The sequence below is a fragment of the Streptosporangium sp. 'caverna' genome (genome assembly GCF_003203775.1).
Taxonomy (GTDB): Bacteria; Actinomycetota; Actinomycetes; order Streptosporangiales; family Streptosporangiaceae; genus Streptosporangium; species Streptosporangium subroseum.
Window position 1 is genome coordinate 1,776,187 of record NZ_CP029711.1, and the last position, 230,686, is coordinate 2,006,872.

Genomic DNA, 230,686 nt, shown 5'->3' on the forward strand with positions numbered 1-230,686 from the left:
CTCCGCCACGGGTCCACCGCGCTCCGGTGGAGGCGCGGGCGAACGCGGATCCCCGGGCGACCGCGACGGTGTCGCCGTCCGGTGAGGTCGCGGGAACGGAGACGGGGTCGGCCGCGGTCTGAGCCGCGATCGCCGCCGCGGCGAGCCGGATGCCCTCCTTTTTGGGGGCGAGGGTGTCAAGCGGCTGGGCCGCCTCCATCTTCGCCTCGGTCCAGTAGTGCTGGACCGTTTTCTGTTCGGTCTTCGTGTCGGCGGCCTCCTCCTCGACCGGCTTGGGGGCCGCGGCCGCCGTGGCGGCGCCCGCGGTCGTGCCCGCAGCGGCGCCGATGGTGCCCGCGCTGGCGCCATGTGCGACCGCCGTGGAGAGCAGAGTGCTGCCCGCGACGAGGGTGAAAATAGGGACCAAGTGTGCCGTGCGACGCATTTGTACCTCCCGAGACCTGATGCTGTTTCGGGAAGCTAGTGCGCTACGTATCCGCATTTCTCCGGCTTTACAACAATTGATATAGGTAGATTCGGACTTAAATAGCGCCTTTCATCGCGCGTTCCACGCCTTACAGATTTCGGTCCGATTGGACAGCTGGACGTCAGCCGAGAGAATGGTGCGGTGCAGCCAGACACCGTTCGTTCCGTCGTCCTGCTGGGCTCGACCGGCTCCGTCGGGACCCAGTCCCTTGATGTCATCGCCCGTAACCCCGGCGGGTTCCGGGTGGCGGCGCTCGCCGCGGGAGGTGGCCGGATCGATCTGCTGGCTCGCCAGGCGGCCGAGTTCCGGCCCGACGCGGTCGCCGTCGCCGACGTCGACGCCGTACCCGCGCTGCGGGCGGCGCTGGCCGCGCACGGCGTGACCGCCAAGGTGCTCGCCGGGCCCGAAGGGGTCGCCGAGGCCGCGGCCTGGCCGTCCGACATCGTGCTCAACGGCATCACCGGCGCCCTGGGGCTGACGTCGACGCTGGCCGCGCTGGAAGCGGGCAGGGTGCTCGCCCTCGCCAACAAGGAGTCCCTGATCATCGGGGGGCCGCTGGTGAAGCGCCTGGCCAAGCCGGGGCAGCTGATCCCGGTCGACTCCGAGCACGCCGCGCTCGCCCAGTGCCTGTGGGCCGCCGGTCCCACCGGTCCCGCCGCGTCGGCCGTGCGCCGCCTGCTCGTCACCGCGAGTGGCGGCCCCTTCCGCGGCAGGTCGCGTTCGGAGCTCGGCGACGTGACCCCGGAGCAGGCCCTGGCCCATCCCACCTGGTCGATGGGCCCGGTCATCACGGTGAATTCCGCCACGCTCGTGAACAAGGGCCTGGAGGTCATCGAGGCGCATCTGCTCTTCGACATCGGCTTCGACCGGATCGACGTCGTGGTCCATCCGCAGTCGGTCATCCACTCGATGGTGGAGTTCGTGGACGGCTCGGTCATCGCCCAGGCCAGCCCGCCCGACATGCGGCTGCCCATCGCGCTCGCACTCGGCTGGCCGGAGCGGATCGCCGACGCCGCCCCCTCGGTCGACTGGACCAGAGCCCACACCTGGACCTTCGAACCGCTCGACGACGAGGCCTTCCCCTCCGTCGCGCTGGCCCGTCACGTCGGTTCCGCGGGCGGAACGGCCCCGGCCGTCTACAACGCCGCCAACGAGGTCTGTGTGGAGGCCTTCCTGGCCGGCCGGCTGCCGTTCCTCGCGATCGTGGACACCGTGGCCGCGGTGGTCTCCGAACACACCGTCACCGCGGCCGATTCGGTCGCCGAGGTGCTCGATGCGGACACTTGGGCACGGGTAAGGGCACGGGAGCTCACCATGACTGCCTAGACTGAGGAGCGTCGCCGACTCTCAAGGGTTGAAAATGACTTCTGTTGCTCTCGGGATCCCGTCCGTCAGGACCAGGCCGATCGCCGAGCGACGTAAATCTCGTCAGATCATGGTCGGTTCCGTTCCGGTGGGTGGGGACGCGCCGGTCTCCGTGCAGTCGATGACCACCACGGTCACCGCCGATATCAATGCAACGCTCCAACAGATCGCCGAACTGACCGCCTCGGGCTGTCAGATCGTGCGGGTGGCCGTGCCCACCCAGGACGACGCCGACGCGCTGGCCACCATCGCGCGCAAGTCGCAGATCCCGGTGATCGCCGATATCCACTTCCAGCCCAAATACGTCTTCGCCGCGATCGCGGCGGGCTGCGCGGCGGTCCGGGTCAATCCGGGCAACATCAAAAAGTTCGACGACAAGGTCGGGGAGATCGCCCGGGCCGCGTCCGAGCACGGGGTGCCGATCCGGATCGGCGTCAACGCCGGCTCGCTGGATCCCCGGCTGCTGGCCAAGTACGGCAAGGCCACCCCCGAGGCGCTGGTGGAGTCCGCGCTGTGGGAGTGCTCGCTGTTCGAAGAGCACGACTTCCGTGACATCAAGATCTCGGTCAAGCACAACGACCCGGTGGTGATGGTCCAGGCCTACCGGCTGCTCGCGGCGCAGTGTGAATATCCGCTGCATCTCGGTGTCACCGAGGCGGGCCCGGCCTTCCAGGGCACGATCAAGTCCGCGGTGGCGTTCGGGGCGTTGCTGGCCGAGGGGATCGGCGACACCATCCGGGTGTCGCTGTCGGCGCCGCCGGTGGAGGAGGTCAAGGTCGGCAACCAGATCCTGGAGTCGCTGAACCTGCGCGAGCGCGGCCTGGAGATCGTCTCCTGCCCGTCGTGTGGGCGGGCTCAGGTGGATGTCTACACGCTGGCCGAGCAGGTCCAGGCCGGGCTTGAGGGGCTGAAGGTGCCGCTGCGGGTGGCGGTGATGGGGTGTGTGGTCAACGGTCCCGGTGAGGCGCGGGAGGCCGATCTCGGGGTCGCCTCGGGTAACGGCAAGGGCCAGATCTTCGTCAAGGGTGAGGTCATCAAGACCGTTCCCGAGTCCCAGATCGTCGAGACCTTGATCGAGGAGGCCCTGCGCCTGGCCGAGCAGATGGGCGTCGACGTCGATCTGGACGACGACGACGCTCCCGGCCCCCAGGTCGTCGTCCGCTAGCGGCTCCGCCCCGAGGCCGACCGGGCTTTCCGCGATCAGGAGCAGCACCTGCCCCTGATCCGACCCGGTCACGGCTCGGGGGCCCTCGCCGGGGACCGCTGGTCGCCGGCGCCTCCGGTGACGCTCCGGGGTGAAGTGCTCCCCGCGGACGAATCCAAAGAATTCCACACAGTGCGGGTCCGTGCCTCTGCGCGGGCCCGCACTGTCGTTACCTGCGGCCGGTAGGTCTTTCGATGAAACCGTTTGCCGTGACCATCGCCGTATGCTTACACATGGCAATCACTTGACTACACATTGGTAAGCATCTGGTTGTGTCGCGGGTGGGTCGTGCATCGCACGGGAGACCATCGCCTCTGCCGTATAAGTAGGGGGGATTCCACCGTGAAGAGGCTTGTCGGGATTGTCGCCGGCATTGGGATGCTGGCCGTCGCCGGAGCTCCACAGGGGGCCACGGCCCAGGAGCGGGCCGCGTTGGTCTGGGGGCCCTGCGAGAAGGAGAGCAAGCCCGTGTCGCCCGGGAATTCGCCCGCCCCCGCCGAGCCGGCGGGCAGCAGGGAGGAGTGCGCCACCCTGAGGGTGCCGCTCGACTACAGCAACCCGGATCAGACCATCGGCATCGCCCTGAACCGGATCAAGGGGAAGACCTCGCGAGACCATCTGGGCGCGCTGCTGGTCAATCCCGGAGGCCCCGGGGCATCCGGCCGGAGTCTGGCCAAGACCGTGGCCGCGGGCCTTCCCGCCAACCTGGCCGACAGGTTCGACGTGATCGGCTTTGATCCTCGCGGGGTGGGGCACAGCGAGCCCGCGATGAAGTGCATGGACTTCGAGACGTATTACAAGGCGCCCGGCCTCGACCATGTGCCGGCGAACAAACAGGAGGAGTCCGCCCTGATCGACCGGGCCCGCCAGTACGCCACGGCGTGCGGTGACCGGTGGGGCTGGCTGCTACCCCACATAAGCACCGAGAACTCCGCCAGAGACCTCGACGAGATCAGGGCGGCACTGGGCGAGTCCAAGATCAGCTACCTGGGTTACTCCTACGGCACCTACCTCGGCGCGGTCTACGCCACGCTCTTCCCCGACCGGGTCAAGCGGCTCATCCTGGACAGCGTGGTGGACCCCCGGCAGGTCTGGTACGGCTCCAATCTCATTCAGGACGCCACCTTCGACCGACGGCACCGAGACTTCCTGAGGTGGACGGCCCGTCACAACCGGGTCTACAGACTCGGCTCAACGGAGAAGGCGGTCTCCTTCGCCTGGTACGCCATGCGTGAGCGGCTGCGCACCCGCCCGGCCGCGGGGGTGGTCGGCCCGAGCGAGTTGGACGACGTCTACACCGTCGGCGGCTACTCCGACGTCATCTGGCCGCAACTCGCCAAGGCGTTCTCCGCCTACGTGAAGAAGGACGAGACGGCTCTCCTGCTCAGCGCCTACCGCCAGCACGCTCTGAACGACGCCAACGACGAGAACAACTACGCGGTCTATCTCGGAGTGCAGTGTCACGACGCCGCCTGGCCGCGTGACTGGGCCCGGTGGCGGACCGACACGACCAAGCTGCACACCAAGGCGCCCTTCCTGACCTGGACCAACGCCTGGTACAACGCGCCGTGCGCGTTCTGGCCCGAGAAGGCCGGCACACCGGTGAAGATCCAGGGCAGCAAGAAGTTGCCGCCGATCATGCTTGTCCAGGCCGAGCGTGACGCCGCCACGCCGTACGCCGGGGCCGTGCGGATGCGCAAGCTGTTCGGCAGCGCCCGGTTGCTGGTCGTGCCCACCGGTAACCACGGGGTCTCTCTCGCGGGAAACCGCTGCGTGGACCGGCGTCTGGCCGCCTATCTCAAGGACGGCACCCTGCCCGGTGCGGCCGGACATGCGGCCAAAGGCCCGGACGCCCGCTGTGCGGGCACTCCCGCGCCGGTGCCCGTTCCCGTGCTCTCCAAGTCGTGACGGCGGAGTCCGGGTTTAACGGGTAGATGAGAGGCTCTGTGTTGGTTCCTGCCAAAATCGAGGGGGTCGCGTAGGCTAAACGGGTGATGCTGCGCACAACGGCGTCGCGCGTGCTCGACGACAACGATCGTGACGAGGTTTTGGCGCTTCTTGACGCCGATCCCGTCGGTAACGTCTTCGTCGCTTCCAGGGTCCGTTCCGTCGGACTCAATCCGGCCAGGCTTGGTGGCCAGATGTGGGGATTCGGGCCGCGCGGTGGCCTGACCTCCCTCTGCTACGCCGGGGCCAACCTGGTCCCGGTGAACGCCGGCCCAGACGCCGTCCATGCCTTCGCCGACCGCGCCCGCAAGCAGGGCCGCCGCTGCTCCTCGATCGTCGGCCCGTCCGACGTGGTGGAGCTGCTCTGGGAGCGGCTCGCACCCTACTGGGGCACCGCCCGTGCGATCCGGTGGGCGCAACCGGTGATGGTGGCCACCGGGCCTTCCCCGGTCCCGATCGACCCGTTGGTCCGCAGAGTCCGGCCCGAGGAGTTCGAGACCCTGCTCCCCGCCTGCGTGGCGATGTTCACCGAGGAGGTGGGCGTCTCCCCGGACGCGGGGGACGGCGGCGCCCTCTATCGCTCCCGGGTCGCCGAGCTGATCAGGATCGGCAGATCCTACGCGCGGATCGAGGACGGCCGTGTCGTCTTCAAGGCCGAGATCGGCGCGGTGACTCCGCTCGCCTGCCAGATCCAGGGCGTGTGGGTCCACCCCGACCTGCGAGGCCGTGGACACGCGGTGGCCGGGATGGCCGCGGTGGTCAAGCACGCGCTCGACTGCTTCGCGCCGGTGGTCTCGCTGTACGTCAACGACTACAACCTCCCGGCCAGGGCGGCCTATCGCAAAGCCGGATTCAAAGAGGTCGGCACCTTCATGTCGGTGCTCTTCTGAAGCCCTCGGCGCCGACCGACCCTGCCCGCGAACGGACATGGCCTGCAAAACCGTCGGCCCGGCCTGTGCAGGTTCAGGTCCCGCACCTGACACACCAGTAGAAACAGCCCTCTCACCAGCGGAAACGCGGCGCGGGGGCTGTTCTCGGATGTTCGGCTGTTCATGGTTGTCAACGGCGTTCCACGGCTGATCGTTTTTGACGATCCGGCGATGGAGACGCGGCTGGCACCATTGAGCGGTGTCGAACATCTTCACGGACTTCATCCGGGTCTACGCGCAACCCAATCGGCGAATAGACGAGGTCGAGGCACAGTGGATCACCTGGCAGCTGCTCGGGCCGCATGGTTCGTACCACGTTCCCGTTGTGATCCGGTGCGCGCCGGCGGGGCAGTACGTCGACATCCAGTACGGCTCGGGTAAGAGCCCCGAGATCGTGGACTTCTGCGAGAACCACGTGGGGTACTGGCGATACCAGACGATCTGGGGCCGGCACTTCGACGAGGGCGGCACCCAGGACGAGATCTGGCGCGACGACGCCAACGAAGGCCCCCGGCGCCACTGCCGATACGGCTTTGACGAGGTGCGCGTGATCACCACGGGTGAGCGGCCTGCCGTGGGGGAGCAGGAGCGGTGGCAACGTGGTTGCGACGGCTCCTGGCGGCTGCCGATCGCCGGCAGCTACCGCACGGGCAACGACCGCTACGCGTACGTCGGCTCGGACGCCACTCCCACGACGAAACCGCCCGTGCCCACCCCGACGGCGTTGCCCACTCCGACGACACCGAACGCACGAGGAGAGGCGCTGGCGGGTATCGACCCACCCTGGCTGGCTCCGCTCGCCGACGAGCACCCGGGCGTGACCCTGATCGAGTATCGCTGGCGGGGACGGGTGGTGCACCGCGCCCGCGAGGAGGACGAGGAGTGGGGTCGTTCCTGGGAGCACCGCTGCGCCGACGACTGGGACAACTGCCTCGACCCGGACTTCCTCCGCTTCGTCGGCGCAACCGACCTGCTCGTCTCCGAGGAGGTGTATCGCCGTGACGACCTGGCACCGGGTCGGTGACGAGGGCGACCGCAACATTCGGTGAATCCGGAAACGGCGCCCGACCAGGTGTTTCCCGGGGTTTCGAGGCCGAACTACGCGAGGGCGACGACGAGGACAACCACGGACCGGATGGTGGTCACGATTGCTCGCGCGGCAGCTCGACAGCGATGGTGAGGCCGCCCTCCTCGCGAGGGCTGGCGGTCACGGTGCCGCTGTGGGCCTCGGCGACGACCCTGACGATCGACAGCCCGAGGCCGCTGCCGCGGTCGGAGCGCAGCCGGTCGCCGTGCAGCCGCCGGAACGGCTCGAAGATCGTCTCGATCTCGTAGGAAGGCACGGGGAGCCCGGTGTTCGCCACCATCAGTTCCACCCGGTCGGCCCGCTGCCGGGTGGACACCCACACCTCGCCGCCGGGGTGGTTGTGCCGTATGGCGTTCTCCACGAGGTTCTGCGCGAGCCGCTCGACCAGCACCGCCTCACCGGCGGTCGGCGCGGGATCCAGCAGCCGGTGGACGGTGACCTCGCTGTCCCCGGCCTCTTTGGCCGCCAGGTCCAGCACGTGCTCGACGACGTCGGCCAGGTCGAAGGGACGCCGGTCGAGAACCGTGCGCTCGCCTTCCGACAGGGCGAGCAGCGCGTCGATTAGCCGCTCGTGCCTGGTGTTGACCATCAGAAGGGATTCCCCGAGGCGCCTGACGTCCTCGGTCGCGTCGGGCCGGCGGACCGCCACGTCCACGAGGGTGCGGTTGATGGTGAGCGGGGTGCGCAGCTCGTGTGAGGCGTTGGCGATGAAGCGCCGCTGGCCGTCGTATGAGCGGGCCAGACGGCCGAGAATGCCGTCGACGCTGTCGGCGAGCTCTTTGATCTCGTCCTCCGGTCCGTCGTGGGCGATGCGTTCGGCGAGATCATGGCTCTGCGCGACCTGTCGCACGCTCTCGGTCACCGATCTGACGGGGCGGATCACCCATCCGGCGGCCCGCCAGCCGGCCGCGGTGGCGAGGCCGCCGGCCGCGAGGAGCCCGAGGCCGCCCACGGTGAGCACGTTCTTGACGGTGTCGCGCTGGTAGACCCGCCTGACCTGCGCGACCCGCTGCTGGGCCACGTAGTACGCATCGCTTTGCCCCGACGAGTAGAAGATCTTCAAGACGGCCGGATCGGTGGGCGGGGGCAGGTACCTCTTGCCCGCGACCGTGATGGACGTGGGCTGGCGTAGCCCGTCACGGGGTTCCAGGCTCTGCCGGACGACAAAGGAGACCGCGACCAGCAGCACGGCGCCGGCGAGGACGAATACCGCGCCGCAGGCGAGGGCGAAGCGCAGCCGTACGCTCGTCTTCACGGGATGCGGTATCCGGCCCCGGTGACGGTCTCGATGACCGCCGGCTCGCCGATCTTGCGCCGTAGTTTCATCATCGTCGTCCTCACGGTGTTGGTGAACGGGTCGATGTGCTCGTCCCACACCTTCTCCAGCAGCGTCTCGGCGGAGACCACCGCCCCGCCGGCGCGCAGCAACTCGGCCAGCACGCCGAACTCCTTGCGGGCGAGCGGCACGTAGCGGCCGTCCCGGAACACCTGCCGGTGCGCCCAGTCCAGACGGATGCCGGCCCGTTCCAGCAGCGGGGGGTCGGCCGGGCGTACCCGGCGGCCCAGCGCGTGGACGCGGGCGACGAGTTCCTCGAAGGCGAACGGCTTGGGCAGGTAGTCGTCGGCGCCGAGGGACAGGCCCTCCACCCGGGAGCGCAGGTCGCCGGACGCGGTGAGCATGATGACGCGTACCAGCGCGCCGTCGGTCACCAGGGCCCTGCACACGTCGTCACCGTGCATGCCCGGCAGATCGCGGTCCAGGATGAGCACGTCGTAGTCGTGGACGCGGAGCCGCTCCAGGGCCGACTCGCCGTCGTAGGCGATGTCGACGGCGAGTGCCTCGCCACGCAACCCCTCACCGATGGAGTCGGCGAGCATGCGCTCGTCCTCGGCGACCAGCACTCGCACGGCAGCTCCTTGATCTTGAGATCGCACCAGCCTGCCAGAGGCGGCATAACGCGGACATAACCGGATTCGGTGACGCCAAGGTTATCGAGCGATCGCTGGACTGCCCTCGCCGCGCCGGGAACCGCCCGGCGCTTGATCGGGGGCTCGACCATGCTCGTCTCTACCGTCGGCGTCCAGGTCGTCCACACCGTGGACCAGGGCAGGCCGTCCTTCCTCCGCCGGTTCTTCGCGACCGGCCACGGGGTCTTCGCCATCGCGATCGTGCTCGCGGCAGCGCTTCGCTGCCTTGTCATGCTGGGCTACGACACCGCGCAGCTCTACTGGTACGACTCCTTCACCTACCTGGACACCGCCGTCCACCTCCAGCCCTCCGGGGCGTTCCACCCCGCTGGGTACTCCTTCTTCCTGCGGCTGCTCCTGCCGTTCCACAGCGTCGAACTGGTGGCGGGCGTGCAGCACGTCATGGGGCTCGGCATGGCTTTGATGATCTATCTGGTGCTCCGCCGCCGGTCGCTTCCCGGGTGGGGGGCGACGCCGGCCACCCTGCCCGTGCTGTTCGACCCGGCGTTCCTCAGGCTGGAACACGCCGTGCTGTCCGACACACAGGTCACCTTCCTCATCGTGTCCGCGCTGACCGTCCTGCTGTGGCGGACCAGGCCGTCGGTGCGCGCCTGCACCGCGGTGGGCCTGCTGCTGGCGCTGGCCGGGCTCACCCGAACGGTCGCGGTGCCGCTGCTCGGCCTCGTCCTGATCCATTTGATCATCCAGCGGGTCGGCCGCCGGCAGATGATCGCACTCGCCGTCGCCGGGCTGCTGCCTCTCGCCGGCTACGCGGGCTGGTACCAGGCGCATCACGGCCGGTTCGCGCTCAGCGGCTCGGACGGTGTGGCGCTCTGGGCTCGCACGATGACGTTCGCCGACTGTTCGGTGATCAAGCCGCCGGTCGAGGAGGCGAAGCTCTGCCCGAACGGCACCGTGGTCGACGCCGCCTCGGAGTACGTGTGGGCCGCGGACGCCTCGCTGAACAGGCTGCCGGGCGACCGCTTCTCCCACAACGACCTGGCCCGTTCCTTCGCCCTGCGCGCGATCGCCGCGCAGCCGCTGGACTACCTTGGCGCAGTCGTCCACGACACCTCGCTCGCCTTCGCGTGGACCCCGGTACGCCACCCCCTGCGCGTCTCGCCCGCGCTGACGTTCCCTCACGGTTCGTGGCCGCTGCCCGGCTTCCCGCTGATCGACAAGGTACGCGGGGAGTACGACGGCGACATCCGCGGAATGTCCTCCGTCGAGCCGTATGGGAGCGTCCTTGCCGCCTATGCCCTTCCCGCCGTGCTGCACGGCCCGTTGCTCGGCGCCATGCTGCTGCTGGGCGGCCTCGGCTCGATCGGCCGGCGGCGGGCGGCGTTGCTGCCGTGGGCGACGGCCGCATTCCTGCTTGTCGCGCCCATCGCCGCACTGGACTTCGACCACCGCTACGTGCTGCCCGCGATCCCCATGGCCTGCCTCGCCGCCGCACTGGGCGCCACGAGCCTGGCCGCGCGGCTGCGCCGGATTCAGTCGTCGGTCATCGCCCGTCGACACCGGCCCGGCGGTCAGACGAGACGTGCCGGCCAACCCGGGCGAGACGCTTGAGGCCCGCGCGGATGGGCGCGGGTTCGCGGGGTGGGCTGAGCCTTGGCTCACTGCCCGGGACGTTGCATCGCCGATCGCGCGAGGCGGAGAAGGCCGGCGCGTATCCGTTTTTCGCCCAGCTCCGGCAGGAGCGCGGATACGTGCTCGGCCGACAAGGCGGCCAGCACGGCATGGGCGGCGTGTTCGGGGTCGGGCGTGGCGCTGAGCAGGATCGCCAGGTGGCGGTGCCAGAACCGGTAGGCCCCGATCCGGTATCGGGCACCGGGTGACGCGGTCTCCGACATCCGGATCAGATCCAGGTATTCCAGCAGATAGTCGAAATAGGCGTCGATGAACGCGGCGAGCCGCTCGTCGGCTGCCGCTCCGAGGCCGAGTGGTGGCGGTCCATGCAGGATCGCCTCCTGCAGCACGCGCTCCCGGGCGTCCAGCAGGGCGACGGCCAATCCGGACTTGTCGCCGAACCGGCGGAACAAGGTGCCCTTGCCGACACCGGCGGCCGCGGCCACCTGGTCCATGGACACCGCCTCCACGCCCTGTTCGGCGAACAGCCGGGCCGCGGCCTTCAGTACGGCAGCCCGGTTGCGTGCCGCGTCCACCCGCTCCTTGGGGGGTGGCGTGCGCAGCAGTTCCAGCGGCATTGCAGAATCGGACTGCGGTCCGTTATTGTCATGAGCCACAACCGGACTATAGTCCAATTGTCTTGGAGGCAGTGGCATGACCGCTCTCATCACCCGAAACGAGCTGCAGACAGCGATCGACGCGGGCACCGTGACCGTTGTCGACGCACTCGGCGGAGACTACTACGCACAGCAGCATCTGCCCGGCGCCCTCGCGCTGGTCAGGGACGAGGTCGACAACCTGGCGCCCTCCCTGCTCCCCGACCTCGACGCCGCGATCGTCACCTACTGCTCCAACCCGGCATGCCCCAACAGCGGCCAGGTCGCCGACCGGCTCACCGCCCTCGGCTACACCAACGTCCGCAAGTACCGCGAGGGCATAGAGGACTGGGCCGGCGCCGGTCTGCCCATCGAATCCGCCTGATCCCTACCCGGTGGAGGGGCAACGCGAGAAGCGGTGCCCCTCCACCGGTGGTCGCACATCTCCGCGTCACGCCCGAGCCGGGGTGACCCGCTCGGTGGCCAGGCCACGAATCCGCGCAGCTCAGATGTCAGGCGGCCGGGGGCGGCTTCGAAAGCATTGCCCTCAACCCACCTCGTGACAGACCCTAGAGGCTGCGCACCAGCCGGGTGACCAGGTGTTCCAGCTCGGCCTCGGGGTCGGCGGTGAGACCGGCGTGAACCGGGCCGGTCTGCACGATCGTGCTGCGCGGGGCGGTCAGCCAGCGGAACCTGCTGCCCAGCGGCTCCCCGGTCAGCGGCCCCGCGTCGTCGGTACAGGAGCGCTGGTAGGCGCCGAGCGCGTGCCGTACCCCGTCGACGTCCACCCCGGCGTCGAGCGCGTGCAGCCGTATCTCGTCCAGCTCCACGCGCGCGCACAGGTAGCTCCGTGGCTGGCAGTAGAGCAGCACCCCGGCGTTGATCAGCTCGCCCCGCTCCACGCGGGGGATGACCCGGATCACCGCGTACTCGTAGACGTCTCTCACCGGTTGCCCTTCCAGAACGCGCCCACGGAGCCGGTCTTCCTCTCTTGCCTGGCCGTGACCGAGGGCTCGGGCAGCCAGGTGCGCGGCCCCTGCGCGCGGGCGAGCAGGTGCTCGACATACGCCTGCCGTACGGCCTGCGCCCCGTCGAACCCCGGCTCGTCCTCCAGCCACTCGTCGGGAACCTCGTCGACCACCCCGTCCAGAAGATCCCTGGTGATCAACTCACTGAACTCGGCGTCGACCTCCGCCACCCGGGTGGCGAAGGGGGCCAGCACGTGATCGCTCGCATCGTAGCCGCGCAGCGGGTCGGCGGTGGGCCAGTTGTGGTGGAACCAGAGCGCGGCGCCATGGTCGATCAGCCAGACGTCGCCGTGCCAGAGAAGCAGGTTCGGGTTGCGCCAGCTCCGGTCCACGTTGTGGATCAGCGCGTCGAACCAGAGCAGCCGGGAGGCGAAGTCCGGGTCGGGGGGCCAGGTGAGCGGGTCGAAGCCGAGCGCGGCGGGCAGGAAGTCGATCGCCAGATTATGGCCGGTGCTGGCCTGGAGCAGATCCTGGATCTCCTCGTCGGGCTCGCGGGCGCCGAGCTGCGGATCGACGTCGACCACCTTCAGCTCGGGGGTGCGAAAGCCGAGCCGCCTGGCCAGCTCGGCGCAGATGATCTCGGCGACGAGCACCCGGCGACCCTGCCCGGCACCCCGAAATTTCACGACGTAGGTGCCGAGGTCATCCGCCTCCATCACCCCGGGAAGCGACCCGCCCTCGCGGAGCGGCGTTACGTAACGGGTGGCCCTGATCTCTTCCAGCACTTCGCCAGGCTACCGCGTCGTTCTGGTGCCGCCTTGGCGTCGGGAGGATGCCGGACGGTGGAGCGTGCCGGCAGGGCTCGCGGTCACCGCACAATGAAGATCCGTGCGATGAGGCGTCGGGGAGGACGTCAAATCTTGGCGATGACCTCCTCGGCGAAGCGTTCGATGGTGGCGACCTTGAGCTCGATGCCGTCGCCGTGCTCGGCCTTCTCCTGCGGCGTCGCCAGCCACCAGGGCGCGACCAGCGTCCCGGTGACGCCCTTGTCGGCGAAGCGGCGGTAGGTGGCCGCGTCGGGCATGACCGCGAGGGGCGCGATGATGTCCAGGTCGTCCTGTGCCCTGCCGTACTCCCTCAGGTAGCGCCGCAGGTCGGCGATGACCGCGTCGAGCTGCTCCTCGCGGTAGACGCGGTTGCCCATCCAGCCGTCGCCGATCCTGGCCGCGCGGCGGAGCGCCGCCTCGCTGTCGCCGCCGACGAAAAACGGCACGGGCTCCGCGGGGACGGGGGAGATCGACAGCGGGCCGTACTCGAAGTGGGTGCCGTGGTGTTCGACCGATCCGCCCGCCCAGAGCTCGCGCAGGGCCGGGATCATCTCGTCCAGCCTGCGGCCCCGGGTGTGGAAGTCCTGGCCGGTCTGGACGAACTCCTCCTTGCACCAGCCGACCCCGACGCCGAACGTCACCCGGTCCCCGGACAGTACGGCGGCCGTGGAGACCTGCTTTGCGACGCTGAACAGGTCGCGAGCCGGGGCGACGTAGACGTTCGGGGCGAAGCGCAACGTCGAGGTGACCGCGGACATCGCGCCGATCGTCACCCACACGTCCGGCCAGTGCGTGTCGGCGTTCCAGCGGGGCACGCCGGTTTTCGAATAGGGATAGGGGGAGTCGAAGTCGGCGTAGAAGATGTGGTCCGACAACGTGAGCGTGTGGATGCCGCAGCGTTCCGACGCCCTGGCCAGTTCGACGAACTGGCCGGTCTCGACGAACGACGCTCCAAGCCAGAACTGCATGGATCCTCCGCGAGCCTGGAAATGATGAAATTTCGAGAGATGTCCCTCGGCGCAGCCGGGGGACATCTCCGGACACCGGACCGGAGATGCCGATCCCGGACGCCTGCGCGGGACGGCCGACCCGGGATGGGGATCAGCCGGAGAACTCGGGGATGACCTTGGTGGCGAACAGTTCCAGGTTCCGCTTGACGGTGTCGAGCGGCAGGACGCCCTGCTGTCCCTGCATGAACAGGCCGAACCACTCCAGGTCGGGCATCCGGTCGAGCATGCGCTGGATGCCGCGCTTGACGTCGTCGGGACTGCCGAGCAGAGCCATCTCGACCTCGTTCATGCGCTTGTAGTCGCCCTTCTCCGGACTGATCGGCTTGTGGCTGTCGTCCTCCTCCCGGCGGAGGACCTCCAGATAGCCGAACGGGCCGAAGAAGGCGGCGAAGTCCTTCTGCATGCCCTTGCCGTAGGTGGCGATGGCCTCCTCGCGGGTGTCGGCCATACCGATGATCTTGAGGATGCCCGTGTGCTCGCCCAGCTTGTAGTCACGACCGCACTTGGCCGACTCCTCCTGGTAGAGCCTGGCCTTGGCGGCGTGCTCGTCGGGGTTCGGGGTGAACATCCACGGCAGGATGTCCTCCTGCGCCGCCCGGATCACCGAGCGGTCGGAGATGGTGAACGGCTGCCACAGTTCGGGATACGGATTCTGGTACGGCTTGGGCCCGACCGAGACCGCGTGAATCCTGCCCTGGTCGTCCACCTCGCCCGGCGCGCCGAACTTCCGGGTCCACTCCAGCGCTGGCCAGCCCTCGATGCCGTCGAACGGTGCGGGCACCTCGTAGTCGAGCACGTCGGACCTGTAGCGGAGGGTGTCCTGGGTCCACGCCATCTTCATGATCTTCAGGACCTCGCCGAAGACGTCGAAGTTGCGGGTGTCGGTCCGGGAGCCGTCGGAGCGGGCGGCGGTGGCCTGCCAGCGCTGGCCGAGCACGTTCATCCACCGGTTCTGGTAACCGCGGGCCACGCCCAGGCGGAGCCGTCCCTTGCTGAAGTGGTCGAGCAGCGCCACGTCCTCGGCCGCGCGGATCGGGTCCCAGGCGGGCAGCACGATGCCCAGGGGGGCCAGCAGGATGCGCTCGGTCCTGGCCGCCAGGTCGGTGAGGAACATCAGCGGGTTGACCGAGAACTCGAAGCCCTCGGAGTGGAAGTGGTGCTCGGTCATCATGAGCGCGTCGAAGCCGATCCGGTCGGCGTGGATCGCGATCTCACGGACCTCGTGAAGCAGCGCCTGATAGGACTCGACGTCCCGCCCGATCGGCCGCTTGGCGACCGCGTTCTCCTCGCTGGAGTATCCGGAACCGGGAATCTGCGGGTTCATGAATATCGCGAACTTCACGGCAGCCTCCTTAGCCAGTTCGTGACGACGGCGAGGAACTCCCCCGGACGTTCCTCGTGCAGCCGGTGGCCGCTGCCCTCCCAGGCCACGGCCTTGGAATGCGGATCCTTGAACAGGCTCGCCTCCCACGCCGCCTGAACGGGGTCGAACCAGAACGTCAGCACCGGGCAGGTCCGGCGTGACAGGTATTCCTCGGTGTTGGGACGCAGGCCGAGGGCGTCCGGGCCGTCGAACATCGCCTCGAACGCCTGGAGCAGCACGTGCGGGGGCGTGGCGACGATCCGGCGCCGATGCCACTCGCGCAGCCATTCCGGGGTCGCCGCGGAGTGGGTCCATTCGTCGTTGCGCAGGCAGACCGCCAGGGTGTCCTCGCGCATCCGCTCAATGATCGCGGGGAGGTTGCGGGCCCTCGCGCCCGCGAAGCCGTACCCGGGGTCGACCGTGACCAGCGCCTTGATCAGCGAGGGATATTCCACGGCCAGATGGGAGACGATCTGCCCGCCCATCGAGTGACCGATCGCGACGCACGACTCCACGCCGAGGGCGGCGCAGAGCAGGGCGAGGTCGTCGGCCATCTGCGGCGGGGTGTTGCCGGACTCCGGCGCGGAGGAGTAGCCGTGTCCGCGCACGTCCACCGCGATCACCCGGTACTGCCTGGCGAGAGAGGGGATGTGGTGGACCCACTCGTGGGAGTCCGATCCCAGGCCGTGGACGAGCAGCAGTGTCGTGTCTCCCGAACCGTCGTCGGTGTGGAACAGCCGCACGTCGCCCAAGTCCGTGAACGCCATAAGCACCCTTCCGTGAGGATTGCCGTACTGATCGGGGCTCGTCGGGTGGCTCTGCCCCCGGTACGCGTCGCGAACGCCCTGTCCTTCGTCATCGTCACCCGTGAGGCGAGCAGGCCACCCCAGGAATGATAACCGAGCAATCGCTTGGTCTAGCAGTGGATTCGCCCGGTGAAAAGAACGCCGTGCTCACTGTCGCAGACGGCGAGGACGAGGAGGTCGTGATCCGTCACGCTTCGGGAGGGGGATGCAGGGAGGAGCGTGTCGCGGCCGGGCTCCATGATCAATTTGGAGGAGAAGGAGTTTGCCATTCGGGTGATGTACCGCTCTTTTTCCTGACCTGAGCATCACATCAGTGTCACGGTGAGGGACACAAGGGCTTCATTTCCGTTGACTGTTGGGGATAGGTCTTCTTGAGTAAGAGGGATGGCGGTGAGGGGAGGCTCGCGTGCCATATGCGCAGCCGCTCAAAACGGGGGATCCCGCAAGACTTGGTGAATACGAGATCGTCGGCCGCTTGGGTGAGGGCGGCCAGGGGGTGGTCTATGTAGGGGTGCGTCCCGAGACGGGTCCGGAGCCGTACGCGGTCAAGCTGCTGCACGGCCCGGTCGGGGACGAACAGGAGGTCTTCCTGCGCGAGGTCGAGCTGGCCAAGCAGGTGGCCCGGTTCTGCACCGCCCAGGTGATCGACGCCGGGCTGGACGGTGATCGGCCCTACATCGTCAGCGAATACGTCGACGGGCCCTCGCTCCACCGCGAGGTGGCGGTCAGCGGGCCCCGCGAGGGAGGCGCGCTGGAGCGCCTGGCCATCGGCACGGCGACCGCCCTGTCGGCCATCCACCGTGCGGGGATCGTGCACCGTGACTTCAAGCCGCAGAACGTGCTGCTCGGCCCGGACGGGCCGAGGGTCATCGACTTCGGGCTGGCCAGGGCACTGGACGCGGTGGCCACACAGAGCGGGCGCGGCGCGGGCACCCCCGCCTACATGGCGCCCGAGCAGGTGAAGGGGGCCGAGATCAACCCGGCGGCCGACGTCTTCTCCTGGGGCGCCACGATGTGCTTCGCCGCCAACGCGCACGCGCCCTTCGGGCAGGATTCGATCGCGGCCGTCCTGCACCGCATCCTCACCGCGTCCCCGGAGCTGGGCCGCCTCGACGGACTGCTCGGCATGCTGGTCGCCGACTGCCTGGCCAAGGATCCCCGCAATCGCCCCACCAGCAGGGAACTGCTGCTCGCGCTGCTCGATGACGACGACGGGCGGTGGGCGGGGCTCCGTTCCCCGTCGAGCGCGGATCTGACCGTGCAACCCGCCCGGAGCACCCCCGACGCCCCCTCTCAGCCCTCCCAGCCCGTACGGCTCGCGAAGTCGGCCTGGTCTGCCAAGTCCGTCCGGTTCGCCGCGTCCGCCGCGTCCGCCACGTCCGCCCGGTCGGCCTGGTCCGTCAGGTCCGCCGAGTTCGCCCGATCCGGCGAGTCGAACGAGCCGCGGACCTATCCGGGGCGGGCGGCCACCAGGGCCTCGGTCGCGGTGTCGGGGGCACTGCTGGTGAGCGCGGCCGTGCTGGTGGGGGTGCTGGTCCCGGCGCTGAGCGGCGACGGCGGCGTGGTCGGGGACGGACAGACGCTGCCGGTCGTCGAGACCAGCGCCGAGGCCGAGACCACCCCGCCGACGGACAGGGCGACCCGCCCGGCCAGGCCCTCGCAGAGGGCCGAGGGCCCGTCCGCGCTCCTTCCGCCCCCTGCCGTCCCCGCGACCTCGGCGCCGGCACCGGTCTCGGGTTCGGTGTCCGTGCCCGTGCTCGTCGGTTTGGATCGTTCTGAAGCGTTGCGTCTGATCAAGCGGGCCGGCCTGGTCGCCGGGACGGCGACGTCGGTCGACTCTGACCAGCGGGTCGGTCAGGTGCTCAGCAGCCGGCCGGAGGCGGGAGCCACGGTGAAGCGGGGGACCAGGGTCAATTTTGAGTTCTCAGCGGGGGTGCGGGTGCCCGAGCTGGCCGGTCTCAGAAGGCGGTCCGCCGAAGCGGCGCTGACCGCGGCGGGACTGACCACGGGTGGGGTGACCGCGCGCTGCTCGACCCAGCCGGGCGGACAGGTGCTCGCCAGCACCCCGGGCGCGGGCAGCCATGTCTCCTCCGGCAGCGCGGTCGCGCTTGTCGTGTCCAAGCGCGGAGCCGAGGTGCCCTCGGTCATCGGTCAGAGTTCCGCGGCGGCGTCGAGCGCGCTGAGCGGGGCCGGATTCGCCGTGCGGACGCGACCGCGGCTGGTCGACGACCCGTCGAAGGCCGGCGTGGTGCTGTCGCAGAACGTGGCGCCCGGCACCTGCGCGCAGCCGGGTGCCACGGTCGCCATCGTGGTCGGCGTCGAGGGCCAGAGCGGGCCGGGGCCGGGGCCGGGGCCGGATCCGGGTCAGTCCTCCGCGACGCCGGGCTCAACGGGCCCGCAGAGCCCGACGGGCTCCGCGCCGGTGATCCCGGGGCAGAATCCTTCCGGCGATTGACGGTCGGCTCGTTCGAATCGCCGACGCATCATGGGTGGGAATGCGGCTTTATGGATATCGCGGATGCGGCGTCCATGGATACGGTCGGCGGATTGATAGCGTTCCACGGCGAGTCGCTGAGAGACATCGCGTCGTGAGCCTCTATAGCATTTCCAAAGTTCAGGGTGTAGGCCATCCCCTCGAAAAGGTCGGAAGCCTCTTTTCGGGCATTCAAGCAATGCGTATTAATTGGGGATTTCATGCGACGTCTCTTATGCTTAACCACCGCCGGGCTTTTCCTCGCCGGCGGTACGGCTACCGCAGCCACCCAGCCATCGGCTTACGAATCCAATTGGTCGATGGGCAAAGCGGTTACACCGCAGTCTCTGTCCAGCCCGCAGTGGGCCGGGCCCGCCTCACTCATTCAGCCTCCGCCTCAGCCGGGTCCGCCATGGTCCCACCCGGATCCGCCACGGCCGGGCCCTACCTGGCGCCCGGACCCGCCGCGCCCACCGCACCCGGGCCCGACCTGGCGTCCGGACCCGCCACGACCGGGCCCGACCTGGCGTCCGGACCCGCCGCGACCGCCGTGGCCGGACCCGCCGCGACCGCCATGGCCGGACCCGCGGCCGCCGCGACCGCCGTGGCCGCCGCACCCGGGTCCGACGCAGGGCTGGCCGAAGGAGCTCACCCTGACCGTCGCGAAGACATCGGTCCCGCCGTTCAGGCCGCGGGTCGTCCGGCTCAGGTGCGACCCGCCGTACGGATCGCACCCTCGTGCGGCCGAGGCGTGCGCCCTGCTGAACAGGGCGCAGGGTGATCCCGACAGGATCAGGGCGCGGCAAGAGTTCTGCCGCAGGGATTACGACCCCGTCAAAGCGACCGCGACCGGCGTCTGGAACAGACGGCCCATCCGGTATGAGCGGACCTTCAGCAACCCGTGCGTGATGCGCAACGCGACCGGCGCGGTCTTTTCCTTCTAGCGCCTTTTCCGTGAATCGTCGGGCGGTTCACTCCGTTTGATCGCGCGTGCTCGACGTCTGGGTCAGCGGGAAGCCGCTGACCCAGACGAGAGAAGATCAGATGGCCTTGCCGGGTAACGGTGAGCAAGGCGACCAATGATCTGATGCGATGGCAGCGCGCGGTAACCCCGGATTGGGGCGTCATGGCTGTTTATGCGGTATATCTCGCTATGACGCTCCGGTCCGGGCAGACCGGTACATGACGTAGAGGTAAGGCCGGGCGCTTCCCGCGCCCGAAGAGCGATCGGTCCGCGATGAGGGCGCAGGTGCGTTCTTGTCCTGTCGATTCTGAATCCTGATGATGCCTGGCGACGTGACGCCAGATCTCCGACGAGTACCCGGCCGGGGCGTGAAAGCACCGCACCGCCTGTGACGGGGAGAACCCGGGCTCGAATCGAACGCCGGCCAGAGCGGATGCCGCCGGCCGTTGGTCCGCGGCAACGCCGCCACAAGCCGCTTGAGCTCCCTCGTCGCCGTTGCCGCGGTTCGGAGCCCGGTTGATGACGGGCAGACCTCCGGCAGTCCTCTGACGGTGCCCGAGGGCAGGGCCCGCTCGCTGCGATCGTCTCCGGACCGGTCCGGTCGATTGCCGGGTCCGGCGCTGGTCGCGGTGACGGCGCCGGCATCAAACCCAGGCCTGGCATGCCCGCCCCCGGCATGGATCTCAACCGCGATCTCAACATGTCGCCGGAGTGCCGATGATCCCCGGTGAGCCGCGAAGTGCTCCGCCTCTGCTGAGGGGCCGCTGAGCCCGCGATCGTTCACGGATTCCGAGAGGGCATCCGGCGGAGGTATTTCATCAAGACTTGCTTTCTTATCGAACCTGTATAAAACCTGATTTCATATTGAATCCCGACAAGAGGGGTGAATCATATGAAGAGGTGTGAAGATTTCGTTTTCATGGTATTTATTTGCTTTTTCTCAACTGTACTAACGGGTGATGTCCCATGTTTTGAGGGTACTTTCTGGCTGATCGCCACTGTAGTGGTGCGACCGATCGGGATTTCCCGTCATTAGGACCATCGGGGGAATTAAGTGCTTTATCGGAGAAGTAGATGGACATCAAGTCCCATCTCCGGAAAATACGTCGAAGCCCTGGCTGTAGCGGCCATGGCCAGCGCCTTCGTAATCTCATCGACTGAGGTTCCGGCAGAGGCTGCCGGGCAGACGGGAGCGACCGACTCCCGTGTCGGGACCGGCAGCAGCAGTCAGCTTCCCGCTTCCTTCACGTATCTCGCCGGGGGGAACGCCCTCCGAGCGGGCGGCCACTGCGGATGCCGGGGGAGGCACTGCAGGTGCTGGAGAAGGCATCACTGCACGTGCTCAAGGCACCACTGCGTATGCAGGAGAAAACACCACACCTTCGACGTCAACCTCAACAACAACGATACGAACGGCAAGAGCCGTCGCCGTCGAGCGGCTCCGATGGCCTCTGTAGAGCCTCCGGTCGCTCCTGGCGCCGGTCCTTTCGCCGGTCCTCTCGCCGCTCCTGCGGGTCCTCCCGGCCCTCCGGGGCCTGCGGGGCCTCCAGGCCCTCCCGGTCCCGCGGGTCCGGCCGGTCCTGTCGGCCCGAGGGGTCCGGTTGGTCTGGCGGGTCCCGTCGGTCCGAAGGGTCCGGCCGGTGCCATTGGTCTGGCGGGTCCTGCCGGTCCGGTCGGTCTGGCAGGACCGGTGGGCCCCGCTGGTCCGAAGGGCCCGGCCGGTGCCGTGGGTCCGGTAGGTGCCAAGGGTCCGATCGGTTCCAAGGGCCCGATCGGCGCCGTGGGCCCGATGGGTTCCAAGGGCCCGATCGGCGCCGTGGGTCTGGCAGGTCCTGCCGGTTCCAAGGGTCCGGTGGGTGCCACCGGTCCCAGAGGTTCGGCGGGTGGCATCGGTGTCAGCGTTTTCGCGGCCCCTCAGCCTCTCTGCGCGATGTCTTTCACGAGCGCGGTCCCTCTGGTCTCCGCGGTCCCTGTGTTTCCCATGGGTGCCGGCTGTCTTGAAGCCAGCTGTGTGCCCTGCAGGTAGGACCCTTTCGGTCCGATGAGGCGTCATGTGAATCGGTGCGATATTTGGCTCGGCGATACATTGGCCGCATATCGCAATAGGGGCAAAGCTATCTATTTGAGGCTTTCGTGCGCCCCACCCTGAAATCAATATCTCGCAAGATCGCTCGAACGGGCGATCGGAGTCTCCCTCTCGGAGCCGTTCCGCCGAGGTGGGGGATTGTGGAAGGTGGCAAATGTCGCACCCAGTGCTAACCGGGTGCGACATTTGGCATTATGGCCATAAATAAACATATGTTCTGAGCGCATACCGGCGTCTGACGGTGGCAGGGTCCTGGCGCGGCTGGGATCCCGCGAAGCCGGCTGAGGGCGGCCTGCGTCCTCGGTTGCCCGAATGGGATTCTATAGAACGTGTTCTAAAGTGGGCCCATGACGATCGAACTCGCCTCCGCCGAGAACGCCGAGAATCCCGGGTCCGCCGAGGGCACAACGGGCGCGTCGGCCGCCGGGGAAGGGTTCGCCGCGCTGGCCCTGCTCGCCCAGCAGGCCCGTGACCTCGTCGACGCCGTCGTGCTGACGGGGGCTCCGCAGGACGAGATCGTCGAGATCACCGCCGAGCTGGCCGTCCTCACCGACCGGCTGCGCGCCCTGCGGCGAACCTCGCGGCATCCCCTGACGTTCGATCCCGAGGGCGTGCCCCGGCACGCGGGAAACGCGGTCACCGGCTCGGCCAACCCGTACGCCCTCCCGCTGGTCTCCCAGGTCACCCCGGACGGGACGATCCGCGCGGAGCTGAGCTTCCGCCAGGTCCACGAGGGCCCGCCCACCTCGGTCCACGGCGGCGTCAGCGCCATGATCCTCGACCACGTCCTGGGGCAGGCCGTCGCGGTGGCGGGCGGTGCGGGGATGACCGGCACCCTCACCCTACGCTACGTGCGCAGGGTCCCGTACGGCGAGCCGCTGGTGGCGACCGCCGAGTACGTCCGATCCGAAGGCCGCAAGTCCTGGGCCGAGGGCCGGATCGCCCTCCCCGACGGCACGCCCCTGGTCGAGGCCACCGGCCTGTTCGTCACGCCCCGGGCATGGAGGGAAGAAGAGGTGACCGGGGCTCAGTAACCCGCGCCGGTGAGCATGCCGCCGTCCACCGTGAACTCGCTGCCCGTGCAGTAGCTCGCCCGGTCGGAGGCGAGGAAGGCCACCACGTGGGAGACCTCGACCGGCTTGGCGAAGCGTTTGATGACCATGGATTTCATGAACGCCTCGCCGTCCACCTCGGCCATGAGGTCCGGATCCAGTGCCATGGAGGTGGCGATGGCACCGGGGTGTACGGAGTTCACCCGGATCTTGAACTGTGCGAGCTCGCGGGCCGCGGCCTTGGTCACGCCGCGCACACCGAACTTGGAGGCGGAGTAGGCGGACAGGCCCGCCGCGCCGATGAAGCCCTCGATCGAGGAGATGTTGACGATCGAGCCCCGGCCGGCGGCCCTCATGGGCGCGATCACGGACTTGACTCCGAGCCAGGTGCCCTTGAGGTTCACGTTGAGGACGTGGTCGAACTCGTCCGGCGTCATATCGGTGATCCGGCGAAATTTCATGATCCCGGCATTGTTGACCAGGACGTCGAGCTTGCCGTACGTCTCGACGGTGATGCCGACCGCGCGTTCCCAATCCTCGGCCTTCGTCACGTCCTGATGAACGAACAGCGCCCCGGTGGCCTCCGCCAGGGCCTTGCCCTCCTCGTCGAGCACGTCGCCGAAGACGACCCGGGCCCCCTCCTGGAGCAGCAGTCGCACGTGGGATTCGCCCATGCCCCTGGCCCCGCCGGTGATCAGCGCGACTTTTCCGTCCAGAAGGCCCATCTCAAGCTCCTCGGATGACTCACTGCGAAGGCGGGTCGCCCCGTTGGGTGAGCGTGCCACCGGCCGCTGATCGTCAAGCTAGCGAACGCTTGGTCGGCTCACAAGATGCCGTCCGGCGCGGGCTCGTCCATCGCGGGCTCGTCCATCGCGGGTTCGTCCATCGCGGGTTCGTCCGGAACCCGCGCTCCGTCGCCGGTCACCTCCGACGGGGAGACGCTGGGATCCGGCTCGCAGGGGGGCAGGTCGAGCTTCACGTCCCGGGACTGCGTTTCGCCCGCGGGGACGGTGGCGATCGTCACCAGTCGCTGTACGGGCTCCCCGCACTCGGGCAGCGCGGCGAACTCCCCGGTGACCCTCCGCGTGTATCCGGTGTCACCGGACAGCCGCAGAACCCGCGTGCTGTCGGTTAGCCTGCCGCCGGCCTTCTGGGCGAACCCGAGCCGTACGGTCACCGCCGAGGTGTCGGGCGTCCGTACCTGGAAGGAGACCGCGGTGCCGTTGAAAGAGGTGATCGAGACCGTCGGAGGCGCGCACTTCGGCCCCTCCACCGAGACCTCCTTGACCTGCGTGCCGTTGGCCGCCGGCCGGTCGGTGACGACGGCGATCCCGAACAGCGCCCGCTCGCCACAGGCGACCTTGGCGGCGGGGATGGAGAGGTTCACGCTGTAGCCGGTCTTTCCGGACAGCGTTCTGGCCCGGGTGCCCAGGACCACGGCTGTGCCCTCGTCGTCCTCGTCGCCCCTGCTCTCCCTGCGGGTGAACGTGGCGGTGAGCCGTACCTCACCCGGGCCGTCCGCACGGACCCGGACGGTCGCCGCGGCGCCGTTCCAGGTGACGATGTCCACGTTTTCGACCGAGGGAGCGGGGCACGGCTCGCCGCTGACCTTCATCGTGCGGCTCCGTACGCCCTCGGCGGCCTGGGGCGAGGTGGAGACCGTGACCCGGCGATAGAGGGTCTGCCCGCAGGCCGGAGCGGTGAAGGTGTGCGGGACGGTGTGGGAGTAGGTCTTCAGCCCGGCGAGGGTGAAGGTGCGCGGCGGTGTCTCCTTGAGCCGGTCGGGGTTCGGTCCCTCGGCGAACCCGATGGTCAGCACGACGTTCGCCGAGGTGGAGGCCCGGAGGTCGACCGTGGTCCCGTTTGCGTCGATCCCCATGATCGACAGACCGCTGACCGTGTGTACGGTCGGCGATCCCGAGCCGGTCGGAGTCGGGGCCGAGGTCGGGGTCGGTGCGTCCGTGGCGCTCTTCGACGGGCCCGGGCTCTGGGTCTGGCTCTTCGACGGAACCGGAATCGGGACCGGGGCCCGCACCTGACTCTTCGACGGAGTCGGCGCGGGATGGTCTGCGTCTGTGGAATTCGCGGGCAGCCGGGCACGGCTGGTGGAGCCCGGCCGGGGGCTGATGATCGGCTCCGGCGGCGACTCCACGTCCTGGCTCTGCCCGGCAGGGACGTCCCCGTTCACGGAGGGGCTCGACGGAGTGAAGATCGTGTCCGCGGAGAGCCTGTCGGGGGCCTGGTTGGCGGCCACCAGCCCGACCGTCACCGCGACGGTGATCACGCCCGCTCCGGCCAGCATCCGGGGACCCAGCCGGGGGCGGCGCATCCTCCCCACCCGGCCGATCACGCTCTGGGCGACCGAGGTGCTCGCCTCCGGCCTGGGCTTGGCCAGGGGGAACGCCAGCGCCAGCAGCGTCGCCAGCTCGGCCAGATGCCGCCGCCCGCGCTGCTCCCACTCCGGTCCGTAGGCGGACAGCGCCGCCAGCTCCAGCTCGGAGAGGAACGCCCGCGCCGACGACGGCCGGTCCATCGGGGCCTTGGCCATGCCCCACGCGACCAGTCCCCTGACCGAGCTCGGCACGTGCTCCACCGGCACCGGTGTGTTCTGGTGCTGGTACATCAGCGCGGCGTGATGGTCGGCCGTGTACGGCCTGCGCCCGGTGAGGCATTCGAAGAACACGCACGTCGCCGCGTAGACATCGGTCGCCGTGCTCGCCGGGGCGCCCGTCCACTGCTCGGGAGCCATGTAGGGCGGGGTGCCGGCGGGAGCGTCGGACTCTCCGACGTGGGTGGCGATGCCGAAGTCCGTCAGCTTGCTGGTGCCGTCCGCCTGGATCAGCACGTTCTCCGGTTTGTAGTCGCGGTGCACGACCCCGGCCGAGTGCGCGAAGGCCAGGCCGAGCAGCGAGCCCTTGAGCACCGTCAGCGCCGCCTCGGGGCTCGTGCTGCCGTGTTCGGCCAGGATCTTCCTGAGCGCGACCCCGTCCACGAGCTCCATCACGATCGCGGCTTCGAGCACGTCCTCGTAGTACTCGTAGAACTGGACCACGTTCGGGTCGCGCAGTTCCACCATGACGTGCGCCTCGTCGCGGAAGCGCGCCAGGAAACCGCGGTCGTCCTTCAAGGCCGCGTTCAGGTATTTGATGGCCACGTAGGCGCCGGTGGCGGCATACGTGGCCAGAACCACTCGTCCGCCGCCGCCGGCGCCGAGCTCCCGAATCTCGCGATATCCCGGAACCATTCGGTCCCCTTCCGAGTGCCGTCGCCTTGTTTGACGGTCTCACCCATACGCTTGGTTGTCACGATCCGAGAAATTTGGCGGAGAGTGATATGAAAAACATGCCGAGTAGCCGTTCTGGCCACATAGTGAGCTTTGATCGGCGGTCAGGCAAGCGCTGGGATTCAGGAAGGCCGGAGCGGTATCGCGACGCGTTGGAGTCGTTGACCTATCGAGCCGGCAGGGAGCCGTAGACGGCCTCGGCGAGGCGGTAGGCACGGAGGCTGCCCGAGACCGCGCCCGCCATCTTGTTCATCGCGTAGGCCATGCCCAGGCGGTGTTCGACATCGCCGAGGCCCAGGGATCCACCCATACCGGTATGTCCGAAAGCGGACTCCACGCCCCCCGCCGGGGTGAGGAAGGTCAGGGACGGGCGCATGTAGCCGAGGCCGAAGGAACTGTCGATGAACAGCACCCTGTCCGGGCCGTCGACCCTCCTGCGGGTCGCGTCCCTCAGGGTCTCCGCGCGCAGGATCCGCCCGGCCGCCAGGTCGCGATAGAAGCCCGCGAGGCCTCGGGCGGTGGCGACGGCGCCCATCGCCGGCCAGCCCGCACGGAGGATGACCGGGTTGTTGCCGCCTCCCTGAAGCCGGTGGATCGGCGGATTGCCCAGCGCCCGGTTCATCAGGCTGTCCTTGTCCTGGGAGGCCCGGGACATCTCGTAGATCGGATCTCCGGGGCCCTGTCCCGGCAGCTCGGCCGCGGCGCTGTCCGGGCCGCTGTCCGTCGCGGGCCTCCTCCGCTCTCCGGCGGACAGCCGCGCCGCTCGCGCCGCCACGTCGTCCGGTGCGCCGACCCAGAGTTCCAGCCCCAGAGGCCCGGCGATCTCGGTGGCCACGATCTCGCCCACGGTCTTGCCCGACACCCGGCGAATCACCTCGCCGACCAGGAACCCGTACGTCAGCGCGTGGTAGCCGTGCGCGGTTCCCGGCTCCCAGATCGGCGCCTGCCCGGCGAGGCGGTCGGCGATGGCGGGCTGGTCCTCGAACTCCTCCAGCGGGACCTGCTCCTCGATCATGGGCAGCCCGGCCTGGTGGGTGAGCAGGTGTTCGACGGTGACGCGCTCCTTGCCGCCCCGCGCGAACTCCGGCCAGACCTCCGCGACCGGAGCGGTGACGTCGAGCAGCCCGCGCTCGGCCAGCAGCAGCGCCGCCGTCGCGGTCACCGCCTTCGTGCACGAGTACGTCAGCACGGGGGTGTCGCTCTCCCAGGCCCGCCCGCTGTGCCGGTCGGCGACCCCACCCCACAGGTCCACGACGGGCTCACCGTCCAGGAAGACGGCGAACGCCGCGCCCAGCTCCTCTCCGTCGGCGAAATGCCTGTCGAACACCTCACGCACCCGGGAGAACCGGGGGTCGCACGTCCCGTGAACCGTCGTCATGACCCGTCCTTACAAAAGTGAGCACTTGCTTGGCGGTCGAGCCTAACAACCGGGACCGTTCCGGCCCGGGAAAGGGTTCGGGATCCGTTCGGCGTCGGCGCCCAGGGCGTCCTGATCCGAGTGGCGAGGGTGCCGGGGTCCTCACCCCGTTCGTCCGTCGTCGTCGACGGTGGTTCATCACGACCGTCTGGGCCCGGAGGCAGGTGAAAAGGTCACCGGGAAGGACATTTGTCCTGGGGTATTCGGGATCGATGGATCTGCTGGAGAGATCCGTCCCCTGGCAGCGTGGCGGACATGAGAGAAAAGGTGGTGGGTGCCGCGGTGGCGGCGACGATCCTGCTGTCGGCATGCGCGGACGTGCCGGCGGGACGGGCGCCGGAGCGGGCCCACGAGGACGTGGTCCGGACGGACGCGGGGGCCGTACGGGGAACGGTGACCGGCGAGCACCGGATCTTCCAGGGGATTCCCTATGCGGCTCCGCCGGTGGGGGAGTTGCGGTGGAACTCGCCGGCGCCGGTGAGAGCCTGGAGCGGAATCAGGGAGGCCACCCGGCCGGGCAGCATGTGCCCGCAGGTGGGAAGCGACTACGCGAAGGTGGCCAGCTCCGATGAGGACTGCCTGTTCCTCAACGTGACGGCACCGCGCACACCCCGGCGGAACAGGCCGGTGATGGTGTGGATCCACGGCGACGGAGCCCTGGGCTCCGGCGACCTCAGCGATGTGCGCCGGATCGCCACCCGGGGGGACGTGGTGGTCGTCACGATCAACTACCGGCTCGGGGTGTTCGGCGGTTTCGGGTATCCGGGGCTCAAGGGGTCGGGCACGTACGGCCTGCAGGACCAGCAGGCGGCCCTGCGCTGGGTTCGCCGCAACGCCGCCGCGTTCGGAGGGGATCCGGCGAACGTGACGGTGTTCGGCGTCTCGTGGGGCGCGCTGAGCATCGGTGGGCACCTGACCTCGCCGGGTGCCGAGGGCCTGTTCGACCGGGCCGTCATGCAGAGCGGCGAGAGCATGATGGACATGCTCGCCGGCAGCATGGGCGAGGGTGTCCCCGCTCACCCGTCCTACGTCTGGCGCACGGTGGCGGAGGTGGAGGGGATGGGGACGTACGTGGCCCCGCGGCTCGGGTGTGAGGACCTCCGCTGCCTGCGGGCCCTTCCGGTGGAGAAGATCCTCGAAGTGCCGCAGATCATGAACATGTTCCAGACCTACGCCTATGGAAGCGAGACGCTGCCCAGGCTGCCGTCCGCGGAGTTCCGGGCGGGCCGCGTCCACCGGGTCCCGGTGATCTCGGGGGCGACCCGGGACGAGCACCGGCTCTTTGTCGGGTTGTTCCACGACGTGGCGGGCAAGCCGGTTACCGCCGGGCAGTACGGCAGGCTGCTGAAGACCGCGTTCGGCGAGGACGCGGCGAGGGTGCGCGCGGAGTATCCGGTCGCCGCGTACGGCTCACCGGGGCTGGCGTGGGCCGCCGTGACCACCGACCGCATGTGGGCCAGGGCCACCTTCGAGCAGAACAGGCTGCTCAGCGGGAGCGCGCCGACATACGCCTACCAGTTCGCCGACCGCCGGGCCCCGATGTTCCTGCCGCTGGGGACGGACTTCCCCTGGGGGGCCTACCACGCGGGCGACATGCCGTACCTCTTCACCGAGAGGAAGGCCGCCTTCACCCCGGCCCAGCGGAGGCTGTCCGACCAGATGATCGCCTACTGGACGAACTTCGCCCGCACCGGCGACCCCAACGGGGAAGGACTGCCCCGCTGGGAGCGCTTCGACCGCGCCGCCCCCGTCCCGCACACCCAGTCACTGGAGCCGGACGCGATCAAGCCTGTCGACTACGCCGCCGACCACAACCTCGACTTCTGGCCGGCACCGGGCAGCTGACGTATCTGAACGTATCTGACACTGCCATGGTCGAGACGCTGACCAGGGGAAACCCTCACCGGCGTTTCACCTCGACCATGGCGGTGTCTTTTCGTCTACGGCTTTCTTTCGGTCCGTAGTCGTCCGGCACCGCATCTTCCGTTGTCTCCAGTCCTCGACATATCGACGTCTTCCTTACTAATTGACGTGATATAAGTTCTACAAATCATTCGTCGACAGAAATTTTGGTATGCAAACTATTCATAGTCGTGCAAGATTTTTCATGGTGGCCATGGCGGCTGTCGTCACCCTGGTTTTTGTCATCTGCGGGCTGAACGCCCTCACTCCCCGAGTCGCTCTCTCCGCTTCCGTGGATACCGCCGTGAGCAAGAGCAAGCAGTCGGTGACGACCTCGGTGTCGAAGGTCAGCGGAAAGTCCTACCTCAGGGTGCAGTTGACCAGCAGGTATGGCACCACCAAGCGGTTCACCGTGAAACAGCGCGTCTGCGTGAAGAGCGCGTGCCGAACGGTCACGACCGCCCTTTCCGTAAGCGCGGGCAAGACGGCGTGGCAGGGAAAATACCTCGGTACCAGCACGTACAAGAAGAGTGGCGCCCCCTCCGTGTCGGCGGCGACGCCCCCGACGCCGTCTCCCGCGCCCAGGGTCACCAAGACGGCCACCGTCACCACGGCTCCAACTGTGACCGCTACGGTCAGGGAGACGGTCACCGTGACCAACACCGTCACCGCTACGGCCACCGCCACCGCCACGGTCACCGCCACGCCCACGGCCACCGCCACCGTCACCGCTACGCCCACGGCCACGGCCACGGTGACGGTCACTGCCACGCCCACCGTTACCGTGACCGTCACCGAAGAGCCCGGTACGGACCCTGAAGAGCCAGGGCCCGATCCCGAAGAGCCCGGGACGGACCCTGAAGACCCAGGGACGGACCCCGAGGAGCCTGAGACGGACATCCTCTGCGGGGCGTCCGCCAACCTCTATGGGTTCACATACTGCAGCACGGGAAACAGGGTGCTTCCTCCCGCGGCGAACGCCTGCGCTGCATTCGCCTGCATCGACTATTTCCCAAATGGGAAGGGCTACCTGGTCATGTGTAAGGACGAGATGGTGAGCCTGTCAGGTGGAATCAAGGGGGCCTGCTCTTCTCACGGAGGAGTGCTCCGGACGATCTATCGGACCGCCGCGTAGGCCGTATTGCGGAATGTTCATAAAGGACGGGCGTGGTGTCTCTGCCGACCTCGTTGGCCCGACCCGTCGTGCGGGATTCGTGAGCGGCTCGACCGGGGCCTGAGAATGCCCGTCCTTGCTGTTTCCGGGCCGCGATGCTCCGCCGCTTCCAGGTTGTGAGGCTTCGCCGCGTTTCGTTTCCCGGGTGGTCTGGCTGTCGTCCCAGGTGAATGGGATTCCACGGGTCGCGGGTGTCCTTTTCCGGTCGGCGAAGTCGGTCGGAAAAGAAGCCGTGGGCCTCCCTGTGTCAGCGGAGGCCCACGGCCGGGGGTGCACCTGATCGGCGAGAGGATCGGCGCCTATCGCCGATCAGGCGGGTTCAGAACCTCAGGGGTAGGAGACGAGCTTGGACGGGATCGTCGCCGTGCCCTGGGCGGGACCGCCGACGCCGTTGATCACGTGGTTGATCTTCCCTGCGCCTCCGAGGGACACGGTGAGCAGGCTGTGGAACTTGACGCCCGGCTTCACCGGCGTCTCGAACGCGCTCTCCACCTCGATCGTCGGGTCGACGTTGAAGTAGACGTAGCTGCCGAGACCCCAGCCCTCGTGGGTGTTGACCGCCGGGCCGACCTTGTAGGCCGCCCATCCCTTGCTGGTGCCGTTCATGTAGGCCGCCTGGTTCGGCGGGTCGTACGCCTTCTCGTTCTGGAAGAAGATCGTCCGACCGCGCTCGCCGTACCACTCCACGTCGTACTTGCGGAAGTGCTCGACGAACAGGCCCGTGGCCAGCACGTCGTCACCGTTGACGATCAGGCCGGTCTCGGCGGTGTTGACGTTCCAGCCGATGCCCGCGCCGTGGTCGCCGCGCCACAGCCAGGTGTGGTCGATGATCACGTCGTCGCTGTTGACGACCACGCTGGTGGTGGCGTTGCCGGCGAAGGCGCCGCCGATCCGGACGAACACGTCCTGCATCGTGGTCGGGTTGGCGGCGTGGTCGGCGCTCGACCCCTGCGGGCCGATCTCCAGGAGCACGTCGGACTTCTGGGTGCCCGCGTCGATCAGGAAGCCGGCGAGCTTGACGCCGTCCACGTCGGCCACCTTGACCGCGCTGACGCCGCCGCCCGGGATCAGCGTGGCCAGGCCGAGGCCCAGGACCACGGTGTTCGCGCGGGTCACGTTGATCGGCTGGCTGAGGTTGTAGATGCCGGGGGTGAGCAGCAGGTTGAGGCCCGAGCTGAGCGCGGCGTTGATGGTCGCGGCCGAGTCGCTCGGCTTGGCGACGAAGAACTGGCTGAGCGGGAGCGAGGTGCCGGGAGTGGAGCCGTTCGCCCAGCTCACGCCCCGCGCGTTGGTCCGCATGGACGGGACGAACACCCGGTAGCCGCTGGAGTCCGCGTAGAGGTACGGCTTCTCACGGCTGATCGGCGTGGTGTCCAGCGTCGTGTAGGACTGGTCGAGGAAGTTGGTGGCGGGAGCGCCCGTCACTCCGGAGAAGACCATGTTCCACACGCCGTTGACCCAGCCGCCGACGGAGCTGTCACGGGTGTACCACTGCTGCTGTGAGTACGGGCCGACCGCACCGTCGATCTTGCTGTCGGCGATGTAGCCGCCGCTGGCCCAGCCGTAGCCGCTGGGCGCCAGGTTCAGCGCGCCCTTGATGTGCATGCGGCGGAACGGCGCGGCCTGGGAGACCGCCCACTGGTTGGTGCCGCCGGGAGGCTGGACCGACAGGTTCTCCGTCGAGCGCCAGAAGTTCTGGGTCGCGTTGCCGCCGAACCAGCCCGCGTCGACGGTCACGCCGCTGAGGGTGACGTCGTCGGGGTTCTGGCCCAGGCCCATGATCGAGGTGTAGAAGCCGACCTTGGCGTTCACGTTGTAGGTGCCGGGCTTGAACAGGAAGGCGTGGCGCCCGGTGCCGAACTGGGCCGACTCCTGCTGCTGGAAGACCGTGTCCAGCTGGCTCTGGATGCTGGCGGTGGACATGGACGGGTCGAAGACGTGGACGTTCGGGCCCAGGTCCCCTCCGCCACCGGTCGGCGGCGGATCCGTCGGACCGCCCGTCGTGGTGGTGTACACGGCGAACTCCCACAGCGAGTATCCGTAGGCGGTGCCCCGAGCGGTGCCGTTCATCCGGACGTACCGGCCGGAGCCGCTCACGTCGTAGGACTGGTTGCCGCCGGTGGCGCCGGTGACGGTCTTGAGGTCCGTCCAGGTGGTGCCGTTGGCCGATGCCTGGAGCTTGAAGGCGGTCGCGTACGCGGCCTCCCACCTCAGGTCGATCTTGCAGATGTTCAGTGACGAGCCGAGGTCCACCTGGACCCACTGCGGGTCACCGGCGGCGCTGGACCAGCGGGTGCCGTTGTTGCCGTCGAAGGCGGCGGAGGCTGGGGTGCCGGCGCCCTGGATCGACGATGCGCCGGCGGTCTTGTTCAGTGCGGCGTTGGTGGTCGTACACGCTCCGGTGCCCGGGTCGGTGCCGCCGGAGGTGCCGAGGACCTGGAACTCCCACAGGGAGTATCCGTAGCCGGTGGCCCGCGTGACGCCGAGCATCCGGACGTACCGGCCACTGCCGGTGACGTCCCAGGTGTCGGTGCCGCCGTCGCCGCCGGTGACGGTCTTGAGGTCGGTCCAGGTGGTTCCGTTCGCGGATGCCTGGATCTTGTATCCGCTGCCGTAGGCCGCCTCCCAGTTCAGGACGACCTGGCTGATGCCGGCCGAGGCCCCCAGGTCCACCTGGAGCCATTGGGAGTCGGTGTTCGCGCTGGACCAGCGGGTGCCGAGGTTGCCGTCGAAGGCGGCGGAGGCAGGGGTGCCGGCGTTCTCGGTCGATGAGGAGGTCGCGGTCTTTCCTTGCGACAGAAGCGTTGCCGCGAAGGCGGAAGTGGACGGTACTGCGATCAGAGCTGCCAGGAGCGCTAACGCGGTCCATAAAACGGCAGGACGGAATAGACCTCTCATGCTTGTCTCCACAGAGGATCCGGGGGGTGAAAGGGGTCTAACGGCAGGCAGAAACTCGACTTACGACACGCTGTAATACATACCTTATTTTGCTATTTAATTTAACTCATAGGAAACAACAGGGTCAATAGGAAGGTGGTCGCGGCTGCTCGGGCAGGGAGGGGGTTCCGTGTCGATCTCGGACACTCCGCGCGAGGGATACGCCCTGGGTGTGGGGTCGCGCCTTCAGGCGCGCGGAGGGCCGCTGAACCGGGCGTCCGATGCCGTCTCGCCGCTTCCGCCGTGGCGCCGGCGTCGAACCGGGCGACCCGGCGCGCCCCCGGCGGCGAGCAGCGGCTTCAGCAGCCGCGCGTGGTTCTGTTCCTCGGCGACGAACAGGCGCACCGCCTTCGCATAGGCCTCGTCGCCCACCCCGGCCGCCTTGGCCATCAGGTTCGAGCCGTCGCCGTCCTCGCCGACCTGGAAGCGCTGCAGGCTACGCAGCACCGAGCGGTCCAGGCGCGCGCCCCGCCCCCAGTCGGGATCATCGCCGAGCCTGCGGTGCTCGGCCTCTGCCTCGAAGTCCCGTACCCACTCGTCGGCGTCGCGCATACCTGTCGTCATGCCCCGCAACCTAAGGCGGACATGTGCAGAAACGACTGTCCTTCTGTAGAGGATTCGGCGGGCTTTAGCCGGTATGGGTCTATTTGAGCGGGTCGTGCCCCCAGTTCATCAGGGAGTGACGCCATGGAGTCGCCTGGACGTCGCCAGACGGTCGCTGCGCCAGGTGCCGACGGATGTAGCCGGTGACCGTTCGCATGTGGGCGTAGTCATCCTCACTGAGGTCGCTGTTCCCCTTCTTGAGGATCTTTGCGATCCGGCGGCCGGACTCGTGCCCGATCGACTCGGCGCCGCCGGATTTGGCTCCGACGGCCTTTGACTCCCGCGTGCCGAGCCAGCGGTCGAGTTCCGTGGCCGTCATGTTGACCGCCTGGTGGAAATCTTTGGCCGTCTGTTCTCTGTCGTCAGTCATGGTGACCCTTTTTGCGTAGCGCCGACGGCTTGTGTACGGCGCTTTTGCCGCTCCTGTCGCTGCGGACGCGGTACTGGGGATCCTCGGGCGAGGCATCTACGGTGCGCCCGGATTCCTCGGTCCTCTCGGTGATCTTCTTTTCCACCTTGCCCGAGACGGAAGAACCGTGGCTTCTCCAGGTGACCTCGTCGCCCACGGCTGGTTCGTCCTGCTTTTTCTTATTGCCCATAGAGGTTTGAATACCCGTCCCTCGAAAGGAACAAGCATTTATGTGTAGACCATAAACGTCTTATTGGACGGTCGGTTACGCGCTGAGGCCCTCGTCGAACTCGGGGGAGCCGGTCTCCACGGTGAGCACGATCTTGCCGGTGGCGCGCCCCGCTCGGGTGCCTGGGCCGCCTTCTCCAGCGGCAGCACCGTGTCGATCTCGGCGCGCAGCCTGCCCCTGTCGGCCGGCGCGGCGATCGCCTTCGTGCCGGCGTGGTCCAGGCGGTCGTCCAGCGGGGCGCCGTCACTCGGCGTGGCGCCGGTGTGTGCTGGATCACACCACGTGCGGCGAACCTTTCCGGACGCGAGTGGATCTCAGGGATGTGAAAAACTTCAAGCGTTTCCTGCTCGCCGGTGGCGTGGCCACGACCGTCGTCCTGTCGTCCGGAGTTGCCGCCAACGCCGCGGGTTATCCGAACTACCCGGCCCCGAAGACCTTCGGCACGACCTTGCAGGCCGATCCCGGGCACGACTTCACCAAGCACATCAGCCCCCGCCGCAACGGCATCCTGCGCGGCTGGGTCACCCACGTCAGCGGCACCACGGTCGAGTACGAGCCCATCAAATGGAAGAAGGGCACCCAGACCGAGGGCTGGTTCGTCGGCCCGCCGGAGAACGACGCGATGGCCTACTCGTCGCGCGTCGCCAAGGGCGTCATCTTCCTGTCGGCGTCCGGGTGCAAGGTGTCCGGCGGCGAACCCACACTGGCCCGGAGCACCGGGCTCGGCGCCAAGCGCTGCTCGCGGACCGTCCTGCTCAAGCGGTACGCCCGCAGCGGTCAGCCCTCACTGATCACCGTCTACCGCGGCGAGATCGTCAAGGTTCAGGAGATCTTCACCCCCTGACCCTCGCGGGCGTGACCTGACCCGCGTCGTCGAGAGAGCCCGCGCGCCTGGCGGACGCGGGGCGAGGCAGGCCCGCGCGGGTCTCGGGGGGCCGTGTGCGAGGTGATCCGGCCGGAAGGCAGAGTTGACCTGTGGCCGCCGCGACCTCGCGGTGGGCGGAAGGAGAGACGACCATGCGCGCACGACGGCTCGAAGAGTTGCTGGGCATCGAGCATCCGATCGTCCTGGGCCCCTTCGGCGGGGGACTGTCCACGGTGTCGTTGGTCTCCACCGTGTCCGAGAGCGGCGGGCTGGGCTCGTACGGCGCGAACAACCTCGCACCGGAGCAGATCACCGGAGTGGTCGGGGAGCTGCGAGCCGCCACCGCCCGGCCGTTCGCGGTCAACCTGTGGGTGCCCCAGCCCGGAGAGCGAGACCGGCCCGACGACCTCGCCAGGCATGTTGAGCGGCTCCGGCCGTACTACGAGGAGCTGGGCGTGGACCCGCCGGACCTCGACGGACCCTTCGGCCAGGACTTCGACGCCCAGATCGAGGCGCTGCTGGCGGCGGAGCCTCCGGTGATCAGCTTCATCATGGGTGTGCCGCCGGAGCGGGTGATCGCGGAGGCACGGCGACGCGGGATCGTGACGATCGGCACGGCCGCGACGGTCGACGAGGCCGTCGCGATCGAGGAGGCGGGGCTGGACGCCGTCATCGCCTCCGGCAACGACGCCGGTGGACATCGGGGTTCGTTCCTGCGCCCGGCGGAGGAGTCGTTCGTCGGGACGTTCTCCCTCGTGCCCCAGGTGGCCGACGCCGTCTCCGTTCCGGTCATCGCGGCGGGAGGGATCGCCGACGGCCGGGGTGTCGCCGCCGCGCTCACCCTCGGCGCGGACGGCGTGCAGATCGGAACCGGCTTCCTGGTGACCGCCGAGTCCAGCGCGAGCCCGGTGCACAGGGCCGTCCTGAACAGTCCCGAGGCGAGGGTCACCGTGCTCACCCGGCTGTTCTCCGGGCGTCACCTCCGCGTGATCCCCAACCGGTTCGTCCGGGAGATGGCGGCGTTCGAGGCCGAGGTCCCGCGGTATCCCTTCCACAACGCGCTCATGCAGCCCATCCGCCGGGCCGGAACCGCGGACCACTCCAGCCTGCTGTCGGGCCAGGCGGCCGCGCTCGCCCGCCCGCGTCCCGCCAAGGACTACTTCGACGAGCTCGTCTCCGACGCCGAGCGGATCCTGCGGGATCGCGTCTGACCTGTCTGCCGCGTACCCGGGTGCCGTTCGGAGAGACCGAGCCGTGTCGGGATACGTTGAGATATGGACTCTGGTTTCAGCTATTTCGCAACAGACGATGCAGTTGATCCCGCCGGGGTCGCCCAGGTGGTCGAGCAGCGGGGTCATTCGATGCTCCTGTTCGCTGAACACACGCACATCCAGGCGGGCGCGCCCCTCATCCGAGAGGGGCTCCCGCAGCCCCGCAAGTACTGGCACACCTACGACTCCCTGGTCTCGTGCACCGCCGCGGGTCTCGCCACGACGCGACTGCGGGTGGGGACCGGCATCTGCCTGATTCCCCAGCACCACCCGATCAGCCTCGCCAAGTCGGTGGCGAGCGTCGACGCCCTCACGGGCGGACGATTCGAGTTCGGAGTGGGGGCGGGCTGGAACGAACCCGAGATGCGCAACCACGGGGTCGATCCGGCGCGCCGTTTCGCGCTGACGAAGGAGTACGTCGAGGCGATGCAGCAGATCTGGACCCACGATGAAGCCGAGTACCACGGCGAGTTCGTGTCGTTCGATCCACTCTGGTCATGGCCGAAGCCGGCGCAGCGACCGTACCCGCCGGTGCTGGTCGGCGGCACGGGACCCAAGGTGTTCGACCGGGTGCTGGCCTATGGCGACGGTTGGTTGCCGACGTACGGACCGGGCATCCTGGAGCGGGTGCCGGAGCTGTTCCGGCGCGCAGAGGAGGCGGGGAAGCGGGTGCGGGTGGTGATGATGGCCATCCCTTCGGATCCCAAGGTGATCGAGGCCTGCGAGCGGGCGGGGGTCAGCACCGTGCTGTCGACGCTGCCGTCGGCCGGTCTGAGCCGCGTCGAGCTCCAGATGGACGCCTTCGAGGCGGCCCTCGCGGAGATGCTGGGGGAATGATCCCGGGGCTTTCCGGCCGGGACCACCTCGTCAGGTGCCGGAAATCCGCCTCCTCCATGACTCCGCCGGCCGATTCCCATCGGGCCGTGTCCGGTATCGTCGCCCGCCGTCGAACGCGCAGGTCACGAAGATCCACAACGGGTCGGCCAACGGAGTCTTCCATGGGCGGAATGGTCCGGCGGGCGGCATGGTGGGAGAGGGCGCGATCCCGATACCGTGGGCGATGTCGCGAGATATGGAGGAGCCCATGGCAGGCGGACCCCTGCAGCCCGGAGATCCACGCACGCTGGGAGACTTCCAGGTCGTCGCGCGGTTGGGCGAGGGCGGTCAGGGGATCGTCTACGAGGGCCGGGCAGTCGGCGGTGACCGCGTCGCGATCAAGGTCCTCAAGAACGGCGCGGACCCGCAGACCCACGCGAGACTGGCCCGCGAGATCGAGTCCGCCCAGCGGGTGGCCCCATTCTGCACGGCCAGGGTGCTCGCGGCCGACCTCGACCGCCCCGACCCGTTTGTGGTCAGCGAGTTCATCGAGGGCCCGTCCCTCGCCGAACGGGTCCGCGGGAGCGGCCCGTTGCGCGACGGCGACCTGGACCGGCTCGCGATCGGCACCGCCTCCGCCCTGGCGGCCATCCACGGCGCCGGGGTCGTGCATCGTGACTTCAAGCCCGCGAACGTGCTGCTCGGCCCGGACGGGCCGCGCGTGGTCGACTTCGGCATCGCCCGGCCGCTGGACGCCGGCACGGTCGCCTCGGGGATGTCCGGTACGCCGCCGTTCATGGCGCCCGAGCAGCTCAACGGCGTCTACGCCTCGACCGCTGCCGACGTGTTCTCCTGGGCCGCGACCATGGTCTATGCCGCGACCGGCCGCGCCCCGTTCGGGCACGAGGTGATCGCCGCCGTCTTCAACCGCATCCTCAACCATGAGCCCGACCTGGTGGGCGTCCCCGCCGGGCTCCTGGAACCCGTGATCGCGTGCCTGTCCAAGGACCCCGCCGGCCGGCCGTCCGCCCGCGACCTGATGATCCGTCTTGTCGACCCGAGCGTCTCCACGGTCGCGGTGCCCGGCGTCGGCCCCGTGCCTCGCGCCTACGTCCCCACCGACTGGCAGGTTCCTACCGGTTCGCCCCCGCCCTTCGCCTCCACCCCTGCCTCACCCTTCGGCCCGACCTCGTCCCCGGACCCGACCGCGCCCCTCGGCCCGGGCTCGACCTCCATTCCGACCTCGCCCTTCGCCCCCGGCTCGACCTCGCTCCTCGACCCGCCCCGCTCGGTCCCCGATCATGGCTCTGCCGGCGGGCGCCGCCGGGTGCGGAGCGGCGTACTGGCCGGGCTGGCCGCCGTGATCGTCGTCCTGGGAGTGGCCGGCGCGCTGCTCGTGAGAGGCGCGCTCGGAGGCAGCGGCGGCGAAGGCGCCGTGAACGCCGACGCGATCGCGACGGAATCGCAGGGGCAGGGCGTCTCCGCAGATCCGGGCGGTGTCACGGGTACGGGAGGCACGAGCACGGACCCCGAGCCGGGCACCGGAGGCGTCCCCGGCCCCAGCGCCTCGGCCTCCTCGGGCGGGGAGCCCCGGGCGGGTGGCACGGTCCAGGTGCCCGAGGCCTTCGCGGGCACCTGGTCGGGTGACGTGACCGCTGAGGACGGCCGCGCCTATAACGCCACCATCGTTCTGACGCCGGGCGAGAGCGAGGCCGCCTGGCAGGGAGCCGACGGCTGCAAGCAGCGGGCCACGCTGACCAGGGTCAGAGACGGGAAAGTGCTCGACCTCACCGTGGAGCAGAAGTACCCGTGCCCGGGCAGCGACATGACCTTGACACTGACGGATGCGGGCACGCTCGGGTTCATCGGCCAGGACGGCGGCAGCAACGCCGACTACCGCGGGGAACTGCGCCGGCCCTGACCGGCCGGTCCGCGCCGGTGGATCAGTCGGAGCGGACGAGCTGGAAGGAGTAGGGGCCGGTCTTGGCGGCCGCCGAGCGGATCACGAGCGCGTAGCGGCCGTCGCCGTTGGACAGCGCTATCGGGAGCTCGTACCCGCACAGCGGGATCGGTTGCCGGGCAGTCGCGACGCTCGTCTCCGCCGCGTCGACCAACTCCATTTCGATGGCGAGGCAGGAGCCCGCTCCACCGAGCACCTTGATCGCCGAGGCGCCGTCGGCGTCGAACTCGAACCGGTGGACCTCTCCACCGGCCGCGAGCCTCCCCGCCCCCGCGGGGCTGCCCTCGCCGATCTTCAGGCCGAGCTTCACGGGGAAGGAGCGGACCTTCACGGTCGCGAGGCGGAAGGAGTACGGGCCGATCACGTTGGTGTCGCCGGTGATCTCAAGCCGGTGTGCGCCGGCCTTGCTCAGTTTGAAGACCCAGTTGCCGCCGCACAGGGAGAGGTTGTCCAGGCCTTCCGGCTTGCCGTCGATCTCCGCGATCACCTGGACCTTGATGCCGCCGTCGCACCGCATGTCCGCCACGTAGAACTCCCGGGCGCCGCCCAGGTCCAGCGTGAACGTGTCCTTCTGGCCGGCCCGGGTCAGCTCGGCGGAGACCGTGTCGCCGTCGGCGAGGGTGCCGCCGGGGGCGACCGTCCTGGCCTGGCCGGAGCCGCCGGAACTCTGGCCGGAGCCGTCCGGCGCGGCCGAGGGGTCCTGTGTCGGCGGTTCCTGTGACGGCTGGGAGTCAGCGGTGGGCGGGGCGGTCGCCTCCGAGGTCGCGCGGACGGGGGCGGCGGAGGTGGCGGTCGCGTCACCTCCGCCGCCCGGCGCGCCGCATCCGGCGAGCAGGACGGCGATGAGCGATATGCCCAGCAGACGGGCGGCGCGGGCGACGGTCACGGAGGTGACCGGGTGGTTCGTCATGTCCACATCGTGCCGAAGCTTGCTTACAAACCGATTGCCGGTCACTTACGGGACGGGTCCGCGAGGTCGGGTAGGTTCTCGTGAGTGATTGTCCTTCTGCCCGGTGTGGCGCTCACCGACCACGTGTTCACCGTCCCCCTTGACCACGCCGATCCGGACGGTGCGACGATCGAGGTCTTCGCCAGGGAGGCGGTGGACCCGGCCAGACAGGGCGAGGACGTGCCGTGGCTGGTCTTCCTGCAGGGCGGCCCGGGGGGAAAGTCGCCGAGGCCGACCGAGGCCGACGGCTGGCTGGGACACGCGCTGAAGACCCACCGGGTGCTCCTGCTCGATCAGCGGGGGACCGGTCGCAGCACCCCCCTCACCGCCAAGACGGTGACCGGCACGGACGCCGAGCGCGCCGCCCACCTCAAGCACTTCCGCGCCGACTCGATCGTGGCCGACGCCGAGCTGATCCGGCGTGAGCTCTGCGGCGACCGCCCGTGGGAGACCCTCGGGCAGAGCTACGGCGGGTTCATCACGCTGACCTACCTCTCCCGGGCTCCCGAGGGGCTCAAGGCCTGCTACGTGACCGGAGGCCTGGCGGGGCTCGAGGCCACCGCCGCCGACGTCTACTCCCGCACCTATCCCCGGGTCCGGGCCAAGGTGGACCGCTACTTCGCCCGCCACCCCGCGGACGCGGGACGCCTGAAGGAGATCGCCGACCACCTGCGCCGCGAGAAGGTCCTGCTTCCGGACGGCGACCTGCTGACCGTGCGCCGCCTGCAGAGCATGGGCATGTGCCTGGGGATGAGCGACGGCGCCGGATACCTGCACTGGGTGCTCGACGAGGCGTGGACCGGTGGGAAGCTCTCCGACCTGTTCCTGTACGAGGTCATGATGGCCACCGGCTTCGTCGGCAACCCCCTTTATGCGGTCCTGCACGAGTCGATCTACGCCCAGGGCGCCGCCACCGAGTGGGCCGCGCACCGGTTGCTGCCGGAGGAGTTCCGCGAGGACGTCGAGCCGCTGCTGCCCACCGGAGAGATGATCTACCCCTGGATGTTCGACGAGATCGCGGCTCTACGCCCCTTCAGGGGCGCCGCCGAGATCATCGCCGCCGACTCCGACTGGCCCGACCTCTACGATCCGGTACGGCTGGCCGCCAACCGGGTCCCGGTGGCCGCCGCCGTCTACTACGACGACATGTACGTCGACGAGGGCCTGTCCATGGAGACCGCCCGCAGGGTCGGCAACGTGCGCGCCTGGGTGACCAACGAGTGGGAACACGACGGCGTCCGCGTCTCCGACGGCAAGGTCCTCGCCCGCCTGATGGACATGATCAACGGCGTCCACGGCTGAACGCCCGCGCCCCTTCGGGGGCTGGGAAGGCGAGACGCGGAGCCGCTCTTGCGCGTGACGTGATGGACGCCCTCCGCATCCCCTCGGGGATCGGGAGGACGCCGACCTCCCCTCGGGGACTCTGGGGGAGGCGCGGATGTGCCTCACGGGTGGCGTGGTACGGCATGCCGCACCGCGCCACCCGCGGGTTCCGGTGGGGAAAATCGTCCCGTCGACCGGCCGGCGGGGTCTTTCTCAGGTGGGCGGTGCCTCGATCAGCGGCAGCCGTACCTGGAAGCGGGTGTTCCCCGGTTCGGACTCCACCCGCAGGTCGCCGCCGTGACGGCCGGCGATGATGCGGAAGGAGATGTCCAGGCCCAGACCCGTGCCCTCGCCGACCGACTTGGTGGTGAAGAACGGCTCGAAGATCCGCTCGCGCAGGTTCTCGGGCACGCCGGGGCCGGTGTCGCCGATCTCGATCAGCGCGACCGTGTCGTGTTCGACGGCCGTGCGCACGGTGAGCCTGCCGGTGCCGGCCATCGCGTCCAGGGCGTTGTGGATCAGGTTCGTCCACACCTGGTTGAGCTCTCCGGCGTAGGCGGGGAGCGGCGGCAGATCGGGGTCGTAGTCCGTGGCCACGCTGATCCCCGGCGGGATCTTGCCCCGGAACATGGTGAGCGTGCTGTCCAGGAGCTCTCGCACGTCCACCGTCTGGTACGGCGTGCGGTCCATCTGGGAGTACTGCTTGGCGGAGGCGATCAGCGAGGAGATCCGCTCGGTCGCGTCGGTCACCTCGTTCAGCATCTGGGAGATCTCGGTGGCCTGGGAGATCCAGTGCACCGCGCCGTCAAGGAACTCATCCCCGACCAGGGCGCGGATCTGCTCCAGGGTGTCGACGCCGAACCTCGCGCTCACCAGCGGCGACGCGATCTCCCAGGCGTCCTCCACCCCGGCCTCCTCCAGCGCGTCGGACAGCTCGTCCTCGGCGTCGGAGATCTCCAGCGGGGACCGGCTGGAGGTGTCGGAGGCGCTCTCCGCGCACTTCTCCTGGATGTCGATCAGCGTGCGCAGCCGTTCGGGGTCGATGCCCGCCCCGATCAGCCCGGCCAGCCGCCTTCGCGACGTCTTCACCTTGTCGCGCAGCTCGCCCACCGCTCGCACGGCCGCCGCCGCCGGGTTGTTGAGCTCGTGGGTGAGCCCGGCGGTGATCGTGCCGAGCGCGGTCAGCCGCTGCCGCCGGTCGACGAGCTCGCGCTGTGCCATCCCGCCGATGCGCGCCCCGTCGAGCAGGTGCACCGCCATCGGGAACCACTCGTTGAGGATCTGGCCGTACCTCTCGGCCGGAAGCACGAAGAACCGGGAGGGCTTGGTCGCGTTCAGCGAGTGAGGGTAGGTCTGCGGGGCGCGGTCGCCCATGTAGGCGGAGATGGCGCCGCCGTAGACCCCGGGCTGGGAGGTGGGACTCATCGGGACCGGCCCGGCGGGGGTCTCGACGAGTATCATCACCTCGCCCTCGATGAGGACGACGAAGAACTCGGCGGGGTCGCCCTGCTTCACGATCTGCTCGCCCGCGTCGAAGTCCTGCTCGGCGCCGTAGCCGGCGAGCGCCTCCAGCTTCTCGTCCTCGAGCTTCTCGAAGAGGAACAGCCCCCGGAGCAGCTCCTTGTCGACCGGGCGGCCGCCCTGGCCGATCCGGCGGCCGAAGACGCCGTCTTGTTCCGTCATGTCTTCTCCAGGTAACGGTGAACGAGTGCCACGGCCATCGCACCCTCGCCGACCGCCGAGGCGACCCGCTTGATCGAGTCGGCCCGGACGTCCCCGGCGGCGAACACGCCCGGCACGTTGGTCTCCAGATGGTACGGCTCGCGCCGGAGCGGCCAGTTGCGGGGGCGGCTCTCCGTGGCGGTCAGGTCGGGCCCGGTGAGGACGAACCCCTTGGCGTCGCGCTCGACCGTGTCACCGAGCCAGTCGGTGAAGGGCTGGGCGCCGATGAAGACGAACAGCCACTCGGCGTCCGTCGTCCGCTCGCCGTCCGGGCCCTTCAGGGTGAGCCGTTGCAGGTGCCCGTCGCCCTCCGCGCCGACCACCTGGGTCTCGGTGTGTATCTCGATGTTCGGAATCTGCGCGATCTGCTCGATCAGGTAGTGCGACATGGTCTTCTCCAGGCCGTCGCTCCTGACGATCAGGTGCACCTTGCTGGCGAACCCCGACAGGTAGACCGCGCCCTGTCCGGCCGAGTTGGCCGCGCCGACGATGTAGACCTCGCGGTCGCGGCATTCGGCCGCCTCGATCATGGCGGCTCCGTAGTAGCAGCCGCTGCCCATGAAGTCGTCGAGGCCCGGGGCGTTCAGCCGCCGGTAGGAGACGCCGGTGGCCAGGATGACGGTGTGCGCGGCGATGCTGCCGCCGTCGGCGAAGCCGACCACCTTCGTCTGACCCTTGACCTCCAGGCTGGTGACCTTGCGGGCGGTGAGCAGCTCCGCGCCGAACTTCAGAGCCTGACGACGGGCGCGGTCGGCGAGCTGGGAGCCGGAGACGCCGTCGGGGAAGCCCAGGTAGTTCTCGATGCGGGAGCTCTGACCGGCCTGCCCGCCCGAGGCGTGCTGCTCGACCATCACCGTGCTCAGGCCCTCGGAGGCGCCGTAGACCGCCGCGCCCAGTCCGCCGGGGCCGCCACCGATGACGATCAGGTCGTAGAAGTCGGTGGCCGGAGCGGTGGACAGGCCGACGGCCTCGGCCAGCTCGGAGGTGCTCGGCGCGATGAGCTTCCTGCCCTCCGCGGTGATGACCAGCGGCAGCTTGGACGGGCTGATGTTGCTCGCCTCACCGGCCGCGGCGAGCAGCTCGCCGCCCTCGGGAGTGTCGGCCAGCAGCCACCGGTAGGGCACCTGGTTACGGGCCAGGAAGTCGCGGACCTTGTAGGACCGCGACGACCAGCGCGCTCCCACCACCCGCAGCTCGTCGGTCTCACGCCGGTCCGTGCGCTGCCAGGCGTCGAGCTGGGCGTCCAGCACGGGGTAGAACTTCTCCTCCGGCGGGTCCCACGGCTTCAGCAGGTAGTGGTCGAGGTCCACCACGTTGATCGCCTGGATCGCGGCCTCGGTGTCGGCGTAGGCGGTGAGCAACACGCGGCGGGCGTATGGATACAGGTCCATGGCCTGCTCCAGGAACTCCACGCCGTTCATCTGCGGCATGCGGTAATCGGCGAGGAACGCCGCGACGTCGTCGCCTCTCAGCCGCAGGTCACGGACGCTCTGGATTCCCTCGGCCGCGGTGTCGGCCCGGACGATGCGATAGGACTGGCCGTAGCGGCGCCGTAGGTCACGTGCCACGGAACGCGAGACGCCCGGATCGTCGTCGATCGTCATGATGACCGGCTTATCCATATGCTGTCTCCCCCAAAATGCGACAGTCTCCTTGAAAGAATGTCATATCTATTTTCCAGCAATCCTGCCATCAGTAGGTGAGCGGCTGGTTAAGATCTGGCCCCCCGACGGCGCGGAGCAGGGCGGCCGGGCGGCCGTGACCGGCGCGCAGGCGCTTGAGCTCGGGGTCGCCGGCCCAGATCTCGCGCAGGGAGTCGTGCCCGATCCGGTCGGCGATGATCTCCATGGCGATGTCGTTCCTGATGTATTCCGCCGCCATCAGGACCACGGCCGGGTCCTCGGTGTAGACGCCCCAGGCGGAGTCGTCCACGAACCCGCCGATCAGGGTCTCCCGCCGGTCGCCGACGATGACCAGGAGACGGTAGCCCAGGTGTTCCAGGGCCACGGCGGGAGGAGGGAACCGGTGCTCGTAAAGGTGCCCGACCGGGTCCGGGGCGGGTCCGAAGTGCATCACCGAGGTGTCGACCCCGCGCTCGACCGCCAGTTTGGTCAGGGGGGACAGCCGCTCCATCTCCTGGGGCCAGATCGACAGGAACAGGTCGGTGTGCGATCCGGCCACCACATCCTCGGCCCGGGTGAGCAGGGCCCTGGCGTCCTTGAGGTTGTGGGTCAGGTGAGCTTCGGGGGGTGCCATGATCCTCGGCAGCGAGGACTCCAGGGACTCGATCGAGTCGTCGAACTCCCGGCGCATGCGCTCCAGCAGAGACCGGGGCGGCAGCGGCAGGTAGTCGGTGGCGTCGTCGGAACCCCGTAGTTCGTAGGCCGCGCCCTTGGCCACCAGCTTGCCCAGCGTCTCGTAGACCGTGCTGCGTGGCACGCCGGAACGCTTGGCGACCTCGTAGCCGTTGAGCGGCTTTCCGGCGCCGACCAGGGTGGCATAGGCCTTGGCCTCGTAACCCGACATGCCCAGGCGCTGCAACTGCTCCACCACGTCCCGCATCGCAGTTATGGTACGGCTCTCGGTGGCTTTTTAGTGCCGTCCTAAAGCACCTGATTTAACTTCATTTGCGCCATCTCACGCCATGGGCCGTGAACATGCCATCGGAGCTGGTGAGGAGCTTCCGGTCGCCCGGCCGGAAATCGTTTCCCGTTATGGACGTTTCCGTCGAGCCGGTCGAGCCGGCCGTCGCTCACCTTGCCGGAGGGAAACGGGAAACCGCTTTCTCAGGGACGTGAAGGGTTACCGCGGCCGGGTGAACCGATCATGGGAAACGTTTTCCGATTTTCACAGAAACCGAATCGGATTCGCTAATCAAGATCTTGGGTGGCCGGAACGCGGAAGGCCGCGAACACCCCCGGCAGGGTGTTCGCGGCCTCGTGCAGAGCCTCGCCGTAAGTGTCGGGATCAGACCTGGCCGGCCGCCGCCAGGGCGGTGCAGCAGGTGTTCACGATGAGACGGGTCACCTGGTAGGGGTCCACGTTGGCGTTCGGGCGACGGTCCTCGATGTAGCCCTTCTTCTCGACCCCGACCTGCCACGGGATGCGGACCGAGGCGCCGCGGTCGGAGATGCCGTAGCTGAACTCGCTCCAGGGGGCGGTCTCGTGCTGGCCGGTGAGGCGGTCCTCGATGCCGGCGCCGTAGTATTTGACGTGCTCGGCGGCGTTGGCGGCCAGGGCCTCGCAGGCGGTGATGATCGGGTCGTAGCCCTCGCGCATCGCCTTGGTGGAGAAGTTGGTGTGCGCACCGGCGCCGTTCCAGTCGCCCTTCACCGGCTTGGCGTCAAGCGTGGCGGCGACGTTGTAGTCCTCGGCGATGCGGTAGAGCAGCCAGCGAGCGATCCACATGTGGTCGGAGGCCTCCAGGGGGCCCGCCGGGCCGATCTGGAACTCCCACTGGCCGGGCATGACCTCGGCGTTGATGCCGGAGATCGCCAGGCCCGCGGCCATGCAGTAGTCGAGGTGCTTCTCGACGATCTCGCGGCCGAAGACCTCGTCGGCGCCGACGCCGCAGTAGTAACCACCCTGCGGGGCGGGGAAGCCGCCGAGCGGGAAGCCGAGCGGGCGGCCCTCCTTGAAGAAGGTGTATTCCTGCTCGATGCCGAACCACGACTCCTGGTCGGCGAACTTCTCGGCGACCTCGACGAGGGCGGCGCGGGTGTTGCTGGCGTGCGGCGTCATGTCGATGTCGAGAACCTCGCACAGCACCAGCACGTTGCTACCGCCGCGGATCGGGTCCGGGCAGGTGAAAACGGGCTTGAGCACGCGGTCTGACGAGGAGCCGTCGGCCTGGTTGGTGCTGGACCCGTCGAAGCCCCAGATCGGGAGCTCGGCACCATCGGCCAGAACCCTGGTCTTCGAACGAAGCTTGGCGGTCGGCTTGGTGCCGTCGATCCAGATGTATTCGGCCTTGAAGCTCATCGGCGGATTCCTTGAGAGGGAGGGGCTGCTGCCCATCAAGAATCGCAAGTCGCGATTTCGCGACTGTTGCCCGTATGTGAACAGGATGTTACCCCGGGTCGTTTGGGCAGGCAGATGCCTTGTGAAAATAATGCACACTGCTGTTTCTGGGCTGTGAACTGGTTGTTTGCGGAGCAGAAGCAGTGAATCGGTCGTTTGCGGAGCGGAAGGGGACGGTCATCCCGGCTGGGACGTCCGTTCCCTCCGCGGCGTCAGTCGTACGAGATGCCGAAGACGCGGGCGGAGGCCGATTCCTGGGCGAGACGGCGCATCACGTCGAGGACCCTGCCGTACACCACGGTGCCGATCACCAGGGCTTCGACCGCCGCCTCGCGCGGGCCGTCGATCGGGATGCTGTTGATCTCATGTTCGGTGACGAGGCCGATGGCGACCTCGGCGTAGGGGCGCAGGGCCTCGCCCGTGGCGGGCATGCCGAGCCGGCGGAGAGTGAGGATGGCCTGGGCGAGCTCGTCCCGGGTGGGGGCGTCGGGATCGACCTGCCAGCCGAGATCGCCGATCAGGCCGTCGGCCTCGGCGCGGGCGCGGGTCCATTCCTCGTCGGCCGTGTGGAGTTCGACCACGGGGGCGAGGGCGTAGTGGGCGGTGCCCAGCACGTGGTGCATGCTCAGGTTCTCGTCGTCCACGGCGGCGAGCACCTTGCGGATGGACGCGATGGGCAGCCGGCCGACCTCCAGCAGGGCGCGGATCAGCCGCAGCCGCCGCACGTGGCGCTCGCCGTACTCCGCCCTGGTGGCCGAGGTCTGCTCCCCGCCGGGGAGCAGACCTTCGCGCAGGTAGTACTTGATCGTGGGGATGGGCACGCGTGATGCGGTGCTGAGCTGGGATATCCGCATCATTGGATAGTACAGCTAGCCAAATGCTAGGGGAGTCGTGCCACGGCTCCGAGGATGCCCGGCCGGGTGAAGTCGATCGGGACGTCCTCGTCGAACTCCGGGCGCCAGGCCTCGACCGGGACGATCCCCGGGGGCAGCACGTCGAGCCCCTCCAGGTAGGCGGCGATCTGGTCGGGACTGCGCGAGGTGATCGATCCGGTGGCGGTGGAGACGTAGACCTCCTGCGCCTTCTCCTGCGTCTCCTGGCCGGAGTAGCCGGCGAAGCCGTGGGACAGGACCAGGTAGCTGCCGGGCGAGAGCGCCTCGCGCACCGAGGTGACGATGGCGTCGGCGTCGGCGTCCTCGGGGACGAAGTGCAGCATCGCCAGCAGGATCAGGGCCACCGGCCGGTCGAAGTCGATGGTCGCCCGCACCTCGGGGTGGTCGAGCAGGGCCTTCGGCTCGCGCATGTCCGCCTGGATCACGGTGGTGCGGGGATTGTCGGCCAGCAGGGCCCGGCCGTGGGCCAGGACGATGGGGTCGTTGTCCACGTAGGTGACCTGGGCGTCGGGGATGATCCGATGCACGACCTGGTGGACGTTCTCCTGGGTGGGCAGGCCCGAGCCGATGTCGAGGAACTGGCGTATCCCCTGGCCGGCGAGCTCGGTCACCGCCCTGCGGAGGAAGGCGCGGTTGGCCTGGGCGATCATCCGCATACCCGGAACGACCTCGATGAACTTCTCGGCCGCCTCGCGGTCGGAGGCGAAGTTGTCCTTGCCTCCGAGGTAGTAGTCGTACATGCGGGCCACGCTCGGCACCGTGGGATCGACTCCCTGGGGCAGCTGCTCCTCGGGCACGGTGCTCTCCTTATGTCCGCTTGATCAGACTTAGTGGAGATGCTAGGGGATCATCGGCCCATGATGATCCCGACTCAGGTCTCACTTCGGAGTGAGGGGCGGACGTCGATGACCGTCATGCCGGCGGCCAGCGCGGAGTTCACTCCCTCGTCGGTGTCCTCGTAGGCGACGCAGGAGTGCGGGTCGACGTCCAGGAGCCGGGCGGCGAGCAGGTAGACGTCCGGGGCGGGCTTGCCGTGCCGCACGTCGTCCCTCGTCACCACGGCGTCGAAGAGCGGGAGAAGGCCGGTGACGCGTAGGGTCTCCTCCACCGCCTGGCGGGCCCCTCCCGAGGCCACCGCCATCGGCACCCGGCCCCGGTGGGCCTCGGCGATCGCGCTGACCTGACGGTGCGGGGTGACGGTGTGGATCAGCCACTGGTAGGCGTCCAGCGCCGCCGCCCGGACCGCCGGGTAGTCCAGCTCCGCGCCGGTCTCGGTCTCCAGCTCGGCCAGCAGGCGGTCGCCGGACAGGCCGGTGCGGGCGCGGTACCAGGCCGGATCGAGCTCGATCTCCCAGCCGGCCAGCGCCGTCCGCCAGGCGTTCTCGTTGGCGGAGAGGGTGTCGGCGAGGGTGCCGTCGCAATCGAAGACGAGCGCGGTGTACGGCATGACGGGCTGAAGTCGCTGATCGAGCATGGTCGCCTAACGCGTGACGATGAATCGGGCCAACCCTACCGCGCACCTTAACGAGCAAGCGCTTGACCAAATAAAAGGATGATCCCCGGTGCCTTGACGCCGGGCGGAGTTAATAATAATTTTCACCCAATCGCTTAACGGTGAAAGGAATGCCTGTGGCAGCAGGAGCCCTCGGGCGGATCCAGACCGAGACGCCCTCCCTGCCGGAGGCACTGCGCCGGGTCGGCGAGGCCATCCTGGCCGACCCGGCGGAGGCGGCCCGATCCACGATCATCACGCTCGCCGAGCGGAGCGGCAGCTCGCCCGCCACGGTCACCCGTTTCTGCCGGGTGTTCGGCTTCGCCGGGTACGCCGGGCTGCGGGTCGCGCTGGCGACCGAGAACGGGCGCGCCGCGCAGGCCAACTGGGACGCGGGGGTGGGCCACGAGATCGGCCCGACCGATCCGCTCGACGTGGCGATCGGCGTGATGGCCGCCGCCGACTCCCGGCTCATCCAGGAGACCGCGGCCCAGCTCGACGCGGAAACCGTCGCCAAGGTCGCCGACGCGATGGTCGCGGCGCGGCGGGTCCTGATCTTCGGGGTCTCCACCAGCGGGGCGGTGGCCTCCATGATGGGCGGACGGCTCCGCCGGATCCGGGTTCCCTGCTGGAGCCACGCCGACGCGCACGAGGCGCTCGCCGACGCCGCGCTGCTCGCCGAGGGCGACGTCGCGATCGGGATCTCCCACCAGGGGCGCACCCGGGAGGTCCTGGAGTCGCTCGCCGAGGCCGGAGACCGGGGCGCGCTGACCGTCGCGGTGACCTCCTTCGCCCGGTCCTCGCTGGCCGAGCTGGCCGACCTGGTGCTGACCACCGCCAGTCGCGAGACCACCTTCCGACTGGGCGGCCTGGCGGCCGTCCACTCCCAGCTCTTCGTCCTCGACACCGTCTACGTCGCGGTCGCGCAACGCACCTACGAGCAGACCAACGAGGCGTTCGAGTTGACGATCCGGGCACTGGAGAGCCACCGCGTGGAGAGGAGCTGATCGTGGACATCGGAGCCGGCGACTACGTTCATGAAGTGAAGGCCCTGATGGACGAGGTCGTCCAGACGCAGGGGACCGCGGTCAAGAAGGCGGCCGCGTTGATGATCGGATCGCTGCGGGACGGCGGGGTGATCCAGGCCTTCGGCTCGGGGCACTCCGAGGCGATCGCGATGGAGATCGCCGGGCGCGCGGGCGGACTGGTCCCCAGCAACCGGCTCGCGCTGCGCGACGTCGTCCTGTACGGCGGGGCGCCGGTGAGCGTCCTCGGAAACGGGGCCGAGCTGGAGCGCGACCCCACGATCGCCCAGAAGATCTACGACCTGGCCCCCGTCCAGCCACGGGACGTGTTCGTGCTGATCTCCAGCTCGGGGGTGAACGGCTCGGTGGTGGAGCTGGCCTCCATCGTCAAGGAGAAGGGGCACGACCTGATCGCCCTGACCTCCGTCCAGCACAGCACCGCGATGACCTCCCGCCACCCCTCGGGCCGCAAGCTGTTCGACCTCGCCGACGTCGTGCTCGACAACGGCGCCCCGTACGGCGACGCGGTCCTCCCGCTCCCGGACGGCGGCGTGTTCGGCGCGGTCTCCACGATCACCTCGGCGCTGCTGGCGCAGATGGTCGTGGCCGAGGTGGTGCGCGGCCTGATCGAGGAGGGTCAGGAACCGCCGATCTACCGGTCCGCCAACGTGATCGGCGGCGACGAGCACAACCGGGCTTTCGAGAGCCGCTATGCCGGAAGGATCCGGCGAGGTGCCTAACCACCCCTCCAGGAGGAAGCATGACCCAGTTATCCAGGCGTGAGCTCCTGCGCAGCGCGGTCCTGGCCGGGATCGCCCTGCCTGTCCTGTCCTCGTGCGCCAGTCCAGTAAGCAACAGCGGCGGTGCCTCCTCGGCTCCCGCCGCCGGTGCCACCAGCGCGGCCAACCCGCTCGGGTTCGCCACGGACAAACCCCTGGAGATCTGGGTCTTCGACGGTGGCTTCGGCGACGGTTACGCCAAGGACATCCACGAGCCGCTGATCAAGGCGAAGCACCCCACGCTGGAGATCAAGCACAACGCGACGAAGGAGGTCGCCAAGACCCTCCAGCCGCGCTTCGCCGGCGGCAACCCGCCGGAGTTCATCAACAACTCGGGCGCCAACGCGATGGACTTCGGGGCACTGGTCCAGGACGGTCAGCTCGCCGACCTCACGCCCCTGTACGACGCGCCGAGCTGGGACGACCCCGCCGTCAAGGTGCGCGACACGATCGACCCCGCAGCCATCGCGTTCGGCACCTACGACGGCAAGCCGTACGTCCTCAACTACGCCAACACCGTCTGGGGCATCTGGTACTCGCAGAAGCTCTTCGACGACGAGGGCTGGCAGGTCCCCAAGACCTGGGCCGAGTTCACGGCCCTGTGCGAGACCATCAAGAAGGCGGGCAAGACGGCGCCGTTCACCTACGCGGGCAAGCACCCGTTCTACATCTACGAGGCCATCCTGACGCTCGCCGCGAAGATCGGCGGCAAGGACGTGCTGAAGAACATCGACAACCTGGAAGACGGCGCCTGGAAGGCCGAGCCGGTCAAGCAGGCCGCGACGGCCTTCGCCGAGCTCGGCGCCAAATACCTGCTCCAGGGCACCGCGGGCCTCGACCACATCCAGACGCAGACCGCGCAGAACAAGGGCGAGGTCGCCATGCTGCCCTGCGGCTCCTGGCTGGAGAACGAGCAGAAGGACTCCACCCCGGCCGACTTCGGCTACGCGGTGTTCCCCCTGCCGGACTTCGGCCCCTCCGACGCACTGCCGTACGGCACCATGCACATCCAGCCGGGCGAGGAGTACGTCGTGCCGGCCAAGTCGGCCAACCCCCGGGCGGGGCTGGAGTACATGCGGGCGATGCTCTCCAAGGAGGGCGCCGGCAAGTTCATGGAGCTGGTCTCCACGCTCACCGTCGTCAAGGGCGCCGGGGAGGGCCAGACGCTCAAGCCGGGCCTGAAGAGCGCCTCGACCGCCCTGACCGCGGCGGGCGACAACGCCGTCTGGTTCCTGTTCCGCAAGTGGTACGTCGACATGCACGACGAGGTGGCCGCCGCGTCCGGGCAGCTGATGAGCGGCAAGCTGACCGTCGACGAGTGGACGGACCGCGCGCAGAAGAAGGCCGACTCGATCAAGAGCGACTCCTCGGTGAAGAAGTTCACGAGGTGACGGCGGCGCGTCGTGCGTACGGGAGGTTCATGAGGCGACGACGATGCACCACGCGTACCGAGGTTCATGTGGTGACGGCGACGCATGACGCGTACCGGGGAGGTCCAGGCGGTGACGGCGAGCGGGAGGTTCACGAGGTGACGGCGACGTGCCGCGCGGGCGGATCGGACGAGGAACGGTAACCCACCGATGAACTACGGCAGGATGCGGTTCGTCACCGGGTTCCTCGCGATCCCGGTGGCGCTCTACGTGATCTACGTGATCGCCCCCTACGCGCAGGCCTTCTACATCGCGTTCACCGACTGGCGCGGGGTGAGCGCCAGTCCGCGGTTCGTGGGTACGGAGAACTTCCGGAGGCTCGCCGGCGACGGGATCTTCTGGCAGGCCGTCGGTCACAACCTGCTCCTGCTGATCCTGATGCCGCTGCTCACCCTCGTGATCGCACTCTTCTTCGCCTTCCTGCTCAACGCGGGCGGGCGGGGCGGCACCGGGGGCATCTGGGGGTCGAAGTTCTACCGGGTGGTGTTCTTCTTCCCCCAGGTGCTGGCCATCGCGGTGGTCGCCGTCCTGTTCCAGCAGGTGTTCAGGCCCGACAAGAGCGGCATGCTCAACGCGCCGCTGATCGCCCTCGGGCTTGAGCCGGTCGGCTTCCTGTCCGACACCGACGTCGCGTTCTGGTCGATTCTCGGCGTGCTGGTCTGGCAGGCGGTCGGGTTCTACGTGGTGCTCTTCTCGGCGGGCATCGCCTCCATCCCGCGTGACATGTTCGAGGCGGCGGCGATCGACGGGGCCGGGGGAGCGCAGCTGTTCTTCCGGATCACGCTGCCCCTGCTCTGGGACACCATCCAGGTCGGCTGGGTCTATCTCGGCATCGCCGCGCTGGACGTCTTCGCCGTCGTGTGGGTGATGACGGCGGAGCAGGGCGGTCCCGACCACTCCACGACGGTGATGGCGGCGGAGATCTACCGCAACGCCTTCCAGTACTTCAAGTTCGGCTACGCCTCCGCGATGGGCGTGGTGCTGTTCTTCTTCACCATCGGGTTCGCGGCGCTGGCCCTGCGCCTGTCGCGGCGTGAACGAATCGAGTTCTAGTGGCAGAGGCGGCGATTTCCCGGAGCCGGGCACATGTCCGTGAGGAGCGCAGAAAGCGGCTGGGACCGCTGTCGGTCCTGACCCACCTCGCGCTGCTGATCTGGACGGTCCTGGTGGCGGTGCCGATCGTGTGGACCTTCCTCGCGTCGGTGAAGAGCGAGGACGAGATCTTCGGCAACGCCTGGTCGCTGCCGGCCTCCCTCCGCTTCGACAACTGGGCCCGCGCCTGGGAGCAGGCGCACATCGGCCAGTACATGGTGAACAGCGTCATCGTCGTGGCCTTCAGCACGTTCGGCACGATGCTGTTCGGCTCCATGGCCGCATACGTGCTGGCCCGCTACAGGTTCCGCGGTAATCGCGCGATCTATCTGCTGTTCGTCTCCGGCCTGGCCTTTCCCGTCTACCTGGCGCTGACCCCGCTGTTCTTCGTCGTGCAGAACATGGGGACGATCCCGCTGATCGGCCAGTTCATCGGCCTGAACACGCGCGGTGGGCTGATCCTGGTCTACATCGCCTACTCGCTGCCCTTCACCGTCTTCTTCCTGGCGGCGTTCTTCAGGACGCTGCCGGGGGCGGTGGCCGAGGCGGCCTTCGTGGACGGGGCCTCGCACGCGCGGGTGTTCTTCCAGATCATGCTGCCGATGGCCAAGCCGGGCATCGTCAGCGTGACCATCTTCAACGTGCTCGGCCAGTGGAACCAGTACCAGCTCCCGCTCGTCCTGCTGACCTCCGACAGGGAGAAATGGGTGCTCACCCAGGGCATCGCCGACATCTCCACCGCCGCGGGCTACGACGCCGACTGGTCGGCCCTGTTCGCCGCGCTCAGCATGGCCATCCTTCCGATGCTGATCGTTTACACGCTCTTCCAGAGTCAGATCCAGAAGGGCCTGACCGCGGGGGCGCTCAAGTAGTCCCGATCTTCTTAAGAGTCGTTTAAGGAGATCATCGTTGGTGGTTAAGGGGGAATGGGTTGACCGATGAGGCGTATTGGCGGTTAGGTTAGTTAGGAAAGCTTCCTAACGAGCGGGCGGATTCCTCGCCTCCGGTCGTTCCTCCACACCCCTTAATGGAGAGACACGTGCCCATCTCGTCAGATCCCCGCACCAGCCGCCGCGCCCTGCGTCTCCTCGCCTCCGCCGCGGCCGTCGTCCCGGTCCTGACCTCCCTCGCCGGTGCCGGACACGCGGCCACGCAGCCGCTCTCGCCGGCCGCGAGGGTGTCGTCGGTGTCCGCGGCCGCCGCGGTCGATCTCACCGACCCGCGCAAGAAGGACATCGCGATGCAGCTGGTGTCCAGCGCGGAGAACTCCACCCTCGACTGGAAGGCGCAGTACAAGTACATCGAGGACATCGGCGACGGCCGCGGCTACACCGCCGGGATCATCGGCTTCTGCTCCGGTACGGGCGACATGCTCGACCTCGTCGAGCTCTACGCCGCGCGCAAGCCCGGAAACGTGCTCGCCAAGTATCTGCCCGCCCTGCGCAAGGTCGACGGCACCGACTCGCACACCGGCCTGGGCTCGAACTACACCAAGGACTGGGCCACCGCCGCCAAGGACACGGTCTTCCAGCAGGCGCAGAACGACGAGCGCGACCGGGTCTACTTCAACCCGGCGGTCACGCAGGCCAAGCAGGACGGCCTGCGCGCCCTCGGGCAGTTCGCCTACTACGACGCCATCGTCATGCACGGCGGCGGGAACGACCCGCAGAGCTTCGGCGCGATCCGCAAGAACGCCCTGAAGAAGGCCAAGCCGCCGGCGCAGGGCGGCGACGAGGTGAAGTACCTGAACGCGTTCCTCGACGCGCGCAAGGTCGCGATGAGGGCCGAGGAGGCCCACGAGGACACCAGCCGGGTCGACACCGCGCAGCGGGTCTTCCTCAACAACGGCAACCTCGACCTGAACACCCCGCTGTCCTGGAAGGTCTACGGAGACCCCTTCAAGATCAGCTAGTTGAGCTCCCCCGGCGAGCGGGCCGAGCCTCGCTCGCCGGGATGTTTCTGAGGGCCTCGCGGCGGCTCAGGCCGGTGATGCCCATGTGGTCGACGTAGTGGACGACCTCGCCGGGGTTCGTCTTGGCGTATTCGCGCAGGGCCCAGCCGATCGCCTTGCGGGCGAAGAAGTCGTTGTCTGACAGGCTCGGCTCGATGCAGGCGTAGAGCAGACCGGTGTCGGTGGCGGCCTTGAACCTGTTCTGGGACAGGATGGCCGTGCGGCGCTTCCAGAGGTCGTCGCCGTGGGCCCAGTCCAGCATGAGCGAGCGCATGGTGTCGGGGAAGGCGGCCAGAAGGCCGCCGACGCGGTGAACGGCGAGATCGTCGACGTAATCCCACCAGGCTCCGCTGACGATCATCTCTTCGTACATCGGAAGCGCGTAGAGCGTCTGGAAACCCCGGTACGGCCGGAAGCCGGTCAGCTCGATCGCCGCATAGCGCTCCTCGCGGTATTCGGCCTCCCGCCACAGGGTCAGGGTCGCCTTGCGCCATTCGGGCGCCGTCTCGATGGGGTGCTCGAGGAAGGCCCTCTTCAGTGCGGCGCGGCGCGGCATGGCCTGTGCCCCGAGGAACGGCATCTCGGACTTCATGTAGGCCTGCATGGCCTGTGCCTTGGCGGGATCGGCGGCGTCGGCGAGTGCCATTCGCACAGCCTTCTGGAGAGGCGTCATCCGCGGTGGCTGCTCCGCTCGCCGGTCGCCACGCCGTCGAACAGGACCGTGATGTAGTGCTCGGCGAGGCCGGCGGTGTTGAGGCGGCCACCCGGGCGGAACCAGCGCACCGCCACCCAGATGGTGTCGCGGATCATGCGGTAGGTGAGCTTGGGGTCGACGTCGGCGCGGAGCTGGCCGGCGGTCTGGCCGAGCTTGATCTGCTCGACCCACATGCGCTCGACCTCGTCCTCGGCCCGGACCAGATAGTCGAAGCGGTCGCCGGGCAGGGAGCGCAGGTAACTCCAGTCGTTCTGCATGACCGTGATCGCCGCGCGGTGTGGTTCGAGCGTGCTGAACCCGATGCGCACCATTTCTGAAAGAATCGTGCGGGGGTCGCCGTCCTGCTCCAGAGCGACGCGGTAGCGGCCGACAAGGTCGTCGAGGAAGGTGGTCAGCACCTCGTCGACGATCGTCTCCTTGGAGTCGAAGTGGTGGTACAGGCTTCCGGACAGGATGCCGGCCTCCTCCGCGATCTCGCGGACGGTGGTCGCCTGGAAGCCTTTCCGGGCGAAGAGCTCGGCGGCGAGCTTGACGAGGTGGTCGCGGCGCTCTGAGGCCGGGCCGGATGAGGCCGCGCGTTTCGTCGTGCCCTGGCGCTTGACCGGGGTCGCGGTCGCGCCGGAGTTCTTTCGCGTGTTCACGTCCTCCATTATGAGCCCTTGCGCAATCGCTTGTTCACATAAACGCGCCAGCTCATCCCTGCCTTTGCCTGTAACCAAGCGCTTGCTAAGCGTGCCGCGAGGCCGGCGGCGGGGGCGGCGCGGAGCTCCTCAGCGGGAGGGCCGTCTGCCGCGGGCGGTGCGGAGGCGGTGGAGGTCGATGATCGGCTGCAGGAGCCAGAGCCAGATGGCGACCAGGGCCACCGCGCCGCTGAAGATCACAGCGGCGGTGTCGTCGATGACGACATCGACGACCAGTGCGATCGCACTGGCCATGGACACCATCAGGAAGACCAGGCCGACGAGGCCGATCCGGTTGGCCCGGCGGAGCATCGTCTCCTTCAGCGAGGTCCGGAACAGCAGGCGGTGCTGGGCCGCGGGAGCGATGAAACACACCGAGGCCAGGGCGCCGCTGAGCAGCGCGACGAAGAACAACCGGTAGCCCAGCGGGCCCACCTCGGAGAATCTCTGCTGGAACGGCAGAATGAGCAGGAAGGCGAACAGCACCTGGATTCCGGTGGTGGAGACGCGTAGTTCCTGCAGGAGTTCGATCAGCTCCCGGTCGACGCGTTCCTTCCCGCTCTCGCCGGGTTCGGATCTCTCGGGTTCGGGGTTGCGACTGTCCAATTGACTCACCCGGACCCATTTTATAGCTGTGCGCAGTTGTCAACCTCCCGCTGGATTGAGCTTTACGCGACGATCGCATGACCTGGATGGTCTTGCTTTCGCCGTGAGGGCTTGACCGGGGAGGCCGGGATCCGGGCGGGCCCGGCCCCGAGGCCTCGGCGAACGATCCGGTTCGCAACCGCGCCGCGGAAGCATCGGAAGGCCGCGGTCCCGTGTCCCCGCCCCTCGCGAGGGGCACCTGTGATCTGCAGGCGCACGGTCGAAGGCCCATGGTCAGCCCACTAGCAATTAGGAAAGTTTCCTATTAGATTTGCGCCCAAGCCTTTGGGAGCGCTTCCTCCGGAGGTGCCGAACAACATGTTGTCCGCGCGTCTTCGGCATGAGATGCCGACCGGCCGTGAGGCGGAGGAGGGTGCATGAAGCGCGGCCAAGAGCTGCTTCGTCTGGCGGAGACGGTTGTTCTCCCGGGGTTCGTGGGAAAGACACCGCCCGACTGGATCCGCCGGCGTCTGGCCGACGGAATGAGCGGTGTGGTGCTCTTCTCCAGGAACATCGCGACCCCTTCCCAGGTCGCCGACCTCACGGCGGCGCTCCGCGCGGAGAACCCGCAGGTCCTCGTCGGCATCGACGAGGAGTCCGGTGAGGTCACGCGGCTGGAGGCCGCCGCGGGAAGCACCCGGCCGGGCAGCTTCGCCCTCGGCGTGGTGGACGATCTCGAACTCACCGAGGAACTCGCCCGGGACCTCGGCCACGACCTCGCGCTGGCGGGGATCAACCTCAACTTCGCACCCTCGGCCGACGTCAACTCCAATCCGGATAACCCGGTCATCGGCCTGCGCGCCTTCGGGGCCGATGCCGACCTGGTCTCCCGGCACACCGCCGCCTGGATCAGGGGCCTGCAGTCCGCCGGCGTCGCCGCCTGCGCCAAGCACTTCCCCGGGCACGGCGACACCTCCGTCGACTCCCACCACGGCGTCCCGCTGGTCGCCGCCACCATCGAGGAACTCCACGAGGTGGCGCTGCGGCCCTTCCGCGCGGCCATCGCCGAAGGCGTGCGCATGGTCATGACCGGGCACCTTCTGGTCTCCGCCCTCGACGCCGAGATGCCCGCCACGCTCAGCCGCCCGGTGCTGCACGACCTGCTCAGGGTCGAGCTGGGTTTCGAGGGCGTCATCGTCACCGACGGCATCGAGATGGCGGCCGTGTCCGGTCCCTACGGCATCGGCGGGGCCTCGGCGCGGGCCATCGCGGCGGGCGCCGACGCGATCTGCGTGGGTGGCGAGCACGCCGAGGAGCACACCGCGATCGAGGTCCGCGACGCCCTCGTGGACGCCGTGATCGAGGGATGGCTTCCGGAGGAGCGGCTGGCCGACGCCGCCCAGAGGGTCTGCGAGCTCGCCCTCTGGAGTGCGTCCGCCGTGCACCGGCCCCCCGTGCCCGCCCGCCCCGGCGACGTCGCGATCGGTCTGACCGCGGCCCGCCGCGCCCTGCGGATCACCCGCCGCTCGGCGGACGTGGTCCTTCCCCTGCTCGCCCCTCCCCACGTGGTCGAACTGGCCCCCGAGATGAACCTCGCCATCGAGAAGAGCACCCCCTGGGGTGTCGGCGAGCCGCTCGGCAAGCTCCTGCCCGGTACCACGGTGACCCGGCTGGGCGCCTCGGCCGCCACCGGGAGCGCGATCGAGGCGGCGCTCGCGGCCGCGGCCGACCGTCCCCTGGTGATCGTCGTTCGCGACGCCCACCGGCACCCGTGGCAGACGAGCGCGCTGAGCCACCTGCTGGCCGCCCGCCCGGACGCCATCGTGGTCGAGATGGGGCTGCCGGGCCGTTCGGACCTCGGTGCGGTTCACATCGCCACCCACGGGGCCTCCCGCGTCTGCGGTCAGGCCGCCGCCGAGATCCTCGCCGGCGACACCCAGCCCTGACCTCGTCACGGTCCCCGTCCCCGTTCTTGTCTCTGTCCTCTCGTCCCTGTCTACGTTCCCCTCCCCTCCCGTTCCCCTCCCCTCCCGTTCCCCTCCCGTTCCCCTTCCGTCCCCGCCTTCGTCCCCGTCCGACCTCGACCTCACGCCCCGCCCGCCCTGCCCCGGGCTCTGCCCCGTCTCGCCCCGACCGTGCCCTGCCTCCGCCCCCGCTTCGCCTCGTCATCGAGGAGGTCGTCGCACGTCCGGGGCAGTGACGGGCGCCGTACGTCCGATTCGTCGTGACGGGATTCCGCCCAGCGGCGGATCGCATCTGGACATGACAGGTGAACAGCCGGGAAACTCTGCATGATCACGGCGAAAGGGACCTTGTCATGAGCGGGATCTGCGATGGGCGTGTAGTGATCGTTACCGGGGCCGGACGGGGCATCGGGCGGGAACACGCGCTGGAGTTCGCCCGGCAGGGAGCGAAGGTCGTGGTCAACGACCTCGGCACCGGGCGGGAGGGCTCCGGGCGGTCCGGCGGCCCCGCGCTGGAGGTGGTCGAGGAGATCCGCGACCTGGGCGGCCAGGCGGTGGCCAACAGCGACGACGTCGCCGACTGGGGTGGTGCCGCGCGACTGGTCAAAATGGTGCTGAGCGCCTACGGGCGGCTCGACGTGCTGGTGAACAATGCCGGGTTCGTCCGCGACCGGATGCTGGTCGAGATGACCGAGCAGGAGTGGGACGACGTGATCCGGGTGCACCTCAAGGGCCACTTCCTGCCGCTGCGCCACGCCGGGGCGCACTGGCGGGAGCGATCGAAGGCGGGCCAGGCCGTGGACGCGCGAGTGATCAACACCTCCTCCGGGGCCGGACTGTTCGGCGGCGTCGGCCAGGGCAACCACTCCGCGGCCATGGCGGGTATCACGGCACTCACCCAGGTGGCCGCCGCCGAGCTCGGCCACTACGGCGTCACGGTGAACGCGATCGCCCCGGCCGCGCGCACCCGGATGACCGAGGAGGCCTGCGCCGCCGTGATTCCCGGGAGCGGGTTCGACGCCATGGACCCGGCCAACGTGGCGCCGCTGGTCGCCTGGCTGGGTTCGGCCGAATCCGCCCACGTCACGGGACGGGTGTTCGAGGTCGAGGGCGGGGTCATCTCCCTCGCGGACGGCTGGCGGCACGGGCCCCGAGTCGACGGCGGAGCGCGCTGGGAGCCGGCCGAGGTCGGTGACGCGGTCGCGAAACTCCTCGTCGACGCCGCCGAGCCGGAGCCCGTCCGCGGGGCGTAGCCGCCGGAGTGCCTGCCGTGGACGGCATGGACGGCGGCGTACGGCACCGGCACGGTGAGCGTGCAGAATACTGTGGGACCATTCCATGCCATGCGCGTATACCTGGGATTAATCGCAAAACGGGCCGGTTCCGGTGTTCCGGAAGCGCTGGTGACAAAGGCCAGGAATTCCATCGGAGAAGTGTTTCCGGTGCCGGCGGATACCGTGACCTCCGCCATCTGGCGGGGGCCGGACGCGGTTCTGCTGGCCTGGTCCAACGAGGGTGACGCGCATCGGAACCCCGGATTGCTTCTTGAGGCGAACGGACACGCCGTCGGCGTGAACGGCTATCTGGCGGGCCCCGCGGACGGGGCGAGACTGCTCGCCGGAGACCGCGCGGACACGCTCGGAGGTTGCTTCGCCGCGTTCCGTGCCGGGGCCGGAGAGTTGTCCGCGATGACAACCGTCACCCGGGCCTGTCCCGTCTTCTACGCGGAGAGCGACGAGGTCCACGCCGTCGGTAGCCGGGCGCTCCAGGTCCATCTGGTCACGCGTGAGGGCGTCCGATGGAACGCGCTCGGGCTCCAGTCCATGATCCGTCAGGGCTATTTTCTGTCCGACGAGACGCCGTTCGAAGGTGTCACGGTGCTGCCACCCTCATCTGAGCTGCGGGTACGGAACGGAATCCGGGTGATCAAGACGGAGGCGCTGCCGCGGGCGGAGGCAGTACCGGGTGACGCTCGCCTGAAGCGTGCCGGAGTCGAGGCGCTCGCGGGCGCGCTGCTCGCAGCCGTCGAACCGGTGCGGAACGCGGCGGAACCGGTCAACCTGGCGCTCACCGGGGGACGGGACAGCAGGTTGATGGCGGCGCTGCTGCACGCCGCGCGGATCCCGTTCAGGGCGACCACCAACGGCCTGGACGATCACCCCGATGTGATCATCGCGCGGCAGATCGCCCGATCCCTGCGGATCGAACATACGGTGATCGCGCCGAAGCAGACCGAGAAGAAAGACGCGATCCTGGTCGATCATCCGCTGACGCGGACCCTGGAGACCTTGCGCACATGCGAAGGAATGACTTCGGCATACGAGTCGATTGTTGGTTATCTGCCGTATAGCCCGAAGCCGACGATGAATGGGCAGAGCGGGGAGATTCTGCGGGGAGGATTTCTCTACAGTCAGGGAAATCTGGCACCGAAAGCACTGACCCGGCGAGTGGACGCGTTTTTTCTCAAGGACGACGCGCTGTTCACCGACGAGGCCAACGCGCACGCGCGGGAACTGGCCGCTCCGTGGCAGGCGATGGACCAGTGCGGGGCACTCGACCACCTGTACGTCACGCACCGGGTGGGGCGCTGGCACGCGAGCGCCCGGGCGGGCTCCCTGCGCCGAGGCGATCCCGTGCAGCCGTTCCTCGACAACCGGGTGGTCCGGGTGGCGCTGGGGCTCGACCCGCTGTGGCGGCACTCGGAGGAGGTCGTTCACGACCTCATCGGCACCCTCGCCCCCAAGCTTCGCGGGCTTCCGCTCGAAGGCAGTCCCTGGCGGTTTCGCAAGGATCTCCCGCCCACCTTCGCGCAGCGTCTCCGGTCACGGATCAGGCCGGTTCCCGAGGCGGCCGCCAAGAAGGTCGGCGGCTGGAACTGGCGCACGTCACCGGGGCCGGTGCTGTCCGCCGTACTGAGAGACGGCATCGATCTGGACGTGCTGTCCGCCATCGTGCGCCCCGACGCCGTGAAGACGATGCTGGACGCTCCCGAGTTGAAACAGCCCGCCCTCGTCTGGAACCTGTACACCGTGAGCGCCATGCTCAACGGCCTCAACCTGGACGGCGAGCCGGTGGCACTCGAACCGATCCGGGTGACCGTCCCGAACGGCACGGGGTGATCGCACCTCTCGACTCCGGTGGTCACGGGCGCGGCGTTTATTGACTCGACCGTCGCGGGCGCACGCCTCTACCATCGCGAGGGCTTATTTGAGAGGAATTTTCAGATCATGAACCCGATCGGTGAGAACGAGATCCGCGAATCCTTCGTCAACTGTTCCAAGGGCGAGGCTCGCAGGCTCAACCTGCCCAGGGACCTGTCCGAGCTCCACTGGGAGGACCTCGACTTCCTGGGCTGGTGCGATCCGGGCGCACCGGACCGCGGCTACGTGGTCGTCGAGCGGAACGGTGAACTCGTCGGTGTCACGTTGCGCCTCGCGCAGGGGACGCGCAGGAGCTTCACCAAGAGCGCCATCTGCTCCGTCTGCGTGACACCCCACGCCGGAAACGGGGTCACCCTGTTCACCGCGTCCAGAGTCGGCGCGGCGGGCCGCCAGGGCAACACGGTCGGCACCTACATGTGCGCCGACCTGGCCTGCTCGCTCTATGTCCGGGGCAAGAAGCAGACCGGGTACGGCATGCGGTTCGAGGAGACGCTCACGCTGGAGGAGCGGATCGCCCGCACCGCCGTCAACCTGGAGAGCTTCCTGGACAAGATCCTGGAGGACAACGTCGGTTCCGCGGCGGTCTGAGCCGCCGTGGCGGCGATGTCATGTGAGGCGCCTCAGGGTCGGAAACACGCTGTGGGTAAGGTCGCTGGTGTCTTGTTGGTACTGACATCGGGGGATATCTCGTGGGCGTCTCTGCGGCGTATGTGACTTTCGCGGACGAGAAAGGAACCGACGACGAGAAGGAGATCGTCCTCGCGGCCTGGGCCGATGCCGGGATCACCGGGCGCATCGTGCGCTGGGACGACCCGGAGGTGGACTGGGCCGCGTTCGACGTCGTCGTGGTCCGCACCCCCTGGGACTACGTGCTCCGGCGGGCGGAGTTCGTCTCCTGGGCCTACCGCGTCGAATCCGTCACCCGGCTGCTCAACCCGGCCGCCGTGCTGGAGCGCAACACCGACAAGACCTACCTGCGTGACCTGAAAACGCCGACCATTCCCACCTACTGGGTCGCGCCGGGCGAGGCCGTGGACCTCCCGGTCCTCGACGAGTATGTGGTCAAGCCCGCGATCTCGGCGGGGGCCCGCGGCGCGATCAGGACCGGCGACCGGAGGAAGGCCGAGGCCCACGCGGCCCAGCTGGTCGCCGGAGGCCAGACCGCGATGATCCAGCCCTACCTCGACATGGTCGAGGCCGAGGGGGAGACCTCGCTGCTCTACTTCGGCGGCCGGTTCAGCCATGCCGTACGGCGTGGTCCGATGCTGGCCGCGAACGTCACCGGGCTGGACGGGGAGAACGTCCACGCCGAGCTCCGCGACCCCGACCCCGACCAGCTCGCCCTCGCCGAGCGGGTGCTCGGCGAGTTTCCCGACGTGCTCTACGCCCGCGTGGACCTGGTCCGCCTCGCGGACGGCACCCCCGTGCTCATCGAGCTGGAGCTCACCGAGCCCTACCTGTTCCTGCGGTACGCGCCCGAGGGGGCGGCCAACCTCGCCCGCGCGCTGGCCGAGGTCACGGCGGGCAACCGCGTCTGACCGCGTCTGATCGACAAAGGGGCCACCGGTGCCCCTGGGCCTGTGTCCCGCATGCGGCCCCGGTCGACCTGGGGCGATCGCCGACGGCGTTGGATCGGATATGGCCGCCGACCTGTAGCGGCACGTGCGAAAACGGGCCCGACTGGGGCCACCGGTGCCCAGGGACGGGCGGCGCCGGCCTAGCTGTGAGCGGAGATGCCGCCGTCCACCGGGATGATCGCCCCGGTCAGGTAGGCGCCGGCCCGTGAGGCCAGGAAGATCGCAGTGCCGGCCATGTCCTCGGGGCTGCCGATCCGGCCGAGCGGCACGTGCGACTCGATCGCCGAGCGAGTCGCGGGATCGTCGAGCGCGAAGGCCATCATCTTGGACTCGAACGGCCCCGGCGCGATGGCGTTGACCGTGATCGACTCCCTGGCGAGCCGCTGGGACAGGTGCCGGGTGAGCATGTGCACGGCCGCCTTGGCCGCCGAGTAGGCGTAGTTCTCCAGGGAGGGGACCCGGATCCCGTCGATCGACCCGATGTTGATCACCCTGGCCGGGTCACCGGGGCTCGCCGCGGCGCGGAGCAGCGGCAGGAACCGCTGGGTCAGGTAGAAAACGCCCTTGACGTTGATTCCCCAGAGCTTGTCGAAGGCCTGCTCCGGATACTCCTCCAGCGGCGCGCCCCAGGTCGCCCCGGCATTGTTGACCAGCACGTCCAGCCGGGACTCCCGGGCCGAGACGGCCTCGAAGAGCGTGGAGACGCCGTCCTCGGTGGACAGGTCGGCGGGTACGGCGACGCACCCCAGCTCGGCGGCGGTCTTCTCGACCTCGGCCGCCTTTCGCGAGGAGATGTACACCGTGGCCCCCGCGTCGACGAACCCGGCCGCGATCATCCGACCGATCCCGCGCGAGCCGCCGGTGACGACGACGGTTTTGCCTTCCACCGAAAACAGAGTCATGTTCTGTAGCATGCCGTACCCCTGGTTGCCCCGTCCATACCGACCGGTTGGTTCCGTGACCTCGGAAGATGAGCGTTATTTGTGCCGCGGTGAGTTGAAAAAATATATCGCGAGATGAAACAAGAGTGAAACAATCTTCCATCTGTCGTTGACAGTCCGTTCTCTATGGTGTGCCTTCGTCTACAACGATTCACGGATGCGAAGGTGGGCGGACGATGACGAGAGTGGGCGCGCGCCTGGCGGCGCTGGGCCTGACGCTGCTGCTGGTGGCGTTGCCCGCCGCTCAGGCGCAGGCCGCACAGCGAGCACGGACCGAGCGGCAGGTGCCGCGGGCCGAGCAGTCGCAGGCCGTACGGCAGGCACAGGCCGAGCAGGCAGAGACTGGGCAGGCACAGACCGAGCGGGTGCGGACCGGGCGGGAACGAGCCGTAGGGCAGGCGCGGGCCGCGCGGGATCCTCAGCAGGGTAAGAAGATCGTCCGGCTGGGTGTGACGCAGTCCGTGGACTCGATGAACCCGTTCCTGGCCGTCCGCCTGGTCTCGTCCTCGATCCACCGGTGGATGTACGGGTATCTCACGGTCCCCGACTCCAAGACCCTGAAGCCGAGCCCCGACCTGGCCGAGTCGTGGGAGACCTCGGACGACAAGCTGACCTGGACCTTCAAGATCCGCGACGCCAAGTGGTCGGACGGCAAGCCCGTCACCGCGCAGGACGCCGTGTGGACCTTCAACACGATCATGACCGTCGACGCGGCCAAGCAGGCCAACGGCCCGGCGGTGGAGAACTTCGAGAGCGTCACGGCGCCCGATGACCGGACCCTGGTCATCAAGACCAAGAAGCCGCAGGCCTCGATGCTGGAGAACCCGATCCCGATCATGCCCAAGCATGTCTGGGAGGGCGTCGGCGACATCGGCGCGTTCGAGAACGACAGGTATCCGGTGGTCGGCAGCGGCCCGTACATCGTGGTCGAACATCGCAAAGACGCCTACGTCAAGCTGAAGGCCAACCCCGGCTACTGGCGCGGCGCCCCCAAGATCGATGAGCTGCACGTCATCTTCTACCAGAACCCCGAGGCCGCGAACGCGGGCCTGAAGAAGGGCGACATCGACCTGATCGGCCGGCTGAACGCCCCGCAGTTCGAGGCGCTGGCGGGCGACCCCAACATCGTGCAGTGGAACACCCCCGGCCGCAGGGCCGCCTACCTGCAGCTGAACCACGGCGCGCAGACGATCGACAACAAGCCGGTCGGCGACGGTCACCCCGCCCTGAAGGACCCGAGGGTACGGCAGGCCATCCACTACGCGATCGACAAGCAGGCCCTGGTCGACCAGGTGCAGAACGGTCTCGCCACACCGGCCGACGGCTCCATCGTGCCGCCGATGTATCAGGAGTTCTTCTGGAAGGCGGAGGGCGCCGACCTCGTCACCTACGACGCCGCGAAGGCCAACCAGATTCTCGACGACGCCGGCTACGCGAAGGGCTCCGACGGGATCCGGATGATGCCCGACGGCAAGCGCAAGCTGGAGATGCGCTTCAGCATCCACACGGACACGCCCGTCGAGGACAAGCTCGCGCAGTTCCTGACCGGCTGGTTCAAGGACATCGGCATCGCGCTCTCGACGAAGAAGCTCGACTCCAACAAGTTCACCGAGGAGACCGGGTTCACCGGCCTCTTCGACATCGCGATCAGCGGCTGGTCGGTCAACCCCGACCCCGAAGAGGTCCTGGCCACCCACCTGTGCAGCCGCAGGCCCACGGCGAGCGGCGAGGGCGGCGGCACCGAGTCGTTCTACTGCGACCCCGAATACGAGAAGCTCTACCAGCAGCAGCTGAGCGAGCTCGACCGGCCCAAGCGCGTCGACCTCATCAAGCAGATGCAGAAGCGCCTCTACACCGACGCCCCGGTCATCGCCCTCTACTACCCGAACAACCTTGAGGGCTACCGCAAGGACCGGATCGCCGCCATCACCCCGATCCCCGAGGACAAGGGCATCCTGTACGGCGGAAGCGGCTACTGGCCCGTCTACTCCCTGCAGGCGGCGGCCCTCCCGGCCGGTCCGGCCGACGACGGCTCCAGCACCGGCCTCATCGTGGGCGCCGTCGCGATCGTCGCGGTCCTGGCCGCGGGAGGCTTCCTCCTCGCCAGGCGGCGTCGTTCCGTGGCGGACGAGCGCGAGTAGCACCTCGATGACACTGCCTTCCGAGGTCGATCCCGGTACCCCGTTCGACGTCGAGCCCGCCGCCGGTCCGGCGGCGGGTCCCGGCGGGGAGCGCGGCGCCCGCCGGACGGTGCTGCGCTACGCGCTGGCGAAGGCCGGTGGGGCCGTGCTCAGCATCGGGATGGTCATCGTCGCGACGTTCTTCCTGTTCCGGCTCATCCCCGGCGATCCCGCGATCGCCTACACGCGCGACGTGCCGCTCAGCCCCGAACAGCTCGACCTGCTGCGCCACCGGATGGGACTCGACAAGCCCCTGATGCAGCAGTTCCTCGACTTCGTGGGGCGGACCCTCACGCTGGACCTCGGCACGTCCTACGAGTACAAGCGCCCGGTCACCGAGCTCATCGCGGACCGGGTGGGCCCCACCTTGGTGCTCGTGGGCACCGGACTGGTCATCGCGGTCAGCCTGGGCCTGTGGCAGGGCACCAGGGCGGCGTGGAAGCACGGCAGCCGGTTCGACCGCTTCTCCACCGGTCTCTCGCTCGTCCTGTGGTCGGTGCCGACCTTCTGGCTGGGACTGCTGCTCCTCATGGTCTTCGCGGCCGGGGTGGGACCGATACCGGGGATCTTCCCCACCCGGGGCATGGAGGACGTCGACGCGCCCGACGGTCCGCTGTACCTCCTCCACGTCGCACATCACCTGGTGCTGCCGTGCCTCACCCTGGTCGCCGTGGTCTACGCGCAGTACCTGCTCGTCATGCGCTCCTCGCTGCTCGACGAGATCGGCCAGGACTACGTGACCACCGCCAGGGCCAAGGGACTGCGCGACGACCAGGTACGGCGGCGCCATGCCGTGCCCAACGCGCTCCTGCCGACCGTGACGCTGGTGTTCATCCACATCGGGTTCGTGGTCGGGGGAGCGGTGTCGGTGGAGACCGTCTACTCCTGGCCGGGTCTCGGCCTGCTGTTCTACGAGGCGATCCAGGGTCCGGACTTCGCGGTCATGCAGGGGACGTTCATGGTGGTCTGCACCGCGGTGATCGTCATGAACACGTTGGCCGACGTGGCCTACCACGTCCTGGATCCGAGGGTGAGGTCTGCGTGAACATCACCTGGACCCGGCGCAGGACGGCGCTGTCGCGCTTCTGGCGGGACTACCGCCGGCAGCGGGCCGGACTGTACGGCGCGGCGATCCTGATCGCCGCCGTGGCACTGGCCCTGCTCACCCCGCTGGTCACCGACCCGACCGGCATGGACGTCACCAGGGCGACGGGCGCCAAGATGGCCGCCCCGAGCCTGGACTTCCCGCTGGGCACCGACGAGTCGGGCCGGTCCGTCCTGCTGATGACACTGTGGGGCTCGCGCGTCTCGTTGCTCATCGGTTTCATGTCGGCGCTGCTCAGCATGACCATCGGCACGGTGACGGGCATCGCGGCGGGTCACTTCCGCGGCTGGACGTCGGCCGTGCTGCTGCGGATCACCGACTGGTTCCTGGTCCTGCCGTCGCTCGTGCTGGCCCTGGTGCTCGCGGCCATCCTCGGCGGCGGCACGTCCACGATCATCCTGGCGATCGGCGTGACCTCCTGGGCCTCCACGGCGAGACTGATCAGGGCGCAGACCCTGTCCGTCGAGGCCAGGCCGTACATCGAGCGCTCCAGAGCCCTCGGCGCGGGACACTGGCACATCATGACCAGGCACGTGCTCCCGAACGTCGCCCCGCTGGTGCTGGCCAACACGACCCTGCAGGTGGCCAGCGCCATCGTCGCGGAGTCGACCCTGGCCTTCCTCGGCGCCGACTCGGGCAAGGTGTCGTGGGGCGGCATGCTGCGCGGCTCCTATGACTGGGGCGCCGCCACCTCCGGCGCGTGGTGGTACGTTCTCGCGCCCGGTCTCTGCATCGTCGCGGTCGTGATGGCGTTCACGCTGTGCGGCCGGGCGCTGGAGGCCGTACTCAACCCACGCCTGCGGGGGGTCTCCCGATGAGCCTGCTCCAACTGCGCGACGTCGCGGTCACCTACAGGGTGGCCTCGGGCGAGGTGCCCGCCGTGCGCGGGGTGTCGCTGGACCTGGCGGCGGGACAGGCGCTCGGCGTGGCGGGGGAGTCGGGGTCGGGGAAGTCGACCCTGGCCATGGCCCTGCTGCGGCTGCTTCCCCGGGACGCGCGGGTGACCGGGGAGATCCTCCTGGACGGGGAGGACGTCCTCACGATGAACTGGGGGCGGCTGCGCGCGGTGCGCTGGGCGTCGGCCTCGGTGGTCTTCCAGGGGGCACAGCACGCCCTGAACCCGGTGCGGCGGATCGAGCAGCAGATCGCCGAGCCGCTGCTGGTCCACGGGATGGCGACCCCGGCCGAGGCGCGGCGGAAGGTGGGAGAGCTGCTGGAGCAGGTCGGCCTGCCCGCCTGGAGGGCCCGCAGCTATCCGCACGAGCTGTCCGGCGGGCAGCGCCAGCGCGTGATGATCGCCATGGCGCTGGCCTGCTCGCCGCGCCTGATCATCGCCGACGAGCCGACGACCGCCCTGGACGTGATGATCCAGGCACAGGTGCTCGCGCTGATCCGCTCGCTCATCGCCGAGCACGACATCAGCCTGATCATGATTTCTCATGACCTCTCGGTCCTGGCCTCCATGTGCGACCGGCTGGCGGTCATGTACGCGGGCCGGGTGGTGGAGTCGGGCCCCTCGCACGAGGTCTTCCGGGACGCGCGGCATCCCTACAGCCTGGCGCTGTCGGCGGCCTTCCCCACGGTCGGAGACCCCGCCTCCCGGCGGGCGCCCAAGGGCCTGGGCGGCGATCCGCCCGACCCCATGCACCTGCCCACCGGGTGTTCCTTCCATCCCCGATGCCCGGTCGCCCTGCCCGAGTGCGCGTTCCAGGAGGTCGAGCTCTGGGCCGCCGGCGAGAGCCGCAGCGCCGCATGCGTGCACGTCCGGCCCGAGGTCGTCCAGCCGGCCGGACCGGCCGAGGACCTGGAGAAGCAGAGCGTCCCGGTCACGCGACCGGTGGAGGAGAGCCGGTGACCGATCGGCGTGAGAACCATGAGAACACTGTGAAGCGCGGAGCCTCGGCCGTGCGGCCGGCGGAGGAGAGCCAGTGACCGATCGGCGTGAGAAGACCGTGAAGCGCGGGGCCCCGGCCGGGCGGCCGGGCGGCGCGGGAACACCGGAGAGCGTGACGTCCCCACCGGTGACCGACGAGGGAGTGCCGGTGACCGAACGGCGTGAGAACACGGTGAAGCGCGGCTCCCTGCTCGAAGCCCGGGACCTGCACGTGGAGTTCGCCTCGCGCGGGCGGCGCGCCCGCGCGGTGGACGGGGTGAACCTCGCGGTGGGCGAGGGGGAGATCGTGGCGCTGGTCGGCGAGTCCGGCTGCGGCAAGACGACGCTGGCCCGCACCCTGCTCGGCCTGGAGCGGCCCACCTCGGGATCGGTCCTGTACGGCGGAGCGCCGCTGTCCTACTCGTCGCGCGCGCTGAAGGCCTACCGCCGCGAGGTGCAGCTGGTGCTGCAGGACCCGACCGGGTCGCTCAATCCCCGGCACACCGTCTACGAGGCGGTGGCCGAGGGGCCGCGCATCCACGGCATGTCCGACGAGCGGGAGCGGGTCGTGTCGGCGCTGGCGAGGACGGGGCTCCGCCCCCCGGAGCGGTTCCTCCACTCCTACCCGCACGAGCTGTCCGGTGGCCAGCGGCAGCGCGTCGTCATCGCGGGGGCCCTCGCGCTGGACCCCCGGGTCCTGGTCGCGGACGAGCCGGTGGCCTCGCTGGACGCCTCGGTCCGCGGCGAGATCCTCGCCCTGCTGCTGAGGCTCAGGGACGAGCTGGGCCTGTCCGCCCTGGTGGTCACCCACGACCTCGGGCTGGCCTGGAACATCGCCGACCGCGTCGCCGTGATGTATCTCGGCAGGATCGTCGAGTCGGGGCCCGTCGAGCAGGTCCTGAGGTCGCCGACCCATCCCTACACGCAGGCGCTGCTGTCGGTGCTGCCCGAGTCGCCGGCGCCCGTGGTGCTGAGCGGCGAGCCGCCGGACCCGACCAGGATCCCCGGGGGCTGCCGTTTCCACCCGCGCTGCCAGGTGCTCGCCGCGGGCGCGGCGGCCAGGGCCGGGGTGGACGGGCGGTGCAGGTCACAGCCCCTGGCGATCCTTCCCGTCTCGCCGCTCTCGGCGGATTCCCACGCCGCCTGCCACTACGCCGGGGCACGCCTGGAATAGTCCACCCAAGATCCCGCTCCCGGTGTACACCGGCCCACTCCGGGCAGACCTTCCCGCATCGGGAAGGAGAAACACCCATGTCAGAGCCTGATGAGGATAGACCGCTCGCCGATCGCCGGGAGAATCCGGAGGTTCACGACGAGCCGGACTTCGCCGGGGAGTTCGCTCCGTCCGAGACGGATCCGGCCAACCAGCCCGAGGACGATCCGGACGACCGGGTGTACGGGGAGGACGAAGGGTACGAGAAGCCGACCGAGTGACGCGGGCCGCCCGGTCGCTCGGCGGCCGGGCGGTTCGTCTCCGGTCAGAGGCCGGGAAGGCGGCCGTTGCGGAACAGGTCGACGAAGAGCTGGTGGTCGATCCTGGCCTGCGCGCCGTAGGAGTGGGCGAAGCCGACGAGCATGCCGGTGAAGCCGTCGAGGTCACCGCCGATCACGGCCATGATCGCGTCCTCGGTGGAGAAGTCGACCAGGTCGTGACTGGACTCGTCGTCGGCCACCGAGTGCATGCGGGCCACGGCCCGGCCGAGGTCGCGGATCACCGAGGCGAGCTCGTCCGGCTCGTTGACGTCGCCCCAGTCGAGGTCGGCGGAGTAGGGGGAGACCTCGGCGACAAGCTGGCCGACGCCGTTCAGCGTGGTGTAGCCGAGCCAGGGGTCGGCGTAGGCCTGCAGGGCCCGCTGCGACTCGGCGGTGCGGTGACCCTGGTGCTTGAAGTAGCCGTGCACCTTCTCGTCGACGATGTGCCTGGCCACGGCCGGGACCTGGGCCTGCTTCATGTAGAGGATGACGTCGTTCTCCAGGGCCTGGGTATGGCCCTCCAGCAGCATGTTGTAGGAGGGCAGCCCGGCCGAGCCGATGCCGACGCCCGTGCGGAGCGCGAAGTCCTTGATCGTGTGCTCGACCTTGGAGACGGAGGGGGGAAGGGTCGTCAGGTAGTCCTGGAACGCCGCCTCCACCAGCTCCCTGGTCTCCTGGTCGACCGGGTAGCGGCCGTCCATGACGGCGAATCTGCGGTCGAAGTTCTCGACCGTGGTCTCCAGGTCCAGCAGCGCCACGCGGGTGTTCAGGCGGGCGAACTGCAGCACCCGGTGGAGGGTGCCGGTGGTGGTCTCCAGGGTCAGCGAGCCGATCGCGTCGTCCCCGCCGTCCGAGATGCCGGTCAGCTCGCCGACGTAGGAGCGGGCGAACTCGGTCACCAGACCGGTGATCACCTCGTCGGAGAGGGCCTTGGCGTACCCGATGAGCGCGATGCTGGCCACGAACCGCTTGAGGTCCCAGACGTAGGGCCCGACGTAGGCCTCGTCGAAGTCGTTGACGTTGAAGACCAGGACGCCCGAGGCGTTCATGTAGGTGCCGAAGTTCTCGGCGTGCAGGTCACCGTGGATCCACACCCGCCGGGTCTGACTGTCCAGGAAGGCGTCGTCGGCGAACGTGCCGGTCATGTCCGCGTAGAACAGGGCGGCGCTGCCACGGTAGAAGGCGAAGGGAGTGGCCGCCATCTTCCTGAACTTGCGCCGGAAGGCCGCGGGGTCACGCTTGATGGAGTCGCCGAACTCGGTGATCAGGACGTCGAGGATGTGCGCCGAGCGCCCACTGGTGTTCATGATGCGCAGGGTAGGCGCAGAGTCCGGGGCTCCGCCATATCCGAGGTATTACAAACCTGGAACGCGCCAATCGCCGATCCCGCTCCCATCTGCGGCTGATCGCCCCTGCCGTCGGGCCTCCCGACCGGCGCCCACGCGTGGTGGCCGGACGCGCGTGAGACGCATATCACCGCGAGACGGAACCGGCCGCCGCCCCGATTCGGGCCCGCCGCCGTCTTGCCAGGGACCGTACGGCGTGCAAACCTGAAAGAGTTCTTTTGAAAGAGTCCTTTCAAGTTGGAGTGATGATGAGTCATCCCCAGCCTCGGCGTGTCAGTGACGTCGACGCTCTCAAGGCGCTCGCACACCCGCTGCGCGTCTCGCTGCTCCATCACCTGCTCGCGGTGGGTCCGCGCACGGCCAGCGAGTGCGCCGAGGAGGTCGGGTCGACCGGCTCGAACTGCAGCTGGCACCTCCGTCAGCTCGCGAAGTTCGGGTTCGTCGAACGTGTCGAGACGGGCAACGGCAGGGAACGCCCGTGGCGATCCACCGAGGTCGGCATCGACATCGGAGCGTTCGACGAGGACCCGGCCGTGCGCACCCAGCAGGACGCGCTGCTCGCGTTGCAGCTCAACGAGGACAACCGGCTCATGCAGCGGTTCCTCGACCGGCAGCACGAGCTCCCGAGGGAATGGCTGCTCGCCTCGGCGATGCACGGCTACACGCTGAACGTGCGACCCGAGGAGCTGACCGGGCTGCTCGGCACGATCGACGATCTGCTGCGGCCCTATCTTGTCGCGGTGCGTGAGGACGCGCCGGAGGGCTCGGCCCCGGCGCACGTCGGCATCCGGGCGTTCCTCCGATGAGCGGGCCGCTGCGCGAAAGAGCGTTCCTCCGTCTGTGGATCGCGGGATTCATCTCCGAGATCGGCGACTGGATGCTGCTGGTCGCCCTGCCCGTCTTCGTCTACCAGCTCACCGGCTCCGCCGCGGCGACCGCGACCACGTTCGTCGTGGCGCTGCTGCCGAGCCTGCTGCTCTCGCCCGTGGCGGGAGTATTGGCCGACCGGTGGGACCGGCGTCGCCTGATGCTCGGCGTGAGCCTCGTGCAGGCGGCGGCCCTGCTGCCCCTGCTGGCCGTACACGACGCCGGGGACCTGCTGCTGATCAACGTTGTCATGGTCGCGCACGCCGGCCTGGCCATCCTGTTCGAACCCGCCAAGAACGCCCTGCTGCCCACGCTCGTCAAACCCGACCAGGTGGCCGCGGCGAACGGCCTGATCGGCCTGAACAGCAATCTGGCGCGGCTGATCGGCGCGTCACTCGGCGGGGTCATGCTCGGTTTCTTCGGGCTGGCCGGTGTGTTGCTGGCGGACGTCGTCTCGTTCCTGCTCGCCGCGTTGCTGCTGCTGCGTCCGTTCCGGGCCGACGCCGCGAAACGCGAGCATCCGCCGGTGTTCCGGGCCTGGCTGGAAGGGCTGAGGGAGATCCGGGACCGCGGGCCGCTGCGGGTCATGCTGGGGGTCGTCGGCCTGATGGCGGTGAGCCAGGGCATCTTCGTCGTGCTGTTCGTGGTGTTCGTGACCGACCGGCTCGGCGGCGGCGAGGCGGAGATCGGAGTGCTGCGCGGCGTCCAAGCCGTCGGCGGCGTGCTCGGCGGCCTGCTGGTGGGCGTGCTGGCCCGGCGGCTGCGGGCGGGCCGGCTGCTCGGTCTGGGTCTGCTGGTGTTCGGCCTGATCTCCGCGATCGGCTGGAACGGCCCGTACGTGACGACGGCACCGGCGTTCTACCTCGTCCTGTTCGCCGTCATCGGCGCACCGGGCGTCATCGCGGGTGCCGGAATGATGTCCGTTCTGCAACTGCACACCGCCGACGAGACACGGGGGCGCGTGCTGGGCAGTTTCTTCAGCCTGAACGACGGCTTCCAGGCGCTCGGAATGATGCTCGCCGGCGTGCTCGTGGTGCCCCTCGGCCTCACCGTGATGCTCAACGTCCAGGCGGGGCTCTACGCGCTCGCCGGACTTGTCGCGCTGTGCCGGTGGTGGCAGGAGAAGCCCGGGGACGACGGGCACGAGGAAACGGAGATACGGACCCAGGTGGTTCCGGAACCACGGCCGGTTCCGGAAGCCCAGCGGGGCCGGGAATCCCAGGCGTTTCGGGGATCCGAACGTGAGGGATGACACCCGACCCGCCTCCCGGTCTCCGGCCGGTCCTGACTACCGTGGCAGCTCTTGACGCCGATCAATCTGTAAATAAAGCTTACTAATCATTGGCCCGAGCCCACGGAGGACGTCATGAGCCTGGTCGCCCCGCCCTTCCCGGCTCGTCGACGTCCTTCCCGGCTCGCCTGTCTCGCCGGGGCCGTGCTCCTCGTGGCCGCCGCCGGTCTCGCGGTGATCGCGGTGACGCAGCCGGCCCGCGCCCAGCCGGCCCGCCTCGCGGTCTCGATGAGCGAGGTCGTGCCGGCGCCCGTCTCGGTGCAGCCGTCCGGCGGCACGCCGTACACGCTCTCGCCGGACGCGGGCATCTTCCCCCAGGCAGGCTCGACTCCGGCCGCCGACGTCGGCGCCTACCTGGCCGGTGTTCTCCGCCGCTCCACCGGATACGCGCTGCCGATCGCGCCGGCCGGATCCGGTGCCCCCGCCAGAGGCGTCTCGCTGCTTCTCGCCGGCGCCGACCCCGCCGTCGGGGCGCAGGGGTACCAGCTCGACGTGACCGCCGACGCGGTGGTGATCCGGGCGCAGACGGCAGACGGACTCTTCAACGGCGTGCAGACGCTGCGCCAGCTCCTGCCGCCGGAGATCGAGAGCGCCGTCGTCCGCCCCGGCCCGTGGGCCGTGCCCGGCGGGAGGATCGTGGACTACCCGCGGTTCGCGTATCGCGGGACGATGCTCGACGTGGCCCGGCACTTCCACCCGGTGGCGACGGTGAAGCAGCACATCGACCGGATCGCCCTGTACAAGATCAATTATCTGCACCTGCATCTCTCCGACGACCAGGGCTGGAGGATCGTCGTCGACAAATGGCCGAGGCTGGCCACCTACGGCGGAAGCACCCAGGTCGGCGGCGGGCCGGGCGGTTACTACACCAAGGCCCAGTTCCAGGAGATCGTCGCCTACGCGGCGCAGCGGCACATCACGATCATCCCGGAGATCGACCTGCCCGGGCACACCAACGCCGCGCTCGCCTCGTACGCCGAGCTGAACTGCAACGGGGTCGCCCCGCAGCTCTACACCGGCACCGCGGTCGGGTTCAGCTCGCTCTGCTCCTCCAAGGAGAACACCTACACGTTCGTCAACGACGTTCTCACCGAGCTCGCGGCGTTGACCCCCGGCCCCTACCTGCACATCGGCGGGGACGAGGCGGACGCCACCTCTCCCGAGCAGTACGGGACGTTCATGAACCGGATCCAGCCCATGGTGACCGCCAAGGGCAAATCGGTCATGGGGTGGCACCAGATCGGGGCGTCGGCGGTCCAGCACTCGCCCGGCCGCATCGTGCAGTACTGGGGCCTGAACACCTCCGACGCGCTGGTGAGCAGCGCCGTGTCGAAGGGGGCCAAGGTGGTCATGTCACCGGCGAACAAGGCCTACCTCGACATGAAGTACACCGCGCAGAGCCCGGTCGGCCAGGACTGGGCCGGCCGGATCGAGGTGCGGACGGCGTACGACTGGAATCCGGGCACCTACCTGAGCGGAGTGCCGGCCTCGGCCGTGCTCGGTGTCGAGGCGCCCATGTGGACGGAGACGATCGTCACCGAGGACCACATCGAGTACATGACGTTCCCCCGGCTGCCGGCCATCGCCGAGCTCGGCTGGTCACCGTGGTCGACGCACGACTGGGACGCGTTCCGGCTCCGCCTGGGCGCCCAGGGCCCGCGCTGGACGATCATGGGAATCGACTTCTACCGCTCCCCGCAGGTGCCGTGGGGCAGTGGCCCTCCGACCACCCCGGCCGGCAGGTACGAGGCCGAGGGCGCGACGATCTCCCGTGGCGTGGCGGAGTCCAACCACGCGGGATTCTCCGGCACCGGGTTCGTCAACTACGACAACGCGGCCGGCGCGTACGTCCAGTGGACGGTCAACGCCGCCCAGGCCGGTCCGGTGACCCTGCGGTTGCGATACTCGAACGGCACGGCCGTCAACCGGCCGATGGACATCACGGTCAACGGCACGCCGGCCGCCACCGGGCTCGCCTTCGCCGGTACCGGCGCCTGGGCCACCTGGCAGACCAAGACGCTGACCGTCAACCTCAGGGCCGGAGCCAACACCATCCGGGCGACCGCGACGACCGCCGACGGCGGACCCAACGTCGACTACCTCGAGGTTCAGTGACGGGCCGGGGCACGCCGAGCCGGGCGCGGCGGAGATCACCGAAGCCCCTCTCGGGTGAACGTGCGGTTCACGCTGCGAAAATGGGTCGTTATGAAGACGTTCTATCCACCGATCGAGCCGTACGACTCCGGTCTGCTCGACGTCGGCGACGGTAACGAGATCTACTGGGAGGTCTCCGGCAGCCCCGAGGGCAGGCCCGTGGTCATGGTGCACGGGGGACCCGGTGGCGGCTGCACTCCCAACCACCGCCGGCAGTTCGACCCGCAGGCGTACCGCATCGTGCTGTTCGACCAGCGCAACTGCGGGCGAAGCCTGCCCCATGCCGGCGACCCGGCCGTGTCGCTGGAGCACAACACGACGTGGCACCTCGTCGCCGACATGGAACGGCTCCGCGAGCACCTGGGCATCGACCGCTGGATGGTGTTCGGCGGGTCGTGGGGGAGCACGCTGTCGCTCGCGTACGCGCAGACCCACCCCGACAGGGTCGCCGAACTCGTGCTGCGCGGCATCTTCATGCTGCGGCCCTTCGAGCTCCAGTGGTTCTACCAGGAGGGGGCGTCGCTGGTCTTCCCGGATATCTGGGAGAGCTATGTCGCACCGATCCCGGAGGAGGAGCGCGGAGATCTGATCGCCGCGTTCCACGCTCGGCTCAACGATCCGGATCCGGAGGTACGGCTGCCCGCGGCACACGCATGGAGCGTCTGGGAGGGCTCGACCATCACCCTGCGACCGGCCCCCGAGATCATCGCCGCGCATTCCGGCGATGACTACGCGGTCGCCTTCTCCAGGATCGAGAACCACTACTTCATCAACGGCGGGTTCTTCGAGGAGGATCAGCTCATCCGGGATATCGACAAGATCCGGCACATTCCCTGCGTCATCGTGCAGGGCCGGTACGACATGTGCACTCCGGCCAAAACTGCCTGGGACCTTCATCGCGCCTGGCCGGAAGCCGAATTCCACATCGTCGACGATGCGGGGCACGCCTACTCGGAGCCCGGCATCCTTGATCGCCTCATCGAGACAACCGACCGCTTCGCCCTCCACCGGAACTGACACGATCCGCCATGTGCGGCTTCGGCTTCACCGTGACACTCATATCCGTGGCCTTCGGCGGCATCGTTTCGGTGACGGCTCCGCCGGAGCAAGATACGACCGGGAAACGCGCCGATCTTCCAGGTGCAGGCCGTCTCGCTGCACGATTCGCATCGCGGCTCGGCCGTATGTGGTGAGGTGGCGTCTGGTTACACTCGACACATGAGCGTGATGCGTGAGGAGCTTCACCACCTGGTGGACCGCCTGCCCGAGGAGAAGGTGGCTCCACTACTTCGTCTTGTCCGAGACCAGCTCGACGAACAGCCCGTTGTCCGCGATCTGCCGTTCATCGGAACACTTGAGGCCGAGCCGGATTTCGCGGAACGCTCTGAAGAGATCTTGCGCTCGGAGGACAATCACTCTTCGTGATTGTCATTGATTCAGGACCTTTGGTCGCAGCGGTCAATATCCGGGACAACCATCACGAAATCTGCGCCAGGCTTCTGAGGACTCATCCGGGTCCGCTTCTCGTTCCCGTCACGGTTGTCACGGAAGTCTGCCAGCTCATCGAGAAGCGTCAGGGAGGCAAGGCGGAAGCGGCTTTCCTGAGGTCTTTCCAATCTGGCCTGGTTCTGATCGACCTCATCAACGAAGACCTGGATCGAATGATTGATTTGGTCGAGATATACGCCAATCTCCCGTTGGGCGCTGCTGATGCCTCCGTGATCGCGGTGGCTGAGAGGCTGGGGTTGGCTGAGGTGGCGACACTCGATCGTCGTCATTTCACGGTCGTGCGTCCCCGGCATTTAGCCGCGTTCACCCTCTTGCCCGAGCGGCTCTGAGTACGAGACCTCTCCGACCACGCGTCAGAACGAATCCACCGTACTTGTCGAAATGGTTTTCACTGCTCTGGAAAAACCGGTGATTGAGAGGTGAATGAATCGCCTCTATCCGCAGAATTATGGGCATCGCGGAGCGGGTAAAAAACGTTGTGGTATCCGTATGTGCTCTTTATGGGCCTCTACGTTCAAAGCGACATTCGTGGTCATTTCCCAGCGCTGCCGGCGGTGCGGAGGGGTCCTCACCGGGCGAGCCGTCTCGACCCTCGTATTGACCTCGGCTTCATCTTGAAGAGAAGATGGCGCCACACAGTGGAGGGGAGTACTCCTTCGCGGCCGCGTCGTCAGCACGGACCAGCTGGTCCCGGCGCGGTCGGCTCGCATAAGGAACGAGCGGAGAAGACCTCCGACAGACGTACCAACGCCAAGTCGGAGGAACAAGCATGCCACCACCTATGTCCGTGCCCGCATGGGTCTGGGCCGCAGCCCTCGCGGGGCTGCTCGCGCTCATCCTTATCGATCTTTTTCTGGTCGATCGGAAACCCCACAAGGTCACCGTGAGTGAAGCGGCGAAGTGGGTCACGTTCTACGTCGGCTGCGCCGTGGCCTTCGGGATCGGCGTCTGGATCTTCGGGGGCAGCGAGCACGCGGCCGCCTTCGCCACCGGATACATCACCGAGTATTCGCTGAGCGTCGACAACCTCTTCATCTTCATGATCATCATGGCGAACTTCGCAGTACCGGCGATACACCAACACCGGGTTCTGCTCATCGGAATCATGATGGCGCTGGTCATGCGCGGCATCTTCATCGGTCTGGGCGCACAGGCCGTGCAGCACTTCAGCTGGATCTTCTGGCTGTTCGGCGGAATCCTCATCTACACCGCCTGGAAACTCGTCTCCAGCAAACAGGAGAATGAGGAGTACGACCCCAACGGGGGCCTCGTTCGGCTGGTCCGGAAAATGTTTCCTGTGACGAGCGAATATCACGGGTCACGACTGACGATCAAGCAGGACGGACGTCGCTGGGTGACCCCGATGTTCATCGTCATCGTCGCCATCGGCGGGGCGGACCTCGTCTTCGCCGTCGACTCCATCCCCGCCATCTTCGGCATCACCCAGGACGCGTTCCTGGTCTTCGCGGCCAACGCGTTCGCCTTGATGGGGCTCCGGCAGCTCTACTTCCTCCTCGGCGGACTGGTGGAGAAGCTCGTCTACCTCTCCCGCGGGCTGGCGGTGATCCTCGGTTTCATCGGACTGAAGCTGGTGATGCACGCCCTGCACGAGAACGAGCTGCCGTTCATCAACGGCGGCGAGCACGTCACCTGGGTGCCGGAAATCAACAACTGGGTCTCGCTCGGCGTCATCGTGTCGGTGCTCGGCATCACCACGCTGGCCAGCATCCTCAAGACCCGACGAGACGAACGAGCGGGCGGTGGCGACGAGGCCACCGCTGATGAGAGCGGAGTCACCCGTACCGGAGAAGCCGATAAAGCACCGCGCTGACGGGGTCGCATCCCGCCGGGCGAGATTCCGGAGGCAGGTGACCTGGCGCGGGAGTCTCGGAGACGGGGTGCCGTCGATGGGCTGAAAGTCGATGTGCTGAAAGGAGGGAGCGCGGGCTTCGGCTCGCGCTCCCTCGGTTCGGCGAGGTGGTGAGACCTCAGCGGCGGCCGAAGTCGACCCCGGCGGCGTCCTTCAGGTTCTGAGCCGCGTCGAGTGGCAGGAGGTAGCCCTTCCGGAGGTTGTTCGCGTCGGCCCGGACGACGGCGGCGACGTACAGGCCCCGAAGGTGGTAGAGCTGCTTGAGCCGGGCCTGGTCGAAGGGCACGTGCGTGCCGAACAGCCGGCAGAACGACTCTCCCGAGTTGTCTCCGTTGTTGAGGGCGGTGGGCGCCGCGACCTGGGAGAGCCGGATGCCTCCCTGGGCCAGGCCCAGCTCGTCGCGGACCTTCGTGCCGTCGGGGTTGAACCGCAGCGGGGGAGCGGCCGGGGGAGCGATCCCGCGCTCGACCCAGCGGGTCAGGTGATCGTAGGCGGCGGCGATCACGTGGTTCAACGGCACGCGGCTGAACGGCGGCTGGTCGCAGGTGTAGGTGGGGGCGCTGCCAAGGTCGCGGGTCAGCAGCGGGCGCCGGTACTCCTGGCCGGTCCAGCCGGAGTGGGCCGCGCCGGCGACCTCCCAGTGGCGGAACCGGTCACCGTCCGCACGATGGACCGGTGATCGCACATCGGTCTCCGACAGCACCTGGAACACCGGTTCGGCGCCGACGCGGGTGGGCGCGCTTCCGACGATGTTGGCGAACCCGTCGAAGACGCTCTCGATCTGGGGTAGTACGGCGTCGTAGTACACGGTCATCCGGCTCGCGGACTGCGAGGCGCCGACGGCCAGCACCGTGTCCACCTTCAACCGGCCCAGGGGAGCAGTCCCGCCCCGCGCCCGGATGGCCTTGGCCGCCTGGGAGAAGATGTCGTAGGAGAGCTCGTCGGCGGTGAAACGGCCGCCGCCTGTGACGTCCAGGTCGCCGTAGCGGGCCGGGCTCCATCCGCGGAGCTGGTCGACCCCGACCCGCTGCGCGGAGACGCCGACCCACGCGTACCCGGAACGGGTGATCTGGTCGGGGCTCCACAGCGCGTCGAGATCGTACCCGGCGGTCACGTTCTGCCACTCGGCGAGTACGGTGCCGTTGAAGGTGGTCTGGTGGGCGGGGCGGCGCACGATGACCCGGGTCCGGTAGGGGACGTCCGAGGCGAGCAACTGGCCGGTCGTGTTGTAGGCGTCCGCCGCACCGGAGAGGTAGAACTCCTGCTCCACGTAGCCGCGGGCGGCCAGGTTCACGTCGGTGGACATCCAGGGGTAGGTGTTTCTCACGTCAGGCGAGGCCGGGTCACCGGGGACGGAGCCGGGAACGGGCCCGTCGACGATCGGCACCGAGACGGGTGCAGGAGCTGATCGCGGTGTTTGTCGGGCGTGGGCCGGTCCGGTCGCGAACCCGGCGACCACGATGCCTGCCACCATGACTCTGACCATTTTCACCAGCGAGACCATGCTTCACATCTCCTTCCGGCACGGCCGGGCGGGCGGCCGCACCCAGGGATGATCTCCGGCGGAAGGTCGTTCGGCATCGGTGAAATCACCGGTCTCTCGCCGTTTCATCCGTGTCCCACGCCGGGCACCCTTGGCGATCAGCCCTTTCCCGGCATGGACGGCATCGGCTCACCGAGGTCTCACGGCGGGGTCGAGGAGACCTCAGAGGTCCAGGTCGGAGCGGCCGAAGCGGTCGCGCAGGAAACGGCCCTGGTCGCGCAGGGACTGCTCGTCGCCCCGGTGTACGGCCTGGGCCACCTCGTGCAGCTTGGCGTCCAGCAGGTCGAGCTGGACCAGAAGCTCCTCGTGGGCGCTGTGCTCGCGGTCGGCGCTCCGGGTGAGGGCGTAGGTGCGGGGCAGGTTGGCGTAGGACTCCAGGCTGGTGGGAAGGTAGGCGCGGATCGTCTGCGAGACGATGTGCAGGTGGTCGGGGGAGGTGGTCAGCACCTCGGCCCGGCTCAGCACGCCGCCGAGCACGTCGGCCAGGTCGCGGAGCCTGGCCCGCACGTCCTCGGGGAACCGCTGGGAGCCGTCGACCTTGCGCAGCAGCGCGTCGAGGTCCGCGCGGAGCGCGCTGGTCTCGACCTCGGCGTGGGAGACGGCCAGCCTGATCCTGTCCGGCGGGGCCAGCAGCGCGCCGACGCCGTACAGCCCGACGACCACCACCGGCCAGAACGCGCCGGCCAGGCCGAGGAAGTGCGCGCCGAACCCCACCAGCGCCAGTACGCAGCCGGCGATGTTCTTGGTGGAGCCGAGATATCTCAGCACCCGGTCAGCGATCACGGTGACTCCCGCCGCCTGGGGGAGGCCGGCGACCCGGTCCCTCCGGAGGTTCGTGTGGCGATTACTGGTAACCACGGATCTCCTTGAACGCCGCGGCCAGTGACCCGGTGCGGGCGTCGAAGACGGCGCCGCGGGTCAGCGTGGCGATCTTTTTCATCTCGTCCACGTCGCTCTCGCCGAACAGCACGACGAACGTCCGGACCTTCTGCTGCGCCTCGGGCAACGTCCGACGGAACGCCTCGAAGTCCTCGTAGGAGGAGCCGTCGGTGTTCTCGCCGTCGGTCATCAGCACGACGGAGGTGTAGTGGCCGTCGCCGCCCGTGGCGGCTTCCCGGTAGGCGGCCCGGAGCCCGTCGTAGATCGCGGTCCCGCCGCTCGCCTGGAGCTGCTCGGCGTAGGCCTTGATCTGCGCCAGGACCGGCTCCGGGTCCCGCTCGGGAAGCACGAAGGGTTCCGGCTGCCCGGCGGAGTCGTTGAACGGGATCAGCACGACGTTCTCGCGGTTGCGGAAACGGGAGAACGTGCCGGATGCCGAGGTGTCGGCGCCGGTGAGCGTGACCAGTGCCCGCCGCAGCGCGTCGATCCGCTCGCCCTGCATCGACCCCGAGGTGTCGAGCACGAACAGCGCCCGGGCCGGGACGCGCACCTCGTCCAGGTAGGCGGTGATCAGCCCGTCGGCGGCGGCCCTGCGGTTGGGGAACGGCAGCTCCAGCAGCGGGGCCGAGCCGAACTCGGGGCCCGGACGGACCTCGGGCACGATCGGCCGCCGGTGGGTGGTGGTCATGATCTCCTTCTGCGCGGCGGGCGTGCGCAGCCAGGAGGTCAGCTTGCCGTACAGGTCCTTCTTGTCGGGCTTGGCCGAGGCGAGCAGGGTCAGCGGATAGTCCGCGGTGACCACGCCGTCGCTCGGGTAGATCACCGTCAGGCCCTTCAGCCCGAGCAGCACCGACTCGTAGTTCACGATGCCGTCGACGCCGCCCTCGCGGGTGTAGGCGTCGGCGAGCCAGCCGGACGACCCCGCGGTGAGCCTCTGCGCGGAGAAGAACTCCTTCAGCTTCGGCGTGACCGCGGAGACCTGCTGGGTGCTCAGCGCCTCTCCGGCGTCCGACAGCGCGGCGGCCACGCCGACCAGCGCGGAGAAGCCCGAGTTGGAGGAGGCGGGATTGGTCATGCCGAAGGTGAAACGGCCCTCGCGCGCCGCGGTCGCGATCTGCTCCCAACTCACGGCTCCGCTCTCCCAGCCGAGCTCCCGGGCCTTGGCGGTCTTCAGGCCGAGCAGCACGGGGGAGGCCATGATCTTGGTCTCGGTGGACAGCCGGGCGGACGCGCCGTCGATCAGCGACAGGTAGCGGTTGGAGGAGAACCAGATCGCGTCGTAGGAGCCGTCCGCGCCGCCGCTCGCCACCTGCTCGGCGCCGTCCAGCGTGCCGGTGTAGGAGATCTTGACCTTCACCCCGGAGCGCTGCAACATCGGTTCGAGGTCCTTGACCTCGCTGCCGGCCAGGACCCGGAGCACGTCGGGGCCGTCCTCCGTGCCCGACGCCTCCGAGGAGCACGCCGCCAGGGTGGCCGCGCTCAGCAGCGTCAGGGCGGCCACGGCCAGCCGTACAGCCAGCCGTACGGCCGGCCGGATGCCCCGGCGGACGCCCGCGGGATGGACGGCGCTCACGATGTGGCCTCGCGGTTGGCGCGCTCCAGGTAGGTCTTCGCGTTGTCCAGCTCGACGCTCAGGCTGCTCACGGTGACGGCCATGTTCTCCACGGCCTGCGACCGGAACGAGTCGATCATGTCCATGGTGGCGTAGACGTTGTCGAAGGCCCTGCGCAGAGAGTCCATGTTCACAGTGGTCGAGGCCGCCTGCGTCTGGATGGCGCCCGCCTGGGTGCGGAGCATCTCGCTGGTGGCCAGGATCAGGTCGCCGGTCGTGGCGTTCAGCGCGGTGATCTGATCAAGCACCAGTTTCTGGTTGGCCAGGGCCTGGGCCACGGTCACCGCGGTGCGCAGAGCCGAGATCGTCGTGGTGGTGGCCCGGTCCACGCCCTTGCTGAGCTCCAGGTTGTTCTTGCGGACCAGGTCGAGGGCCAGGTAGCCCTGAACGGAGACCGCCAGCTGGGTCAGGATGTCCTGGTGCTTCTGCCGTACGGAGAACAGGGCGTCGGAGCGGAGCGCGGTCGCCTTCTCCGGGTCGGTCGCGTCCAGGACCAGGAGATGGTCCTCTAGGGCGGCGTCGAGCGCGGCGGCCATCACCGCGTACTCCTGCAGGCGGGTCATCGCCTCCCAGAGGTTCGCCTTCTCGCCCTCGATCGCGGCGTTGTCCTTCAGCAGCTCGTCCTGGCCGGACTTCAGCGCCCGGATGATGTCGTCCAGGTGCTTCTGGGCGGACTGGTACTTCGCGAAGTAGTCGCGCAGCCGATCCCCGAACGGGATCAGCCCGAGCAGCTTGCGCGGGCCGCTCGCCGCCTGCTTCGGGTCGAGGTCCACCACGGTACGGCGCAGTGCCACCAACTGGCCCGCCACCCGGACCTGAGCGTCGGCGCCCTCTCCCTTGGCCGAGGCCAGGGCCGCCACCGGACGCTTCAGCATCCGGTTGGCCACCTGCGAGGCGGAGCGGATCTCACTGTCGCCCATCGAGGAGATGTCGTGCACCTTGCGGGTGAAGTCCGGAACCCGGGGGTCCATCGTGGCCAGCTCCGCGGCGAACTCCTTGGCCTTGGCGGTGAGCTCGGCCTCGCGGCCGTCGGCCAGGGGGAGCATGGTCGCCGCCTTCGAGGTGGACACGGCGGCGACGGGGGCGGGCGGGGTGAGCGTCAGATCGCTCTCGGCCATTGTCAGGACCCTCCTTCGGTCTGAGGGACGGAGCCGCTCTCGTAGAGGCGCTCGATGCTTGTGATGAGCCCCTCCAGGTTTTCGTAGGTGGGCGGCTCGACGACGTCCACCAGGTCACGGGCCACCGGGGCCCGGTGCTTGGCGACCAGGTCGGCGAAGGCCTTGGGGTCGGCGGTGCGGAAGCCGTGCTGCGCGGCGAGGCTCCGCAACTCGGGATCCTCGGTCAGCAGCCGCCCGACCTCGCTCGCCTGGGGGGTGAAGGGGACCAGCGTGTGCTTGCTCAGTACGGTCGGCGCGGGATAGAGCAGCCGCATCGTAGGGAGGATCGAGCCGTCGCCCGCGAACACGTGGGAGAGGTACTGGGCCTCGTAGATCATGACCATCGGCGTCTTGCCCGATCCCATGACCAGGTAGTCGGTGAAGGGAGCCTCGGAGGAGGACTGCGAGTAGCCCTGGTCGAGGAAGATCGGCGCCACCGCCCCGGCCACCTTGGGAATCTGGGCCGTGGTGGTGACCACGTCGTCGCCGTTGGCGACGTAGCCGGCCATCGCCAGATACATCGCCGCGGAGTTGGAGGTCCTGACGTCGGTGGTGGTCATCAGCACCCGCTTGCGCGCCGGGTAGGTGGTGTTGCCGGGCAACCTGTCCCAGCGGGTGCCCTTGGCCACCATGTCCAGGTATTTCTCCATGTCGAATACCTGATAGCCCTGGCCGGAGTCGCGCACCAGCCCGGCTTTAGTCAATATGTCGACAATGGGCTTAAATGTCGCAATCGCCATGGGCGAGTAGAAGGGCGAGAAGGTCTGGGCGACCTTCCGATCCCGCTTGATCTTTTCGGCGGGGAGGCTGGAGGGAAACGCGAACGCGTAGTCGTCGAGCTTGACCTCGGTCGCGATCTGCCGGGATCCGGCGGTGTCCACCTCGACCCGTAGCCCGTGTTTTTCGAACGCCGCGCGCACCCGGGGATCGTCGAAGAACGGCTTCTTCTCCGAACCGATCACGCCTCGCACCGTGACCGGGCCGTCGTCGCCCCCGTTGCCCAGGACGACCGCCACCACGACCACGGCGCCGAGGAGGAGTGCCAGGACGATACCGATGGACCGTTTCACCGCACCCCACTCCCGTAAAAATCTTTCTGCTTGGAATTATGCGAGGGGAGGAAATGGGGTGCGCACCGAAGCCCGGGGTACGCGCCAAAGTTAAACGCCTGTTCATTAATTCGTCATTCGAAATAGGGCGGCCGATGCGATTGAGCTCACGGCCGGGCGAGTGGGGCGCCACGAGTCGTCCGGGAGGCCTCGGGGTCGCCGCACCGGCTCGTCGGCCCGGCGAACTCCCCCTGGCCTCCGAGCCCGTCATTCCTCCGGTGAGACGGGCACCACCATCAGAACGCCGGGCAGTGACTTCACCGCCGAGGTAAGCGCACGGGCGAGGGCCGGATCGGAGAACTTGACGTAGAGGGCATCCGAGAAGGTCCCGTCTGACGCATGCTCCGGGTTGGAGAGTTTCGCGAGTTTCAGGACGTGGCCGGAGTCCTCGAAGTAGATCTTCTCCACTCCTGGCAGGTCCCACAGCCGGGCGACCACGGCCGCCTTCTCCTCCTCGGTGATCGCCCCCGTCGCTCCCGCACGCCTGTTCCGCCGGCACTCGGGCATGGCCGAGAACGTGGGTCCTTCCCCGCACAGAAGGATCCCGGCCTCGGCCCTGCCACCCCAGAAGGTCACCGGACGGCGCCACACACCGGAGACCCCCGGGACCGGTCCCATCTTCTCGGCCACGGCGGGGAAGTCCTCGGCGCGACGGAGCGTGCCACGCAGGGTGTCGCCGAGGAAGGCCTGATCTCGCCCCCAGCTGTCGTCTCCGATCCCCTCGTAGCTCCTGCGCCACCGGTCATACAGTTCCTCACCGCTCCGCACCTCGACCGACATCACCTCTGGCAACGCCCGGAGCATGGTCTCGGCCTCCCGCAGTCGCCCAGCGGCCGTCGCCGCAAGGCCGGGACATTCGGCGGGCGTGCACAGGGACACCTCGAATCCGAGTGACGGGGAGAGCGCGACGTCCGGTGGAGGCTGGGGCTGCCAGGAGCGCTCGTACAGATACCAGCCCCCGCCCGCGGCGAGGCCGAGCACCACCAGCACCGCGGCACAGGCGGCCAGCAACCTGGTGTGCGCCGCCATCCAGGGACCGAGCCTCGGCTCGCGATCGGGACCGTCACCCCCGAAGGACAGCTCCTCTTGCTCCATTCGCCTCACTATGTCGATTTTTAAGTTCCGGTCAAGCTATCGGCCTGCTCGTAATGGTGGGCGCCGTTGCCGATCGTCGTCGATCCCCGCGATATTCGTAACCAGAATGGCGGCGGATCGAAACCCCCGGTAAACGCCTGGCGGGGCGACGGTCGACAACCGGTATCCGATCGAGAATTTCAACCAGGGCTTCAACGACGGCGATTCGTGTGCCGTACCGGCGACATCGGACTCCGGCTCGTCTCTCCTTTCTGAAGCTCCTGAAGCGGTGCCGTCCTATGCCGGGTCCGGCGCGGAGGCCCGTGAGAGGAGATAGTCCGGCCAGCTGCCGTGCCGGCTGATGTCGGTCGCCTCGCCGGTGGCATAGGCCTCGCAGAGGAACCCGTGCGCCGTGCGCCCGCCGTCCAGCCGGACCGTGCCGAGGCTGAGGGGCGGAGCGATCCGGGTCAGCAGGGCGCCGAGTGCGGAGGGGCTCAGACCGTACAGCTCGACCTCGACGGGCACCCCGCCGGTGGTGACGCGGACCAGGCCGGGACGCGCCACCTCACCGCCGTTCAGGGCGTAGAGGCGGTAGAGCGGAGCGGTCAGCGCGGTTCCCAGGGCGGTGGCTCCCAACGCGGTGAGCTCGCCGTGCAGCGGCTGGCCGGAACGGTGCGCGCCGACCACCGCGAGCACCGGCTGCGTGCCCGGGGTGCGGCCGCCAGGTGCGACGGGCTCATCGTTCCACGCGGACGGAGGGCTGGAAGATGCGGCGGACCCGTCGTTCCACGCGGGCGGAGGGCTGGAAGGCGCGGCGGGTCCATCGCTCCGTGCGGACGAGGGGCCGGAATGTGTGGCGAGCTCATCGGTTCGCGCGGACGAGCGGCCGGGAGGCGCGATGGGTCCTCCGGTCAGCGCGTGGAAGGCGGCGGCGGGTCCGGCCAGCAGTTCGTCGGAGCCCGCGGGACCCAGCAGGGTGATGCCGTGCGGCCGGCCGGTCGCCGTCCTCCCCGCGGGTACGGAGATCGCGGCAAGATCGAGCAGGTTGGTGAACGTGGTGTAGTGCCCCAGGACAGCGTTGCGCTCGATCGGGTCCCGGAGCATCTCCGCGACGGTGTAGGTCGTGGGCACGGTCGGAACCGCCAGCACGTCCATCGAGGCCCAGGCCTGCCTGGTCCGCGCGCGCAGCGCCCGCAGCCGGTACAGCCCCTCGAAGGCGTCCACCGCACTGAGGTCGCCACCGTTGCTCAGCACCTTCAGGGTGACCGGATGCACCCGGTCCGGGTTCCGGAAGACGAAGTCGCCGACCGCGGCGACCCTTTCGGCGAGCCACGGCCCGTCGTACAGCAGTCGCCCCGCCGCGAGGAACGGATCGAGATCCACCGGGACCAGCCGATGCCCGAGGCCGGCGAGCCGTCGCACCGCCTCCTCGAAGGCCACCGCCGCAGCGGTGTCGCCGAAGAACTCCGGGCTGTACGGCACCCCGATCCGCAGGGGCCGCGCCGCGGGCGGCACGGGCGAGGGCAGGGGAAGCACGCGAGACCAGGGGTCCGCGGGCTCCTGCCCGGCGATGACGGACAGTACGGCCAGCCCGTCGGCGACCGACCGGGCGAACACGCTGGGGCAGTCCAGCGACGCGCAGGCGGGCACCACGCCGAGCGTGCTGACCAGCCCCCGGCTCGGCTTGACCCCGACGGTGCCGGTGAGCGCGGCGGGCACCCGGCCGGACCCCGCCGTGTCCGTGCCGATGGCGAACGTGACCAGCCCGGCGCCCACCGCCACCGCCGAACCCGAACTGGACCCGCCCGAGATCAGTCCCGGCACCAGCGGCGACTCGCACGCGCCGTACGGGCTGCGGGTGCCGGACAGGCCGGTGGCGAACTGGTCCAGGTTGGTCTTGCCGACGAGCAGGGCACCCGCCTCCAGCAGCCGGTCCACCAGCGGGGCGCTCCGGTCCGGGACGTAGGCGTAGTCCGGGCAGGCGGCGGTGGTGGGCAGCCCGGCCACGTCCACGTTGTCCTTGACCGCGAACGGGACGCCGTAGAGCGATGGACGGGAATTCGGGTCCGGCCACCGCAGGGCCAGGGCGGCCGCGTCGCCGAGGAGGTCCGCGGCCGGTCGCAGGGTGATCCATACGTGGTCGTCGCCCCGGGCCGCGATCCGCCCGAGCACCTCCTCGGCGACGTCCGCGGGGCACGCCGATCCGGTGCGGTATCGATGGGCCAGGCTGTCCAGGTCAAGTGGGGTCATGTGCCTTTCCTGTGTTCGGCGTGCCCGGCGGTTCCCGCTGTGGCACGTGGGCCGCGGCCCCACGGATCCGCCGGCCCGCGACTCGTGTCCACGAGTTCGCGGGACGCGTTTCGCGAGGGCGTGAGGCCGCGGCCCGTGTTCACGACGCGGCGGGGGCTTCTACCGGGGCGGGTTCCGCGACGGTCTGCTCGTCCTTCGCCGGCTCGGCCTTCCTGGGGCCGAGGAAGGCGAAGGCGAGGAGGACCAGCCCGGCGAAGAGGTAACCCAGCGAGACCTGGTCGTTGGCGTTCCACTCGACCCTCTCGCCGTGGATCAGGCCGACGAAGGCCAGCGCCGCACCGGTGAAGGCGTAGCCGGCGGCCCACACGAACGACCGGTCGATGATGAAGGCGGTGATCGAGCCGAGCACCAGCCCGGCCAGTACGGCGCCGCCGCCGAGCAGGGCCGTCCCCTCGTAGACCGTCCCGCTCTGCGCGATGGTGGCGTACCCGACCTCTCTCGCGGTGGTGCCCGCCGCGGCCAGGGCGTTGTCCATGTAGCCCTGTGCCCAGGAGGCGATGTTGGGGATGATGGCCATCACCACGGCCACCGCGTGCGCCTTGGGCACCGACTGGAAGGCCTGGGCGCCGATGAGCAGCCCGATGTAGAGCAGGATCGGCACGATCGCCGGTGCCGGCAGCACCGCGCCGAGCAGCGCGAACATGCCGAGGAAGCAGAACAGCGCGATGACGACGCCGCTGGCCATCGAGTAGCTGGTACGGCCGCCCGCCGACTTCCAGCCCGGGTGGCCGATGTAGACGGCGGGCGGGAACGGCGAGCCGAGCATCGAGCCGACGACCGCGCCCGCACCGTCCGCCAGCAGTACCGACCGCAGGTTGAACGAGTCGCCCGCCGCGGCGGCGCTCTCCACGTTGCTCATGCCCTCGGTGAAGTTGTAGATGCCCAGGGGGATCGCGGTGGCCAGCAGCGGCGAGACCTGACTCAGCCCGTCGAGCAGCCGGTCGATGTTCAGCGACGGCAGGCTCACCGCGATGTTCTCGGCGGCGGCACCGACGTCGGCGGGGTTCATGTAACCGCCCGCCCAGGCGATCGCGGTGCCGACCAGGAGCGCGGCCAGTCCGACGGGGATGTTGCCGGGCAGCTTTAGGTCGGTGAAGAAACCGACCAGGATGATCATGAGCACCGGCAGCGCGATCCAGGCCGCCTCCCACATCTGGGCCGCGGGCCGCATCGAGATGAAGGCGATCGAGATGCCCGCCAGGGTGCCGAGCATGGCGGCCCGCGGGGTGAAGCGGCGGATGTACGGCCCCACGAAGGCGCCGATCAGCACGATGACGCCGATGATGAAGCTCCAGGCCAGCCCCGCCGCCCAGGCCTGCAGGGGGTTCTTGGTGGCCAGGTAGGTGGGCAGCATGATCACGAAGACGACGATGAACATGTGCGGGACGCTGGGGCCGTACGGCATCGCGCACACGTCGTCGCGGCCCTCGCGGCGGGCCAGCCGCCGGGCCAGATAGGTGTAGTACAGGTTGCCGATCAGGAGCTGTATGCCCATGGCCGGGAGGATGACGCCGAAGACGTCCGAGCCGGGCAGGTGCACGACGCCGAGGCAGAGGCCGCTCAGCACCAGCACGTTGACCATCACGTTGAAGGCGAGTCCGAAGAAGGCGTTGGTGTCCCCGCCGACCCACCAGGGCAGTTTGAGTCGAGCGGGACCGGTTGTCGTGGTCATTGGTCAGCTCCGCGCTTCGAGTGCCTTGAGATAGTTTCCGGAGGGGGCGACCCAGCCGAAGATGCCGCCCTGAGCGGCGATCATTTCGAGCCCGTATCGCTGGAACTCGGCGAAGTACGAGCCCACGCAGTCGGACAGCACCAGGCACTCGTAACCCCGGTCGTTCGCCTCGCGAACGGTGGTGTGCACGCACACCTCGGTCGTGACGCCGGTGACGATCAGGCTGCGGATCTCTCCCGCCTGCAGCACCCGCTCCAGGTCGGTGGCGTAGAAGGCGCCCTTGCCCGGCTTGTCGAGGACGAGTTCGCCGTCGGCGGGGGCCAGTTCGTCGATGATGTCGTGGCCGTACTCGCCCCGGATCAGGATCCGTCCCTTGGGACCGGGATCTCCGATGCGCAGTGACGGCGCGCCGCGACCGAGCTTGGCGGGCGGGCAGTCGGACAGGTCGGGCAGATGCCCCTCACGGGTGTGGATGACGGTCATCCCGGCCTGCCGGGTGGCGGCCAGCACCTCCTGGAGCGGCGGGATCACCCGCCGGAGCATGGCCACGTCGTTGCCCAGGGTCTCCCCGAAACCCCCGGGCTCGACGAAGTCCCGTTGCATGTCGATGAGTAGTAGCGCGGTGTGTCGCGGGTCGAATCCGTAGATGTACGGCTCGGCTTCGACGGCAAGCGGATCGGACACGGGTGACTCCGTTCCTCAGGTCCTCCTTTTGTCGATTGTCGACAGAATTATGTCGATCGCCCTTTCCTCTCGTTACACCTGTGTTAGCCGCCGTCACTCCCCGCTTGGTCGCGGTCTGTGCCGGGCCGGTCGGCGCCGGGGCGGGCCGGCCGATGGAGGCGGGTCAGCCGATATAGGTGCGTGCGCCGTGCCGGGAGAGAGCGTCGAGAACGATGGCCGGGTCGCCGGAGGCGATGGCGTCGAAGAGCCGCCGATGCCGCTCCACCCCTTCGGACGGGGCACGCTGCTCGGCCTCCCTGCGCAGGTTCGCGGCCATGTAGAGCTGCAGTTTCAGGATGACCGGCTCGTACGCCATCAGCAGCTGGCGATGGCCCGCCAGCGTGACCAGCGCGAGGTGGAAACGCCGGTGCGCCTCGTTCTCGCTGAGCGGGTCGTCCGCCCGCACCGCGGACGCCATGCCCTCCAGGGCCTGGGCCAGCCCGGTCAGGCTATGTGCGCCGGGAAGGGGCAGTGCGATCTCGACCGCATAGCGCTCCAGCACGTCGCGCAGCCCGAAAAGCTCGTCCACGTCCTCCCGGGACAGCTCGGTGACCCGGACCCCGCGCCGGGGCAGGTGCTCCACCAGGCCCTGCTGCCCGAGCGAACGCAGTGCCTCGCGCAACGGAGCCCGGCTGATGCCGAACCGCTGGGTGAGCTGTTCCTCGATCAGCCGCTCGCCCGGGGCGAGGGCGCCGGAGAGGATCTCGTGACGGAGCCGTCGCACAGAGAGCTCAACGAGGCTGGGGTGTTCCAGCACGTCGTCCGGTTCCACCCGTCCAGCTCCTCTCGCCGTTGGGACAACTCTCTCAGAGATCGTGAGAGTTCCCGTTCCCGGGATGGCGACCCTTGTATGGCGGGTTCCGGCGCGTCGTACGGGCTACGCGGAGGGGCTCACGTGTGGAACCGGCCGTAGCCGCCCCTGAAGAACACCAGCGGCCCGCCGTCGCCGTGGACGCCGAGATCGTGGACCCTGGCGACGACGATGACGTGGTCACCCGCCGGATGCTCCGCCTCGATCGAGCAGTCGATCCAGGCCAGGGCATCACTGATCATCGGGTTGCCGCCGGGGGACTTGGTCCACTCCAGGCCGGCGAACTTGTCGCCGCCCTTGCTCGCGAGCGCCGCGCAGACCGATTGCTGGTGCTCGGCGAGCACGTTGACCGTCTGAGTCCTGGCGGCGCGCAGGCGTGGCCAGCTCGTGCTGGTGTGCGCCACGCAGAAGGCGACCAGCGGCGGGTCCAGCGAGACCGAGGTGAAGGAGTTGGCCGCCAGGCCGCACGGCTCGCCGCTGTCGGGGTCGATGGCGGTGATGGCCACGATGCCGGTGGCGAAGTGGCCGAGAACGGTGCGGAATCGCCGACCGTCCACGGACCGGGCGGAAGACTCGGCATGGAGGTCGGTACGGCTGTCGTCCACGGGCTGGGTGGAGGAGTCGGCACGGGGGCCGGTACGGCTGTCGTCCACGGGCTGGGTGGAGAAGTCGGCATGGGGGCCGGTACGGCTTCCGGCTCCGTCGGGCTGGCCTGGGGGAAGGCCGCTGTGCATGGCGACTCCGTTGACGGTGATGCCGTGCCCGTTCGAGGTGACGTGTGGGTGACCACAGATCTCCGGCGACCGGGCCGCGTGGGTGCCCATGATCGCACCTGCCTCCTCGGTCGTCTCCGGTCGGCCCCCAGGGAGTCCGGTGGACGGTGGGCTCCATCGCCCGGAGTCATGATACCAAGCGCTTGCTACGAACCCGGGGGGCGAAAAGCCGGGAGCGCCGGGAAAGGCGTCGGGCGGTCCGCTCGCCAACCGGTGGCCGCCGGCGTGACGCGAGGTGGTCCCGCCAGGGCGACGTGAGTCTGGAGACGGCGCGGACACGTCTCGTGAGGGTCGGGCCCCATGGCGCGACGCCGTCTTGTGGGGCCGGTCCTATGGCGCGAGTAGGTCTCGTGGGGAGGACGGCCCCATGACGCGGACGCCGTCTTGTGAGGCGGGTTTCCCACGGCGCAGGCGCGTCTCGTGGCGCGGACGCCGTCTTGTGGGGCCGGTCCCATGGCGTGGGCGCGTCTCGTGGGGAGGACGGCCTCATGACGCGGACGCGTCTCGTAAGGAGAGAGGCAACGCGGAGGTGTCTCATGAGGAGAGAGGCGGCGCGGCGCTCGGGGGCGCCGGTCTCATGACGCGGGCGCGACCCACGACGGGGGCGGTCTCATGACGAGAACGCGCCCTGGCGGGCGTGGGGGACCCGCCAGGACGCGTTCCGCCCCGCCGCGGCGGCTCGAGGACCCCGGCGAGGGATGGGGTCCTCGGCCGCTAGTCGCGTGCGGAGTCGGGATGAGGAGAGGCGCGGACCTGGGATTCCAGCCCCTCCTCGATGGGGTCGTCGTCGGACGTCGGCCGCCGGTAGAGATCTGAGATGAGATGCGCGGCCCCGACCGGATCATCGGCCGGGTGGGAGGCCTCCACGCCGTCCTCGTTCCAGATGAAAAGTCCGTCTCTGCACCACACGGTCAGATCGGTCTGCACTGAAAGCACGGACATCCCATTCGCATTGCTCTGGTAGGTGTGAGTGAATCCCTGACGATGCAACGCGTAACGCAGTAAACGCGTTGCCTCGCGGGGGTCGCGCCACGGCAGAAACGGCGTGCCCGCCTGGGCCGACAGCACCGGTCTCCGCCCCATCGCCGACCTTTCGATGGATTTGTACCAACGATTGGATAATGCGGGTCTTGGGAGGTTGGGTCAAGGGGCTGTTCCCCACTAGAACCAGATCGTCTAGTTTTGTTGGCACAAAGGGGACCAAATGGCACGGTCAACGCTGTATCAACTGGTGGCCTCCGATCTTCGGAGGACCATCTACTCCGGTGCGCTCGGACCGGGGGATCAGCTGCCGACCGAAGTGGAGCTCATGCTCACCCATCAGGTGAGCCGCAACACCGTGCGGCTCGCCCTCGGTGAGCTGGTGAACGAGGGTCTGGTCACCCGTACCCCCCGCCGGGGCACCGTGGTCAGGGAGCGCCGCCCGCTGCTCATCCACCCCCAGAGAGAGCTCCAGCCGCAGCCCGAGGAGACCAGGGAGGCCTTCGCCTGGGCCGTCTCCCAGGAGGGGCGCGCACCGAGCCAGAACATCGAGGTGGCGATCGTGCATCCGATCGAGGAGATCGCCAGCAGGCTGGAACTCCAGGATGACGAGCTCGCCGTGGTCCGCCGCAGGCTGAGATTCGTGGACGGCCAGCCGTACAACACCAACGACTCCTATTTCCCGCTGGCGCTGGTCGCCGATTCCGAGATCGCCCGTCCCGGCGACATCATGCGCGGGGCCAACAAGGTTCTCGAGGAACTCGGCCATCCTCAGGTCCGGATGGTCGACGACATCTGGGCGCGGATGCCCAACAGTTCGGAGGCCGAGATGCTCCAACTCGAGCTGGGTACACCGGTCGTCGTCTACGTCCGGGTCGGATACGACGAGAGCGACACCCCCGTGCGGGTCGCGGTGTCGGTCCTTCCCTCGGACAAACACCTGATCAGATACGAGCTGGAAAGCCGTTGACGTCCCCGTGACCGCCCGGACGGGCCGGCCCCATCTCCGCCCGCGCCGCGGGCGAGCATCGGGCCGCGCTCGCCGGGCGGCCGGACGCGGTCCCCTTTCCCCGCTCGCCTCAGGCCCCTAGGCGCATCGCCTAGCCCGGCATGGATGCCGTGCGCCACGGTCCGGCCACGTTCCGTGTCATTTCATGCACCGAGTGCAACGAAGGGATGAATCATGCACTCAACCACCGTCAATCCCACCGTCACGCGCAGGCTCACGCTGCGCAGAGCTACGAACGACGATCTGCGGGGAGTGCTCGCGCTCCTCGCCGAGACCGCCGGATGGCTGAACGGCCGCGGCGTACGTCAGTGGCCCGCGGGAGGCTTCCCCGCCGAGCGCATCAGCCCGCTGATCGAGGAGGGGGTTCTGTATCTGCTGGACGGCGAGAGGGGAGAGGAGGGACCGGCGGCCACCATCGCCCTGGACGGCCACGCGGATCCGGAGTTCTGGGCCGCGGAGGACGCCCCCGGGGCGGCCCTCTACGTTCACAAGCTGTCCGTCGCGCGCGACTACTCCGGCCGCGGTCTGGGGGAGGCGCTGCTCGACTGGGCGGGCCTGAGGGTCCTGACGACGGGCAGGCGCTGGCTCCGGCTTGACTGTTCCAAGGACAACTCGAAACTGCAGGATTACTATCGGGGGCAGCGTTTCGCCCACCTGCGCACGGTCGATCTGCCGCACCGCGCGTCGGGGGCCCTGTTCCAGCGGGCCGGGGGCCTGCGTGGCCGGGCATCCGGGACCGGGCTGCCGTTCGTGGACCGTCGCGGGCTACCCGTGCCGGAGCATGTCTGAACCACGGCGATCCCAGGACAAAGTCATCCGATAGCCTCACTTCATGACCGGATCCTTGCTTGAGGTGATCGCACTTGACGTGCGTGACGCCGTCGCGGCCGAAGAAGGCGGCGCAGACCGTCTGGAGATCGTCGTCGACATGGCGTCCGACGGGCTCACCCCGGCGGTGGAGACGGTCGCGGCGATCTCCAAGGAGTGCGCGCTGCCGCAGATGGTGATGCTGCGCGGCGATGCGTCGTTCCTGGCCACGCCCGAATCGCTGGAGGGCCTGCGGCGCGATGCCAAGGCCCTCTCCGAGGCGGGCGCGGCCGGGTTCGTGTTCGGCTTCCTCGACTCCGCGGGGGCGGTCGACCTGGCCGCCACCGAGGCGCTCATCCACGCGGTGACCCCGCTGCCCTGGACCTTCCACCGGGCGGTGGACCACGCGGCCGACATCCAGGCGGGCTGGCGTGCCGTCCGCCTGCTGCCCAACCTCGCGACCGTGCTCACCTCGGGTGCGCCCAGCGGCGTGACGGAGGGGCTGCGGGTGCTCAAGACCCGCTGCGAGGCCGGCGACGGCCCGCTGATCATGGTGGGTGGCGGCCTGAGGCCGGGTCACGTCCCGCTCCTGATGGAGTACGGCGTGCGGGCCTTCCACGTCGGCAGCGCCGTACGGGCCTCGTGGTCCGACCCGGTCGACGCGCGTCTGGTCCGCGACTGGCGAGCCCTGATCGACTGAGGTGTGGTCGGCCGCCCGGCACCGCGCGGATCTGAGGATCCGAACCGCGGGGGAACGGCGACCCTTGGAAACCTTGCCCCCGGAGCGTCGCGGTCGTGAGGACGACACCGGATAGGGCAGGTCTTCCCGATTCGGGCGTCTCCCCGGACCACGTCTTCCGATCAGGTGTTTCCCAGGGCCAGGTCTGCCCGGCGGAGGGCGGCGGCCATCGTCTTGACCGTGGCGGGCTCGTCCATCACGCCGCCCCCGGCCTCCCGCTGCTCCTGCCAGGCGCGCACCCGGTGGGAATACTCCTCGTACCGGGACAGGTGGAAGGCGTAGACCGCGGCGTAGCGGCTGACCAGGTGCGACGGATGCATGTCCCAGCCCTGGTAGAACCCGTGGCTCAGCGAATGCCCGACCATCCCCGCATGGCGTCGCCACAGGTCCCGCACGACCTGCCCGTCGTCGGAGGCGGGGAAGGCGGCCAGCGAGCCGTCCGACAGCTCCACCCCGGTCCCGGCGAAGGCGGTCTGCATGACGTGCCGGGCGTGGTCGCAGGCCGGGTGGTCCAGCCGCTGCTCGTGCGGGGGCAGGGAGCAGCTCGCCGTGTAGTCGAAGACGCCGAAGTGCGCCGCGGCCAGCCTCCCGTCGAGAAAGGGGACCAGGTCCGCGTCGAGGAACGACACCGTCTGGGTGGCCTCCACCTGGATCTCGAACCTGAGGGTTCCCGCGCCGAGACCCAGGCCCTTCTCCAGCGCCTCCAGGCAGTCGGCGAACTGGCCGAGATAGGCCCTCATCAGCACCTTGGGGAAGGTGACGACAAACCCGTCCGGCAGGGACCCGACGCGTTCGATCACCCCGGTCAGTAACCCGTCGAGGGTCCTGACACTCCGGACCGGATCGCCGTCGGCGAAGGACTTCACCCGCGGTCCCCACCTGCGCGGGAGCATCCCGTTCGCGTGCAGGTCCGCGACCGCCTCGGCGGCGCCGGCGACGTGGCCGTCCTCCTCCTCGGGGCGCAGGCCGTATCCGTCCTCGAAGTCCACCCGAAGGTCCTCGATCGGCTCCCGGGCGAGCTTCGCCGCCACCCTCTCGTGCACGGCACCCACGATGCGCTCGTCCGTCTCGAAGAGCTCCGCCAGGTCGTTCGCGGGCAGGTGCCGCTCGAACAGGTCCAGCGCCGCGCCTCCCCACGCCGTCACCGTCCCGGCGTCGAAGCGGTCGGCCGGGACGTAGACGGTGTGCACCGGCTGCCACTCCACCGCCGCGGCGGGATATCTCGTCTCCTGCTCGCGGTGGGTCTGCTCGAAGCCGGGGATCAGGGCGAGCGGATCGGCGAGCGTGACGCGCATGCTGGTGCTCCTCGTGAACGTGTCGGCCGGCCGTACCCCGGCATTCCGACGACCGGCCAGGCACTCTAACGGCCGGTGCGCGCCGAGGCCAGGCACCCAATGGAGCCGGGGGAGCGCGCGCTACCGGCCGGAGGCGTGCAGCATGGCGGCGAGGCCGACCAGCTTCACGCGTTCGCCGCGGTCGAGGGACTTCGCCAGGGCGGCCTCGGCCGCCTCGATGGCCAGCCAGTGCTCGTAGGTGATGGGCAGCACGCCCCGGGAGGCGAGAACGGTGTCCAGGTCCGCCTGCCGTACCGGCTCACGGCCGGCGAGGTCGGCGAGGAGGGTGCGGACCGTCTCGGCGGCGTCGGACTTGTTGGTGCCGATCACGCCGGTGGGGCCGCGCTTGAGCCAGCCCGCCACGAACTCGCGGTCGCGGCCCTGGATCCGCCCGGCCTCGTTCGGCACGGTCATGGTGGCCTCGGAGAAGGGGACACCGGGCAGCGGCACGCTCCGGTAGCCGACCGAGCGCAGGACCATGCCGACCGGGATGGTCTCGAACTCTCCGGTGCCGACGACCCGGCCCTCGGTCAGCCGGGTGCGTTCGAGCTTGAGCGCCTCCACCCTGCCGTCACCGAGGATCTCCACCGGACGCATCCAGAACCGGACGTCCAGCCGCCGGGGACGGCCCACGGGACCTCGGGCGGCCCAGCTCTGCAGGACCTCGACGTTTCCCCGGACCTGCCGTGAGGCCGCCGTGACGTCCGCCACGCACTCCTCCGGCCGTACGTACACGTCCGCGTTGGCCAGCTCGCCCAGCTCCCGCAGCTCCTTCAGGGTGAACTTGGCGTGCTCGGGCCCCCGGCGGCCGATCATGTGGATGGCCTTGACCTTGCTCTCCGCCAGCCTGGTCAGCACCTCTTCCGGCACGTCGGTGGCGCGCAGCTCCTCCGCGGTCTTGGCGAGGACGCGCACCACGTCCACGGCCACGTTGCCCACGCCGATCACCGCGACCTCGGAACTGTCGAGGACAAAGCGGTCGGCGGGCATGTCGGGATGGCCGCAGTACCAGTTCACGAAGTCGGTGGCGGCCACACTCCCCGGCAGGTCCTCGCCGGGTATGCCCATCCGCCGGTCCACCATCGCGCCGGTGCAGTAGACCACGGCGTCGTAGCAGTCGAGCAGGTCCGCCACGTCGATGTCCTTGCCGAGCTCGACGCCGCCCAGGAACCGGACGTTCGGCAGCTCCAGGACCCCGCGCAGATAGCCCGCGATCGACTTGATCGACGTGTGGTCCGGGGCCACGCCGTACCGCACCAGCCCGTAGGGCGTGGGCAGCCGCTCCAGCACGTCCACCTCGACGTCGCCGGAGGCCTGTTTCATCAGCGCCTCGGCCGTGTAGATCCCGGCAGGCCCCGATCCCACAATCGCGACTCGGAGTGACACATCGCCTCCTCGGCGTTGGATGTCATGAACGCGATTCCCTATTCGATTCTGTACCAACGGGGGCCGCTCGGCCAGGATCGCGCGCCGACGTGATCGAATCGTCCACCGCCGAGGGTCCCGTGCCGTCGTCCGCCAGGCCCGGGAGAGGCCGGCCGCCGCAACCGGTCGAACCTGTCCTGACGGGTCCGTCGAAAGCCCCGGCAGGCTCACGAACAGGGCATGGCCCGGCGATCGCCTCATCAAGGACTTCCAAGGCTTTCTGCGCATTACCGCAGGTCAGGTATACTGCGCGTAGCCACAGGACAGTTTGATCGGGGGATCGGTGGCTTTGGTGGAACGGAATTACACGCTTGACTTCCTTGCGGGAGATCGCCGTGAGAAAGCCATCGTGCAACACATGGTCGTCTCGCTCTTCGCGGGAATACTGCTCGGCGTCCTGGGGGCACTGCTCTCCTACGGACCCGAGCCGCTCTACGGCGTCTACAGCCCTTACGCCTACATCCTTCTCATCGTCATAGTGGGACGGAGCGCCGCCGGTTTCGGCTGGGCGTTGCTGGCCGGTGTGCTCGCCGCGTTCGGACCGCTCGTCTCACTGCTGACCGTCTCCATCCTCCATGTCGAGGACCAGTTCAGGGGCCTCGGCGGCAGCGGCACCGTGATGAACCTCATGTTCGTCACCCTCGCGCTGTTCGGGGTGCTCGCCTACTTCACCCGGCGCGACGACCTGTGGGGAGACCTGGCGGGCGGCGTGCTGGCCGGGCTCGTCGCGGTCGTGGGCATGGCGAGCACGTTGCCCGGCAGACCGGAGTACGTCCCGGCGTTCTGGCCCTGGAACGTCGCGATCGTCGGCGTGCTCATGCTGGGGCTGGTGCTCTCGCTGCGCAGGGGCTGGGGATGGATCCGCTCCGGGGCGATCGCACTGGTCATCGCATCGGCCAACTTCCTCGCCGCAGGCTTCTGAAGCGGCCAACGCAGACAATCGGCTTGCACCACTCGATAGCCTGTAGGACATCGTTTCCCTGCTAGCTAGGAGTAGCCGTGCTGCTGCGCATGTCGTCGTTGTTTCTTCGAACCCTGAGGGACGACCCGGCAGACGCGGAGGTCCCGAGCCACAAGTTGCTCGTCCGCGCCGGCTACGTCCGCCGTGTCGCACCCGGCGTCTACTCCTGGCTGCCCCTCGGCAAGATGGTCCTGGAGAACGTCACGCGCATCGTGCGCGAGGAGATGGATCGCATGGGCGGCCAGGAGGTCCTCTTCCCCGCGCTCCTGCCCCGCGAATACTACGAGGCCACCGGTCGCTGGACGGAGTACGGTGACACGCTCTTCCGCCTGAAGGACCGCAAGGGTGCCGACTACCTGCTCGGCCCCACCCACGAGGAGATGTTCACCGACATGGTCAAGGGGGAATACGCCTCCTACAAGGACTATCCGGTGACGCTCTACCAGATCCAGACGAAATACCGCGATGAGGCCCGTCCCCGGGCGGGCATCCTGCGCGGTCGCGAGTTCGTCATGAAGGACTCCTACTCCTTCGACCTGGACGACGAGGGTCTCAAGCACTCCTACGAGCGGCACCGCGAGACCTACATCAAGATCTTCGACCGTCTCGGCATCGGCTACAAGATCTGCTTCGCCACGTCCGGCGCGATGGGCGGCTCGGCGTCGGAGGAGTTCCTCGCCCCCGCCGTGACCGGCGAGGACACCTTCGTGGCCTGCCACCACTGCGGCTACGCGGCCAACGCGGAGGCGGTCACCACCCCCGCCCCCGCCGCGATCACCGGGGAACGGCCCGCCCAGCGGGTGCTCGACACCCCCGGGACGCCGACCATCGAGTCGCTGGTCACCTACGTCAACGAGCACCACGGTCTCAACGTCACCGCCGCCGAGACGCTCAAGAACATCGTGGTCAAGGTGACCAAGCCCGGTTCCGACAAGCCCGAGACACTGATCATCGGCGTGCCCGGAGACCGTGAGGTCGACTTCAAGCGGCTGGAGGCCTCTCTGGCCCCCGGCGAGCCCGCCATCTTCGAGGCCGAGGACTTCGCCAGGCACCCCGGCCTGGTCCGCGGCTACATCGGCCCGCAGGTCCTCAAGGGCCTCGGCATCCGCTACCTCGTCGACCCCCGCGTGGTCGACGGCACCGCCTGGGTGACCGGTGCCAACGAGCCCGGCAAGCACGCCGTGGACGTCGTGGCCGGCCGTGACTTCGTCGCCGACGGCACCATCGAGGCCGCCGAGGTCCGCACCGGCGACGCCTGCCCGGTCTGCGGCTCCGCCCTCTCCATCGACCGGGGCATCGAGATCGGTCACATCTTCCAGCTCGGCCGCAAATACGCCGACGCCGCCAAGCTCGACGCCCTCGGCCCCGACGGCAAGCCCATCCGCGTCACCATGGGCTCCTACGGCGTCGGTGTCTCCCGGGCCGTGGCCGTGATCGTCGAGCAGAGGCACGACGAGCTGGGCCTGGTCTGGCCCCGCGAGGTCGCCCCCGTCGACGTTCACGTCGTGGGCACCGGCAAGGACGGTCAGATCGAGGCCGCGACCCGGCTCGCCGAGGAGCTCGAGGCTCGCGGCCTGCGCGTCCTGGTCGACGACCGGGCCGGAGTTTCCCCGGGGGTGAAGTTCAAGGACGCCGAGCTGCTGGGCATGCCGACGATCCTGATCGTCGGCCGCGGTCTCGCCCAGGGTGTCGCGGAGCTGCGTGACCGCGTCACCGGCGTCAAGGAGGAGATCCCGATCGCCGAGGCCGTCGACCGCGTCGTGGCCGCCTGCCACGCCTGCCACGCCTGACCTCCGGCGCCTCCGGCGTCTTCGCGCGCAAATCCCGGCGTTTTCGCAGGAAGAGGAGCGGCCCACCCGTCACGGGTGGGCCGCTCCTTCGTCCGCACGGCCCTGCCGTCCGTATCGCGCGGTCGTCTGCGCGGTTTGCGCACAGCGCGGCCCTGTCGTCCGTACGGTCCGCCCTGCCGTTCGTACGGTCCGCGCCGGTGGTGATGGGGCCCGGTTGGGGGCGCGTCGGCATCGGTGGCGACGCGCCGTGAACGTCCGCCGATCAGCGTGCTCACGGGGAAGATCAGCGTGCTCACGGGGAATTCGCCGGGCAGGTCGACGGTCGCCTGTTTACGGCCGTCAGGGGTCCTCGCGACCTGAAATCTGCGATCGCCGAAACCCTGCCCGATTCCAAGAAGCCCGTCAGCGGCGAGTGCTGCTCCCGAGAGTCTTACGCCAGTGGAAGCCCCCGGGGAGGTTGACGCTCAGCGTGCGGCGCCCGTCGGCCGTCTTGGTGACGCGGAAGGCGCGGTTACCCCAGCTGTGGCCCACACCGCTTCGCGAAAGATTGACGCGGAACGGACCGAACTTCATCGACTTCCTATATCCCCAGCCCATTGCTTCCTCCCTAGACGTATTCGCGGAAGTTCAGCTACCCACCAGGCTCGCAATAAACGCAGCAAATATGGCTGCTTACGGTAAATGCGACAATCATTGACAAAGAGAATTTAAACGGAGATAAGGGATTTAGTGTGGCAAAACCGGAAGTAAGCCGCGATCGCCGCGACGTGATCGCCGGCTCACCGACGTGATCGGTGCTTCACCGAAGCCGCCGGCTCATCGAGGCTGTCGGCTCACCGACGGGATCTCCCGTTCACCGGCGGGCCGCCGCTTCACCGCTGGGGTCGCCGGCTCGCCGGGCTCACTGTGAGGGGGCGGCGCTGCTTGACGGGGCCGTCGCCGGGAGGGCGGGTTTGGGGGCGGGGGGCATGCCGGGGAAGGCCGCGATCTCCGGGCGCAGGCCGTACGAACGGGTGGTGCACTCCTGCATGGCCAGCGCGGACATCTGGCGGACGGCCGCGTCGGTGGACGCGGTCAGCTCCAGGTATGCGGTGGTCACCCCCTCCTCGACCAGCACGGCCAGCTCCACGGCCTGGGCCGGGGTGGACGGGATGACCGGCAGGTCATAGGTCGCGGTCGGCTCGGCGGGGGTGCCGCCGCCAGAGATGATCAAGGTGCGGAGCCGGTCGCGGCGGGCGCGGTGGGCGTTGAAGGCCGCCGTCGCGATGACGCGCAGGTTTCCCGTGGTCCTGGCACCGATGATCCCGTAGGCGTAGACGGCCGCGTGCTCGGCCGCCAGAGCCGTGTCAAGCTCCTGGCCGGCCGTCACAGGGACCTCGAGAGGGCCATGGCGTGTGCGGCCTCACAGGCGCCGATGGACGCGATCAGCTGGGCCAGCGCGGGGGAGACCCCGGCGAGCTGGCGGGGGCGGAGCGCCGCGGCCTTCTGCTCCAGGTCGCGCAGGCTCCGCAGGGTGGGCCTGCGGCTCGGTGAGGGGGTGGCCGACGGCGAGGGCGGTGTGGCGGCGGGCGAGGGCGGCGAGGAAGGCACAGCGGCGGAAGAGGCGCTCGAAAGGAGCTTGTCGCGGAGTCTGCGGCGGAGCTCGGCCAGGTGGGCCTCGTGCCGCTCGGCGAAGGGCGCGAGCTTGGCGGAGGCCGCCGAGGCGTACAGCGCGACGGTCCGCTCCTTGCCCGCGATCAGCTGGTTGAGCAGCACCGTCTCCGGATCCGGGGGCGCGGCCACGACGGGTTTCGGCTCCTCGGAGGCGCAGCCCGCCACCGTCAGGGCGGCCACCCCGAGAGCGCTGCCCCGTAACAGGGTGCGCCGGGAGACGGAACGCACGGGCGACCTCCGGTTATGACATGGGTTGCTGACGCCTCTAACATCGTACGGGCATGGCATCACAGTCACCTCGCTTCTCGGACGGCGTCGCCACACCGAGTGGCGCTCTTTCTACGCCCTGGTGTGGATAGGCTGGTTAATCGCATGGGCGAGGTCCGCCCGGCTGAGATCGTGACAATGGGAGGTCGGCATGGGCAGCGCCACATCCCGCGACCGCCTGATGGAGCTTCTGGAACCTGTCGTCGAAGCCGAAGGGCTCGACTTGGAGGACGTCACGGTCACACCGGCGGGCAAGCGGCGGTTGCTGCGTGTCATCGTCGACCGTGACGGCGGTGTGAGCCTGGACGACGTCGCCGAGGTCAGCCGTGCCGTCTCCGAGACGCTGGACGCCGGCGACGCGATGGGTGCCACCCCGTACGTGCTGGAGGTTTCCTCTCCGGGGGTCGACCGCCCGCTCACCGAGCCGCGCCACTGGCGCCGCGCGGTTAAGCGGCTGGTCAAGGCCGACCTGCGAGACGGCACCGCCGTGGAGGGCCGGATCGTCGTCACCGACGAGACCGGTGTGGAGCTGGACGTCGACGGCGCACCGCGCCGCATCGACTATCAGGACCTGACCCGAGGACGGGTGCAGGTGGAATTCCGCCGGCTCGACGACGCCGAAAACGACGGCGAAGACGGCGACGAAGGCTAAGGGGGAAGCCTCGTGGACATTGACATGAGCGTCCTGCGCAGCCTGGAGCGGGAGAAGGACATCTCCTTCGACCTGGTCGTCAAGGCGATCGAGGACGCGCTACTGATCGCATACTTCCGGAGCGAGGGCGCCGCCGCCAAGGCGCGCGCCGAGCTCGACCGGAAATCCGGGCACGTGACCATTTTCGCGGCCGAGCTCGACGACGAGAGCGGGGAGGTGCTCAGGGAGTTCGACGACACCCCGGGCAACTTCAGCCGCATCGCCGCGACCACGGCCAAGCAGGTCATCCTGCAGCAGCTCCGCGACGCCGAGGACGAGATCAACTTCGGCGAGTTCGCCAGCCGTGAGGGCGAGCTCGTGGCGGGCGTCATCCAGCAGGGCAAGGACCCCCGGGTCGTCCTGGTGGACCTGGGCAAGATCGAGGCGGTGCTGCCGCACAGTGAGCAGGTTCCCGGTGAGGAATACGTTCACGGCGACCGCATCCGCTGCTACGTGGTCCAGGTCAAGAAGGGCCACAAGGGCCCCTCGGTGACCCTGTCGCGGACCCATCCCGGTCTGGTGAAGAAGCTCTTCGCCCTGGAGGTCCCGGAGATCGCCGACGGCACCGTCGAGATCGCCGCGATCGCCCGCGAGGCGGGTCACCGCACCAAGCTCGCGGTCCGCTCGCGGCGTCCCGGCGTGAACGCCAAGGGCGCCTGCATCGGCCCGATGGGCTCGCGCGTGCGCAACGTGATGGCCGAGCTGCACGGCGAGAAGATCGACATCATCGACTGGTCGGACGACCCCGCGGAGTTCGTGGGGAATGCGCTCTCTCCGGCTCGCGTTTCGCATGTCGAGGTCATCGACGTCGACGGCCGCGCCGCGCGTGTGACGGTGCCGGACTACCAGCTCTCCCTGGCGATCGGCAAGGAAGGGCAGAATGCCCGGCTGGCCAATCGCCTCACCGGCTGGCGCATCGATATCCGCCCTGACACCCAAGCGGGGGACGCGGCCGGTTCCGCAGATGCATCCACACGGTAAGCTGGAATATGGTGGCCAAGCTTCCCCACTGAGAACATGTGTGGGGTGCCGGGTTCGCACGGTTTCTTCCGAGCTGCTCCGCCTGGTGATGGTCGAGGGCGTTATCGTCCCTGACCTGCGACGACGGCTCCAGGGGCGTGGTGCTTCGCTGCATCCCTCCTTGAGCTGTTTGGATCTCGCTGAGCGTCGACGGGCGTTTCCGCGTGCGTTTCGCACTGCGGTCCCGCTCGATCTGTCGCAAGTGCGAGGTCATCTTGAAGAGCTGCAGACTGAAAGGATCGGGTGAGATGGTTACCAAATGTCATGTAGGACGCCGATTTGATGGGCTGGTCAGATAGCTATGAGCGCCTGATGAGCATGCGGCGATGAGTACGTCTACGTAACGACGGTCCGGCGGCACTGCCTCCCGGGCCGAGACAAGGGAGTGTAGTGGCGAAGGTCCGGGTATACGAGCTCGCCAAGGAGTTCGGTGTGGAGAGCAAGGTCGTTATGGCCAAGCTCCAGGAGATGGGCGAGTTCGTGCGTTCGGCGTCCTCGACTATCGAAGCACCGGTAGTCCGCAGGCTCACGGAAGCTTTGGGCGGTCCCACCAAGGGCTCGTCCGACAAGGGCGGTAACAGAACGCCCAGGCCGCCTCAGGCGGCCCCCAGGCCTGGCGACAGCCAGGCCGGAAACGGTGCCACCGCGGCACCGACCTCAATCCCCAAGCCGGGACCGGCCCCCAGGCCGGGACCGCGACCGGGTCCCGCACCGGCTCGCCCTGCGACGCCGGCGGCTCCCGCGCCGCAGGCCCCGCCGGTCGTGCCCCAGATTCAGCCCGAGCAGGTGCAGCCGCAGCAGGCTCCGCCCCCGCAGGCTCCGCAGCAGCCCTCACCGGTTCAGGCACCTCGTTTCGAGGCGCCCCGCACCGATGTCGGCCGTCCCGCGGCCGCCGGCCCCAAGCCCGGCCCGCGTCCGGCTCCGCGACCCGCACCCGCGGCTCGCCCCGAGGCGGCGCGTCCGGAAGGCCGCCCCGCGGCCGGCCCCGGTGGAGCCCCCTCGGGCCCCCGCTCCGGTGCGGGCGCTCCCGGTGGTCCGGGTGCCAAGCCCGGTCCGCGTCCGGGCCCGCGTGGCCCGCGTCCCGGCAACAACCCGTTCTCGTCGAACGCCAGCGGCATGGGCCAGGCCCGTCCGCCGCGTACCGGCGGCCCGGGTGGCCCCGGCGGCCCTCCCGGCCCCGGTGGTCCCGGCGGCCGTGACGGAGCTCCCGGCGACAGGGGCCCGCGTCCCGGTGGTCCTCGCGAGGACCGTGGTCCCCGCGACCAGAATCGCGACAACGCAGGTCCCCGTCCGCCCGGCGCTCGTTCCGGTCCGCCCGGTGCGCCCGGCTCACGTCCGGGCCCCGGCGCGGGTGGTCCGCGTCCCGGTGGCGGCGGCGGCGCGGGTGGTCCGCGTCCCGGCGGTCCCCGTCCCAGCCCGATGATGATGCCGCAGGGTCGTCCTGCCGGTCCCGGTGGCGGCGGTGGCGGCGCAGGCCGTCCCGGCGGTGGCGGCGGTGCGGGTCGTCCCGGCGGCGGTGGCGGCGCAGGCCGTCCCGGTGGCGGCGGCGGTGGCGGTCGTCCCGGTGGTGGCGGCGGCGGTTTCGCCGGTCGTCCCGGTGGTGGCGGCGGCGCAGGCCGTCCCGGCACCAGCACCGGCGGTCCCGGTGGCGGTGGCGGCGGTTTCGCCGGTCGTCCCGGTGGCGGCGGTCGTGGCCGTGGTGGCGGCACCGCAGGTGCCTTCGGCCGTCCGGGAGGACGTCCGACCCGCGGTCGCAAGTCCAAGCGTCAGCGGCGTCAAGAGTTCGACAACATGCAGGCCCCGGCGATCGGTGGCGTGCAGGCTCCCCGCGGTGGCGGTCAGACGATCCGTCTGTCGCGCGGCGCCTCCCTGTCGGACTTCGCCGACAAGATCGGCGCGATCCCCGCGTCCCTGGTGCAGATCATGCTGCACCTCGGCGAGATGGTGACCGCCACGCAGTCGGTCAACGAGGAGACGCTGCAGCTTCTCGCCGCCGAGCTGGACTACAACCTGCTTGTGGTCAGCCCGGAGGAGGAGGATCGCGAGCTTCTCGAGACCTTCGACATCGAGTTCGGCGAGGACGAGGGCGACGAGTCCGATCTCGTCGCGCGTCCGCCGGTCGTGACCGTCATGGGTCACGTCGACCACGGTAAGACCAAGCTGCTCGACGCCATCCGCAACACCAACGAGGTGGCGCGCGAGGCGGGTGGGATCACCCAGCACATCGGTGCTTACCAGATCACCACCGAGCACGAAGAAGAAGAGCGGAAGATCACCTTCATCGACACCCCGGGCCACGAGGCGTTCACCGCCATGCGTGCCCGTGGTGCCAAGGTCACCGACATCGCCGTCCTGGTGGTCGCGGCCGACGACGGTGTGAAGCCGCAGACCATCGAGGCCCTGAACCACGCCCAGGCGGCCGACGTGCCGATCGTGGTCGCGGTCAACAAGGTCGACAAGGAAGGCGCGGACCCGGGCAAGGTCCGGGCGCAGCTCACCGAATACGGTCTGGTCGCCGAGGAATACGGCGGCACGACCATGTTCGTCGACATCTCCGCCAAGAACGGGACCGGCATCGAGAACCTTCTCGAGGCCATCCTGCTCACCGCGGATGCCGAGCTCGACCTGCGGGCCAACGACACGATGGACGCCCAGGGCGTCGCCATCGAGGCGCACCTCGACAGGGGCCGCGGCCCGGTCGCGACCGTGCTGGTCCAGCGCGGCACGCTCCGCGTCGGCGACTCGATCGTCTGTGGCGAGGCCTTCGGCCGCGTCCGGGCGATGCTGGACGACAAGGGCGAGGCCATTCTTGAGGCCGACCCGTCGCGTCCGGTGCTGGTCCTCGGTCTGACCGCGGTGCCGGGAGCCGGTGACAACTTCCTCGTCGTCACCGACGACCGGATGGCGCGCCAGATCGCCCAGCAGCGTGCGGCTCGCAAGCGCATCGCGGACATGGCCAAGTCCGGCCGTCGCCGCACCCTCGAAGAGCTCTTCAGCGAGATGGAGAAGGGCCAGATCGATGAGCTCAAGCTCATCATCAAGGGTGACGTCTCCGGTTCGGTCGAGGCCCTCGAGGACGCGCTGCTCAAGATCGACGTCGGCGAGGAGGTGCGCCTGCGGGTGCTCCACCGTGCCGTCGGTGCGATCACCGAGTACGACGTCAACCTGGCGGTCGCCGACGACAACGCGGTCATCATCGGCTTCAACGTGCGCCCCGAAGTCCGGGCGCGCGACCTCGCCGAGCGCGAGGGTGTCGACATCCGCTACTACTCGGTCATCTACCAGGCGATCGAGGAGATCGAGGCGGCCCTCAAGGGCATGCTCAAGCCGGAGTTCGAAGAGGTCCAGATGGGCACCGCCGAAGTCCGCGAGGTCTTCAAGGTGCCGAAGATCGGCAACATCGCCGGTGCTCTGGTCCGCTCTGGCACGATCGTCCGAAACAGCAAGGCCCGGATCATCCGCGGTGGCGTTGTCATCTCCGACAACCTCACCGTCTCCTCGCTGCGTCGCTTCAAGGAGGACGCGACCGAGGTCCGCGATGGTTACGAGTGTGGTATCGGTGTCGGCTACAGCGACATCAAGATCGACGACGTCATCGAGACGTTCGAGATGCGGGAGAAGCCGCGCGTCTGATGTCTCGGATCGGCGCGGGTGACCACTCGCCGGCCGTCGGTTCTCACCCCAGGGTGAGGGCCCTCGGCCGGCGGGTGGCCCCGCGCCATCGGTGGCACGGTGACGTCCGTGGCGAGTAAATATGTATGTAGGCGCCCTGACAATGGACATTCTGCTCGGCGACATTCATTCGCTGAAGGAGAAGCGCTCGGTGGTGCGTCCCATCATCGCCGAGGTGCAGCGACGGTTCCCGGCCGTGGCCGTGGCCGAGACCGGCCATATGGATCTGCACCGCCGTACAGAGATCGGGATCGCGGTCGTATCCTCCACCGCCGCCAACTGCGGCGCGGTGATGGACGACTGCGAACGTCTGATCGCCTTCCATCCGGAAATCGAGTTGCTGTCCGCCAGGCACCGGCTCTACAACGAGGACGAGGACTAGCTACAGAGACGACCGGTCGCGGGGCAGTCCTTCGCGGTCGGTCGTCACTGTGAGAAGGGGGGAGCGATATGGATGTCGCACGCGCACGTAAGATCGCCGACCGGATTCAGCAGATTGTGGCGGAGATGCTGGAGCGCCGGATCAAGGACCCGAGGCTGGGTTTCGTGACCATCACGGACACGCGGATCACCAACGACCTGGGTGATGCCACGGTGTTCTACACCGTGTTCGGCTCGGAGGCCGAGAGGACCGACTCCGCTCTGGCGCTGGAGAGCGCCAAGGGGCTCATCCGCTCGGAGGTGGGCCGTCAGACGGGTCTGCGTCACACGCCGACGCTGACGTTCACCCACGACCCGCTCCCTGACACCGCCCGCCACCTCGACGGCCTGCTCGCCGAGGCGAAGGCCAGGGACGTCGAGATCGCCAAGCGGGCCGAGGGCGCGCAGCACGCGGGCGAGGCGGACCCCTACCGCAAGCCCGACGAGAACGACGACGAGTTCGAGGACAGCGACGACGAGCCCTCGGAGCGCGCGGGACACTCCGCGACGTGATGCCCCAGCTGCGTGACGACGGCCCGGTGTCCGGTCGAGACTGGGACCGGGCCGTCGAGCTCATCTCGTCCGCGGACGAGATCGCGCTGGCCTGTCACGTCTCGCCTGACGGCGACGCGCTCGGCTCCATGCTCGCCCTCGGGCTGGCCCTGCGCGCGGTGGGCAAGCGCGTCACGGCCTCCTTCGGGGAGTACGGGACCACGGTGCCCCGGCTGCTGCGTTTCCTGCCCGGACAGGACCTCCTGGTCGGGCTCGACGACTACCCGGCCGCGCCCGAGCTGATGATCACGTTTGACGTCCCCACCGTCGGCCGGCTCGCCATGCTGAGCGGCAGCGCGGGCAGGGCCCGCGAGCTGATCGTGGTGGACCATCACCCGTCCAACACCCGCTTCGGCACGCTCAACCTGGTCGATCCCGGCGCCGCGGCCACCGCGGTGCTCGCCGAGGAGCTGCTCCACCGGCTCGGCCTGCCGATCGACAAGGTCATCGCGACCTGCCTCTACGTCGGACTGGTCACCGACACCGGCTCGTTCAAATACTCCTCGACCACCCCCGCGGTGCATGCCATGGCCGCCCGTCTGGTGGCCACCGGGCTGAACACCGAGGAGATCGCCAGGGATCTGTGGGATCGGTCCCCGTTCGCCTACCTCAGGGTGCTCGGCACCGCCCTCGACAGGGTGACGCTGGAGCCCGAGGTGGGCGGCGGGCTGGTCTGGACGTTTGTCACCCGGGCCGACCGAGCCGCGTACGGCCTGCCGTACGACGAGGTGGAGGGGATCATCGACGTGGTCCGGCGCACCGACGAGGCGGACGTGACCGCGGTCCTCAAGGAGGACGACGACGGCGCCTGGCAGGTCTCCACCCGGTCCAAGGGCGGGGTGGACGTCGCACGGATCTGTACCGCGCTGGGCGGTGGCGGGCACACCAAGGCCGCCGGCTTCACCTCCCATCTGCCCGTCGAGGAGACGATCGCGAGTCTCCGGGCACTCTTGTAGAAGGCCTTCCGCAAAAGGTCTTTCCAACCGACATCCTCCCCAGGGCCGAAGCCCGGGGTCTCCACAGGAGGAACTCGATGAGTACGGCTCGCGTCAAGCGCACCCCGCCGCCGAGCGGGCTGATCATCGTGGACAAGCCCGCCGGCTGGACCTCGCACGACGTCGTGGCCAAGCTCCGCGGGATCGCGGGCACCCGCAAGGTCGGCCACGCGGGCACCCTCGACCCGATGGCCACCGGCGTACTGGTGGTGGGCGTGGAGAAGGCGACCAGGCTTCTGGGACACCTCGCGCTCACCCAGAAGGGGTACGACGCCACGATCCGGCTCGGCCAGTCCACCAACACCGACGACGCCGAGGGCGAGATCATCGCCACGCTCTCCGCCGCGGACGTCGCCGAGGAGAGCCTCAGGAAGGGTGTCGCCACCCTCACCGGCCCGATCATGCAGATCCCGCCACAGGTCAGCGCCATCAAGGTGAACGGCGAGCGAGCCTACAAGCGGGCCAGGGCGGGCGAGGAGGTCGAGCTCAAGTCGCGCCCGGTGACCGTGTCGGCCTTCGAGATCACCGATATCCGCCGCCACGGAGACCTCGTCGACGTCGACGCCTCGGTGTCCTGCTCAAGCGGCACCTACATCCGGGCCCTGGCCCGTGATCTCGGCGCCGACCTGGGGACCGGCGGTCACCTGACCGCCCTGCGCCGCACTCGCGTGGGCCCCTACGACCTGTCGATGGCTCACACCCTCGAAGAGCTCTCCGCCGACTGCGTGATCCTGCCGATGGCCGACGCGGTCGCGGCGGTCTTCCCGCGGCGCGACGTCACCGCCGAGGAGGCGAGCTCCGTCGCGCACGGCGGGCGGCTGCCCTCGGTGGGGCTGGGCAGCGGCCCGATCGGCGTGTTCGGACCGGATGGCACGCTGCTGGCCCTGGTCGAGGAGCATGGCGGGATCACCAAGTCCCTGGCCGTGTTCGTCTCCTGACCGGGACCCCGCGTGGGGTCCCGGTCTTCGCCGGCCTGGCCGTCCGCGCTGCCCGATCGCCCGTGAACGGTGCCGGACGAGGGTCGGATGTGCCCGATCGCATGGGTGGGGTGTCCCGGACGCCGGTGTGGCCGATCACCCGTGAACGCCGGCGTGCTTGATCGCCCGTGAACGGTGCCGGACGAAGGTCCGGTGTGCCCGATCGCATGGGTGGGGTGTCCCGGACGCCGGTGCGGTCGATCACCCGTGAACGCCGGCGTGCTTGATCGCCCGTGAACGGTGCCGGACGAAGGTCCGGTGTGCCCGATCGCATGGGTGGGGTGTCCCGGACGCCGGTGTGGCCGATCACCCGTGAACGGTGCCGTATGAGCGCCTGTACTTGGCCTCGCCGCCGAGGTCAAGAGCCTTTTCGCCCTGCTATGACCTCCCCGATTGGAGAGAAGGCCGGGGAGCATGGCAGGCTTTAGGGGTCGATCCGCTACGAGGGGAAGAGGCTGCGGTGCGAGGATGGCACGGATTGGACGACGTGCCCGAAGACTGGGGCAGGTCCGTCGTCACGATCGGCGTCTTCGACGGCGTGCACCGCGGTCATCAGCAGATGGTGGCCCGTGCCGTCGCGATGGCCGGTGATCTCGGAGTGCCCTCGGTGGTGGTGACCTTCGATCCGCACCCGGAAGAGGTGGTCAGGCCGGGCACCCACCCGCCGCGGCTGACAACGGCCAGGCACCGCACCGAGCTGCTCGCAGATCTCGGCGTGGACGCCGTGTGCGTGCTGCCGTTCACGCTGGAGTTCTCCCGGATGAGCCCGGACGAGTTCGTGCAGATCGTGCTCGTGGACCGGTTGCACACGGCCGGGGTCGTGGTGGGAGAGAACTTCCGCTTCGGGCACAAGGCCTCCGGTGATGTGGAGACGCTCCGGACCCTCGGGGAGAAATACGATTTCGTGGCGGAGGGAGTTCCGTTGGTGAGCAATGGAGAGACCATCTCCTCCACCCTCATCCGTGAGCAGCTGGCCGCCGGTGACATGGAGGCCGTCGCCGTCACGCTCGGCCGCCCGCACCGGGTGGAGGGCGTGGTCGTCCGGGGCTACCAGCGCGGACGCCAGCTCGGCTTCCCGACGGCCAACGTGGAGTCGCCGGAGTTCACCGCGATCCCCGCCGACGGCGTCTACGCGGGCTGGTTGCAGGGCATCTCGACCGGTAACCTGCCGGCCGTCTACGACGGCGCACGCTGGCCCGCCGCGATCTCCGTGGGCACCAATCCGACCTTCGAGGGTGTGCCCCGCACGGTCGAGGCCTACGCGCTCGACCGCGACGACCTCGACCTCTATGGCGCCCACGTGGCGGTGGACTTCGGCTCGCGGCTCCGGGGAAACGTAAAATTCGACTCCATCGAGACGCTCATCGAGCAGATACACGCGGACGTCGACCAGGTCCGCCGCCTGACCGCCTGATCATGTGACCGCGCGGCTGCGCTGCCCCGTGACCATGTGGTCGTGCGCCCACCCGGCCGTGTGATCGTCGTGTGATCACGCCGTCGTATGGCTGTGCGGCCTGAGCCGCCACCGCCGCCCGTCCGCACGATGTGCGGGACCCTGAGGACGGGTGGTAATCTGGCGTGTCAGCTCTGTAACCGGCGGTTTTACAGCCCCGGTGCTGATCTCGCCACGGCGACTGTAGGCACGCATGGTCGTTCGGGCATCTGAAATCGCGCGTGCCCGTAGAGGTTCAAGGAGACACGTGTCGCTCGACACCGCCGCAAAGAAGCAGATCATCGGTGAGTACGCCAAGGGTGAGACCGATACCGGTTCCCCCGAGGTGCAGATCGCGCTGCTCAGCAAGCGCATCAGCGAGCTTACCGAGCACCTGAAGCTGCACAAGCACGACCACCACAGCCGCCGCGGTCTGCTGCTGCTGGTCGGTCGCCGCCGTCGTCTGCTGAAGTACCTGCAGAGCAAGGACATCGCGCGTTACCGTTCGCTCATCGAGCGTCTCGGCCTGCGCCGATAGAGTTGTGAGGGAGCGGCGTTCGCGCCGCTCCCTTATCTCATCTGGGTGAGCGTCGGCGCGTCGCGCCATGAAGACACGCACCCAGTGAGCAAACTGAATAGCCGAGACAGTGCCCCGCGTCCGCAAGCAAGCGCGCCCCACGGCGTCGGAGGGCCGGTCCTCGGTAGTGGCCCCCGGTCATCATGGCGTAAGCCGTACGGAACCGGGCGCTTCGATCGAAGACCGGCGCTGCACCTACGGGGAGCCGGCAAGAAGACGACTCAGGTGCGATACGCGCGCCTGGGGGGACGCGGGCGACCGAGCTACAAGGAGGTCCCCCGTGGAGGGTGTCCACAGCAGTGAAGCCGTTATCGACAACGGCTCTTTCGGTACGCGCACCATCCGGTTCGAGACCGGGCGGCTCGCACGCCAGGCGGCGGGTTCCGCCGTTGTTTACCTGGACGACGAGACGATGGTCCTCTCTGCGACCACCGCCTCCAAGAATCCCAAGGAAAACCTCGACTTCTTCCCCCTCACGGTGGACGTCGAGGAGCGAATGTACGCCGCGGGCCGCATTCCCGGATCGTTCTTCCGGCGTGAGGGCCGTCCTTCCGAGGACGCCATCCTCACCTGCCGCCTGATCGACCGGCCGCTGCGCCCGTCGTTCGTCAAGGGCCTGCGCAACGAGATCCAGGTCGTCGCCACCATCATGGCGCTCAACCCGGACCACCTGTACGACGTGGTCGCGATCAACGCCGCGTCCCTCTCCACCCAGCTGGCCGGGTTGCCGTTCTCCGGCCCGATCGGTGGCGTCCGCGTCGCGCTGATCGAGGGTCAGTGGATCGCCTTCCCGACCCACTCGGAGCTGGCGAACGCCACCTTCGACATGGTGGTGGCCGGTCGCGTCCTGGAGGACGGTGACGTCGCGATCATGATGGTCGAGGCCGAGTCCACCCGTGACACGCTCAAGCTCATCGCCGACGGCGCCGTCGCGCCGACCGAGGAGACCGTGGCCCAGGGCCTCGAGGCCTCCAAGCCGTTCATCAAGGTGCTGTGCGACGCGCAGGCCAAGATCGCGAAGGTCGCCGCCAAGGAGACCCGCGATTACCCGCTGTTCCTCGACTACCAGGACGACGTCCTGGAGGCCGTGACCGGCGCGGTGAAGAGCGAGCTCACCGCCGCGCTGACCATCGCCGCCAAGCAGGAGCGCGAGACCGAGCTCGACCGGGTGAAGGCACTGGCCGCCGAGAAGGTCGCCGCCGACTTCGAGGGTCGCGAGAAGGAGGTCAGCGCCGCGTTCCGCTCGCTGACCAAGAAGCTCATGCGCGAGCGGGTCATCGCCGAGGGCATCCGCATCGACGGCCGTGGCGTCAAGGACATCCGCCAGCTGAGCGCCGAGGTGCACGTCGTGCCCCGCGTGCACGGTTCGGCCCTGTTCGAGCGCGGTGAGACCCAGATCCTGGGCATCACCACCCTGAACATGCTCCGCATGGAGCAGATGATCGACACGCTCAACCCCGAGCGCACCAAGCGCTACATGCACAACTACAACTTCCCGCCGTACTCCACCGGTGAGACCGGCCGCGTGGGCTCGCCCAAGCGCCGGGAGATCGGCCACGGCGCGCTCGCCGAGCGGGCACTCGTCCCGGTCCTGCCGGCTCGCGAGGAGTTCCCCTACGCGATCCGCCAGGTCTCCGAGGCGCTGGGCTCCAACGGCTCGACCTCGATGGGCTCGGTCTGCGCCTCGACGATGGCGCTGCTCGACGCGGGCGTCCCCCTCAAGGGCATCGTCGCGGGCATCGCGATGGGTCTCATCCACGAGGGTGGCGACTACGTCACGCTGACCGACATCCTCGGTGCCGAGGATGCCATGGGCGACATGGACTTCAAGGTCGCCGGCACCAAGGACGTCATCACCGCGCTCCAGCTCGACACCAAGCTCGACGGCATCCCCGCGTCGATCCTGGCCGCCGCGCTGAAGCAGGCCAAGGGCGCCCGTCTTGCCATCATCGAGGTGATGCGGGAGGCCATCGACTCCCCGGCGGAGATGAACGCGACGGCTCCGCGCATCATCACGATCAAGATCCCGGTTGACAAGATCGGAGAGGTCATCGGCCCGAAGGGCAAGATGATCAACCAGATCCAGGACGACACCGGCGCCGAGATCACCCTGGAGGACGACGGCACCATCTACATCGGTGCCACCGACGGCCCGTCCGCCGAGGCGGCCAGGTCGGCGATCAACGCCATCGCGAACCCGCACATGCCGGAGATCGGTGAGCGCTACCTGGGCACGGTCGTCAAGATCGCTGCCTTCGGCGCCTTCATCTCCCTCATGCCGGGCAAGGACGGGCTCCTGCACGTCTCCCAGATCCGCAAGCTGCACGGCGGCAAGCGCATCGAGAACGTCGAAGACGTCATGAACGTCGGCGAGAAGGTCCAGGTGGAGATCGCCGAGATCGACTCCCGCGGCAAGCTCTCCCTGGTGCCCGTCGAGGTCATCGAGAAGGAGTCCGCGGCCAAGGCCGAGAGCGGCGCCTCCGAGGACGAGCCCGAGGCCGCGCCGGCTCCCGCCGCCGCCGCCGACGACCGTCCCCGCGAGGACCGGCCCCGTCGCACCCGCACCCGCAGCAGCAGCGGTGGCGGTGGCGGGAGCAGCAGCAACGGCGGCGGCCGTGGGGGAGAAGACCGCAACTCGTGATAACCACCACTCTGCACCCCGGCAAAGACGGTGTCGGGGTCGTGCGGCGCACCGTCCTCCCCGGTGGGCTCCGGGTGGTGACCGAGTCCATGCCGACCGTGCGTTCAGTCGCGGTCGGCATGTGGGTCGGCATCGGATCGCGGGACGAGTCACCCGAGCACATGGGGGCCTCGCATTTCCTTGAGCACCTGCTGTTCAAGGGAACGCCCACGCGGGACGCTCTGGAGATCTCCGCAGCCATCGAGGGCATCGGCGGTGAGATCAACGCCTTCACCGCCAAGGAGTACACCTGCTACTACGCGCGGGTCCTCGACGAGGATCTGCGGGTGGCGATCGACGTGCTCGCCGACGTGGTGACCTCCTCGCTCATCACCCCCGAGGATGTCGAGGCCGAGCGTGGCGTGATCCTGGAGGAGATCGCCATGCACGACGACGATCCCTCGGACGCGGTGCACGAGCAGTTCTCCGCGGAGCTGTACGGCGACACGCCCATCGGCCGGCCGATCCTCGGCACGGTCGAATCGATCAACGAGGTCACCCGCGACCGGATCGCCGAGTACTACCGGCGTTACTACCTGCCGACGCACACCGTGGTGTCGGTGGCGGGCAACATCGATCACGAGCAGGTCGTGGCCCTGGTCGCCGCGGCCTACGAGCGGGCCGGAGCCCTCGGCGGGGACGCCTCGCCGGTGTCTCCGCGCCTTGCGGGCCCCGAAGTCGAGGCCCTCTCCGGCGTCAAGGTCGTGCACCGGCCGACCGAGCAGGCCAACCTGGTCCTCGGCACGACCGCGCTGGTCCGCACCGACGAGCGCCGCTTCGCGCTCGGCGTGTTCAACGCGGCGCTCGGCGGCGGCATGTCCTCGCGGCTGTTCCAGGAGATCAGGGAGAAGAGGGGCCTCGCCTACTCGACCTACTCCTACACCTCCGCTCACGCGGACACCGGCCAGTTCGGCATCTACGTCGGCTGCCTGCCGTCGAAGATCGACGACGTGCTGAAGATCTGCCGGGAGGAGGTGCTCCGGGTGGTCGCCGACGGCCTCACCGAGGAGGAGATCTTCCGAGGCAAGGGCCAGATGCGCGGCGGTCTCGTGCTCGGCCTGGAGGACACCGGCTCCCGGATGTCCCGGATCGGCAAGGGCGAGCTGGTCTTCGACGAGCTGCTCTCGGTCGACGACGTTCTCGGCAGGATCGAGGCGGTGACTCCGGAGGAGATCGCGGAGGTCGCCGCAGACGTCCTCACGCGTCCGATGTCCCTCGCGGTCATCGGCCCCTACGAGGACAAGGACTTCGGCTGGGTCCTGACCGGCTGACGGTCATATCAAGAGCGGCCCCGGCGCCTTCGCGCCGGGGCCGCTCTTTGACGCGGCTCCGCCGTACCGGGAAGCCGGTGGTCCCTGAAGATCCGGCGGGGGCGGACGGTATAACCTTGGGGCCGTGATCAGGGTTGGAGTTCTCGGCGCCCGCGGGCGTGTCGGTATCGAAGTGTGTAAGGCCGTCGAGGCGGCGGACGATATGGAGTTGGTCGCGGCCGTCGACAAGGACGACCCGATCGAGGGGCTTGAGGGCTCCGAGGTGGTGGTGGACTTCACCCACCCCGACGTGGTCATGGGCAACCTCGAGTGGTGCATCTCCCACGGCATCCACCCGGTGGTCGGCACCACGGGTTTCGACGCCGGGCGTCTGGCGACCGTCAGGGGCTGGCTGGACGCCAACCCCGGCACCAACGCGCTGATCGCGCCCAACTTCGGCATCGCGGCGGTGCTGATGATGCACTTCGCCCAGCAGGCCGCCCGCTACTTCGACTCCGTCGAGATCGTCGAGCTGCACCACCCGAACAAGGCCGACGCCCCCTCCGGAACCGCTCGCCGTACGGCCGAGCTGGTCGCCGAGGCGCGACGTAAGGCCGGGGCCGGGCCGATGCCCGACGCGACCAGCGCGGAGCTGGACGGGGCCCGCGGCGCCGACGTGGACGGCGTTCGGGTGCACTCGGTGCGGCTGGCCGGGCTGATCGCCCATCAGGAGGTGCTCCTGGGCGGAGACGGGGAGATCCTCACCCTCCGCCACGACACCATGAACCGCTCGTCGTTCACCCCGGGCGTGCTGCTGGGCGTGCGCCGCGTCCGCGAGCTTCCCGGCCTGACCCTCGGCCTGGAGCCCCTCCTCGACCTGTAAGACCCGGAACGCCTCCGGCGCCGCTATATCCTCCAGTTCTATGACAAGCACTCGATCTTCAGCGTCGGCTGGGGTCCGCTGGGCGCGGGCGGAGGAGCTGGCCGGGCTGGTGGGGGTGGAGGTCGCCGCGGACGGGGTCTTCGCGCAGGTGGGCATCGTCTTCCCGCCCGGGACCACGATGATCGAGGAGACCGACGACCCGTCGCGGGTCCTGGTGGCGGGGAGTCCGCCGGTGGGGTTCGCCATGTTCGGCTGGATCGACGGGTCGCTCCACCTCGATCAGCTCGCCGTCCATCCCGATCACGGGAGGCAGGGCATCGGGGGGCGTCTGCTGGAGGCGGTCTGCGACCACGCGGCCTCGGAGGGCTGCGCCGCCGTGACGCTGACGACGTTCCGGGACGTGCCCTGGAACGGGCCGTGGTACGCGCAGCGTGGCTTCGCCGTGCTGGATCCCGCGGAATGGGGCCCGGAGCTGGCGGCACTGGTGGTGCACGAGCGGGAGCTGGGCATCGAGCTCGCGCCCCGCGTCGTGATGCGCCGGATCCTCTGACGCGCCGGTGGTCAGGGCCGGGACGACTGGCTCTCCGCTCGGGAGCGCTTGAGAAGGCTGGGATCCCCGCCGAGAGCGTCAGTGAAGGCCGTTGAAGCTCAGGAGAGGCTCGGCTGAAGCGTCGGAACCGATGGTGAAGGCGTCGGAGTGCGAGCTCGGAGCCACGCTCAAGATCCTCGCCGACCACGTCAACGGCTACGCGGCCCGCGTCGGGCTGCCGCATGCCGCGTGAGAACTTGGCCCAGACGTCCAGAACTCAGCGACCAGGGATCCCCGGAACCGATGGTGGCGGCGTCGGAATGCCGGAACCGGTGGTGACGGGCGTCAGATTGCCAGGCCGATGGCGAACAGCAGGCCGAACAGGAGCTGGAAGCGGCCGGTCTGCTGGAGGGTGGCGATCAGCGCGGGGCCCGTGGCGCCCTCCCTGACGGCCTTCACCGGGATGAGGGCGAGGGGTGCGGTGAGCACGGCCAGTGCCGCGAACGGGTGCCACAGCGCCAGGATCAGCGCGATGATGAGCGGCAGGGTCAGGCAGAGGGTGTAGAGGACGCGGGTGCGGCTGTCGCCGAGGACCACGGCCATGGTGCGTTTCCCGGACGGGCCGTCGGTCACGATGTCGCGCAGGTTGTTGACCACCAGCAGCGCACAGGCCAGCAGACCCGCCGGGACCGCGGCCGCCACCGCCGGCCAGGGCAGATATTCGAGCTGTACGAACGTGGTGCCCGCCACCGCGACCAGACCGAAGAACACGAACACCGAGATCTCGCCGAGCGCGCGGTAACCGTAGGGAGCCCGGCCGCCGGTGTAGAACCAGGCCGCCGCGATCGACGCCGCGCCCACCAGGAGCAGCCACCAGGCCCCCGTGACCACGACCAGCACCAGCCCCGCCACCGCGGCGGCCAGGAAACAGCCGAACGCGGCGACGAGGACCTGACGGGGCGACGCGGCACCCGAGCCGACCAGGCGCATCGGACCGACCCGCTCGTCGTCGGTGCCGCGCACGCCGTCGCTGTAGTCGTTGGCGTAGTTCACGCCGACCTGCAGTGCCAGCGCCACGAACAGGGCGAGCAGGGCCCGCCACCACACCGCCCCTTCGTATCCGATCGCGACTCCGGTGCCGACGGCGACGGGCACGACGGCAGCGGGAAGGGTGCGCGGACGTGCTCCGGCGATCCACTGGCTCGGGGTGGCCATGGTGTTGCGATTTCCTCTCGAGCTCAGCTGATGTCGGTGGCCAGGCGGATCATTCGCACCGACCGGCCCATGTCGAGGACCCGCTCGGCGCCGTCCACGCCCCAGCCGGCCGACTCCAGGAAGCCTCGCACAGCATAGTTGTCGGCGAACACCCAGGTCACGACGGTGCGATAGCCATCGTCACGGAGGTAGTCGATCGTTGCGTTGAGCAGCCGGCTGCCGTGACCGCGCCGGACGTAGTCCGGGTCGATCAGGAAGGTGAGCAGCTCACCGGTGGTGTTGAGGTCGAGGTCGGGATCCTCCGCCGGCGCGTGCGAGGCCAGGCCCGCGAGCTTCTCGGCACCCGCCATCGCCGCCACGGCCTCGATTCCGCCGGGACCGAGCGCGGGGAAGGCGTCCGTGTCGAGGAGGACCTGCTCCACGGCCACCAGCACCCGATGCCGCGGGGTGGGGGGGAAGGAGATCGCCTCGTCCCACTGTCGTTGCCACATGCTCTCGGCTGCCGGGCCGGTCATCTGCTCGAGCGGTCCCTCGGGAAGGAACTCCCGGTAGCCGAATTTCCACGCGCGGATCTGGGTGCCCGTCACCGCGGCGACATCCTCGCGCCGAGCCGCCCGCACGCCTACGTCTGCCATCTCGGCCCGCTCCTTCTCTGCCGTCTGCCGTCGCCTCTAAGCACTGCCTCGTGGATCACGTGCCACGCGAGCGGGCATCAGGCGGGTGGATCTGTGAGGCAGGCTCTTACACCGTATCGGGGAATCCGACTCACGGATGACGTCAACCTGTCTCTGCTTGTCGTCGTGCCCGATATGCCCTTGTCTTGGTGCGGTTGCCACAGACCCTCATCGAACACCACGAGCGCGAACGATTCTTCGACGAGTCGATGAACGCCCACTGACAGGTGCTCTCCGTGCAGACCTTCAGCCTCGGCCACATACCGTCCGCGCGCACGCTCATCACGGCGGCCGCGATCCTCGCCAGGCCGCCGGGAACCCCTGTCTCGACGGGCTCGAGAACCGGCCCGTCGGCCGTCAGGACGACCCGCAGGGGAAACGCGGGGAACGTGTGGGGCGACTCCGGCTCGTGATCGTGGTCGTGGTTGTGGCGGAGCGCCACGCGCAAGGTCTCCCGGAGGCCGACGGCCACGGTGAGGTCCTCGTCGCGGGCCGTGTCGTCCGGCCCGATCAGGTCCCGCTTGTGGAGCCACGCGGCCAGCGCGGCGGGGGAGGGCACGGTGTCGCTGTCGCTCTCGACGTCATAGGTGTTCACGAAGTCGCACACCAGGTCGGAGGGATTGGTCATGGATAACTCACCTCTTCGCAACCACTGTACGCCAATAGGGGGTTGTATTCGATGCGACACCTGCATAGCGTTTTAAGCGGTGTCTAATTGGAGGTTGTCATGTGGTATCTGGCCTATCTCGCGCTCCAGCAGAGTCAGAGGCGGGATCCGTACCGAAGAAAGAATCATGATCGCGAGGATGTGGCGCGGCTGGACGAGGGCCGAGGGCGTCGTCCCGCCTGATCCGGATCCCCGGGCGGTCAGGGGGCGTCCAGGGCCGTCGCCAGCCGTCTGACCCCCTCGACGAGTTCCGCCACGTGAACGGCCGCCGAGTGGGTCACCCGGATCCGGGGGCCCGGCGGCTCCGCCGAGTAGTAGATGCGCCCGGAGCTCACCAGCGCGCCTGCCCGGCGGGCCGCCTCCACCACGGTCTCCTCGTCCCGGTCGGACGGGAGCCGTACCCACATGTGCAGGCCGCCGCGGGGGACGAGGTGGATCTCGGCGGCGGGCATCTGGGCGGTCAGGGCGGCGGCGAGGGTGTCCCTGCGGATGGTGAGCTCGGTGCTCAGCGCGGACAGGTGACGCCGCCAGGCGGGTGAGCTGACGAACTCCAGTGCCGTCTCCTGGAGCGGTCTGGCGACGAAGAACGACTCCACGACCTGGGCGGCCCGCAGCCGCCGCGCCGCGGGGCCCCGGGCGAGGACCCCGGCGACCCGCATGCTGGGCGACAGGACCTTGGTGAGGGAGTTGATGTGCACGACCGTGCCGTGGGCGTCCAGCGCGATCATCGGCGGCGGGGTGGGGGCCGCCGTGAAATACCGGGCGTAGTCGTCCTCGACGACAAACGCCCCCGCCGCGCGGGCGATGTCCAGCACCTGCCTGCGCCGCTCCAGGGTGAGGGTGGCGCCGGTGGGGTTGTGCAGGGTCGGCTGGCAGAAGAAGACCCGCGCGCCCGTGACGGCGAACGCCTCCGCGAGCAGCTCCGGTATCACCCCGTCGCGATCCATCGGCACGGCCGTCGCACGGAGCCCGGCGGCACGGGCGGCGGCGAGGGCGCCCGGATAGGTGGGGATCTCGACGAGAACGGGGGTCCCGGGGGCGGCGAGGGCACGGAAGGCGTGGGTGAGGGCGGACTGGCCGCCGCTGACGATGAGGGCGTCCGACGGGGTGACGTCGCCGCCGACCTCCTGGGAGAACCACCGCCGGAGCCCGGAGACGCCGGTCAGCGGAGGCAGCTCCCAGACGTCGGGTCGGCGGAGCGCGCGGGAGGCGGCGGCGGAGAGGGCCTTGGCGGGACGCAGAGCCGGGTTGAGATAGCCGCCGGTGAGCGGGATGACGCCGTCCGGCGGGGGAGTGAGCAGACCGCTCACCCCGGTGTCGTCCACCATCCGGTCGCCGAGCGCCACGGTCTGCCAGGACATGTCCACCGTGTCACCGGCTCGCATGACGGGGGGAGCCACGTAGGCCCCGCTGCCGGGTTTCGTGATCACCCGCCCCTCCGCGGCGAGCCGGCCGAGCGCTCGCGACACGGTCACGGGGCTCACGTTGTGTAGCCGTACCAGCTCCCGGCTCGACGGTAACCTGTCGCCGGGCCGTAGCTGTTGCATCTCTTCTCGCAGCATGGCGGCCAAACGGACAATACTGCTATCGTCATTCATGAAGGGCAAGAATAGCGCTATCGTGACAAATCCAGTAGCGGTCGAGGCGCGCGGCACCTCCTCGACGGCTGTCTCCCCGGGCTCCCCCGGCTCCCCGGAGAGGGGACCTCGGGGATCGGGTCCGAGGGGATCGGCGCCTCTGAGCGCGGCGTGGCGGGGGACCCTGCTCGCCGGTCTGGGGGTGCTGTCGTTCTCGGGGTCGTTCCCCGCGGCGGTCTTCGCGATGGAGGGATTCGACCCCTATCTCGTGGCGATCGGGCGGGCCGCCGTGGCCGCCGTCGCCGCGGTGGCGTTCCTCCTCGTCGCCAGGGTGCCGCTGCTGCCGCCCAGGTCCCAGCTGCGGCCCTATCTCGCCATCGTGGCCGGTGTCGTCTTCGGATTCCCGGTGTTCAGCGGGCTGGCCCTCCACGCGGGCGCCAGCACCTCCCACGCCGCCGTGGTGATCGGGTTGCTGCCCGCCGCCACCGCGGCCTTCGCCGTACTGCGGGCGGGAGAACGGCCGAAGCCGCTGTTCTGGGTGGCCTGCGGCCTCGGAGCCGTGGCGATCACGGCTTTCACCCTGAGCATGGGCGGCGGTCATGTCACCGGAGCCGACCTGCTGCTCGTCGGCGCCCTGCTGTCGGCCGCCGTCGGCTACACCGAGGGGGGCCGTCTCGCCCGGGAGACCTCCGGCTGGCGGGTGATCTCCCATGCCCTCGTCCTCGCCGCCCCGCTGACCGTCCCGATCACGGCGGTGCTGATGCTGACCACCGACATGCGGCCCAGTGCGGTCTCGCTGGCCGGATTCGCCTACGCCGGCCTCATCTCGATGTTCCTCGGCTTCATCCCCTGGTACGCCGGCCTGGCCGCGGGCGGGATCGCCCGAGCGGGGCAGACCCAGCTCGCCCAGCCGCTGCTGACCCTGCTGTGGGCCTGGCTCCTGCTCAATGAGGGGTTCGGTCTGGCCACGATCGGGGCGGCGCTGGCCGTACTGGCGTGTGTCGCCATGACGCAGCGGGCACGCTCTTGAAAGATGTGACATTCAGGCACAGGATGTGAGCTGTAGCTGTCACAAAAGGGGTGAAGTCATGGCGGACCTGACGATTCCGGAGGGCGGGTTCTGGCCCGCTCCCGAGATCCCACAGCCGAACATCTACCCGATGGAGTGGCGGGTCGAGACCGAGAAACTCGCGGCCATCTACGAGAAGTCCAAGCGCGTGGTGTGGAACCCCGCCGATCTGCCCTGGGACGATCTCGACCCGAACGACTTCACCGTCGAACAGCGCCTGGGGATCATGTACTGGTTCTCCGTGCTCGCCAACTTCGACGCCTCGGGGCCGGCCGTGTTCGCCCGGGCCACCATCCAGGCGTTCGAGAAGCACGAGGAGGATCCGGTCCGCAAGTGCTTCTTCTCGATCACGCGTGACGAGATGAACCACGAGGAGTGCTGCCAGCGCAGCATCGCCAAACTGTGGCCGGGCGGGCCGCTCAACTGGACCCCGGTCACCGACCTGGAGAAGGCCGCCCACAACAACATCGGCTGGCTCTATCACAACGGCGGCCGCTACTGGACGGGCTACAGCAGCGCGGTCGGCAAATACAGCCTGCCGGTGCTGTTCACCAGCTTCATGATGGGGGAGATGGCCGCCTCCACCCTGTTCCGGGGCATGGCCACCGGCGCCCAGCACCCGGTCTTTCAGGACATGTTCCAGCGCATCGGCCGTGACGAGTCCCGTCACCTCCAGATCTGCATGACCATCCTGGAGAACGAGTGGCCGGGGCTCACCGACGACACCCGCTCGCTGATCACGCGCCAGCTCCGCGCCGGTTTCGTCTTCCTCTCGATGATCCTCTGGGAGCCTCCGGGCGGCTTCTGGGAGCTTCCGCCGTACTTCCTGCACAACCACCGGGTCCTGATGGACCACGCCCGCGACGCGGGCCTGGGCGTGCTCTCCTACGAGGATCAGGCCGACAACTGGCGCGTGGCCATGGCCAAGATCCGCGTCATCGTGGAGCGCTGGGGCATCGAGTTCCCGGCCATCCCCGAACTCGACATCGAGGGCGTCGAGGTCGGCTTCCTTGACCCCGAGGACATCATTCCGGTCTTTTAGATCTTCGGAGGGCGCCGGACCCGCTCGTCGAGTACGGCCGGCGGGAGCCGGAGAAGTGAGGACAGTGTTCACCATCGGGGGTGGCACCGCCGCGTCGGCGCGGCGGTGGAGCTATGCCGTCCTGGTCTTCATGACCCTGGCGGCGGGTGCGATGGACGCGGTCGCCTTTCTGGCGCTCGGCGGTGTCTTCACCGCGAACATGACCGGAAATCTGATCCTCGTCGCTCTTGCCGGCGGAGAGGACTGGGAGGTCCGGGCGCTCCGCGCGGGGCTCGCGTGCGTGGTCTTCGCGGTCGGGCTCTACGCCGGTTTCAGGATGCCCGCCCTCGGGCGGGGGGGCGAGCGGTGGCCGCTGGCCGTCACCCATCTGCTCTGGGCCGACCTCGCGCTGCAGACCGCCTTCCTCATCGGCTGGATACTCTGCGAGACCGCACCCGGAACGCTCCTGACGCTCGTGTTCATCGCGATGGCGTCCTGCGCCATGGGCATCCAGGCGGCGGCGGCCCACCGCGTCAGCATCGCCGGCATCACCACCACCTTCGTCACCGGCACTCTCACCGCCCTGACCGAGTCGCTGGTGTCGCGCAACGGCGATGTCGCGCATCGCGCCGTCATCGTCCTGGCCCTCGTCTGCGGCGCGCTCTGCGCGTCCCTGCTGCTGCACTTCGCGCGGGTCTGGGCGGCCGTGGTCCCGCTGGTGTTCATGTTCGCCGCACTCATGATCGTCATGACGCGCCTGCATACGCGAAAACCGAGCCTTGGCAGAGGGTAAATGATTTTCTTCCGTCCGGCCCGATGTTCTCCGGGCAACTCGTCGGGGAGCCGGCCGTCGGCGGAGACTCGGCCGACAAACAGGGGCGGAGAACCGATCGCTGCCCCTATTGTCGCAAAGTACCGGAGCAGACGGCCGGAGATCTCCGGTGACGCGGGTCAGTGGCGCAGGGAGGACATGTCATGGGCGGAAGCCTTGCGGTTGGAGATGTGGTCGAGGATTTCGAGCTTCTCGACGAGACGGGGACACCGCGGCTGCTCAGCGAGTTTCTGGCCAAGGGGCCGGTGGTGCTGTTCTTCTATCCGGCGGCCATGACGTCGGGATGTACGGCGGAGAGCTGTCACTTCCGGGATCTGGCGGCCGAGTTCGCCGCCGTGGGTGCGACCAGGATCGGGATCAGCCGTGACGCGGTGGACCGGCAGGCAAAGTTTTCAACGGTCAACCAACTGGGATACCCGCTGCTGTCCGACCCGGAAGGCAGCGTGGCCCGGCAGTTCGGTGCCCGCCGCAACATCGCGGTGGGACCGTTCCTCACCCGCCGGATGACCTTTGTCATTGACTCGGACCACCGTCTCCTTGAAATAATCCACAGTGAGGGCCACCCGGAGGCCCACGCGGACAGGGCCCTGGAAGTCCTGCGATCGCGGGCGGGGACATGACCGGCTAGAGAGGCCCTCGCCGCGTCTACCTGCGGAGACGTCATTCTGTTCTGCTCAACAGAACATAACGCAATGATGTTTTATTCTCAGAAACATGGATCTAACGTCGATCTCATTGACGGTTGACTTCGCATCTCAGGGTGGCGGTCCCGGCTTTCAATGTGGAGACGACAATGACGATCACGCAGCACGGACGCGAGCAGAAACAGCTCAACAAGCTGTATGAGGATTTCGACGCTATGGGCCTGATTCCGCTGTGGACTATACGAGACAACTTGATGCCCATGTCCCCGTGTCCACAGGCATTGCCCCACCTGTGGCGGTGGGCGGACCTGTTGCCGCTCGCGAAGCGTTCGGGGGAGTTGGTGCCGGTCGGGCACGGCTGTGCGCGGCGCGCGATCGCGCTGTCCAACCCCGGACTGCCGGGCCTGCCGTACGCGACCCCGAACCTCTGGGCGGCGATCCACTACCTCGCCCCCCACGAGGTCGCTCCCGCCCACCGGCACAGTCAGAGCGCGTTCCGCTTTGTCATCGAGGGTGAGAGCGTCTGGACGAACGTGGACGGCGACGCGGTGGCGATGCGGCGCGGTGACCTGCTGCTCGCTCCCAGCTGGACCTACCACGAGCACCACAACACCACCGACCGTCCGATGACCTGGATCGACGGGCTCGACATTCCCCTGGTGAGCAGGCTGGACGCGAGCTTCTTCGAGTTCGGCCTCGACACCCTGGGCACCTGCGAGACCCCGAAGCGCTCGCGGGGTGAGCGCCTGTGGGGGCATCCGGGACTGCGTCCGATCGGCCAGCCGGATCGGTCCAACTCTCCGCTGATGGCCTACCGCTGGGAGCACACCGACGCGGCACTGGCGGCCCAGCTGGAGTTGGAGGCCGAAGGCGCCTCCTCCGTCATCGAGCCCGGTCACGCCGGAGTCCGTTTCTCCAATCCCAGCACCGGAAAGGACTCGCTGGTCACCATCCGTACCGAGATGCACCGGCTGCGGGAGGGCACCCGGACCGCTCCGGTCAAGACCGTCGGCTCGGCCGTCTGGCAGGTGTTCGAGGGTACGGGCGTCGCCACCGTCGGCGACCGGCGGTTCGAGCTCTCCAGGGGCGACCTGTTCGTGGTGCCCTCCTGGGATGAGCTGGTGCTGGAGGCCGGCGACCGCCTGGATCTCTTCCGCTTCAGCGACGAGCCCGTCTACGAGGCACTCGGCCTGGCCGACACCTACCGTGGAAGGTCCGCCTAGCGCCCGTTCCGGGTTCGGATCATGGGAAGGCCCCCTTCGCCGTCGGTCAGGTCGCCACGGGTCGGGTGACCGGTCCATCGCACCCGCCCGGCGGCCCCGCCTCAGTCCGCCGGGACCCATCGGAAGTCGTCCGCGGGATCCCGGGCCGGGGCGAACCAGCGCAGGTAGGGGTCGGCCAGGCCGAGCAACCGATCATGGTGGTGATCGGCACCGCGCAGGCTGGCTCCGACCAGGTACAGGGAGTTGCGCCGGGCGAGGGGGCCGCGCAGGGCGGCGACGTCGAGTGCGGTGGTCGCCAGCAGGCCGGGCGCCTCCGCGAAGACCCATGCCACCGGGCGCAGGCGGGCGGCTTCGTGGAGCTGGGCGACGAAGGCGGCACGAGCCTGGGTGGTGAGGTAGCTGAGCAGCGACGCGGTGAACACGACCACCGGCTCGCGGCCCGGAAGCTCGCCGAGTATCCGGGCGGTGTCCGTGGTCGCGTCGCCCGTCACCACACTCGCGGCCGAGGTGGAGGCCGCGAGGTCGATGGCGCCCCGCAGAGTCGCGAGCTCCCCGGTCTGCTCGGGCCAGATGAACGCCTCCAGCCAGGCTCGGGCGTCGAGGTCGGACAGGTCGATCGGATGCCGGTCGATGCCGAGTCGCCGGGTGATCCTCGGCGGCGTCCCGAGGAGGCCGGCGCCGGATGAGCCCCGGACCTCGCAGGACACGACGACCGGGGAAGCGCCGGTCCCGGTCGTCGCTTCGCCGTCGAGACGGTAGTCGTAGTGGTCGAACAGCAGGTTGAGCCCGGCGCTGGCGCCGAGTTCGACGAAGGCGACGGGACCCGGCCAATGGCGGTGGACGTGTTCGACGCCGAGACGCAGGGCGACGCATCGGCGGATCTCGTTGGTCTGGGTGGATCGCCGCGCCAGAAGGCGAGCCAGCTCGTCGTGATGCCGGTCGCAGAAGGCGGAGAACGTCGGCACCAGGTGGTCGTCGACCGCTCGGCGCCCACCGTGGATCGGGTAGTAGGCAGCCAACTCCGAGTCTCGGCGTGACGCGAGAAGCAGGTTCACCGCGGCGAACAGGAGACTGGGGCGGCGCTGCTCCTCCGGTGTGTCGAGAAGAAGAGCGAGAAGGCCGTCGTCACCCGCCACGCCTTCACTGAGGGTCTCGTACACCGGGGAGCGACCGGCCCCCTGTGTCGCACCGAAGAATCGGAACAGCCGCCGGAGCCGTTCGGCTTCGGCCGCTCTCCCAGGCCGCTCGTGTCGCGTCCCGGTCATCGCGTGCTCCCTGCCGGCGCGGGGACTCACTCGGTGGAAGCCTGATCGCCGGCACTCGGTCGGCCTCGCGTCACAACAGCGTTCTACCATCCCGAGCGCTCCCGAGGCCGATCGCCCCAATGTGATCACGACTCCGGGACAGGCCCTGGCACCCCGCTCACTCCAGCTCGGCGAGGAACGCGTGCAACGCCCGGTGATAGGGCTCGACGGTGGTGAGGTCGGCGTACTCGTCGGGGCCGTGCTGGCCGTCGCCGCCGATGCCGAAGATGACGGCGTCGATGCCGCGCTGGTAGTAGAACCGCCCGTCGGCCGAGCCGTGCTTGCGCAACAGGTCGCCGGAGAACCCCTGGTCGCGGGCGGCCCGCTGGAGGGCGAGCACCTCGCGGCTGTCGTGGCCGGCGTGGTGCGGCGGGTCGATCCGGCCCACCGTGACGGTGACGCCGGGTTCGCAGAAGGCCGCCAGGTACGCGGCCGCCTCCTCGGTGGTCCTGCCGTCGAAGTCGGCGTCACCCGGCGGGAAGCGGATGTCGAGCCATGCCTCGGCCAGGGCGGGGATCTGGTTGTGCGCCCGGTTGGGGGTCTCGACCCTGGCGACGTTGACGGTGGTCCGCCAGGTCTCCTCGGCCGGGTCGGGGTACCTCGCCAGCACCTTGTCGACCGTGCGCAGCAGCTTCGTCAGGGCGTTGTCGCCCAGCCACGGGTACGCGCCGTGCGCGGAGCGCCCCTCGGCCCGCAGATCGGCCGCGGCCACCCCCTTGGAGTCGGTGACCACGCGCAGCCCGCTCTGCTCCCCGATGACGGCGAAGTCGCCCTCCACCCCGCGTTCGAGCTGGTGCAGGGTGCCGTCACGGCCGCCCACCTCCTCGTCGGTGACCAGTTGCAGCCCCAGCGGGTACGGCAGGCGCCCGGCGGCCTCGCGGAACACCTGCGCCATCACCAGCCCCGACACCTTCATGTCCTGGGCGCCGCGGGCGAAGAGCCGGTCGCTCTCGATCCGCGGCCGGAACTGCCGCTCGGGCGCCGGCACCACGTCGAGGTGGGCGTTGAGGATCATCCGGAAGCGCGGCCGTACGGCACCGCGGTAGACGAGCGCGCTGGGCTTGCCGCCGGACTCGAACCGCTCGACGGTGAACCCCTCCCCGACGAACGCCAGAACCATCTCAAGGGCCTCACGCAACCGCTCCGGCCGCTCAGCGGTCGACGGCACCGCCAGCAGTTCTCGCGCGGTCACCAGGAATGATCGGAGTTCCATACCCCAAGCCTTTACCACGACGGGCCCGGACGCACCCCGGGCGCGGGGCCCCGCCGGAAAGCGGGGCCCCGCGCCCGCGCCGCGAACCTCGGCCTCACTCGCCCAGGGCCAGCCGGGCATGCTCTGTCGTGCGCCGCAGTTCGGCCACCAGGCCGGGAATCCGGTCCTTGGTGAAGCGCACCGAGGGCACGGCGATCACAATCGCCGCGACCGGCTCTCCCGTCGCGTCGAGCACGCACCGGCCGATGGCGCTCACTCCGCTCTCGGTCTCCTCGAGGTTGAATCCGTAGCCACGCTCGCGAATCGCGTCCAGCTCTCTCACGAACCGGTGGAACTGCACGAGAGACAGCTTCTCCTCCCCGCAGGCCGGCGCTGTCGTCGTACGCGCCGTCGTGTCCTCGGTGAGGTCTCCAACGGGCCGCGTGAGCGCTTCCGCGCCACCCTCGAGGTACAGGTTCGCGAGTTCCTCGCGGTCGAGCTCGGCGAGCAGGGCCTTGCCGCCGGATGACAGCGCGGCGGGCAGGATGGTTCCTCGCCGATCACCGATGTGAAGCGTCTGCGTGCTCTCGACGCTGGCAAGGAACCTGGTCTGCGTGCCGACCCGGACCATGAGGTTCACGGTCTCGCCGATGCGGTCGCAGAGCACGTCCATGGACGGCAGCAGTGCTCGCCGGAGGCGCTGGGCGGCGGACCCGCCGACGAGGTGGGCCGACAGACCCGGTCCCGGAACGTAGCAGCGATGTTCGTCCTGCCTGGCGAAATCACGGTAAACCAGCATGGCCAATAGCCGATGGGCCGTGGAGGGGGCGATTCCAAGGTCCTCCGCCGCCTGGCGGACACGGAGCCTTCCCTGGTCACGCAGCATCTGTACCAGGAGCAGAGCGTTGTCAACCGAGTCGAGAGCGTAGGAAGGCTTGTTCTTCATTACAGAACATTCTATTTCTCTCAGAAAAAGCTTTTCTAAAGTCGGCCCCATGCGGTCGGCAACCGACCTTTCGAAGAACAAGGCCGGGTCACGGAACCGAAAGGAAGGCAATCGGAAGGCCGACGGCCTTCCACCACGGGTCCACCGGTCAGGTGATCATGTGGCCGGCCGGGACCGTGCCTCGGTGGCGGCACCGTCGGAAATGATCACGTTTTCATCGGCGAAGAGGAAGGCGCCGTGGGTCTCCGGGACCAGGGCGAGCCCGATGAGGGAGATGAGGATCAGCGCGGAGACGGCGGTCGCCGCCAGCGAGAGACTGCCGCCGAACCACTGGGTCGCGATCACCCCGGTGGCCAGGGGTCCGGCCGCGGTGAGCAACCGCCCGATGCTGTTGGTCACCGCTATCGCGGAGGCTCGCACCCCGGGGCCGAACAGTTCGGCGAAGTAGATCGAGTTGCCGGAGAGCATCCCGAAGACACCGAACCCGACGACCGGGAGCAGCCACAGGTACGTCGCGTACGTGTGGACGAAGGGGTAGAGCAGGCCGACGCTGAGAACGGCCAGTGCGAGGCTCATCAGATACGTTCGCCTACGGCCGATCTTGTCGGCGATGAACCCCCAGCTCGCGTAGCCCAGCACCCCGCCGAGATTGAGCATCGCCGTCGCCTGCGACACGTATCCGATCGCGGCGGGGCCCGTGACGCCCTCGCCGGTGACCACCGTACGGACGATCTGCGGGGTCCAGGCGGTGACGTTCCAGAAGGCGAACAGCGCGCCGGCGGCGATGACCGTGCAGGGCAGGGTCCGCCCCAGCAGGGGCGGGGTGAACAGCCGGACCAGCACGAACCGGTCCGAGGCCTTCTTGGCGGCACCCGCCTCACGCTCCCGTTTACGCCTGGCCCGCTCGGCCCTGACCTCGACCATGGACTCTGGCTCGTGCACGTAACGCCGGATGAACAGGACCAGCAGGGCGGGGACCAACCCGGCGGCCAGCGTGGGCCGCCAGCCGAAGCCGCCGATGAAGTTGTAGACGACGGACGCGAGGAAGAAGCCGAGAGCGAGACCGGACATCATGATTCCGGTGGCCTTGGCGCGATGGCGGTTGTTCCACGCCTCGGCGACCAGCGCCGCGCCGACGGGAAGCTCCACGCCCGAGCCGACCCCGGCGAGGAACCGCAGCGCGGCGAACTGCCAGTACACGGCGGCCAGCGTGGCGAGCGCGGTGAACACGGAGTAGGTCAGCACCCCGACGATCAGCACCCGGACCCGTCCGATGTAGTCGGCCAGCGTGCCGAAGAACACCGCCCCCAGAGCCCAGCCGACGAGAAAAACGGTGACGGCGAGACCGCTGTAGAAGGAGGTCTGCGCGGGGGTCGGATCGCCGATGCCCGAGTTGACGAGGAGATCGGCCGTGGCCGGGCCGGCGACGAGGGTGAACAGGCTCGAGTCGAAGCCGTCGAGGGCCCACCCCGTCGTCGTCGCGAACAGCACGACCCACTGGTAACGGGTGATCTCTTGGCGCCAGGGGGGCGCACCGGTGGGAACCGCAGCCATCCCGGAGACCCCTCCTACGAAGCCGGCCGGGGGATGCCGGCCTCGGCGCGCCGCAGCGATCCCACGACAAGCCGGTCGATACTGAGCTCCAGAGCCTGGTCCTCATCGAGGGATCGGCAGGCGAGCAGTATCTCCCTGATTTCCACGTGCACGCGCGGGTGACGTCCGCGCAACGTGACGACGCGCTCGTCGACGTCCTTGACCAGTGCCTCGGATCCATCGACCACGCCGTTGAGCAGGCCGAGTTCGAGCGCTCGGGCCGCGGTGACGGGCTCGCCGGTGGCGGTCAGCCAGAAGGCCTGCCTCTCGCCCACGATACGGGGAAGCCAGGCCAGGACCAGGGCGGGGGCGAGCCCGATGCCCACCTCCGGAAACGAGAACCGGGCATCCGCGACGGCCACCGACACGTCGCAGGCCGCCAGCAGCCCGACACCGAAGCCGGCCGCGTCGCCTCCCACCTCCGCGACCGTCACCAGCCGCGTCCGCCGCAGGGCGCGGTGCACGCTCACCAGCACCTTCGCCTCCTGCCGCAGCTCGCCGGGCGTCGAACCGGCCCGCTCGCGGCCCAGGCAGAACGCCTTCCCCGTAGCCCGCAACCGCAGCACGTGTGCTCCGTCCGGTGGCTGCCGCAGGAGCCGGACGAGTTCCTCGCAGAGTTCGACGGTCAGGAGATTGCCGGGAGGCCTGTCCAGTTCGGCGACGAGGACGCCGTCGACCGGGGCCGACACGGTGAGGCCGGCCATCAGTTGAGCCTGTCCGTGTCCACGTCGCCGTACCAGTCGACGTCGCTGTCGGCTGTCCGGACGGTCACCACGCGGACATTCGTGAAGTCGTCGAAGGACTCCCAGCCGCCTTCCCTGCCGATGCCGCTCTCTCCCACGCCGCCCCACGGCGAGGACGGATCGAGCCGGTGATGGTCGTTGACCCACACCATGCCCGTCTCGAGCCGTCCGGCCACCCGGTGCGCCCGCGCGACATCACGCGTCCAGATCCCCGAGCCCAGCCCGAACGGCGAGTCGTTGGCCAGCGACACGGCCTCGTCCTCGTCCTCGAAGGGGATGACGACCACCACGGGGCCGAAGATCTCCTCGCGCGCGACGCGCATGTCGTTGGTCACGTCGGCGAGCACGGTCGGTTCGACAAAAAAGCCGCCGGGCAGTCCCGGCACATGGGCGGCGTGACCGCCCGTGGCCAGCCTCGCGCCCTCGTCGAGGCCGATGCGTACGTAGTCGAGGATCCGCGCCTGCGCGCGCGCCGAGATGACGGGGCCGAGCTGGGTGGACGCCAGGGCCGGATCCCCGATGCGGACCGAAGCGGCGATCTTCGAGAGGGACTTGATGAAATCGTCGTAGATGCGGCGCTGAACGAGCAGCCGGCTGCCGGCGATACAGGTCTGACCGGCCCCGATGAATCCGCCGAAAGCGGCCCCCCGGGCGGCGGCCTCGACGGACATGTCGTCGAACACGAGGACCGGGGTCTTGCCGCCGAGTTCGAGGGTCGCCTTGGCGAATCGCTTCGCGGCGGCGAGCGCGATCGCCCGGCCGGGCTCCGTACCGCCCGTGAAGACGACCTTCTTGACCAGGGGGTGTTCGGTCAGCGCGGCGCCCGCGGTCGGCCCCAGACCGGGGACCACGTTGAGCACGCCGGCCGGGATGCCGGCGTCGTCGGCGATCTCACCGAGCAGGAGGGCGGTCAGCGGCGTCTGCTCGGACGGCTTGAGAACCACGGTGTTGCCGGTTGCGAGCGCCGGGGCCAGGCTCTTCGAGGCGATCATCATCGGATGGTTGAAGGACGACAGGATCCCCACCACACCGAGCGGGAACCGGTTGGTGTACGCGTGGTAGTCACCGCGCAGCGGCACGACCGCGCCTCGATCGGCGAGGAGCAGCGCCGCGTTGTAGCGGTACCACTCGGGAAGCCGGGTGATCTGGGCCTTCGTCTCGGTGATCGGCCGCCCGTTGTTCGTCGTCTCCAGGCGGTACAGATCGGCCATCCGGGCCTCGATGCCGTCCGCGAAGCGGTTGATCAGGCGCGCCCGGTCATGGATGGGGAGGTCTCGCCACACGTCCGACTGGAATGTCTCATGGGCTACCCGGACGGCCCGATCGATGTCCTGCTCGCCGGCACCGGAGACCTGGGCGAAAACCTCGCCGGTCGCCGGGTTCGTGACATCGATCGGGGCGGCGTGACCCTCGACCACCTGGCCCCCGATACGCAGTCCTGCCGCTAGTCCGCAGGGCAACTCGCTGTTCTCGGTCACGGTCATAAACGATCTTCCTAACCGGTGTTCCTTCCAAACTCGTATACATAGACTGTAAATCGGTATACGGATAGAACGTACCTTGTCGCATTTGATGTGACAAAGAGTGCAATCAGGTTAAAGCTGCGATTCTTGTGGATGAAGTGAATACTGGGTGGTGGGCGCCCATGACGGACGCCCACCTCCGGGGCGGTTGCTTCATCGGCGGACAAGGTGGTGGGACAGGGTGTCGGAGGAGTCGGCGGCGGGCCGGGTCACCCGCTCGTTGCGTCAGCGCCTGCTCACCGGTGAGCTCAAGCCGGGCGCGCCCCTGTCGCAGTCCCGCATCGCCGCCGAGTACGGCGTCAGCCGGATGCCGGCGCGAGACGCCCTGCAGGTCCTGGCCGCCGAGGGGCTGGTGGACCTCGACGCCTTCACCGCCGTCGTGCGCGGCCTGTCGATCACCGAGCTGCAGGAGCTGTACGAGCTCCGCGAGGCCGTCGAGCCCGTGCTGACCCGCATCGCGGTGCCGAACGTCGGGCGGGCCGAGGTCGCGCAGATGACGACGCTGATCGAGGTGATGGAGTCGAACCCGCCGGCGGTCGACTGGCTGGCCGCCAACGCGACGTTCCACGCGCTCGTCTACTCCCGCGCCGATCGAGCCCGCATGATCGAGCTCACCGAGCAGCTCAGGCGCCTGACCGACCGCTACGTCTACCTACACGTCGGGGTGTTCGGCGACACCGACCACATCCACGAGGAGCACCGGCAGATCCTTCACGCGGTCCGGAACGGCGACGCCGCCGGGGCCGCCGAGTTGACGCGTCTGCACATCGCCACCTCCCACGAGTTCATCCTGCGCTACCTGCTGGACCACGAGCACATGCCGCTGGGACACGGGAAGGGCAACCGGGCGACCCAGCCGAGGTGATCTCTGCCGTGGTTCCGTGCACGCGGTATGTCCTTCTTATCGGCAAGGCCTCTCGCTCAGCCGCCGTGGAACGGGTCCGTGACGCCTTGGCAGGCGACGGATGGGCATGCCCCGGGCTGTCATGACTCGGGTTGTGACAATCGCCAAGCCGTAGAGGAATCAGCGGCGGTGAATACTCGATGAACGACTCCAGAGGGTGATCAGCCCGTCTCGCCGTGGCCGTCTCCGATGTCTGCTTCCGCCGTCTCTGGCCATTCTTCGGGTTGTGACACGTATGTGCCGCGGTGGCTGACGGTGAAGACCCAGCCTTGGTCTCGCAGGAACGCGACGGAGTTCCGGACGGTGACCTTGGCGACGTTGTACTGCTTCATGAGCATTTTCTCGCTGGGGATCGGGCGGTTCGGCCGGAACTCGCCCTTCCGGATCCGCTCGGCGATCTCGTTGGCGATCTGCTGGTAGAGCGGTGTCTTGCGAGGAGCCCGCGGGACATCCGGCTCGCCGACGAAAGTTCCCTCGCCCTGGACCGTGTAGACGAGACCTTGCTCTCGGAGTTCTCGTGCGACACGGCGAGCGGTCGTGCGGGCGATGCCGTACTCGCTCTCCAGCTCAGTTTCGCTGGGCATGGCTTCGCCGGGAGTGATGTCGCCACTGGTGATTCGTCCACGAATCACGTCCGCTATCTGCTTATAGACCGGTATGGGACCGTCTCGATCAAGCACAGTTGAACACTAGACCAATACATACGTATACCCACAAATCAGACGTTCAAAGAGACGTTGAGATACGAGTTAGTAGACCGGCGTGGACGAGATGACTTATAGTTCACGGGGTGATCGGAAGGGAGCCAAGGGTGACTGAGGTGCTGGAGGAGCGGCATCACGGGCACCACGTGGGGTTGCTGCAGGCAAAGCATGAGCTGATCGACTGGCGGCCGGCGCTGTCGCGGGCCGGTCCGGCGCGGGTGAAGGAACACACCTGTGACTGCCGGGCGACCTTCTACGAGCTCTGCCAGGCGGGCGGGCTGATGTTCATACGGCGGACACATCGGCTGAGAGGAGCGGTGGACGTGCACGAATCACCCTGGGTGGTCGCGAGGGACACACAGGCGCTCTGGCTCCGTCTGCTGATGGGCAGCGCCCGTTGACCGCTCAATAAGCGTGCCCGGTGGCGGGAAGCGGGTGGGCTTCCCGCCACCGGGCACCTCACAGCTCCCTGCCTCCTCGGCGGGCCCATGACGGTCGAGGAGGCAGGGCGGTGGTCCCGTATCGATCCGTGGAGGGACGGTACGGGACCACCGATCGAACCCCCGGCGGGAATCCCACTTCCCACTTCCCGCCGGGTGCGGATGGCGGTCTCGCGTCGGCAGGGGGCGCGGGACCGCCATCAAGAAACCAACCGCCATCAAGAAACCAACCGCCATCAAGAGCCCAGCCGCCGTCAAGAACTCAGCCGCCGTCAAGAAGCGAGCCATCGTCAGGAAACCAATCGCCGTCAGGAAGCGAAGCGTCAGGACGCGCATGAGCGGACCCGTCGAGGAGCGGCATATCGGAAAGGGAACCGCCACGGCGCGGGCCGTCAGGAGGCGATCCGGCGCCATGCGGTGTCGGTGACGATCACGTGGTCGAGGAAGCGCAGGCCCAACGTCTCGGCGGCCTCGCCCAGGCGGGCGGTGACCTCCAGGTCGGCCGGGCTGGGGTCGAGGGAGCCGCTGGGATGGTTGTGGGCCAGGCCGAAGGAGGAGCCGCCCGAGGTGAGAACGGCGCTCATGATCTCGCGGACGGGTGCCGGGGCGTGGTCGCTGCCGCCCTCGCTGACGATCGTCTTGCGGGTCACCGCGCCGCTCGGATCGCAGACCACGACGACCACGCGTTCGTGGCTGAGGCCGCGCAGGAGCGGGGAGGCGACGGCGGCCAGGTCTCCCGAGGATCTGACGCGGCGGCGCTCCGGCTCGGACTGCGCCTGCCGTACGAGATGGAAGGCGGCGATGACCCGGGCGGCCTTCGCGGGACCGATGCCGGGGACGGACATCAGGCGGTGGGCGTCGGAGCGGGCCAGCCCGCGCAGGTCGCCGCAGTGGGCGATCAGGTGGGAGGCGAGCTCGACCGCGTTGGTGCCCCGGCTGCCCGAACCGATCAGCAGGGCGAGCAACTCCCGGTCGGCCAGCGCGGTCGCCCCCCTCGACAGCAGTCGCTCGCGAGGCTGGTCATTGGGGGACATGTCCTTGACGCGCACTCGGCACCTCCGGCTCGGGAAACCAGACTGGTTCTACCAGGTGGCGCAGACAATCCGGCTCCGGAAGATCGTCCACGGTTCTGGGCCCTCGCCGGGCGATCGTCCATGGGCGCCGGTTTCGGAAAGAGGCGCGTGCCGGCCCGTCAGGAGGGCGAGCAGTCGTTCGGAGGACATGCCCGGCCCGTCGGAGGGCGAGTCGGTCGCTCGGGACGTGCCCGTCCGTCGAAGGATGATCACCGGTCCATCAGAGGCGGGTGGCTCGTCAGGGTGCGGGCGACTCGGTCAGGAGGTGAGGGAGTGGGAGTAGACCAGGCGGAAGCGGTCGCCGGGGATGACGATGTCGCTGGTCTCGACCGGGCGGTCGCCGGCCCAGTGGGTGCGCTCCACGTGAAGGACGTGGACGCCCGCGGGCAGGGCGAGGGCGTCGCTCTCGGTGGGCTGGGGGACGCGGGTGTAGACCTGCTCCACGATCTCGGTGATCTTGACCCCGAGGGCGGACAGGCGGGGGATCAGGCCGCGGGGGTTCTCCTCGACGACGGGCTCGCCGAACTCGGCGGGTTCGTACGAGGTGGCGAGCTGGACCGGCTTGCCGTCGCCGCGGAAGACGTAACTGGTGCGGGTCACCGCGGCGAACTCCTCCAGGCGGAGGCGCTGGGCGATGTCGGGGGTGGCGTCGGCGGGCTCGGTCCGCCAGTCCCAGGTGGCCCGGGTGCCCTGCGACTGGATGTCGGCGCCGAAGGGGGCGTGGTGGTCGTGGAAGCGCCAGCGATGCAGGGGGAGCAGCATGGGCTGGGCCCTGACGTAGTGGCCCGAGCCGACGCGACCGACGATCAGACCTTCGGCGGCGAGCACGCGCAGCGCGTGGCGGGCCGCGGTTTCGCCCACCCCGTATTTCCTGGTCAGCTGAGCACGCGAGGGAATCGAGGCGCCGGGGGAGAGAGAGCCGTCGACGATCTGGCGGCGGATATCCGCGACAACGCGCAGGTAGACCGGATCGGAGCTTGCCACGTGTCCATCCCTGGGTTCGACAGGCGTCGTCCCATCCTGTCGTATTCGGCGCACAACTCAGGGTAATGGAGGCAATTTGGAACTCCAACTTTGAGAGTGCTTCCGAAAGTGGCGAAAAATATCTCAGAGACCGTGTAACACCCACGTAAGGACCCACGATTGAACGGTAGAGGTCGTCGATGTGTGTACCCCCGAGCACATATCGGCGGCCTCTTTCATGTTCAAGCTGACTTGTCGTCGCAGCTTAAAACGGACAAAAATATTATTACCTCCCGTGTTCGGGTGCGAGGGGGCGGGCGTGGGCCCGTTCGGGCGGGGCGGCGGGGATGTTCGCGCCGTCCGGATGACCGTCGCGTCGGGCGGGGCCTCGGGTGGTGACGGCGGGAAGAACCAGCCGGTCGATCGCCTCGTCCTCACGGATCTCCGGTGCGGTGTCCCCGGAGTGGCAGGGGCAGGTGAGAGCGTGATCCGCAGAGCGGGTCGAGATCAACGGACGGGCCGCTCCAGCGTCTTATATCCGCCTGTACGGTGTGTAGAGGGCCACTTGGGGGGATATTCGCTCTTTGGGTCATCGGTGGACGGAGGCTAGGCGGGGTGGCGGCGTCTACCGTTTCCATGGATCCAGGTAGCGTTCGGTCTATGGCAGCGCCAATTCGAACCTCCGACGCCCCCTTCGGCCGCATGCTGACCGCCATGGTCACGCCGTTCACCAGTGACGGTTCGGTCGACTACGAGGGAGTGCAGCGCCTGGCCACCTACCTGGTGGACGAGCAGCGCAACGACGGCCTGATCGTGAGTGGCACGACAGGTGAGTCTCCGACGACCTCCGACGACGAGAAGGAGCGCATCCTGCGTGCCGTCGTCGAAGCGGTCGGCGACCGCGCCGTGGTCGTGGCGGGAGCCGGCAGCAACGACACCCACCACAGTGTCGAGCTGGCTCTGGCCGCCGAGCGCGCCGGGGCCCACGGTCTCCTGGTGGTGACGCCTTACTACAGCAAGCCGCCGCAGGAGGGGCTCTTCCGCCACTTCACCGCCGTGGCGGACGCCACCGGCCTGCCGGTTATGCTTTATGACATTCCTGGCCGCAGTGGCGTGCCGATCCTGACCGAGACGCTGGTACGGCTTGCCCGCCACGAGCGAATCATCGCGGTGAAGGACGCCAAGGCCGACCTGTTCGCCGGGTCACAGGTGATGGTGACCACCGGACTGGCCTTCTACTCGGGCGACGACACGCTCAACCTGCCGTGGCTCTCGGTCGGGGCCGCGGGGTGCGTCAGCGTGATCGGGCACGTTGTGGGCGCCGAGATCGCCGCGATGGTGGAGCTGTACCGCTCGGGAGACGTCTCGGGCGCGCTCGCCCTTCATCGCAGACTGCTTCCGGTGATCTCCGGAATCATGACGCAGGCCGGTGGTGCGATCATGGCGAAGGCGGCGTTGACCCTGGTGGGGCAGCCTGTGGGACCGCCGCGACTGCCGCTGGTGGAGGCCACCGAAGAGCAGGTGGCGCGACTGCGCGAAGACTTGATCGCGGGCGGCGTGAAGCTGTCCGACGAATTTGGTGCGTAAGTAAGTACGAGAAAGAACGTGGCGGCCGTCAGTGGCCGCAGTGGAGAGGAACGGGAGTTTGAGAGACAGAGGACATAGCGGTCCGCTGGGGGACGGAGTGCTGGGCGAGGGCGTAGTCCTTCCGTCCGGGAAGTCCGCTGACGCGTGCACGACGTATGAGAGAGGTGTGGCCGAATGAGTCACCCGCACCCCGAGCTCGGGCCGCCGCCGGCGATGGCCGAGGGCGCACTGCGCATCATCGCGCTGGGCGGTCTCGGCGAGATCGGCCGCAACATGGCGGTGTTCGAATATGACGGCCGTCTGCTGATCGTCGACTGCGGGGTACTGTTCCCCGAGCCCGACCAGCCCGGCATCGACCTGATCCTGCCCGACTTCGAATACATCCGGAACCGTCTGGACGACATCGAGGCCGTGGTGCTGACCCACGGGCACGAGGACCACATCGGCGCCGTGCCGTACCTGCTCCGGGAACGTCGCAACATCCCGCTCGTGGGTTCGAAGCTGACGCTCGCGCTGATCGAGGCGAAGCTCACCGAGCACCGCATCCAGCCGACCAAGCTTGAGGTCGTCGAGGGAGAGCGTCACCGGTTCGGGCCGTTCGAGTGCGAGTTCTTCGCGGTCAACCACTCGATCCCGGACGCGCTGGCCGTCGCGATCAGGACGCCCGCGGGCATCGTGCTGCACACCGGCGACTTCCGGATGGACCAGCTGCCCAGCGACGGGCGACTGACCGACCTGGGCGGGTTCGCCAGGCTCGGGGCCGAGGGCGTCGACCTGTTGATGTCGGACTCGACCAACGCCGAGGTGCCGGGCTTCGTCACCAGTGAGCGGGAGATCGCGCCGGTCATCGACGAGGTGATCCGCACCGCGGAGAAGCGTGTGATCGTGGCGAGCTTCGCCTCCCACGTCCACCGCGTCCAGCAGGTCATGGACGCCGCGGACCACCACGGCCGCAAGGTCGCGCTGGTCGGCCGCTCCATGGTGCGCAACATGGGCATCGCCCGTGATCTCGGTTACCTGAACGTTCCGCCGGGTCTGATCATCGATCCCAAGGATCTGGAGTCCTACCCGCCGGAGGGTCTGGTGCTCATCTGCACCGGATCCCAGGGCGAGCCGATGGCGGCGCTGTCGCGCATGGCCAACCGCGACCACCCGATCCGGGTCGCCGAGGGTGACACCGTGCTGCTGGCGTCCTCGCTGGTGCCCGGCAACGAGACCTCGGTCAACAACGTGATCAACGGCCTGGTCCGCTGGGGCGCCCGCGTGGTGCACAAGGGCAACGCGAAGGTGCACGTCTCCGGCCACGCCGCCGCGGGCGAGCTGCTCTACCTGCTCAACGTGACCCGGCCGTCCAACTTCATGCCGGTGCACGGCGAGTGGCGGCACATGCGGGCTCACGCCAAGCTCGCCGCGCTGACCGGGGTGCCCGACGATCACATCGTGATCGCCGAGGACGGCGTCGTGGTGGATCTGTTCGACGGCCGCGCGAAGGTCGTGGGTGCGGTCCCCGCCGGTTACGTCTACGTGGACGGCACCTCGGTGGGCGACGTCACCGACTTCGCCCTGAAGGACCGTCGCATCCTGGGCGAGGAGGGCTTCATCTCCGTCGTCATCGTGGTCGACTCCGCCACCGGCAAGCTCGCCGGCGGTCCGGAGATCCACGCCAGGGGATCGGGCATCGACCCGTCGATGTTCGACGCGATCCTGCCGGAGGTCGAGAGGGCCCTGCAGGACAACGCGGCCGACGGGGTGGTGGACGTCCAGCAGGTTCGCCGGGTGGTCCGCAGGACCGTCGGGCGCTGGGTGAGCGACACCTACCGTCGCCGCCCGATGATCATCCCCGTGGTGATCGAGGTCTGACACCTTCTCGCCGTGCGGCGGTTCCCATCGCCGCACGGCGAGGGTGCCGGCGATAAGAACCGCCGCACGGCAAGGGCACCGGTGATGTTTCCCGCCGCCGTAGGACAGGGGCGCCGGTGATGCTCCCTGCCACCAGGACGCCGGCGATGCTTTCCACCGCTGTGGGACAAGGGGGCCGGTGATGCTCCCTGCCACCAGGACGTCGGTGATGTTTTTCGCCGCCGCACGGTAAGGGCGCCGGTGACGGCCCTGCCTCGGCGAGACGAGGGCGCCGCGCGGTTCCACCCCAGAAGGGCGTCGGTGATGGTTCCTGTCGCCGTACGTCCGTCCTATCGCCGTGCGGCGAGGGCGTCGGTGATGGCGCGCAGGCGGCCGGCCGAGGCGAGGCCCCCGTGGTAGATGTGAAACTCCTCGGCGCCCGCACTCGCGTAGCGGTCCATCTCCTCGCGCATCCCGACCGGGTCGGCCGGGCGCGGGGGCAGCGCGAGCACGTAGGCCCCGATACGCGTCCCGGGTGAGGCAAGGTCGCGCAGGCGGGCCAGCTTCTCCGCGGAGGGCTCGACGTCGCCCCAGCAACTGCCCACGAGCGTCCGCACCGATGACTTCGGTCCGGTCCAGGCGAACGGGCCCGTCGCCCAGGGGTCGGGGCTGGCGTGCAGGGTGACCGGCAGCGCGCCCGCCTCCGGGACGACCAGCCGCTGGAGCTCCTCGGCCAGTCCGGTCCGCACCTCTCGTACGGCGGCCGCCAGGTCGCCCAGCGCGTCCTCGACCGAGTCCGGAGAGCCGTCCACCCCGGCCCGCACCAGCGGCGCGAGCCCCCACGGGTACCGCCCCGCGCAGGCCGCGCAGAAGCACAGGGAGAGCAGGTCGGCCTGGACCTGACTCCAGTCGGCGCCGTCGGTCTTCTCGTGCGTGCCGCCGTGGCGGAAGCCCATCGGGCCGCACGCCTCCAGGATCACCGCGTCCGGCTCGCCCAGCTCGACGATCTCCCTGACGAGCGTGCGGCAGTAGTCGGCGACGTCGGAGTGGGAGGGGCAGAGCGCGTAGGGGTAGGTGTCGCCGAAGGCGTTGCGGACCGTCAGGTCGGGGTCGGCCGAGCCGAGGGGGGAGCTGTGCGTGAGCACCACCCAGGCGTGCACGGCCAGGCCCTCGGCCCGCAGCAGGTCCCGCGCCCGGATGAAGGCATCGGGCGAGGTCCACGACGGGGTGGCCGGGACCAGCCGGCCGGTCCAGGCGGACGGACGCACCGGCACGTAGCAGGCGGCACGCGCGTCGACGAGCCGGTGCGTCGGATGGAACGGGGTGGCCGCCCGGACCGAGTGGTAGGAGGCCGCCAGCGCGACGGCGTCCACGCCGAGCGCCGCGAGCCGGGCGGGCGCGGCCGGGTCGCCGAGGACGTCCCAGGGATAGGCGTAGATCACGTTCATGTCGTGTCCTCACATGTTCGCCGTACGGCGATGCGGGTGATCCCTGCGATGCCGCGCCGTCCGCCGTACCTGCCCCGGATCGGTGGGTAGGCACGGTCTCGGGCGGAGGAGATCACCCCGCCGCATCCGCTCCGGATCGGAGAACGGGCACGGCCGTGGGCAGAGGAGATCGCCTCGCCGCATCCGCTCCGGATCGGAGAACGGGTACGGCCGTGGGCGGAGGAGGTCGCCCCGCCGTACCCGCTCCGGAGCGGGGAGCGGGCACGGTCTCGGGCGCAGGAGATCACCAGCGGGGTCTGGCCGCCGAGAAGGACGGGTCGAAACGGCGCATGTAAGAGGTGTCGTCGCGGGCGGTGACGCCACATTTGAGGTACTGCTCGTGCATCACGGCCAGTGCGTCGCGGTCCAGCTCTATCCCCAGGCCTGGTCCGGTGGGCACCGGCACGGCGCCGTCGACGAAGCGCAGGGCGCCGGGGGCCACCACGTCCTGGCCGTCCTGCCAGGGGGTGTGGGTGTCGCAGGAGTGGGCGAGGTTGGGGATCGTCGACGCGAGGTGGGTCATCGCGGCGAGGCTGATGCCGAGGTGGGAGTTGGAGTGCATGGACAGCTCGATGCCGAACGTCTCGCACAGCCGGGCGAGCTGGGTGGAGCGGACCAGGCCGCCCCAGTAGTGGTGGTCGCAGAGCAGCACCCCGATCGCGCCGAGCCGGATGGCGGGCGGCAGGTGTTCGAAGGTGACCACGCACATGTTGGTGGCCAGGGGCATCGGCACCTCTGCCGCGACCTCGGCCATGGGGCCGATGTCGCCGGTCGGATCCTCCAGATACTCCAGCACTCCGCTCAGGGCCCGGCCCACCTCGATGGAGGTCTCCGGCGACCACATCGCGTTCGGGTCGAGGCGCAGGGGATGGTCGGGAAAGGCGTCGCGCAGCGCGAGGGTGGCCTCGATCTCCTGCTCGGGAGGGAACACGCCCCCCTTGAGCTTGATCGACTGGAAACCGTACTCACCGATCAGCAGCCGGGCCTGCTCGACGAGGCCCGCCGGATCCAGGGCGGCGCCGAAGCGGTCCGCGGGCTCGCCGGGATGCCCGGCCCACTTGTAGAACAGATACGCGCTGTACGGCACCGCGGACCGGACCGAGCCGCCGAGCAGGTCCGACACCGGGCGCCCGATGGCCTTTCCCCGGATGTCCAGGCAGGCCACCTCGAAGGGGGAGAAGACCCGGTCGACGCTCTTCTCCCTGGTCGCGACGCCCGTCAGCCCGTGCAGGTCGGTGACGGCCTCGCCGACCGAGGCGCTCACCCGCGCGTAGATCTCGTTGGTGGAGTGGACGTCCAGCCCGAGCAGTTCGCGGGCCGTGGCCCGGACCTTCTCCAGGTGGCCCAGATCGCCGTAGGTCTCGCCGAGGCCGGTCAGTCCCTCGTCGGTGACGACCTCGACGATCGTGCGCAGCGCCCACGGCTCGTGCACGCCGGCGGCGTTGAGCAGGGGCGGGTCACGGAAGGCGACGGGGGTGACCCGGATCTCCTTGATCAGCATTCGGTCTCCTGGACGTGACGTCGTGTCCGGACCCGCGTCCGGAGACGATTCTCGGTCAGCATTCGGTCTTCTGGACGTGACGGTGCTTCAGGACTCGCGTCCGGAGACGGTCCTCGGCCGGCATTCGGTCTCCCGGGCGTGATCGCGCTCCCGGGACCCACGTTCGGATCAGCATCCCGCGATCTCCGCTCCGGTCGTGATCAGGCGTTCCAGCCGGGAGAGGTGCTCCGGGGTGGGGTCGGTGAGGGGGGCGCGGACGCCGCCCACGTCGAGGCCGCGCAGCCGTACCCCGGCCTTGACCAGGCCCACGGCGTATCCGGGGACCAGGTCGCGGAGCTCGACCAGCGGCAGGTAGAAGTCGGTGAGCAGCCGCTGGACGAGCTCGTCGTCGCCTCCCGTCACGGCCTTGTTGAAGGCCAGCGCGACCTCGGGGGCGAAGCAGAACACCGCGCTGGAATAGAGCGTGACGCCCAGGCCGCGGTAGGCGGGGACGGTCATCTCGGCCGTGGGCAGGCCGTTGAAGAAGGTGAACTCGCGGCCTGTCGTCCGCCGTACGGTCAGAATGATCCGCTGGAGCAGGTCGAGGTCGCCGAACCCGTCCTTGATGCCGATCACGCTGGGCATGTCCGCCAGCTCGGCCGCCGCGGCGGGGGTGAAGCGGGCGTTGCCGCGGTGGTAGACGATGATCGGCAGGTCGGTGACGGCGGCCACCTCGCGGACGTAGCGGACCAGGCCGTCGGCCGGGGCACCGACCAGGTAGGGCGGCAGGAGCAGGAGGCCGTCGGCGCCGTTCGCGGCGGCGGCCTCGGCGCATGCCCGGGCGAAGGGCAGCGCGCCGCCCGCCCCGGCGAACACGGGCACCCGGCCGGTGGCGGTCGTGGTGGTGACGGAGACGACGCGGGCGTACTCGTCGAGGCTCAGGGCGTGGAACTCGCCGGTGCCGCAGGCGGTGAAAACACCTCCGGCCCCGGCTTCGACCCCTTGGCCGACGTGTTCGGCGAGCACCTCCTCCGCCACGTCGCCGTCGGCCCCGAAGGGCGTCACAGGAAAGAAGAGAACACCATTGAGACGCATGTCCCACCCTTGTCATCGCGGTCGTTCACTTGTTTCGCCCACCGGGAGGAAGAGGAAGCGGGAAGGCCGAGGCCGGCGCTTCCGGGCACGCTCATGCCCGTTCCCGGTGAGGAGAGGTCAGGGAGAAGGCCACCCGGTGGGGGGGAGTCCGGGAGACGGGAAGAGGTCCCCCGAGGGGAAGAGGCCGGGGGACGAGGAGAGGTCACCCGGGAGGAAGAGCCCGGGATACGGGGAGAGGTCCCCCGAGGGGAAGAGGCCGGGGGACGAGGAGAGGTCACCCGGCGGGAAGGGGCCGGGGGACGGAGAAGAAGGGCCGGGGGAGAGGTCGCCCGGTGGGAGAAGGTCAGCGGATACCCTCGCGGCGCAGCGTGGCGGAGAGTTTGCGCGTGTGCCTGACCACCGCTTCGGTGATCTTCTCGACCTCGCCGGGTGGCAGGTCGGAGGGCATGGAGCAGCTGATCGCGTCGGTGGCCGGGATGCGGTAGTCCACCGCGCAGGCCACACAGGCCACGCCCGGGGTGCCCTGCTCGTGCTCGAAGGCCCAGCCCCGCGTGCGCACCCGGTCCAGCTCGGCGGTGAGCACGGCGAGGTCGACGATCGTGTTGTCGGTGATCGGGGAGAGAGGGCTGGGCAGCAGCGCGGCCACCTCGTCGTCGGTGAGCTCCGCCAGCAGGACCTGACCGAGCGCGGTCACGTGGGCGGGAAGGCGCCGTCCGACACGAGGGATGACGTGATGCACCTCGCGGGACTCGCGACTGGCCAGGTAGAGCACGTGCGCGTCGTCGCGGCGGGCGAAGTGCACGGTGCGCCCGATCTCGGCACGCAGGTCCTCCAGGGTCTCCTGCGCCAGCGGCAACGCGGGGTCCTTGTCCAGGTAGGCGGTGCCGGTGAGCAGCGCGTGCGGGCCGATGCCGTACGCGGAGCGGACCTCGTCCGCCTCGATCCACTTCAGCTCCAGGAGCGTGCGCATCAGGGCGTGCAGGCTGCTGCGTGGATAGCCCACGCGCTGCTGCAGCTCGGACAGGTTGAGTTTCACCGGTGAGGCGGCCAGGGTCTCCAGGATCCGTACCGCCCGCTCCGCGGACTTGACCAGCGACGGCTCCATGCGGGTCCCATCTCCGTGGACGTGTGCCATGGCTGTCAGGATATTGGATGCCATCCATATACATGGACAAGCACGTGGGTGAGTGTGCGGACGGAAGCATGAACAGGTGTGTGGACGGATGCGCGGACGAGGGCAGGGACCGGAGCGCGGACAGGCATGCGAGCGAGGACACGAACGGGCATGCGGATGAGGCCCCGGACGGGTGCGCGGGCGAGGACGGGGGTGCGGGCGGACGCATGAGGCTCCCTAACCCTTGATGGCGCCGCTGGTCAGGCCGCGCATGAACTGCCGCTGGAAGATCAGGAACGCGATGATCGACGGCAGCAGCGCCAGCAGGGACGCCGCGAGCAGCACGCCGATGCCGGACTCCTCGTCCGCGCGCAGCGATCTCAGCGCGATCGGCAGCGTCCACTGGCTCGACTCCGTGGCCACGATCAGCGGAAGCAGGTACTGGTCCCAGATCATCGTGAAACCGAACACGCCGATCACGCCGAGCGCGGGCCTGCACAGCGGCAGGATGATCGTGAAGAACGTCCGCAGCTCGCCCGCCCCGTCGATGCGCGCGGCCTCCTCCAGCTCGACCGGCACCTCCTTCATGAACTCGGTCATGACCAGGATGGAGAAACCCCAGGCGCCGACCGGCAGGATCATCCCCGCGTAGGAGCCGATCAGGTCGAGATGGAACGGGGGCACGTCGGCCAGCACCACCGAGAGCGGGATGATGATGACCTCCTCGGGGAGCATCATCGTGGCCAGCATGATCAGCAGCACGATCGTCATGCCCCTGAACTTCTTGCGCGCCAGGGAGTAGGCGGCGAAGACGCTGACCAGCATCTGCAGCAGCAGCCCGAACCCGACCACCACGAAGGAGTTGAGCAGGTAGCCGTAGACGCCCATCTCGCCGGCCCGGAAGAAGTTCTTCAGGGTGAAGCCGTCCGGCACTATCGAGAAGCTGGTCGGGTCGAGCGTCTCGCCGAAGGCGCTGACCAGCAGTCCCACCAGCGGGCCGGTGAAGACGATGACCATGCCCCCGTAAAGCACCGTCTTCACGATGGTCGCGAGCGGTCCGCGCCTGTCCTCCAGGCCGAGTGCGGTGTCGAGTCTCATTTCGGCTGCCTCCTGCGCAGGAACTGGACCAGCAGGGTCAGCAGCAGCGTGGCGACGAACAGCACGATCGATCCCGCGGCCGCGACCCCGAGATCGCCTCGTTGCAGGCCGAGCTTGTAGATCAGTGTCATCAGCACCTCGCTGGAGCCGTTGGGCCCGCCGTTGGTGAGGACGTAGACCTCGACGAACACCCGCAGGCCCCGGATGGCGGCCAGGGTGAACAGGATCCAGAACACCGGGCGCAGCGCCGGCAGCGTCACGTGCCGCAGCCGCCGCCAGGTGGACGCGCCGTCCACCGCCGCGGCCTCGTAGAGCGTGCGGTCCACCCCGACCAGTCCGGCAAGGAAGATCATCATGTCGTACGGCGTGCCGCGCCAGATACCCATTCCCATGATCGACAGCAGGGAGGAGTCCTCGCTGGCCAGGAACGGCTGCGGGCCGATGCCCAGCCAGCCGATGATGGTGTTGAGCATTCCCGTGTCGCCCGGGTGATACATGATCCGCCAGACCTCGGCGACCGCGGCCATCGTCGTCACCACGGGCAGGAACGCCGCGGTCCTGACGAACCACAGATACCGGGCCTTGCCCTCGATGAGGAGCGCGAGCAGCAGGCCCAGGACGAGTGAGCCGACCGTGGTCCCGAGCGCCAGCGCCGTGCTGTGCCACATGGCGCTGACGAACGCGCCGTCGGCCAGGATCGTGCGGTAGTTGTCCGTGCCCACCCACTCGTCGCCGAGATACGGGCGAACCTCGAAGAAGCTCATCCGCAGGCCCTCGAACATGGGGATGAACTTGAAGTAGAGGAACAGCAGCAGCGCGGGGGCGAGGAAGAGCCAGGCGGTCAGAGTCCCGGACCGGCGTCCCGGCAGGGGCCGGGGCGTCGGTCCGGACGGAAGAGTCGTGGTCATGAGGCGTGCTGGGTCTGCAGTTCCTGGGTGAACTTGCCGTCGAGTGCGGTCATCGCCGCCGTGACGTCGGCGGAGCAGTCGGCCCAGACCGTGTTGATCGCGTCAGCGGAGATCTGCCGGAACGGCGTCCAGTTGGGCACCGGCTGGCTGTACTTGGCATCCTTGTAGGAGTCCTGGAAGACCTTCCAGCGCGGGTCCTTCCGCTCGGCGGCGAGGTCCACCCCGCTGTTGATCGGCAGGCGGACGATGGGGCCGGGGGCGTCGCCGTTCATGCCGACCCGCTGGCCCTCGGGGGAGACCGCGAAGTCCACGAACTTCTGCTGTGCGGCCTCGTCGCCGGAGCCGGCCATCATGTAGACGTTCTCGCCCTCGCCGAGGGTGCCGGGACCGCCGGACGGGCCCTTGGGAACCGGGATGACCTCGATCTTGTCGGTTCCGACGTTGGTCACGAACCTGGCCAGCACGTAGGGGCCGACCAGGTAGATGCCGCCCTGGCCCTTCTCGAACACCTCGTGCGTGACGGTGGTGTCGTTGCTGACCGCGCCCGGGTTGACCGTCTTCGCGGTGCAGAACTGGTCCTGCAGCCACTTCACGGCCTCGACGGCCTTGGGATCGGCCATCCCCGGCGCGAACTTGCCCCCGCCGGTGGGCCTGAGGAACTCGCCGCCGTTGGCGTAGATCAGCGATGAGGCGTACCAGGACGCGTACCCGCGTGTGGTGGTCGCGGGGATGACAAAGCCCGAGGTGTCCTTGGCGCCGTTGCCGTCCGGGTCGTCGTCGGTGAACGCCTTGGCCAGCTTGGCCAGGTCGTCCCAGCTCTGGGGGACCTCCTGGCCGACCTTCTTCCGCCAGTCCGAGCGGACGATCAGCGCGAACGCCTGGGCGGAGAAGGGCGTCCCGTAGAACTTGCCGTCACCGGCCTGCGCCGCCTTCCAGGCCTGCTCCGAGATCTTGTCCGCACCGGCCAGCTTGGCCTTGTCGACCTCGCGCAGCCAGCCCTGCTGCTGCATGTTGCCCAGCTGGGCGGTGTCGTTGATGACGATGTCGGGAAGCTTCTTCTGCGCCGCCTGCTGCTGCAGCTTGGTCTCGAAGTCGTCGAAGAGCGCGACGACCTTCGCCTTGATCCCGGTGGCCTTCGTGAACGCCGCCGCCAGCTTGTCGGCGGTCTTCGCCGAGTCGGACGCGGGGACCTGGCGGATCCAGATCTCCAGCCCCTCATCGGAGCTCTGTGCGGACGAGCAGCCCGCCAGTCCCATGGCCATGGTCATGGCCACGGCAACGGGGACCCCGAGCAGACGACGTGACATCAGACCGCCTCCTGTTCACATATGTGGATGGCTTATGTGGATGTGTCACCTGTCCAGCAGAAGGTAGCCAGTGATGCAGATCACAGTCAACGGTTTGCTTCACTGAATGATGTTCATGGATGTGAATCTCGTCCGATTTGTGGATGATGAGCGACGATGTCAAGCACGACGGAGGAGATGACCATGCGTGTTCTCGTGACAGGTGCCGCCGGGATTGTCGGCACCATGCTCCGGCCCCGCCTCGCGCGGCCAGGTCGGGTGCTGCGCCTGTTCGATCTCGTTCCGATCGACCCCGGTCCCGGGGAGGAGGTCGTCACGGCCGACCTGACCGACGAGGCCGCCGTCCGGGCGGCGATGGAGGACGTGCAGGCGGTGCTCCACCTGGGCGGGCTCAGCCGAGAGCGCCCATGGGCCGACACCCTCCACGTGAACATTCACGGCACCTACGTCCTGCTCGAGGCGGCCCGCCAGGCCGGGATCCGGCAGGTCGTGCTGGCCGGCAGCCACCACGCGGTCGGCTTCCACCCCCGCACGCCGTCCCCCGCGCAGCCCTCCGGCACCGTACGTCCGCCCGCTGCGGCGCGGCCCTCCGAGGCGGCCGCGCAGCCGTCCGGCATGGCGCAGGCGCCGGACGCCGAGGCCCCGGGCGGCGCGCCGGAGGGTGGTGCGCCGGACTACCTGTTCCCCAGGCCGGACACCTTCTACGGCGTCAGCAAGGTCGCCGCCGAGGCGCTCGGCAGCCTCTACCACGACCGGTTCGGCATGAACGTCGTGGTGATGCGGCTGGGCTCCTGCGCCGAGCGCCCGGTCGACACCCGGGCGTTGTCGACCTGGCTCTCACCCGGCGACGGCGCCCGGCTGGTGGAGGCATCCCTCGTCGCAGGCGGTTTCCACGTGGTGTGGGGCGTCTCGGCCAACACCCGCCGCTGGTGGTCGCTGGAGGAGGGCCGGGCCATCGGCTACCACCCCGAGGACGACGCGGAGTCGTACGCCGCCTCCCTGATCGCCGATCACGGCGAACCCGACCCCGCCGACCCCGTACACGCCCTTGTCGGCGGTGTCTTCTGCACCCGCGAGCTCGGCGGCATCTGGTGACCTGACGAACGGCCCGCGGTCGATTCCCACCGCCCGGGATTTCGGCCCGCCGGGAAAGCACGGGATTTCGGCTGGATGAGAAAGAGTCTGACCGTTCGATTGTCCAGGCTAGATCATTTGGTGTAAACATCCATAAATATCTTTAAGAAACCGTATGCGGTCGTTCCATGAGGGCGGAAAGGTGTGAAGTTCGATGGGCGGCACCGAGGGATGGGCGGTCAGTGTCCCCGGGGGATACCGCGTCGGTGAATGGCAGGTCGGCAGGCCCATCGCCACGGGGAGCTGGGCGAGCGTTTACGAGGGACGGCACGAAGGAGAAGGCGAGACGCGCTCGGCGTTGAAGTTCCTTCCCACCGGCACCGTCACGCGACGGCAGTTGCGGCAACTCCAGGACATGACGCAGCGGGAGATACGCCTGCACCGCAGCCTCCAGCACCCTCGCCTGATCCGGCTGCGGGAGACGCTCGTCGTCGACGACGCCGAGAACCCCGAGCTCGACGGCGCGTGCGTTCTGGTGATGGACCTGGCCGAACGGTCGCTGGCCGACCTGATCGGACAGGGGGCTCCGGTTCCCGACGCGCCGAGGCTGATCGCCGAGATCTGCGAGGGGCTGGCGCACATGCACGCCGCGGGGTGGGTGCATGGGGACCTCAAGCCGAACAACGTGCTCATGATGGCCGACGGCTCGGTGCGGCTCGCGGACTTCGGCCTGACCACGGAGATCGACGGGACCCACGGCTACCTTCCCCCGGCGGGATCGGTGGACCACGTTCCCCCGGAGCGCTGGGGTGAGCCGCTGAGCGAGCGGGGACACGCGGTATGGACCTCGGCCGACATCTGGGCGCTGGGCGTGACGGCCTGCCAGCTCCTCACCGGCCACCTCCCCTTCAGCGCCCCGACCGCTCGCGCGCGCTACGTGGCCGCCACCGAGTACGCGGCGGGCGATCGGCCTCTGGCGCTCCCGGCCTCGCTGCCCGAGGCCTGGCGCTCCTGGGTGAGCGACTGCCTGGCGCCCAACCCGAGGTCCCGGCCCGGCGCTGCCCTTCAGCTCTACCGGGCGCGGATGCTGGCCGGAGCGGTCGGGGTTCCGCTCCGGCGAGCGCGCCGCCGGACGGCGGGGGTGATGGCCCTGGCGCTTCTGGTGCTGGCCGGCGTCTCGGGGGCCGGGATGGTCTCCCCGTCCGTGGCCGACCCGTTCGGGCGATGGCTGCGCACCGGTTCCGACATCCCCCCGCAGTACCGCGCGTTGATCGTCGAGGCCGGCACCATGTGCTCCGAGCCGGGCCTGAGCCCGGCGCTGATCGCCGGGATGCTGAAAACGGAGAGCGACTTCGATCCGAATCTGTCCGACGTCGACAAGGACGAGTACGGCATCGCGCGCTGGACGCCGTCGGTGCTGCAGTTCTACCTGCCCCCCGCCTCCAGGGGCACCACCCCCTCCCCGCCGCTGCCGCCCGAGGTCAGCATTCCCGCGGTCGGCCGCTACCTGTGCGTACGGTTGCCGCTGCTGACCGGGGTGCCCGGGGACCCCGGGCTGCTGGGGGCCGTGGCGTTCCGCTCCTCCGGAGAGGTGGTCCGCGAGGCGATGGGCGTCCCCGCGCGCTTTCGGGCCTACGCCGAGCGCGTGCGGAAGAACCGGGCCGCGTACGAGCCGTGATCACGGGTTCAGCCGATTCAGGTGCTCCTCCCTCACCAGGTCGAAGCGGAGGGCGATGGAGACCAGCGCGGCGCGCTGCCAGTCCGCCTTGCGCGAACCGGACAGCGGTTTGACGCGCAGTTTCGTGCGCGCCAGGTAGTCGATGTGGAAGTTGACCGCGGCCCGGGTCAGCTCCACCCCGTCCGGGACCCCGCGCAGCCGTTCCAGCACTTCCGGCACCGTCGGGATGACCGAGGACGAGCAGTCGCGCAGGCGTGGTTCACAGAGCGCGACCAGCACGAGAAAGTATTTCGCCGACTCGTCCACGGGAAATCCAGAGATGGTCGGCTCGCCGACCGCCTGGGTTTCGGACATGTCGAAGTCGACAAAACTGTGCTGCGAGGCGAAGACCAGAAAAGAACAGGGCCCGTCCGCCACGGGGAGCACCACGCGGGCGAACTCGAACGGTATGGGCGCCGCCACCCGCCCCGGGGCCACCTTGAGGAACTCCCCTCCGCCCTCGGGGTTCTCCACGACCAGGGTCGAATCACGGCTGAGGTTGGTGAGGAGCCAGTAGTCCTCAACGGCCCGGATGATCCCGGCTTGCCGGGAAACTCCCGGATGCTCCAGCGGAAAGTCGACCGGGGCATTCACCGCTCCGCGCCCGAAAGTGGCCTCACGGCCCGGAGAAAGCTCAATGACAGCCGGCCCCGAGCTTGGTACTTCGGCCTGAAGGAGGACCGTCTGCATTTGTCGCGCCTCCGCAGCACCCTGGAACCTTGCAGGTTCCCAGAATCTAAGCCTATGCCGAACAATGTCAGTGTCTGTGCCGAATTTCGGTGTATTAAGCGCATTGGTGCGCGAACGGGTGCTGATCATCGGGGGCCGAGAGGAACGGCGCGGGCAGAGAGCGGCACCCGATGTCACCACCGCCGCGAACCGGGAGGGCGGGGCCCTTCCCGGCCGAGCCGGCGGCTGGTCCACGTGGGCGACCAGCCGCCATCACCGCGGTGGCGAAAAAGCCCCGTGTCTCCTCGCCCCGTCCTCCAGGCGGGGCGGGGGGACACGGAAAGCCGGGCCCGGGCCGTGGCCGGGAGTGCACGCGGAAAGCAGGGCCCGGCTCAGGCCATGGCGGGAGCGCGCAGGGGAAGCCGGCTCGGCCATGGCGGGGGTGCACAGGGGAGGCCGGTCCCGCCGGGAACGGGACCGGGGTGCAGATGGAGGCCCGGATGGCTGACGCCGTCCGGGCCTCCGGGGTGCGCGGGGCAGGGGGTCGTTGTATGCTCACATTGTTCTATGTAGCAGCTTGTTATTTCATGTAATAGAACAATGGAGGGTCAATGGAGGTACGGCACGCCACGGCGCCCGACCAGATTCCCGGCGCGACGACCGACTGGCTGCGTGGCCGGTTCCTGGCGGAGCAGCTCTTCGTGTCCGGGGAGATCCGCCTGCTCTACTCCCACGAGGATCGCATCGTGGTCGGCGGCGCCCTGCCCGAGGACGGGCCGCTGACGCTGCACAGTCCCGATCCGCTCAGATCCGAATACTTCCTGGAGCGGCGCGAGCTCGGCGTGGTCAACGTGGGCGAGGCGGGCGTGGTGACCGTGGACGGCACGCCGTACCCGCTGGCGCACAGGGAGTGCCTGTACGTCGGCCGCGGAGCCCGCGAGGTCCTCTTCGAGGACGGCGCTTTCTATCTGGTCTCCACCCCCGCGCACGCCGACCTCCCGACGGCCAGGGCAGGGCTGGAGGACGCCGAGCCCGTACGGCTGGGCGGCCAGGAGGGGTCCAACGACCGCACGATCTACAAATACATCCATGCCAAGGGCATCCAGAGCTGCCAGCTCGTGCTCGGCGTGACCGTGCTGGAGCCCGGCAGCATGTGGAACACCATGCCGTGCCACACACACGAGCGCAGGACCGAGGTCTACCTCTACTTCGACCTGCCGGCGGAGCATCGGGTGATCCACCTGATGGGGCGGCCCGACGAGACCCGGAACCTGGTGATCGCCGACCGCCAGGCGGTGATCTCGCCTCCCTGGTCGGTGCACTGCGGCTTCGGCACGTCGAACTACTCCTTCGTCTGGGCCATGGGCGGGGAGAACCAGGCCTTCGAGGACATGGAGCAGGTCGCGATCGGTGAGATGCGCTGATGTTCTCCCTTGAGGGCAGGACCGCGCTCGTCACCGGCGCGCGGACCGGGATCGGGCGGGCCCTCGCGGTGGGTCTGGCGACGGCGGGAGCCGACCTGGTCCTGCACGGTCGCAACGACGACCTGGACGAGGTCGAGGCCGAGGTGCGCAAGACCGGCAGGCAGGTCTCCCGGTGGATCCTCGACCTGTCGGACCCCGGGCGCATTCCCGAGGCGGCGGAGCGGCTGGGCCGGATCGACGTGCTGGTCAACAATGCGGGGATCATCCGTAGGGCGCCGGCGGCCGAGCACCCCTACGCCGCCTTCCGCGAGGTGATCGACGTCAACCTCGACGCGGTCTTCCTGCTCAGCCAGGCCATCGGGGCGCGGATGCTGGCCCGGGGATCCGGAAAGATCATCACGATCGCCTCCATGCTGTCCTTCCAGGGAGGCGTCAACGTCGCCGGCTACACCGCGGCCAAGCACGCCGTCGCGGGGCTCACCCGGGCCCTGGCCTGCGAGTGGGCGGCCTCCGGGGTCCAGGTCAACGCGATCGCCCCCGGCTACATCAAGACCGGCAACACCGAGCGGCTGTGGGACGACCCGGTGCGGGAGCCCGAGATCAGAGCCCGCATCCCCGCGGGCCGCTGGGGCGATCCCGAGGATCTCGTGGGCGCCGCCGTCTTCCTGGCGTCCAGCGCCTCCGACTACGTCAACGGCCATCTGCTGGCGGTTGACGGGGGCTGGCTGGCACGCTGACCAGTAGGCTCACGAACGTGGTCAGGGAAGGCAGTTCTATCGACAAGGCGCTGGCGGTGCTGGAGGCGATCGCCGAGCACCACCGCGTGACGGACATCGCCGCCGCGACGGGGGTGTCCAAGTCGACCGTCCATCGCATCCTCCAGTCGCTCGTCGAATGGGGTTTCGCGCGAACCGACGGGAACGGGGGCTACGAGCCGGGCCCCCGGATCCTCACGCTGGCAGGCCGCGTCATGAACCGGTTCGACCCGGCCCGCCAGGCCTCCCAGGCGCTGCGCACCCTGCACGACCGGATCGGCTACACCACGCACTTCGCGGTCCGCAGCGGCGACGAGGCGGTCTACGTCGACAAGCTCGAGGGGCGCCGGCCGTACCAGATGCCCTCGCGCATCGGGATGAGCCTGCGCCTGCACTGCACCGCGATAGGCAAGGCCGTCCTCGCCCAGCTCGGGGCCGACGAGGTCCGCTCCATCGTCGACCGCACGGGCCTGCCCTCCGCGGCTCCCAACACCCTGACGACCGTGGAGGGTCTGCTGGCCCACCTGGTGGACGTGCGTGCCCGCGGCTACGCGCTGGACGACGAGGAGAACCTCCCCGGCATCCTCTGCGTCGCGGCCCCGGTCTTCGACCACACCGGTCAGGTGCTCGGCGGCATCTCCATCTCCGGCCTCGCGATGGACATGAGCATGGAGGACCTCGAGCGGTTCGCCCCCGACGTCGTCGCCGCCGCCCGCGAGGTCTCCCTCGCACTCGGCGCCCCCGACCCCGTCCTCAACCGCTGACGCGTCCTTGACCCCCGACCTGGGACAGGTTTCCGGCCGGTCCGGTGTGGCGGGTTCTCGATCTTCTGTGGTCCGGGGTCCTTTCCGGGGGCGGAGCGGCTCCGCTTCCCTGCGGGTTCGGTGTGGCGGGTTCTCGATCTTCTGTGGTCCGGGGTCCTTTCCCGGGGCGGGGCCGCTCCGCTTCCCGGAGGGTCCGGTGCGGCGGGTTCTCGATCCCGCGCGGTCCGGGTTCCTCTCCGGGGCGGAGCGGCCCCGTTCTCAGCCGTGGGTCATGACCGCAGCAGGTTCTCGATCTCCTGGGGCGTCGCCTGCCGTCCGGTGCCTCCCCGGCCCGAGAGGCTGATGGCCGAGGCGGCCATGCCCGCCCTGACGGCGTCGGCCGGTGACGAGCCCCGTGCCAGGAAAGCGCAGGCGGTTCCGGCCAGGACGTCCCCGGCGCCCGTCTGGTCGACGATCAGCTCCGCGCGGAAGGCGGGAATCGGCACCGGCTCGCCGTCTCCCTCCGCCAGGAGCACGCCGTTCTCCCCGAGGGTGACGGCGACGGCCGCGGCCCCCAGATCCAGGCAGGCGCGGGCGACCTCGTAGGGATCGGTGAGTTCCAGGAGGGGGCCGCTGTCTCCCGGGCAGGAGATCTTGACCAGGGAGGCGTGCGGGGCGATGTCGCGCAGGACGGAGACGGCCTCCCCGGCGGTGGTGAGGCGGGCGCGGAAGTTGGGGTCGTAGACGATCCGCCCGGAGGCGGACTTGGCCGCGTGCCGTACGGCCTCCGCGCAGGAGCCGGAGATCGCGGCGGTGACGCCGCTGAGCAGGACCACGCGGGCGGTGGTCACGGGAGAGCGGTCCACGTCCTGGAGGCTCATGCGTGAGGCGGCGCTGCCGTGCCGGAGATAGACAAAAGCGCGCTCACCCGACGGGTCCGCGCCGATCGCGTAGGCGCCCGTCGAGCCCTCGCCCCGGACCATCCAGCGGGAGTCCACGCCGTGCCCGTCGGCGAAGCGGATCAGGCGCTCGCCGAACTCGTCGGTCCCCACCCGGGTCACCAGCGCCACGCGCGCGCCCTGCGCGGCGGCGGCCACCGAGGCGTTGAGCGCGTCACCGGAGAAGGACAGGTGAAACGTCCGGGCCTCGGGCAGGGCATGGTCCGAGGAGAACTCCACAAGCGGCTCGCCCAGCACGACCACGTCCATGACGGCTCCTTGTTTCATGTAATGGAATGTGGTCTCATGTTATGCAACATTATGAGCCTGGAGGATTCAGTATGCCGAACATCACTGTTGAACTGCTGTCCGGCCGGACGCCCGACCAGCGCCGTGAGTTCGTCGCCGCGGTGACCGAGGCGGCCGTGGACATCCTGAAGGCCCGTCGCGAGTCGGTGCGCATCGTCTACTGGGAGATCGAGAAGTCCGACGTGGCCAACGGCGGCATCATGGAATCCGACAAGTAGACGTGAGGGAAGGGACCGGGTGAACCCCGGTCCCTTCCCCTTTTCCCTTTCCCGATCACGACCCCCGGTCATGACCCCCCGATCTTGGTCTCTCTTCCGTCCCGACCCCGGGGACCCGGCCCGGCCCCCGGGCCCGGATTCGACCGGGACCCGGCCTGACCCCTCGGATCCGGTCAGGCCAGGTCTTCCGCGGCCGGACGGCGGACGTCAGATGGTCGCGGTGGCTCGCTCGGCCTCCGGGTCGCTGCCGAGGGAGTCGACGAGGGCGTCGCTGTCCTCGCGGTTCTCCGGCTTCAGCAGCCCGATCGCCACGTAGAGGACCAGCGAGGTGACCAGCGGGACGCCGACCACCATCGCGGTGTCCGTGGATTCGACGATCCACTTGACGTAGGCCCAGACGGTCAGGCCCGCGGCCCAGGAGACGAGCGCCGCGGTCGGGCCGCTCCGTTTGAACCAGGGCAGCATGCCCAGCATCAGCGGAATGGAGATCGGCCCCATCGTGGCCGCGACCAGGTCCACGACGATCTTCAGGACGACGCCCTGGCCCTCGGTCAGGATCGCGATCGTCATGCTGATCACCACGAAGGTGACGGTGGTGATCCGGGCGAAGGTCAGCTGCGCGTTCGAGGACAGCTCACGCACCTTCCGGACGATCACCGGTGCGATGTCCCTGGTGATGACCGAGGAGATCACGTTGGCGTCGGAGGCGACCATGGCCATGGTGTGGGAGAAGAAGCCCGCGAGCACCAGGCCGATCACACCCTGCGGCAGCAGGACCTGCGCCAGCCGTACGTAGGCCTCCTCGGCGTTCGCCAGGCCAGGCACGATGAGCGGCGCGGCGAACATCGGGATGAACAGCACCAGCGGCCAGATCAGCCACAGCGCGCTCGACAGCAGGGCCGAGCGCTTCGCCGCCGAGCCCGAGGGGGAGGCCATGTAGCGCTGGGCCAGGTTCCACATGCCGCCGTTGTACTCGAAGGTCTTGATGAACAGCAGCGCGAGGAAGAACGTCGTCGTGTACGGCCCGGCGAACAGGTCGCCATGTCCCTCGGGCAGCTTGTCCCACATCGTCCACAGCGTGGCGACGCCGTCCAGCTGGGTCATGATCGCGATGAACATGGCGATGCCCGCGATGCCCTGGATGATGAACTGCCCGAAGTCGGTCAGCACGTCCGCCCACAGGCCGCCGGCCGTGATGTAGACCAGCGTGACGGCCCCGGTGACCAGGATGCCCCACAGGATCGGGATCCCCGCGAACCCCTTGAGCAGGATGGCGATCGCCACCCACTTGGCCGCGATGTCCACGACCTTCAGCAGCGCGCCGCTGTAGGCCAGCGCCTGCTGGGTGGGCAGGTTGTAGCGGCGGGCGAGGTACTCCAGGGGGGAGACCACGCCGTGCTTGGACCGCAGCCGGTTCCACCGGGCCGCCCAGACGAAGGCGCCGATGCCGACGCCGATGCCGATCGTCAGGGCCCACCAGACGTACATGGCCAGCCCGTAGTTGTAGGCGACCGCCGCGAACGCCACGAACATGATCGCGCTGTAGCCCGACATGTGGTGGGAGATACCGGACAGCCACCAGGGGATACGGCCCCCGGCGGTGAAGAAGTCGGCCACGTTCTTGATGCGGCCCTTCGACCACACGCCGATGCCGATCATGACAAGGAAGTACGCGCCCAGAACGGACCAGTCGAGTGCGGACATGCGTCTCCTCCCAACGCTCTGTTGGTGAGGAGGTTCTACTACATGAAACGCAATGTCAATACATGGGACAGAACGCGCTTTCCGTTGTCATTAAAGAGACCGGGAGGCACCTGCGTGCTGGCTGTTTCGGGCGGGGAGGAAGCTCTTCTTGTGTTTTCTCTTGGCGTGTGGGTGGGGCTCGGTAGGGTCGAGGTGTTCCGCGATAGCCAAGTGGGGCATGTTTTTGGTTGAGCGCGGCGGGGCGTGCCGTGTCTGCGCGGGGAGGCTTCGGGGTTGCCCGGGCCGGTGAACCGCGAACCGACAGACCCGGCTGGAAGGCCGGGTGCTGGAATCCCCGGTTTTCAAAGCCGAGGAGGACGTCAAGGTCAGGATGACGAGCACGAGCGCGGCCGAGACGGCGTAGCCGATCCGGTTGCCGTGGTCGTGAAAGGCGTTACCGGCCAGCGCGCCGATGCCGAGGTAGGTCGCCGCCCACACCGTGCAGGCGGTGGCCTCCCAGGCGATGAACCGGAGGTAGGGCATCCTCAAGGTTCCGGCGACGATGGGCACGATGGAGTGCAGCAGTGGCACGAACCGGCTGGTCACCAGCGCCCATCCGGTTTTCTGGCCGTTCGCGAGCCGCTCGGCGTGGTTCCAGCGGCTTTCGCCGAGCCTCATGCCGAGCCGTGAGTTCCTGATCCGGGAGCCGAACCGGCGACCCAGGAGGTAGCCGGCCGTCTCGCCCAGCATCGCCCCCGTGGCCGCCGCGGCGACCAGCGCGAGGTATTCGGCGGGGGAGCCGGCGGTGGTGCCCGAGACCAGCACCGCGACGTCGCCGGGAACGAGGAGGCCGATGAAGAGCGAGGTCTCGGTCATCATGAACAAGAACGTGGTGAGCGCGACGACCGCGAGCGACTGCGCGGCGAGGGTGTCGATGAGGCTCAGCGGTGAGATCATCGCGCACCGCCGGAGCGCGGGGGGCACGACTTGCATGACGAGTGCACGGTGTGCTGTCCTTCCATGGGACGTAAGTACTGGTCAGCACGGTTCCGCGGTGTCATGGGTTGATGCTCGGCCGCGAGTCGTGCGTGGTACGCGAACCCGGCTTGCCGGCCGGGTGAGAAGAGAGCCCGTCGTGGGTCGTCGAGTTGCCGCTCGGCGACCCACGCTCGTTTAGTCGATCTCCTTCAGCAACCGCTCCACCTCGGTGAGGCGTGCCCGGAGCTCGGCCAGTTCTTCGGCCGCGCGGATCTGGGCCATGACGGCCTCCTGCGCCAGCATCCGGTAGCTCTGGTCCTTGGAGGACTCGACCTTGACGCGGTAGGTCGTCAGGGCCTGCTTCGCCACCACGGCGAGGAAGATCAAGACGATGACGACGATCACGAGGGCGAAAAGGTTGTCAAACATCGTGGTCACCGCCCGACAGGGTCTTCGCGGCCTCGGCCACGGTCTGCGGCGTCAGCACGAACGCGAACTGCGCCAGCTCGTAGAACTTCATCGCCTTTCCATCCTCCGACAGCTCAAGTGATCCGTTCACCAGTCCCGCCGCCTCCAGTTTGCGTAGATGCACGGTGAGAAGCGGTCTGCTCATGTTCATCTCCCTCGCCAGCTGGCTGACGTACTGTCTGCCGCCGGCCAGGACCGCGATCACGCGCAGCCGGTGTGGGTTCGACAGAGCGGAGAGCGCCGCGAGGAGCGCGTCACCGCTGACGTCATTCGGCGTTCTCACCACCTCGACCTTTCATGTGTAAACAAAACATTTCATGAGGTTCTAATAGTTGTCAACGGCAAACATCGGGAGTCAGGTGATGGGAGCCGGGATGCAATGTCCGTTCGGGCACGCTTCGCGCCGCTCCGGCGAGTCTCCGCCCGATACACCATTCGCCTCGCTAGCCTCCCTACCATGGCCACCCGTACGTCTAAAGGCGCCTCAGGAAAGCCCCCCGGCAAGGGGTCCTCTGGTCGGTCCGGGTCTCCCTCGGCCCGTACGGCTCCGGCCAAACGGGCGTCCACCACCCGGGCGAAGACCACCTCCTCGGGCCGGGCGAAGACCACGACCTCCTCGGGCCGCAGACCCCCCTCGCCGCAGCATGATCCGATCACCTGGGTGCTCACCGTGATCGGCAAGCTGTTCATGGGGATCTGGATGCTGCTCGCCGGGAGCATCGGCGGCGCGGCGCGCGCCCTGGGTCAGAACGCGCGCGAACTCGACCCGGTGCACCGCAGGGACGGGCTCGGCCTGGCGGTGTTCGCCGGGGCGATCGTGCTGGCCGCCATGACCTGGCGTGAGGACGTGGGCACGGTCTCCGGCGTGGTCAACGACGTCATGCACGGCGTCTTCGGGTCGCTGACCTGGCTCATCCCGGTCCTGCTCGTGCTGTTGGCCTGGCGGCTGCTGCGCCACCCGGACCAGAACGCGGACACCGGCCGCATGATCATCGGATGGTCCGCCCTCACCGCGGGAGTGCTCGGCATCGTGCACGTCGCGCAGGGCACGCCGTACCCCTCGGGGGGCGGTTCCGACGGCATGGACAAGGTGTCGGCCGCCGGCGGCATGATCGGCTTCATCGTCTCGGCGCCCCCGGCCAGCATCCTGCCCGTCTTCATCACCATCCCGCTGCTGCTGATCCTGTCCGGGTTCGGGGTCCTGGTGATCACCGCCACCCCCGTGCACCGGGTCCCCGAGCGGCTGTCCGAGATCAAGCACATGCTCTTCAACCGGGAGACCCCGGCCACGCCCCGCACGCCCAGGAAGCGGCCCTCGCGCAAGAAGCCGGCGAGCGAGGGGCCCATCGGCGACAACGTCAAGCCGTACGACACGCCCGTCATCACCGAGTCGCCCGGCAAGATCGCCGAGCACTCCCCGGAGATCGTGCCCGGCCTGGCCGAGGAGGACGAGGAGGAGGCGCCGGTCCGCAGCGCGGAGCCGCCCGCGCCGACCCCGGCGCCGCGCAAGGTCGAGCAGCTCGTCCTGTCCTCGCAGTCGGGGCCGTACACCCTGCCGGATACGCAGCTCCTGCGCCCCGGCAGCGCGCCCAAACCGCAGACCAAGGCCAACACCGTCGTGGTCAACGCGCTGACCAGCGTGATGGAGCAGTTCGCCATCGACGCGCAGGTGATCGGCTTCACCCGGGGCCCGACGGTGACGCGCTACGAGATCGAGCTCGGCCCCGCGGTCAAGGTCGAGAAGGTCACCGCGCTCACCAAGAACATCGCTTATACGGTCAAGTCGGCAGATGTTCGGATCCTGAGCCCGATCCCCGGCAAGTCGGCGATCGGCGTCGAGATCCCGAACACCGACAAGGATCTCGTCTCGCTGGGCGACATCCTGCGCTCCCCGGTCGCCCAGGCCGACCACCACCCGATGATCGTGGGTCTCGGCAAGGACGTCGAGGGCCGCACGATAGTGGCCAACCTGGCCAAGATGCCCCACCTGCTCATCGCCGGAGCCACCGGCGCGGGCAAGTCGGTCTGCGTCAACGGCCTGATCACCTCGATCCTGATGCGCGCCACCCCGGACGAGGTCCGGATGGTCCTGGTCGACCCCAAGCGGGTCGAGCTGAGCGTCTACGAGGGCATCCCGCACCTCATCACGCCGATCATCACCAACCCCAAGAAGGCCGCCGAGGCCCTGGAGTGGGTGGTGGGCGAGATGGACCGCCGCTACGACGACCTGGCCGCCAGCGGTTTCCGGCACGTCGACGACTTCAACAAGGCCGTGCGCGCGGGCAAGCTCGTGCCGCCACCGGGCAGCGAGCGGGTCTACACGCCGTACCCCTACCTGCTGGTGATCGTCGACGAGCTCGCCGACCTGATGATGGTCGCCCCGCGAGACGTCGAGGACTCCATCGTCCGCATCACCCAGCTCGCCCGGGCCGCGGGCATCCACCTGGTGATCGCCACCCAGCGCCCCTCCGTGGACGTGGTCACCGGCCTGATCAAGGCCAACGTGCCGTCCCGCCTGGCGTTCGCCACCTCCAGCCTCGCCGACAGCCGGGTCATCCTGGACCAGCCGGGCGCGGAGAAGCTGGTCGGCCAGGGTGACTCGCTGTTCCTGCCGATGGGCGCGAGCAAGCCCATGCGCCTGCAGAACGCCTTCGTCTCCGAGAAGGAGATCGGCGAGATCGTCGCGCACTGCAAGACCCAGATGCAGGCCGAGTACCGCCAGGACGTCACGGCCGCGGCCTCCGTCAAGAAGGAGATCGACGACGACATCGGCGACGACCTCGACCTGCTGGTCCAGGCGGCCGAGCTGATCGTGACCACCCAGTTCGGGTCGACCTCGATGCTCCAGCGGAAGCTGCGGGTGGGCTTCGCCAAGGCGGGCCGCCTGATGGACCTGCTGGAGAGCAGGAGCGTGGTCGGACCAAGCGAAGGGTCGAAGGCACGCGAGGTTATGGTCAAGCCCGACGAGCTTCCAGGACTACTCGCCGACCTGCGTGGACAATGACGCACCCCGCCGTACGGCTCCCATTTGGTTACTGATTGAATGGGATCCACTACGCAGCGTCGGGGGCTGAAGGGCGTGCGCTATGGGTATTGGCAGCGATCTGGCGGAGGCCCGCCGGTCGATGGGACTGACCGTCGGACAGCTGAGCGAGCGCACGCGCGTTCGTGAGGCGATGATCCACGCGATGGAGAGGGAGGACTTCTCCCTCTGCGGGGGTGACTTCTATGCGCGGGGGCACGTTCGCAACGTCGCCAGGGTCCTCGGACTCGATCCCGAGGCCGCGGTTCACCGATACGACGAGCAGCGCGGGGACGTGCCGCCGCCGGTGCGGGCGGCCAGAGTGTTCCAGGCCGACACACCGATAAAGATCCACGAGCGCCGCTCGCCCAACTGGACGATGGCCATGGCGGTAGCGCTGATCATCCTCGCGGTCTTCGGCGTGGTGAAGACGATGGGCGGGCAGAGCGCGCCCACGGCGGAGATCTTCCCCGCCCCGACGAAGATGCCGCCGCCGTCCAAGGCGGCAGACCCGCGCCGGGCCGCGTCGCTGGCCGCCGAGAAGCGGGGCGAGCTGGTCGTCGTTCAGGTCAAGGCGAAGCGCACGTCCTGGCTCGACGTGAAGGACGGGGGCGACCACGTGCTCTTCTCGGGCATGCTCAAGGCGGGCAGAACTTCCGTCTGGAAGGCGAAGAAGAAGCTGAAGGTCACCTTCGGCGACGGCGGAGCCGTCCTGCTGCAGGTGAACGGCAAGGACATGGGTGCTCCCGGCCGTGCCGGGGAGGTTCTCAACCGTTCTTACGGGATCGCGGAACCCCGGAAGCCCTAGCCGTTCGCACGGTTGCAACGGGGTTGGAATGGGGGAGGTGCATCGGGTAGTGGCCAACTCCCGATACCGTAGTGTTCACCATGTCATCCCGCCGAACCGCATCGCTGATCACACTGGGCTGCGCGCGCAACGAGGTCGACTCCGAGGAGCTCGCCGCGCGTCTTGAGGCTGCCGGCTGGCAGGTGGGCGACGACGACCCAGATGTCATCGTCGTCAACACCTGCGGCTTCATCGACTCAGCGAAAAAGGACTCCATCGACACGCTGCTCGCCGCGGCCGACTCCGGGGCCAAGGTGGTCGCCGCGGGCTGCATGGCCGAGCGCTACGGCGACCAGCTCGCCGACGCGCTGCCCGAGGCCACGGCTGTCATCTCCTTCGACGACTACACACAGATCGGCAGGCGTCTCGACGACGTGCTGGCGGGCACACCGCTCGTCCCGCACAGTCCCCGCGACCGCCGGACCCTGCTGCCCATCTCCCCGGTCGAGCGCGCCGCCGCGCCAAAGGTCAACATCCCCGGCCACGGCGAGCTGCCCGAGGGGGTGGCCCCGGCCAGCGGCCCCCGGCCGCTGCGCAAGCGCCTGGGCGACGGCCCGGTGGCCTCCCTGAAGCTGGCCTCCGGCTGCGACCGGCGCTGCACGTTCTGCGCGATCCCGGCCTTCCGCGGCGCCTACGTCTCGCGCAACCCCTCGGAACTCCTCGGAGAGGCCGCGTGGCTGGGCGAGCAGGGCGTCAAGGAGCTCGTGCTGGTCAGCGAGAACTCCACCTCCTACGGCAAGGACCTCGGTGACCTGAGGGCGCTGGAGAAGCTGCTGCCCTCCCTCGCCGCGACCGAGGGCATCGAGCGGGTGCGCATCAGCTACCTGCAGCCCGCCGAGCTCCGCCCGGGGCTGCTGGAGATGATCGCCTCCACCGAGGGGATCGCCGCCTACTTCGACCTCTCCTTCCAGCACGCCAGTGGCTCGGTGCTGCGCCGGATGCGCCGCTTCGGCGATCCCAAGCGCTTCCTCGACCTCCTGGAATCGGTTCGCGAGATCGCTCCAGAGGCGGGGGTGCGCTCCAACTTCATCGTGGGCTTCCCCGGCGAGACCGAGGAGGAGTTCGCCGAGCTGGTGGCCTTCCTCGAGGAGGCCAGGCTCGATGTGATCGGCATCTTCGGTTACTCCGACGAAGACGGCACCGAGGCGGCGTCACTCCCCGGGAAGCTGGACCAGGAGACCATTGACGCTCGCGTGGCCGCGCTCACCGAGCTCGCCGAGGAGTTCATGGCCCAGCGGGCCGAGGAGCGGATCGGCACCGAGGTGGACGTCCTGATCGAGGAAGACCTCGGCGACGGCGGCTACGAAGGCCGTGCGGCCCATCAGGGGCCCGAGGTCGACGGTTCTGTAACGGTCCAGGGCATCGGCCTGGTGCCGGGTCAGATCGTCCGGGCCGTTGTGGTCGACTCGGAAGGGGTCGACCTGATCGCACGGATCAAGGCGGCCACATGAGCGCGCCACCGGGCCGGGAGGGCGTATGACCAACCCGCCAGAGACGGGCACCGATTCGACCGCGGCATCCATGGCCCCCAAGGTGAGCGCCTGGAACATCGCCAATGTTGTGACGGTGATACGACTGGCGATGGTTCCGTTCTTCGTGGTCTGCCTTTTCCTGCCGGGATCCGGCTGGCGAGCCGCGGCTCTGGTGGTCTTCATGGTCGCCTCGCTCACCGATCTGCTCGACGGTGAGCTGGCCCGCCGCTACGGCCTGATCACCGATTTCGGGAAGATCGCCGATCCGCTCGCGGACAAGGCCCTCATCGGTGCCGCGCTGATCAGCCTCTCGATCCTGGACGAGCTTCCCTGGTGGATGACCATCGTCATCCTGGGCAGGGAGCTCGGCGTCACCATCCTGCGATTCGCGGTCATCAGGCACGGGGTCATCCCCGCCAGCTACGGTGGCAAGGTGAAGACCGTCCTGCAGATCGCCGCGATCGTCTCCTACATCTGGCCGGGAGTGCCGGAGCCGATCCGCTGGATCGTCATGGGCGCGGCGGCCATCGTGACGGTGGGCACCGGGCTCGACTACGTGATACGCGCGATCAAACTGCGTCAGGTGGCGAAGCAGGCGCGGGCCCGATGAGTCACCGTCTACTCGCGACCACCAACGTGCTCTCGCTCCTCGTCCGCGAGGGGGAGACGGTGTCGGTGGCCGAGTCGCTGACCGCCGGCCTGATCGGTGCGGCGCTCACGGCCCCCTCCGGGGCCTCTGCCGCCTTCGTGGGCGGGGTCATCTCCTACGCCACCGAGCTCAAGCATCGCCTGCTGGAGGTCCCTGCGGGCCTTCTGGAGCGCGAGGGAGCCGTGCATCCGGAGGTCGCCGCGGCCATGGCCGACGGCGTCCGCCGCCTCACGGGCTCCACGTACGGCCTGGCGGCCACCGGAGTGGCCGGTCCGGAGCCGCAGGACGGTAAACCGGTGGGCACCGTTCACCTTGCCGTTAGCGGCTCAGATGGGCGGGTATGGCACCGAGATCTACACCTCGCCGGGACGCGTGAGGAGATTCGCGAATGGACTGTGAACGAGGCCGTGGACCTGCTCCAAGGCGTGCTGGAGGCGAGCGTGGGGGAACATTCCGGATGATTACCGCGTTACGTCCCCAGCGAACATGCCCGCCATGGTCTGCCGTGGTGTCAGTGGTTACGGGTACGGTGGAACTGTGAGTGATGTAAAGGTCAAGCGATGATGACGGCGAGGAGTATGTACCAAGGGTCGCGTTCAAAGAACGGGCGGCACGAACCGGTCGCGCGGAGTGTTGTCAAGGCATCCGCGCCGGGGAGGGAGCGACAGATGGTCCTGCTGCGTCAGCTGCTCGGTGACGTGCTGCGGCGGCTGAGGGTGCGGCAGAGTCGCACCCTGCGTGAGGTGTCCACATTGGCTCGTGTTTCTCTCGGATATCTGTCCGAGGTGGAGCGCGGTCAGAAGGAGGCCTCCTCAGAGCTGCTCGCGTCGATCTGCGGTGCCTTGGGCGTGCCGCTTTCACAGGTGCTGCGTGAGGTTTCTGATCAGTTCGCGTTGGCCGAGCTGCAGCATGCCCCGGTGCTGGCAAATGATGTCCCCGAGCGGGAGCGTCTGCCGATTCCGGAGACCGTGCCGCCAGGTGCCATCCCGGACTCCGTCTTTCCCGAGGTCAACGACATGGTCGCCGCCTAGTCGGTCGGTTCTTCCGGCTGGCAGTGGCCGCACCAGATGATCAGCCGTTCCTGCGGCTGTGCACCCATCTCCCCACGACTGATTCGACGCCCGCAGCGCAGGCATGGCCTCCCGGCCCTGCCGTAGACCCAGGTGCCCCGTCCCGGACGGAGGTCACCGGTCGTCACCCTGCTCGGACGTTCCTTGTTGGCGTCCATTAACCGGTGCGCCAGCGTCACAATCGTTCCCAGGTCTTCGATCATGCCCACGGGCCGCCATGGCGAGACTTTCGCGAGGAACAACGTCTCCGCCCGATAGATGGTGCCGATCCCCGCCAGATTGCGCTGGTCCAGCAGCGCCTCCCCGATGCTCGTCTCCGGCTTCCGCGCCAGCCGTCGCACGGCCTCGGCCTCATCCCAGTCGGCCCCCAGCAGGTCGGGTCCGAGATGCCCGACGAACCGGGTCTCCTCATTTACCGGGACCAGGTCGACCATGCCGAGTCGCACTCCCGCCGCCTGCCACTCCGCGTTGGCGAGCACCAGACGGATCACGTCGCCCGGGGGCAGCCGACGGCCGGCGGGTGAGATCTGCCAGCTGCCCTCCATCCGGAGATGGGTATGAACGGTCAGCCCGCCCTCGACGCGGGTGAGCAGGTGCTTGCCGCGTGAGACGGTCTCCAGCACGGTCCGGCCGGTGAGGTCGGCCGTGGCGTGGCGTGGCACGCGGAAGTCGGAGCGGGTCAGGACCCGGCCGTCGAGCGCCAGGCCGAGCCGTCTGGCGGCGCGGTAGACGACGTCACCCTCGGGCATGGGACCCGCCGAACGGCACGAGCGGCCCAAGCGGCACGACCCGGGTGGCCACCGCTCGGATATGAGGCCGGCACGATGTGACTCGGGTGCGGACCCTGAGCGGCACGGCCCGGGAGGACACGGCCTGGATACGGGACCGGTGCGGTACGGCTCGGGTGCGGGACCTGAGCGGCACGGGTCTAGTCCCAGGCGGCGGGGTCGGCGGACAGCTGCCGGACCCTCTCCGGGAGGGCTCCGGTCGCCACGTTCTCCAGCGTGACCTCCTCCAGGATCGCCCTCTCGTTGGCGCGCAGTGCGATCCAGACCTGCTGAAGGGATTCGGCGGGGCCGCGGTAGTCGACATGCTCGGGACGCTCGCCCCGCACGTTGGCCAGCGGGCCGTCCACGGCGCGGATCACATCGGCGAGACTGATCTCGGCGGGCGGACGTGCCAGCACGTAACCGCCCTCGGGACCACGCTGCCCGCGGACCAGTCCGGCCCGGCGCATCTGAAGCAAAATGTTTTCCAAGTATTTGGGAGGCATGTCCTGCTCTTTCGCCAGCTCACCCACGGTGGTAGGTCCGTCACCCGCGGCGGCGAGTTCGGCGGCGGCACGTAGGGCATAGTCGACACGAGCGGATAGGCGCATGTAACCGATTATCCCGCCTGCTATTGATTCCTCATGCGCGAGGCCCGCGCAAAATGAAATCTCGGCCGTCGCCTTCGGCGATCACAGGGCCCCGCAGCCACGTGTCGCCGGGCCCGGGCGCGTGGACGACGTAGTGCTGTGGCGCCATGGCGGAGGTGCGGCCCTGGAGCAGGGCGAGACAGGCGGCGTGAATCTCCTCGGGCGTTCCGGAGGAGACATGGCAGGTCAGACGCCCATTGGCGTCGTGGATCACCCGGTGAGGCCGCCCGCCGACGGCCTCACCGACCAGCCGCTCGACCGCGTCGAGGTTCACCCAGCAGGAGTCGATGTGGACCCAGCCGGGGCCGTACGCGACGGGGGCGACCCCGGCGATCGCCAGAACATCCGGCAGATGAACAATTCGGTCCCCGGCCCTGATCAGCAGCTTGACGAGCCCGGTCCCGAAGGCCTCCGCCTCCGTACGCGTCATGACCCGGGGGTCGATCCAGAACGTCAGGTCCACCTCCTCGTCCTCCAGCCGGTTGGCCCAGAGCGCGAGGTGCGCGGGGAGCGAGGCGGCCGGCAGCCAGTCACACTCGATCTCGGCGGACGGCGCGGGCTCGTGCGCCGAGACGGTGACCCCGCTCATGTCGTTGAAGACGCAGTCGCGTGCGAAGTTCACGCCCCGCTCGGCGTTGACGGTCTCGATGACCTCCCAGAGCGCGGTGGAGTCGAACCGGCTGTGCTGGTATCCGGTGAGTGAGGCGGTCCGGAAGCGGCGGATCGCCTCGTCGAAGGTGGAAACGTCGAGGTCGGCGGCCATCAGGGCGTCCTGGGCCAGCGGTCCGACATAGTCGCGCAGTTCGGGACGGACCCGGTTGCTCGCCAGCGAGGCGATCACGCAGGTCCGCTGCGCGTTGCGCAGGCCGATCAGGACCCCCAGCGCGGCGAGGACGACCGCGGAGCGGCTGGCGCCGGTACGGCTCGCGACGGCGCCCAGCGCCTCGCCCGCCACCGCGGAACGGACCCGGAGCCGGGGACAGATCGCGTCGGCGTCGGGCACCTCGTCGATGTCGATCGCGAACATGGACTGCGGCACCCGCCGAAGCTGGGACTCCCAGTGCCGCAGGGCCGCCGCGGTACGGCGCTGGGAGAGCGGGCCTCCCTCGGCCTCGGCCAGTTCGAGGGGCTGTGTCGGGCATGGCGAGAGTACGGTGCCGCCCCGGATCAGGCGCTCCCACTCGCGCATGACGGTGGCCAGGCCGATCGCGTCCACCGAGGTGTGGGGAAGCACGAAGACCGCCAGGCGTGGCACGTTCCGCTCGGTGATCACGGCGACCCTGATGGGAAGCTCCGCCTCCACGTCGAACCGGGTGCCCTGCATCCGCAGGCCGACCTCCTCGGCGAGGCCGGATCCGCCTTCGCCGGGCTCGGCGTCGTGCACCTCGATGGGGAGCGCGCCCGAACCGCTCACGCACTGGGTGCCGGAGTGGATGGTGGCCCGGAGACCCTCGTGCCGGGAGAGCAACCGGCCGACCGACGCGGCGACGGCATCGAGGGTCGTGCCCGCCGGAAGGCGTTTGACGACGCGGAAGTTCATGTGGAGCGGCGGGTCGCGGAGCACGCAACGCGCCATGTTGGCCTGTCCCATCGTGACGGGGCCGTAGCGGGTCGGCTGTCCCGTGTATTCGGCTGCGATCGTGATGACGGTATCCATGTCCAGACCTGCCTCGCCACGCGCGGCAAGGGTCTTACTAAAAAGAACCTTTACCGTTTTCGGGAGTGTTCCATGCGGTGGGCGAGCGTCGCAAGACTTGCTTTCCGGGCACAAGGCGGATACGGGGAGACGACACGGTGGCGCGGAGGAAACCCCAGGTGGGAGAGGTTCTCGGGACCGAAAACCGGGAGCGGGGCGGCCGAAAAGCCGGAGGGCCCGAGGGGTGGGCGACGCGGGGCCGGGGCCGCCGGGCGGGGGAGAACTCCCGGTGCGGCACGGCGGGGGGCACCCCCGTGGCCCCCCGCGAGGCCTCCACGGGGCTAAACTATCAGGAAGCTTTATTAATGAATAGAACCGCTATTTTTGATTGAATATAATTACGACGGGGAAACGGCGACAAGAGAGCATGCGTATGGAGCGACGTCCTGGCGTGCCCAGGCTACTGAGGGAGATCAACGACAGGGCCGCCCTCGAGCTTCTGCTCGCCTCGGGACCACTGACGAGAGGCCAGATCGGGGAGCTCACGGGCCTTTCCAAGGTGACCGCGTCACAGACGCTCGCCCGGTTGGAGGGGCGCGGTCTGGTCGAGGTGGCAGGGGAGCAGGCCGGGGGTAGAGGGCCTAATGCGGCGCTTTATGGGATTATTTCCTCCTCGGCCTATGTGGCGGGCCTGGACGTCGGACCGGAATTCGTGACGACCGCCATCGCCGATATCCACGGGGAGATCGTGGCCGAGGTGAAAGTCGCGCCGAATGGGCACGACGATCCGGTCGCCCTCGTGCACAGTGCGGTCGTCAAGGCCTGCCGGTCGGCCAAGGTGGCGCTCTCCAAGCTGCGGGCGGTCGTGATCGGCACCCCCGGTGTGGTCGACCCCCGGAGCGGGGACGTGCGGTTCTCCTTCGACCTGCCGGGATGGCACGAGGGCATCCATGAGCGACTCGCCCGCGACCTGCGCCGCGACGTCAAGATCGAAAACGATGTGAACCTCGTCGCCCTCGCCGAACGCACCCTGGGCGCCGCCCGTGACGCCGACGACTTCGTGCTGCTCTGGGTGGGCCGCGGCATCGGCCTCGGCGTCGTGCTCGGCGGACGGCTGCACCGCGGCCGGTCGGGCAGCGCGGGCGAGATCGGCTACCTGCCGGTGCCCGGCGTGCCCCTGGCCGAGGACGTGCGAGCCGTGCCGGGAAGGCTGCCCTCGCTCGCCGGTGGCCTGCAGTCCCTGGTCAGCGCCGAGGCGGTGGCCGAGCTCGCCGAGACGTACGGCTTCTCGGGCGGCAGCGCCGCCGAGTGCGTGGCGGCCGCGGTCAAGGCGGGAGAGCGGGGAGAGCCCCTGCTGAACGAGATCGCCGGACGGCTGGCGCTGGGTGTGGCGTCGGTGTGCGTCGTGCTCGACCCCGGGCTCGTGGTGCTCGCCGGAGAGGTCAGCCAGGCGGGCGGAAGCGCTCTCACCTCCAGGATCGAGGAGGCGGTGGCTCGCATGTGCCCGATCCGCCCGCAGGTGGTGCCCACCGCGGTGGCCGGTAACCCGGTGCTGCGCGGTGCCGTTCTCGCCGCCCTCGACCAGGCCCGTGAGGAGATCTTCGCGTCCTGAGGACCCACCGGAACGGACTCCTCAAGCGTGCCGTGAGGGCGTGGCCTTCGCCCGGCTGCCGACTCTTGTCCGTCGCGCGGATGCAGTGGGTCTACGCGGCGAAACGTCTCGGAGGGATCGACGTCTCTCGCCCGTGAGAGCTCTCCGGTGTTGAGTTGCTACAGAAGGTAATGGACTTGCTATTCATGCATGATACTATGCATCTATGAGGGCACCCCCTCCATTGCTGCTGCCGTTGCTTCGGTCCGATGCCGTCGGCGAATTACTGGCCTGGCTATACCTCCACCCGGAAGACGAATACTCAACAACCGATCTTGCCGCACGTGTGGGCACATCCCAGTCGACCGTGAGCCGCGAGATGGATCGGCTTGTAGATGCTGGGCTGATCATTGAGAGACGACACGGAAACCTGCGCCTCATACGTGCGGACATGGACACGATCGTCGCGAAACCGCTGGCCGACCTGCTCGCGGTGACCTATGGTCCAGCCGCTATCCTGCCGCCCCTTCTCCAGCCGATATCCGGCATCGACGAGGCGTATATCTATGGCTCCTGGGCTGCTAGAAACGCTAATCAAGCGGGTTCTGTGCCCCGTGACGTCGACGTTCTCATCGTGGGATCCGCAGACGAGGACAAACTCTACGACGCGGCACGGAGCGCGGAGCGGATCCTCGGCCGCGAGGTGAACATCAGCCGGATCTCATCGGCGTCGTGGACCGACGACACGGACAACCCGTTCCTGACGTCCTTGCGGAGCAAACCTCTGTACCCCCTGATTCAGAAGCGGATCACCACATGAGATGGATGCAGGGACGCGACCGGATCGACGCGATGCTGGCCGCGGGGCAGTTGGAACGGGTGCCGGCGAGCCGGGAACACGCCGATACCTTGATCGCTCAGGCCAGGCGTCATGTCGAGCTCGCCCGCACAGGTGCCGAAACGGATCCGACAGGCGCATATCAGCTTCTCTACGACGCCTCCCGAAAAGCACTCGCCTCCATCCTTGAGAATCAAGGACTGAGGGCCACCAGCAGGGGCGGGCATCTGGCCGTACTGGATGCCGTCACAGCCCAGCTGGATCCACCGCTCGGGCAGTCGCTCCGCTCGTTCGACCGCATGCGCCGCCGGCGCAATGGTGCCGAATACCCTCGATCCGATACTCCGGAGATCATTCCCGATGACGTCACCCACGACATGGTGAAAGCCGAGGAGTTCCTGACACTCGCGACCAAGGTGCTGGATCAGATGAGCCCATACTGAATCCGGCAAGAACCGCTCGCCCCGGACAACTTGACGTGCGGTGCGTATGGTGGCGCTGGATGCTTCCGGCGAGATTGCCGGCCCCGAGACGTCCAGGCCGGTGCTCGGCCAGGCGATGCCTGGCCGTACGGCGAAGGCAGGGCATATTGGCTGTTGATCTCGACGCCAGAGAGGGGAGGGCTGTGAACGAGCTGACCTCCGACGGTCGTTCCGCGACCGAAGATGTCCGCGAAGCGCGTGTCATCGCTCAGCGTCTCCACCGCATGGAGCTGGCTCGAATCGCAGCCGAGAGGCTGGCCAACGATCCCGCAGACAGAGCCGAGGCGGAAGCGATCATGAGGGACACGGAGCATCTGCGTGCGTGGTGACGTACGAAACAAGTCGAGCTAGCTCCCCTGTTATGACCTCGCAGCGAGCTGGGATCGCGGCAGAGGAAACGGGTGACGTAGGGCTGTCAGCTTGGCGACCCTCTTCCACGATCAGGGATTCCTCGGAAGGCAGGGTCGCTTCAGGGGGAGCTGGTCCGGGCCGTCGAGGAGTGGCCGGCCAGGAGTTCGGCCGCGGCTCGGCCGGAGGCGGTCGTCGCGCCGTACGTGGTGATGTGCGTGCCGCCGGGTGTCTCGGGCCCCGGCAACCCCATCTCCACCACGATCGCGTCGGGGCGCCGCGACAGCAGGGCGTCGAGTCGGGCTGACAGCCAGGCGTGCCGGTGGGCGTCGCGCACGACGATCACCAGGGGGCGGCTGTCGGTCTGTGGCGGAAGCGGGTCCTCGGCGCCGAGCCGCATGGCAGTCGTGCCGGGGAGCAGTTCGGCCAGCGGCGCGGCGACGCCCCAGGGGGTGGCCCGGTCGATGGCGATGTTCGTCTCGGACACGAACTCGATCACCTGCGGGGCCGCGGACAGCGGCAGCCCGTCGCCACGGACCCGCACGGCTCGCCTGGCGGCCGCGAGACCGGCCGATTCCGGCGTCTGGGCGACGGCCGAGGCGGCCCGGCGCCGCTCGGCCGACCACGCGGCCAGGCGGCGGACCCGGGAGGCGGCCTCGGCCAGACGCTCCTCGGGGAGCGTGCCGTCGATCACGGCGGCCATGATGGCGTTGCGAATGAATCCGACCACTCCGGCCCCCTTGCGCTCGCCACCCACGCAGATCGCGTCGGCCCCGGCGGCGAGGGCACGGACGGCCGCCCCGGTCACGCCGTACCGCTCGGCGACGGAGGGCATCTCCACGCCGTCGGTCACGATCAGCCCGTCGAAGCCGAGCTCCCGCCGGAGCAGCCCGACAAGGATGCGGCTGCTCATGGTGGCGGGGGAGTCGGGGTCGTAGGCGGGGACGAGCAGGTGGCCGGTCATCACGGCCTGGACCCCGGACTCGATGGCCGCCCGGTACGGCGGGAGCGTGGTGACGGCGAGCTCCTCGGCCGAGGAGGACACGGTCGGCAGGCCGGTGTGGGAGTCCGTCGCGGTGGCGCCGTGGCCGGGAAAGTGCTTGGCGCAGGCGGCCACCCCGGCCGACTGGAGGCCGGTGATCCACGCGCGGGCGTGCCGGGCGACCAGCAGGGGGTCCGCGCCGAACGCGCGGGTGCCGACGACGGGGTTGTCCAGGTCGGAGTTGACGTCCACCACGGGGGCGTAGTTCAGGGTGATGCCCGCGAAGGCCATGTCCCGTCCGACCTCGCGGGCGACCCGCTCGGTCAGCTCGGGATCGTCCACCGCGCCGAGCGCGAGGTTTCCAGGCCGGGAGCTGCCGGTGAGCGCCTCCAGCCGGGTGACGTCGCCGGCCTCCTCGTCGGTGGCGATCACCACGTCCGGGTTCTCCGCGCGCAGGGCCGCGGTCAGTGCCCTGATCTGCGCACTGTTTACAAGATTGCGGGAGTAGAGCGCAACCCCGCCGAGACCCTCGCCGAGCCGCCTGCGCAGCCAGTCGGGCACCTCCGCACCCACGAACCCGGGCTGCAGCACGGTGCCGGCAAGTCCGGCGAGTTCGGGGCTTCCCCCACCGAGTTCCCCGCGAACGGTCATCGACGCCTCCAGGTCGGTTCGCCGCAAGCCGCTTGTCTCGGGCGTAGCACATGTGTAGCATTCAAACGCTGGAATAGACAGGAAACTTTCCTAATAAATGCCTGTTCGGGGTGACCGGCGCCCCCGTCGCCCGCCGAAGAGGAGTCATCCACGAGGGAGACGGACACGATGTCGCACGCCTCTTTCGACCTGCGGGGGATCCCGCTGGTGCTCCACCTGAACGGCCCCCTCGACGTTCCGGCACTGCTGAGCGCATGCGCCGCCGTCGCATCCCGGCACGCGGTGCTCGGCCGGGTCCGGGTGACCCGGACGGAGACGTCTCCCGAGCGCTACCCCGAGGTCGCGGCGGCGGAGGCCGCTCGCCCGTTCGACCTGGATCGCGGCCCGCTCGCCCGGTTCACGCTGGTCACGGTGGGGCAGGATCGCAACCGGCTGATCTTCACGGCGCACGGCCGGGTGTTCGACGCGAGCTCCAAGGACATCCTGGTCCGCGACCTGGCCGACGCCTACTTCTCGCGCGCCGCACTGCCCAGACTGCCCCTGCCGTACGGCGAGCGGTCTGCGCCCCGGGGCGACCTGCCCGCACGGCAGGACGAACCCGCCGAACCCCCGGCAGAGTTCTCGATGGGGCCCGACGGAACCGCCGAGCCTCCCGCGGGACCCGCCGAGTTCCCGGCTGAGCCCGCCGGACCCGCTCGACCCGTGGCCGAGTTTTCGGCTGAGCCCGTTGGGTCCGCTCGACCCGTGGCCGGGTCCTCGGCGGGGACCGCGGAGGCCGCGGCGTTCTGGAGTGAGCGCGTCGGTGAGTCCGCCGAGCTGGTCCTGCCCGGCCTGCGGGCGAACCCGCACGACGTCGGTCCCGGCGAGATCGTGGAGATGGTGCTCGGCCGAACCGAGTTCGGGGGCTTCGCGGCCGCGGCCGCGGCACTCGGCGCGACCCGGTTCGAACTGCTCCTGGTCTCCCTGGGCGTGCTGCTGCGCCGCTACGGCACCACCGGCTCGCCGCTCGCCCTCGACCTCGGCACTCGGACCGGCGAGACGCGGGACCACATCGGGCCGTTCGTCGCGGAGGTGCCGTTCGTCCCGCACCCCGGCCCGGACGAGGATCTGCCGGCCCACCTGCGTACGGTCCAGGCCGAACTCCGCGCCCTGTACCGGTTCCGGCACCTGCCGCCGGAGAGGACCTCCCGGCCGGTCCTGTTCAGCTACCGCAGAAGGGCGGCCACCCCTCGTTTCCACGGGGTCGGAACCGGCGTGGAGTGGACGGTCTTCAACGGTGTGGCCCGTGGCGCGCTGCACATTCAGGCGGTGGACGCGGACCGGAGCCTCACCCTCGGCCTCCGCTTCAACCCCGCCGCGATCGACCACGACGACGTGTCCCAGATCGCGAGGTATCTGCGCACGCTCCTGCGCGCCATCGCCGCCGAGCCCCGCGCAAGGATCGCGGAGCTTCCCGCGCCGGTCGACCCCGAGTCGTACGAGGAATCCGTGGCGGCGGATCTGCCGGTTCGCCCTGAGCCGTGCGAGGAGCCCGTGGCGGCGGGTCCGTCGGTTCACCCCGAGTCGTACGAGGAGCCCATGGCGCTGGGCCTGTCGGTTCACCCCGAGTCGTACGAGGAGTCCATGACGGCGAGTCTGCCGGTCCACCGCGAACCGGACGAGGAATCCGTGGCGGCGAGTCTGCCGGTCCACCGCGAACCGGACGAGGAATCCGTGGCGGCGGGCCTGTCGGTTCGCCCTGAGCCGTGCGAGGAATCCGTGGTGGCCGGCCCGTTGTCCTCGGATGGGGCGGAGGGGCCCGTGAGGACGCAGATGCGTGAGGTCTGGCAGGAGATCCTCCGGCCGATGACCGCGAACGCGTTCTGATCGCATGCCGACGGCTCACGCCCGGGGATCACCCCGGGCGCGAGCCGTGTCGTATAAGTCGGACCAGACGCCGGATCAGACGCCGAGCAGCTCGGCGGCGGCCTGGGCGTTGGCGCGGGCGGCACCGTACGTGGCGAGGTAGGTGACGCCTTCGGGGCGCCAGATCGGCAGGCCCATCTCGACCACGGTGGCGTCGGGGCGGGCGGACAGCAGCGCGGACACCACCGATCGGCTGGCCTGGTAGCGGTGGGCGTCCTTGACCACGACGATCAGGGAGCGGCCGGCGGCGCGCTCCAGGATGCCCGGCACGTCTGCGTCCTCCGGCTTGACCCGGAGGACCTCCGCCTGCGGCAGCAGGGGAGTGAAGCCCCACGGCACGTCGCCGACCGCGATGGTCGGCGGGGTGTCGACCTCGACCACCAGGGGGTTGATCAGAGGGGACGCCGATCCGGTGAGGCTGATCGCGCGACGGGCGGCGGCCAGGCCGATCACGTTCTCCTCGGCCTGGCCCGTGTGGGGCGTGCCGAACCAGGTGCGCAGGCGGGCCACTCGCTCGGCCGCCGCCTCCAGGCGGGCCAGGGGCAGCCGCCCGTCCAGCACCGCGGCGACGATCTCGGAGGTGATCCGGCGGATGTCGTCCTCGGTCGGCAGCGGGCCCAGGCAGAGCAGGTCGGCGCCGGCGGCCAGGGAGAGCACCGCGCCGCCGGCCAGGCCGTAGGTGTCGGTGACCGCCTTCATGTCGAGGGCGTCGGAGATGACCACGCCGTCGTAGCCCAGCTCGCCGCGGAGCAGACCGGTCAGGGCGGCGGGGGAGAGCGTGGCGGGAATCAGGCCGGTGACGGCGGGGACCCGTACGTGCGCGGTCATGATCGACTTTGTCCCGGCCGCGATCGCGGCGCGGAAGGGGACGAGCTCGCGTTCGCGCAGCAGCTCCAGGGAGGCGTCGACGAGCGGGATCTCCAGGTGGGAGTCCTGACGGGTGGCGCCGTGGCCGGGGAAGTGCTTGACGCAGGCGGCCACGCCCGCCGACTGCAGGCCGTGGACGGCGGCGACGGTGTGCCGGGCGACCAGGGCGGCGTCCGACCCGAACGAGCGGGTGCCGATCACCGGGTTGTCGTCGGCGGTGTTCACGTCGGCCGAGGGGGCCATGTCCAGGTTGACGCCGCAGCGGGCCAGGTCGTCGCCGATGGACCGGTAGACGCGCCGGGTCAGCTCGGCGTCGTCGACGGCGCCGAGGGCGGCGTTGCCGGGATAGGGGCTGCCCACGTGGTAGGCGAGCCGGGTGACGTCGCCGCCCTCCTCGTCGAGCGAGATGACCGGCTCGCCGGCCTCGCGCAGGCGGGCGGTGAGGGTGGAGAGCTGGGCGGCGTCGGCGACGTTGAACCCGAAGAGGGTGACACCGCCGAGACCGTTCTCCAGATCACGCAGGACCCACTCGGGGACGGTGGTGCCCTGGAACGCGACGAGCAACGTGCCGGCCGCGAGACGGTGCAGCCCCTGATCGCTGTGTTCCGCGATGAACTCAGACATGGCGGTATGTAGTTCCTTACCTGAGATAGGGGGGTGTCGGATAGGGAAAGGGCTGGTACGGCTCGCTCCTTGTGGGTGCGAGCCGTACCAGCACCAGGGGGGTCAGCCCTTGACGGCGCCCGCGACGAGGCCGGAGACCATTCGCCGCTGCACCAGAAGGAAAAAGATGATCACCGGAATGGTCATCAGGGTGGAGGCGGCCATGATGCCGCCCCAGTCCACCGACCGCTGGCTGACGAAGTAGCGCAGCGCCACGGGCATGGTGTAGGTGCCCTGGTCGTTGATCAGGGTCAGCGCGAACACGAACTCGTTCCAGGCGGTGATGAACGAGAAGATGCTCGTCGCGACGAGACCGGGCGCCACCAGCGGGAACAGGACCCGCCAGAAGGTGGTGAACCGGCTCGCGCCGTCGATCCAGGCCGCCTCCTCCAGCTCCCTGGGCACCGCCGCGACGAAGGTGCGGAGCATCCAGATCGCGAACGGCAGCGTCATCGCGATGTTCACCACGATGAGCCCGAAGAGCTGGTCGTACAGGCCCGCCCGCCTGACCATGATGAAGAGCGGGATGAGCAGGGCCTCGCCCGGCACCATCTGCACGATGAGGAGCAGGACCAGGAACGAGGCGCGTCCGCGGAAGCGGAAGCGGGCCACGGCGGTCGCCGCGAGCAGGGAGAAGACCGCGCCGATGAGCACGGTGCCGAGGGCCACGATGGAGCTGTTGAGCAGGTAGCGCCAGATGGAGTGGCCCGCGACGCCCTCGGTGAAGACCCGCTTGACGTGGTCCAGGGTCGGGTCGGTCGGGAACGGGATGAAGTCCGTCGTGAAGATCTGCTCGCTGCTCTTGAACGCCGTGGTCACCATCCAGTAGACGGGGAACACCGCGAACACGAACACCACGACGGCCGCGGTGTTGAGACCGAACTTGCCGAGCTGCTTGCGCTGCTTGAGTTTCCTGCCGGCCTGGAGCTGCCCGGACCGCCCGGGTGTCTGGAAAGTGGTCATCGCACGTCCTCCGTCTTCACGATCTGGCGGACGTAGAAGAAGGTGATGACGAGCAGGATCAGCGTCAGCACCACCGCGATGGCCGCTCCCATGCCCATCTTGGGCGGCGCGCTGAAGGCCTGGGTGAAGGCGAACAGCGACAGGTTGAAGGCCTCACGGTTGGACGTTCCGCCCGCCAGCACGAACAGCTGGGTGAAGACCTTGAAGTCCCAGATGATCGAGAGTACGACCAGCACCGCGAAGACCGGCTTCAGCAGCGGGAAGGTGATCCGCCAGAAGATGCGCCACGCGGAGGCGCCGTCCATCCGGGCCGCCTCGTACAGCTCCTGGGAGATGCTCTTCAGCCCGGCGAGCACCGAGACCGCGATGAACGGGAACGACGCCCAGACCACCGCGACGATGAGCACCATGTAGATGGTGAGCGCGTCGTTGAGCCACGGCTCGCCGGTCCAGTCGGAGCGGCCGAACAGCAGGGAGGAGAACCAGTCGGGGAGCATGTTGAGCGCCCAGTTGATGACACCCGACTCCGCGTCGAAGAGCCAGCGCCAGATGATCGCGGTGGCGATCTGAGGAGTGGCCCACGCCGCCATGATGCCGACGATGAGGAAGGTCGACATCTTCTTGCCGAGCTTGTGGAGCAGCAGGCCGACCAGCGTGCCGAGCGTCAGGGTGAGCGCCACGGTGACGACCGCGAAGACGACGGTGTTGCGGAGAGAGGTCCAGAACAGTTCCGACTCGAACAGCTTCTGGTAGTTCTCGAAGCCGACGGACTCGGCCGGGACGCCCCGGATCTGCCGCAGTCCCACGTTCTGGAAGGACATGACGACCATCTGGTACAGCGGGTAGAGCAGCAGGCCGGCGATGACCACGAGACCGGGGAGGAGCAGCGCGTAGGGGACCACCCAGTCGGGCAGTCCGCTTGGCTTGCGCGGGGGTTTGCCGGTGTGGCGCCCCCGCGCCGGGGCGAGGGACGAGCCCCCGTCCCGGGCGACGGTTGAGGTGTTGGCCATGGCTACTGGTTCAGGATCTCTTCGAGTTCCTTGTTGGCGTCGGCCAGAGCGGTGTCGACGTCCTTCTTGCTCTCGATGACCGAGCGGGCCGCGGTCTGCAGGACCGCCTTGGTGTCATTGGCCTCGGCCCAGTTGGTGTCGTTCGGGAAGCCCTTGGCGACCTTGAAGGTCTCGGCGAACGGCGCCTGCACGGGGTCGGCGGCGTATTCGGCCAGCGCCTCCGGATACAGCGGCAGGAGACCGCCGTCCTTGGCGTAGCGGGTGCCGAACTCCTTGCCGGCGGCCAGCTTCACGTACTCGCCGGCCAGCTCGACGTTCTTGGCGTCCTTCCAGATGGCGATGTCGTTACCGCCCTGGAAGGCCGGAGCCGGGCCGCTGCCGTCCTTGGCCGGGAGCGAGAAGAAGCCCATCTTCGCGTCGTCGACCTTGCCGCCGCTCTGCTCCTTGATGGTGGTGATGTCCCAGCCACCGGTCACGTACATGCCGACCTTGCCGTTGGCGAAGCGGGTCGCGATGTCCACGGAGTTCTGGGTCAGGGCCGACTTGCGCGAGACACCGTCCTTGACCACCAGGTCGGTGTAGAACTGGAAGCCCTCCTTGAAGCCGGGCTCGGTCAGCTTGCCGACCCACTTGCCGCCCTCGAACGCGGCGAAGTCGCCACCGGCCGACCAGACGAACGGGGAGAGCGACATGTTGGCGTCGGAGCCGCCGTTGAAGGCGAAGCCGTCGACGTCCTTGCCCTTCTCGGCGACGATCTTCTTGCCGGCCGCGACGAGGTCCTCCCAGGTCTTGGGAATCTCGATGTTCAGCTCTTTGAACCAGTCCGTGCGGTAGAGGACGGCGCGGGTGCCGCCACCCCACGGAGCGGCGTAGATCTTGCTGTCCACCGTCTCGTATCCCCACAGGTTCTGCGGGATCTGCTGGAAGTCGGGGTTGCCCTTGACGACCTCGGTGATGTCGGTGAGGGCGTCCTGCGCGACCCAGGCGGCCACCTGGTCGTTGCCGAACTCGGTGACGTCCGGACCCTCTCCGCCGGCCAGTGCGGCGGTCCACTTGGCCTGCGCGTCCGGCCACGGCACCCACTGGACCTTGACCTCGGCACCGGTGGTCTCCTTGAACTTCGCGTTCAAGTCGGTCATGAGGGCGTTCTGCTTCTCGTCCGGAGCGCCGAGGCGCCACACGGTCAGAGTCTGGCCGGCGAACTTGGGGCCGGAGGCGGCGGGAGCGGACGCGGCGGACTCGGAGGTCGACGCGGGCTCGCTGCTGCCACAGGCGGCGAGGCCCAGGGCGAGGGCGGCGGTGGTGGCCGTCGTGGTGGCGATTCTCGCGAACTTCACTGGAGGTCTCCCTTTCAGGCTTTCGCCGGGGTTTGCGCTCATCTGTTATCGGCTGGGGTCCCCGCGACCCTCTGTGCTCGCTGGGAGCGATCGGAGCTGCCACAACCCGCGGCTTGGATTGCCTGCCTGCGGGCTGACCCTCGTTAAACTAACAAGAAACTTTCTTAAAAGAAACGATCGTTAGCGGATCGTGACGGGGGTTCGATCCCGTCCCGGCGCCCTGGTTTCGGTGCTCCGGCAGGCCCGGGAACAGGCGCTCTCTGAAACGGTGTGAGAATTACCGGCATGCGCGACATCGTTTTGATCTCTGACCCCCGCGTCTCCTCGATCCCCGTCGAGGAGTCCGGAGAGCGGTTGATCGACGTCCGGGGGCGGTTGCGAACGGACGAACGGCTGGCCGATCCCGAGGGGGCCTTCGCGCACCTGCGGGAGGGGCTGCTGGGCCGGCTGGAGGGCGCCCAGGCACAGCTTCCGCCGGGATACCGGCTCCTGGTCGTGGAGGGTTATCGCCCGCTGGCGACACAGCAGCAGATCTTCGAGAAGTACTCGGCGGAGTTGCGGGCGACATTTCCAGAAATGTCGCCCGCCGAGATCCGGGTGGCGGCCAGTCGCTACGTCTCGCCCGTCGAGGTGGCCCCGCACACCGCCGGCGCGGCGGTGGACCTGACCCTGTGCACCGAGGACGGCACCGAACTCGACATGGGCACGCCGCTCAACGCCACCCCCGAGCAGAGTGAGGGCGCCTGCTACACCGACGCTCCAGGGCTGTCACCCGAGGCCCGCCACCACCGCAAACTCCTCGGCGTCGCCCTCGAGTCGGCGGGCCTGGTCAACTACCCCACCGAGTGGTGGCACTGGTCCTACGGCGACCGCTACTGGGCCATGACCACCGGAGCCGCCTCCGCCCTCTACGGCCCCCGCCTCCTCTGACCCTGTACGGCACCGCCGCCTCTGCGGCGCCCGGACTCCGTACGGAACCGGCGCCGTTTACGGCCTCCGGCTCCGCACGGCACCGCCGCGATCACGCGCCCTCCCCGCGCCCGCCGACCCGGCGCACGACACGCAGCAGGTACTCCCTGCGGTCGAGCGGGTCGTGGTCCGACCTCGGCCGCGTCGGGATCGTGCCGCGGACCGGCCGGTAGTGGTCGAAGGCGCACTCCAGCACGCCCTCACCGCTGGTCAGCGACGGCAGCTGCCGCTCCAGCCCGTGCACCGAAGCGGCCGGGATCTCACCCTCCACCAGATACGACGAGCCCCGCGTCACCGAGGTCTGCGGCACGGCGCGCAGCCGCGCGAGCACGGGCAGCACCGATCCGAACACGTCCGCCGGCAGGTCGAGGTGGAAGCGGTGCATCGGCTCGTGCACCCTGGTGCCGGCCCGCGTGAGCGCGCTCATCAGAACCAGCGGCGTCAGGTTGCGGAAGTCCCCGGCGGTGCTCGACATGCTCTTGTCGAAGACACCGTGGGAGTGGCTCTGCCGCGCCGCATACCCGGAATGCGTCAGGGTGACCGTGCAGTCGGTGACCTGCCATCCGTAGAGCCCCTGGTTCAGGGTCTCCCGCACGGTCTCCTCGACCGCCTTGATGAACGAGAACGGCATCGACCCGAGCTCGACGCCCAGCCTGAACTCCACGCCGGTGTCGATCGGCGCCGGCTCGACGCGCAGCCCGACGGTCGCGAGGAACGGGTTGGACTCGGTGTGGAGGATCTCGGCGGCCGCGCCGGTGCCGACCGGCCGTTCAATGTGGATGGTCGTCGTCTCGCGGAAGGTGACGTCGACGCCGAAGTCCTCCGCCAGCGTTGCCTGGATGACCTCCTTCTGCACCTCGCCGTAGAGCGAGACGGACGTCTCCTGCCGGAGGTCGTCCTGTCGCAGGTTGATCAGCGGGTCCTGCTCGGCGAGCTGGGTGAGCGCGAGGTGCAGTGCTCCCCTGTCGGTGGGTCGACAGGGGGCGACGATCGTTTCCAGGGTCGGCGGGGAGAAGTGGTGGCCGTCCGAAACCGTCGTGCGCGGCATGCCGATCGGATCCCCGATGCGGATGTCGCCGAGTCCCCAGAGTCTGCCGATCTGTCCCGCGGCCACCGAGTCACGCGACAGGTCCGAGCCGTGCTCGAAAACGCTGATCGCGGTGACCTTGCCCTCCTCGTCCTCGCGGAGGCGCAGCCGGTCCCGCACGCGTACCGTTCCCGAGAACATGCGGACACAGGCGATCTTCTCCCCGGCCGGACCGCGTTCGACCTTGAAGACGGTGCCCGAGATCGGGCCGTCGGCATCGCCTTCTGCCGCGGGCAGCAGCTCGGTGATGCCGGCGATCAGCGCGTCCACGCCCGCGCCCGTGATCGCCGAGCCGAAGAACAGCGGATGCACCAGTGCCTGTCCGGTCTGCGCCGCGAGTCCGGCGCGGAGCCGGAGGTAGGGCAGGGTCGCCTCGTCGTCGACGTACGCGGTGAGGAACGCGTCGTCGTGGTCGGCCAGGAGGCCGACCAGACCGGACGTGAAGCCGGCGTCGGCGGCGCCGTAGGGCACGGAGAGCGCGCCGCGGGTGCCCATCCCGAGGACCGAGCCCATGGAGATGCTCGCCGGGGCCAGCTTCTCGGTGATGCTCCGCACCACGCGTTCGTACTGGGCGCCACCGCGGTCGATCTTGTTCACGAAGACGAGGGTGGGAATGCGCAGCCGCCGCAGGGTCCGCATCAGCACGCGGCTCTGCGCCTGTACGCCCTCCACGGCGGAGACGACCAGCACGGCGCCGTCGAGCACGTTCAACACCCGCTCCACCTCGGCGATGAAGTCCGGGTGGCCGGGCGTGTCGATCAGGTTGACCGTGACGTCGTCCACGACGAAGGAGGCGACGGCGGACTTGATGGTGATGCCGCGCTGCCGTTCCAGCGCCAGGGAATCGGTCTGGGTGCTGCCGTCGTCGACGCTGCCGATCTCGTCGATGACGCCGGCGGCGTGGAGCAGCCGCTCGGTCAGGCTCGTCTTGCCGGCGTCAACATGCGCCAGAATTCCCAGGTTGAGCGTTCGCACGAAGTGTCATGTCCTTGAGATAGATGGCAATTCCCTCCTGGATGGACATGAACGCTCGGCGCATGGTGGTGGCTCCTCGGTTGATCGGCTGTCATCGGCAGTCCAGCAGACGGCCGTTCCGGACGGCAACCGATTTACCAGCCGCTCAGCGGCGGCCCGCACGACTCGGCCGTCGCCGAAAGCGGTGTGCGGCAGTCGCGTCTGTTACCGGGGCCAGGGCGGGCGGGGGCGTTCATCTGGATCGCCGGCAAACGGCGGACCGCCGGTCATCGGGGGTGAGGATGAAGGTTCGCGGTGTCGGCGAGGCCCGGCGCGGAGAAGGCTCTCGGCGCCGGGCCTCGCGTCCGTCCGGGGTCAGCTCGCCGAGACGGAGAAGCTGTTGGTACGGAAGTCCATTCCGCCGCTGGACGACGTGATCTCGTAGCCGAACTGGACGTCGCCCAGGGTCACGTCACCGAACCAGTTGCTGGTCCTGAGCCAGGTCAGGACCGCCTTGATGTTCACGGTCCCGGAGGTGGCGTTGCCCTGCCGGACGAACGAGAACACCTGGTTGGAACCGTTGGAGCCGCGGTAGATGTCCCAGGTGTGGCCGCCGACCGACGCGCTCGTCTGCCGTGACCCGATCGGGCCCACCGGGCCGTACTTGTTCATCCAGAGCATGATCTCGTAGGTGTGGCCGTCACACCAGATGTCGTACGCCGTCGTGTACGCGCCGCCGTTCGGCACCGTGACGTTGAAGCTGCTGCTCACGGTGCCCAGGGCGCTGATCTTCCGGTTCACGTTCCTGGTGGCGTTGGGGTAGGACTTCACCCCGCCGGTGTTGGGGTGGTTCGCCCAGACGCCCCAGTTGCTGGATGAGTTCGCCCAGATCGTCTGCGGGCCCGCGCCGCCGCCCCAGATGTTGTTGTAGAGGGTGTAGCCGTTGTTGGTCCACGTGGCCCACTGGGCCGACGAGGACCAGACGGCGGCCTGGGCCGGGTTGGCGAGCAGCCCGACGAGCACCACGATCATGGATGCCGGAACGAGAAGACGTAACGTCCTGAGCATGATCTTCCTCTCCCGCTGTTGTCCTGCCGACGGCCGGTGCCCTCCGCCTCGCTGTCGAATTAGAGGTGTCGAAGCGCTTCGACGATATTTCGATGTGATCGGAACCGGTTCCGTCTGGAGTGGGGTTACCGTAGGCCCGCGCAGGGGCGTGGACAACGCAGGATGGAAAGCCTTTTCCGGCAGGCCAGGTCAGGCGGAGAGCGGCGGCGGGCGCCCATGAAACTTCCAGCGATCCGGTCACGCCGGACGCGCGCCGAACCGGCTCAGGTCGCCGAAGAGATCGCCTCGACGGCGTCCTGGCGCAGGTGGCGGCTCACGTCGCCGATGAGGTCGACGTGGACGCGCCGCTCCACGAAGCGCCACCGCCCGTCGCGGCGCTCGAAGCGGTCGTGGTACCGGCCGCCGGCGATGGGTTGCAGGGGCAGGTCGGGCAGCGCCTGCATCGCGGTGAAATACGAACGCGAGGTCGCCGTGCCCTCCTCCTCGTCGACCTCGATGATCAGATTGGTGGTGACGTGCCTGGTCCGTGGTGTGCCGTCGGTGTAGACGATCAGCGTGTCGTGAAAACTTCTCTCGATGGCGTCTCGGCCGCTCACCGGTGCGGTGCCGCCGGAGAAGGTGGCGTCGGCGAGCAGGGAGCCGACCCCCGCGAAATCACCGTCGTCTACGAGCTCGGCGTAGGTTGCGATCAGGTTCTCGATGGCCCGGTGGCTCGACGGCGGGTCGACGGGGGTGGGTGTGGACATGATTGCTGCCTCCAGGCAGGATAGATCAATCGGAGGTTGCCTCCGCTTAATTATACGGAGGCGACCTCCGTTTTGCAACGAGCCCCGAGGCAGACGCCCGGGGACGGAGTATCGGCGCTCCGAGCCGAGGAAGGGCCGAACGATGACGAGGAACGAGACCGCCGCGGCGGGCGCCAAGCCCATGCGGGCGGACGCGCGGCGCAACTACGACCGGCTGGTCACGCACGCCAAGGCGGCATTCCTCGAACAGGGCACGAACGCCTCTCTGGAGGACATCGCCCGCCGGGCGGGCGTCGGCATCGGCACGCTCTACCGCCACTTCCCCCACCGCACGGCGCTCATCGACGCGGTCTTCCAGGAGGAGGCCAACGCGCTGATCGCGCTGGCGGACGAACTCACCGACGCGGACGACCCGTTCGAAGCGCTCGCCATCTGGTTGCGTGCCGTCCTCACCCGCCACAGCGCGTACCGTGGCATCGCCGCCGCGCTCATGGAGCCCGACCGCGATCCGGAATCGAACGCCACGTCGGCCTCGTCCATGATCCCCGTGCGCGGGGCGGGCGGTGTGCTCCTGGAACGCGCACAGCAGGCCGGGGCCGTCCGCAGGGACACCGACATCTTCGACCTGATGCGACTGGCCGGCGCCATCGGTCTTGTCGCCGAGAAGGCTCCGGAGGATCCCGGACTGGCCGACCGGCTGCTGCTGCTGGCGGCGGACGGTCTACGCGTACGAGCCTGAGTCGCTCTGCCGTCTCGGCCTCGCACTCTGTCCGGGTCGTAGATTCGCAAGGAGCGGACTTGCCGGATGCCTCCCGGGGCCACGGCCTCCGAGGTCCGTACCTCATCTCCATGTTCTAGAGGTCGGGGAGAGGGGTTCTCCAGCGGAGGGGGTGGCCGGGGGTGGTGCCGATCAGGCGGCCGGCGTGGGCGGTGAGGACGGTGCAGTCACCGGCGGTGCAGAGGTCGGTCCACTCGGTGGGGGTCGGCAGGGGCATCCGAGTGCGGATCCGGCCGGTGGGGTCGACGATGTGGAGACGGGCGTTCAGGGCGGTGAGGGCGATGGCGCCCGCGCTGTCGTCGACCCGGGTCCATTCGGAGGCCTCCGCCGGGAGACGCCACAGGCCGCCATGGGCGGTGACGGCCCACAGGTCGCCGTCCACCAGGGCCAGCCCCACCCCGCCCGATGGTCCCTTGCCGAGGACCGTCCAGGGGGCTTTCGCACCCGGGTCGCGGTAGACGAGCCGGTTGTCGCCGGTCAGACCGTACAGGCCGATGGGCCTGGTGGCGGACGCCTCTCGCGGGGTGGCCATGGCGACGACGCCGCCGCCGGAGCCGATCCGCTGCCAGCGCAGGTTCTGGCCGGAGACGTCCCGGCGGTACAGGACGTCGTCCACCCCCACCCCGTACAGCTGGGAGTCGCACACGGTCAGCGCCCGGATCGAGTCGCGGGGGCCTATCACCTCCCACCCGTTCACCGGGGAGGCCAGCCGGTTCAGCACGTTGCGGGTGATGCGGTCCACGGCCGGGTCGTGCAGGGTGTTGCCCCAGTTCACGGTGGAGGCGGTGAACACCGTCCCGGCACCGAGGCCGAAGACGCCCATGGTGGCCATGCCGCCCTGGCCGTACCGGTGCCAGTGGCGCAGGTCGGCGGTGGCCAGGACGACGAAGGACGGCGGGGTGCCGTCGCGCCCCGTGGCCACCGGAACGCCGTCCACCTCCGTGAAGTCGCAGGCGTCCGTCTCGTAGCCGATCGCGCCCCGGCCGAAGGTGTCGCCCTCGCCCAGCTTGGTCCCCTCGAAGACCCAGTGCTCGGGGAACCGGGTGGTGTAGGACTCCTCGTGCATCAGCTGCATGTACGGCCCCCAGGTGCCGGCGCCCCGCCGGAAGCTGACACCGGTCAGGCCGTTCTCCGGCCGGTTCACCGGCGCACTGGACCACTCGACCGTGGTGAGCCCGGGCTCCACCGTGGACATCGGGTCGGCGACCGCGTCGCGGTAGCAGACCATGGTCCGCCCGTCGTCCTCCAGCCGGAACTGCCACCAGCAGGTGTTGCCGGAGAACACCGCCAGGTTGCCGCCCCGGCGGACGAACTCCTCGACGTTGTCGCGCATCTCCGCCGACCAGTACTCGTCGTGGCCGTTGAGCACCAGCAGCCGCCTGCCCGCGAGCAGGTCGGGTCCCTCGTGCAGGTCGAGGCCGGAACAGTAGTCCACGTCGTATCCGGCCGGGCCCAGCCAGCGGAGCATGCCCTCCTCCCAGCGTTCGGGAGGCGGGCCGCCGCCCGGCCGGTCGAAGGAGACGCGCGAGGCCCGGGTGGGCTGCTCGCTCCAGTAGATGGACTCGCCGGGGATGCCCGCCCGGTTGTAGGCCTGCCAGGTCGGGAACGGGATCGACAGCAGGATCGGCGAGCTCGGCCGGGCGGCCCGTACGACGAAGTAGACCTCGCAGACGTCCTCGTCGGCGGTGAACACCGCGCGGTAGAGCGAGCTCGGCCAGTCCTCGGGCACGTCGAGGGTCCACAGGGGAGCGCCGAACTCCCCGTCGAGCACGGCCAGGTCCGCGGCCACGTCCTCCACCAGCACCGAGCCGCGGAGGGGAGCCCGGGACGCGCGGGCGAGATGGAAGCGGAGCTCGCCGCCCCGGACGCAGGAAGTGGCCTCGGCGTAGGCGTGGACCGTCATCCGATGGGCTCCAGCACCTCGTGGAACGCCGCCTCGACCATCAGCGACTCCAGGTCGAACAGGTAGCGCTCCATGGTCTTGCGGGACATGAAGCGGGTGTCGGCGGTGAGCGAGACGCCCAGCCCGCCGGGTTCGCCGCTCACGTGCAGGCAGAACCGGCAGTTGAGTTTCTCCTGGCTGAGCGGCCAGGTCAGGGTCGTGGCGTCCATTGCCCGCCGTACGGTCCGCTCGTCGTGGGAGGGGTCCACCCGGTCGGCGAGGCGCGCGTCGTTGAAGCAGCAGTAGGGGTGGATCGGCGTGCCCCGCTCCAGGCTGACCTGTGCGGTCAGCCGGTCGCGGTCGCGCGGGTCGTGGTAGGCGGAGCGGTAGGCGCGCAGCGAGGCGGGCCTGGCCGCTCTCAGCAGGTCGCGGAAGCTGTTGACCCGCAGGTCCAGCACGAAGAGACCCTCCTGGGAGAGCGTGGTGACCACGTTCGCGGTGTCGCCGCGGAAGCGGTTTCCCACGATCGGCAGCATCGCGCACATGTCATGGCCGCCCGCGCGGCCGGCCAGCGCGGACGTGGCTGCCAGCAGCACCGTCGAGGTGCTCATGGTGTTCGCGGCGGCGACTTTCTGGAGGGCCAGCTCCAGCGCCCGGGAGACGAGCTGCGCCCGCCAGACGGGGGGATTCTCGGGTGCGTCCGCAGGCTGGTCGAACATGGTCGGCGGGATGCGCCGATACTCGCTCTCCCAGTACGCGGCGGCGGCCCCGGCGACCTTCAGGCCCCTCTCCGACTCCTGCCGGCGAGCCAGGTCCAGTGGCGAGGGCGGAGGCGGACCCGGCAGGGAGCCGCGGAGCAGCAGCAGCCGCAGGTCCGTGATCGCGATCGCGGCGCCGAGGCCGTCGGCGGCCAGGTGGCAGAAGACGAGCACGATGTGGGTGACCTCCCCGCCGGCGAGCACGAGCCCGACCCTCAGCGGCCACTCGCCTTCGTAGTCGAAGGCCGTCTCCGCCAGCGCGTCCAGCAACTTCTCCGGGTCACCGCCGGACACGGTGACGGGGATGGCGCCGGTGGCCTCCAGCGCCTGATACGGCCCCGCCCCCGGGTACGGACCAGTCCTCAGCCGGGTCCGCAGCGACTCGTGCCGTTCGACCAGCGCGCCCAGGAGCTCGGCGGCCCGTTCCACGGTGAGCGGCCGGGCTCGTTTGGGCACCGCGAGCACGCGGCCGAAGTTGAAGTAGTGGTCGTCCGGCGCCGTCTTCTGCATCGCGTCCCAGATGGCCCACTGCCCCCAGGTCAACGGTGCGATCTCCGATCGGCTCCCCGAGAACCGGATGTCCATGTGCTTCTCCAGGTTCAGGAATCGGAGCGGTGAGCCTTGATGTAGCGCTCCAGCACGTCCAGGTCGTCCAGCAGCTCGAACCCGTCCCCCGCCAGGTCGATCTCCACCTCGAACTCGTTCTCCACCGCGTCGATCAGCCGCATCTGCGCCAGGGACGTTATCCCCAGCGCCGACAGCGGGACCGCCGCGGCCATCGCCTCCTCGGCCGTGACCGCCCCGTCCGAAGCCGAGGCCACCATCGCGGCCAGCCGTTCCCTAACCATGCCGAGCTCCTTTCGCGCCGTCCCGGTCGTCATCCGCCGAGAGCTGGATCCGCTTGTCAGACACCTGTGACCTCCGGGGCGGGCCCCGTGACAGCCTCCGCGCCGGTGTTCCGGGCGCCGAGCGGGCGCATGTCGGTCCAGACCTTGTCGATGTGGGCCAGACAGTCCTCCTTGCCGCCGGAGAAACCGTCGGCCCGCCAGCCGTCCGGAAGGTCCTGGCCCGCGGGCCAGATCGAGTACTGCTCCTCGTGGTTGACCACGACGCGGTAACTCACTTTCAGCTCCCCGTTTCCATGAGGCGGACGGCCTCTTCGTCGGACAGTTCGGACAGCTCGGCGACGAGCAGCTCCTCCACGGTGACCGCGAGCCCGGCCACGGTGCTCCGCGCGAACAGCGCGCGGATCGGCACGTCCACCTCGACGGCGGCACGGAGCCTGGCGATGACGCGGGTGGCGAGCAGCGAGTGCCCGCCCAGGGCGAAGAAGTCGTCGAAGGCGCCGACCCCCTCGATCCCCAGCACCTCGCCGAAGACCTCGGCGACCAACTCCTCGGCGTCGCCGCGTGGAGGGGTCTTCGCCCGGATCTCGGTCACGGGAGCGGGCAGCGCGGCCCGGTCGAGCTTGCCGTTCGGTGTCAGCGGCAGGACGTCGAGACTCACCCAGTGCGCCGGGACCATGTAGGCGGGCAGGCCGTCGGCCAGGTGCCTGGCCAGCTCCTCGCCTCCGGCCGTGCCGACGGTGTAGCCGACCAGGGTCTCCTGGTGTACGGCCACCGCCGCCTGGCCGACGCCGGGGTGGGCCAGGAGCCGTGCCTCTATCTCGCCGAGCTCGATCCGGAAACCGCGGACCTTGACCTGGCCGTCCTCGCGGCCGAGGAACTCCAGCTGCCCGTCGGCCCGCCAGCGTGCCCGGTCGCCGGTCCGGTAGACCCGTTCGCGGCCGAGAAGGGGGAAGCGTTCGCCGGTCAGCTCAGGCCTGCCGAGATAGCCGCGGGCCACCCCGGCTCCGCCGATGCACAGCTCGCCCGGGGCCCCGGGCGGTACGGGCTCACCGCGGTCGTCCAGGACCAGGACCCGGGTGTCGCCGATCGGGGTGCCGATCGGCTGCCGCCCGGGGGAGCCATCCAGCGTGGCGGCCGTGGCGATGATCGTCGCCTCGGTGGGGCCGTAGGTGTTGACCAGCCGGATCCGATCTCCGAAGCGCTCACGCCAGCGGGTCACCGCGGCCTCGTGCACCTGCTCGCCGCCGAGGATCACCAGGCGCAGGGCCGGGGGCCAGGAGATCTCGTCGATCTCGTCGACCAGCGCGTGCCAGTAGGCCGTGGGCAGGTCGAGCACGGTGACCTGGTCGAGGTGGTCGGGCAGGGTGACGCCGCCGTCGGGCAGGAGCCGCAGCCGGGCTCCGGCGGCCAGCGCCGGATAGATCTCCTCGGCGTGGGTGTCGAAGCTGAGCGAGGCGAACTGGACCACCCGGTCGCCGGGGTGCAGGCCGTACGCCTGGCGCATCCACGCGACGCGGGCGGCCAGGTTGCGGTGCTCGACCACGACGCCCTTGGGCGTGCCGGTGGACCCGGAGGTGTAGATCACATAGGCGGCCTCACCGCCCGGCACCGTCACCTCGCCGACCATCGAGTCCGGCGCCGGTACGGTCGCCTCGCCGATCGGCGGGCCGGGCACCAGGTCCGGTGTCCTGCCCGTCACCGGATTTGGCGTCCGGCCGGTCACCTCGTCGGTCAGCGGGCCGGGTACCGGATCTGGCGTCCGGTCCGTCGTCTCGCCGGTCAGCGGGCCGGTCGGCGCGTCGGCCGTGCGTGCGAGCGGGGTGGTGGAGGGCAGGCGGCCGACCAGGTCCGCCGAGGTGAGGACGAGGGAGGCGGCGCTGTCGGCGAGCATGAAGGCGAGGCGCTCGGCGGGGTGCTCCGGATCCAGCGGCAGGTAGGCCGCCCCCGCCCGCCAGGTCGCGAGCAGGGCGGCGACGGCGTCGGGCGATCGGTTCAGGCAGACGCCGACCACGTCACCGGGTACGACGCCGCGCGCCCAGAGGAGCGCGGCCAGCTCGTCCGCGCGGGTGTCCAGCTCGGCATAGGTCAGCGCGGCGTCCCCGCACTCGACCGCGACCGCGTCCGGCGTGGTCCGTACGGTCGCCGCGAACAGGTCCTGCACGGCGGGGGCCGCGGGTTGCGCGGGGCCTTCCGAGAGGTGCAGGAGCAGCGCGTCGTCGTCGGCGGTGCGGAGCGGCAGCCGGGAGATCTGGTCGCCGGACGCCCCGGGCAGTGCGGTGAGGAGCAGGCGGAACCGCGCGGCCATCGCCTCGACCGTGGCCCGGTCGAACAGCTCGGTGTCGTAGACGAAGGTGAGCACCAGCTCGTTCTCGTCCTGCCAGGCCTCCAGCATGAGTTCGAGCTTGGCCTGCCGCATGCCGTGGTCGAAGCCCGTGGTGGTCAGCCCGGCGAAGGCGTCGAGGGGGCGGCCGGAGTCCTGGGTATGAAGAATGATCATGGTCTGGAACAGCGGGGTCCGGGTGAGGTCTCGTTCGACCCTCAGCGCCGTGACCAGCTCCTCGAACGGGATGCCCTGGTGGGAGAAGGCGTCCAGGACGCGGATCTGCGTCTCCCGGAGCAGGCCGGAGAAGGTGGGGTCGGCCGACAGGTCGCCGCGCAGGACCAGGGTGTCGCTGAGGTAGCCGACGACCGGTTCGAGCTGGACCCGGTCCCGGCCCGCGGTGGCCGCACCGACCAGGATGTCGCTCTGACCGGTGTGCCGGGACAGCAGGACCTGGTAGGCGGCGAGCAGGACCATGAACATCGTGGCGCCGTGCTCCCTGCCCAACCGGCTCAGGGCGGCGACCTCGTCCGCGGCCAGCCGGATCGTCGCCACGTCGCCTCGCCGGGAGGTCCCGGCGACGCGCGGCCGGTCGACCGGCAGGTCCAGCGGGGTGGGGTCGGCGAGCATGTCCCGCCAGTAACCGAGCAGGTCGCCGGTGTCGCGCTCGCGCTGCCAGCGGGCGACGTCGCCGAACTGGAGCGGCACCGGGGGCAGCGCGTTCCGGCCCGAGTAGAGGTGCGACAGTTCGTCGAAGATGAGGTTGAGCGACCAGCCGTCGCCGAGGATGTGGTGGAGCGTGACGCACAGGACGTGGTCGTCCGCGGCGATCCTGATCAGGGTGACGCGCAGGGGCGGCCGGGAGGCCAGGCCGAAGGGAGTGTTGGTCAGGGTCGCGACGCGTTCCAGCGCCTCGGCCTCATCCGCGGCGGTCGTCTCCTCGACGGCCACCGGGCCCGGCGGGTCGATGACCACGACCGGTGCGCCGTCCACCTCGGGGAACCGGGTGCGCAGGCTCTCGTGGCGGGCGACCGTACCGTCCAGCGCCCTGCCGAGGGCGTCGCGGTCCAGCGGTCCTCGCAGCCGCCTGACCAGGCACATGTTGTAGGAGGCGTCGTCCGGGTCGAGCCGGTTGAGGAACCAGAGCCGTTCCTGGCCGTAGGAGAGCGGCGGGGTGACTCCCTCCGGCCGTGGCCGTGGTCCGTCCTTCCGCCCGCTCCTCACACCGGTGATCGGCTCCGGCCACGACCCGTCCGTCTCGCCGGTGATCGGCCACGGCCCGTCCGTCTCCCCGCCTCCCGCGCCGGGGGTCGGTTGCGACCCGTCGGTCTCGCCGCCTCCCGTGCCGGCGATCAGCTCCGCCAGCCCGGCGGCCGTCGGACGCAGGAACACCTCCCGGACCGGGAGCTCCACCCCGGACAGCGCGGTGAGCCGTGCGGTGACCATGGTGGCCAGCAGGGAGTGCCCGCCGAGCGTGAAGAAATCGTCGTGTGCCCCGACCTCCGCCCCCCCGAGCGCCTCTCCGAGCACCTCGGTGAAGACCTGTGCGACCAGCCGCTCGCCCGGGGTCCGGGGCGGGGTCACGCTCCGCTCGGGCCCCGCGCCCGCCTCCGGGAGGGCGTTCCGGTCGATCTTCCCGTTCGGTGTCAGCGGCAGGGCGTCCACCGCGACGAACACGCTGGGCACCATGTAGCCGGGCAGCTGACGCCCGGCGTGTTCCCTGAGCTCGTCGAGCAGCCTCGCGACCCCGTCACCGTCAGGGGACGACGTGGTTGTCCGGGCATGGTCAGGGGACGCGAAGGTCCGGGCGTCGCCTGAGGACGACGGGACGATCCCGGCGACCGGGGCGGTCGTGGGGATGAGCGGGGTCACTGGGGACGCCGTGGATGTCGTGGCGATCATGGGGGTCGTCGAGGACGCCGTGGTGGTTGTGGGGATGTTCGCGGGGGCCGAGGGAGCCGGGGGAGTGGCAGCCGGCACGGCGAAGGCCACCAGCCGGTCTCCGCGTACGGCGACCACCGCCTGCCGTACGCCGGGATGGGCGTCCAGCACGGCCTCGATCTCGCCGAGCTCGATGCGGTGGCCCCGGAGCTTGACCTGGTTGTCGGTCCGGCCGAGGAACTCCAGGGTGCCGTCGTTCCGATGGCGTGCGCGGTCTCCCGTGCGGTAGACCCGCGAGCCGGCGGGACCGGGGACGAAGCGTTCGGCGGTCAGGGCCGGGCGTCCGAGGTAGCCGTCGGCGACTCCCGCGCCGCCGATGAGCAGCTCGCCCGGCACGCCGATCGGGCAGGGATGACCGGCGGGGTCAAGAACGTGGACGGTGGTGTTGGCGATCGGGCGGCCGATGACAATCTCGCCGGGGTTCTCGGGGACGTCCCAGGCCGTGGACCAGATCGTGGTCTCGGTCGGGCCGTAGACGTTGACGAGCCGGTCGACCCGGGGCCTCAGTTCGCGCGCGAACCGGGGAGGCAGCGGCTCGCCGCCGGTCAGGCCCACCACGCGTGGCAGGTCCCCGGTGAGCAGGACCCGCCACCCCGACGGGGTCGCCTGAACGTGGGTCACGCCCTCGTCCCGGACCAGGCGAGCGAGCCGTACGCCGTCCCGCGCCGTCTCCGCGTCGGCCACGACCACCCGCCCGCCCGTCACCAGCGGCAGGTACAGCTCCAGGGCGGAGATGTCGAACGACAGCGAGGTCAGCGCCAGCCACACGTCCCGAGGCGAGGATCCGACCAGGGTCCGCATCGCGAGCAGGAAGTTGGTCAGCGCGCGATGGGACACCACCACGCCCTTGGGCCGCCCGGTGGACCCCGAGGTGTAGAGCACGTAGGCCGTGTCGTCCGGACGGGGTCGTCCGGGTGCACCGGTCCCCGAGCGGAGAAGGCCGTCCGGGCGAGGCCACTCGGATGTCCCGGTCCCAGGGAGGAGGTCGTCCGGGCGGGGCTGCTGAAGTGTTTCGGTCCCCGGGGCGAGGTTGTCTGGGCGCTTGAGCGCCCCGGTCTCCGGGGGGAGGTTGTCCAGACCGGGTCGCTCGGGTGTCCCGGTCCCAGGAAGGAGGTCGTCCAGGCTGGTCAGGACCAGTACGGCCCCGGAGTCCTCGATCACGTACGAGACGCGGGCCTGCGGATAGTCGGGGTCGACGGGGAGGTACGCCGCACCGCTCATCGCCACGCCCAGCAGCGCGACGAGCATGTCCGTGCCGCGTTCCATCTGGATCGCGACGAGGGAGCCGCGGCCGATCCCCGCGGAGGCCAGTCGCCCGGCGAGCTCGGCGGCCAGTCCGGCCAGCTCGGCATAGGTCAGTGTGCCTGCCGCCACCGCGTCCGGGGTCGCCGCGGCCTGTTCGAGCAGCAGGTCGACCAGCGTCACCTCCGGCAGCTCGGCCTCTGTCTCGTTCCACCGCTCCAGCAGCCCGAGCTCCGCGTCCGGCAGCATGCGCAGCGACCCCACCCGCGCCTCGGGATCCGTCACGACGGCCGCGAGCAGCTCCTTGAACCGGTCGACCAGCCGCTCAACGGTCTCGCGGTCGAACAGGTCGGTGCTGTAGATGACGGTGCCGAGCAGCCGGCCGTCGTCGATCGGGGTGAGATCCATCGACAGGTCGAGCCGGGCGGGGAACCAGCCGTTGGGGAAGGGCTCGGCGTCGACTCCGGGCAGGGGGTCGGTCGCGTCGCCGTGGGTGTGGAAGGCGAACAGCGTCTGGAACAGCGGGGTACGGCTGAGATCCCGCTCCATGTCGAGCTCGGCCACGAGGCGCTCGAAGGGGACGTCCTGCCGGGAGAGCGCGTTCAGCACGACCTTGCGGGTGCGTTTGAGCAGGTCGCCGAAGGTGGGATCGCCGGACAGGTCGCAGCGGAGGACCAGCGTGGTCGAGAGGAAACCGATCATGGTTTCGAGCTCGGTGCTCCCGCGGCCGGCCGACGGGGTGCCCACGCAGAAGTCGGTCTGGCCGGTGTGCCGGGCCAGCATGACCTGGTAGGCGGAGAGCAGCACCATGTACGGCGTGCAGCGGGTGCGACGTCCGAGGGCGCCGATCGCGGCGGCGAGGTCGGCGTCGATCTGGAACTCGACCTCGCTGCCCGCGCTGGTTCGCTGGGCGGGACGCGGCCGGTCGGTGGGCAGTTCCAGGGGAGGCACCCCGGCCAGCTGTCCGGCCCACCACTGGAGCTCGCGGAGTTCGGAGCCCGACGAGTGGAGGAGGCGCGTGTGCTCGCCGTACTGCAACGGGAGGTCGGGCAGCGGCGCGGTGCCCCGGCTTCCGTAGTGGGCGGCGACCTCGGTGCGGAGGATGTTCAGCGACCAGCCGTCGCCGTTGATGTGGTGCAGGACGACGCAGAGCACATGCTCGTCGGGGCCGATCTCGATGAGCGACACCCGGAACGGGGGCGCGGCCGCCAGATCGAAGGCGGCGTTGGTGAGCGTGGAGACCAGGGCGAAGGCCTCCTTCTCGCCCGGAGCCGTCAGTCGCTCCAGGATCACCGGCGAGGGTGGGTCGACGATCGCCAGGGGCTCTCCGGCCACCTCGCGGAACCGGGTCCGCAGGCTCTCGTGACGCGTCGCCACGGCGGTGAACGCGGCCTCCAGCGCGACCGTGTCAAGACGACCTTTCAACTTGTAAACATAGGAGGTGTTGTAGCTGGGGTCGCTCGGGTCGAACCGGTGAAGAAACCATAACCGCTGCTGGCCGTATGACAGCGGGTACTCGGCCGCCGGCTGGCGGAGAGAAATGATCTCTGGCTCGAACACGCAGAGCTCCTTCGTCGACCGCGGGCTCGTTATTTGCGAAATGACGGCGAAAGCCGGTGCGTGAAAATCCGTTCTGCGTCAGCTTCGCCGAATCAAGCAGGGATTTGGAAGGGTTGTTTCTGGAAAGAAACCTTCCAGTTAGTGCACTGAGGGGTCAGTGTTACACCTCCGCGCCGGGGGCGCAAGACCGGTCCAACCAGTGGTTTCGCCGCCCTTTCATGCCTCTGCGAGGGGCTTGCGAGGCCAAGGCGATCATGTAAGACTGAACCTTGGTCTAAAATAGTAAAGATTGTTTCCTGTTATGACTCTACCGCTTGTACGTGTTGAGCTCATATACATCCGACCTTTATGGAGGTTCACTTGGTGAACCTGACCGTCCCCCAGTTGCTCAGAGACCGAGCCCTCACCGACCCCGACGGGGTCGCGCTGATCGTTCACGGTTCGGTGCCACTCACTTACGGCCAATGGCATGAGCGATCCACCGCGCTCGCCAACAGCCTGGTCGCGCGCGGTGTGACCAGAGGCGACCGAGTGGGCCTGGTGTTCGGAGGCGCGGACTGGGTGGACTACGCCGTGGCGTTCTGCGGGGTGCTGACGTCGGGAGCCGTGGCCGTACCGCTGTCGGATCGCCTCTCCACCGCTGACCTGCGCTTCATGCTGGAAAACTGCCGCGCGACCGGAGTGATCCACGCCGGCGGGCTCACCGTGCCCGAGATCGGCTGGAGCGCGACGGTCGCCGGTCTGCATGCCGAAACGTCCTATGAGACGGCCGATCCAACGCCTCCCGAACCCGGGGATCTCACGGTTTCCGGGTCCGAGCGGTCCACGGATTCCGGGTTCGGAGGCTCCACGGCCGAATCCGAGCGGCATGTAAGTTTCAGATTCGGAGACCTAGGGGACGTCGAGTCCGCGCACCTCAAGGATCCCGAGCCCGGAGATCTCGCGCAGATCCTCTACACCTCGGGCACCACGGGCCGTCCCAAAGGGGTCTCGGCCACTCATGCCAATCTGGCCTACGGCTGCGGTGCCAAGCGCCGTCCGTTCGCGCATTCCACGCACCTCGTCCACGCCTTCCCGATCGGCACCAACGCCGGGCAGACGATGCTGATCAACGCGCTCGACGCGCACCCGGCCGTGGTGACGCTGCCGCGCTTCACTCCCAGCCGATTCGCCGCGCTGATCGAGTCCTACCGCGCGGGAACGGTCTTCCTCGTCCCCGCGATGGCCATCGAGCTGATGAAGGCGGGCGTGGGGGAGCGGCACGACCTGTCCGACGTCCTGCTGCTCGGCTCGGCCGCCGCGCCCCTGCCCTCCGCCGTCGCCCAGGCGCTGACCAAGGCCTTCCCCAACGCGACGATCACCAACTACTACACCTCGACCGAGGCCGCCCCGGCTCAGACGATCATGATGTTCGATCCGGACCGGCCGGGAAGCGTCGGCCGTCCGGTGGCCGGGGGACGGGTCAGGATCGCCACCGCCGAGGGCGAGCCGCTGGCCGCGGGGGAGACCGGCGAGGTCTGGATGCGGTCCCCGGCGGCGCCGCGCGCCTACTACGGCGATCCGGAGAGCGGGACCTTCCGCAACGGCTGGGTGCGCATGGGCGACCTGGGCCGCATCGACGCCGAGGGCTACCTCTATCTCGTCGACCGCGAGAGCGACGTGGTGAAGTCCGGCGCCTACAAGGTCTCCACGATCCACGTCGAGGAAGCCGTCTACCAGCACCCGGCCGTGATCGAGGCCGCGGCGTTCGGGGTTCCGCACCCCGTGCTCGGAACGGTCGTCTCCGTCGCCCTGGTCACCAGGGTTCCGCTCGCGCCCGAGGAACTGCGGCTCTTCCTCATGGACCGGCTGGCCTCGTACGAGCTGCCCGCGCACGTCGTCACGGTCGACACCCTGCCCCGCAACGACGGAGGCAAGGTCGACAAGCGGGCCCTGCGCCGGGCGACGGAGAACGCGTGATGGCCGAGGCCGCGTTCGCCGGACAGGGAGCGGAGGTCACCTTCACCCAGCAGGGAATGTGGGTCACCGAGCAGAACGTGAGCGTGGGGACCGCCTACCACATGCCGCTCATCGTCCACCTGAACGGCGAGCTGGACGTCGGCGCGCTGCTGGCGGCCTGCGCGGCGGTGGTGGACCGGCACCCGATGCTGGGCAGCGTGGTGACGGAGGTGGACAACGGGCTGCGGCTGGTGCCCGGCGCCCAGGTTCCCGTACGGCATGCGTCGGCGCAGGACGTGCACGCGGCGGGCATGCACACGGCGCAGGACATGCGTGCGGCGCAGGACGTGCAAGCGGTGGAACAGGGTACGCAGGCCGTGGAACAGGACGTGCACGCGGTGGAACAGGGCGCGCAGGCCGTGGAACAGGACGTGCGCGCGGCGGCGGAGCAGGGAGTGCACGCGGCCGTGCGGGAGGAGATCCTGCGCGAGTTCGACCTGGAGAAGGGCCCGCTGGCCAGGTTCACCCTCTTCGAGGCCGGCCCGGAACGGCACCTGCTCCTCTTCGTCGCGCATCACCTGGTCTTCGACGGCCAGTCCAAGGACATCCTGGTACGCGACCTCGCCGCCCTCTACAACGGTGAGCCGCCACCCCCGCTGCCCGCCGTCGACCACGGCAGGGCCGAGCGCGACCGGGTGGCCTCCATGCTCCCGGCCGCCAGGGAGTTCTGGAAGCCCAGGTGGCGCGATCCGGGCGAGACCCTCGTACTCGGACAGTCGCTGCGGTCGCGGCGGGCGGGCGAGGGCCGGGTGGTGCGGTTCACCGCCGACCCGTCGATCCCCGGACTGACCCGGTTCGAGGTGCTGCTGGCCGCGCTGCACGTCTGCCTTCTCGGATACGGCAACGCCGAGGTGACCACCGCCGTCGATCTTTCCACCCGGCCCTCCGAGGCGGCGGGCCACATCGGCCTGTTCGTCAACGAGCTGCCCGTCGCCTCCAGCCCGTCCCCCGAGACGACCTTCCGCGCGTTCGCCACCACCCTCCGCGCCGAACTCCGCGAGGTCTACCGGTTCCGGCAGGTGCCGCTGTCTCGCGCGATGCCCCGCATCCGGCCGCACGCCGCGCTGGTCCCCGTCTCCGTCAGCTACCGCACCCGCCACGACCCCGACCCGGTCTTCACCGGGCTCGACGCCTCGGTGGAGTGGACGGTCTCCAACCACGCGGTCCGCGGCGCGCTGCACCTGCAGTGCGTCGACGGCCCCGGCGGGCTGGAGGTCGGCCTGCGCCACGACCCGGAGGCCGTTCCCGGCGCCGACAGGGTGGCGACCGACCTGTGTCTCCTTCTGGAACGCGCTATTCACGATCCCGACCAGCGACTGAACGAACTTCTGGAGAACGAGATGGCTTCCGTCACCACGCTGACCGACCAGGTACGTGAGATCTGGGAGGAAGTCCTGGGCATCTCGCCGATCGAGGACCATGACGACATCTTCGATCTGGGCGGTCACTCCCTGACCATCACCCAGATCATCGCCCGCATGCGCAAGCGCCTGGACGTCGAGGTCTCGCTGGACGACTTCTTCGACAACCCGACGATCGCCGGGGTCGTGGAGTCCCTCGCCGACGAGACCGGCAACGACCTCACCGGCACCGACGGTGACTGAGATCCTCGACGGGCTCCGTCTCTCCCGTCTCGGAGACGACGACCTGGAACTCCTGCTGCTCGTCCGGCATTTCGAGCTCAAGCTCCTGGATCTGTACGGCAGGGGCGATCTCAACGGCACCACGCACACCTGCCTCGGCCAGGAATACGTCCCGGTCGCGCTGCGCCCGCTGCTCGGCGAGGACGACCACGTCTTCAGCAACCACCGCGGCCACGGCCACTACCTGTCCAGGTTCCGCGACCCGCACGGGCTGCTCGCGGAGATCATGGGCAGGGAGGGCGCGGTCTGCGGCGGCGTCGGCGGCAGCCAGCACATCCACCGGGACCGCTACCTGTCCACCGGCGTGCAGGGGGAGAGCATGCCGGTCGCCGCCGGGGTCGCGCTCCACCTCAAACGGGCCGAGCCCGGCGCGATCGCCTGCGTCTACATCGGCGACGGCACCTGGGGCGAGGGCGCGGTCTACGAGGCGCTGAACCTCGCCGCGCTCTGGCAGCTTCCGCTGCTGGTCGTGGTGGAGAACAACGGCATCGCCCAGTCCACGCCGACCACGTCGCAGATGGCGGGTACGGTGGCCGGCCGGGCGGCGGCGTTCGGCATCCGGCACCACCTGGTCGTCTCCACCGACGTCAACGACATCCGGCTCTCGCTCGAACCCCTCGTCGCGGAGGTGCGGGAGGGCCGGCCGCTGGTGGTCGAGTTCGTGACCCACCGGCTCGGCCCGCACAGCAAGGGCGACGACGTCCGCCCGGCCGGCGCGATACAGGCCGCCAGGGACAACGACTGGTACGGCCGTTACGCCCACGACCACCCCGAGCAGTTCCACCGGCTCGACGGCACGGTGAAAGCCCAGGTCCAGGGCATCGCCGAAGAGGTCGCCGCGCGCCCGCTCTCCCGCCGGGAGGAATCGTGCGCGTAGCCGAGAACCTCAACGCGGCCCTGCACGGGTTGCTGGACGACGACCCCACCGCCTACATGCTCGGCGAGGACATCCTCGACCCGTACGGCGGCGCCTTCAAGGTCACCAAGGGCCTGTCCACCCGTTTCCCCGGCCGCGTGATCGGCACCCCGATCAGCGAGGGCGCCCTGACCGGCGTCGCGGCGGGACTGGCGCTGACCGGCAACACGGCGGTGGCCGAGATCATGTTCGGCGACTTCGTGGCACTCGCCTTCGACCAGCTCTGCAACTTCGCGAGCAAGTCGGTGTCGATGTACGGCAGGCGGCTGCCGCTGCGGATGGTGGTGCGCTGCCCGACCGGCGGCGGCCGGGGCTACGGTCCCACGCACAGCCAGAGCCTGCAGAAGCACTTCGTCGGCATGCCGGGGCTGTCGCTGTACGAGATGTCGCCCTTCCACGACAACCGCGCGGTGTTCGCGGCGATGCTGGAGCGGGGCGAGCCGTGTGTGTTCTTCGAGGACAAGGTCCTCTACACCCGGCAGATGGACCTGGTGGACCCGCTGTTCCAGGTGCGCGGTGACGACGACCTGGCCGTGGTCGAGCTCCACGACTCGGACGACTACCCCGACTGCGTGATCATCGCTCCCGGCGGGATGGCACACCGGGCCCTGGCCGCGATGCGCTCCCTGCTGGTGGAGCAGGAGATCTCCTGCCGCCTGCTGGTGCCCTCCCGGCTCTACCCGCTGGACGTCGAGAAGCTGCTGCCGTTCCTCGGGGACGTCGTCCTGGTCGCCGAGGAGAGCACCGCCGGCGGCACCTGGGGCAGCGAGGTCGCGCACCTCCTCCACGACCGCCTCTGGGACCGCCTGCGCCGGCCCGTCCGCCTCGTCCACTCCCGGGCCGAGGTGATCCCCACCGCCGCGCACCTCGAAAGTCAGGTGCTGGTGGGGGAGTCCACGATTCACCACGCCGTACGGGAGGCCCTGCGTGGCTGACATCCGCGTCCCCAAGCTCAACAACAACGACACCGAGTATCTGATCGTTCAGTGGCTCGTCGAGGACGGCATGTCCGTCGGCGCAGGAGACCCGGTCGCCGTCCTGGAGACCTCCAAGGCGGCGGACGAACTGGAGGCGGAGGAGTCCGGCTACCTCCACCACGCCGCCGCGCTCAACACCTGGATCGCTCCCGGCGCGGTCCTGGCCCGCGTCACCTCCGAGGCGACCCCGGCGCTCGCCTTCCCCGAAGTCCCGGCAGCCGGATCGGCCGCCACGAGCCTCGCCGCACCGGAGAGCACGGTTCCCGCGAGCACGGTTCCCGGGGCTGCGGTTCCCCAGGGCACGGTCCTCGGGGCCGCGGTTCCCGAGCGCGCGGTTCCCGAGAACACGATCCTCGATGCCGCGATCGCTGAGCGCACGGTCTCTGAGGCCGGGGTCCTCGGGGCCGCGGTTCCTCAGGGCGCGGTTCCCGAGAGCGGGACCTCCAAGACCACCGCACCGGACACCCAGCCGACCGTTCGGCCGGCTGTTCGGCCGGACGTCCAGCCGGCCGTTCAGCCCGTTGTCACCGACCTCGCCCGCGCGGCCATGGAGGAGCTCGGCGTCTCCCACGACGAGGTCGTGGCCCTGGGCCTGCGCGTCATCCGCCGCTCCGATGTGGAAGCCCTGGCGGCCCGCCGCACCGGAGCCGGTCACACCGGATCCCCCGCCGCCGGCCGTGCCGAAGCCCCGGTCGTCCGATCTCGGCGGCCGGTTCCCCATCGCCGCACCCACGTCCCGGCCATCACCCGCACCGAAGCCCCGGCCGCCGCCGGTGACGCGGCGGGTACGCACCGGCTCTCCAGGGTGCAGCGAGCCGTCGCGCGCGCCGTCACCGTCTCGCACGACACGATTCCCGCCGCCTACACGGTGATGAAATTCGAGGTCGGGCCGTTGCTGGAACGAGCCAGGGGACTGACCAGGGAGGTTCGCAGGCCGGTCGGGCTCGCGGAGCTGTTCGTCCAGGCCGTGGCCGGGCTGCACCCGGCGTTCCCGCTGTTCTTCGCCTCGATCGACGGGGAGGTGGCGCGGCCCGCGGAGGCTCCGCGCGTCGGCGTCACGTTCGACATGGGCGAGGGTCTCTACGTGCCGGCCGTCCATGACACCGGATCGCTCCGGAGCATCGCCGACACGCTCATGCGCTACCGGCTGGCCGCCACCGAGGGCGACTTCCGGGAGAAGGACCTCGCCGGCGCCAACATCGCCGTCACCCTGCACACCGACGCCGACGTCATCCTCGCGATCCCCTTCATCTTCCCCGGGACGGTCTGCGCGCTCGCGATCACCTCGCCGCAGCAGGAGCTCGTCCTCGGCGAGGACGGCGCCGTGACGGCGAGGACCGTCGCGAACATCGGCCTCGCCTACGACCACCGACTGATCAATGGCAGGGACGCCTCGCGCTTCCTCGCCGCACTCCGGATCGAGCTGAAGTCATGACGGAGACAACCCTCTCGGACGCCAAGCGGGCACTGCTCGCGCAGCGACTCCGGCGCCGGGGCGAGTCCCAGGCCATCACGGTCCGGGACCCCGGCACGACCCCGCCCCTGTCCCACGCCCAGGAACGCCTGTGGTTCATGGAGCAGTATCGGCCGGGCACCACCACCTACACGGTTCCCGTCGCGGTGCGTCTGCGCGGAGACCTGGACGCCGACGCGCTGCGCCGGGCGCTGGACGAGATCGTCAAGCGCCACGAGGCCCTGCGGATGCGGTTTCTCACCACCGAGGACGGCACCCCCGAGCTTGTCATCGACGAGCCCCGGCCCGCCGAGTTCCGCGTCACCGAGGCGCCGGACCTGGACGCCGTGACCGAGCTGCTCGACGCGGACCTCGCCACCCCGTTCGACCTGGAGCGGGGCCCGCTCTTCCGGACGGTGCTGGTACGGCTCGCGCCCGACGACCACGTGCTCCTCATCGCCGCCCATCACAGCGTCACCGACGGCTGGTCCAGCGATGTGATCATCCGCGAGCTGCTCGCCCTGCACGACGGCAGGACCCCGCCGCCCGCCCCGGTCGGCTACGGCGACTACGCCATCTGGCAGCGGGGCCGTGACCACCGCCGGGAGCTCGACTACTGGCGTGACCGGCTCGCCGGGCTGCCCGCCCTCGAACTGCCCACCGACCGGCCTCGCCCCGCAGAGCAGCGCCACGAGGGGGCCGCCGTCGGCGTCCACCTCGACGCCGACCTCACCCGGCGGCTGACCGAGCTGGGCGCGACGGCCGGTGCCACGCCGTACATGACGTTGATGGCCGCCTTCCAGGTCCTGCTGGCCCGCTACTCGGGGCAACAGGACTTCGCGGTCGGATCCCCGACCGCGGGCCGGGGGCTGCCCGAGCTGGACGGTGTCGTCGGCATGTTCGTCAACACGCTGGTCATGCGCGCGGACCTGGCGGACGACCCGTCGTTCGACACGTTCCTGGCCCGCACGCGCGAGGCCGCGCTGGACGCCCTCGCGCACCGGGAGCTCCCGTTCGACCAGCTGGTCGGCGAGCTGAACGTGGTCCGCGACGTGAGCCGCTCCCCGCTCGCGCAGGTCATGTTCGCACTGCAGAACTTCAAGGCGGGCGAAGAGGACGGGCGCGTGTCCTACCTCGCGCTCCCGGCCAGGACCACCCGCCACGACCTCGGCCTGTATCTGTTCGAGAGCCCGGACGGGCTGTTCGGCGACATCACCTACAGCACCGCCCTGTTCGACCGGGAGACCGTGGAGCTGCTGGCGTCCCGGTTCGAGACGCTGCTGCGCTCGATCGTGGCGGCTCCGCAGACGCGGGTGGGAGAGCTGTCGCTGATGTCCGGCGACGAGCGGGACCTGGTCCTGGGCTTCGGCGCCGGTCTCGCCCCCCAGCCGGCCGGCCACGATCTGCTCCACGACCTCGTCACCGCCCAGGCCGCGCTGACCCCCGGTGCGACGGCCGTGGTCTGCGGTGACGCGGCGGCCCCGGACGCGGTGCGCGGCGGCTCCGTGAGCTCCGGTACGGCGTCCACGGCGCGCGGCGGCTCGCTGACGTACGCCGAGCTCGACGAGCGCTCCACCCGGATCGCCGCCCTGCTGAGGAACCGGTACGGCGTGGGCCCCGACACCAGGGTCGGCGTCTTCCTGGAGCAGTCGACCGACCTCGCGGCGGCCGTCATCGGCGTCATGAAGGCCGGTGGCGCCTACGTGCCCCTCGATCCCAAGCAGCCCCGCGACCGCCTGGCGTACATGCTCGGCGACGCGGGAGCCGTCGCCGTCCTCACCACCTCCGCCCTGCGCGACCTGGTCCCCGACGCGCCGGTGATCTGCCTGGACTCCGAGGCGCTGGACGAGACCGGGTTCGAGCGCCCCGAGGTCTCCCCCGACCACCTGGCGTACGTGATCTACACCTCGGGCACGACCGGGCGGCCGAAGGGCGTCGGGGTGCAGCACCGGCAGGTGCTGAACTACCTGGCCGGGGTCAGGGAGCGGTTCGAGGTCGAGCCCGCGGCGGTCTACACGCTGCTGCAGTCGCTCTCGTTCGACTTCGGGGTGACGATCTTCTACCTGTCGCTCCTGACCGGCGGCGAGCTGCACCTGGTCGATCCGCAGACCCCGGCCGAGGAGCTCGCCGGGCAGCTGAGCCGTACCGACTACCTGAAGATGACCCCGTCCCACCTCGCCTCGCTGCTCACCGGGGTGGACGCGGCCGAGCTGCTCCCGCGCAAGCTCCTCATCCTCGGCGGCGAGGCGTCCACCTGGAGCTGGGCCAGGGAGCTGGCCGCGCACACCACGGTGGTCAACCACTACGGCCCCACCGAGGCCACGGTCGGCATCTCCACCTATGCCGTCACGGGGGAGGAGGAACGGGCGCTGAACCTGCCGATCGGCAGGCCGCTGCCCGGAGCCGGGGTCTACGTGCTGGACGAGCACCTGCGGCTGGTCCCGCCCGGCATGACCGGCGAGATCTACCTCGGTGGTGACCGGCTCGCCCGGGGATACCTCGGCCGGCCCGGACTGACGGCCGACAGGTTCCTGCCCGACCCGTACGGCGAGCCCGGCGCGCGCATGTACAGGACCGGCGACCTCGGCCGCTGGCTGCCCTCCGGCGACCTGTGCTTCCTCGGCCGCAGGGACCTTCAGGTGAAGGTCAGGGGCTACCGGGTGGAGCTGCCGGAGATCGAGTCGGTGCTCACCGACCAGCCCGGGATCGCGTACGCCGTCGTCGAGCTACGCAAGGACCGGCTGATCGGATATCTGGTCGGAGACCGGATCAGCGTGAGCGAGCTGCGGACGCGGCTCGGCGAACGGCTTCCCGAATACATGATCCCCGGACGGTTCGTCTGGCTGGACGAGCTGCCCCTGAAGTCGCACGGCAAGGTCGACCGGGCCAGGCTGCCCGAGCCCGACGAGGAGCGGCCGGACCAGCAGGCCGGATTCGTCCCGCCGGGGACGCCGCTCGAAGAGGCGATCGCGGCGGTGTGGGCGAAGGTGCTCGATCTTGCCCAGGTCGGCGTCCTGGACGACTTCTTCGACCTGGGCGGACATTCGCTGCTCGCCGCCCAGGTCGTCGCCCGCATGCGGAAAATCATCCCCGCGGGCGGGCGCCAGGTGACCATCCTGGACCTGTTCAAGCAGAAGACCGTCCGCGAGCTCGCGGAGCTCATCGAGACGGGCGACAACGGGCCGCGCATGTTCCTGCACCGGCTCACCCCGGCGCGCACCGCCACCTCGACCCTGGTCTGCGTGCCGTACGGCGGCGGCAGCGCGGCCATCTACCAGCCGCTGGCCGACACCATGCCCGCGGGCTGGGCGCTGCACGCGGTCGCCGTCCCCGGCCAGGAGATGGGGCTGATCGAGGAGACCCGGCCCGTGGCCGAGGTCGCGCAGGGCTGCGTGGAGGAGATCCTGCAGGGGATCAAGGGTCCGCTCGCGCTGTACGGGCACTGCGGGCTCGGCGTCATGCTGACCGTGGAGATCGCCCGCCGGCTTGAGGCGGCGGGCCGTCCGGTCGAGGCCATCTATCTCGGTGGCATCTTCCCCTTCGCCCGGCCCGCCTCGGTGCTGACCTGGCTCTCGAACCTGACCGACCGCCTCCGCAGCGACCAGATCTGGGCCAACGCCCTGCAGGCCGCCGGCCTCGACGTGGAGGACCTCGAACGAGACCAGCTCGCATTGATGATCGACAACCGCCGCAAGGGCACGAAGGAGGCGGAACGCTACTTCACCCGCCTCTTCGAGGAGGGGATCGAACCGCTCAAGGCGCCGATCATCTCCGTGGCGGGCGACCGTGATCCGGCCACCGAGTTCTACCAGGAGCGCTACCGCGAGTGGCATCTCCTGGCGGACTCCACCGCCGTGGTCGTGCTGGACGAGGCGGGCCACTTCTTCCTGAAGTATCGGGCCGGGGAACTCGCCACCATCGTCACCGGCACCCATCTGGCCATCGCCTCCGGCGACACCGCCGGGCTGGGCCGCACCGAACGGTCCACCTGGTGGCTCGAAGGCGTCTCCACCCAGAACCGTTCCGTACAGGGCGGCTCCGCCCACCCCGTGCCCGCGCGATCGGCGCCTGCGCCGTCCGCGCTCACGCGACCCGCCTCCGCTCCGGATACGGCGGCGCGGTCCGGTCCACAGCCGAGCATGAAACGGTTCGCCACCGTGGCGGCGGGACAGCTCGTCTCGATCATCGGGTCGTCGCTGACCGAGTTCGCCGTCCCGCTGTGGATCTACATCAACACCGGCTCGCTCGCCAGGTTCGCCCTGTTCTCGGTCCTCGCGCTGGTCCCCGGCATGCTGGTGTCCCCCATCGCGGGCGCCCTCGTCGACCGCTACGACCGGCGCAGGGTCATGCTCGCCGGGGACATCGGCGCGTTCGGCACCCAGCTGTGCCTCGGGGTCCTGCTGTGGACCGGAAATCTCCAGACCTGGCACATCTACCCGCTTCTGGTCCTGCTGTCGGTCGCGCTGACCTTCCAGCGCCTCGCCTACAACTCCTCCCTCCCGCAGCTGGTCCCCAAGCGTTTCCTCGGTCACGCCAACGGGGTGGTGCAGATGGTCACCGGCACCGCCCAGCTGGTCGTCCCGCTGATCGCGGTCGGTCTGATGGCGACGATCGGGCTGGAGGGCATCCTCGCCCTGGACGTCGGCTCCTACGCCTTCGCGATCATCGTGCTGCTCTTCGTCCGCTTCCCGAAGAGCATGGGGTGGAAGCGCAGGGAGACCCTGGTCGCCGAGATGGTCGAGGGCTGGAAGTTCTCCTGGGGCAACCGGGGCTTCCGCGGCATGCTGTTCTTCTTCGCGGTGCTGAACATCTTCCTGTCCCCGCTGTTCCTGCTCATCTCGCCGCTGGTCCTGGGCTTCGCCACGCTGGAGGACGTCGGCAGGATCGCGTTCGCCGGAGGTCTCGGAGTCTTCCTCGGCGGCCTCGCCATGACCGTCTGGGGCGGGCCCCGGCGCCGGCGACTGCACGGCGTCATGATCTCCACCCTCCTCCTCAGCGTTTTCTGCCTGATCACGGGCCTCCAGCAGAACCTGCTCCTGATCGCGATCGGCGCCTTCGGGATGTCGTTCTGGCTGACCATGCTCAACGGCGTCTACGCCACGATCGTCCAGGTCAAGGTGCCCCAGCGCTTCCACGGCCGGGTCATCGCGCTCAACACCCTGGTCGCCTGGTCCACCCTGCCGATCGGCTTCGGGCTGGTCGCTCCGTACGGCAGCGCGCTGTTCGAGCCGCTGCTCGCGCCGGACGGCCCCCTCGCCGGCACCGTCGGCCTCGTGCTCGGAACGGGGGAGGGACGGGGCGTCGGCCTGATGTACGTCCTGTTCGCGGTCGCCATCGCCGTCACGGCGCTGGTCGCCATGCGGACCCGGACGCTGTCGCGGTTCGACGTGGACGTGCCGGACGCGCTCCCGGATGACCTGGTCGGTTTCCAGACCATCCAGAAGCGCCTCGAACAGGAGCCCCGCGAACCGCTCGCCGAGGCGGTCGCCGTCCGGAGCTGACCTCACCGCGGCCGCACCGGGCGAGGACCTCGGCGGTGCGGCCGGGAGGAGTTTCTCAGCGGGGCAGCAACCGCCGCAGGAACTCCTCCAGCGGTGCCACGTGCCGGTCGGGGTGGCGCCACTCGGCGAGGAGGTCCTCAAGGAGATGCAGCTCCTCGGTGAGCACGCCGTCTCTGAAGACGCGGATCACCGGGTGGATGAAGGCGCTCTCGGCCGCCCTTGACGGCACCGGGTGGGGTCCGGCCGGATACGTGTTCTCACCCCAGCGCAGGCCCACAGTGATCACGTCTCCGAAGCGCTCGACCGCGTAGTCCTCGGGCAGCTCCTCGTAGCGTTCGACCCCTCCGTCGGTGACCACCAGCGCGTCGATCAGATACTGGCACTGGGTCCACAGGGCCGAACTCCTGTTGAGCCGGTCGAGGATCGACCCGGTCAGCTCGTCGAGGGAGACGGTGGCGTGCGGGAGCCGTATGCCGTCGTAGCGCTCGGCGAGCAGGCGATCCATCGTCCGCAGGTTGTAGCGGAAGCCCTCGATGAACGCGGAGGACGCCCGCTTCAGATCGCGGGCCTGCATCAACGTGCCCGCGAAGTAGAGGTTGTCGAGGTTGGCCGACTCCCAGTCCGCCCGTATCTCGGGCAACTTCCCGCAGGGGGCCATCTTCAGGCCGTCGGCGAACATCTCGGTGTGCATCCGGAAGCCGGTGCAGCGCAGGACGGCGTCGTATTCCAGCGTCGCGGTCTCGCCGTCGGCGTGGCTGTAGGTGATGTCGACGGTGTAGGTCTCACCGTCGAACGCGATCCGGTCGACCGTGCAGTCCAGCACCGCGTGGAGCGCCTTGAACTGGTAGCTGTCGAACAGCGCGCCGTACATGCCGTGCACGTCCCCGGGGCGCCGGGTGTTCCAGGCCAGCTGGACCGGCCGGGGGCTGGCCAGGTGGATCATCGACGCGTGACCGATGAGCTCGTGGGCCGTCTCGAACGCGGAGTTGCCCTTGCCGAGGATCAGCACCCTCTTGCCGCGGAACTGCTCGGGGTCGACGCTCATGTCCTCGTACCCCTCGGCGTACTCGATGCCGGGGATGTCGGGAATGTTTGGCGCGCCCCATCCGCCCGCCCAGATCAGGCACTCGGCCCGGAGCTCGGGGCCGGCGGCCGTCTCCAGCCGGAACCCGTCCTCCTCCTTGACCACCCGTTCGACCCCGACACCGAAGGCGATTCGCAGGTCGTGGGTGGTGTGGAAGTCGTGAAGATAGCGTCGCAGGTCGTCGGGGGAGGGGAAGTAGTCGTCGCTGTACTGCGGGAACAGCAGCGACGGGTCGTCGCTCAGCAGTGAGTTCCAGTCCCAGCGGAGCCGGATCTCCGGGTCGTCCGACAGGGTGTGCACCTTGTTGAGCGAGATCAGCCTGCGGTGCCGGGGGAACCGGCTGAAGAAGTCTCCGGCGGAATGCTTCCGCTCCACGACCAGATAGTCGGCACCCCGCTCCTGCAGGAAGTAGCCGATCTGCAACCCGGCCGGACCCGCGCCGACCACGACATAACGATGCTCCTGGATCACGGAGAACCTCCTGGGGAGATGCGCGCTTTTCTGGAGATACCCATCCACAGCTGTCGGCCATCCGCCTGCGCGCCGAACCTCCGTTCACATCTCAGTGATCCACAAGCTGTGCCCCGGAGGTCCACGGTAGGAGACCCGGACGGGATTCGGGAAGACGGAGGCATATATTCGGCCGCGCGAAACCGGCGACGAGCGGAGGTCCAGAGGTCCTTCCAATGTCTCCGGGACGGCGTCGTCAGCGCCGGTGACCACGTGTCGACCAGAGGTCGATGGCGACGGCCGACGAGTATTTCCAGGGGCTTCTCAGGCCCGTAGCCGCAGCCCCCGGGGAGTCGGGTGGAACCCGGCCGCCTCCAGCGCGGCTCCCAGCGGGGAGTCGTTGATGGCCGTGCCATCCGCGCGCTCCACGGTGAGCTTGCCGAGGGCGCCGTCGCGCACGGCCAGCGCCAGGGCGTCCACGGCGGGCTGGAGGCGGTCGCCGTCGACGAAGGAGAGCAGGGTCTTGCCGCCGCGTTCGACGTAGAGCACCAGGTGCCCGTCCACGAGCACGACGAGTGATCCGGCCTTCCGGCCCGGCTTGTGGGACACCTCGCCCGGATGGGCGGGCCACGGCAGGGCCGCGCCGTACGGGTTGGCGGGGTCGGTCGCCGCCAGCACCACCACCCGTCGCGTGTCCTCGACCGGTCTGCGCCCGCTCCACGGGTCGGGCGTCGCGGTCGGCGGTGACATGAGGGTGGCGCGCATGCGGTCGACGGCGCCGGGGAGGGCGAACTGGGCGCCGCCCAGACCTTCGACGAAGTAGCCCCTGCGGCACCGGCCGCTCTCCTCGAACGCGCGGAGCACCTGGTAAACGGCGGCGAACCCGCCGGGCAACCGCTCGGCGGTGACCGCGCCCCTGGTCACCACCCCGTGCCGTTCCAGCAGCACCTCGGCCTGGGCGTGTGCCCGCTGGGTCGTGTCGTCGGCCGGGCCGGGCAGCAGCCACCAGCGCCCGCCCACGGTCGGAGGTCCACTCCGGGTGGGCAGCACCGCCCGCCGTCTCCGCGTGGGAGCCGGGCGGTGCGCGGGACGCCCCGTGCCGAGCGTGGTCCGCAGCGGGGCCAGCGTGTCGCCGGTGATCCGCCCCGACCACACCAGATCCCACACCGCCGCGGCCAGGGCCAGGTCGCCGGTGACCGAACCGGTCAGGAGAGAGCCGGTACGGCTCGCCAGCTCGCGGAAGAACAGCGCGCCTCCGCCGCCGAGGACCTCCAGGATCGCCTCGTGCACCGGGGTCAGGGTGATCTCGGCCGGACCGGGCATCAGCAGGGGGGCGGTGTCCGCGAAATACAGCGCCACCCAGCCGTCTCCGCCCGGCAGCGATCCCTGCCCCGCCCAGATGACCTCGCCCGAGGACGTCAGCTCGTCCAGCAGGGACGGGTCGTAGCCGGGAACCCGCGACGGCAGGATCAACGTCTCCAGCGCCGACGCGGGCACCGCCGCACCCTGCAGCTGCTCGATGGCGCCCACCAGCGCGTCGATCGGCGGCCTGCCCCTCTGCGGGGAACCGGTGATGCCGTGCCAGGCGGGGGCGAAGGCCGCCAGGGTCTCGGCGGAGACCGGCTCCACCTCCTTGCGGAGCCGGGCCAGGGATCTGCGGCGCAGCATCCGCAGCACCCCGGCGTCACACCACTCCTCACCGCGCCCGCCGGGCCGGAACTCCCCGTTCACCACCCGCCCGGAGGCGGCCAGGCGACGCAACGTGTCGGTGACGACCGCGGGGCCGAGGCCGAACCTGGCGGCGGCCGTACCGGCGAGGAAGGGGGTGCGGGTGCGGGCGTGCCGGGCGACGAGGTCGCCGAGCGGGTCCTCCACCGGCTCCAGGAACACGTGCGGCACCCCCACTGGCAGCGGCACGCCGAGCGCGTCACGCAGCCGGGCGGCGTCCTCGATCGCCGCCCACTGCTCCTGCCCGGCCAGCCGCACCCTGATCGCCCGCCGGGCGGTCTCCAGCTCGGCCAGCCACGCCGGATCGCCCTCGCGCAGGCTCACGTCGGCCGCGAGCAGCGGACCGTGCGAGCGGAGCAGGTCGGCCAGGGCCTCGGCGTCACGGAGCGGACGGTCCAGCCGGGCCAGCTCGCGCTCGGTGTCGGCGATCACGTCGGGATCGAGCAGCTCGCGCAGGTCCGCCTGGCCCAGCAGCTCGGCCAGCAGGCTCGTGTCGAGCGAGAGAGCCTGGGCGCGGCGCTCCGCCAGGGGGGCATCCCCCTCGTACATGAACGCGCCGATGTAGTTGAACAGCAGCGATGCCGCGAACGGCGACGCCTGGGAGGTCTCGACCTCGACCAGCCTGACCCGCCGCGCCGCGACGTCCTGCATGAGCCGCACCAGCCCCGGCACGTCGAAGACGTCCTGCAGGCACTCGCGCATCGTCTCCAGCACGACGGGGAACGACCCGTAGCGGCTGGCCACGTTGAGCAGATGCGAGGCCCGCTGCCGCTGCTGCCAGAGCGGGGTCCGCTTGCCGGGCGTGCGCCGCGGAAGCAGCAGCGACCGCCCCGCGCACTCCCTGAAGCGCGCCGCGAACAGCGCCGAGCCGCCGAGCTCCTCGGTGACGATCTGCTCGATCTCCTCCGCGTCGAAGATCGCGACGTCCGACGGGGGATCGGAGAGTGTGTCGGGGATGCGCAGGACGATCCCGTCGTCGGAGTGGATGGCCTGCACGTCGACGCCGTAGCGCTCCCGCAGCCGCCGCCCGATCGCCAGCGCCCACGGCGCGTGCACCCTCGCGCCGTACGGCGAATGCACCACGACCCGCCAGTCGCCCAGCTCATCGTGGAACCGCTCGACCAGCAGCGTCCTGTCGTCCGGGACGTATCCGGTGGCCTGCCGCTGCTCCGCCAGATAGGACAGCAGGTTGGCCGCGGCGAACTCATCCAGCCCCGCCGCCCTGATCCGCCCCAGCGCCCCGTCTCGCGCCGAGCCCGGCGCCCCATCCGGCGTTCTGTTCAGCGCCGAGCCCTGCGCCTCGTCCAGTGCCGAGCCCTGCGCCCCATCCGGCGTTCTGTTAAGTGCCGAGTCCTGCGCCCCCTCCAGCGCCGAATCCCGTATCTCGTCCCGCGCCTTTCGTGCTGAGTCCCGCGCCTTGTTCGGTGCCGAGACTTGTGCCCTGTCCTGCACGGGCTCTTCCCGCTTCGCCGATCGCCCGTCCGAGCCGGGTTTCGTCCCGGGGCCCGCGTCTGTCGTGGAGCCCTGCTCGGCTCCGGCGTCCGCGCCCGCCGCGGACATCTCGCGGAGGAACGCGCCGATCGCCCTCCCCAGCTCCGCCGGGCGGCCCGCGGTGTCGCCGTGCCAGAAGGGCAGCTTGCCCGGCTGCCCGGGGGCGGGGGTGACCAGCACCCGGTCGGCCGTGATCTCCTCGATCCGCCAGGAGGTCGCGCCCAGCACGAACACGTCTCCGGCCCGCGACTCGTAGACCATCTCCTCGTCCAGCTCGCCCACCCGGGAGGACTTCTCCCCGACCAGGAACACGCCGAACAGACCGCGGTCGGGAATCGTGCCGCCGTTGGTGACGGCCAGCCGCTGAGCTCCGGGACGACCCTGCAGCGTGCCGGTGACCCGGTCCCAGACGATGCGGGGCCGCAGCTCGGCGAACTCCTCGCTCGGATAGCGCCCGGCGAGCATGTCGAGTGTCGCCTCCAGCGCGCTCCGGGGGAGGGTCCGGTACGGCGCGGCGCGCCGTACCACGCTCTCCAGCTCGTCCACCGTCCACTCGTCCAGTGCCGTCATCGCCACGATCTGCTGGGCGAGCACGTCGAGCGGGTTGCGCGGGTAACGGAGATCCTCGATCTCCCCACTTCTCATCCGCTCGGCCACCACGGCCGTCTGGACCAGGTCTCCGCGGTATTTGGGGAAGATCACACCCCGTGAGACGGCTCCCACCTGGTGCCCGGCCCTGCCGATCCGCTGCAGGCCGCTCGCCACACTCGGCGGCGCTCCCACGCAGGCCACCAGATCCACCGCGCCCATGTCGATGCCGAGCTCCAGGCTGGAGGTCGCGACCACGGCGGGCAGCCGCCCGGACTTGAGCGCCTCCTCGATCTGGGACCGCTCCTCCTTCGACACCGACCCGTGATGGGCTCGCACGATCTCCGGAATCACACCCTTGGCCGCCCCCGCCTGGGCCATCATCGCCGCCGGGGTGGAGATGGATGCCGGAGGGACGGGGAACCCCTTCGCCCAGTGCACCGGCTCCGCCGGCCCCGCCGTCTCGATCGGCTCCGCTTGACCGGTCGGCACCGCATATCCGGCTTGCCCGATCGGCCCTGTCGGTCCGGTCGACTCCGCCTGTCCGGTTTGTTCGGCCGACTCCATCGGCTCTGCCTGCCCGGCCTGTTCTGCCCACCCGGCTGGCCCTGCCTGTCCGGGCGGCATGGTCCGCCCGTTCGGCCCCACCTGCCCGGCCTGCTCCGGGTCGCCGGTCCGGCGCTCCCAGGCCAGCTCGTTGAGACGGGTGCAGAGCCGCTCGGCCTGCCGCCGGGAGTTGGCGAACACGATCGTCGAACGGTGGTTGCCGATCAGGTCGAACAGCCGCTCCTCGACATGCGGCCAGATGGACCGCCGGGCCGGGGGCTCGGCCGGCCACAGGTCGTCATCGGACCCGGTGGGGGAGGGGGGCGTGTCGAGCTCCGTCATGTCCTCGATCGGCACGATCACCTCGACCTCGATCATCTTCTCCGAGGGCGGCTGGACCACGGTCGCCGGGCGGGGGCCGCCGAGGAAGGCGGCCACCTCGCTCACCGGTCGCACGGTCGCCGACAGGCCGACACGCTGTGCGGGCCGGGCCAGCAGGGCGTCGAGCCGCTCCAGGCTGAGGGCCAGGTGCGCGCCGCGCTTGGTGGCCGCCACCGCGTGCACCTCGTCGATGATGACCGTCTCCACACCGCGCAGCGCCTCGCGGGCCTGACTGGTCAGCAGCAGGAACAGCGACTCGGGGGTGGTGATGAGGATGTCCGTGGGTTTGGCGGCGAACCGGCGCCGCTCCTCGGGAGAGGTGTCGCCCGACCGGATCGCCACCGAGATGTCCGGCACCGGGAGGCCGAGCCGCCGTGCGGTCTGCTTCAGCCCGGCCAGCGGCGCCCGGAGGTTGCGCTCGACGTCCACCGCCAGGGCTTTGAGCGGTGACACGTAGAGCACCCGGCACCGTCGTACGGGCTCGTCCTTCTTGGAGCGCTTTCGCCCATCCTTGATCTCCGCGGCGGGCGCGTCGGTGACGGAGGACTGCTCCGACGCCAGCCGGTCGAGTGACCACAGGAAGGCGGCCAGCGTCTTGCCGGATCCGGTGGGCGCGACCACCAGGGTGTTGTCGCCTCGGGCGATCGACGACCAGGCCCCCTCCTGGGCGGCGGTGGGCGCGGCGAAGGCCCCGGTGAACCAGTCTCTGGTCATCTGGGTGAAGTGACCGAGCGCCCCGTCACCACTCGCAGGCCCGTGGTCCGCCTTGCTCATCACGCGCCCCCCTTGTGCCGGCTCGACCGCTCCATCCGGGTCACGGCTCCATACTGCCTGCCCCCACCGACAGAATCCGCCACCGGCAGCCGGGCCGTACGAGGTGAGAGCACCGACGCGCCCGCGGTGAAGCCGGCACCGCCGTCGCTGGGTATGCATCCTTATAGCTGGATTTGCGCCCTTATAAACGGGCATTTCCCTATAAATCGCCGAAGGTTCGAGTCATCATGAGGTGGCCGCCGGGATAGGTTGGCCCTCTCCGGTCTCATAGCCAGAGGTTTGACGAACATACGACGTAGTGAACGGTGAGCTAACGGTGAGCATCGACTATCCGGCCATCGAGGCGGCACGCGAGCGGATCAAGGCAGAGCATCTGAGGGAGGATCGCCCGCAGAGCAGCGCGAGAGGCCTGCACCACTTCGCCCTGATCTCCTCAGACGTCGAGACGACGATCGCCTTCTATCAGGACCTCCTGGAGTTTCCCCTGACGGAGATCATCGAGAACCGCGACTACCAGGGGTCCAACCACTTCTTCTTCGACATCGGCAACGGCAACCTGCTGGCCTTCTTCGACTTTCCCGGCCTGGACCTCGGTCCCTACAAGGAGGTCCTCGGCGGGCTCCACCACATCGCCATCTCCGTGGAACCGGCGGCCTGGGAGCGACTGCGGGGCAAGCTGGAGGCCGCGGGCGTGCCGCACCAGGTCGAGAGCGGTGTCTCGATCTACTTCATGGACCCCGACGGAGCTCGCCTCGAACTGCTCGCCGACCCGCTCGGCGAGATGTACGGCTCCCGCGTTCTCTGACGCGACCCCGCCTTCTCCGACGTCTCGACGGGCTCTGGCGGGCGTTCCGAAAGGTTCTGGCGGCCCGGCGGGGTTTCGATCGCATCCGTCGCGGGCGGCGGTTCCATGCTCGCTGGGACCCATACTTGGGGTATGCGCCTGTCGGAGTTCTGGAAGCGGATGAAGCTGCACTTCGGCGATCCGTACGCTGAGTCGTGGGCTCGCGACTATGTCATCGCCGACCTGGGCGGACGGACCGCGTTCCAGGCACTGGCCGACGGCGTCGCGGCCAAGGAGGTCTGGCACGCGGTGTGCGGGGTGACCGACGTCTCCCCCAGGTTGCGCTGAGGGACGACACCAAGATTTACCGGGTCGGATACGGCGTTGTGCGGTGCGGTGGCTTGCCGGCTCGGATGCGCTGAGACCGCGCGCCGGATGGGTTCCCGTCCGGTTGCGCCAGGGCCGGCGCCGGGGGTCTTCCGCTCGGTTGCGTCAAGGGTGTGCCGAGCGGTTTCCAAACTCGGCCAGGGTCGAGGGGGCTCCCGCTCGGTTGCGCCAAGGGTGTGCCGAGCGGTTTTCGAGCCCGGCCGCGTCAGGAGCCGACGGTGAAGGGTCCCCGGCCCGGTTGCGCTAGGGATTGGCGCCGAGCAGCTTTCCGACCGAGTCGGCCACGTGAGCGGGATCGTCGGCGCTCTCCTGACCGGCCGGCGACCACAGAAACAGCCAGCCGTCCCTGGCCGGGGTGGCGAAGACGATCGTCTGTCTCCCACTGCCCGGATGCCACACCCAGAGCACGGGATCGTCGCCCCCGAGCATGCGGCTGACCAGCCCTCGCTCGGGCAGTTCGGCGGCCAGGGACTCAAGATGGGCTAGGCGTTGCTGCGTAAACGCGCTGGGCACTTAGGGCACCTCGGGATCCTTTGCCTTCAGGATCACCCCAGGTCAGCTCGGTGACAACAGGTCCGGCGGAATTCCCAGGAATGTCGCTTCCAGGACGGGGCTCGCCGCCTCCTGCGCGGGGCTTGCTGTTGTTTGCTGTGACTTGCTGTGGGTTTTGCCGTGGCTTGTGTCCGGGCTTGCGTGGCTTGGATCGCCCCGGAAACCCCGCCCTGCGCCCCCTGGGAACACGTGATGCCATTGGGCTACGATCGAACAGTCGTTCGGCTATATTGAACATGCCGTCGCTCGTGGCGTGCCCTTCCAAAAATGTCGGTGGCACCCCGTAGCTTTCTGGCAACCGATTCAACCCGCAACCCTCCAGGGGGCTTCCATGGCAGCTAACGACCGCGAGAAGGCGCTCGAGACCGCGCTCGCTCAGATCGAGCGTCAGTTTGGCAAGGGCTCCGTCATGCGACTGGGCGATGAGGTCCGTGCGCCCATCGAGGTGATCCCGACCGGTTCCATCGCGCTCGACATCGCCCTCGGCATCGGCGGATTCCCGCGCGGTCGTGTCGTCGAGGTCTACGGCCCCGAGTCCTCCGGCAAGACGACGGTCGCCCTGCACGCGGTGGCCAACGCCCAGCGCGGAGGCGGCATCGCCGCGTTCATCGACGCCGAGCACGCGCTCGACCCCGAATACGCTCAGAAGCTCGGCGTCGACACCGACGCGCTGCTCGTCTCCCAGCCCGACACCGGAGAGCAGGCGCTGGAGATCGCCGACATGCTGATCCGGTCCGGTGCCGTTGACCTGCTGGTCATCGACTCGGTCGCGGCGCTGGTGCCCAAGGCCGAGATCGAGGGCGAGATGGGCGACAGCCACGTCGGCCTCCAGGCTCGTCTGATGTCCCAGGCGCTGCGCAAGATCGCCGGTGCGCTCAACAACACCAACACCACCGCGATCTTCATCAACCAGCTCCGAGAGAAGATCGGCGTCATGTTCGGCTCGCCCGAGACCACGACCGGTGGAAAGGCGCTGAAGTTCTACGCCTCGGTCCGTCTTGACATCCGCCGCATCGAGACGCTGAAGGACGGCACCGAGGCGGTCGGCAACCGCACCCGAGTGAAGGTCGTCAAGAACAAGATGGCCCCGCCCTTCCGGGTGGCCGACTTCGACATCCTTTACGGTGTCGGCATCTCCCGCGAGGGTGGCCTGATCGACATGGGTGTCGAGCAGGGCTTCGTCCGTAAGTCCGGCGCCTGGTACACCTACGAGGGCGACCAGCTCGGCCAGGGCAAGGAGAACGCCCGCACCTTCCTGAAGAGCCACCCCGACATGGCCAACGAGATCGAGAAGAAGATCAAGGAGAAGCTGGGCGTCGGCCCCCGCGTCGACACTCCGGCCACTCCGCCGCCCGCCGCTCCGGCTCCGGCCGCCACATCCGGTCGTGGCGCCAAGGCAGCCGCCTCCAAGCCGCTGGTTGACGTCAAGCCGGGTGACGTCTGATCTGAGCTGATAAACGATGATGGGACCTGACTCCGGTCCGGCCGACGCGGCCGGGCCGAGAGACTGGGGCGCCTGGCCCGACGTTCCGGAGGCCGGTTCCTCCGGGGCGAGCAGGCGAGGAAGCGGACGGTCGCGGCGTTCGCGCAGAGATCAGCCGGGCGCCTGGGAGGGATTCACCGGCGGCAAGGACGCGGGCGGCAGAAAGCGGTCGCGAGGCGACTCTCAGGGGATCGTTCCCGACGGGCCGGACGAGGGATCACCGGCGAGCCGGGGGCCCGCCGCCGATCCGCAGGCGGTGGCACGAGGGATCTGCCTGCGACTGCTGACCATGGCGCCGCGCACCCGGGCTCAACTCGCGGAGGCACTGCGCAAGCGTGAGGTGCCCGAGGAGGCGGCCGAGGCCGTGCTTGAGCGGTTCTCCGAGGTCGGGCTCATCGATGACGAGGCTTTCGCCGCCGCATGGGTGAGTTCGCGCCATGCCGGGAGAGGCCTCGCCCGCAGAGCCCTCGCCTCGGAGCTCCGTCACCGCGGGGTGGACGAAGACGTCGTGAAGGAAGCGGTGGAGCAGCTCGACCCCGAGCAAGAGGTGGAGACCGCCCGCCGCCTTGTGGAGCGCAAGCTCTCGGCCACCCGCAATCTGGAGCCCGCGGTCAGGACCCGGAGACTGGCCGGAATGCTTGCCAGAAAGGGATACGGTCCCGGCCTGGCCTTTAGGGTGATCCGTGAAGCCCTGGAGGACGAGGAGCCGGAAAACCCTACTTTTTCCGTAGATACGGACTATCCGCTCGACTAGCCCAAAGCTGTTTAACAGCGGGTCTTTGCTTGCTCGTTACCTCTCTGACGCTTAATCTCAACGACAGTGAGGAGTTACTCCGCGCAGTGCGGATTGTCATAGCGGTGTTTTACGGATGAGCTGGCTTGGCGGTGCGGGCGGGCGATGGACCGGCGGGAACAGCCGGTGCGGAGCCGGTCCTAGGTTGACATCTGTCCTGATGGCGCCACCGTCTGTGCTTTCCGTGCCGTGGGTGTGACCCCTCGCGTGCTTGTTGTCTGCGACGCGAGGAAGGTGAGGCGCGTATGGATCCGGTTGTGGTCGTCACGTTGGCAGTAGTGGCGGTTGTGGCTCTTGCCGTGATGACGATAACCGTGCTGATCGTGTTGCTGCGTCGCATCGGCGAGGCCGGCGGCAAGATCAGTGGTCCCTCCCCCGAGCAGGAGGCGGAGATCCTCGCCGAGCTGGAGAAGGCCCGGAGTGAGGCCGCCGATATCCGCGCCAAGGCGGAGAGCGATGCCGGAGAGATCCTGCGCAGGTCCGAGGCCGCGGTCGAGGCCGCAGCCGAGCTGCGCAAGGAGGCGGAGGCCGAGGGCCGGGTGCTGAAATACGAGCTCAAGGAGTTCCGCTCCGACCTTGAGCGCAGGGAGAACCGGCTGGCCGAGCGTGAGCAGCGCCTTGACGAGGAGGCCAGACGCCAGGCCGAACGGGCCCGCAAGCTCGCCGAGACCGAGACCGAGCTGGCCGACCGCCGCGAGGACCTCGACCGGGTCTCCCAGGAACGCAAGGCCATTCTGGAGCGAGTGTCCGGACTCACCAGCGACCAGGCCAGGTCGGAGCTGGTCAGGGAGATCGAGAACCAGGCAAAGCGCGAGGCCGCGCTGATCGTCAGGGAGATCGAGGGCGAGGCCCGCAAGGAGGGCGAGAAGCGCGCCACCAAGATCGTCACACTGGCGGTCCAGCGCGTGGCCACCGAGCAGACCGCCGAGTCCGTCGTCAGCGTCCTGCACCTGCCGGGTGACGAGATGAAGGGCCGCATCATCGGTCGCGAGGGTCGTAACATCCGGGCCTTCGAGTCGACCACCGGGGTCAACCTGATCATTGACGACACGCCCGAAGCGGTGCTGCTGTCATGTTTTGATCCGGTCCGCAGGGAGACCGCCCGGCTGACGCTGGAGAAGCTCGTCCTTGACGGGCGCATCCACCCCCAGCGCATCGAGGAGGCCCACGAGCGCAGCAAGGCCGAGGTCCAGGAGCTGTGCGTGCGCGCGGGTGAGGACGCCCTGGTCGAGCTCGGCATCACCGAGATGCACCCGGAGCTGATCACCCTGCTCGGCCAGCTCCGCTACCGCACCTCCTACGGTCAGAACGTGCTGGGCCACCTCATCGAATCCGCCCACATCGCCGGGATCATGGCGGCTGAGCTACGGCTGGACGCGACGCTGCTCAAGCGCTGCACGGTACTGCACGACATCGGCAAGGCTCTCACCCACGAGGTCGAAGGCAGTCACGCACTCATCGGCGCCGAGATCGCCAGGCGTTACGGCGAGCACGAGGACGTCGTCCACGCGATCGAGGCCCACCACAACGAGGTCGAGGTCAAAACCGTCGAGGCGGTCCTCACCCAGGCCGCCGACGCGATCAGCGGCAGCCGTCCGGGCGCCCGGCGCGAGTCGCTGGAGGCCTACGTCAAGCGCCTGGAGCGTCTGGAGGAGATCGCCGTCTCCTACGAGGGCGTCGAGAAGGTCTTCGCCATGCAGGCGGGCCGCGAGATCCGGGTCATGGTGAAGCCGGAGGCGGTCGATGACATCCAGGCCCAGGTGATCGCCCGCGACGTCGCCAAGCAGATCGAGGAGGAGCTCACCTACCCCGGCCAGATCCGCATCACGGTCGTCCGCGAGTCCCGGTCCACCGAGTTCGCCCGATAGCGCGCCGCATGCGGCCGACGACACCGGTCGGGGCCGCGCGACCAGGGGCGCCCAAGGGCGTCAGGGCATGGGAGGCCCGCCGATATGCGACCCGGGTGTCAGGTACGGCGGGTCTGCCGGTAGGCGATCCGGACGTCAGGCGCGGAAGATCTGCTGGTAGAAGGCGAGCTCGGTGGCCAGGGCCGCGCTGCGGGTCTCGGCTCGGCGGAATCCGTGGGCCTCGCCCTCGAAGGTGAGGTAGGTGCAGGGGACACCGCGTTCGGCGAGGGCGTCGGCGAAGGCCTGGGACTGGGCGGGGGGAACCACCGGGTCGGACAGGCCCTGCAGAAGCAGCATGGGGCAGGTCACCCCGGCAACCCGCCCGAGGGGTTCGCGTGAGCCGTACAGGGCGGGGTCGGCAGGGCCGACGAGCCACTCGACGTAGCGGGACTCGAAATCGTGGGTGGTCTCGTTGAACGGGAGGAGCGAGCTCACCCCGTAGTAGGAGACGCCGCCGGCGAACGCGCCGGACGCGCAGCAGGCCGCCATGACCGTCCAGCCGCCCGCGCTGCCGCCCCGGATCGCGATCCGTTCCGGATCGGCCAGACCTTCTCCCGCCAGCCACTCGGCCGCGGCGATCGAGTCCTCGACGTCGACCACGCCCCACTGGCGGCGCAGCCGTTCGCGGTAGGCGCGGCCGTAGCCGGTGGAACCGCCGTAGTTGAGATCGAGCACCCCGATGCCCCGGCTGGTGAAGAACGCCTTCTCCAGATCGAGCGCGCTGGTGCTGTGCCCGGTGGGACCGCCGTGGACGAACACGACGTACGGCGGGGCGCCCTCGCCGCGGGCCCGTGGGTTCGACGGCGGATAGACGAACGCGTGCACCGGGCGGCCGAACCGGCCCTCGATCTCCACGGCCTGGGGGCGCGGCAGGTAGGCGGTGTCGGGCAGCACGTCGACGTCGCGGCGGAGCTCCTCCACCTGCCCGGTCATGGTGTCGACCCGGACGATCGAGCGGGGCAGCGCCGGGCCGTACCCGATCGCGACCAGGGAGTGTCCGTCGGTGGCCAGGACCGGATCCCAGCCGTCATAGGGCACGTCCAGGTCGCTCAGCACGCCGCTTCCCGGGTCGAAGACGCCCAGCCGCAGGTTGCCCTGCCCGTGCAGGACCGCGAGACTTCCGTCGGCCAGCACGGCGTACGGCAGGGCGCCGAGCTGCCACAGGGGCCCGGCGAACTCCTCCTCCACCGGGTAGAGCGCCTGGGACGCCGTGCCATGTATCTCCACCTGGTAGAGGTTCCACCAGCCCGACCAGTCGGAGATCAGATAGAGGTGCCGCTCATCACGCCACTGCGGGGCGAGCACCGACTCGGCGGAGCCGCCCTTGACCGTCCAGGAACTGCCGTCGGACAGGCGGGCGACGCGCAGCTCGGTGCCGTTCCACGGCATGCGCGGATGGTTCCAGCAGACGAAGGCCAGGTGCTCGCCGTCGGGGGAGATCGTGAGGGAGGCGTAGAAGTCACTCCCGCTGACCCGCTCACGTGGCTCGGCCTCGCCGTGCAGCGGGATGGACACGATCGAACGGCTCACCCGGCCGTCGGGGTGGTGCCGCTCCTGGACACACCAGATCAGCCCGTCATGGACGGTCATCTCCGCGTAGCGGAGCCCGGCGCGGAGGTCGGGCTCCGGGGTGATCGGCCGGGGCTCGGCACCGGGTGCCAGCAGATAGATCCGCTGGTCGCCGAAGTTCGTGAACAACACGCCCTCGCCGGGGACCACCGCGTAGGAGCGCCCGCCGTACTCGTGGACCCGCGTCCTGGCGCTCCACGGCGCGGCCAGCAGCTCATGATGCGTGCCGTCGGCGCTCCGGTGCACGATCGTGGTCCGCCCGCCCTCGGTGGGGCGGTCCTCGGTCCACCACACCTCTTCGCCGAGCGTTGTCGGGAACCCGAGGCGTAGCCCTGACCGGGCCACGCCGGAGGTGGAGATCGGAGAAGGCCAGGTGGAGTACGGCAGGACGACCTGCTCGGGGGACATGCCGCAATCCTGCCCGATAACGCGCCGCGTGTCGCCGGTATGGCGCTCATCCCGTGTCCGCAGGTGTCTTCACGTGAGGCAGGGCTCGTGTCCGGGGCGGAGAAGAACGCGATGAAGACAGTCATCGCATGGGATGGATCGCATATCCGGAGGTGGGTGGGAGAGCGGTGAGAACGGCTGCCCTGCGCCCACGCTCCGGTTCGCCCCCTCCGGGGAGGTTTTCCCGCCTCCCCGGAGGCTGCTTTTCCCAGCGGGTGATCGGGGAGGCGGGAAACGACGGGGAGACGGG

At 69.3% G+C, this 230,686-nt stretch carries 191 protein-coding genes (1 of these 191 cut by a window edge); 99 read left to right on the forward strand and 92 right to left on the reverse strand.

Annotated elements, in window-relative coordinates:
• Positions 1–424, reverse strand: the 5' portion of a protein-coding gene (locus tag DKM19_RS07955) for a serine protease (RefSeq protein ID WP_110695135.1). 653 nt of this gene lie to the left of the window's left edge; the window shows 424 of its 1,077 coding nt (coding positions 1–424); it begins with the start codon at positions 422–424; its stop codon lies off the left edge, out of view.
• A 183-nt stretch (positions 425–607) separates the two neighbouring features.
• Here DKM19_RS07955 and dxr point away from each other — a divergent pair, with 183 nt between their 5' ends.
• The 5 genes from dxr (at position 608) to DKM19_RS07980 (ending at position 6,935) form a co-directional block, all read left to right on the forward strand.
• The gene (gene dxr / locus DKM19_RS07960; RefSeq protein ID WP_110695136.1) at positions 608–1,792 is read left to right on the forward strand and encodes a 1-deoxy-D-xylulose-5-phosphate reductoisomerase; all 1,185 of its coding nucleotides are present in this window, start codon (positions 608–610) and stop codon (positions 1,790–1,792) included.
• A 34-nt stretch (positions 1,793–1,826) separates the two neighbouring features.
• Positions 1,827–2,996 carry a flavodoxin-dependent (E)-4-hydroxy-3-methylbut-2-enyl-diphosphate synthase gene (gene ispG / locus DKM19_RS07965; protein ID WP_110695137.1) on the forward strand — a complete coding sequence of 390 codons (1,170 nt, stop codon included), beginning with the start codon at positions 1,827–1,829 and terminating at the stop codon, positions 2,994–2,996.
• 381 nt (positions 2,997–3,377) lie between these two features.
• A complete protein-coding gene (locus DKM19_RS07970) occupies positions 3,378–4,943 on the forward strand; it encodes an alpha/beta hydrolase (protein WP_110695138.1) in 1,566 nt (521 codons plus the stop codon).
• Positions 4,944–5,029: 86 nt separating this feature from the next.
• Positions 5,030–5,872: a GNAT family N-acetyltransferase gene (locus DKM19_RS07975; protein ID WP_089207816.1), complete on the forward strand. Its 843-nt coding sequence runs from the start codon at positions 5,030–5,032 to the stop codon at positions 5,870–5,872.
• A 238-nt stretch (positions 5,873–6,110) separates the two neighbouring features.
• Positions 6,111–6,935: a hypothetical protein gene (locus tag DKM19_RS07980; protein ID WP_110695139.1), complete on the forward strand. Its 825-nt coding sequence runs from the start codon at positions 6,111–6,113 to the stop codon at positions 6,933–6,935.
• A 118-nt stretch (positions 6,936–7,053) separates the two neighbouring features.
• Here the strand turns inward: DKM19_RS07980 and DKM19_RS07985 are convergent, their stop codons facing one another.
• Positions 7,054–8,253 carry a HAMP domain-containing sensor histidine kinase gene (locus tag DKM19_RS07985; RefSeq protein WP_110695140.1) on the reverse strand — a complete coding sequence of 400 codons (1,200 nt, stop codon included), beginning with the start codon at positions 8,251–8,253 and terminating at the stop codon, positions 7,054–7,056.
• Positions 8,250–8,906 carry a response regulator transcription factor gene (locus tag DKM19_RS07990; protein ID WP_110695141.1) on the reverse strand — a complete coding sequence of 219 codons (657 nt, stop codon included), beginning with the start codon at positions 8,904–8,906 and terminating at the stop codon, positions 8,250–8,252. The genes DKM19_RS07985 and DKM19_RS07990 overlap by 4 nt, the downstream gene beginning before the upstream one ends.
• A gap of 150 nt (positions 8,907–9,056) precedes the next feature.
• Here DKM19_RS07990 and DKM19_RS07995 point away from each other — a divergent pair, with 150 nt between their 5' ends.
• Positions 9,057–10,538 (forward strand): hypothetical protein, encoded by a 1,482-nt coding sequence (locus DKM19_RS07995; protein WP_239514141.1) that lies wholly within the window; start codon positions 9,057–9,059, stop codon positions 10,536–10,538.
• 47 nt (positions 10,539–10,585) lie between these two features.
• On the opposite strand, the gene DKM19_RS08000 is transcribed toward DKM19_RS07995, so the two are convergent.
• Positions 10,586–11,176: a TetR/AcrR family transcriptional regulator gene (locus tag DKM19_RS08000; RefSeq protein WP_204358700.1), complete on the reverse strand. Its 591-nt coding sequence runs from the start codon at positions 11,174–11,176 to the stop codon at positions 10,586–10,588.
• Between the two features lie 76 nt (positions 11,177–11,252).
• Between DKM19_RS08000 and DKM19_RS08005 the strand changes: the two genes are divergently transcribed.
• Complete coding sequence (locus DKM19_RS08005) at positions 11,253–11,579, forward strand: rhodanese-like domain-containing protein (RefSeq protein WP_110695142.1); 327 nt, start codon at positions 11,253–11,255, stop codon at positions 11,577–11,579.
• A gap of 184 nt (positions 11,580–11,763) precedes the next feature.
• Here DKM19_RS08005 and DKM19_RS08010 read toward each other — a convergent pair whose 3' ends face one another.
• The 5 genes from DKM19_RS08010 to DKM19_RS08030 all read right to left on the reverse strand — a co-directional run bounded on the left by DKM19_RS08010 (position 11,764) and on the right by DKM19_RS08030 (position 16,129).
• Positions 11,764–12,141: a DUF3037 domain-containing protein gene (locus tag DKM19_RS08010; RefSeq protein WP_204358701.1), complete on the reverse strand. Its 378-nt coding sequence runs from the start codon at positions 12,139–12,141 to the stop codon at positions 11,764–11,766.
• Positions 12,138–12,947: a HipA family kinase gene (locus tag DKM19_RS08015; protein ID WP_110695143.1), complete on the reverse strand. Its 810-nt coding sequence runs from the start codon at positions 12,945–12,947 to the stop codon at positions 12,138–12,140. Before DKM19_RS08015 ends, DKM19_RS08010 begins: the two co-directional genes overlap by 4 nt.
• A 128-nt stretch (positions 12,948–13,075) precedes the next feature.
• Positions 13,076–13,957: a TIGR03619 family F420-dependent LLM class oxidoreductase gene (locus DKM19_RS08020; protein WP_110695144.1), complete on the reverse strand. Its 882-nt coding sequence runs from the start codon at positions 13,955–13,957 to the stop codon at positions 13,076–13,078.
• Positions 13,958–14,090: 133 nt separating this feature from the next.
• Positions 14,091–15,341, reverse strand: a complete 1,251-nt coding sequence (locus tag DKM19_RS08025; protein WP_110695145.1) for an LLM class flavin-dependent oxidoreductase — start codon at positions 15,339–15,341, stop codon at positions 14,091–14,093.
• Positions 15,338–16,129, reverse strand: coding sequence for an alpha/beta fold hydrolase (locus DKM19_RS08030; RefSeq protein WP_110695146.1), 792 nt, complete (start codon positions 16,127–16,129; stop codon positions 15,338–15,340). Before DKM19_RS08030 ends, DKM19_RS08025 begins: the two co-directional genes overlap by 4 nt.
• A 445-nt stretch (positions 16,130–16,574) precedes the next feature.
• Here DKM19_RS08030 and DKM19_RS08035 point away from each other — a divergent pair, with 445 nt between their 5' ends.
• From DKM19_RS08035 to DKM19_RS08050, 3 genes are all read left to right on the forward strand, one after another.
• Complete coding sequence (locus DKM19_RS08035) at positions 16,575–18,623, forward strand: PASTA domain-containing protein (RefSeq protein ID WP_110695147.1); 2,049 nt, start codon at positions 16,575–16,577, stop codon at positions 18,621–18,623.
• 338 nt (positions 18,624–18,961) lie between these two features.
• Positions 18,962–19,585, forward strand: a complete 624-nt coding sequence (locus tag DKM19_RS52915; RefSeq protein ID WP_162641358.1) for an SSI family serine proteinase inhibitor — start codon at positions 18,962–18,964, stop codon at positions 19,583–19,585.
• A gap of 2,453 nt (positions 19,586–22,038) precedes the next feature.
• Complete coding sequence (locus tag DKM19_RS08050) at positions 22,039–22,725, forward strand: PaaI family thioesterase (protein ID WP_110695150.1); 687 nt, start codon at positions 22,039–22,041, stop codon at positions 22,723–22,725.
• On the opposite strand, the gene DKM19_RS08055 is transcribed toward DKM19_RS08050, so the two are convergent.
• From DKM19_RS08055 to DKM19_RS08065, 3 genes are all read right to left on the reverse strand, one after another.
• Positions 22,719–23,468, reverse strand: coding sequence for a glucose 1-dehydrogenase (locus tag DKM19_RS08055; RefSeq protein WP_110695151.1), 750 nt, complete (start codon positions 23,466–23,468; stop codon positions 22,719–22,721). The two genes, DKM19_RS08050 and DKM19_RS08055, sit on opposite strands and share 7 nt — an antisense overlap.
• A 98-nt stretch (positions 23,469–23,566) precedes the next feature.
• The gene (locus tag DKM19_RS08060) at positions 23,567–25,987 is read right to left on the reverse strand and encodes a serine/threonine-protein kinase (RefSeq protein WP_110695152.1); all 2,421 of its coding nucleotides are present in this window, start codon (positions 25,985–25,987) and stop codon (positions 23,567–23,569) included.
• A gap of 205 nt (positions 25,988–26,192) precedes the next feature.
• Entirely contained in the window at positions 26,193–27,404 is a 1,212-nt protein-coding gene (locus DKM19_RS08065; protein WP_110695153.1) for a serine hydrolase domain-containing protein, read from the reverse strand.
• A gap of 294 nt (positions 27,405–27,698) precedes the next feature.
• Between DKM19_RS08065 and DKM19_RS08070 the strand changes: the two genes are divergently transcribed.
• Both DKM19_RS08070 and DKM19_RS49330 read left to right on the forward strand, forming a co-directional pair.
• Positions 27,699–29,288: a carboxylesterase/lipase family protein gene (locus DKM19_RS08070; protein WP_110695154.1), complete on the forward strand. Its 1,590-nt coding sequence runs from the start codon at positions 27,699–27,701 to the stop codon at positions 29,286–29,288.
• Positions 29,289–29,550: 262 nt separating this feature from the next.
• Positions 29,551–30,480, forward strand: a complete 930-nt coding sequence (locus DKM19_RS49330) for a hypothetical protein (protein WP_162641359.1) — start codon at positions 29,551–29,553, stop codon at positions 30,478–30,480.
• Between the two features lie 366 nt (positions 30,481–30,846).
• Here the strand turns inward: DKM19_RS49330 and DKM19_RS08080 are convergent, their stop codons facing one another.
• The 4 genes from DKM19_RS08080 to DKM19_RS08095 all read right to left on the reverse strand — a co-directional run bounded on the left by DKM19_RS08080 (position 30,847) and on the right by DKM19_RS08095 (position 34,658).
• Positions 30,847–33,417: a discoidin domain-containing protein gene (locus DKM19_RS08080; protein WP_110695155.1), complete on the reverse strand. Its 2,571-nt coding sequence runs from the start codon at positions 33,415–33,417 to the stop codon at positions 30,847–30,849.
• A 225-nt stretch (positions 33,418–33,642) separates the two neighbouring features.
• Complete coding sequence (locus tag DKM19_RS50530) at positions 33,643–34,020, reverse strand: hypothetical protein (protein WP_204358703.1); 378 nt, start codon at positions 34,018–34,020, stop codon at positions 33,643–33,645.
• Positions 34,021–34,099: 79 nt separating this feature from the next.
• The gene (locus DKM19_RS08090) at positions 34,100–34,429 is read right to left on the reverse strand and encodes a DUF3140 domain-containing protein (RefSeq protein WP_110695156.1); all 330 of its coding nucleotides are present in this window, start codon (positions 34,427–34,429) and stop codon (positions 34,100–34,102) included.
• Complete coding sequence (locus DKM19_RS08095; RefSeq protein WP_110695157.1) at positions 34,422–34,658, reverse strand: DUF2945 domain-containing protein; 237 nt, start codon at positions 34,656–34,658, stop codon at positions 34,422–34,424. Before DKM19_RS08095 ends, DKM19_RS08090 begins: the two co-directional genes overlap by 8 nt.
• Before the next feature lie 361 nt (positions 34,659–35,019).
• Between DKM19_RS08095 and DKM19_RS08100 the strand changes: the two genes are divergently transcribed.
• The 4 genes from DKM19_RS08100 (at position 35,020) to DKM19_RS08115 (ending at position 39,570) form a co-directional block, all read left to right on the forward strand.
• Positions 35,020–35,541 carry a hypothetical protein gene (locus tag DKM19_RS08100; RefSeq protein WP_110695158.1) on the forward strand — a complete coding sequence of 174 codons (522 nt, stop codon included), beginning with the start codon at positions 35,020–35,022 and terminating at the stop codon, positions 35,539–35,541.
• Between the two features lie 173 nt (positions 35,542–35,714).
• Positions 35,715–36,773 carry a nitronate monooxygenase family protein gene (locus DKM19_RS08105; protein WP_110695159.1) on the forward strand — a complete coding sequence of 353 codons (1,059 nt, stop codon included), beginning with the start codon at positions 35,715–35,717 and terminating at the stop codon, positions 36,771–36,773.
• Between the two features lie 63 nt (positions 36,774–36,836).
• A complete protein-coding gene (locus DKM19_RS08110) occupies positions 36,837–37,670 on the forward strand; it encodes an LLM class F420-dependent oxidoreductase (protein WP_110695160.1) in 834 nt (277 codons plus the stop codon).
• Between the two features lie 247 nt (positions 37,671–37,917).
• Positions 37,918–39,570, forward strand: a complete 1,653-nt coding sequence (locus DKM19_RS08115) for a serine/threonine-protein kinase (protein WP_162641360.1) — start codon at positions 37,918–37,920, stop codon at positions 39,568–39,570.
• A 22-nt stretch (positions 39,571–39,592) separates the two neighbouring features.
• On the opposite strand, the gene DKM19_RS08120 is transcribed toward DKM19_RS08115, so the two are convergent.
• Entirely contained in the window at positions 39,593–40,519 is a 927-nt protein-coding gene (locus DKM19_RS08120) for a hypothetical protein (RefSeq protein WP_110695162.1), read from the reverse strand.
• An 84-nt stretch (positions 40,520–40,603) separates the two neighbouring features.
• Here DKM19_RS08120 and DKM19_RS08125 point away from each other — a divergent pair, with 84 nt between their 5' ends.
• Positions 40,604–41,860, forward strand: coding sequence for an alpha/beta fold hydrolase (locus tag DKM19_RS08125; protein ID WP_110695163.1), 1,257 nt, complete (start codon positions 40,604–40,606; stop codon positions 41,858–41,860).
• A gap of 234 nt (positions 41,861–42,094) precedes the next feature.
• Here the strand turns inward: DKM19_RS08125 and DKM19_RS08130 are convergent, their stop codons facing one another.
• From DKM19_RS08130 to DKM19_RS08160, 7 genes are all read right to left on the reverse strand, one after another.
• Positions 42,095–43,564 carry an ATP-binding protein gene (locus DKM19_RS08130; RefSeq protein ID WP_110695164.1) on the reverse strand — a complete coding sequence of 490 codons (1,470 nt, stop codon included), beginning with the start codon at positions 43,562–43,564 and terminating at the stop codon, positions 42,095–42,097.
• Entirely contained in the window at positions 43,561–45,225 is a 1,665-nt protein-coding gene (locus DKM19_RS08135) for an FAD-dependent oxidoreductase (protein ID WP_110695165.1), read from the reverse strand. The genes DKM19_RS08130 and DKM19_RS08135 overlap by 4 nt, the downstream gene beginning before the upstream one ends.
• Before the next feature lie 70 nt (positions 45,226–45,295).
• Entirely contained in the window at positions 45,296–46,165 is an 870-nt protein-coding gene (locus DKM19_RS08140) for a TrmB family transcriptional regulator (protein ID WP_110695166.1), read from the reverse strand.
• A 405-nt stretch (positions 46,166–46,570) separates the two neighbouring features.
• Positions 46,571–47,584 carry a glutamine synthetase gene (glnII, locus tag DKM19_RS08145; RefSeq protein WP_110695167.1) on the reverse strand — a complete coding sequence of 338 codons (1,014 nt, stop codon included), beginning with the start codon at positions 47,582–47,584 and terminating at the stop codon, positions 46,571–46,573.
• Positions 47,585–47,835: 251 nt separating this feature from the next.
• Complete coding sequence (locus DKM19_RS08150; RefSeq protein WP_369988315.1) at positions 47,836–48,480, reverse strand: MerR family transcriptional regulator; 645 nt, start codon at positions 48,478–48,480, stop codon at positions 47,836–47,838.
• Between the two features lie 23 nt (positions 48,481–48,503).
• Positions 48,504–49,313 (reverse strand): SAM-dependent methyltransferase, encoded by an 810-nt coding sequence (locus DKM19_RS08155; RefSeq protein ID WP_110695168.1) that lies wholly within the window; start codon positions 49,311–49,313, stop codon positions 48,504–48,506.
• 74 nt (positions 49,314–49,387) lie between these two features.
• Positions 49,388–49,990: an HAD family phosphatase gene (locus tag DKM19_RS08160; RefSeq protein ID WP_204358704.1), complete on the reverse strand. Its 603-nt coding sequence runs from the start codon at positions 49,988–49,990 to the stop codon at positions 49,388–49,390.
• Between the two features lie 149 nt (positions 49,991–50,139).
• Between DKM19_RS08160 and DKM19_RS08165 the strand changes: the two genes are divergently transcribed.
• The 6 genes from DKM19_RS08165 (at position 50,140) to DKM19_RS08190 (ending at position 56,246) form a co-directional block, all read left to right on the forward strand.
• The gene (locus tag DKM19_RS08165) at positions 50,140–51,015 is read left to right on the forward strand and encodes a MurR/RpiR family transcriptional regulator (RefSeq protein WP_110695169.1); all 876 of its coding nucleotides are present in this window, start codon (positions 50,140–50,142) and stop codon (positions 51,013–51,015) included.
• A 2-nt stretch (positions 51,016–51,017) separates the two neighbouring features.
• Entirely contained in the window at positions 51,018–51,773 is a 756-nt protein-coding gene (locus DKM19_RS08170; protein WP_110695170.1) for a sugar isomerase domain-containing protein, read from the forward strand.
• A 20-nt stretch (positions 51,774–51,793) separates the two neighbouring features.
• A complete protein-coding gene (gene ngcE, locus DKM19_RS08175) occupies positions 51,794–53,203 on the forward strand; it encodes an N-acetylglucosamine/diacetylchitobiose ABC transporter substrate-binding protein (protein ID WP_110695171.1) in 1,410 nt (469 codons plus the stop codon).
• 189 nt (positions 53,204–53,392) lie between these two features.
• The gene (locus DKM19_RS08180) at positions 53,393–54,295 is read left to right on the forward strand and encodes a carbohydrate ABC transporter permease (protein ID WP_110695172.1); all 903 of its coding nucleotides are present in this window, start codon (positions 53,393–53,395) and stop codon (positions 54,293–54,295) included.
• Positions 54,295–55,206, forward strand: a complete 912-nt coding sequence (locus tag DKM19_RS08185) for a carbohydrate ABC transporter permease (protein WP_110695173.1) — start codon at positions 54,295–54,297, stop codon at positions 55,204–55,206. Before DKM19_RS08180 ends, DKM19_RS08185 begins: the two co-directional genes overlap by 1 nt.
• A 167-nt stretch (positions 55,207–55,373) precedes the next feature.
• The gene (locus DKM19_RS08190) at positions 55,374–56,246 is read left to right on the forward strand and encodes a chitosanase (protein WP_239514144.1); all 873 of its coding nucleotides are present in this window, start codon (positions 55,374–55,376) and stop codon (positions 56,244–56,246) included.
• Here DKM19_RS08190 and DKM19_RS08195 read toward each other — a convergent pair.
• The 3 genes from DKM19_RS08195 to DKM19_RS08205 all read right to left on the reverse strand — a co-directional run bounded on the left by DKM19_RS08195 (position 56,239) and on the right by DKM19_RS08205 (position 58,295).
• Positions 56,239–56,931, reverse strand: a complete 693-nt coding sequence (locus tag DKM19_RS08195) for a DNA alkylation repair protein (RefSeq protein WP_239514145.1) — start codon at positions 56,929–56,931, stop codon at positions 56,239–56,241. The genes DKM19_RS08190 and DKM19_RS08195 overlap by 8 nt on opposite strands.
• A gap of 23 nt (positions 56,932–56,954) precedes the next feature.
• Positions 56,955–57,641 carry a TetR/AcrR family transcriptional regulator gene (locus DKM19_RS08200; RefSeq protein ID WP_110705556.1) on the reverse strand — a complete coding sequence of 229 codons (687 nt, stop codon included), beginning with the start codon at positions 57,639–57,641 and terminating at the stop codon, positions 56,955–56,957.
• 129 nt (positions 57,642–57,770) lie between these two features.
• On the reverse strand, positions 57,771–58,295 hold the full coding sequence (locus tag DKM19_RS08205) for a DUF6328 family protein (protein WP_162641361.1): 525 nt from the start codon (positions 58,293–58,295) through the stop codon (positions 57,771–57,773).
• Positions 58,296–58,702: 407 nt separating this feature from the next.
• Between DKM19_RS08205 and DKM19_RS08210 the strand changes: the two genes are divergently transcribed.
• From DKM19_RS08210 to DKM19_RS08230, 5 genes are all read left to right on the forward strand, one after another.
• Complete coding sequence (locus DKM19_RS08210) at positions 58,703–60,211, forward strand: glycoside hydrolase family 3 protein (protein WP_110695177.1); 1,509 nt, start codon at positions 58,703–58,705, stop codon at positions 60,209–60,211.
• Positions 60,212–60,582: 371 nt separating this feature from the next.
• Complete coding sequence (locus DKM19_RS08215) at positions 60,583–61,482, forward strand: SDR family oxidoreductase (protein ID WP_110695178.1); 900 nt, start codon at positions 60,583–60,585, stop codon at positions 61,480–61,482.
• Positions 61,483–61,572: 90 nt separating this feature from the next.
• Positions 61,573–63,348, forward strand: coding sequence for an asparagine synthase-related protein (locus DKM19_RS08220; protein WP_110695179.1), 1,776 nt, complete (start codon positions 61,573–61,575; stop codon positions 63,346–63,348).
• A 108-nt stretch (positions 63,349–63,456) separates the two neighbouring features.
• The gene (locus DKM19_RS08225; RefSeq protein WP_110695180.1) at positions 63,457–63,978 is read left to right on the forward strand and encodes an FBP domain-containing protein; all 522 of its coding nucleotides are present in this window, start codon (positions 63,457–63,459) and stop codon (positions 63,976–63,978) included.
• Positions 63,979–64,079: 101 nt separating this feature from the next.
• Complete coding sequence (locus DKM19_RS08230; protein WP_110695181.1) at positions 64,080–64,928, forward strand: RimK family alpha-L-glutamate ligase; 849 nt, start codon at positions 64,080–64,082, stop codon at positions 64,926–64,928.
• 179 nt (positions 64,929–65,107) lie between these two features.
• On the opposite strand, the gene DKM19_RS08235 is transcribed toward DKM19_RS08230, so the two are convergent.
• Positions 65,108–65,869: an SDR family oxidoreductase gene (locus DKM19_RS08235; protein ID WP_110695182.1), complete on the reverse strand. Its 762-nt coding sequence runs from the start codon at positions 65,867–65,869 to the stop codon at positions 65,108–65,110.
• Between the two features lie 215 nt (positions 65,870–66,084).
• On the opposite strand from DKM19_RS08235, the gene DKM19_RS08240 reads away from it, so the two are divergent.
• The 6 genes from DKM19_RS08240 (at position 66,085) to DKM19_RS08265 (ending at position 72,500) form a co-directional block, all read left to right on the forward strand.
• On the forward strand, positions 66,085–68,049 hold the full coding sequence (locus DKM19_RS08240) for an ABC transporter substrate-binding protein (protein ID WP_239514146.1): 1,965 nt from the start codon (positions 66,085–66,087) through the stop codon (positions 68,047–68,049).
• A 7-nt stretch (positions 68,050–68,056) separates the two neighbouring features.
• Positions 68,057–69,133 (forward strand): ABC transporter permease, encoded by a 1,077-nt coding sequence (locus DKM19_RS08245; RefSeq protein WP_110695183.1) that lies wholly within the window; start codon positions 68,057–68,059, stop codon positions 69,131–69,133.
• Positions 69,130–70,011: an ABC transporter permease gene (locus tag DKM19_RS08250; protein WP_110695184.1), complete on the forward strand. Its 882-nt coding sequence runs from the start codon at positions 69,130–69,132 to the stop codon at positions 70,009–70,011. The genes DKM19_RS08245 and DKM19_RS08250 overlap by 4 nt, the downstream gene beginning before the upstream one ends.
• A complete protein-coding gene (locus tag DKM19_RS08255; protein ID WP_204358706.1) occupies positions 70,008–71,048 on the forward strand; it encodes an ABC transporter ATP-binding protein in 1,041 nt (346 codons plus the stop codon). Before DKM19_RS08250 ends, DKM19_RS08255 begins: the two co-directional genes overlap by 4 nt.
• A 166-nt stretch (positions 71,049–71,214) precedes the next feature.
• On the forward strand, positions 71,215–72,240 hold the full coding sequence (locus tag DKM19_RS08260; RefSeq protein ID WP_369990445.1) for an ABC transporter ATP-binding protein: 1,026 nt from the start codon (positions 71,215–71,217) through the stop codon (positions 72,238–72,240).
• 77 nt (positions 72,241–72,317) lie between these two features.
• Positions 72,318–72,500: a hypothetical protein gene (locus DKM19_RS08265; RefSeq protein ID WP_110695185.1), complete on the forward strand. Its 183-nt coding sequence runs from the start codon at positions 72,318–72,320 to the stop codon at positions 72,498–72,500.
• A 44-nt stretch (positions 72,501–72,544) separates the two neighbouring features.
• On the opposite strand, the gene DKM19_RS08270 is transcribed toward DKM19_RS08265, so the two are convergent.
• On the reverse strand, positions 72,545–73,846 hold the full coding sequence (locus DKM19_RS08270) for a DUF2252 domain-containing protein (protein WP_110695186.1): 1,302 nt from the start codon (positions 73,844–73,846) through the stop codon (positions 72,545–72,547).
• 287 nt (positions 73,847–74,133) lie between these two features.
• On the opposite strand from DKM19_RS08270, the gene DKM19_RS08275 reads away from it, so the two are divergent.
• The 7 genes from DKM19_RS08275 to DKM19_RS08305 all read left to right on the forward strand — a co-directional run bounded on the left by DKM19_RS08275 (position 74,134) and on the right by DKM19_RS08305 (position 81,537).
• A complete protein-coding gene (locus DKM19_RS08275) occupies positions 74,134–74,691 on the forward strand; it encodes a helix-turn-helix domain-containing protein (protein WP_110705559.1) in 558 nt (185 codons plus the stop codon).
• The gene (locus DKM19_RS08280) at positions 74,688–76,004 is read left to right on the forward strand and encodes an MFS transporter (RefSeq protein WP_110695187.1); all 1,317 of its coding nucleotides are present in this window, start codon (positions 74,688–74,690) and stop codon (positions 76,002–76,004) included. Before DKM19_RS08275 ends, DKM19_RS08280 begins: the two co-directional genes overlap by 4 nt.
• Before the next feature lie 114 nt (positions 76,005–76,118).
• Positions 76,119–78,158, forward strand: a complete 2,040-nt coding sequence (locus DKM19_RS08285) for a family 20 glycosylhydrolase (RefSeq protein WP_110695188.1) — start codon at positions 76,119–76,121, stop codon at positions 78,156–78,158.
• Between the two features lie 90 nt (positions 78,159–78,248).
• Positions 78,249–79,214, forward strand: a complete 966-nt coding sequence (gene pip / locus DKM19_RS08290) for a prolyl aminopeptidase (protein ID WP_110695189.1) — start codon at positions 78,249–78,251, stop codon at positions 79,212–79,214.
• Between the two features lie 201 nt (positions 79,215–79,415).
• Positions 79,416–79,622, forward strand: a complete 207-nt coding sequence (locus tag DKM19_RS08295) for a hypothetical protein (RefSeq protein WP_110695190.1) — start codon at positions 79,416–79,418, stop codon at positions 79,620–79,622.
• Positions 79,619–80,035 (forward strand): type II toxin-antitoxin system VapC family toxin, encoded by a 417-nt coding sequence (locus DKM19_RS08300; RefSeq protein WP_110695191.1) that lies wholly within the window; start codon positions 79,619–79,621, stop codon positions 80,033–80,035. Before DKM19_RS08295 ends, DKM19_RS08300 begins: the two co-directional genes overlap by 4 nt.
• A 440-nt stretch (positions 80,036–80,475) precedes the next feature.
• Complete coding sequence (locus tag DKM19_RS08305) at positions 80,476–81,537, forward strand: TerC family protein (protein ID WP_239514147.1); 1,062 nt, start codon at positions 80,476–80,478, stop codon at positions 81,535–81,537.
• A 157-nt stretch (positions 81,538–81,694) separates the two neighbouring features.
• Here DKM19_RS08305 and DKM19_RS08310 read toward each other — a convergent pair whose 3' ends face one another.
• The 12 genes from DKM19_RS08310 to DKM19_RS08365 form a co-directional block, all read right to left on the reverse strand.
• Positions 81,695–83,080 (reverse strand): alpha/beta hydrolase domain-containing protein, encoded by a 1,386-nt coding sequence (locus DKM19_RS08310; protein ID WP_369988330.1) that lies wholly within the window; start codon positions 83,078–83,080, stop codon positions 81,695–81,697.
• Between the two features lie 201 nt (positions 83,081–83,281).
• Positions 83,282–83,977: a hypothetical protein gene (locus DKM19_RS08315; RefSeq protein WP_162641363.1), complete on the reverse strand. Its 696-nt coding sequence runs from the start codon at positions 83,975–83,977 to the stop codon at positions 83,282–83,284.
• A complete protein-coding gene (locus DKM19_RS08320; RefSeq protein ID WP_239514149.1) occupies positions 83,964–85,571 on the reverse strand; it encodes a VWA domain-containing protein in 1,608 nt (535 codons plus the stop codon). Before DKM19_RS08320 ends, DKM19_RS08315 begins: the two co-directional genes overlap by 14 nt.
• Positions 85,568–86,728 carry a toxic anion resistance protein gene (locus tag DKM19_RS08325; protein WP_110695194.1) on the reverse strand — a complete coding sequence of 387 codons (1,161 nt, stop codon included), beginning with the start codon at positions 86,726–86,728 and terminating at the stop codon, positions 85,568–85,570. Before DKM19_RS08325 ends, DKM19_RS08320 begins: the two co-directional genes overlap by 4 nt.
• Positions 86,729–86,730: 2 nt before the next feature.
• Positions 86,731–87,837 (reverse strand): hypothetical protein, encoded by a 1,107-nt coding sequence (locus DKM19_RS08330; protein WP_110695195.1) that lies wholly within the window; start codon positions 87,835–87,837, stop codon positions 86,731–86,733.
• Positions 87,838–88,083: 246 nt separating this feature from the next.
• Positions 88,084–88,971, reverse strand: a complete 888-nt coding sequence (locus DKM19_RS08335; protein ID WP_110695196.1) for a hypothetical protein — start codon at positions 88,969–88,971, stop codon at positions 88,084–88,086.
• A 276-nt stretch (positions 88,972–89,247) separates the two neighbouring features.
• Positions 89,248–91,200, reverse strand: a complete 1,953-nt coding sequence (gene atzF / locus DKM19_RS08340; RefSeq protein WP_110695197.1) for an allophanate hydrolase — start codon at positions 91,198–91,200, stop codon at positions 89,248–89,250.
• A gap of 139 nt (positions 91,201–91,339) precedes the next feature.
• Positions 91,340–92,932, reverse strand: a complete 1,593-nt coding sequence (locus tag DKM19_RS08345) for a regulator (protein WP_110695198.1) — start codon at positions 92,930–92,932, stop codon at positions 91,340–91,342.
• A 3-nt stretch (positions 92,933–92,935) separates the two neighbouring features.
• A complete protein-coding gene (locus DKM19_RS08350; protein ID WP_110695199.1) occupies positions 92,936–93,616 on the reverse strand; it encodes a cysteine hydrolase family protein in 681 nt (226 codons plus the stop codon).
• 163 nt (positions 93,617–93,779) lie between these two features.
• Positions 93,780–94,427, reverse strand: coding sequence for a GntR family transcriptional regulator (locus tag DKM19_RS08355; RefSeq protein WP_110695200.1), 648 nt, complete (start codon positions 94,425–94,427; stop codon positions 93,780–93,782).
• Positions 94,428–94,546: 119 nt separating this feature from the next.
• A complete protein-coding gene (locus tag DKM19_RS08360) occupies positions 94,547–95,290 on the reverse strand; it encodes a flavin reductase family protein (RefSeq protein WP_239514150.1) in 744 nt (247 codons plus the stop codon).
• A 663-nt stretch (positions 95,291–95,953) separates the two neighbouring features.
• Positions 95,954–96,175 (reverse strand): hypothetical protein, encoded by a 222-nt coding sequence (locus DKM19_RS08365; protein ID WP_162641364.1) that lies wholly within the window; start codon positions 96,173–96,175, stop codon positions 95,954–95,956.
• Between the two features lie 268 nt (positions 96,176–96,443).
• On the opposite strand from DKM19_RS08365, the gene DKM19_RS08370 reads away from it, so the two are divergent.
• The 3 genes from DKM19_RS08370 (at position 96,444) to DKM19_RS08380 (ending at position 98,736) form a co-directional block, all read left to right on the forward strand.
• Positions 96,444–97,190 carry a GntR family transcriptional regulator gene (locus DKM19_RS08370; RefSeq protein ID WP_110695202.1) on the forward strand — a complete coding sequence of 249 codons (747 nt, stop codon included), beginning with the start codon at positions 96,444–96,446 and terminating at the stop codon, positions 97,188–97,190.
• 213 nt (positions 97,191–97,403) lie between these two features.
• Complete coding sequence (locus DKM19_RS08375; RefSeq protein WP_110695203.1) at positions 97,404–98,018, forward strand: N-acetyltransferase; 615 nt, start codon at positions 97,404–97,406, stop codon at positions 98,016–98,018.
• A 43-nt stretch (positions 98,019–98,061) separates the two neighbouring features.
• A complete protein-coding gene (locus tag DKM19_RS08380) occupies positions 98,062–98,736 on the forward strand; it encodes a copper homeostasis protein CutC (protein WP_110695204.1) in 675 nt (224 codons plus the stop codon).
• A gap of 161 nt (positions 98,737–98,897) precedes the next feature.
• On the opposite strand, the gene DKM19_RS08385 is transcribed toward DKM19_RS08380, so the two are convergent.
• Both DKM19_RS08385 and DKM19_RS08390 read right to left on the reverse strand, forming a co-directional pair.
• On the reverse strand, positions 98,898–100,070 hold the full coding sequence (locus DKM19_RS08385) for an aldolase (protein ID WP_110695205.1): 1,173 nt from the start codon (positions 100,068–100,070) through the stop codon (positions 98,898–98,900).
• A 120-nt stretch (positions 100,071–100,190) separates the two neighbouring features.
• On the reverse strand, positions 100,191–101,495 hold the full coding sequence (locus DKM19_RS08390; protein ID WP_110695206.1) for an FAD-dependent oxidoreductase: 1,305 nt from the start codon (positions 101,493–101,495) through the stop codon (positions 100,191–100,193).
• Between the two features lie 388 nt (positions 101,496–101,883).
• Between DKM19_RS08390 and DKM19_RS08395 the strand changes: the two genes are divergently transcribed.
• Both DKM19_RS08395 and DKM19_RS08400 read left to right on the forward strand, forming a co-directional pair.
• Complete coding sequence (locus tag DKM19_RS08395; RefSeq protein WP_162641366.1) at positions 101,884–102,456, forward strand: hypothetical protein; 573 nt, start codon at positions 101,884–101,886, stop codon at positions 102,454–102,456.
• A gap of 77 nt (positions 102,457–102,533) precedes the next feature.
• Positions 102,534–104,285, forward strand: coding sequence for a proline--tRNA ligase (locus DKM19_RS08400; RefSeq protein ID WP_110695208.1), 1,752 nt, complete (start codon positions 102,534–102,536; stop codon positions 104,283–104,285).
• Positions 104,286–104,687: 402 nt separating this feature from the next.
• Here DKM19_RS08400 and DKM19_RS08405 read toward each other — a convergent pair whose 3' ends face one another.
• From DKM19_RS08405 to DKM19_RS08415, 3 genes are all read right to left on the reverse strand, one after another.
• Positions 104,688–104,882 carry a DUF4236 domain-containing protein gene (locus DKM19_RS08405; RefSeq protein WP_110695209.1) on the reverse strand — a complete coding sequence of 65 codons (195 nt, stop codon included), beginning with the start codon at positions 104,880–104,882 and terminating at the stop codon, positions 104,688–104,690.
• A 304-nt stretch (positions 104,883–105,186) separates the two neighbouring features.
• Complete coding sequence (locus tag DKM19_RS08410) at positions 105,187–105,654, reverse strand: ferritin-like domain-containing protein (RefSeq protein WP_110695210.1); 468 nt, start codon at positions 105,652–105,654, stop codon at positions 105,187–105,189.
• The gene (locus DKM19_RS08415; RefSeq protein ID WP_162641367.1) at positions 105,651–106,166 is read right to left on the reverse strand and encodes a twin-arginine translocation signal domain-containing protein; all 516 of its coding nucleotides are present in this window, start codon (positions 106,164–106,166) and stop codon (positions 105,651–105,653) included. The genes DKM19_RS08410 and DKM19_RS08415 overlap by 4 nt, the downstream gene beginning before the upstream one ends.
• 190 nt (positions 106,167–106,356) lie before the next feature.
• On the opposite strand from DKM19_RS08415, the gene rimP reads away from it, so the two are divergent.
• The 14 genes from rimP to DKM19_RS08485 all read left to right on the forward strand — a co-directional run bounded on the left by rimP (position 106,357) and on the right by DKM19_RS08485 (position 121,904).
• Positions 106,357–106,857 (forward strand): ribosome maturation factor RimP, encoded by a 501-nt coding sequence (gene rimP / locus DKM19_RS08420; protein WP_110695212.1) that lies wholly within the window; start codon positions 106,357–106,359, stop codon positions 106,855–106,857.
• Between the two features lie 24 nt (positions 106,858–106,881).
• Complete coding sequence (nusA, locus tag DKM19_RS08425) at positions 106,882–107,877, forward strand: transcription termination factor NusA (protein ID WP_204359044.1); 996 nt, start codon at positions 106,882–106,884, stop codon at positions 107,875–107,877.
• The gene (locus DKM19_RS08430; protein ID WP_110695213.1) at positions 107,861–108,163 is read left to right on the forward strand and encodes a YlxR family protein; all 303 of its coding nucleotides are present in this window, start codon (positions 107,861–107,863) and stop codon (positions 108,161–108,163) included. Before nusA ends, DKM19_RS08430 begins: the two co-directional genes overlap by 17 nt.
• Before the next feature lie 143 nt (positions 108,164–108,306).
• Positions 108,307–111,549 (forward strand): translation initiation factor IF-2, encoded by a 3,243-nt coding sequence (infB, locus tag DKM19_RS08435; protein ID WP_110695214.1) that lies wholly within the window; start codon positions 108,307–108,309, stop codon positions 111,547–111,549.
• A gap of 121 nt (positions 111,550–111,670) precedes the next feature.
• Positions 111,671–111,970 carry a DUF503 domain-containing protein gene (locus tag DKM19_RS08440; protein ID WP_110695215.1) on the forward strand — a complete coding sequence of 100 codons (300 nt, stop codon included), beginning with the start codon at positions 111,671–111,673 and terminating at the stop codon, positions 111,968–111,970.
• 68 nt (positions 111,971–112,038) lie between these two features.
• Entirely contained in the window at positions 112,039–112,521 is a 483-nt protein-coding gene (rbfA, locus tag DKM19_RS08445; RefSeq protein ID WP_110695216.1) for a 30S ribosome-binding factor RbfA, read from the forward strand.
• Positions 112,521–113,516, forward strand: coding sequence for a bifunctional oligoribonuclease/PAP phosphatase NrnA (locus DKM19_RS08450; protein ID WP_110695217.1), 996 nt, complete (start codon positions 112,521–112,523; stop codon positions 113,514–113,516). Before rbfA ends, DKM19_RS08450 begins: the two co-directional genes overlap by 1 nt.
• Before the next feature lie 77 nt (positions 113,517–113,593).
• The gene (truB, locus tag DKM19_RS08455) at positions 113,594–114,493 is read left to right on the forward strand and encodes a tRNA pseudouridine(55) synthase TruB (protein WP_110695218.1); all 900 of its coding nucleotides are present in this window, start codon (positions 113,594–113,596) and stop codon (positions 114,491–114,493) included.
• A 499-nt stretch (positions 114,494–114,992) separates the two neighbouring features.
• Positions 114,993–115,946 carry a bifunctional riboflavin kinase/FAD synthetase gene (locus DKM19_RS08460; RefSeq protein WP_110695219.1) on the forward strand — a complete coding sequence of 318 codons (954 nt, stop codon included), beginning with the start codon at positions 114,993–114,995 and terminating at the stop codon, positions 115,944–115,946.
• A gap of 286 nt (positions 115,947–116,232) precedes the next feature.
• Positions 116,233–116,502, forward strand: a complete 270-nt coding sequence (gene rpsO, locus DKM19_RS08465) for a 30S ribosomal protein S15 (protein ID WP_089207893.1) — start codon at positions 116,233–116,235, stop codon at positions 116,500–116,502.
• 319 nt (positions 116,503–116,821) lie between these two features.
• Complete coding sequence (locus DKM19_RS08470) at positions 116,822–119,182, forward strand: polyribonucleotide nucleotidyltransferase (RefSeq protein ID WP_110695220.1); 2,361 nt, start codon at positions 116,822–116,824, stop codon at positions 119,180–119,182.
• Entirely contained in the window at positions 119,182–120,492 is a 1,311-nt protein-coding gene (locus DKM19_RS08475; protein WP_110705563.1) for a pitrilysin family protein, read from the forward strand. The genes DKM19_RS08470 and DKM19_RS08475 overlap by 1 nt, the downstream gene beginning before the upstream one ends.
• 124 nt (positions 120,493–120,616) lie before the next feature.
• Entirely contained in the window at positions 120,617–121,354 is a 738-nt protein-coding gene (dapB, locus tag DKM19_RS08480; RefSeq protein ID WP_110695221.1) for a 4-hydroxy-tetrahydrodipicolinate reductase, read from the forward strand.
• A gap of 40 nt (positions 121,355–121,394) precedes the next feature.
• A complete protein-coding gene (locus DKM19_RS08485; RefSeq protein WP_110695222.1) occupies positions 121,395–121,904 on the forward strand; it encodes a GNAT family N-acetyltransferase in 510 nt (169 codons plus the stop codon).
• A gap of 324 nt (positions 121,905–122,228) precedes the next feature.
• Here DKM19_RS08485 and DKM19_RS08490 read toward each other — a convergent pair whose 3' ends face one another.
• From DKM19_RS08490 to DKM19_RS08505, 4 genes are all read right to left on the reverse strand, one after another.
• The gene (locus DKM19_RS08490; RefSeq protein WP_110695223.1) at positions 122,229–123,098 is read right to left on the reverse strand and encodes a 1,4-dihydroxy-2-naphthoate polyprenyltransferase; all 870 of its coding nucleotides are present in this window, start codon (positions 123,096–123,098) and stop codon (positions 122,229–122,231) included.
• Positions 123,099–123,121: 23 nt separating this feature from the next.
• Positions 123,122–123,733 carry a GNAT family N-acetyltransferase gene (locus tag DKM19_RS08495; protein WP_089207898.1) on the reverse strand — a complete coding sequence of 204 codons (612 nt, stop codon included), beginning with the start codon at positions 123,731–123,733 and terminating at the stop codon, positions 123,122–123,124.
• Between the two features lie 142 nt (positions 123,734–123,875).
• The gene (locus DKM19_RS08500; protein ID WP_110695224.1) at positions 123,876–124,400 is read right to left on the reverse strand and encodes a CGNR zinc finger domain-containing protein; all 525 of its coding nucleotides are present in this window, start codon (positions 124,398–124,400) and stop codon (positions 123,876–123,878) included.
• Between the two features lie 239 nt (positions 124,401–124,639).
• Complete coding sequence (locus tag DKM19_RS08505) at positions 124,640–126,001, reverse strand: PLP-dependent aminotransferase family protein (protein ID WP_110695225.1); 1,362 nt, start codon at positions 125,999–126,001, stop codon at positions 124,640–124,642.
• Between the two features lie 58 nt (positions 126,002–126,059).
• Here DKM19_RS08505 and DKM19_RS08510 point away from each other — a divergent pair, with 58 nt between their 5' ends.
• From DKM19_RS08510 to DKM19_RS08530, 5 genes are all read left to right on the forward strand, one after another.
• Complete coding sequence (locus tag DKM19_RS08510) at positions 126,060–127,046, forward strand: DMT family transporter (RefSeq protein WP_239514151.1); 987 nt, start codon at positions 126,060–126,062, stop codon at positions 127,044–127,046.
• 58 nt (positions 127,047–127,104) lie between these two features.
• Positions 127,105–128,127, forward strand: a complete 1,023-nt coding sequence (locus tag DKM19_RS08515) for a hypothetical protein (RefSeq protein WP_110695226.1) — start codon at positions 127,105–127,107, stop codon at positions 128,125–128,127.
• A gap of 64 nt (positions 128,128–128,191) precedes the next feature.
• Positions 128,192–128,899: a YoaK family protein gene (locus DKM19_RS08520; protein ID WP_110695227.1), complete on the forward strand. Its 708-nt coding sequence runs from the start codon at positions 128,192–128,194 to the stop codon at positions 128,897–128,899.
• Between the two features lie 182 nt (positions 128,900–129,081).
• Positions 129,082–129,558 carry a peroxiredoxin gene (locus DKM19_RS08525; RefSeq protein ID WP_110695228.1) on the forward strand — a complete coding sequence of 159 codons (477 nt, stop codon included), beginning with the start codon at positions 129,082–129,084 and terminating at the stop codon, positions 129,556–129,558.
• A 278-nt stretch (positions 129,559–129,836) separates the two neighbouring features.
• Entirely contained in the window at positions 129,837–130,805 is a 969-nt protein-coding gene (locus tag DKM19_RS08530) for a cupin domain-containing protein (protein WP_239514152.1), read from the forward strand.
• A gap of 101 nt (positions 130,806–130,906) precedes the next feature.
• On the opposite strand, the gene DKM19_RS08535 is transcribed toward DKM19_RS08530, so the two are convergent.
• The 6 genes from DKM19_RS08535 to DKM19_RS08560 all read right to left on the reverse strand — a co-directional run bounded on the left by DKM19_RS08535 (position 130,907) and on the right by DKM19_RS08560 (position 138,067).
• Entirely contained in the window at positions 130,907–132,070 is a 1,164-nt protein-coding gene (locus DKM19_RS08535; protein WP_162641370.1) for a DUF2332 domain-containing protein, read from the reverse strand.
• Positions 132,071–132,227: 157 nt separating this feature from the next.
• Entirely contained in the window at positions 132,228–133,322 is a 1,095-nt protein-coding gene (locus tag DKM19_RS08540) for a M20 family metallopeptidase (RefSeq protein WP_110695231.1), read from the reverse strand.
• Between the two features lie 94 nt (positions 133,323–133,416).
• On the reverse strand, positions 133,417–134,247 hold the full coding sequence (locus DKM19_RS08545; RefSeq protein ID WP_110695232.1) for an IclR family transcriptional regulator: 831 nt from the start codon (positions 134,245–134,247) through the stop codon (positions 133,417–133,419).
• Between the two features lie 156 nt (positions 134,248–134,403).
• Complete coding sequence (locus DKM19_RS08550) at positions 134,404–135,801, reverse strand: MFS transporter (RefSeq protein WP_110695233.1); 1,398 nt, start codon at positions 135,799–135,801, stop codon at positions 134,404–134,406.
• 14 nt (positions 135,802–135,815) lie between these two features.
• Positions 135,816–136,544 (reverse strand): enoyl-CoA hydratase/isomerase family protein, encoded by a 729-nt coding sequence (locus DKM19_RS08555; RefSeq protein ID WP_110695234.1) that lies wholly within the window; start codon positions 136,542–136,544, stop codon positions 135,816–135,818.
• On the reverse strand, positions 136,544–138,067 hold the full coding sequence (locus DKM19_RS08560; protein ID WP_110695235.1) for an aldehyde dehydrogenase: 1,524 nt from the start codon (positions 138,065–138,067) through the stop codon (positions 136,544–136,546). The genes DKM19_RS08555 and DKM19_RS08560 overlap by 1 nt, the downstream gene beginning before the upstream one ends.
• A 220-nt stretch (positions 138,068–138,287) precedes the next feature.
• Here DKM19_RS08560 and DKM19_RS08565 point away from each other — a divergent pair, with 220 nt between their 5' ends.
• The gene (locus DKM19_RS08565) at positions 138,288–138,971 is read left to right on the forward strand and encodes a GntR family transcriptional regulator (protein ID WP_110695236.1); all 684 of its coding nucleotides are present in this window, start codon (positions 138,288–138,290) and stop codon (positions 138,969–138,971) included.
• Positions 138,972–139,171: 200 nt separating this feature from the next.
• Here DKM19_RS08565 and DKM19_RS08570 read toward each other — a convergent pair whose 3' ends face one another.
• Positions 139,172–139,690 carry a GntR family transcriptional regulator gene (locus tag DKM19_RS08570; protein ID WP_110695237.1) on the reverse strand — a complete coding sequence of 173 codons (519 nt, stop codon included), beginning with the start codon at positions 139,688–139,690 and terminating at the stop codon, positions 139,172–139,174.
• Between the two features lie 131 nt (positions 139,691–139,821).
• Between DKM19_RS08570 and DKM19_RS08575 the strand changes: the two genes are divergently transcribed.
• A complete protein-coding gene (locus DKM19_RS08575) occupies positions 139,822–140,115 on the forward strand; it encodes a hypothetical protein (protein WP_204358710.1) in 294 nt (97 codons plus the stop codon).
• Between the two features lie 431 nt (positions 140,116–140,546).
• On the opposite strand, the gene DKM19_RS08580 is transcribed toward DKM19_RS08575, so the two are convergent.
• Positions 140,547–141,188 (reverse strand): RadC family protein, encoded by a 642-nt coding sequence (locus tag DKM19_RS08580; protein WP_239514154.1) that lies wholly within the window; start codon positions 141,186–141,188, stop codon positions 140,547–140,549.
• A 297-nt stretch (positions 141,189–141,485) separates the two neighbouring features.
• Positions 141,486–142,211 (reverse strand): GntR family transcriptional regulator, encoded by a 726-nt coding sequence (locus tag DKM19_RS08585; RefSeq protein ID WP_110695239.1) that lies wholly within the window; start codon positions 142,209–142,211, stop codon positions 141,486–141,488.
• Between the two features lie 639 nt (positions 142,212–142,850).
• On the opposite strand from DKM19_RS08585, the gene dapA reads away from it, so the two are divergent.
• Entirely contained in the window at positions 142,851–143,777 is a 927-nt protein-coding gene (gene dapA / locus DKM19_RS08595) for a 4-hydroxy-tetrahydrodipicolinate synthase (protein ID WP_110695241.1), read from the forward strand.
• Between the two features lie 174 nt (positions 143,778–143,951).
• Positions 143,952–145,637 (forward strand): ribonuclease J, encoded by a 1,686-nt coding sequence (locus DKM19_RS08600; protein WP_110695242.1) that lies wholly within the window; start codon positions 143,952–143,954, stop codon positions 145,635–145,637.
• 329 nt (positions 145,638–145,966) lie between these two features.
• Here the strand turns inward: DKM19_RS08600 and DKM19_RS08605 are convergent, their stop codons facing one another.
• The 7 genes from DKM19_RS08605 to DKM19_RS08640 all read right to left on the reverse strand — a co-directional run bounded on the left by DKM19_RS08605 (position 145,967) and on the right by DKM19_RS08640 (position 154,105).
• On the reverse strand, positions 145,967–147,064 hold the full coding sequence (locus DKM19_RS08605; protein ID WP_110695243.1) for a hypothetical protein: 1,098 nt from the start codon (positions 147,062–147,064) through the stop codon (positions 145,967–145,969).
• 283 nt (positions 147,065–147,347) lie between these two features.
• On the reverse strand, positions 147,348–148,604 hold the full coding sequence (locus DKM19_RS08610; RefSeq protein WP_110695244.1) for a glucarate dehydratase family protein: 1,257 nt from the start codon (positions 148,602–148,604) through the stop codon (positions 147,348–147,350).
• A 168-nt stretch (positions 148,605–148,772) separates the two neighbouring features.
• Positions 148,773–149,678: a 5-dehydro-4-deoxyglucarate dehydratase gene (locus DKM19_RS08615; RefSeq protein ID WP_110695245.1), complete on the reverse strand. Its 906-nt coding sequence runs from the start codon at positions 149,676–149,678 to the stop codon at positions 148,773–148,775.
• Between the two features lie 343 nt (positions 149,679–150,021).
• A complete protein-coding gene (locus tag DKM19_RS08620; RefSeq protein ID WP_089207920.1) occupies positions 150,022–150,783 on the reverse strand; it encodes an IclR family transcriptional regulator in 762 nt (253 codons plus the stop codon).
• Positions 150,784–151,029: 246 nt separating this feature from the next.
• Positions 151,030–151,890, reverse strand: coding sequence for a carbohydrate ABC transporter permease (locus tag DKM19_RS08630; protein WP_110695247.1), 861 nt, complete (start codon positions 151,888–151,890; stop codon positions 151,030–151,032).
• Positions 151,887–152,798 (reverse strand): carbohydrate ABC transporter permease, encoded by a 912-nt coding sequence (locus tag DKM19_RS08635; protein WP_110695248.1) that lies wholly within the window; start codon positions 152,796–152,798, stop codon positions 151,887–151,889. The genes DKM19_RS08630 and DKM19_RS08635 overlap by 4 nt, the downstream gene beginning before the upstream one ends.
• Positions 152,795–154,105: a sugar ABC transporter substrate-binding protein gene (locus DKM19_RS08640; protein WP_110695249.1), complete on the reverse strand. Its 1,311-nt coding sequence runs from the start codon at positions 154,103–154,105 to the stop codon at positions 152,795–152,797. Before DKM19_RS08640 ends, DKM19_RS08635 begins: the two co-directional genes overlap by 4 nt.
• A gap of 183 nt (positions 154,106–154,288) precedes the next feature.
• Here DKM19_RS08640 and DKM19_RS08645 point away from each other — a divergent pair, with 183 nt between their 5' ends.
• Both DKM19_RS08645 and DKM19_RS08650 read left to right on the forward strand, forming a co-directional pair.
• On the forward strand, positions 154,289–155,200 hold the full coding sequence (locus DKM19_RS08645) for an NAD(P)-dependent oxidoreductase (protein WP_110705565.1): 912 nt from the start codon (positions 154,289–154,291) through the stop codon (positions 155,198–155,200).
• 193 nt (positions 155,201–155,393) lie between these two features.
• Positions 155,394–156,857, forward strand: a complete 1,464-nt coding sequence (locus tag DKM19_RS08650; RefSeq protein ID WP_110695250.1) for a serine/threonine-protein kinase — start codon at positions 155,394–155,396, stop codon at positions 156,855–156,857.
• Here DKM19_RS08650 and DKM19_RS08655 read toward each other — a convergent pair whose 3' ends face one another.
• On the reverse strand, positions 156,858–157,490 hold the full coding sequence (locus tag DKM19_RS08655; RefSeq protein WP_204358711.1) for a hypothetical protein: 633 nt from the start codon (positions 157,488–157,490) through the stop codon (positions 156,858–156,860). It abuts the gene before it with no gap.
• Between the two features lie 686 nt (positions 157,491–158,176).
• Here DKM19_RS08655 and kduI point away from each other — a divergent pair.
• From kduI to DKM19_RS08670, 3 genes are read left to right on the forward strand one after another with little or no spacing between them, the layout of a single operon-like run.
• Positions 158,177–158,989 (forward strand): 5-dehydro-4-deoxy-D-glucuronate isomerase, encoded by an 813-nt coding sequence (kduI, locus tag DKM19_RS08660; RefSeq protein ID WP_110695252.1) that lies wholly within the window; start codon positions 158,177–158,179, stop codon positions 158,987–158,989.
• Positions 158,989–159,726: an SDR family oxidoreductase gene (locus DKM19_RS08665; RefSeq protein ID WP_110695253.1), complete on the forward strand. Its 738-nt coding sequence runs from the start codon at positions 158,989–158,991 to the stop codon at positions 159,724–159,726. The genes kduI and DKM19_RS08665 overlap by 1 nt, the downstream gene beginning before the upstream one ends.
• A 17-nt stretch (positions 159,727–159,743) precedes the next feature.
• Entirely contained in the window at positions 159,744–160,508 is a 765-nt protein-coding gene (locus tag DKM19_RS08670) for an IclR family transcriptional regulator (protein ID WP_110695254.1), read from the forward strand.
• A gap of 269 nt (positions 160,509–160,777) precedes the next feature.
• Here the strand turns inward: DKM19_RS08670 and DKM19_RS08675 are convergent, their stop codons facing one another.
• On the reverse strand, positions 160,778–161,695 hold the full coding sequence (locus DKM19_RS08675; RefSeq protein ID WP_110695255.1) for a sugar kinase: 918 nt from the start codon (positions 161,693–161,695) through the stop codon (positions 160,778–160,780).
• A 71-nt stretch (positions 161,696–161,766) separates the two neighbouring features.
• Here DKM19_RS08675 and DKM19_RS08680 point away from each other — a divergent pair, with 71 nt between their 5' ends.
• Positions 161,767–161,952 carry a tautomerase family protein gene (locus tag DKM19_RS08680; RefSeq protein ID WP_089207931.1) on the forward strand — a complete coding sequence of 62 codons (186 nt, stop codon included), beginning with the start codon at positions 161,767–161,769 and terminating at the stop codon, positions 161,950–161,952.
• 207 nt (positions 161,953–162,159) lie between these two features.
• Here DKM19_RS08680 and DKM19_RS08685 read toward each other — a convergent pair whose 3' ends face one another.
• From DKM19_RS08685 to DKM19_RS08700, 4 genes are all read right to left on the reverse strand, one after another.
• Entirely contained in the window at positions 162,160–163,656 is a 1,497-nt protein-coding gene (locus DKM19_RS08685) for a sodium:solute symporter family protein (protein ID WP_110695256.1), read from the reverse strand.
• Between the two features lie 90 nt (positions 163,657–163,746).
• Positions 163,747–164,628: a DedA family protein gene (locus DKM19_RS08690; RefSeq protein ID WP_110695257.1), complete on the reverse strand. Its 882-nt coding sequence runs from the start codon at positions 164,626–164,628 to the stop codon at positions 163,747–163,749.
• 180 nt (positions 164,629–164,808) lie between these two features.
• Positions 164,809–165,042 carry a hypothetical protein gene (locus DKM19_RS08695; protein ID WP_110695258.1) on the reverse strand — a complete coding sequence of 78 codons (234 nt, stop codon included), beginning with the start codon at positions 165,040–165,042 and terminating at the stop codon, positions 164,809–164,811.
• Entirely contained in the window at positions 165,035–165,364 is a 330-nt protein-coding gene (locus DKM19_RS08700) for a winged helix-turn-helix domain-containing protein (RefSeq protein ID WP_110705566.1), read from the reverse strand. The genes DKM19_RS08695 and DKM19_RS08700 overlap by 8 nt, the downstream gene beginning before the upstream one ends.
• A gap of 174 nt (positions 165,365–165,538) precedes the next feature.
• Between DKM19_RS08700 and DKM19_RS08705 the strand changes: the two genes are divergently transcribed.
• The 6 genes from DKM19_RS08705 to DKM19_RS08730 all read left to right on the forward strand — a co-directional run bounded on the left by DKM19_RS08705 (position 165,539) and on the right by DKM19_RS08730 (position 172,102).
• Positions 165,539–168,085: a DNA translocase FtsK gene (locus DKM19_RS08705; RefSeq protein ID WP_110695259.1), complete on the forward strand. Its 2,547-nt coding sequence runs from the start codon at positions 165,539–165,541 to the stop codon at positions 168,083–168,085.
• A gap of 82 nt (positions 168,086–168,167) precedes the next feature.
• Positions 168,168–168,911, forward strand: coding sequence for a helix-turn-helix domain-containing protein (locus DKM19_RS08710; RefSeq protein ID WP_110695260.1), 744 nt, complete (start codon positions 168,168–168,170; stop codon positions 168,909–168,911).
• 80 nt (positions 168,912–168,991) lie between these two features.
• On the forward strand, positions 168,992–170,401 hold the full coding sequence (gene rimO / locus DKM19_RS08715; RefSeq protein ID WP_110705567.1) for a 30S ribosomal protein S12 methylthiotransferase RimO: 1,410 nt from the start codon (positions 168,992–168,994) through the stop codon (positions 170,399–170,401).
• Positions 170,402–170,426: 25 nt separating this feature from the next.
• Complete coding sequence (gene pgsA, locus DKM19_RS08720) at positions 170,427–171,032, forward strand: CDP-diacylglycerol--glycerol-3-phosphate 3-phosphatidyltransferase (RefSeq protein WP_089210830.1); 606 nt, start codon at positions 170,427–170,429, stop codon at positions 171,030–171,032.
• Positions 171,029–171,532 (forward strand): CinA family protein, encoded by a 504-nt coding sequence (locus tag DKM19_RS08725; RefSeq protein WP_110695261.1) that lies wholly within the window; start codon positions 171,029–171,031, stop codon positions 171,530–171,532. Before pgsA ends, DKM19_RS08725 begins: the two co-directional genes overlap by 4 nt.
• Before the next feature lie 207 nt (positions 171,533–171,739).
• On the forward strand, positions 171,740–172,102 hold the full coding sequence (locus DKM19_RS08730; protein WP_089210832.1) for a helix-turn-helix domain-containing protein: 363 nt from the start codon (positions 171,740–171,742) through the stop codon (positions 172,100–172,102).
• Here DKM19_RS08730 and DKM19_RS08735 read toward each other — a convergent pair.
• The 3 genes from DKM19_RS08735 to DKM19_RS08745 form a co-directional block, all read right to left on the reverse strand.
• A complete protein-coding gene (locus DKM19_RS08735) occupies positions 172,099–172,890 on the reverse strand; it encodes a DNA-formamidopyrimidine glycosylase family protein (protein ID WP_110695262.1) in 792 nt (263 codons plus the stop codon). The genes DKM19_RS08730 and DKM19_RS08735 overlap by 4 nt on opposite strands.
• A gap of 179 nt (positions 172,891–173,069) precedes the next feature.
• Complete coding sequence (locus DKM19_RS08740; protein WP_110695263.1) at positions 173,070–173,519, reverse strand: Rrf2 family transcriptional regulator; 450 nt, start codon at positions 173,517–173,519, stop codon at positions 173,070–173,072.
• A 31-nt stretch (positions 173,520–173,550) separates the two neighbouring features.
• Entirely contained in the window at positions 173,551–175,215 is a 1,665-nt protein-coding gene (locus DKM19_RS08745) for a condensation domain-containing protein (RefSeq protein WP_110695264.1), read from the reverse strand.
• Between the two features lie 412 nt (positions 175,216–175,627).
• Here DKM19_RS08745 and DKM19_RS08750 point away from each other — a divergent pair, with 412 nt between their 5' ends.
• The 4 genes from DKM19_RS08750 to DKM19_RS08765 all read left to right on the forward strand — a co-directional run bounded on the left by DKM19_RS08750 (position 175,628) and on the right by DKM19_RS08765 (position 178,434).
• Complete coding sequence (locus DKM19_RS08750; RefSeq protein ID WP_089210836.1) at positions 175,628–176,806, forward strand: ROK family transcriptional regulator; 1,179 nt, start codon at positions 175,628–175,630, stop codon at positions 176,804–176,806.
• A 223-nt stretch (positions 176,807–177,029) separates the two neighbouring features.
• Entirely contained in the window at positions 177,030–177,605 is a 576-nt protein-coding gene (locus tag DKM19_RS08755; protein ID WP_204358712.1) for a MarR family transcriptional regulator, read from the forward strand.
• Positions 177,602–178,066 (forward strand): hypothetical protein, encoded by a 465-nt coding sequence (locus DKM19_RS08760; protein WP_110695266.1) that lies wholly within the window; start codon positions 177,602–177,604, stop codon positions 178,064–178,066. The genes DKM19_RS08755 and DKM19_RS08760 overlap by 4 nt, the downstream gene beginning before the upstream one ends.
• Before the next feature lie 182 nt (positions 178,067–178,248).
• Complete coding sequence (locus DKM19_RS08765) at positions 178,249–178,434, forward strand: hypothetical protein (protein ID WP_110695267.1); 186 nt, start codon at positions 178,249–178,251, stop codon at positions 178,432–178,434.
• A 140-nt stretch (positions 178,435–178,574) separates the two neighbouring features.
• Here the strand turns inward: DKM19_RS08765 and DKM19_RS08770 are convergent, their stop codons facing one another.
• On the reverse strand, positions 178,575–180,086 hold the full coding sequence (locus DKM19_RS08770; RefSeq protein WP_110695268.1) for a glycoside hydrolase family 3 protein: 1,512 nt from the start codon (positions 180,084–180,086) through the stop codon (positions 178,575–178,577).
• A 168-nt stretch (positions 180,087–180,254) separates the two neighbouring features.
• Here DKM19_RS08770 and DKM19_RS08775 point away from each other — a divergent pair, with 168 nt between their 5' ends.
• Complete coding sequence (locus tag DKM19_RS08775; RefSeq protein WP_110695269.1) at positions 180,255–181,952, forward strand: condensation domain-containing protein; 1,698 nt, start codon at positions 180,255–180,257, stop codon at positions 181,950–181,952.
• A gap of 75 nt (positions 181,953–182,027) precedes the next feature.
• Here the strand turns inward: DKM19_RS08775 and DKM19_RS08780 are convergent, their stop codons facing one another.
• The 4 genes from DKM19_RS08780 to DKM19_RS08795 all read right to left on the reverse strand — a co-directional run bounded on the left by DKM19_RS08780 (position 182,028) and on the right by DKM19_RS08795 (position 186,831).
• A complete protein-coding gene (locus DKM19_RS08780) occupies positions 182,028–183,482 on the reverse strand; it encodes a glycoside hydrolase family 3 protein (protein WP_110695270.1) in 1,455 nt (484 codons plus the stop codon).
• 102 nt (positions 183,483–183,584) lie between these two features.
• Positions 183,585–184,484 carry a carbohydrate ABC transporter permease gene (locus DKM19_RS08785; protein WP_110695271.1) on the reverse strand — a complete coding sequence of 300 codons (900 nt, stop codon included), beginning with the start codon at positions 184,482–184,484 and terminating at the stop codon, positions 183,585–183,587.
• Positions 184,481–185,494: a carbohydrate ABC transporter permease gene (locus DKM19_RS08790; protein ID WP_110695272.1), complete on the reverse strand. Its 1,014-nt coding sequence runs from the start codon at positions 185,492–185,494 to the stop codon at positions 184,481–184,483. The genes DKM19_RS08785 and DKM19_RS08790 overlap by 4 nt, the downstream gene beginning before the upstream one ends.
• A 2-nt stretch (positions 185,495–185,496) precedes the next feature.
• Complete coding sequence (locus DKM19_RS08795) at positions 185,497–186,831, reverse strand: extracellular solute-binding protein (RefSeq protein WP_110695273.1); 1,335 nt, start codon at positions 186,829–186,831, stop codon at positions 185,497–185,499.
• Positions 186,832–187,116: 285 nt separating this feature from the next.
• On the opposite strand from DKM19_RS08795, the gene DKM19_RS08800 reads away from it, so the two are divergent.
• A complete protein-coding gene (locus DKM19_RS08800; RefSeq protein ID WP_110695274.1) occupies positions 187,117–187,761 on the forward strand; it encodes a M15 family metallopeptidase in 645 nt (214 codons plus the stop codon).
• A 91-nt stretch (positions 187,762–187,852) separates the two neighbouring features.
• On the opposite strand, the gene DKM19_RS08805 is transcribed toward DKM19_RS08800, so the two are convergent.
• From DKM19_RS08805 to DKM19_RS08815, 3 genes are all read right to left on the reverse strand, one after another.
• Positions 187,853–189,862 (reverse strand): translation factor GTPase family protein, encoded by a 2,010-nt coding sequence (locus tag DKM19_RS08805; RefSeq protein ID WP_110695275.1) that lies wholly within the window; start codon positions 189,860–189,862, stop codon positions 187,853–187,855.
• A gap of 354 nt (positions 189,863–190,216) precedes the next feature.
• Complete coding sequence (locus DKM19_RS08810; RefSeq protein WP_369988367.1) at positions 190,217–191,065, reverse strand: hypothetical protein; 849 nt, start codon at positions 191,063–191,065, stop codon at positions 190,217–190,219.
• 107 nt (positions 191,066–191,172) lie between these two features.
• Positions 191,173–191,655, reverse strand: a complete 483-nt coding sequence (locus tag DKM19_RS08815) for a nuclear transport factor 2 family protein (protein WP_110695277.1) — start codon at positions 191,653–191,655, stop codon at positions 191,173–191,175.
• A 142-nt stretch (positions 191,656–191,797) separates the two neighbouring features.
• On the opposite strand from DKM19_RS08815, the gene DKM19_RS08820 reads away from it, so the two are divergent.
• Positions 191,798–192,394: a TetR/AcrR family transcriptional regulator gene (locus tag DKM19_RS08820; protein WP_204358713.1), complete on the forward strand. Its 597-nt coding sequence runs from the start codon at positions 191,798–191,800 to the stop codon at positions 192,392–192,394.
• 115 nt (positions 192,395–192,509) lie between these two features.
• On the opposite strand, the gene DKM19_RS08825 is transcribed toward DKM19_RS08820, so the two are convergent.
• The 5 genes from DKM19_RS08825 to DKM19_RS08845 are packed head-to-tail and all read right to left on the reverse strand — an operon-like array spanning position 192,510 to position 202,984.
• Positions 192,510–194,336 carry a N,N-dimethylformamidase beta subunit family domain-containing protein gene (locus tag DKM19_RS08825; RefSeq protein ID WP_110695278.1) on the reverse strand — a complete coding sequence of 609 codons (1,827 nt, stop codon included), beginning with the start codon at positions 194,334–194,336 and terminating at the stop codon, positions 192,510–192,512.
• Complete coding sequence (locus DKM19_RS08830; protein ID WP_110695279.1) at positions 194,333–195,658, reverse strand: condensation domain-containing protein; 1,326 nt, start codon at positions 195,656–195,658, stop codon at positions 194,333–194,335. Before DKM19_RS08830 ends, DKM19_RS08825 begins: the two co-directional genes overlap by 4 nt.
• A 14-nt stretch (positions 195,659–195,672) precedes the next feature.
• On the reverse strand, positions 195,673–195,921 hold the full coding sequence (locus DKM19_RS08835) for an acyl carrier protein (protein WP_110705569.1): 249 nt from the start codon (positions 195,919–195,921) through the stop codon (positions 195,673–195,675).
• A 56-nt stretch (positions 195,922–195,977) separates the two neighbouring features.
• Positions 195,978–196,196 carry an MbtH family NRPS accessory protein gene (locus tag DKM19_RS08840; RefSeq protein WP_110695280.1) on the reverse strand — a complete coding sequence of 73 codons (219 nt, stop codon included), beginning with the start codon at positions 196,194–196,196 and terminating at the stop codon, positions 195,978–195,980.
• A 2-nt stretch (positions 196,197–196,198) separates the two neighbouring features.
• The gene (locus DKM19_RS08845; protein ID WP_110695281.1) at positions 196,199–202,984 is read right to left on the reverse strand and encodes a non-ribosomal peptide synthetase; all 6,786 of its coding nucleotides are present in this window, start codon (positions 202,982–202,984) and stop codon (positions 196,199–196,201) included.
• Between the two features lie 363 nt (positions 202,985–203,347).
• Between DKM19_RS08845 and DKM19_RS08850 the strand changes: the two genes are divergently transcribed.
• The 6 genes from DKM19_RS08850 to DKM19_RS08880 are packed head-to-tail and all read left to right on the forward strand — an operon-like array spanning position 203,348 to position 215,472.
• Positions 203,348–204,943 (forward strand): class I adenylate-forming enzyme family protein, encoded by a 1,596-nt coding sequence (locus tag DKM19_RS08850; protein ID WP_239514155.1) that lies wholly within the window; start codon positions 203,348–203,350, stop codon positions 204,941–204,943.
• The gene (locus tag DKM19_RS08855) at positions 204,943–206,586 is read left to right on the forward strand and encodes a condensation domain-containing protein (RefSeq protein ID WP_110695283.1); all 1,644 of its coding nucleotides are present in this window, start codon (positions 204,943–204,945) and stop codon (positions 206,584–206,586) included. The genes DKM19_RS08850 and DKM19_RS08855 overlap by 1 nt, the downstream gene beginning before the upstream one ends.
• Positions 206,579–207,502 carry a thiamine pyrophosphate-dependent dehydrogenase E1 component subunit alpha gene (locus DKM19_RS08860; RefSeq protein ID WP_110695284.1) on the forward strand — a complete coding sequence of 308 codons (924 nt, stop codon included), beginning with the start codon at positions 206,579–206,581 and terminating at the stop codon, positions 207,500–207,502. The genes DKM19_RS08855 and DKM19_RS08860 overlap by 8 nt, the downstream gene beginning before the upstream one ends.
• Positions 207,493–208,476 carry an alpha-ketoacid dehydrogenase subunit beta gene (locus DKM19_RS08865; protein ID WP_110695285.1) on the forward strand — a complete coding sequence of 328 codons (984 nt, stop codon included), beginning with the start codon at positions 207,493–207,495 and terminating at the stop codon, positions 208,474–208,476. The genes DKM19_RS08860 and DKM19_RS08865 overlap by 10 nt, the downstream gene beginning before the upstream one ends.
• Entirely contained in the window at positions 208,469–209,953 is a 1,485-nt protein-coding gene (locus DKM19_RS50535) for a 2-oxo acid dehydrogenase subunit E2 (protein WP_204358714.1), read from the forward strand. Before DKM19_RS08865 ends, DKM19_RS50535 begins: the two co-directional genes overlap by 8 nt.
• Positions 209,950–215,472: a non-ribosomal peptide synthetase/MFS transporter gene (locus tag DKM19_RS08880; RefSeq protein WP_110695286.1), complete on the forward strand. Its 5,523-nt coding sequence runs from the start codon at positions 209,950–209,952 to the stop codon at positions 215,470–215,472. Before DKM19_RS50535 ends, DKM19_RS08880 begins: the two co-directional genes overlap by 4 nt.
• A gap of 55 nt (positions 215,473–215,527) precedes the next feature.
• Here the strand turns inward: DKM19_RS08880 and DKM19_RS08885 are convergent, their stop codons facing one another.
• Both DKM19_RS08885 and DKM19_RS51545 read right to left on the reverse strand, forming a co-directional pair.
• Positions 215,528–217,027 carry an NAD(P)-binding domain-containing protein gene (locus tag DKM19_RS08885; protein ID WP_110695287.1) on the reverse strand — a complete coding sequence of 500 codons (1,500 nt, stop codon included), beginning with the start codon at positions 217,025–217,027 and terminating at the stop codon, positions 215,528–215,530.
• A 303-nt stretch (positions 217,028–217,330) separates the two neighbouring features.
• Positions 217,331–222,514: a DEAD/DEAH box helicase gene (locus DKM19_RS51545; protein ID WP_110695288.1), complete on the reverse strand. Its 5,184-nt coding sequence runs from the start codon at positions 222,512–222,514 to the stop codon at positions 217,331–217,333.
• A 316-nt stretch (positions 222,515–222,830) separates the two neighbouring features.
• Between DKM19_RS51545 and DKM19_RS08895 the strand changes: the two genes are divergently transcribed.
• Together DKM19_RS08895 and DKM19_RS08900 are read left to right on the forward strand one after the other, a co-directional pair.
• Positions 222,831–223,319 (forward strand): VOC family protein, encoded by a 489-nt coding sequence (locus DKM19_RS08895; protein ID WP_110705571.1) that lies wholly within the window; start codon positions 222,831–222,833, stop codon positions 223,317–223,319.
• Positions 223,320–223,451: 132 nt separating this feature from the next.
• Positions 223,452–223,646, forward strand: coding sequence for a DUF3046 domain-containing protein (locus DKM19_RS08900; RefSeq protein WP_089210859.1), 195 nt, complete (start codon positions 223,452–223,454; stop codon positions 223,644–223,646).
• 282 nt (positions 223,647–223,928) lie between these two features.
• On the opposite strand, the gene DKM19_RS08905 is transcribed toward DKM19_RS08900, so the two are convergent.
• Positions 223,929–224,198: a hypothetical protein gene (locus DKM19_RS08905; RefSeq protein WP_110695289.1), complete on the reverse strand. Its 270-nt coding sequence runs from the start codon at positions 224,196–224,198 to the stop codon at positions 223,929–223,931.
• Between the two features lie 370 nt (positions 224,199–224,568).
• Between DKM19_RS08905 and recA the strand changes: the two genes are divergently transcribed.
• The 3 genes from recA to rny all read left to right on the forward strand — a co-directional run bounded on the left by recA (position 224,569) and on the right by rny (position 228,381).
• On the forward strand, positions 224,569–225,681 hold the full coding sequence (gene recA, locus DKM19_RS08910) for a recombinase RecA (protein WP_110695290.1): 1,113 nt from the start codon (positions 224,569–224,571) through the stop codon (positions 225,679–225,681).
• 16 nt (positions 225,682–225,697) lie between these two features.
• Positions 225,698–226,474 carry a recombination regulator RecX gene (gene recX / locus DKM19_RS08915; RefSeq protein WP_239514156.1) on the forward strand — a complete coding sequence of 259 codons (777 nt, stop codon included), beginning with the start codon at positions 225,698–225,700 and terminating at the stop codon, positions 226,472–226,474.
• A gap of 284 nt (positions 226,475–226,758) precedes the next feature.
• On the forward strand, positions 226,759–228,381 hold the full coding sequence (rny, locus tag DKM19_RS08920; protein ID WP_204358715.1) for a ribonuclease Y: 1,623 nt from the start codon (positions 226,759–226,761) through the stop codon (positions 228,379–228,381).
• 135 nt (positions 228,382–228,516) lie between these two features.
• Here rny and DKM19_RS08925 read toward each other — a convergent pair whose 3' ends face one another.
• Positions 228,517–230,397 carry a prolyl oligopeptidase family serine peptidase gene (locus DKM19_RS08925; RefSeq protein ID WP_110695291.1) on the reverse strand — a complete coding sequence of 627 codons (1,881 nt, stop codon included), beginning with the start codon at positions 230,395–230,397 and terminating at the stop codon, positions 228,517–228,519.
• Positions 230,398–230,686 lie beyond the last annotated feature (289 nt).

What these genes read in the sequence shown, in the direction of transcription:
- DKM19_RS08745 (WP_110695264.1), bottom strand. Translation starts at nt 175,215, where the DNA reads ATGGATACCGTCATCACGATCGCAGCCGAATACACGGGACAGCCGACC.
- rbfA (WP_110695216.1), top strand. Translation starts at nt 112,039, where the DNA reads ATGGATGTCGCACGCGCACGTAAGATCGCCGACCGGATTCAGCAGATT.
- DKM19_RS08380 (WP_110695204.1), top strand. Translation starts at nt 98,062, where the DNA reads ATGACCGGATCCTTGCTTGAGGTGATCGCACTTGACGTGCGTGACGCC.
- DKM19_RS08160 (WP_204358704.1), bottom strand. Translation starts at nt 49,990, where the DNA reads ATGCTCGATCAGCGACTTCAGCCCGTCATGCCGTACACCGCGCTCGTC.
- DKM19_RS08115 (WP_162641360.1), top strand. Translation starts at nt 37,918, where the DNA reads ATGGCAGGCGGACCCCTGCAGCCCGGAGATCCACGCACGCTGGGAGAC.
- DKM19_RS08825 (WP_110695278.1), bottom strand. Translation starts at nt 194,336, where the DNA reads ATGACGGTCCACGCCTACGCCGAGGCCACTTCCTGCGTCCGGGGCGGC.
- DKM19_RS08180 (WP_110695172.1), top strand. Translation starts at nt 53,393, where the DNA reads ATGAACTACGGCAGGATGCGGTTCGTCACCGGGTTCCTCGCGATCCCG.
- dapA (WP_110695241.1), top strand. Translation starts at nt 142,851, where the DNA reads ATGGCAGCGCCAATTCGAACCTCCGACGCCCCCTTCGGCCGCATGCTG.
- DKM19_RS07975 (WP_089207816.1), top strand. Translation starts at nt 5,030, where the DNA reads ATGCTGCGCACAACGGCGTCGCGCGTGCTCGACGACAACGATCGTGAC.
- DKM19_RS08760 (WP_110695266.1), top strand. Translation starts at nt 177,602, where the DNA reads ATGAGATGGATGCAGGGACGCGACCGGATCGACGCGATGCTGGCCGCG.
- DKM19_RS08750 (WP_089210836.1), top strand. Translation starts at nt 175,628, where the DNA reads ATGGAGCGACGTCCTGGCGTGCCCAGGCTACTGAGGGAGATCAACGAC.
- glnII (WP_110695167.1), bottom strand. Translation starts at nt 47,584, where the DNA reads ATGAGCTTCAAGGCCGAATACATCTGGATCGACGGCACCAAGCCGACC.
- DKM19_RS08270 (WP_110695186.1), bottom strand. Translation starts at nt 73,846, where the DNA reads ATGAACACCAGTGGGCGCTCGGCGCACATCCTCGACGTCCTGATCACC.
- ngcE (WP_110695171.1), top strand. Translation starts at nt 51,794, where the DNA reads ATGACCCAGTTATCCAGGCGTGAGCTCCTGCGCAGCGCGGTCCTGGCC.
- DKM19_RS08695 (WP_110695258.1), bottom strand. Translation starts at nt 165,042, where the DNA reads ATGTTTGACAACCTTTTCGCCCTCGTGATCGTCGTCATCGTCTTGATC.
- DKM19_RS08240 (WP_239514146.1), top strand. Translation starts at nt 66,085, where the DNA reads ATGACGAGAGTGGGCGCGCGCCTGGCGGCGCTGGGCCTGACGCTGCTG.
- DKM19_RS08140 (WP_110695166.1), bottom strand. Translation starts at nt 46,165, where the DNA reads ATGCGGGACGTGGTGGAGCAGTTGCAGCGCCTGGGCATGTCGGGTTAC.
- DKM19_RS08325 (WP_110695194.1), bottom strand. Translation starts at nt 86,728, where the DNA reads ATGGCCGAGAGCGATCTGACGCTCACCCCGCCCGCCCCCGTCGCCGCC.
- DKM19_RS08335 (WP_110695196.1), bottom strand. Translation starts at nt 88,971, where the DNA reads ATGGAGCAAGAGGAGCTGTCCTTCGGGGGTGACGGTCCCGATCGCGAG.
- DKM19_RS08195 (WP_239514145.1), bottom strand. Translation starts at nt 56,931, where the DNA reads ATGGCACTCGCCGACGCCGCCGATCCCGCCAAGGCACAGGCCATGCAG.
- DKM19_RS08925 (WP_110695291.1), bottom strand. Translation starts at nt 230,397, where the DNA reads ATGTCCCCCGAGCAGGTCGTCCTGCCGTACTCCACCTGGCCTTCTCCG.
- DKM19_RS08505 (WP_110695225.1), bottom strand. Translation starts at nt 126,001, where the DNA reads ATGCTGCGAGAAGAGATGCAACAGCTACGGCCCGGCGACAGGTTACCG.
- DKM19_RS08835 (WP_110705569.1), bottom strand. Translation starts at nt 195,921, where the DNA reads ATGGTTAGGGAACGGCTGGCCGCGATGGTGGCCTCGGCTTCGGACGGG.
- DKM19_RS08830 (WP_110695279.1), bottom strand. Translation starts at nt 195,658, where the DNA reads ATGGACATCCGGTTCTCGGGGAGCCGATCGGAGATCGCACCGTTGACC.
- DKM19_RS08580 (WP_239514154.1), bottom strand. Translation starts at nt 141,188, where the DNA reads ATGTCCCCCAATGACCAGCCTCGCGAGCGACTGCTGTCGAGGGGGGCG.
- DKM19_RS08235 (WP_110695182.1), bottom strand. Translation starts at nt 65,869, where the DNA reads ATGACTCTGTTTTCGGTGGAAGGCAAAACCGTCGTCGTCACCGGCGGC.
- DKM19_RS08050 (WP_110695150.1), top strand. Translation starts at nt 22,039, where the DNA reads ATGACGATCGAACTCGCCTCCGCCGAGAACGCCGAGAATCCCGGGTCC.
- DKM19_RS08165 (WP_110695169.1), top strand. Translation starts at nt 50,140, where the DNA reads ATGCCTGTGGCAGCAGGAGCCCTCGGGCGGATCCAGACCGAGACGCCC.
- DKM19_RS08815 (WP_110695277.1), bottom strand. Translation starts at nt 191,655, where the DNA reads ATGTCCACACCCACCCCCGTCGACCCGCCGTCGAGCCACCGGGCCATC.
- DKM19_RS07995 (WP_239514141.1), top strand. Translation starts at nt 9,057, where the DNA reads ATGCTCGTCTCTACCGTCGGCGTCCAGGTCGTCCACACCGTGGACCAG.
- recA (WP_110695290.1), top strand. Translation starts at nt 224,569, where the DNA reads ATGGCAGCTAACGACCGCGAGAAGGCGCTCGAGACCGCGCTCGCTCAG.
- DKM19_RS08555 (WP_110695234.1), bottom strand. Translation starts at nt 136,544, where the DNA reads ATGGCCGGCCTCACCGTGTCGGCCCCGGTCGACGGCGTCCTCGTCGCC.
- DKM19_RS08725 (WP_110695261.1), top strand. Translation starts at nt 171,029, where the DNA reads ATGAGTCACCGTCTACTCGCGACCACCAACGTGCTCTCGCTCCTCGTC.
- DKM19_RS08370 (WP_110695202.1), top strand. Translation starts at nt 96,444, where the DNA reads ATGGCACGGTCAACGCTGTATCAACTGGTGGCCTCCGATCTTCGGAGG.
- DKM19_RS08305 (WP_239514147.1), top strand. Translation starts at nt 80,476, where the DNA reads ATGCCACCACCTATGTCCGTGCCCGCATGGGTCTGGGCCGCAGCCCTC.
- DKM19_RS08500 (WP_110695224.1), bottom strand. Translation starts at nt 124,400, where the DNA reads ATGACCAATCCCTCCGACCTGGTGTGCGACTTCGTGAACACCTATGAC.
- DKM19_RS08285 (WP_110695188.1), top strand. Translation starts at nt 76,119, where the DNA reads ATGAGCCTGGTCGCCCCGCCCTTCCCGGCTCGTCGACGTCCTTCCCGG.
- atzF (WP_110695197.1), bottom strand. Translation starts at nt 91,200, where the DNA reads ATGACCCCACTTGACCTGGACAGCCTGGCCCATCGATACCGCACCGGA.
- DKM19_RS08210 (WP_110695177.1), top strand. Translation starts at nt 58,703, where the DNA reads ATGAAGCGCGGCCAAGAGCTGCTTCGTCTGGCGGAGACGGTTGTTCTC.
- DKM19_RS08225 (WP_110695180.1), top strand. Translation starts at nt 63,457, where the DNA reads ATGAACCCGATCGGTGAGAACGAGATCCGCGAATCCTTCGTCAACTGT.
- DKM19_RS08610 (WP_110695244.1), bottom strand. Translation starts at nt 148,604, where the DNA reads ATGCTGATCAAGGAGATCCGGGTCACCCCCGTCGCCTTCCGTGACCCG.
- pip (WP_110695189.1), top strand. Translation starts at nt 78,249, where the DNA reads ATGAAGACGTTCTATCCACCGATCGAGCCGTACGACTCCGGTCTGCTC.
- truB (WP_110695218.1), top strand. Translation starts at nt 113,594, where the DNA reads ATGAGTACGGCTCGCGTCAAGCGCACCCCGCCGCCGAGCGGGCTGATC.
- DKM19_RS08055 (WP_110695151.1), bottom strand. Translation starts at nt 23,468, where the DNA reads ATGGGCCTTCTGGACGGAAAAGTCGCGCTGATCACCGGCGGGGCCAGG.
- DKM19_RS08685 (WP_110695256.1), bottom strand. Translation starts at nt 163,656, where the DNA reads ATGTCCGCACTCGACTGGTCCGTTCTGGGCGCGTACTTCCTTGTCATG.
- DKM19_RS08780 (WP_110695270.1), bottom strand. Translation starts at nt 183,482, where the DNA reads ATGTCTGAGTTCATCGCGGAACACAGCGATCAGGGGCTGCACCGTCTC.
- DKM19_RS08080 (WP_110695155.1), bottom strand. Translation starts at nt 33,417, where the DNA reads ATGAGAGGTCTATTCCGTCCTGCCGTTTTATGGACCGCGTTAGCGCTC.
- DKM19_RS08430 (WP_110695213.1), top strand. Translation starts at nt 107,861, where the DNA reads ATGCATCCACACGGTAAGCTGGAATATGGTGGCCAAGCTTCCCCACTG.
- DKM19_RS08530 (WP_239514152.1), top strand. Translation starts at nt 129,837, where the DNA reads ATGCCCATGTCCCCGTGTCCACAGGCATTGCCCCACCTGTGGCGGTGG.
- DKM19_RS08640 (WP_110695249.1), bottom strand. Translation starts at nt 154,105, where the DNA reads ATGTCACGTCGTCTGCTCGGGGTCCCCGTTGCCGTGGCCATGACCATG.
- DKM19_RS08785 (WP_110695271.1), bottom strand. Translation starts at nt 184,484, where the DNA reads ATGACCACTTTCCAGACACCCGGGCGGTCCGGGCAGCTCCAGGCCGGC.
- DKM19_RS08515 (WP_110695226.1), top strand. Translation starts at nt 127,105, where the DNA reads ATGGCGGACCTGACGATTCCGGAGGGCGGGTTCTGGCCCGCTCCCGAG.
- DKM19_RS51545 (WP_110695288.1), bottom strand. Translation starts at nt 222,514, where the DNA reads ATGAGCAAGGCGGACCACGGGCCTGCGAGTGGTGACGGGGCGCTCGGT.
- DKM19_RS08680 (WP_089207931.1), top strand. Translation starts at nt 161,767, where the DNA reads ATGCCGAACATCACTGTTGAACTGCTGTCCGGCCGGACGCCCGACCAG.
- DKM19_RS08135 (WP_110695165.1), bottom strand. Translation starts at nt 45,225, where the DNA reads ATGGATAAGCCGGTCATCATGACGATCGACGACGATCCGGGCGTCTCG.
- DKM19_RS08440 (WP_110695215.1), top strand. Translation starts at nt 111,671, where the DNA reads ATGTATGTAGGCGCCCTGACAATGGACATTCTGCTCGGCGACATTCAT.
- DKM19_RS08295 (WP_110695190.1), top strand. Translation starts at nt 79,416, where the DNA reads ATGAGCGTGATGCGTGAGGAGCTTCACCACCTGGTGGACCGCCTGCCC.
- DKM19_RS08620 (WP_089207920.1), bottom strand. Translation starts at nt 150,783, where the DNA reads ATGGAGCCGTCGCTGGTCAAGTCCGCGGAGCGGGCGGTACGGATCCTG.
- ispG (WP_110695137.1), top strand. Translation starts at nt 1,827, where the DNA reads ATGACTTCTGTTGCTCTCGGGATCCCGTCCGTCAGGACCAGGCCGATC.
- DKM19_RS08150 (WP_369988315.1), bottom strand. Translation starts at nt 48,480, where the DNA reads ATGATGCGGATATCCCAGCTCAGCACCGCATCACGCGTGCCCATCCCC.
- DKM19_RS08105 (WP_110695159.1), top strand. Translation starts at nt 35,715, where the DNA reads ATGCGCGCACGACGGCTCGAAGAGTTGCTGGGCATCGAGCATCCGATC.
- recX (WP_239514156.1), top strand. Translation starts at nt 225,698, where the DNA reads ATGATGGGACCTGACTCCGGTCCGGCCGACGCGGCCGGGCCGAGAGAC.
- DKM19_RS08065 (WP_110695153.1), bottom strand. Translation starts at nt 27,404, where the DNA reads ATGACGACGGTTCACGGGACGTGCGACCCCCGGTTCTCCCGGGTGCGT.
- DKM19_RS52915 (WP_162641358.1), top strand. Translation starts at nt 18,962, where the DNA reads ATGGGCAAAGCGGTTACACCGCAGTCTCTGTCCAGCCCGCAGTGGGCC.
- DKM19_RS08740 (WP_110695263.1), bottom strand. Translation starts at nt 173,519, where the DNA reads ATGCGCCTATCCGCTCGTGTCGACTATGCCCTACGTGCCGCCGCCGAA.
- DKM19_RS08650 (WP_110695250.1), top strand. Translation starts at nt 155,394, where the DNA reads ATGGGCGGCACCGAGGGATGGGCGGTCAGTGTCCCCGGGGGATACCGC.
- DKM19_RS08665 (WP_110695253.1), top strand. Translation starts at nt 158,989, where the DNA reads ATGTTCTCCCTTGAGGGCAGGACCGCGCTCGTCACCGGCGCGCGGACC.
- DKM19_RS08385 (WP_110695205.1), bottom strand. Translation starts at nt 100,070, where the DNA reads ATGCGCGTCACGCTCGCCGATCCGCTCGCCCTGATCCCCGGCTTCGAG.
- DKM19_RS08220 (WP_110695179.1), top strand. Translation starts at nt 61,573, where the DNA reads ATGCGCGTATACCTGGGATTAATCGCAAAACGGGCCGGTTCCGGTGTT.
- DKM19_RS08360 (WP_239514150.1), bottom strand. Translation starts at nt 95,290, where the DNA reads ATGGGCACCCACGCGGCCCGGTCGCCGGAGATCTGTGGTCACCCACAC.
- DKM19_RS08545 (WP_110695232.1), bottom strand. Translation starts at nt 134,247, where the DNA reads ATGAAGAACAAGCCTTCCTACGCTCTCGACTCGGTTGACAACGCTCTG.
- DKM19_RS08605 (WP_110695243.1), bottom strand. Translation starts at nt 147,064, where the DNA reads ATGAACGTGATCTACGCCTATCCCTGGGACGTCCTCGGCGACCCGGCC.
- DKM19_RS50530 (WP_204358703.1), bottom strand. Translation starts at nt 34,020, where the DNA reads ATGACGACAGGTATGCGCGACGCCGACGAGTGGGTACGGGACTTCGAG.
- DKM19_RS08615 (WP_110695245.1), bottom strand. Translation starts at nt 149,678, where the DNA reads ATGCGTCTCAATGGTGTTCTCTTCTTTCCTGTGACGCCCTTCGGGGCC.
- DKM19_RS08215 (WP_110695178.1), top strand. Translation starts at nt 60,583, where the DNA reads ATGAGCGGGATCTGCGATGGGCGTGTAGTGATCGTTACCGGGGCCGGA.
- DKM19_RS08675 (WP_110695255.1), bottom strand. Translation starts at nt 161,695, where the DNA reads ATGGACGTGGTCGTGCTGGGCGAGCCGCTTGTGGAGTTCTCCTCGGAC.
- DKM19_RS08310 (WP_369988330.1), bottom strand. Translation starts at nt 83,080, where the DNA reads ATGGTCTCGCTGGTGAAAATGGTCAGAGTCATGGTGGCAGGCATCGTG.
- DKM19_RS08535 (WP_162641370.1), bottom strand. Translation starts at nt 132,070, where the DNA reads ATGACCGGGACGCGACACGAGCGGCCTGGGAGAGCGGCCGAAGCCGAA.
- DKM19_RS08525 (WP_110695228.1), top strand. Translation starts at nt 129,082, where the DNA reads ATGGGCGGAAGCCTTGCGGTTGGAGATGTGGTCGAGGATTTCGAGCTT.
- DKM19_RS08645 (WP_110705565.1), top strand. Translation starts at nt 154,289, where the DNA reads ATGCGTGTTCTCGTGACAGGTGCCGCCGGGATTGTCGGCACCATGCTC.
- DKM19_RS08070 (WP_110695154.1), top strand. Translation starts at nt 27,699, where the DNA reads ATGAGAGAAAAGGTGGTGGGTGCCGCGGTGGCGGCGACGATCCTGCTG.
- DKM19_RS08095 (WP_110695157.1), bottom strand. Translation starts at nt 34,658, where the DNA reads ATGGGCAATAAGAAAAAGCAGGACGAACCAGCCGTGGGCGACGAGGTC.
- DKM19_RS08495 (WP_089207898.1), bottom strand. Translation starts at nt 123,733, where the DNA reads ATGGCAGACGTAGGCGTGCGGGCGGCTCGGCGCGAGGATGTCGCCGCG.
- DKM19_RS08375 (WP_110695203.1), top strand. Translation starts at nt 97,404, where the DNA reads ATGCACTCAACCACCGTCAATCCCACCGTCACGCGCAGGCTCACGCTG.
- DKM19_RS08245 (WP_110695183.1), top strand. Translation starts at nt 68,057, where the DNA reads ATGACACTGCCTTCCGAGGTCGATCCCGGTACCCCGTTCGACGTCGAG.
- DKM19_RS08020 (WP_110695144.1), bottom strand. Translation starts at nt 13,957, where the DNA reads ATGCAGTTCTGGCTTGGAGCGTCGTTCGTCGAGACCGGCCAGTTCGTC.
- DKM19_RS08630 (WP_110695247.1), bottom strand. Translation starts at nt 151,890, where the DNA reads ATGAGACTCGACACCGCACTCGGCCTGGAGGACAGGCGCGGACCGCTC.
- kduI (WP_110695252.1), top strand. Translation starts at nt 158,177, where the DNA reads ATGGAGGTACGGCACGCCACGGCGCCCGACCAGATTCCCGGCGCGACG.
- DKM19_RS08485 (WP_110695222.1), top strand. Translation starts at nt 121,395, where the DNA reads ATGACAAGCACTCGATCTTCAGCGTCGGCTGGGGTCCGCTGGGCGCGG.
- DKM19_RS08130 (WP_110695164.1), bottom strand. Translation starts at nt 43,564, where the DNA reads ATGACGGAACAAGACGGCGTCTTCGGCCGCCGGATCGGCCAGGGCGGC.
- DKM19_RS08790 (WP_110695272.1), bottom strand. Translation starts at nt 185,494, where the DNA reads ATGGCCAACACCTCAACCGTCGCCCGGGACGGGGGCTCGTCCCTCGCC.
- pgsA (WP_089210830.1), top strand. Translation starts at nt 170,427, where the DNA reads ATGACCAACCCGCCAGAGACGGGCACCGATTCGACCGCGGCATCCATG.
- DKM19_RS08450 (WP_110695217.1), top strand. Translation starts at nt 112,521, where the DNA reads ATGCCCCAGCTGCGTGACGACGGCCCGGTGTCCGGTCGAGACTGGGAC.
- DKM19_RS08540 (WP_110695231.1), bottom strand. Translation starts at nt 133,322, where the DNA reads ATGGAACTCCGATCATTCCTGGTGACCGCGCGAGAACTGCTGGCGGTG.
- DKM19_RS08800 (WP_110695274.1), top strand. Translation starts at nt 187,117, where the DNA reads ATGCGCGACATCGTTTTGATCTCTGACCCCCGCGTCTCCTCGATCCCC.
- nusA (WP_204359044.1), top strand. Translation starts at nt 106,882, where the DNA reads ATGAGCGTCCTGCGCAGCCTGGAGCGGGAGAAGGACATCTCCTTCGAC.
- DKM19_RS08275 (WP_110705559.1), top strand. Translation starts at nt 74,134, where the DNA reads ATGAGTCATCCCCAGCCTCGGCGTGTCAGTGACGTCGACGCTCTCAAG.
- DKM19_RS08635 (WP_110695248.1), bottom strand. Translation starts at nt 152,798, where the DNA reads ATGACCACGACTCTTCCGTCCGGACCGACGCCCCGGCCCCTGCCGGGA.
- DKM19_RS08345 (WP_110695198.1), bottom strand. Translation starts at nt 92,932, where the DNA reads ATGACCACGACAACCGGTCCCGCTCGACTCAAACTGCCCTGGTGGGTC.
- DKM19_RS08120 (WP_110695162.1), bottom strand. Translation starts at nt 40,519, where the DNA reads ATGACGAACCACCCGGTCACCTCCGTGACCGTCGCCCGCGCCGCCCGT.
- DKM19_RS08600 (WP_110695242.1), top strand. Translation starts at nt 143,952, where the DNA reads ATGAGTCACCCGCACCCCGAGCTCGGGCCGCCGCCGGCGATGGCCGAG.
- DKM19_RS08770 (WP_110695268.1), bottom strand. Translation starts at nt 180,086, where the DNA reads ATGACCGTTCGCGGGGAACTCGGTGGGGGAAGCCCCGAACTCGCCGGA.
- DKM19_RS08560 (WP_110695235.1), bottom strand. Translation starts at nt 138,067, where the DNA reads ATGACCGTGACCGAGAACAGCGAGTTGCCCTGCGGACTAGCGGCAGGA.
- DKM19_RS49330 (WP_162641359.1), top strand. Translation starts at nt 29,551, where the DNA reads ATGGTGGCCATGGCGGCTGTCGTCACCCTGGTTTTTGTCATCTGCGGG.
- rimP (WP_110695212.1), top strand. Translation starts at nt 106,357, where the DNA reads ATGGGCAGCGCCACATCCCGCGACCGCCTGATGGAGCTTCTGGAACCT.
- DKM19_RS08820 (WP_204358713.1), top strand. Translation starts at nt 191,798, where the DNA reads ATGACGAGGAACGAGACCGCCGCGGCGGGCGCCAAGCCCATGCGGGCG.
- DKM19_RS08900 (WP_089210859.1), top strand. Translation starts at nt 223,452, where the DNA reads ATGCGCCTGTCGGAGTTCTGGAAGCGGATGAAGCTGCACTTCGGCGAT.
- DKM19_RS08030 (WP_110695146.1), bottom strand. Translation starts at nt 16,129, where the DNA reads ATGGCGTTCACGGACTTGGGCGACGTGCGGCTGTTCCACACCGACGAC.
- DKM19_RS08005 (WP_110695142.1), top strand. Translation starts at nt 11,253, where the DNA reads ATGACCGCTCTCATCACCCGAAACGAGCTGCAGACAGCGATCGACGCG.
- DKM19_RS08090 (WP_110695156.1), bottom strand. Translation starts at nt 34,429, where the DNA reads ATGACTGACGACAGAGAACAGACGGCCAAAGATTTCCACCAGGCGGTC.
- DKM19_RS08405 (WP_110695209.1), bottom strand. Translation starts at nt 104,882, where the DNA reads ATGGGCTGGGGATATAGGAAGTCGATGAAGTTCGGTCCGTTCCGCGTC.
- DKM19_RS08880 (WP_110695286.1), top strand. Translation starts at nt 209,950, where the DNA reads ATGACGGAGACAACCCTCTCGGACGCCAAGCGGGCACTGCTCGCGCAG.
- DKM19_RS08265 (WP_110695185.1), top strand. Translation starts at nt 72,318, where the DNA reads ATGTCAGAGCCTGATGAGGATAGACCGCTCGCCGATCGCCGGGAGAAT.
- DKM19_RS08255 (WP_204358706.1), top strand. Translation starts at nt 70,008, where the DNA reads ATGAGCCTGCTCCAACTGCGCGACGTCGCGGTCACCTACAGGGTGGCC.
- DKM19_RS08775 (WP_110695269.1), top strand. Translation starts at nt 180,255, where the DNA reads ATGTCGCACGCCTCTTTCGACCTGCGGGGGATCCCGCTGGTGCTCCAC.
- DKM19_RS08490 (WP_110695223.1), bottom strand. Translation starts at nt 123,098, where the DNA reads ATGGCCACCCCGAGCCAGTGGATCGCCGGAGCACGTCCGCGCACCCTT.
- rimO (WP_110705567.1), top strand. Translation starts at nt 168,992, where the DNA reads ATGTCATCCCGCCGAACCGCATCGCTGATCACACTGGGCTGCGCGCGC.
- DKM19_RS08730 (WP_089210832.1), top strand. Translation starts at nt 171,740, where the DNA reads ATGGTCCTGCTGCGTCAGCTGCTCGGTGACGTGCTGCGGCGGCTGAGG.
- DKM19_RS08735 (WP_110695262.1), bottom strand. Translation starts at nt 172,890, where the DNA reads ATGCCCGAGGGTGACGTCGTCTACCGCGCCGCCAGACGGCTCGGCCTG.
- DKM19_RS08550 (WP_110695233.1), bottom strand. Translation starts at nt 135,801, where the DNA reads ATGGCTGCGGTTCCCACCGGTGCGCCCCCCTGGCGCCAAGAGATCACC.
- DKM19_RS08060 (WP_110695152.1), bottom strand. Translation starts at nt 25,987, where the DNA reads ATGGTTCCGGGATATCGCGAGATTCGGGAGCTCGGCGCCGGCGGCGGC.
- DKM19_RS08000 (WP_204358700.1), bottom strand. Translation starts at nt 11,176, where the DNA reads ATGCCGCTGGAACTGCTGCGCACGCCACCCCCCAAGGAGCGGGTGGAC.
- DKM19_RS08110 (WP_110695160.1), top strand. Translation starts at nt 36,837, where the DNA reads ATGGACTCTGGTTTCAGCTATTTCGCAACAGACGATGCAGTTGATCCC.
- DKM19_RS08690 (WP_110695257.1), bottom strand. Translation starts at nt 164,628, where the DNA reads ATGCAAGTCGTGCCCCCCGCGCTCCGGCGGTGCGCGATGATCTCACCG.
- DKM19_RS08705 (WP_110695259.1), top strand. Translation starts at nt 165,539, where the DNA reads ATGGCCACCCGTACGTCTAAAGGCGCCTCAGGAAAGCCCCCCGGCAAG.
- DKM19_RS08280 (WP_110695187.1), top strand. Translation starts at nt 74,688, where the DNA reads ATGAGCGGGCCGCTGCGCGAAAGAGCGTTCCTCCGTCTGTGGATCGCG.
- DKM19_RS08855 (WP_110695283.1), top strand. Translation starts at nt 204,943, where the DNA reads ATGGCCGAGGCCGCGTTCGCCGGACAGGGAGCGGAGGTCACCTTCACC.
- rny (WP_204358715.1), top strand. Translation starts at nt 226,759, where the DNA reads ATGGATCCGGTTGTGGTCGTCACGTTGGCAGTAGTGGCGGTTGTGGCT.
- DKM19_RS08710 (WP_110695260.1), top strand. Translation starts at nt 168,168, where the DNA reads ATGGGTATTGGCAGCGATCTGGCGGAGGCCCGCCGGTCGATGGGACTG.